This window comes from Streptomyces sp. NPDC029169, from assembly GCF_055563935.1.
Genome location: NZ_JBVHXA010000004.1, coordinates 92,483 through 316,595 on the forward strand (window position 1 = coordinate 92,483; position 224,113 = coordinate 316,595).

At 71.3% G+C, this 224,113-nt stretch carries 209 protein-coding genes, 8 tRNA genes and 2 pseudogenes (2 of these 219 cut by a window edge); 67 read left to right on the plus strand and 152 right to left on the minus strand.

The features are described 5' to 3' along the window. The 11 genes from rpoZ to pyrR all read right to left on the minus strand — a co-directional run. On the minus strand, positions 1–84 hold the start of the coding sequence (rpoZ, locus tag ACZ4VI_RS09610; RefSeq protein ID WP_005319902.1) for a DNA-directed RNA polymerase subunit omega. The gene continues 189 nt to the left of window position 1, outside the view; the window shows 84 of its 273 coding nt (coding positions 1–84); the start codon lies at positions 82–84; its stop codon lies beyond the left edge, outside the window. Between the two features lie 70 nt (positions 85–154). Further along, complete coding sequence (gene gmk / locus ACZ4VI_RS09615) at positions 155–718, minus strand: guanylate kinase (RefSeq protein ID WP_467998240.1); 564 nt, start codon at positions 716–718, stop codon at positions 155–157. Between the two features lie 49 nt (positions 719–767). Next, entirely contained in the window at positions 768–1,091 is a 324-nt protein-coding gene (locus tag ACZ4VI_RS09620; RefSeq protein ID WP_026246651.1) for an integration host factor, read from the minus strand. Positions 1,092–1,409: 318 nt separating this feature from the next. Beyond that, positions 1,410–2,255, minus strand: coding sequence for an orotidine-5'-phosphate decarboxylase (pyrF, locus tag ACZ4VI_RS09625; RefSeq protein WP_467998242.1), 846 nt, complete (start codon positions 2,253–2,255; stop codon positions 1,410–1,412). Between the two features lie 82 nt (positions 2,256–2,337). After that, positions 2,338–3,450 carry a quinone-dependent dihydroorotate dehydrogenase gene (locus ACZ4VI_RS09630; RefSeq protein WP_467998244.1) on the minus strand — a complete coding sequence of 371 codons (1,113 nt, stop codon included), beginning with the start codon at positions 3,448–3,450 and terminating at the stop codon, positions 2,338–2,340. Between the two features lie 85 nt (positions 3,451–3,535). Next, positions 3,536–6,844: a carbamoyl-phosphate synthase large subunit gene (gene carB, locus ACZ4VI_RS09635; protein WP_467998246.1), complete on the minus strand. Its 3,309-nt coding sequence runs from the start codon at positions 6,842–6,844 to the stop codon at positions 3,536–3,538. Next, entirely contained in the window at positions 6,837–7,979 is a 1,143-nt protein-coding gene (gene carA, locus ACZ4VI_RS09640; protein WP_467998248.1) for a glutamine-hydrolyzing carbamoyl-phosphate synthase small subunit, read from the minus strand. The genes carB and carA overlap by 8 nt, the downstream gene beginning before the upstream one ends. Continuing rightward, positions 7,976–8,536 (minus strand): PH-like domain-containing protein, encoded by a 561-nt coding sequence (locus tag ACZ4VI_RS09645; RefSeq protein WP_467998250.1) that lies wholly within the window; start codon positions 8,534–8,536, stop codon positions 7,976–7,978. Before ACZ4VI_RS09645 ends, carA begins: the two co-directional genes overlap by 4 nt. After that, complete coding sequence (locus ACZ4VI_RS09650; RefSeq protein ID WP_467998252.1) at positions 8,533–9,819, minus strand: dihydroorotase; 1,287 nt, start codon at positions 9,817–9,819, stop codon at positions 8,533–8,535. The genes ACZ4VI_RS09645 and ACZ4VI_RS09650 overlap by 4 nt, the downstream gene beginning before the upstream one ends. Positions 9,820–9,824: 5 nt before the next feature. Next, positions 9,825–10,799, minus strand: a complete 975-nt coding sequence (locus ACZ4VI_RS09655) for an aspartate carbamoyltransferase catalytic subunit (protein WP_467998254.1) — start codon at positions 10,797–10,799, stop codon at positions 9,825–9,827. A 110-nt stretch (positions 10,800–10,909) separates the two neighbouring features. Further along, positions 10,910–11,473, minus strand: coding sequence for a bifunctional pyr operon transcriptional regulator/uracil phosphoribosyltransferase PyrR (pyrR, locus tag ACZ4VI_RS09660; RefSeq protein ID WP_467998256.1), 564 nt, complete (start codon positions 11,471–11,473; stop codon positions 10,910–10,912). Between the two features lie 254 nt (positions 11,474–11,727). On the opposite strand from pyrR, the gene bldD reads away from it, so the two are divergent. Beyond that, the gene (gene bldD / locus ACZ4VI_RS09665) at positions 11,728–12,228 is read left to right on the plus strand and encodes a transcriptional regulator BldD (RefSeq protein ID WP_015032294.1); all 501 of its coding nucleotides are present in this window, start codon (positions 11,728–11,730) and stop codon (positions 12,226–12,228) included. Between the two features lie 145 nt (positions 12,229–12,373). Here the strand turns inward: bldD and nusB are convergent, their stop codons facing one another. The 15 genes from nusB to ACZ4VI_RS09740 form a co-directional block, all read right to left on the minus strand. Then, a complete protein-coding gene (nusB, locus tag ACZ4VI_RS09670; protein WP_467998258.1) occupies positions 12,374–12,805 on the minus strand; it encodes a transcription antitermination factor NusB in 432 nt (143 codons plus the stop codon). A gap of 2 nt (positions 12,806–12,807) precedes the next feature. Next, entirely contained in the window at positions 12,808–13,374 is a 567-nt protein-coding gene (gene efp, locus ACZ4VI_RS09675; RefSeq protein WP_467998260.1) for an elongation factor P, read from the minus strand. A 47-nt stretch (positions 13,375–13,421) separates the two neighbouring features. After that, positions 13,422–14,528 carry an aminopeptidase P family protein gene (locus ACZ4VI_RS09680; protein WP_467998262.1) on the minus strand — a complete coding sequence of 369 codons (1,107 nt, stop codon included), beginning with the start codon at positions 14,526–14,528 and terminating at the stop codon, positions 13,422–13,424. A gap of 104 nt (positions 14,529–14,632) precedes the next feature. Further along, complete coding sequence (locus ACZ4VI_RS09685; protein WP_467998264.1) at positions 14,633–15,505, minus strand: AAA family ATPase; 873 nt, start codon at positions 15,503–15,505, stop codon at positions 14,633–14,635. Between the two features lie 231 nt (positions 15,506–15,736). Continuing rightward, positions 15,737–16,183, minus strand: a complete 447-nt coding sequence (aroQ, locus tag ACZ4VI_RS09690; RefSeq protein WP_467998266.1) for a type II 3-dehydroquinate dehydratase — start codon at positions 16,181–16,183, stop codon at positions 15,737–15,739. After that, on the minus strand, positions 16,180–17,274 hold the full coding sequence (aroB, locus tag ACZ4VI_RS09695) for a 3-dehydroquinate synthase (protein WP_467998268.1): 1,095 nt from the start codon (positions 17,272–17,274) through the stop codon (positions 16,180–16,182). Before aroB ends, aroQ begins: the two co-directional genes overlap by 4 nt. Beyond that, on the minus strand, positions 17,271–17,789 hold the full coding sequence (locus tag ACZ4VI_RS09700; RefSeq protein WP_467998270.1) for a shikimate kinase: 519 nt from the start codon (positions 17,787–17,789) through the stop codon (positions 17,271–17,273). Before ACZ4VI_RS09700 ends, aroB begins: the two co-directional genes overlap by 4 nt. Next, positions 17,786–18,970 carry a chorismate synthase gene (gene aroC, locus ACZ4VI_RS09705; protein ID WP_467998272.1) on the minus strand — a complete coding sequence of 395 codons (1,185 nt, stop codon included), beginning with the start codon at positions 18,968–18,970 and terminating at the stop codon, positions 17,786–17,788. The genes ACZ4VI_RS09700 and aroC overlap by 4 nt, the downstream gene beginning before the upstream one ends. A gap of 153 nt (positions 18,971–19,123) precedes the next feature. After that, positions 19,124–19,300, minus strand: coding sequence for a hypothetical protein (locus tag ACZ4VI_RS09710; protein ID WP_467998274.1), 177 nt, complete (start codon positions 19,298–19,300; stop codon positions 19,124–19,126). Beyond that, positions 19,297–20,124, minus strand: a complete 828-nt coding sequence (locus tag ACZ4VI_RS09715) for a shikimate dehydrogenase (protein ID WP_467998276.1) — start codon at positions 20,122–20,124, stop codon at positions 19,297–19,299. Before ACZ4VI_RS09715 ends, ACZ4VI_RS09710 begins: the two co-directional genes overlap by 4 nt. Beyond that, positions 20,124–21,824, minus strand: a complete 1,701-nt coding sequence (gene mltG, locus ACZ4VI_RS09720; protein WP_467998278.1) for an endolytic transglycosylase MltG — start codon at positions 21,822–21,824, stop codon at positions 20,124–20,126. The genes ACZ4VI_RS09715 and mltG overlap by 1 nt, the downstream gene beginning before the upstream one ends. Before the next feature lie 101 nt (positions 21,825–21,925). Further along, positions 21,926–22,390 carry a Holliday junction resolvase RuvX gene (ruvX, locus tag ACZ4VI_RS09725; protein ID WP_453730443.1) on the minus strand — a complete coding sequence of 155 codons (465 nt, stop codon included), beginning with the start codon at positions 22,388–22,390 and terminating at the stop codon, positions 21,926–21,928. Positions 22,391–22,392: 2 nt separating this feature from the next. Beyond that, on the minus strand, positions 22,393–25,062 hold the full coding sequence (gene alaS / locus ACZ4VI_RS09730; RefSeq protein WP_467998280.1) for an alanine--tRNA ligase: 2,670 nt from the start codon (positions 25,060–25,062) through the stop codon (positions 22,393–22,395). Beyond that, positions 25,062–25,418: a DUF6167 family protein gene (locus tag ACZ4VI_RS09735; RefSeq protein WP_467998282.1), complete on the minus strand. Its 357-nt coding sequence runs from the start codon at positions 25,416–25,418 to the stop codon at positions 25,062–25,064. Before ACZ4VI_RS09735 ends, alaS begins: the two co-directional genes overlap by 1 nt. A 6-nt stretch (positions 25,419–25,424) precedes the next feature. Further along, entirely contained in the window at positions 25,425–25,853 is a 429-nt protein-coding gene (locus ACZ4VI_RS09740; RefSeq protein WP_467998284.1) for a DUF948 domain-containing protein, read from the minus strand. Positions 25,854–26,032: 179 nt separating this feature from the next. On the opposite strand from ACZ4VI_RS09740, the gene ACZ4VI_RS09745 reads away from it, so the two are divergent. Continuing rightward, positions 26,033–28,165: an ATP-binding protein gene (locus ACZ4VI_RS09745; protein WP_467998285.1), complete on the plus strand. Its 2,133-nt coding sequence runs from the start codon at positions 26,033–26,035 to the stop codon at positions 28,163–28,165. Positions 28,166–28,218: 53 nt separating this feature from the next. On the opposite strand, the gene rpsD is transcribed toward ACZ4VI_RS09745, so the two are convergent. The 5 genes from rpsD to ACZ4VI_RS09770 all read right to left on the minus strand — a co-directional run bounded on the left by rpsD (position 28,219) and on the right by ACZ4VI_RS09770 (position 33,305). Further along, the gene (gene rpsD, locus ACZ4VI_RS09750) at positions 28,219–28,833 is read right to left on the minus strand and encodes a 30S ribosomal protein S4 (RefSeq protein WP_467998287.1); all 615 of its coding nucleotides are present in this window, start codon (positions 28,831–28,833) and stop codon (positions 28,219–28,221) included. A 343-nt stretch (positions 28,834–29,176) separates the two neighbouring features. Further along, positions 29,177–30,532 carry a replication-associated recombination protein A gene (locus ACZ4VI_RS09755; RefSeq protein ID WP_467998821.1) on the minus strand — a complete coding sequence of 452 codons (1,356 nt, stop codon included), beginning with the start codon at positions 30,530–30,532 and terminating at the stop codon, positions 29,177–29,179. 46 nt (positions 30,533–30,578) lie between these two features. Continuing rightward, on the minus strand, positions 30,579–31,190 hold the full coding sequence (locus ACZ4VI_RS09760; RefSeq protein WP_467998289.1) for a vitamin K epoxide reductase family protein: 612 nt from the start codon (positions 31,188–31,190) through the stop codon (positions 30,579–30,581). 134 nt (positions 31,191–31,324) lie between these two features. Continuing rightward, positions 31,325–32,587, minus strand: coding sequence for a histidine--tRNA ligase (gene hisS, locus ACZ4VI_RS09765; RefSeq protein WP_467998291.1), 1,263 nt, complete (start codon positions 32,585–32,587; stop codon positions 31,325–31,327). A 10-nt stretch (positions 32,588–32,597) separates the two neighbouring features. After that, complete coding sequence (locus ACZ4VI_RS09770) at positions 32,598–33,305, minus strand: MBL fold metallo-hydrolase (protein WP_467998293.1); 708 nt, start codon at positions 33,303–33,305, stop codon at positions 32,598–32,600. Positions 33,306–33,458: 153 nt separating this feature from the next. Here ACZ4VI_RS09770 and ACZ4VI_RS09775 point away from each other — a divergent pair, with 153 nt between their 5' ends. Together ACZ4VI_RS09775 and ACZ4VI_RS09780 are read left to right on the plus strand one after the other, a co-directional pair. Further along, complete coding sequence (locus ACZ4VI_RS09775) at positions 33,459–34,244, plus strand: peptidylprolyl isomerase (RefSeq protein WP_467998295.1); 786 nt, start codon at positions 33,459–33,461, stop codon at positions 34,242–34,244. A 188-nt stretch (positions 34,245–34,432) separates the two neighbouring features. After that, positions 34,433–35,662: a DUF349 domain-containing protein gene (locus ACZ4VI_RS09780; RefSeq protein WP_467998297.1), complete on the plus strand. Its 1,230-nt coding sequence runs from the start codon at positions 34,433–34,435 to the stop codon at positions 35,660–35,662. 69 nt (positions 35,663–35,731) lie between these two features. Here the strand turns inward: ACZ4VI_RS09780 and ACZ4VI_RS09785 are convergent, their stop codons facing one another. From ACZ4VI_RS09785 to pgsA, 15 genes are all read right to left on the minus strand, one after another. After that, positions 35,732–38,239 carry a RelA/SpoT family protein gene (locus tag ACZ4VI_RS09785; protein ID WP_467998299.1) on the minus strand — a complete coding sequence of 836 codons (2,508 nt, stop codon included), beginning with the start codon at positions 38,237–38,239 and terminating at the stop codon, positions 35,732–35,734. Between the two features lie 597 nt (positions 38,240–38,836). After that, the gene (locus ACZ4VI_RS09790) at positions 38,837–39,388 is read right to left on the minus strand and encodes an adenine phosphoribosyltransferase (RefSeq protein WP_467998300.1); all 552 of its coding nucleotides are present in this window, start codon (positions 39,386–39,388) and stop codon (positions 38,837–38,839) included. Next, entirely contained in the window at positions 39,385–40,491 is a 1,107-nt protein-coding gene (gene secF, locus ACZ4VI_RS09795) for a protein translocase subunit SecF (RefSeq protein ID WP_467998301.1), read from the minus strand. The genes ACZ4VI_RS09790 and secF overlap by 4 nt, the downstream gene beginning before the upstream one ends. Before the next feature lies 1 nt (position 40,492). Continuing rightward, on the minus strand, positions 40,493–42,262 hold the full coding sequence (secD, locus tag ACZ4VI_RS09800; protein ID WP_467998303.1) for a protein translocase subunit SecD: 1,770 nt from the start codon (positions 42,260–42,262) through the stop codon (positions 40,493–40,495). 144 nt (positions 42,263–42,406) lie between these two features. Continuing rightward, positions 42,407–42,880: a preprotein translocase subunit YajC gene (gene yajC, locus ACZ4VI_RS09805; RefSeq protein ID WP_467998305.1), complete on the minus strand. Its 474-nt coding sequence runs from the start codon at positions 42,878–42,880 to the stop codon at positions 42,407–42,409. Positions 42,881–43,056: 176 nt separating this feature from the next. Next, on the minus strand, positions 43,057–44,136 hold the full coding sequence (gene ruvB / locus ACZ4VI_RS09810; protein ID WP_467998307.1) for a Holliday junction branch migration DNA helicase RuvB: 1,080 nt from the start codon (positions 44,134–44,136) through the stop codon (positions 43,057–43,059). 274 nt (positions 44,137–44,410) lie between these two features. Next, positions 44,411–45,043, minus strand: a complete 633-nt coding sequence (gene ruvA / locus ACZ4VI_RS09815; protein ID WP_467998309.1) for a Holliday junction branch migration protein RuvA — start codon at positions 45,041–45,043, stop codon at positions 44,411–44,413. Next, positions 45,040–45,582: a crossover junction endodeoxyribonuclease RuvC gene (ruvC, locus tag ACZ4VI_RS09820; RefSeq protein WP_467998311.1), complete on the minus strand. Its 543-nt coding sequence runs from the start codon at positions 45,580–45,582 to the stop codon at positions 45,040–45,042. The genes ruvA and ruvC overlap by 4 nt, the downstream gene beginning before the upstream one ends. Positions 45,583–45,752: 170 nt before the next feature. Continuing rightward, complete coding sequence (locus ACZ4VI_RS09825; RefSeq protein WP_467998313.1) at positions 45,753–46,505, minus strand: YebC/PmpR family DNA-binding transcriptional regulator; 753 nt, start codon at positions 46,503–46,505, stop codon at positions 45,753–45,755. Between the two features lie 62 nt (positions 46,506–46,567). Beyond that, complete coding sequence (pdxT, locus tag ACZ4VI_RS09830) at positions 46,568–47,158, minus strand: pyridoxal 5'-phosphate synthase glutaminase subunit PdxT (RefSeq protein ID WP_467998315.1); 591 nt, start codon at positions 47,156–47,158, stop codon at positions 46,568–46,570. Positions 47,159–47,164: 6 nt separating this feature from the next. Then, complete coding sequence (gene pdxS / locus ACZ4VI_RS09835; RefSeq protein WP_467998823.1) at positions 47,165–48,013, minus strand: pyridoxal 5'-phosphate synthase lyase subunit PdxS; 849 nt, start codon at positions 48,011–48,013, stop codon at positions 47,165–47,167. Between the two features lie 188 nt (positions 48,014–48,201). Next, complete coding sequence (locus tag ACZ4VI_RS09840) at positions 48,202–48,744, minus strand: LemA family protein (RefSeq protein ID WP_467998316.1); 543 nt, start codon at positions 48,742–48,744, stop codon at positions 48,202–48,204. 174 nt (positions 48,745–48,918) lie between these two features. After that, on the minus strand, positions 48,919–50,082 hold the full coding sequence (locus tag ACZ4VI_RS09845) for a glycosyltransferase family 4 protein (protein WP_467998318.1): 1,164 nt from the start codon (positions 50,080–50,082) through the stop codon (positions 48,919–48,921). Continuing rightward, entirely contained in the window at positions 50,079–51,005 is a 927-nt protein-coding gene (locus ACZ4VI_RS09850) for a phosphatidylinositol mannoside acyltransferase (protein ID WP_467998320.1), read from the minus strand. Before ACZ4VI_RS09850 ends, ACZ4VI_RS09845 begins: the two co-directional genes overlap by 4 nt. After that, positions 51,002–51,676 carry a phosphatidylinositol phosphate synthase gene (gene pgsA, locus ACZ4VI_RS09855; protein WP_467998322.1) on the minus strand — a complete coding sequence of 225 codons (675 nt, stop codon included), beginning with the start codon at positions 51,674–51,676 and terminating at the stop codon, positions 51,002–51,004. Before pgsA ends, ACZ4VI_RS09850 begins: the two co-directional genes overlap by 4 nt. Before the next feature lie 251 nt (positions 51,677–51,927). Here pgsA and ACZ4VI_RS09860 point away from each other — a divergent pair, with 251 nt between their 5' ends. After that, positions 51,928–54,135: an elongation factor G-like protein EF-G2 gene (locus ACZ4VI_RS09860; protein ID WP_467998324.1), complete on the plus strand. Its 2,208-nt coding sequence runs from the start codon at positions 51,928–51,930 to the stop codon at positions 54,133–54,135. Positions 54,136–54,327: 192 nt separating this feature from the next. Then, positions 54,328–55,986, plus strand: a complete 1,659-nt coding sequence (locus ACZ4VI_RS09865; RefSeq protein WP_467998326.1) for a hypothetical protein — start codon at positions 54,328–54,330, stop codon at positions 55,984–55,986. Between the two features lie 34 nt (positions 55,987–56,020). Here ACZ4VI_RS09865 and ACZ4VI_RS09870 read toward each other — a convergent pair whose 3' ends face one another. Then, a complete protein-coding gene (locus tag ACZ4VI_RS09870) occupies positions 56,021–56,593 on the minus strand; it encodes an HIT family protein (RefSeq protein WP_467998328.1) in 573 nt (190 codons plus the stop codon). A gap of 65 nt (positions 56,594–56,658) precedes the next feature. Between ACZ4VI_RS09870 and ACZ4VI_RS09875 the strand changes: the two genes are divergently transcribed. After that, positions 56,659–57,339, plus strand: a complete 681-nt coding sequence (locus tag ACZ4VI_RS09875; protein WP_467998330.1) for a potassium channel family protein — start codon at positions 56,659–56,661, stop codon at positions 57,337–57,339. A gap of 10 nt (positions 57,340–57,349) precedes the next feature. Here ACZ4VI_RS09875 and thrS read toward each other — a convergent pair whose 3' ends face one another. From thrS to ACZ4VI_RS09890, 3 genes are all read right to left on the minus strand, one after another. After that, the gene (thrS, locus tag ACZ4VI_RS09880) at positions 57,350–59,326 is read right to left on the minus strand and encodes a threonine--tRNA ligase (protein ID WP_467998331.1); all 1,977 of its coding nucleotides are present in this window, start codon (positions 59,324–59,326) and stop codon (positions 57,350–57,352) included. Positions 59,327–59,603: 277 nt separating this feature from the next. Next, a complete protein-coding gene (locus ACZ4VI_RS09885; RefSeq protein ID WP_467998333.1) occupies positions 59,604–60,878 on the minus strand; it encodes a hypothetical protein in 1,275 nt (424 codons plus the stop codon). Next, on the minus strand, positions 60,878–61,444 hold the full coding sequence (locus tag ACZ4VI_RS09890) for a DUF4365 domain-containing protein (RefSeq protein ID WP_260230370.1): 567 nt from the start codon (positions 61,442–61,444) through the stop codon (positions 60,878–60,880). The genes ACZ4VI_RS09885 and ACZ4VI_RS09890 overlap by 1 nt, the downstream gene beginning before the upstream one ends. Before the next feature lie 120 nt (positions 61,445–61,564). On the opposite strand from ACZ4VI_RS09890, the gene ACZ4VI_RS09895 reads away from it, so the two are divergent. Further along, positions 61,565–62,290: an exonuclease domain-containing protein gene (locus ACZ4VI_RS09895; RefSeq protein WP_467998335.1), complete on the plus strand. Its 726-nt coding sequence runs from the start codon at positions 61,565–61,567 to the stop codon at positions 62,288–62,290. Positions 62,291–62,342: 52 nt separating this feature from the next. On the opposite strand, the gene ACZ4VI_RS09900 is transcribed toward ACZ4VI_RS09895, so the two are convergent. Together ACZ4VI_RS09900 and ACZ4VI_RS09905 are read right to left on the minus strand one after the other, a co-directional pair. Then, a tRNA-Val gene (locus tag ACZ4VI_RS09900) sits at positions 62,343–62,414 on the minus strand. A 39-nt stretch (positions 62,415–62,453) separates the two neighbouring features. Continuing rightward, entirely contained in the window at positions 62,454–62,900 is a 447-nt protein-coding gene (locus ACZ4VI_RS09905) for an SRPBCC family protein (RefSeq protein WP_467998337.1), read from the minus strand. 83 nt (positions 62,901–62,983) lie between these two features. On the opposite strand from ACZ4VI_RS09905, the gene ACZ4VI_RS09910 reads away from it, so the two are divergent. Beyond that, entirely contained in the window at positions 62,984–65,785 is a 2,802-nt protein-coding gene (locus tag ACZ4VI_RS09910; protein ID WP_467998339.1) for an SCO7613 C-terminal domain-containing membrane protein, read from the plus strand. 61 nt (positions 65,786–65,846) lie between these two features. Here the strand turns inward: ACZ4VI_RS09910 and ACZ4VI_RS09915 are convergent. Further along, positions 65,847–65,921 (minus strand) — tRNA-Val (locus tag ACZ4VI_RS09915). 76 nt (positions 65,922–65,997) lie between these two features. Next, complete coding sequence (locus ACZ4VI_RS09920; RefSeq protein WP_467998340.1) at positions 65,998–66,420, minus strand: TIGR02611 family protein; 423 nt, start codon at positions 66,418–66,420, stop codon at positions 65,998–66,000. 190 nt (positions 66,421–66,610) lie between these two features. Here ACZ4VI_RS09920 and ACZ4VI_RS09925 point away from each other — a divergent pair, with 190 nt between their 5' ends. After that, complete coding sequence (locus tag ACZ4VI_RS09925; protein WP_015032345.1) at positions 66,611–67,024, plus strand: SsgA family sporulation/cell division regulator; 414 nt, start codon at positions 66,611–66,613, stop codon at positions 67,022–67,024. A gap of 287 nt (positions 67,025–67,311) precedes the next feature. Beyond that, positions 67,312–67,869: a CGNR zinc finger domain-containing protein gene (locus tag ACZ4VI_RS09930; RefSeq protein ID WP_467998342.1), complete on the plus strand. Its 558-nt coding sequence runs from the start codon at positions 67,312–67,314 to the stop codon at positions 67,867–67,869. 31 nt (positions 67,870–67,900) lie between these two features. Here ACZ4VI_RS09930 and ACZ4VI_RS09935 read toward each other — a convergent pair whose 3' ends face one another. Further along, complete coding sequence (locus ACZ4VI_RS09935) at positions 67,901–68,053, minus strand: hypothetical protein (protein ID WP_361601803.1); 153 nt, start codon at positions 68,051–68,053, stop codon at positions 67,901–67,903. A gap of 94 nt (positions 68,054–68,147) precedes the next feature. Beyond that, the gene (locus ACZ4VI_RS09940; protein WP_467998344.1) at positions 68,148–68,582 is read right to left on the minus strand and encodes a hypothetical protein; all 435 of its coding nucleotides are present in this window, start codon (positions 68,580–68,582) and stop codon (positions 68,148–68,150) included. A 168-nt stretch (positions 68,583–68,750) separates the two neighbouring features. Here ACZ4VI_RS09940 and ACZ4VI_RS09945 point away from each other — a divergent pair, with 168 nt between their 5' ends. Continuing rightward, positions 68,751–69,266: a DsbA family protein gene (locus ACZ4VI_RS09945; protein WP_467998345.1), complete on the plus strand. Its 516-nt coding sequence runs from the start codon at positions 68,751–68,753 to the stop codon at positions 69,264–69,266. Here ACZ4VI_RS09945 and ACZ4VI_RS09950 read toward each other — a convergent pair. The 3 genes from ACZ4VI_RS09950 to ACZ4VI_RS09960 are packed head-to-tail and all read right to left on the minus strand — an operon-like array spanning position 69,263 to position 72,021. Continuing rightward, positions 69,263–70,102, minus strand: a complete 840-nt coding sequence (locus ACZ4VI_RS09950) for a GNAT family N-acetyltransferase (protein WP_467998347.1) — start codon at positions 70,100–70,102, stop codon at positions 69,263–69,265. The two genes, ACZ4VI_RS09945 and ACZ4VI_RS09950, sit on opposite strands and share 4 nt — an antisense overlap. 42 nt (positions 70,103–70,144) lie before the next feature. Next, positions 70,145–70,972 carry an aminotransferase class IV gene (locus ACZ4VI_RS09955; RefSeq protein ID WP_467998349.1) on the minus strand — a complete coding sequence of 276 codons (828 nt, stop codon included), beginning with the start codon at positions 70,970–70,972 and terminating at the stop codon, positions 70,145–70,147. Further along, positions 70,969–72,021, minus strand: coding sequence for a chorismate-binding protein (locus ACZ4VI_RS09960; RefSeq protein WP_467998350.1), 1,053 nt, complete (start codon positions 72,019–72,021; stop codon positions 70,969–70,971). Before ACZ4VI_RS09960 ends, ACZ4VI_RS09955 begins: the two co-directional genes overlap by 4 nt. A gap of 244 nt (positions 72,022–72,265) precedes the next feature. On the opposite strand from ACZ4VI_RS09960, the gene ACZ4VI_RS09965 reads away from it, so the two are divergent. The 5 genes from ACZ4VI_RS09965 to ACZ4VI_RS09985 all read left to right on the plus strand — a co-directional run bounded on the left by ACZ4VI_RS09965 (position 72,266) and on the right by ACZ4VI_RS09985 (position 72,753). Beyond that, positions 72,266–72,338: transfer RNA gene (locus ACZ4VI_RS09965), tRNA-Gly, on the plus strand. 39 nt (positions 72,339–72,377) lie between these two features. Continuing rightward, positions 72,378–72,451, plus strand: a tRNA-Cys gene (locus ACZ4VI_RS09970). Position 72,452: 1 nt separating this feature from the next. Next, positions 72,453–72,524, plus strand: a tRNA-Val gene (locus ACZ4VI_RS09975). Positions 72,525–72,558: 34 nt separating this feature from the next. Next, positions 72,559–72,630 (plus strand) — tRNA-Val (locus tag ACZ4VI_RS09980). Positions 72,631–72,678: 48 nt separating this feature from the next. Beyond that, positions 72,679–72,753 (plus strand) — tRNA-Val (locus ACZ4VI_RS09985). A 74-nt stretch (positions 72,754–72,827) separates the two neighbouring features. Here ACZ4VI_RS09985 and ACZ4VI_RS09990 read toward each other — a convergent pair. The 4 genes from ACZ4VI_RS09990 to ACZ4VI_RS10005 form a co-directional block, all read right to left on the minus strand. After that, positions 72,828–73,118, minus strand: coding sequence for a TFIIB-type zinc ribbon-containing protein (locus ACZ4VI_RS09990; protein WP_467998352.1), 291 nt, complete (start codon positions 73,116–73,118; stop codon positions 72,828–72,830). A 40-nt stretch (positions 73,119–73,158) separates the two neighbouring features. Continuing rightward, positions 73,159–74,097, minus strand: coding sequence for a phosphotransferase family protein (locus ACZ4VI_RS09995; RefSeq protein WP_467998354.1), 939 nt, complete (start codon positions 74,095–74,097; stop codon positions 73,159–73,161). Between the two features lie 512 nt (positions 74,098–74,609). Continuing rightward, positions 74,610–74,777, minus strand: a complete 168-nt coding sequence (locus tag ACZ4VI_RS10000; protein ID WP_467998356.1) for a hypothetical protein — start codon at positions 74,775–74,777, stop codon at positions 74,610–74,612. Between the two features lie 188 nt (positions 74,778–74,965). Further along, entirely contained in the window at positions 74,966–75,199 is a 234-nt protein-coding gene (locus ACZ4VI_RS10005; RefSeq protein WP_137990476.1) for a hypothetical protein, read from the minus strand. A gap of 195 nt (positions 75,200–75,394) precedes the next feature. On the opposite strand from ACZ4VI_RS10005, the gene ACZ4VI_RS10010 reads away from it, so the two are divergent. After that, positions 75,395–76,576 carry a serine/threonine-protein kinase gene (locus ACZ4VI_RS10010; RefSeq protein ID WP_467998358.1) on the plus strand — a complete coding sequence of 394 codons (1,182 nt, stop codon included), beginning with the start codon at positions 75,395–75,397 and terminating at the stop codon, positions 76,574–76,576. 28 nt (positions 76,577–76,604) lie between these two features. Here ACZ4VI_RS10010 and ACZ4VI_RS10015 read toward each other — a convergent pair whose 3' ends face one another. The 8 genes from ACZ4VI_RS10015 to ACZ4VI_RS10050 all read right to left on the minus strand — a co-directional run bounded on the left by ACZ4VI_RS10015 (position 76,605) and on the right by ACZ4VI_RS10050 (position 87,674). After that, entirely contained in the window at positions 76,605–77,423 is an 819-nt protein-coding gene (locus ACZ4VI_RS10015) for a TrmH family RNA methyltransferase (protein WP_467998360.1), read from the minus strand. 116 nt (positions 77,424–77,539) lie between these two features. Further along, positions 77,540–78,772, minus strand: a complete 1,233-nt coding sequence (gene cobA / locus ACZ4VI_RS10020) for a uroporphyrinogen-III C-methyltransferase (RefSeq protein WP_467998362.1) — start codon at positions 78,770–78,772, stop codon at positions 77,540–77,542. A gap of 376 nt (positions 78,773–79,148) precedes the next feature. After that, positions 79,149–82,622 carry a nicotinate-nucleotide--dimethylbenzimidazole phosphoribosyltransferase gene (gene cobT, locus ACZ4VI_RS10025; RefSeq protein WP_467998364.1) on the minus strand — a complete coding sequence of 1,158 codons (3,474 nt, stop codon included), beginning with the start codon at positions 82,620–82,622 and terminating at the stop codon, positions 79,149–79,151. Between the two features lie 305 nt (positions 82,623–82,927). After that, positions 82,928–84,124 carry a precorrin-6y C5,15-methyltransferase (decarboxylating) subunit CbiE gene (gene cbiE, locus ACZ4VI_RS10030; protein WP_467998366.1) on the minus strand — a complete coding sequence of 399 codons (1,197 nt, stop codon included), beginning with the start codon at positions 84,122–84,124 and terminating at the stop codon, positions 82,928–82,930. Positions 84,125–84,195: 71 nt separating this feature from the next. Next, positions 84,196–84,831, minus strand: a complete 636-nt coding sequence (locus ACZ4VI_RS10035; RefSeq protein WP_467998368.1) for a GNAT family N-acetyltransferase — start codon at positions 84,829–84,831, stop codon at positions 84,196–84,198. A 177-nt stretch (positions 84,832–85,008) separates the two neighbouring features. Beyond that, positions 85,009–85,866 (minus strand): MetQ/NlpA family ABC transporter substrate-binding protein, encoded by an 858-nt coding sequence (locus ACZ4VI_RS10040; RefSeq protein ID WP_467998370.1) that lies wholly within the window; start codon positions 85,864–85,866, stop codon positions 85,009–85,011. Positions 85,867–85,947: 81 nt separating this feature from the next. Then, positions 85,948–86,616 carry a methionine ABC transporter permease gene (locus ACZ4VI_RS10045; protein ID WP_467998372.1) on the minus strand — a complete coding sequence of 223 codons (669 nt, stop codon included), beginning with the start codon at positions 86,614–86,616 and terminating at the stop codon, positions 85,948–85,950. Further along, a complete protein-coding gene (locus ACZ4VI_RS10050; protein WP_467998373.1) occupies positions 86,613–87,674 on the minus strand; it encodes a methionine ABC transporter ATP-binding protein in 1,062 nt (353 codons plus the stop codon). The genes ACZ4VI_RS10045 and ACZ4VI_RS10050 overlap by 4 nt, the downstream gene beginning before the upstream one ends. Positions 87,675–88,250: 576 nt before the next feature. Between ACZ4VI_RS10050 and ACZ4VI_RS10055 the strand changes: the two genes are divergently transcribed. Together ACZ4VI_RS10055 and ACZ4VI_RS10060 are read left to right on the plus strand one after the other, a co-directional pair. Next, a complete protein-coding gene (locus ACZ4VI_RS10055; protein WP_467998375.1) occupies positions 88,251–88,613 on the plus strand; it encodes a hypothetical protein in 363 nt (120 codons plus the stop codon). Then, the gene (locus tag ACZ4VI_RS10060; RefSeq protein ID WP_467998377.1) at positions 88,613–89,032 is read left to right on the plus strand and encodes a hypothetical protein; all 420 of its coding nucleotides are present in this window, start codon (positions 88,613–88,615) and stop codon (positions 89,030–89,032) included. The genes ACZ4VI_RS10055 and ACZ4VI_RS10060 overlap by 1 nt, the downstream gene beginning before the upstream one ends. Here the strand turns inward: ACZ4VI_RS10060 and ACZ4VI_RS10065 are convergent. From ACZ4VI_RS10065 to ACZ4VI_RS10075, 3 genes are all read right to left on the minus strand, one after another. Further along, positions 89,029–89,511, minus strand: coding sequence for a GNAT family N-acetyltransferase (locus ACZ4VI_RS10065; RefSeq protein WP_467998379.1), 483 nt, complete (start codon positions 89,509–89,511; stop codon positions 89,029–89,031). The two genes, ACZ4VI_RS10060 and ACZ4VI_RS10065, sit on opposite strands and share 4 nt — an antisense overlap. Before the next feature lie 17 nt (positions 89,512–89,528). Beyond that, positions 89,529–90,074, minus strand: coding sequence for a sigma-70 family RNA polymerase sigma factor (locus ACZ4VI_RS10070; RefSeq protein ID WP_467998381.1), 546 nt, complete (start codon positions 90,072–90,074; stop codon positions 89,529–89,531). A 180-nt stretch (positions 90,075–90,254) separates the two neighbouring features. Continuing rightward, positions 90,255–91,397, minus strand: a complete 1,143-nt coding sequence (locus ACZ4VI_RS10075) for a glycerophosphodiester phosphodiesterase (protein WP_467998383.1) — start codon at positions 91,395–91,397, stop codon at positions 90,255–90,257. A 226-nt stretch (positions 91,398–91,623) separates the two neighbouring features. Here ACZ4VI_RS10075 and ACZ4VI_RS10080 point away from each other — a divergent pair, with 226 nt between their 5' ends. Beyond that, a complete protein-coding gene (locus ACZ4VI_RS10080; RefSeq protein WP_329122715.1) occupies positions 91,624–92,295 on the plus strand; it encodes a lysophospholipid acyltransferase family protein in 672 nt (223 codons plus the stop codon). Positions 92,296–92,373: 78 nt separating this feature from the next. Here the strand turns inward: ACZ4VI_RS10080 and ACZ4VI_RS10085 are convergent, their stop codons facing one another. Together ACZ4VI_RS10085 and ACZ4VI_RS10090 are read right to left on the minus strand one after the other, a co-directional pair. After that, entirely contained in the window at positions 92,374–93,921 is a 1,548-nt protein-coding gene (locus ACZ4VI_RS10085; RefSeq protein ID WP_467998385.1) for an MFS transporter, read from the minus strand. Next, entirely contained in the window at positions 93,918–94,469 is a 552-nt protein-coding gene (locus ACZ4VI_RS10090; RefSeq protein WP_467998387.1) for a TetR/AcrR family transcriptional regulator, read from the minus strand. The genes ACZ4VI_RS10085 and ACZ4VI_RS10090 overlap by 4 nt, the downstream gene beginning before the upstream one ends. An 85-nt stretch (positions 94,470–94,554) precedes the next feature. Here ACZ4VI_RS10090 and ACZ4VI_RS10095 point away from each other — a divergent pair, with 85 nt between their 5' ends. Further along, on the plus strand, positions 94,555–95,064 hold the full coding sequence (locus tag ACZ4VI_RS10095; RefSeq protein ID WP_467998389.1) for an HAD domain-containing protein: 510 nt from the start codon (positions 94,555–94,557) through the stop codon (positions 95,062–95,064). Between the two features lie 14 nt (positions 95,065–95,078). Here the strand turns inward: ACZ4VI_RS10095 and argH are convergent, their stop codons facing one another. After that, a complete protein-coding gene (gene argH / locus ACZ4VI_RS10100) occupies positions 95,079–96,506 on the minus strand; it encodes an argininosuccinate lyase (RefSeq protein ID WP_467998391.1) in 1,428 nt (475 codons plus the stop codon). Between the two features lie 50 nt (positions 96,507–96,556). Beyond that, positions 96,557–97,750, minus strand: a complete 1,194-nt coding sequence (locus ACZ4VI_RS10105; protein ID WP_467998393.1) for an argininosuccinate synthase — start codon at positions 97,748–97,750, stop codon at positions 96,557–96,559. Positions 97,751–98,084: 334 nt separating this feature from the next. Between ACZ4VI_RS10105 and ACZ4VI_RS10110 the strand changes: the two genes are divergently transcribed. The 6 genes from ACZ4VI_RS10110 to ACZ4VI_RS10135 all read left to right on the plus strand — a co-directional run bounded on the left by ACZ4VI_RS10110 (position 98,085) and on the right by ACZ4VI_RS10135 (position 103,296). After that, positions 98,085–98,204: a keywimysin-related RiPP gene (locus ACZ4VI_RS10110; RefSeq protein WP_467998395.1), complete on the plus strand. Its 120-nt coding sequence runs from the start codon at positions 98,085–98,087 to the stop codon at positions 98,202–98,204. 129 nt (positions 98,205–98,333) lie between these two features. After that, a complete protein-coding gene (locus ACZ4VI_RS10115) occupies positions 98,334–100,160 on the plus strand; it encodes an asparagine synthase-related protein (RefSeq protein WP_467998397.1) in 1,827 nt (608 codons plus the stop codon). Further along, complete coding sequence (locus tag ACZ4VI_RS10120; RefSeq protein WP_467998399.1) at positions 100,157–100,429, plus strand: lasso peptide biosynthesis PqqD family chaperone; 273 nt, start codon at positions 100,157–100,159, stop codon at positions 100,427–100,429. Before ACZ4VI_RS10115 ends, ACZ4VI_RS10120 begins: the two co-directional genes overlap by 4 nt. Next, positions 100,426–100,812 carry a lasso peptide biosynthesis B2 protein gene (locus ACZ4VI_RS10125; RefSeq protein ID WP_467998401.1) on the plus strand — a complete coding sequence of 129 codons (387 nt, stop codon included), beginning with the start codon at positions 100,426–100,428 and terminating at the stop codon, positions 100,810–100,812. Before ACZ4VI_RS10120 ends, ACZ4VI_RS10125 begins: the two co-directional genes overlap by 4 nt. A gap of 11 nt (positions 100,813–100,823) precedes the next feature. Then, entirely contained in the window at positions 100,824–102,656 is a 1,833-nt protein-coding gene (locus tag ACZ4VI_RS10130) for an ABC transporter ATP-binding protein (RefSeq protein WP_467998403.1), read from the plus strand. Between the two features lie 43 nt (positions 102,657–102,699). Beyond that, positions 102,700–103,296, plus strand: a complete 597-nt coding sequence (locus tag ACZ4VI_RS10135) for a pyridoxamine 5'-phosphate oxidase family protein (RefSeq protein WP_467998405.1) — start codon at positions 102,700–102,702, stop codon at positions 103,294–103,296. A gap of 48 nt (positions 103,297–103,344) precedes the next feature. On the opposite strand, the gene ACZ4VI_RS10140 is transcribed toward ACZ4VI_RS10135, so the two are convergent. From ACZ4VI_RS10140 to ACZ4VI_RS10165, 6 genes and pseudogenes are all read right to left on the minus strand, one after another. Further along, complete coding sequence (locus ACZ4VI_RS10140; RefSeq protein ID WP_467998406.1) at positions 103,345–103,908, minus strand: arginine repressor; 564 nt, start codon at positions 103,906–103,908, stop codon at positions 103,345–103,347. Between the two features lie 19 nt (positions 103,909–103,927). Continuing rightward, positions 103,928–105,130 carry an acetylornithine transaminase gene (locus ACZ4VI_RS10145; RefSeq protein ID WP_467998408.1) on the minus strand — a complete coding sequence of 401 codons (1,203 nt, stop codon included), beginning with the start codon at positions 105,128–105,130 and terminating at the stop codon, positions 103,928–103,930. Continuing rightward, entirely contained in the window at positions 105,127–106,035 is a 909-nt protein-coding gene (argB, locus tag ACZ4VI_RS10150; RefSeq protein WP_467998409.1) for an acetylglutamate kinase, read from the minus strand. Before argB ends, ACZ4VI_RS10145 begins: the two co-directional genes overlap by 4 nt. After that, positions 106,032–107,198, minus strand: a complete 1,167-nt coding sequence (gene argJ / locus ACZ4VI_RS10155; RefSeq protein ID WP_467998411.1) for a bifunctional glutamate N-acetyltransferase/amino-acid acetyltransferase ArgJ — start codon at positions 107,196–107,198, stop codon at positions 106,032–106,034. The genes argB and argJ overlap by 4 nt, the downstream gene beginning before the upstream one ends. After that, positions 107,195–108,223, minus strand: a complete 1,029-nt coding sequence (argC, locus tag ACZ4VI_RS10160) for an N-acetyl-gamma-glutamyl-phosphate reductase (RefSeq protein WP_467998413.1) — start codon at positions 108,221–108,223, stop codon at positions 107,195–107,197. Before argC ends, argJ begins: the two co-directional genes overlap by 4 nt. Positions 108,224–108,275: 52 nt before the next feature. Beyond that, a pseudogene (locus tag ACZ4VI_RS10165) lies at positions 108,276–108,482 on the minus strand (hypothetical protein); the annotation flags it as partial. On the opposite strand from ACZ4VI_RS10165, the gene ACZ4VI_RS10170 reads away from it, so the two are divergent. Further along, positions 108,465–108,869 (plus strand): VOC family protein, encoded by a 405-nt coding sequence (locus tag ACZ4VI_RS10170; RefSeq protein WP_467998415.1) that lies wholly within the window; start codon positions 108,465–108,467, stop codon positions 108,867–108,869. The pseudogene ACZ4VI_RS10165 and the gene ACZ4VI_RS10170 sit on opposite strands and share 18 nt — an antisense overlap. A 3-nt stretch (positions 108,870–108,872) precedes the next feature. On the opposite strand, the gene ACZ4VI_RS10175 is transcribed toward ACZ4VI_RS10170, so the two are convergent. From ACZ4VI_RS10175 to ACZ4VI_RS10190, 4 genes are all read right to left on the minus strand, one after another. Next, positions 108,873–110,054: a methyltransferase gene (locus tag ACZ4VI_RS10175; RefSeq protein ID WP_467998416.1), complete on the minus strand. Its 1,182-nt coding sequence runs from the start codon at positions 110,052–110,054 to the stop codon at positions 108,873–108,875. Between the two features lie 308 nt (positions 110,055–110,362). Beyond that, positions 110,363–110,938 carry a histidine phosphatase family protein gene (locus tag ACZ4VI_RS10180; protein ID WP_467998417.1) on the minus strand — a complete coding sequence of 192 codons (576 nt, stop codon included), beginning with the start codon at positions 110,936–110,938 and terminating at the stop codon, positions 110,363–110,365. A gap of 101 nt (positions 110,939–111,039) precedes the next feature. Further along, positions 111,040–111,489 carry a GNAT family N-acetyltransferase gene (locus tag ACZ4VI_RS10185; protein WP_467998419.1) on the minus strand — a complete coding sequence of 150 codons (450 nt, stop codon included), beginning with the start codon at positions 111,487–111,489 and terminating at the stop codon, positions 111,040–111,042. 55 nt (positions 111,490–111,544) lie between these two features. Then, on the minus strand, positions 111,545–112,981 hold the full coding sequence (locus ACZ4VI_RS10190) for an aminotransferase-like domain-containing protein (RefSeq protein WP_467998420.1): 1,437 nt from the start codon (positions 112,979–112,981) through the stop codon (positions 111,545–111,547). Between ACZ4VI_RS10190 and ACZ4VI_RS10195 the strand changes: the two genes are divergently transcribed. Together ACZ4VI_RS10195 and ACZ4VI_RS10200 are read left to right on the plus strand one after the other, a co-directional pair. Beyond that, positions 112,980–113,927, plus strand: coding sequence for a DMT family transporter (locus ACZ4VI_RS10195; protein ID WP_467998422.1), 948 nt, complete (start codon positions 112,980–112,982; stop codon positions 113,925–113,927). The two genes, ACZ4VI_RS10190 and ACZ4VI_RS10195, sit on opposite strands and share 2 nt — an antisense overlap. Positions 113,928–114,011: 84 nt before the next feature. Beyond that, the gene (locus tag ACZ4VI_RS10200) at positions 114,012–114,206 is read left to right on the plus strand and encodes a DUF1918 domain-containing protein (protein WP_467998424.1); all 195 of its coding nucleotides are present in this window, start codon (positions 114,012–114,014) and stop codon (positions 114,204–114,206) included. Between the two features lie 25 nt (positions 114,207–114,231). Here the strand turns inward: ACZ4VI_RS10200 and ACZ4VI_RS10205 are convergent, their stop codons facing one another. Beyond that, positions 114,232–115,464: a glycoside hydrolase family 10-like protein gene (locus ACZ4VI_RS10205; protein WP_467998426.1), complete on the minus strand. Its 1,233-nt coding sequence runs from the start codon at positions 115,462–115,464 to the stop codon at positions 114,232–114,234. Positions 115,465–115,635: 171 nt separating this feature from the next. Here ACZ4VI_RS10205 and ACZ4VI_RS10210 point away from each other — a divergent pair, with 171 nt between their 5' ends. Next, complete coding sequence (locus ACZ4VI_RS10210) at positions 115,636–116,496, plus strand: 3-hydroxybutyryl-CoA dehydrogenase (protein WP_467998428.1); 861 nt, start codon at positions 115,636–115,638, stop codon at positions 116,494–116,496. A 65-nt stretch (positions 116,497–116,561) separates the two neighbouring features. On the opposite strand, the gene ACZ4VI_RS10215 is transcribed toward ACZ4VI_RS10210, so the two are convergent. The 10 genes from ACZ4VI_RS10215 to infC all read right to left on the minus strand — a co-directional run bounded on the left by ACZ4VI_RS10215 (position 116,562) and on the right by infC (position 127,814). Then, entirely contained in the window at positions 116,562–117,092 is a 531-nt protein-coding gene (locus tag ACZ4VI_RS10215) for an NUDIX hydrolase (protein WP_467998430.1), read from the minus strand. 51 nt (positions 117,093–117,143) lie between these two features. Further along, a complete protein-coding gene (locus ACZ4VI_RS10220) occupies positions 117,144–118,484 on the minus strand; it encodes a transcriptional regulator (RefSeq protein ID WP_467998432.1) in 1,341 nt (446 codons plus the stop codon). A gap of 259 nt (positions 118,485–118,743) precedes the next feature. Beyond that, positions 118,744–119,820, minus strand: coding sequence for a PP2C family protein-serine/threonine phosphatase (locus tag ACZ4VI_RS10225; protein WP_467998434.1), 1,077 nt, complete (start codon positions 119,818–119,820; stop codon positions 118,744–118,746). Between the two features lie 297 nt (positions 119,821–120,117). Continuing rightward, positions 120,118–122,631 carry a phenylalanine--tRNA ligase subunit beta gene (pheT, locus tag ACZ4VI_RS10230; protein WP_467998436.1) on the minus strand — a complete coding sequence of 838 codons (2,514 nt, stop codon included), beginning with the start codon at positions 122,629–122,631 and terminating at the stop codon, positions 120,118–120,120. Beyond that, positions 122,631–123,758, minus strand: a complete 1,128-nt coding sequence (pheS, locus tag ACZ4VI_RS10235; protein WP_467998438.1) for a phenylalanine--tRNA ligase subunit alpha — start codon at positions 123,756–123,758, stop codon at positions 122,631–122,633. Before pheS ends, pheT begins: the two co-directional genes overlap by 1 nt. 135 nt (positions 123,759–123,893) lie before the next feature. Then, entirely contained in the window at positions 123,894–125,186 is a 1,293-nt protein-coding gene (locus tag ACZ4VI_RS10240) for a sensor histidine kinase (RefSeq protein WP_467998440.1), read from the minus strand. 82 nt (positions 125,187–125,268) lie between these two features. Then, on the minus strand, positions 125,269–126,108 hold the full coding sequence (locus ACZ4VI_RS10245; RefSeq protein ID WP_467998442.1) for a TrmH family RNA methyltransferase: 840 nt from the start codon (positions 126,106–126,108) through the stop codon (positions 125,269–125,271). Between the two features lie 191 nt (positions 126,109–126,299). Continuing rightward, positions 126,300–126,686 (minus strand): 50S ribosomal protein L20, encoded by a 387-nt coding sequence (rplT, locus tag ACZ4VI_RS10250; RefSeq protein WP_467998444.1) that lies wholly within the window; start codon positions 126,684–126,686, stop codon positions 126,300–126,302. A gap of 107 nt (positions 126,687–126,793) precedes the next feature. Continuing rightward, complete coding sequence (rpmI, locus tag ACZ4VI_RS10255) at positions 126,794–126,988, minus strand: 50S ribosomal protein L35 (protein ID WP_019884943.1); 195 nt, start codon at positions 126,986–126,988, stop codon at positions 126,794–126,796. A gap of 124 nt (positions 126,989–127,112) precedes the next feature. Beyond that, on the minus strand, positions 127,113–127,814 hold the full coding sequence (gene infC, locus ACZ4VI_RS10260) for a translation initiation factor IF-3 (RefSeq protein WP_467998446.1): 702 nt from the start codon (positions 127,812–127,814) through the stop codon (positions 127,113–127,115). 335 nt (positions 127,815–128,149) lie between these two features. On the opposite strand from infC, the gene ACZ4VI_RS10265 reads away from it, so the two are divergent. Next, a complete protein-coding gene (locus ACZ4VI_RS10265; RefSeq protein WP_467998448.1) occupies positions 128,150–128,509 on the plus strand; it encodes a DUF1844 domain-containing protein in 360 nt (119 codons plus the stop codon). A gap of 55 nt (positions 128,510–128,564) precedes the next feature. Here the strand turns inward: ACZ4VI_RS10265 and ACZ4VI_RS10270 are convergent, their stop codons facing one another. Next, a complete protein-coding gene (locus ACZ4VI_RS10270) occupies positions 128,565–129,299 on the minus strand; it encodes an SseB family protein (RefSeq protein ID WP_467998450.1) in 735 nt (244 codons plus the stop codon). An 83-nt stretch (positions 129,300–129,382) separates the two neighbouring features. Here ACZ4VI_RS10270 and ACZ4VI_RS10275 point away from each other — a divergent pair, with 83 nt between their 5' ends. Further along, positions 129,383–130,111, plus strand: coding sequence for a serine hydrolase (locus tag ACZ4VI_RS10275; protein WP_467998452.1), 729 nt, complete (start codon positions 129,383–129,385; stop codon positions 130,109–130,111). Here ACZ4VI_RS10275 and mycP read toward each other — a convergent pair. Together mycP and ACZ4VI_RS10285 are read right to left on the minus strand one after the other, a co-directional pair. Next, positions 130,086–131,267, minus strand: coding sequence for a type VII secretion-associated serine protease mycosin (gene mycP, locus ACZ4VI_RS10280; protein ID WP_467998454.1), 1,182 nt, complete (start codon positions 131,265–131,267; stop codon positions 130,086–130,088). The genes ACZ4VI_RS10275 and mycP overlap by 26 nt on opposite strands. After that, a complete protein-coding gene (locus ACZ4VI_RS10285) occupies positions 131,264–132,688 on the minus strand; it encodes a hypothetical protein (RefSeq protein WP_467998456.1) in 1,425 nt (474 codons plus the stop codon). The genes mycP and ACZ4VI_RS10285 overlap by 4 nt, the downstream gene beginning before the upstream one ends. 126 nt (positions 132,689–132,814) lie before the next feature. Between ACZ4VI_RS10285 and ACZ4VI_RS10290 the strand changes: the two genes are divergently transcribed. Continuing rightward, positions 132,815–134,017: an amino acid deaminase/aldolase gene (locus tag ACZ4VI_RS10290; protein ID WP_467998458.1), complete on the plus strand. Its 1,203-nt coding sequence runs from the start codon at positions 132,815–132,817 to the stop codon at positions 134,015–134,017. Positions 134,018–134,023: 6 nt separating this feature from the next. Here the strand turns inward: ACZ4VI_RS10290 and ACZ4VI_RS10295 are convergent, their stop codons facing one another. From ACZ4VI_RS10295 to ACZ4VI_RS10310, 4 genes are read right to left on the minus strand one after another with little or no spacing between them, the layout of a single operon-like run. Then, positions 134,024–134,932 (minus strand): DUF2510 domain-containing protein, encoded by a 909-nt coding sequence (locus tag ACZ4VI_RS10295; RefSeq protein ID WP_467998460.1) that lies wholly within the window; start codon positions 134,930–134,932, stop codon positions 134,024–134,026. A gap of 30 nt (positions 134,933–134,962) precedes the next feature. After that, entirely contained in the window at positions 134,963–135,748 is a 786-nt protein-coding gene (locus ACZ4VI_RS10300; RefSeq protein ID WP_467998462.1) for a 3-oxoacyl-ACP reductase, read from the minus strand. A gap of 5 nt (positions 135,749–135,753) precedes the next feature. Then, positions 135,754–137,157: an aldehyde dehydrogenase family protein gene (locus tag ACZ4VI_RS10305; RefSeq protein WP_467998463.1), complete on the minus strand. Its 1,404-nt coding sequence runs from the start codon at positions 137,155–137,157 to the stop codon at positions 135,754–135,756. Between the two features lie 8 nt (positions 137,158–137,165). Then, a complete protein-coding gene (locus ACZ4VI_RS10310) occupies positions 137,166–138,530 on the minus strand; it encodes a glutamine synthetase family protein (protein WP_467998465.1) in 1,365 nt (454 codons plus the stop codon). Between the two features lie 78 nt (positions 138,531–138,608). Here ACZ4VI_RS10310 and ACZ4VI_RS10315 point away from each other — a divergent pair, with 78 nt between their 5' ends. The 3 genes from ACZ4VI_RS10315 (at position 138,609) to ACZ4VI_RS10325 (ending at position 141,640) form a co-directional block, all read left to right on the plus strand. Then, positions 138,609–139,349 carry a FadR/GntR family transcriptional regulator gene (locus ACZ4VI_RS10315; RefSeq protein WP_467998467.1) on the plus strand — a complete coding sequence of 247 codons (741 nt, stop codon included), beginning with the start codon at positions 138,609–138,611 and terminating at the stop codon, positions 139,347–139,349. Between the two features lie 137 nt (positions 139,350–139,486). Beyond that, complete coding sequence (gene eat / locus ACZ4VI_RS10320) at positions 139,487–140,929, plus strand: ethanolamine permease (protein WP_467998468.1); 1,443 nt, start codon at positions 139,487–139,489, stop codon at positions 140,927–140,929. Positions 140,930–140,956: 27 nt separating this feature from the next. Beyond that, positions 140,957–141,640 carry a gamma-glutamyl-gamma-aminobutyrate hydrolase family protein gene (locus ACZ4VI_RS10325; protein WP_467998470.1) on the plus strand — a complete coding sequence of 228 codons (684 nt, stop codon included), beginning with the start codon at positions 140,957–140,959 and terminating at the stop codon, positions 141,638–141,640. 303 nt (positions 141,641–141,943) lie between these two features. Here the strand turns inward: ACZ4VI_RS10325 and ACZ4VI_RS10330 are convergent, their stop codons facing one another. Beyond that, complete coding sequence (locus tag ACZ4VI_RS10330) at positions 141,944–142,873, minus strand: LysR family transcriptional regulator (RefSeq protein WP_467998472.1); 930 nt, start codon at positions 142,871–142,873, stop codon at positions 141,944–141,946. 70 nt (positions 142,874–142,943) lie between these two features. Between ACZ4VI_RS10330 and ACZ4VI_RS10335 the strand changes: the two genes are divergently transcribed. Beyond that, a complete protein-coding gene (locus ACZ4VI_RS10335; protein WP_467998474.1) occupies positions 142,944–144,101 on the plus strand; it encodes a TDT family transporter in 1,158 nt (385 codons plus the stop codon). Here the strand turns inward: ACZ4VI_RS10335 and ACZ4VI_RS10340 are convergent. The 4 genes from ACZ4VI_RS10340 to ACZ4VI_RS10355 all read right to left on the minus strand — a co-directional run bounded on the left by ACZ4VI_RS10340 (position 144,028) and on the right by ACZ4VI_RS10355 (position 148,389). Next, positions 144,028–144,759, minus strand: coding sequence for a helical backbone metal receptor (locus ACZ4VI_RS10340; RefSeq protein ID WP_467998476.1), 732 nt, complete (start codon positions 144,757–144,759; stop codon positions 144,028–144,030). The genes ACZ4VI_RS10335 and ACZ4VI_RS10340 overlap by 74 nt on opposite strands. Before the next feature lie 41 nt (positions 144,760–144,800). Then, a complete protein-coding gene (locus tag ACZ4VI_RS10345) occupies positions 144,801–145,352 on the minus strand; it encodes a helix-turn-helix domain-containing protein (protein ID WP_467998478.1) in 552 nt (183 codons plus the stop codon). A 168-nt stretch (positions 145,353–145,520) separates the two neighbouring features. Further along, positions 145,521–147,326, minus strand: a complete 1,806-nt coding sequence (locus tag ACZ4VI_RS10350; protein WP_467998480.1) for an ABC transporter permease/substrate binding protein — start codon at positions 147,324–147,326, stop codon at positions 145,521–145,523. Continuing rightward, positions 147,319–148,389: a quaternary amine ABC transporter ATP-binding protein gene (locus ACZ4VI_RS10355; RefSeq protein ID WP_467998482.1), complete on the minus strand. Its 1,071-nt coding sequence runs from the start codon at positions 148,387–148,389 to the stop codon at positions 147,319–147,321. The genes ACZ4VI_RS10350 and ACZ4VI_RS10355 overlap by 8 nt, the downstream gene beginning before the upstream one ends. A 276-nt stretch (positions 148,390–148,665) precedes the next feature. On the opposite strand from ACZ4VI_RS10355, the gene ACZ4VI_RS10360 reads away from it, so the two are divergent. Further along, on the plus strand, positions 148,666–149,571 hold the full coding sequence (locus tag ACZ4VI_RS10360; RefSeq protein WP_467998825.1) for a 5'-3' exonuclease: 906 nt from the start codon (positions 148,666–148,668) through the stop codon (positions 149,569–149,571). Between the two features lie 73 nt (positions 149,572–149,644). After that, on the plus strand, positions 149,645–150,484 hold the full coding sequence (locus ACZ4VI_RS10365; RefSeq protein WP_467998484.1) for a siderophore-interacting protein: 840 nt from the start codon (positions 149,645–149,647) through the stop codon (positions 150,482–150,484). Positions 150,485–150,910: 426 nt separating this feature from the next. On the opposite strand, the gene ACZ4VI_RS10370 is transcribed toward ACZ4VI_RS10365, so the two are convergent. Beyond that, on the minus strand, positions 150,911–151,543 hold the full coding sequence (locus tag ACZ4VI_RS10370) for a MerR family transcriptional regulator (RefSeq protein WP_467998486.1): 633 nt from the start codon (positions 151,541–151,543) through the stop codon (positions 150,911–150,913). A gap of 178 nt (positions 151,544–151,721) precedes the next feature. Between ACZ4VI_RS10370 and ACZ4VI_RS10375 the strand changes: the two genes are divergently transcribed. The 4 genes from ACZ4VI_RS10375 (at position 151,722) to ACZ4VI_RS10390 (ending at position 154,652) form a co-directional block, all read left to right on the plus strand. Beyond that, a complete protein-coding gene (locus ACZ4VI_RS10375) occupies positions 151,722–152,627 on the plus strand; it encodes a hypothetical protein (protein ID WP_467998827.1) in 906 nt (301 codons plus the stop codon). Next, the gene (locus ACZ4VI_RS10380) at positions 152,624–153,052 is read left to right on the plus strand and encodes an ABA4-like family protein (protein WP_467998488.1); all 429 of its coding nucleotides are present in this window, start codon (positions 152,624–152,626) and stop codon (positions 153,050–153,052) included. The genes ACZ4VI_RS10375 and ACZ4VI_RS10380 overlap by 4 nt, the downstream gene beginning before the upstream one ends. A 112-nt stretch (positions 153,053–153,164) precedes the next feature. Continuing rightward, a complete protein-coding gene (locus ACZ4VI_RS10385; RefSeq protein ID WP_467998490.1) occupies positions 153,165–153,569 on the plus strand; it encodes a hypothetical protein in 405 nt (134 codons plus the stop codon). 135 nt (positions 153,570–153,704) lie between these two features. Next, entirely contained in the window at positions 153,705–154,652 is a 948-nt protein-coding gene (locus tag ACZ4VI_RS10390; protein ID WP_467998492.1) for an ADP-ribosylglycohydrolase family protein, read from the plus strand. 67 nt (positions 154,653–154,719) lie between these two features. On the opposite strand, the gene ACZ4VI_RS10395 is transcribed toward ACZ4VI_RS10390, so the two are convergent. From ACZ4VI_RS10395 to ACZ4VI_RS10455, 13 genes are all read right to left on the minus strand, one after another. Further along, positions 154,720–155,865, minus strand: a complete 1,146-nt coding sequence (locus ACZ4VI_RS10395) for a winged helix DNA-binding domain-containing protein (RefSeq protein ID WP_467998494.1) — start codon at positions 155,863–155,865, stop codon at positions 154,720–154,722. 200 nt (positions 155,866–156,065) lie between these two features. Continuing rightward, positions 156,066–158,894: a DEAD/DEAH box helicase gene (locus ACZ4VI_RS10400; RefSeq protein WP_467998496.1), complete on the minus strand. Its 2,829-nt coding sequence runs from the start codon at positions 158,892–158,894 to the stop codon at positions 156,066–156,068. Positions 158,895–158,957: 63 nt separating this feature from the next. Continuing rightward, positions 158,958–159,857, minus strand: a complete 900-nt coding sequence (locus ACZ4VI_RS10405; protein ID WP_467998498.1) for a diacylglycerol kinase — start codon at positions 159,855–159,857, stop codon at positions 158,958–158,960. A gap of 44 nt (positions 159,858–159,901) precedes the next feature. Further along, positions 159,902–160,804, minus strand: a complete 903-nt coding sequence (tatC, locus tag ACZ4VI_RS10410) for a twin-arginine translocase subunit TatC (RefSeq protein ID WP_467998829.1) — start codon at positions 160,802–160,804, stop codon at positions 159,902–159,904. A 104-nt stretch (positions 160,805–160,908) separates the two neighbouring features. Next, positions 160,909–161,193: a Sec-independent protein translocase subunit TatA gene (gene tatA, locus ACZ4VI_RS10415; RefSeq protein WP_137990383.1), complete on the minus strand. Its 285-nt coding sequence runs from the start codon at positions 161,191–161,193 to the stop codon at positions 160,909–160,911. Between the two features lie 184 nt (positions 161,194–161,377). Next, complete coding sequence (locus ACZ4VI_RS10420; RefSeq protein WP_467998500.1) at positions 161,378–161,575, minus strand: hypothetical protein; 198 nt, start codon at positions 161,573–161,575, stop codon at positions 161,378–161,380. 48 nt (positions 161,576–161,623) lie between these two features. Beyond that, positions 161,624–161,887 carry a CpXC domain-containing protein gene (locus ACZ4VI_RS10425; protein WP_385155088.1) on the minus strand — a complete coding sequence of 88 codons (264 nt, stop codon included), beginning with the start codon at positions 161,885–161,887 and terminating at the stop codon, positions 161,624–161,626. A gap of 179 nt (positions 161,888–162,066) precedes the next feature. Further along, complete coding sequence (locus ACZ4VI_RS10430; RefSeq protein WP_467998503.1) at positions 162,067–163,017, minus strand: helix-turn-helix transcriptional regulator; 951 nt, start codon at positions 163,015–163,017, stop codon at positions 162,067–162,069. 16 nt (positions 163,018–163,033) lie between these two features. Then, complete coding sequence (locus ACZ4VI_RS10435; RefSeq protein ID WP_467998505.1) at positions 163,034–163,990, minus strand: helix-turn-helix transcriptional regulator; 957 nt, start codon at positions 163,988–163,990, stop codon at positions 163,034–163,036. 126 nt (positions 163,991–164,116) lie between these two features. Next, a complete protein-coding gene (locus tag ACZ4VI_RS10440; RefSeq protein WP_467998507.1) occupies positions 164,117–164,497 on the minus strand; it encodes an FKBP-type peptidyl-prolyl cis-trans isomerase in 381 nt (126 codons plus the stop codon). Between the two features lie 52 nt (positions 164,498–164,549). Next, entirely contained in the window at positions 164,550–165,515 is a 966-nt protein-coding gene (locus ACZ4VI_RS10445) for an FKBP-type peptidyl-prolyl cis-trans isomerase (RefSeq protein ID WP_467998509.1), read from the minus strand. Positions 165,516–166,010: 495 nt separating this feature from the next. Further along, positions 166,011–167,372 carry a Pup--protein ligase gene (gene pafA / locus ACZ4VI_RS10450; protein WP_137990376.1) on the minus strand — a complete coding sequence of 454 codons (1,362 nt, stop codon included), beginning with the start codon at positions 167,370–167,372 and terminating at the stop codon, positions 166,011–166,013. A gap of 9 nt (positions 167,373–167,381) precedes the next feature. Next, positions 167,382–168,704 (minus strand): MFS transporter, encoded by a 1,323-nt coding sequence (locus ACZ4VI_RS10455; protein ID WP_467998511.1) that lies wholly within the window; start codon positions 168,702–168,704, stop codon positions 167,382–167,384. Between the two features lie 123 nt (positions 168,705–168,827). Between ACZ4VI_RS10455 and ACZ4VI_RS10460 the strand changes: the two genes are divergently transcribed. Continuing rightward, the gene (locus ACZ4VI_RS10460; protein ID WP_467998513.1) at positions 168,828–169,844 is read left to right on the plus strand and encodes a LacI family DNA-binding transcriptional regulator; all 1,017 of its coding nucleotides are present in this window, start codon (positions 168,828–168,830) and stop codon (positions 169,842–169,844) included. Between the two features lie 62 nt (positions 169,845–169,906). On the opposite strand, the gene prcA is transcribed toward ACZ4VI_RS10460, so the two are convergent. From prcA to arc, 6 genes are all read right to left on the minus strand, one after another. Further along, positions 169,907–170,668, minus strand: coding sequence for a proteasome subunit alpha (prcA, locus tag ACZ4VI_RS10465; RefSeq protein ID WP_467998515.1), 762 nt, complete (start codon positions 170,666–170,668; stop codon positions 169,907–169,909). 45 nt (positions 170,669–170,713) lie between these two features. After that, a complete protein-coding gene (prcB, locus tag ACZ4VI_RS10470) occupies positions 170,714–171,553 on the minus strand; it encodes a proteasome subunit beta (protein WP_467998517.1) in 840 nt (279 codons plus the stop codon). Beyond that, positions 171,505–172,110, minus strand: a complete 606-nt coding sequence (locus tag ACZ4VI_RS10475) for an endonuclease VII domain-containing protein (RefSeq protein ID WP_467998831.1) — start codon at positions 172,108–172,110, stop codon at positions 171,505–171,507. The genes prcB and ACZ4VI_RS10475 overlap by 49 nt, the downstream gene beginning before the upstream one ends. Positions 172,111–172,156: 46 nt before the next feature. Continuing rightward, entirely contained in the window at positions 172,157–172,369 is a 213-nt protein-coding gene (locus ACZ4VI_RS10480) for a ubiquitin-like protein Pup (protein ID WP_030494396.1), read from the minus strand. Between the two features lie 147 nt (positions 172,370–172,516). After that, complete coding sequence (gene dop, locus ACZ4VI_RS10485; protein WP_467998519.1) at positions 172,517–174,028, minus strand: depupylase/deamidase Dop; 1,512 nt, start codon at positions 174,026–174,028, stop codon at positions 172,517–172,519. 177 nt (positions 174,029–174,205) lie between these two features. After that, positions 174,206–175,972, minus strand: coding sequence for a proteasome ATPase (gene arc, locus ACZ4VI_RS10490; protein ID WP_467998521.1), 1,767 nt, complete (start codon positions 175,970–175,972; stop codon positions 174,206–174,208). Positions 175,973–176,229: 257 nt separating this feature from the next. Between arc and ACZ4VI_RS10495 the strand changes: the two genes are divergently transcribed. Further along, complete coding sequence (locus ACZ4VI_RS10495; protein WP_467998523.1) at positions 176,230–176,541, plus strand: ferredoxin; 312 nt, start codon at positions 176,230–176,232, stop codon at positions 176,539–176,541. 4 nt (positions 176,542–176,545) lie between these two features. On the opposite strand, the gene ACZ4VI_RS10500 is transcribed toward ACZ4VI_RS10495, so the two are convergent. The 3 genes from ACZ4VI_RS10500 to ACZ4VI_RS10510 form a co-directional block, all read right to left on the minus strand. After that, positions 176,546–177,118, minus strand: coding sequence for a hypothetical protein (locus tag ACZ4VI_RS10500; RefSeq protein ID WP_467998525.1), 573 nt, complete (start codon positions 177,116–177,118; stop codon positions 176,546–176,548). A gap of 217 nt (positions 177,119–177,335) precedes the next feature. After that, entirely contained in the window at positions 177,336–178,223 is an 888-nt protein-coding gene (locus ACZ4VI_RS10505; RefSeq protein WP_467998527.1) for a tRNA (adenine-N1)-methyltransferase, read from the minus strand. Between the two features lie 18 nt (positions 178,224–178,241). Next, entirely contained in the window at positions 178,242–179,492 is a 1,251-nt protein-coding gene (locus tag ACZ4VI_RS10510; protein WP_467998529.1) for a site-2 protease family protein, read from the minus strand. A 124-nt stretch (positions 179,493–179,616) separates the two neighbouring features. On the opposite strand from ACZ4VI_RS10510, the gene ACZ4VI_RS10515 reads away from it, so the two are divergent. Beyond that, positions 179,617–180,531 carry a RecB family exonuclease gene (locus ACZ4VI_RS10515; protein ID WP_467998530.1) on the plus strand — a complete coding sequence of 305 codons (915 nt, stop codon included), beginning with the start codon at positions 179,617–179,619 and terminating at the stop codon, positions 180,529–180,531. Between the two features lie 10 nt (positions 180,532–180,541). Then, the gene (locus ACZ4VI_RS10520) at positions 180,542–181,213 is read left to right on the plus strand and encodes a response regulator (RefSeq protein WP_467998532.1); all 672 of its coding nucleotides are present in this window, start codon (positions 180,542–180,544) and stop codon (positions 181,211–181,213) included. A gap of 141 nt (positions 181,214–181,354) precedes the next feature. Here ACZ4VI_RS10520 and ACZ4VI_RS10525 read toward each other — a convergent pair whose 3' ends face one another. The 4 genes from ACZ4VI_RS10525 to metH form a co-directional block, all read right to left on the minus strand. Beyond that, a complete protein-coding gene (locus ACZ4VI_RS10525) occupies positions 181,355–182,932 on the minus strand; it encodes an ABC transporter substrate-binding protein (RefSeq protein ID WP_467998534.1) in 1,578 nt (525 codons plus the stop codon). A 76-nt stretch (positions 182,933–183,008) separates the two neighbouring features. Beyond that, the gene (locus ACZ4VI_RS10530) at positions 183,009–184,598 is read right to left on the minus strand and encodes an ABC transporter substrate-binding protein (protein WP_467998536.1); all 1,590 of its coding nucleotides are present in this window, start codon (positions 184,596–184,598) and stop codon (positions 183,009–183,011) included. Positions 184,599–185,020: 422 nt separating this feature from the next. Then, positions 185,021–185,719, minus strand: coding sequence for an HAD family hydrolase (locus ACZ4VI_RS10535; protein ID WP_467998538.1), 699 nt, complete (start codon positions 185,717–185,719; stop codon positions 185,021–185,023). 130 nt (positions 185,720–185,849) lie between these two features. Next, positions 185,850–189,362, minus strand: a complete 3,513-nt coding sequence (gene metH / locus ACZ4VI_RS10540; RefSeq protein ID WP_467998540.1) for a methionine synthase — start codon at positions 189,360–189,362, stop codon at positions 185,850–185,852. A 301-nt stretch (positions 189,363–189,663) separates the two neighbouring features. Here metH and ACZ4VI_RS10545 point away from each other — a divergent pair, with 301 nt between their 5' ends. The 5 genes from ACZ4VI_RS10545 to ACZ4VI_RS10565 all read left to right on the plus strand — a co-directional run bounded on the left by ACZ4VI_RS10545 (position 189,664) and on the right by ACZ4VI_RS10565 (position 195,885). Further along, positions 189,664–190,428, plus strand: coding sequence for an IclR family transcriptional regulator (locus ACZ4VI_RS10545; RefSeq protein WP_467998833.1), 765 nt, complete (start codon positions 189,664–189,666; stop codon positions 190,426–190,428). Positions 190,429–190,704: 276 nt separating this feature from the next. After that, the gene (locus ACZ4VI_RS10550; protein WP_467998542.1) at positions 190,705–191,493 is read left to right on the plus strand and encodes an MIP/aquaporin family protein; all 789 of its coding nucleotides are present in this window, start codon (positions 190,705–190,707) and stop codon (positions 191,491–191,493) included. Between the two features lie 35 nt (positions 191,494–191,528). Continuing rightward, on the plus strand, positions 191,529–193,064 hold the full coding sequence (gene glpK, locus ACZ4VI_RS10555) for a glycerol kinase GlpK (protein ID WP_467998544.1): 1,536 nt from the start codon (positions 191,529–191,531) through the stop codon (positions 193,062–193,064). A 6-nt stretch (positions 193,065–193,070) separates the two neighbouring features. Beyond that, positions 193,071–194,675 carry a glycerol-3-phosphate dehydrogenase/oxidase gene (locus ACZ4VI_RS10560; protein WP_467998546.1) on the plus strand — a complete coding sequence of 535 codons (1,605 nt, stop codon included), beginning with the start codon at positions 193,071–193,073 and terminating at the stop codon, positions 194,673–194,675. 184 nt (positions 194,676–194,859) lie between these two features. Then, positions 194,860–195,885 (plus strand): PAC2 family protein, encoded by a 1,026-nt coding sequence (locus ACZ4VI_RS10565; RefSeq protein WP_467998548.1) that lies wholly within the window; start codon positions 194,860–194,862, stop codon positions 195,883–195,885. Between the two features lie 72 nt (positions 195,886–195,957). Here ACZ4VI_RS10565 and ACZ4VI_RS10570 read toward each other — a convergent pair whose 3' ends face one another. The 6 genes from ACZ4VI_RS10570 to ACZ4VI_RS10595 form a co-directional block, all read right to left on the minus strand. Then, positions 195,958–196,923, minus strand: coding sequence for an SMP-30/gluconolactonase/LRE family protein (locus ACZ4VI_RS10570; RefSeq protein WP_467998550.1), 966 nt, complete (start codon positions 196,921–196,923; stop codon positions 195,958–195,960). A gap of 104 nt (positions 196,924–197,027) precedes the next feature. Beyond that, the gene (locus ACZ4VI_RS10575) at positions 197,028–200,084 is read right to left on the minus strand and encodes an NPCBM/NEW2 domain-containing protein (RefSeq protein WP_467998552.1); all 3,057 of its coding nucleotides are present in this window, start codon (positions 200,082–200,084) and stop codon (positions 197,028–197,030) included. Positions 200,085–200,223: 139 nt separating this feature from the next. Further along, on the minus strand, positions 200,224–201,453 hold the full coding sequence (gene mshC, locus ACZ4VI_RS10580) for a cysteine--1-D-myo-inosityl 2-amino-2-deoxy-alpha-D-glucopyranoside ligase (RefSeq protein ID WP_467998554.1): 1,230 nt from the start codon (positions 201,451–201,453) through the stop codon (positions 200,224–200,226). A gap of 186 nt (positions 201,454–201,639) precedes the next feature. Continuing rightward, complete coding sequence (locus ACZ4VI_RS10585; protein WP_467998556.1) at positions 201,640–202,443, minus strand: SCO1664 family protein; 804 nt, start codon at positions 202,441–202,443, stop codon at positions 201,640–201,642. After that, a complete protein-coding gene (locus tag ACZ4VI_RS10590; RefSeq protein ID WP_467998558.1) occupies positions 202,440–203,030 on the minus strand; it encodes a DUF3090 domain-containing protein in 591 nt (196 codons plus the stop codon). Before ACZ4VI_RS10590 ends, ACZ4VI_RS10585 begins: the two co-directional genes overlap by 4 nt. Positions 203,031–203,107: 77 nt before the next feature. Continuing rightward, a complete protein-coding gene (locus ACZ4VI_RS10595; protein ID WP_467998560.1) occupies positions 203,108–203,788 on the minus strand; it encodes a histidine phosphatase family protein in 681 nt (226 codons plus the stop codon). Positions 203,789–203,894: 106 nt separating this feature from the next. Between ACZ4VI_RS10595 and corA the strand changes: the two are divergent. Beyond that, positions 203,895–204,878: pseudogene (gene corA, locus ACZ4VI_RS10600) on the plus strand (magnesium/cobalt transporter CorA). A 30-nt stretch (positions 204,879–204,908) separates the two neighbouring features. Here the strand turns inward: corA and ACZ4VI_RS10605 are convergent. Together ACZ4VI_RS10605 and ACZ4VI_RS10610 are read right to left on the minus strand one after the other, a co-directional pair. Further along, on the minus strand, positions 204,909–205,694 hold the full coding sequence (locus ACZ4VI_RS10605) for a ferritin-like domain-containing protein (RefSeq protein ID WP_467998562.1): 786 nt from the start codon (positions 205,692–205,694) through the stop codon (positions 204,909–204,911). A 225-nt stretch (positions 205,695–205,919) separates the two neighbouring features. Next, on the minus strand, positions 205,920–206,969 hold the full coding sequence (locus ACZ4VI_RS10610; protein ID WP_467998564.1) for an LLM class F420-dependent oxidoreductase: 1,050 nt from the start codon (positions 206,967–206,969) through the stop codon (positions 205,920–205,922). A gap of 129 nt (positions 206,970–207,098) precedes the next feature. Here ACZ4VI_RS10610 and ACZ4VI_RS10615 point away from each other — a divergent pair, with 129 nt between their 5' ends. Together ACZ4VI_RS10615 and ACZ4VI_RS10620 are read left to right on the plus strand one after the other, a co-directional pair. Then, complete coding sequence (locus ACZ4VI_RS10615; protein WP_467998566.1) at positions 207,099–208,085, plus strand: aldo/keto reductase; 987 nt, start codon at positions 207,099–207,101, stop codon at positions 208,083–208,085. Then, complete coding sequence (locus tag ACZ4VI_RS10620; RefSeq protein WP_467998568.1) at positions 208,082–210,298, plus strand: helix-hairpin-helix domain-containing protein; 2,217 nt, start codon at positions 208,082–208,084, stop codon at positions 210,296–210,298. The genes ACZ4VI_RS10615 and ACZ4VI_RS10620 overlap by 4 nt, the downstream gene beginning before the upstream one ends. Positions 210,299–210,423: 125 nt before the next feature. Here ACZ4VI_RS10620 and ACZ4VI_RS10625 read toward each other — a convergent pair whose 3' ends face one another. Further along, the gene (locus tag ACZ4VI_RS10625) at positions 210,424–211,071 is read right to left on the minus strand and encodes a hypothetical protein (protein WP_467998570.1); all 648 of its coding nucleotides are present in this window, start codon (positions 211,069–211,071) and stop codon (positions 210,424–210,426) included. Between the two features lie 47 nt (positions 211,072–211,118). On the opposite strand from ACZ4VI_RS10625, the gene ACZ4VI_RS10630 reads away from it, so the two are divergent. Further along, positions 211,119–211,307, plus strand: a complete 189-nt coding sequence (locus tag ACZ4VI_RS10630; protein WP_137990344.1) for a DUF5703 family protein — start codon at positions 211,119–211,121, stop codon at positions 211,305–211,307. Positions 211,308–211,361: 54 nt separating this feature from the next. Here the strand turns inward: ACZ4VI_RS10630 and ACZ4VI_RS10635 are convergent, their stop codons facing one another. The 3 genes from ACZ4VI_RS10635 to ACZ4VI_RS10645 all read right to left on the minus strand — a co-directional run bounded on the left by ACZ4VI_RS10635 (position 211,362) and on the right by ACZ4VI_RS10645 (position 214,003). Then, the gene (locus ACZ4VI_RS10635; RefSeq protein ID WP_467998572.1) at positions 211,362–212,162 is read right to left on the minus strand and encodes a chaplin; all 801 of its coding nucleotides are present in this window, start codon (positions 212,160–212,162) and stop codon (positions 211,362–211,364) included. 155 nt (positions 212,163–212,317) lie between these two features. Beyond that, positions 212,318–212,551 carry a chaplin ChpH gene (gene chpH / locus ACZ4VI_RS10640; protein ID WP_467998574.1) on the minus strand — a complete coding sequence of 78 codons (234 nt, stop codon included), beginning with the start codon at positions 212,549–212,551 and terminating at the stop codon, positions 212,318–212,320. 126 nt (positions 212,552–212,677) lie between these two features. Next, entirely contained in the window at positions 212,678–214,003 is a 1,326-nt protein-coding gene (locus ACZ4VI_RS10645) for a M20/M25/M40 family metallo-hydrolase (protein WP_467998576.1), read from the minus strand. A gap of 208 nt (positions 214,004–214,211) precedes the next feature. Here ACZ4VI_RS10645 and ACZ4VI_RS10650 point away from each other — a divergent pair. The 7 genes from ACZ4VI_RS10650 (at position 214,212) to ACZ4VI_RS10680 (ending at position 219,920) form a co-directional block, all read left to right on the plus strand. Beyond that, positions 214,212–214,299 (plus strand) — tRNA-Leu (locus ACZ4VI_RS10650). Positions 214,300–214,425: 126 nt separating this feature from the next. Further along, a complete protein-coding gene (locus ACZ4VI_RS10655; protein ID WP_467998578.1) occupies positions 214,426–214,755 on the plus strand; it encodes a hypothetical protein in 330 nt (109 codons plus the stop codon). Between the two features lie 24 nt (positions 214,756–214,779). Further along, complete coding sequence (locus ACZ4VI_RS10660) at positions 214,780–216,927, plus strand: hypothetical protein (protein WP_467998579.1); 2,148 nt, start codon at positions 214,780–214,782, stop codon at positions 216,925–216,927. Next, positions 216,924–217,931 (plus strand): phosphotransferase family protein, encoded by a 1,008-nt coding sequence (locus ACZ4VI_RS10665; protein WP_467998581.1) that lies wholly within the window; start codon positions 216,924–216,926, stop codon positions 217,929–217,931. The genes ACZ4VI_RS10660 and ACZ4VI_RS10665 overlap by 4 nt, the downstream gene beginning before the upstream one ends. After that, on the plus strand, positions 217,919–218,173 hold the full coding sequence (locus tag ACZ4VI_RS10670) for a hypothetical protein (protein ID WP_467998583.1): 255 nt from the start codon (positions 217,919–217,921) through the stop codon (positions 218,171–218,173). Before ACZ4VI_RS10665 ends, ACZ4VI_RS10670 begins: the two co-directional genes overlap by 13 nt. A gap of 9 nt (positions 218,174–218,182) precedes the next feature. Continuing rightward, positions 218,183–218,947 (plus strand): phosphotransferase family protein, encoded by a 765-nt coding sequence (locus ACZ4VI_RS10675; protein WP_467998585.1) that lies wholly within the window; start codon positions 218,183–218,185, stop codon positions 218,945–218,947. Positions 218,948–218,975: 28 nt separating this feature from the next. Beyond that, positions 218,976–219,920 (plus strand): RluA family pseudouridine synthase, encoded by a 945-nt coding sequence (locus ACZ4VI_RS10680; protein ID WP_467998587.1) that lies wholly within the window; start codon positions 218,976–218,978, stop codon positions 219,918–219,920. A 55-nt stretch (positions 219,921–219,975) separates the two neighbouring features. Here ACZ4VI_RS10680 and ACZ4VI_RS10685 read toward each other — a convergent pair whose 3' ends face one another. Further along, positions 219,976–221,445, minus strand: a complete 1,470-nt coding sequence (locus tag ACZ4VI_RS10685) for an amino acid permease (RefSeq protein WP_467998589.1) — start codon at positions 221,443–221,445, stop codon at positions 219,976–219,978. 194 nt (positions 221,446–221,639) lie between these two features. Beyond that, complete coding sequence (locus tag ACZ4VI_RS10690; RefSeq protein ID WP_467998591.1) at positions 221,640–222,341, minus strand: FadR/GntR family transcriptional regulator; 702 nt, start codon at positions 222,339–222,341, stop codon at positions 221,640–221,642. A gap of 164 nt (positions 222,342–222,505) precedes the next feature. Between ACZ4VI_RS10690 and ACZ4VI_RS10695 the strand changes: the two genes are divergently transcribed. Beyond that, positions 222,506–223,036 (plus strand): gluconokinase, encoded by a 531-nt coding sequence (locus ACZ4VI_RS10695; RefSeq protein ID WP_467998593.1) that lies wholly within the window; start codon positions 222,506–222,508, stop codon positions 223,034–223,036. 272 nt (positions 223,037–223,308) lie between these two features. Beyond that, a protein-coding gene (locus ACZ4VI_RS10700; RefSeq protein ID WP_467998595.1) for a GntP family permease crosses the window boundary here: on the plus strand, positions 223,309–224,113 show its 5' portion. It continues 593 nt past the right edge of the window; only the first 805 of its 1,398 coding nucleotides appear in the window; it begins with the start codon at positions 223,309–223,311; its stop codon lies beyond the right edge, outside the window.

Genomic DNA, 224,113 nt, shown 5'->3' on the forward strand with positions numbered 1-224,113 from the left:
GCTGTACTTCGAGTCGGTGGCCTCGAGCAGCTCGTCGATCGGGGGGTTGATGATGCCCTCGGGCGCGGTGATGGAAGAGGACACTCTCTTGCCTTCCGAAGAAACTTCTGGGTGAGCTGATCCGGGTGATCAGATCCAGGCGATCAGAAAATGATCAAACAACGTTCATCAAGGCTAGCAGCTCACGCGCCACGTCCTCGACGGAGGTGTTGACCAGGGTGGTGTCGAACTCCGTCTCGGCGGCCAGTTCGATCTTGGCGGCCTCCAGCCGGCGCTCGATGACCTCGGGCGACTCGGTGCCGCGGCCGGTGAGCCGGCGGACCAGTTCGTCCCAGCTCGGCGGGGCGAGGAAGACCAGCTGGGAGTCCTTCATGGACTCCTTGACCTGCCGGGCGCCCTGGAGGTCGATCTCGAGGAGGACGGGCTCGCCCGCCTCCAGGCGCTCCATGACCTCCCGACGCGGCGTGCCGTAGCGGTTGCCCGCGAACTCGGCCCATTCGAGGAGTTCCCCGTTGGCGATCAGCTTGTCGAACTCGTCGTCCGTGACGAAGAAGTACTGGACGCCGTGCTTCTCGCCGGGCCGCGGCTTTCGTGTCGTGGCCGACACCGAGAGCCAGACCTCGGGGTGGACCTTGCGCATATGAGCGACGACCGTGCTCTTGCCGACCCCGGAGGGGCCGGAGAGCACGGTCAGCCGCGGACGTACCTCTGCTGCCATGCAGCGATTATTCCAGCTTTGCGGGGGTGCCTGGGACGGCAGTCCCGTCTCAGGCGCCGGTGCTGCCGAACTCGCGCTCCAGGGAGGCGATCTGGTTGGAACCGAGCCCGCGCACGCGCCGGCTCTCGGAGATGCCGAGTCGCTCCATGATCTGCTTGGCGCGGACCTTGCCCACGCCGGGCAGGGACTCGAGCAGCGCGGAGACCTTCATCTTGCCGATGACGTCGTTCTCCTGGCCCTGCTTGATGACCTCGTGGAGGGAGGCGCCGGAGTGCTTGAGTCGATTCTTGACCTCGGCCCGCTCCCGGCGAGCCGCGGCGGCCTTTTCGAGCGCGGCTGCGCGCTGTTCAGGGGTAAGGGGCGGAAGAGCCACGCCTACGTCACCTCGGATGTCGAACTGTCGGATACGGACCGGTGGGGACCTGATCGACCCACACCAGTGGAGCAACGACCAGCGTGAGTGACCGCTGAACGCTGACTCTGCCCCGGAGACTAGCGGCCAATGCCTCTCCAGTCAGCGAGAACAAGCGAAAAGTCCTGGTCAGCATCGACCGACCAGGACTTTTCCGGCAAAACGACCAGGATTTGAGTAAGGAACTTGTCAAGGAGTGAGACGGCCCTCACCTGCGGATTGGCCTCGCGGAGCCCCTGCGGACCTCCCGCGGGCCGCCCGCGGGCCGCCCGCGGGCCGTCAGACGGCGACGGCCTCGCGGATTTCGGTCGCGTAGCGCTCCGCCGAGGCGCGCAGGGCGGCGGCGTCCGGACCGTGCTTCAGGACACCCCGGCTGACGTTCGGGACCACGTTGCGCACCGCCGCGCCGAAGACCGCCGGGAGGTCGGCCGGGCTCGCGCCCTGGGCGCCGAGGCCGGGGGCCAGGAGCGGGCCGTTGATGTCCAGGTCGAAGGAGGACAGGTCGCCGAGCGTGGCGCCCACGACCGCGCCGAAGGAGCCCATGGGGGTCTCCCCCGCGTTCTCCTCGGCGAGGTGGGCCAGCATGGTCGCGCCGATCGTCCGGCCGTCCTCGCGGACGGCCCGCTGGACCTCGGCGCCCTCCGGGTTGGAGGTCAGCGCGAGGACGAAGAGGCCCGCGCCGCTCTCCCGGGCCAGGTCGACGGCCGGCTTCAGGGAGCCGTAGCCGAGATACGGCGAGACCGTGAGCGCGTCCGAGAAGAGCGGGGCGTCCTTGCGCAGGAAGGCCTCGGCGTACGCGGCCATGGTGGAGCCGATGTCGCCGCGCTTGGCGTCCATCACCACGAGACCGCCCGCGGCCCGCAGATCGGCGACGGCGCGCTCCAGGACGGCGACACCGCGGGAGCCGAAGCGCTCGAAGAACGCGGACTGCGGCTTGAAGACGGCCACGGTGTCCGCCAGCGCCTCGACGACCGTGTACGTGAAGCGCTCCAGGCCGGCGATGTCGTCGCCGAGGCCCCAGGAGCCGAGCAGGGCGGCGTGCGGGTCGATGCCGACGCAGAGCGGGCCGCGCTCGTCCATCGCTCGGCGCAGGCGCGAGCCGAACGGCTCGGTCGGGTCGGTCATGGATTCCTCCGTTGGGTGTGCGCCCACGCGCGCGGCCGAGGGGTCGCGGGGTCGCGCGCGTGGCGTCGGAAACGTGGGACGGTCAGGCCTCGTGGCTCGTGGCGGCTCCGCCGCCCACGGCCTCGGCGAGGGTGGCGTACGGGGAGGCGGCGAGGCGCGCCGCGAGGCCCTTGTGGATCGCGCGGGCGTAGAACGGGCCCTCGTAGATGAAGGCGCTGTAGCCCTGGATCAGGGTGGCGCCGGCCAGGATGCGCTGCCAGGCGTCCTCGGCGTTCTCGATGCCGCCGACGCCGACGAGGACGAGCCGGTCGCCCACGCGCGCGTGGAGGCGCCTGAGCACCTCCAGGGAGCGCTCCTTGAGGGGCGCGCCGGACAGTCCGCCGGTCTCCTTGACGAGCGCCGGGTCGGACGTCAGGCCGAGGCCCTCGCGGGCGATGGTGGTGTTGGTGGCGATGATCCCGTCGAGGCCGAGCTCCAGGGCGAGGTCGGCGACGGCGTCGACGTCCTCGTCGGCAAGGTCGGGGGCGATCTTGACCAGGAGCGGGACGCGGCGATCGGTGACCGTGCGGTCGGCCGCCTCGCGTACCGCCGTGAGCAGCGGGCGCAGCGACTCGGTGGCCTGGAGGTTGCGCAGGCCCGGAGTGTTCGGGGAGGAGACGTTGACGACCAGGTAGTCGGCGTACCGGGCGAGGCGCTCGGTGGACTTCACGTAGTCGGCGGCGGCCTCGGCCTCGGGGACGACCTTGGTCTTGCCGATGTTGACGCCCACGACGGTCCTGAAGACCGGCACGCGCGCGTGGAGGCGCTCGGCAACGGCGGCGGAGCCCTCGTTGTTGAAGCCCATGCGGTTGATCAGGGCGCGGTCCGGGACCAGCCGGAAGAGCCGCTTCTTGGGGTTGCCGGGCTGTGCCTCGCCGGTGACCGTGCCGATCTCGACGTGGTCGAAGCCGAGCATCGACATGCCGTCGATGGCGACGGCGTTCTTGTCGAAGCCGGCCGCGAGGCCGAAGGGGCCGTGCATCCGCAGGCCGAGGGCCTCGGTGCGCAGCTCCTTGTACCGGGGGGCGAGGACGGCGGCGAGGAGGGTGCGGAGCACCGGGACGCGGGCGGCGAGGCGGATCCAGCGGAAGGCGAGGTGGTGGGCCTGCTCCGGGTCCATCCGCTTGAAGACGAGGTGGAAGAAGAACTTGTACATGTGGGGTGTCCTCAGGCTGTGTTCTCTGGGGTTACCCCCAGACCCCCGAGGGGGACACCGTTTCCGGTGTCCCCCTCGTGGGTTGCTAGTCGCGGGCCGCGGTCAGGTGTTCCGCGTGTTCCTGGAGCGAGCGGACGCCGACGTCGCCGTGGCCGAGCGCCTCGATGCCCTGGACGGCGGCGGCGAGCGCCTGGACCGTGGTGAGGCACGGGACGGAGCGGGCCACCGCCGCCGTACGGATGTCGTAGCCGTCGAGGCGGCCGCCGGTGCCGTACGGGGTGTTGACGATCAGGTCGACCTGACCGTCGTGGATCAGCTGGACGATCGTCTTCTCGCCGTTCGGGCCCTCGCCCTCGGACTGCTTGCGCACGACGGTGGCGTTGATGCCGTTGCGCTTGAGCACCTCGGCCGTGCCGGAGGTGGCCATCAGCTCGAAGCCGTGGGCGACCAGTTCGCGGGCCGGGAAGATCATCGAGCGCTTGTCGCGGTTGGCGACGGAGATGAACGCGCGGCCCTTGGTGGGCAGCGGGCCGTACGCGCCCGCCTGCGACTTGGCGTACGCCGTGCCGAAGACGGAGTCGATGCCCATGACCTCGCCGGTGGAGCGCATCTCCGGGCCGAGGACGGTGTCCACGCCGCGGCCGTGGATGTCACGGAAGCGGGTCCACGGCATCACGGCCTCCTTGACGGAGATCGGCGCGTCGAGCGGCAGGGTGCCGCCGTCGCCGGTCTTCGGCAGCAGGCCCTCCTCGCGGAGCTCGGCGATGGTCGCGCCGAGCGAGATGCGGGCGGCGGCCTTCGCGAGCGGCACGGCGGTCGCCTTCGAGGTGAAGGGAACGGTGCGGGAGGCACGCGGGTTGGCCTCCAGGACGTAGAGGATGTCGCCGGCCATGGCGAACTGGATGTTGATCAGTCCGCGGACACCGACGCCCTTGGCAATGGCCTCGGTGGAGGCCCGCAGGCGCTTGATGTCGAAGCCGCCAAGCGTGATCGGGGGCAGGGCGCAGGCCGAGTCGCCGGAGTGGATGCCGGCCTCCTCGATGTGCTCCATGACGCCGCCGAGGTAGAGCTGCTCGCCGTCGTAGAGGGCGTCGACGTCGATCTCGATGGCGTCGTCGAGGAAGCGGTCGACCAGGACCGGCCGGGTGGGGCTGATCTCGGTGGACTCGGCGATGTACGACTCCAGGCGCGCCTCGTCGTAGACGATCTCCATGCCGCGGCCGCCGAGCACGTACGAGGGGCGTACGAGGACGGGGTAGCCGATCTCGTCGGCGATGGCCTTGGCGCCGGCGAAGGTGGTCGCGGTGCCGTGCTTGGGCGCGGGCAGTCCGGCCTCGGCGAGGACGCGGCCGAAGGCGCCGCGGTCCTCGGCGGCGTGGATGGCCTCCGGGGAGGTGCCGACGACCGGCACGCCGTTGTCCTTGAGCGCCTGGGCGAGGCCCAGCGGGGTCTGGCCGCCGAGCTGGACGACGACACCGGCGACGGGTCCTGCCAGCGTCTCGGCGTGCACGATCTCCAGGACGTCCTCGAGCGTCAGCGGCTCGAAGTACAGGCGGTCGGAGGTGTCGTAGTCCGTGGAGACGGTCTCCGGGTTGCAGTTGACCATCACGGTCTCGTAGCCGGCGTCGCTGAGCGCGAAGGAGGCGTGGACGCAGGAGTAGTCGAACTCGATGCCCTGGCCGATGCGGTTCGGGCCGGAGCCCAGGATGATCACGGCGGGCTTGGTGCGCGGCGCGACCTCGCTCTCCTCGTCGTACGAGGAGTAGAAGTACGGGGTCTTGGCGGCGAACTCGGCGGCGCAGGTGTCGACCGTCTTGTAGACCGGGCGGACACCGAGGGCGTGCCGGACCTCGCGGACGACGTCCTCGCGCAGGTCCCGGATCTCGGCGATCTGGGCGTCGGAGAAGCCGTGGCGCTTGGCCTCGGCGAGCAGCTCGGGGTCGAGCTTCTCGGCGGCGGCCAGCTCGTCGGCGATCTCCTTGATGAGGAAGAGCTGGTCGACGAACCACGGGTCGATCTTCGTGGCCTCGAAGACCTCCTCGGGGGTGGCCCCGGCGCGGATGGCCTGCATGACGGTGTTGATGCGGCCGTCGGTCGGGCGGACCGCCTCGCGCAGCAGCTCGGCCTTGTCGCCGGGCTCGCCGGTGAAGGCGAACTGCGAGCCCTTCTTCTCCAGGGAGCGCAGGGCCTTCTGGAGCGCCTCGGTGAAGTTGCGGCCGATGGCCATGGCCTCGCCGACCGACTTCATGGTGGTGGTGAGCGTGGAGTCGGCCTGCGGGAACTTCTCGAAGGCGAAGCGCGGGGCCTTGACCACGACGTAGTCGAGCGTGGGCTCGAAGGACGCCGGGGTCTTCTCCGTGATGTCGTTGGGGATCTCGTCCAGCGTGTAGCCGACGGCGAGACGGGCCGCGATCTTCGCAATCGGGAAGCCGGTTGCCTTGGAGGCGAGCGCGGAGGACCGGGAGACACGCGGGTTCATCTCGATGACGATGATCCGGCCGTCGTCCGGGTTGACCGCGAACTGGATGTTGCAGCCGCCGGTGTCGACGCCGACCTCGCGGATGATCGCGATGCCGATGTCCCGCAGCCGCTGGTACTCGCGGTCGGTGAGGGTCATCGCCGGGGCGACGGTGATCGAGTCACCGGTGTGGACGCCCATCGGGTCGAAGTTCTCGATGGAGCAGACGACCACGACGTTGTCGTGCTTGTCGCGCATCAGCTCCAGCTCGTACTCCTTCCAGCCGAGGATGGACTCCTCCAGGAGCACCTCGGTGGTCGGCGAGAGGGTCAGGCCCTGGCCGGCGATACGGCGCAGCTCCTCCTCGTCGTGGGCGAAGCCGGAGCCGGCGCCGCCCATGGTGAAGGAGGGGCGGACGACGACGGGGTAACCGCCGAGCGTCTCGACGCCCTGGATGACGTCGTCCATGGAGTGGCAGATCACGGACCGGGCCGACTCGCCATGGCCGATCTTGGCGTTGACGGCCTCGACGACGCCCTTGAAGAGGTCGCGGTCCTCGCCCTTGTGGATGGCCTCCACGTTGGCGCCGATCAGCTCGACGCCGTACTTCTCCAGGACACCCTGCTCGTGCATGGAGATCGCGGTGTTGAGCGCGGTCTGGCCGCCGAGCGTGGGCAGGAGGGCGTCGGGGCGCTCCTTGGCGATGATCTTCTCGACGAACTCGGGGGTGATCGGCTCGACGTACGTGGCGTCGGCGATCTCCGGGTCGGTCATGATCGTGGCCGGGTTGGAGTTGACCAGGATCACCCGCAGGCCCTCGGCCTTGAGGACGCGGCAGGCCTGGGTGCCGGAGTAGTCGAACTCGGCGGCCTGGCCGATGACGATCGGGCCGGAGCCGATGACCAGGACGGACTGGATATCGGTGCGCTTAGGCACGCTCGGCCTCCATCAGGGATACGAAGCGGTCGAAGAGGTACGCGGCGTCGTGCGGGCCCGCGGCCGCCTCGGGGTGGTACTGGACGGAGAAGGCCGGCTGGTCGAGCAGCTGGAGGCCTTCCACCACGTTGTCGTTCAGGCAGACGTGCGAGACCTCGGCACGCCCGTAGGGGGTCTCGGAGACCTTGTCGAGGGGCGCGTCGACGGCGAAGCCGTGGTTGTGCGCGGTGACCTCGACCTTGCCGGTCGTACGGTCCTGGACCGGCTGGTTGATGCCTCGGTGGCCGTACTTCAGCTTGTAGGTGCCGAAGCCGAGGGCGCGGCCGAGGATCTGGTTGCCGAAGCAGATGCCGAAGAGCGGCGTCCTGCGCTCCAGGACGGCCTGCATGAGGGCGACGGGACCGTCGGCGGTGGCCGGGTCGCCCGGCCCGTTGGAGAAGAACACACCGTCGGGGTTGACGGCGTACACGTCCTCGGCGGTCGCGGTGGCGGGGAGCACGTGCACCTCGATGCCACGCTCGGCCATGCGGTGCGGGGTCATGCCCTTGATGCCGAGGTCGACGGCGGCGACGGTGAACTTCTTCTCGCCGATCGCGGGGACGATGTACGGCTCCTTCGTGGCGACCTCGGCGGAGAGGTTCGCGCCCTTCATCTCGGGCTGCTGGCGGACCTCGGCGAGCATCACGCCCTCGTCCGGCAGCGCACTGCCGGAGAAGATGCCGACACGCATGGCGCCGCTCTCGCGCAGGTGGCGGGTGAGGGCGCGGGTGTCGATGCCCTGGATGCCGACGACGCCCTGGTGGCGCAGCTCCTCCTCGAGGGAGCGCTTGGCGCGCCAGTTGGAGGAGACGCGGGCGGGGTCGCGGACGACGTAGCCGGAGACCCAGATACGGGAGGACTCGGGGTCCTCGTCGTTGACGCCGGTGTTGCCGACGTGCGGGGCGGTCATCACGACGACCTGGCGGTGGTACGACGGGTCGGTGAGGGTCTCCTGGTAGCCGGTCATGCCGGTGGAGAACACGGCCTCGCCGAAGGTCTCCCCCACGGCCCCGTAGGCGCGGCCGCGGAAGATGCGGCCGTCCTCCAGGACGAGTACGGCGGGAACCTTGCTGGTTCCCCTTGTGGAGGTCGTCATCGTGCGGTGCCTTCCGTCGTCTTGATCATGCTGTTCAGGGTCTCGACCCAGGTGGCGTGCTCCGCCGCCCGGTCGGACCGGAAGCCGGAGTCCAGGAGCTTCTCGCCGTGCGCCCAGGTGACGATCAGCAGCCCGCCCTCGGCGAGGACCTTGCCGGCGATGCCCTTGTCGAGGCGGGCCTCGCGCAGCTGGGCGGCCGGGATGAAGAAGTCGGTGGCGCCGGGGCGTACGACCTCGATCCCCGCGTCGGTGAGCGTGAGCTCGACGCGGCTGCGGGTGCCCAGACCGTGGGCGACGATCCGGTCGAGCCACTGCCCGGCCGTGGTCGAGCCGTGGTAGCGCCCGCTCAGAGTCAGTCTCGCCTCACCGCCCGTCTCCGGCGCGCTGGGCAGCTCGGGCAGGTCCGACTGGAGGCTGCCGCGCCACTTCCATCCCTGGCGCATCAGCCAGTAGACGAAGGCGATGAAGAGCAGGAGACCCGCGACCCAGCCGAGCCGTCCGGCCCAGTCGGTCACCTCCGCCGACTTCTGTTCCGCGGCCAATTCGATGAGTGTCACGCCAGCTTCCCGTCCACGAGCGTCGCCCGGCCCCGCAGGAAGGTGTGGGTGATACGTCCCGGCAGCTCGCGGCCCTCGTAGGGGGTGTTGCGGCTGCGGGAGGCGAAGCCCGCGGGGTCCACGAGACCACGGTATGCCGGATCGACCAGGGTCAGGTTCGCGGGCTCACCTGCCGAGACGGGGCGTCCGTGGTCCTTCGCCTGCCCGATCTGCGCCGGCTTGACGGACATGCGGTCGGCGACGCCGGCCCAGTCGAGGAGTCCGGTCTCGACCATCGTCTGCTGGACGACGGAGAGCGCGGTCTCCAGGCCGACCATGCCCATGGCGGCCGCGGCCCACTCGCAGTCCTTGTCCTCGTGCGGGTGCGGGGCGTGGTCGGTGGCGACGATGTCGATGGTGCCGTCGGCCAGGGCCTCGCGGAGGGCCATCACGTCGCGCTCGGTGCGCAGCGGCGGGTTGACCTTGTAGACCGGGTTGTAGCTCCGTACCAGCTCGTCCGTGAGGAGGAGGTGGTGCGGGGTGACCTCGGCGGTGACGTCGATGCCACGGGACTTGGCCCAGCGGACGATCTCGACCGAGCCGGCGGTGGAGAGGTGGCAGATGTGGACGCGGGAGCCGACGTGCTCGGCGAGGAGCACGTCGCGGGCGATGATCGACTCCTCGGCGACGGCCGGCCAGCCGCCGAGGCCCAGCTCGGCGGAGACGACGCCCTCGTTCATCTGGGCGCCCTCGGTGAGGCGGGGCTCCTGGGCGTGCTGGGCGACGACGCCGCCGAAAGCCTTCACGTACTCCAGGGCGCGGCGCATGATCACGGCGTCGTCGACGCACTTGCCGTCGTCGGAGAAGACCGTGACACCGGCGGCGGAGTCGTGCATCGCGCCGAGCTCGGCGAGCTTCTTGCCCTCCAGGCCGACGGTGACGGCGCCGATGGGCTGCACGTCGCAGTAGCCGGACTCCTTGCCGAGCCGGTAGACCTGCTCGACCACGCCGGCGGTGTCGGCGACCGGGAAGGTGTTGGCCATGGCGAAGACGGCGGTGTAGCCGCCGGAGGCGGCCGCCCGGGTGCCGGTGAGGACGGTCTCGGAGTCCTCACGGCCGGGCTCGCGCAGATGGGTGTGGAGGTCGACCAGGCCCGGGAGCAGGATCTGCCCCTCGGCCTCGATCACGGTCGCGTCCTCGGCGATGAGGCCCGTACCGACCTGGGCGATGGTCTCGCCGTCGATCAGGACGTCCTGCGCCTCGCCGCCCAGCACCTTCGCACCGCGGATAAGGATCTTGCTCATGGTTCTTACTTCTCCTCGGTACGGGGGTGGGTGACGGACTCGTTGCCGCCGAGCAGCAGGTACAGGACGGCCATCCGGATCGAGACGCCGTTGGCGACCTGCTCGACGACCGTGCAGCGGTCGGAGTCGGCGACCTCGGCGGTGATCTCCATGCCGCGGACCATCGGGCCGGGGTGCATGACGATGGCGTGCTCGGGCATCTTCGCCATCCGCTCGCCGTCGAGCCCGTACCGCCGCGAGTACTCGCGCTCGGTCGGGAAGAAGGCCGCGTTCATCCGCTCACGCTGCACACGCAGCATCATCACCGCGTCGGACTTCGGCAGCACGCTGTCGAGGTCGTAGCTGACGGCGCAGGGCCAGGTCTCGACGCCGACCGGGACCAGGGTGGGCGGGGCCACCAGCGTGACCTCGGCGCCGAGGGTGTGCAGCAGGTCGACGTTCGAGCGGGCGACCCGGCTGTGCAGGACGTCGCCCACCAGGGTGATGCGCTTGCCGGCGAGGTCCTGGCCGAGACCGGCGTCGCGGCCGACGAGGCGGCGGCGCATGGTGAAGGCGTCGAGCAGGGCCTGGGTGGGGTGCTGGTGGGTGCCGTCGCCGGCGTTGATGACGGGGGCGTCGATCCAGCCGGAGGTGGCGAGCCGGTACGGGGCGCCGGAGGCGCTGTGCCGGATGACGACGGCGTCGACGCCCATCGCCTCCAGGGTCTGCGCGGTGTCCTTGAGGGACTCGCCCTTGGAGACGCTGGAGCCCTTGGCCGCGAAGTTGATCACGTCGGCGGAGAGGCGCTTCTCGGCGGCCTCGAAGGAGATCCGGGTGCGGGTGGAGTCCTCGAAGAACAGGTTGCAGATGGTCCGGCCGCGCAGGGTGGGCAGCTTCTTGATCGGCCGGTCGGCCACCCGGGCCATCTCCTCGGCGGTGTCGAGGATGAGGACGGCGTCGTCGCGGGTGAGGTCGGCGGCCGAGATGAGGTGACGCATCATCGGGGGTGTGCTCCGTGGTCGGGAGGTGGGGGGTCTGGGGTGTCCCCAGGGCCCGTGGGGGTGCGGGCGCGCAGGAGTGTGCCCTGGACCCGTCGGGGAAGCCGGACCGGCTAGGCAGTGGTCTTGCTGCCGAGCAGCACGGTGTCGCGACCGTCCTCCTCGGCGAGCTGGACCTTGACCGTCTCCCGCAGCGACGTGGGGAGGTTCTTGCCGACGTAGTCGGCGCGGATCGGGAGTTCGCGGTGACCGCGGTCGACGAGGACCGCGAGCTGGACGGCGCGGGGGCGGCCGATGTCGCCGAGCGCGTCGAGCGCGGCGCGGATGGTACGGCCGGAGAAGAGCACGTCGTCGACGAGGACGACCAGCCGGCCGTCGACCCCGTCACCGGGGATCTCGGTGCGGCCGATGGCGCGGGCGGGCTTCATCCGCAGGTCGTCGCGGTACATGGTGATGTCGAGCGAGCCGACCGGGATCGTGCGTCCGGTGATCTCAGCGAGTTTGTCGGCCAGCCGGCGGGCGAGGAAGACGCCACGCGTCGGGATGCCGAGGAGGACCACGTCGTCGGCGCCCTTGGCGCGCTCGACGATCTCGTGGGCGATGCGGGTCAGTACCCGCGCGATGTCGGGGCCCTCGAGAACAGGGCGTGCCGCATCGGAATGCTGCTGTGCGTCCATATGAAACGGACCTCCTTCTCCGCCTCACGGGACGGACCTTAAAGGACGTCGGATGTGCGCCATCGACTCTACCAGGGGCGGGCGACTCCCCTGCTCACCACCCTGCCGCCACTCCGGGCGCCGTCCCCCGAGAGGGGGCGGTATGGACCATTCGGCTTGACGGAGGAGAGTAACGCTGCGTAACCTCACAGTGAGTTACCAGCCAGGCGGCGGAGCCGCACGTTGTCTACAGCGTCCAGCGTCCGGGGAGCTATATGTCCAGCGAATACGCAAAGCAGCTCGGGGCCAAGCTCCGTGCCATCCGCACCCAGCAGGGCCTTTCCCTCCACGGTGTGGAAGAGAAGTCCCAGGGCCGCTGGAAGGCCGTCGTGGTCGGCTCGTACGAGCGCGGTGACCGCGCCGTGACGGTGCAGCGCCTCGCCGAGCTGGCGGACTTCTACGGCGTCCCGGTGCAGGAGCTCCTGCCCGGTACGACCCCCGGCGGGGCCGCCGAGCCGCCGCCGAAGCTCGTCCTCGACCTGGAGCGCCTGGCCCACGTCCCGCAGGAGAAGGCCGGCCCGCTGCAGCGCTACGCGGCGACGATCCAGTCGCAGCGCGGCGACTACAACGGCAAGGTGCTGTCGATCCGTCAGGACGACCTGCGCACGCTCGCGGTGATCTACGACCAGTCGCCCTCGGTGCTGACCGAGCAGCTGATCAGCTGGGGCGTCCTCGACGCGGACGCGCGACGCGCGGTCGCCCACGAGGAGAACTGAGCAGAAACGTTGCCGCCGGGGCGGGGCGGGCCTGAGGGCCTTCCCCGCCCCGGCGGTTTCATCGGTGCCGGTCGATTCCGGTGGTACGCCGAAGGGGCCCGCAGCACGTGTGCTGCGGGCCCCTTCGACTGCCGGAGGCTGCCTCTCAGGCGTCCCGGCGCAGGCGCGGCTTCAGGTCCTTGAAGCGGGCCAGCAGGCCGTTGACGAAGGTCGGCGACTCGTCCGTGGAGAACTCCTTGGCGAGCTGCACCGCCTCGTCGATCGCCACGGCGTCCGGGGTCTCGTCCAGCCAGATCAGCTCGTACGCACCGAGGCGCACGATGTTCCGGTCGGCGGCCGGCATCCGGTCCAGGTCCCAGTCCACCGCGTAGGTGGCGATGAGCTCGTCGATCCGGTTCGCGTGGTCCGCGTACCCCTCGACCAGCAGCATCGTGAACTCGTTGACGGGCGGCTGACGGTCGTCGGACCGCGCGTGCCGGACCCAGTCCGCGAGGACCTGCTGCACGGACGCACCACGCTGGTCGGCCTCGAAGAGGATCTGGAAGGCGCGCTTACGGGCCTTGCTGCGGGCGGCCACGGTTAGTCGTTCACCCGGCCGAGGTAGTCGCTCGTGCGCGTGTCGACCTTGATCTTCTCACCGGTGGTGATGAAGAGCGGGACCTGGATCTCGTGACCGGTCTCCAGGGTGGCCGGCTTGGTGCCACCGGTGGAGCGGTCGCCCTGCACGCCCGGGTCGGTGTGCTGGATGGTCAGCGTGACGGCGGCCGGGAGCTCGACGTAGAGCACCTCGCCCTCGTGCTGCGCGACCGAGGCGGTGAAGCCCTCGATCAGGAAGTTGGCGGCGTCGCCGACGGCCTTGCGGTCGACGTGCAGCTGGTCGTAGGTCTCCAGGTCCATGAAGACGAAGTAGTCGCCGTCCATGTAGGAGAACTGCATGTCGCGGCGGTCGATGGTGGCCGTCTCGACCTTCACTCCGGCGTTGAAGGTCTTGTCGACGACCTTGCCGGACAGCACGTTCTTGAGCTTGGTGCGCACGAAGGCCGGGCCCTTGCCGGGCTTGACGTGCTGGAACTCGACGACGGACCAGAGCTGGCCGCCTTCGAGCTTGAGCACCATGCCGTTCTTGAGGTCGTTCGTGGAAGCCACGGTTGCGGAATCTCCTGGACTGACGTGGGACCACGGAGGCGTACGCGCTACAGCGCGAGCAGCTCCTTGGTCGTGATGGTGAGTAGCTCGGGTCCGCCGTCCGCCTCCTGGCGCACGACGAGCGTGTCATCGATCCGGACCCCGCCCCGGCCCGGAAGGTGGACCCCCGGTTCGACGGTGACCGGCACACAAGCGTCCAGTTTACCCATGGCCGCGGGTGCGAGCTGCGGGTCCTCGTCGATTTCGAGGCCGACGCCGTGGCCGGTGGCCGGCGGAACTGCCTCGCCGTGGCCCGCCGCGTCCAGGATCTGCCGAGCGGCGCGGTCCACATCGCGGTACTCGGTGCCGGGGGCGAGCGACTCGCGGCCGGCCCGCTGAGCGGCGAAAACGAGGTCGTACAGCTCGATCTGCCAGTCCGCGGGGGTCGTGCCGATGACGAACGTGCGGCCGATCTCGCAACGGTAGCCGCGGTAGTTGGCGCCGAGGCATACGGAGAGGAAATCTCCCTCCTCGACCCGGCGGTCCGAGGGCTTGTGTCCGCCGCGCCCGGAGTTCGGGCCGGTGCCCACGGAGGTGGGGAAGGCGGCGCCGTCCGCGCCGTGGTCGACGAGCCGCCGCTCCAGCTCCAGCGCGAGGTGCCGCTCGGTCCGGCCGACCAGGATGGATTCGAGAAGCTCCCCGAGCGCCTGGTCGGCGATCTCGGCGGCGATCCGCAGACAGGCGATCTCGTCCTCGTCCTTCACGATCCTCAGCTGCTCGACGGCTCCGCCGAGATCGGCGAGCTGGAGCTGGGGCGCGACCGAGCCCATCGCCCGGTGGCGGGCCACGGTCAGATGGTGTTCCTCGACGGCGAGGGCCTCCGCGCCCGCCTTGCGGGCTACGTCGACGGCCGCGACCGCCGGATCGCCGCCGGCCGCGGGCAGCACGGACTGGCGGAGCAGCTCGTCGAGCCGCCCGTCGGCCGGATCGCCGCCGGGCGCGGTGGGGCAGAGCAGCACGTCCTCGTCCGGGCCGAGCAGAAGGACGGCTCCGGGAGGCGAACCGCCCGCGAGATAGCGGACGTTGGCGGGGCGGGAGACCAGGGCCGCCGGGCTGCCGACTGCCGCGCACCGGTCGCGCAGCCGCACACGGCGGTCCGCATACACCTCTGACATGTTCCGAGCCTACGAGGGGCCGGGCGTCCCGGCCTGCTCAGCACGGCCGACCGGGCCACGGGCGGCCGCTTCAGGCCACCGGGGCCCTCGGGCCGTCGGGGCCGTCACCAGGCGGGCGGGCTGGCTATGGAGCGGGCCAGGACCTCGTCGAGGACCCGGGCCGTGGTCTCGACGTCGTACGTGGAGTTGTCGATGATCGGCAGGCCGGAGCCGTACCACCCGGCCATCCGGCCGTGGATGGACGCGACCTCCTCGTCCGAGAGCCGCCGGTTGCCGCTGCGTTCGGCGTTCCGCTCCAGGACGATCTCCAGACCGGGCAGCAGAACGACCGGAAGCAGCCCCGGGCCGACGTGCCGCTTCCAGCCGCCGAGGCCGACGACGGGCCGGTCCGGGAAGACGGCGTCGTCGACGATGCAGGAGATGCCGTTGGCCAGGAAGTTCCGGGCGGCGAAGCCGCAGGTGCGGCGGGCGAGGCGGTACTGGGCCTCGGAGTGCTCGTTCCAGCCCGACTGGGGGTCGGCGAAACCGGAACAGACCCATTCGCGGACGTCGTCGAGGCTGATGTGCGCGGTGGGCACGCGCCGGCGCGTGGCCCAGTGGCGGGCGACGGTCGTCTTGCCGGCGCCGGCGGGGCCGATGAGCAGCACAGCCAGGGTCGCCGCGCCGGTGCCGGGCTCGGCGGGCGGCGGTGCGGGGACGGCGACGGGCGGCAGCGGTATGTGTCCGGTGACGTCGCGCGGCGGGGAACCGGCCTGTCCCGCGTGCGTCGGCACACCCGCCGAGCCCCAGCCGGGGGCCTGCGGCGCGGAGTACGGGGCGGCGGCGCCGGGGGCCTGCGGGGCGGGGGGCGGGGGCGGTCCCGGCGGGACGGGGTGCGGATGGGGGTGGTGTCCGCCCTGCGGCACGGGGGGTCGTCCGGCGCCGGGCGTCCAGCCCGAGGGATCGGGCGGCAACGGAGCCCCCATCGCGTGCTGCATCCGGTGCCACTCCGTCTCGTACGGCCGATACTTCCCCGGAACGTTACCGTCCCCGGCCCCCACAGGGGGAAACGGCCGGGGACGGACGAGAGTGCCCCCTCTTTTGGGCTCGTTCACCTCCGGGGCGCTCTATGCGTGCGTCGACGGTCGACCGTGCTCGGTCCTTCGTTCCTCAGGACCTGCGCGCGCTCTCCCTTTCGACGCCCGCGCGCCCCTACGGCTCACTCGCTGTCAGTCAGTCAGTTCCTCGGCGAGCGCCCGCAGAGCGAGCCGGTAGGAGCCGATGCCGAAGCCGGCGACGGTCCCGGTGGCCACCGCGGCGACGACCGAGGTGTGCCGGAACTCCTCCCGGGTGTACGGGTTCGAGATGTGCACCTCGATCAGCGGCGCGGTCCGCTGGGCGGCCGCGTCACGCATCCCGTACGAGTAGTGGGTGAACGCTCCCGGGTTGATCACGACCGGGACCGATCCGTCCGCGGCCTCGTGGAGCCAGCGGATCATCTCGCCCTCGTCGTTGGTCTCCCGGACCTCCACGTCGAAGCCGAGCTCCTCGCCGAGGGCCCGGCAGGACTCCACCAGGCCCTTGTACGACGTGGCGCCGTAGATGTCGGGCTCGCGCGAGCCCAGCCGGCCGAGGTTCGGGCCGTTGAGCACGAGGACGCGGCGGCGGTCGCTCACGCGGACACCTCACCGTAGGCGGCGACGAGGACCGCGGGGTCGGGGCCCTCGAGGACGGTGGGCTTGCCGAGGCCGTCGAGGACGATGAAGCGGAGCAGGTCGCCGCGGGACTTCTTGTCGACCTTCATGGTCTCCAGGAGCTTGGGCCACTGGTCACCGCGGTAGCTGAGCGGCAGACCGACCGACTCCAGGACCGTGCGGTGCCGGTCGGCGGTCGCGTCGTCCAGCCGGCCGGCGAGCCGGCCCAGCTCGGCGGCGAACACCATGCCGACCGAGACGGCGGCCCCGTGGCGCCACTTGTAGCGCTCGTTCTTCTCGATCGCGTGGGCCAGGGTGTGACCGTAGTTGAGGATCTCCCGCCGGCCCGACTCCTTCAGGTCACCGGAGACCACCTCGGCCTTGACCCGGATCGAGCGGACAAGCAGCTCGGCGGTGTGGGGTCCGGCGGGGGTGCGGGCGGCCTGCGGGTCCTCCTCGATGAGGTCGAGGATCACCGGGTCGACGATGAAGCCGGCCTTGATGATCTCCGCGAGCCCGCTCACGTAGTCGTTGACCGGCAGCGAGTCCAGGGCCGCCAGGTCGCAGAGCACCCCGGCGGGCGGGTGGAACGCGCCGACGAGGTTCTTGCCCTCGGCGGTGTTGATGCCCGTCTTCCCGCCGACCGCCGCGTCCACCATCGCGAGGACGGTGGTGGGTACGGCGATCCAGCGCACGCCCCGCAGCCAGGTCGCGGCCACGAAGCCGGCCAGGTCGGTCGTCGCGCCGCCGCCGACGCCGACGATGACGTCGGTACGGGTGAAGCCGGTCTGGCCCAGCGCCTTCCAGCAGTACGACGCGACCTCGGCCGTCTTGGCCTCCTCCGCGTTCGGCACCTGGATGGCCACGGCCTCGAAGCCCTGCTCCGCCAGATCCGCGCGCAGCGCCTCGCCGGTCTCGGCGAGCGCCTCGGGGTGGATCACGGCGACGCGCTTGGCCTTGGTGCCGATCAGGGCGGGCAGCTCGCCAAGGAGCTGCCGCCCGACCAGTACCTCGTACGGATCCGTACCCGCCGAACCGCCGACCTGGATCCGGGTCACTTCCTGGTCCGTCATACGTCCTTCTTCAGCTCCAGAGCGTCGAGGACCGCGTCCGCGACCTCTTCGGGTGTGCGGCCTTCGGTGGCCACGACCACCCGGGCGACTTCGGTGTAGAGGTGGCGGCGCGCCTCCATCATCTCGCGCCACTGGCGGCGCGGGTTGATGGCGAGCAGCGGCCGCGCGGTGTTGAGGCCGACGCGCCGGACGGCCTCGTCGACGTCCATCGAGAGATAGGCGACGGGCAGTCCGCCGAGCAGTTCGCGGGTGCCGGCGTCGAGGATCGCGCCGCCCCCGAGGGCGAGGACGCCCTCGTGCTCGGCGACCGCGGTCCGTACGGCTTCCCGTTCCAGGGCGCGGAAGTGCTCCTCGCCCTCCTCGACGAAGATGTCCGCGATCTCCCGGCCCTCGGCGGCGACGATGTCGGCGTCGGTGTCCCGGTAGGGCACGCCGAGCAGCTCGGCCAGGAGCGCGCCCACCGTGGACTTGCCGGAGCCCATCGGTCCGACGAGGACGACCAGGGGACCGGTCACCGGATCTGGAGGTTGTCGAGGTACGACTGGACGTTGCGGCGGGTCTCCGGGACGCTGTCGCCGCCGAACTTCTCGACGACGGCGTCCGCGAGGACCAGCGCGACCATGGCCTCGGCCACGATGCCGGCGGCCGGGACGGCGCACACGTCGGAGCGCTGGTGGTGGGCCTGTGCGGCCTCACCCGTGACGACGTCGACGGTGGCCAGCGCGCGCGGCACGGTGGCGATCGGCTTCATCGCGGCCCGCACGCGGAGAAGTTCGCCCGTGGTCAGACCGCCCTCGGTGCCACCGGAGCGGCCGGACGTGCGCTTGATGCCGTCCTCGGTCCGCACGATCTCGTCGTGGGCCTGCGAGCCGGGTACGCGGGCGAGTTCGAAGCCGTCGCCGACCTCGACGCCCTTGATCGCCTGGATGCCCATCAGCGCGGCGGCGAGCCGTGCGTCGAGACGGCGGTCCCAGTGCACGTGCGAGCCGAGCCCGACCGGAACGCCGTAGGCGAGGACCTCGACCACACCGCCGAGGGTGTCGCCGTCCTTGTGTGCCTGGTCGATCTCCGCGACCATCGCCTTCGACGCGTCGGCGTCGAGGCAGCGCACCGGGTCGGCGTCGAGCTTCTCGACGTCGGCGGGGGTCGGGTAGACGCCGTACGGGGCCTTGGCCGCGGCCAGCTCGATGACGTGGGAGACGATCTCGATGCCCGCGGCCTCCTTCAGGAAGGACCGGGCGACGGCTCCGAGTGCGACACGGGCGGCGGTCTCGCGGGCGCTGGCGCGCTCCAGGATCGGCCGGGCCTCGTCGAAGCCGTACTTCTGCATGCCGGCGAGGTCGGCGTGACCGGGACGCGGCCGGGTCAGCGGCGCGTTGCGGCCCGTCTCCTTCAGCTCCGCGGGGTCGACGGGGTCGGCCGACATGACCTTCTCCCACTTCGGCCACTCCGTGTTGCCGACCATCACGGCGATCGGGGAACCGAGGGAGAGACCGTGCCGGACACCGCCCAGGAACGTGACCTCGTCCTGCTCGAACTTCATCCGCGCGCCGCGCCCATAGCCGAGGCGCCGCCGCGCAAGATGGTCCGCCACCAGCTCAGTCGTGACCGGAACGCCGGCGGGAAGACCCTCCAGCGTCGCGACCAGCGCGGGTCCGTGGGACTCCCCAGCGGTCAGCCAACGCAACCTGCTCAACGATGCTCCTCATGCTCGCGCCTGGAACTGCTGCGGCGCGACCGGGTGCGCGGCCCTGGCCCGCCATGTCCGATCCTCCCACGTCCGGGTGGAGAACCTGGCCGCCGGTCCAGCTGTCGGACGCGAAGAATGTCATCTCCAGCGGCCGAGGGCTCAGCGCGCGGGTCCGGCGGCCCGGACGGCACGCCAGAGCCGACGCCCGCCCGCGGCCACGAGAAGGGTCAGCCCGACGGCCACGACGACGTTCTCCAGCCAGTCGGGCAGCAGATGCACGAGCAGCCTGAGGAGGTCGCTCCCCCAGTTCGCTGCCAGGGTCTCCGTACCGGTCACGCGGCTGCCAGTGCCTTCTCACCCGCGTCGCGCATCGCCGCCAGCGGAGCCTCGGCAACGCCGGTCATCTGCTCGACCTGCAGAACGGCCTGGTGGACGAGGAGGTCGAGACCGCCGAGCACCGCGCCACCGCGCTCCGACCACGCGGCGGCGAGCCGTGTCGGCCACGGGTGGTACAGCACGTCGAAGAGGGTGCCGGGGGCGTCCGGGACCTCAGCCGCGAGCGCGTCGGTCGCGCCGGCCGGGGTGGTGGCGATGACCAGGGGGGCGGAGAACGCCCGGTTCGCGTCCGCCCAGTCGGCGGTACGGAGGTCCACGCCGAGCCGTTCGCCCCAGCCCCGCATCTCCTCGGCCCGCGCCTCGCTCCGTACGTACGCGGTGACCGGGCCCGCGCAGATCCGGGCGAGCGCGGCGAGCGCGGAGGAGGCGGTGGCGCCGGCGCCGAGGATCGCCGCGGACTCGACCTTCTCGACGCCCCGCTCGCGCAGGGCCGCGACCAGGCCCGGGATGTCGGTGTTGTCGCCGACGCGGCGGCCGTCCGCCGTGAAGACGACCGTGTTCACGGCCTCGACGGACGCGGCCGTGTCGCTGATCTCGTCGAGCAGCGGGATGATCGCCCGCTTCAGCGGCATGGTCAGCGAAAGACCGGCCCAGGAGTCGTCGAGCCCGGCGACGAATCCGGGCAGCCCGGCCTCGTCGACCTCGAACCGGTCGTACGACCAGTTGTCGAGCCCGAGCGCGGCGTAGGCCGCCCGGTGCAGGACCGGGGAGAGCGAGTGGGCGATGGGCGAGCCGAGCACGGCCGCCCGCCGATGTGACCGCATCAGTTGTTCCTGGACTTGTTGAACTCTTCGACCAACTTCTGATGGTCGGCATTGGTCTTCGTGAACTGGGACGTCTTGCCGTCGATCGAGATGAAGTAGTACCAGCCGTCCTTCGTCGGGTTGACCACGCCCCGGAGCGCCTCGGCACCCGGGTTGCCGATCGGTCCCGGCGGCAGGCCCTTGTAGAAGTACGTGTTGTAGCGGTTGTCGTACTTCCGCAGCTCTTCAAGAGTGAGGTCGATCTTGTTCTGACCCTTGATGTAGTTGTAGGTCGAGTCGAACTCGAGCTTGCCGTACGTCTGCGGGTTGCTGGGCTTGAGCCGGTTGTAGACGACTTCGGCCATCTTGCGGAAGTCGTCGTGCGAGGTGCCCTCCGCCTGGACGAGGCTCGCGATCGTGATCAGTTCCCACGGGTTGTCCACGCCGAGCTGCTTCGACTTGGCCTCCAGGTCGAACTTGCCGTACTCCTCATTCGAGCGCGCGACCATCTTGCGCAGCACGTCCTCGGGCTTCTGCCCCTTGGCCACGGGGTAGCTCGCCGGGAAGAGGAAGCCCTCCAGCGGATCCTTGACGTTGGAGTGACCGGTCGCCCAGTCGGGCAGGCCGAGGTTCTTGGCCTCTGCCTTGGCCACGCCCTGCGTCGTGCCCGCCTTGAGGTCGAGCTTCTTGTCGATCTGCTCGTAGACCCAGACGTTCCGCTTGCCCTCGGGGATGACGAAGTTCGCCTGGCTCGCCGGGCTCAGCAGCAGCGAGACCGCGCTCTCCGCCGACATCTCCTTCTTCAGCGTGTAGACGCCGGCCTGGATGGACAGGCCCCTGGGGTTCTGCTGCTGCGCCGACACGAAGGCGTCGACGCTCTTGACGACCCCGGCCTTCTTCAGGATGTTGCCGATCTCCGTGCCGCCGGCGCCCTTGGGGATCTCGACCTGGACCGAGCCGCTACCCTCGCCCGCGTAGTCGGGTGCCGCGCCGAACTGGCCCTGCCAGAACTGGTAGCCGAAGTAGCCGATGCCGCCGACGCCGCCCGCGAGGACGAGCGCGACGACCAGGCAGGCGACGCCGTTCTTGCTCTTCCTGCCCTTGCCGCCCCGGCGATCGCGACCGCCCCGCGACGAGCGCCTGTCGCCCGGCTCGTCGTCGTACTCGTCGTCGGCGTCGTCCTCACCGGTGAAGAAGGGGTGCCGCTCCTCTTCGCGAGCCTCGGCCTCCCAGTCGGTCACCGGCTCAGGCGGGGCCTGCCGGCGGCCCGGGGGCTGCGGCGGCGGGTACGCCTCGGGCGTGCCGTAGAGGTCCGGGTTCTGGCCGCCGTACGGATCGGCGGGGGGCGTGCCGTACGGCATGGCCGCCTGGCCCGTCTCCCAGCTCGGGTCGTACTGCTGTGCGGGGTACCCGGGCGTGTCGTAGCCCTGCGCCGACTGCTGCTGGTGTGGCTGCTGGTACTGGTGCTGCTGCCTCTGGGGCTGCTGCTGGTATCCGTCGTACGCCGCCGGGTCGACGTACTGCTGCGGATGCTGCGCCTGGTGCGGCTGCTGGTACTGCGGGTCGTAGCCCTGCGCCTGGCCCTGGCCGTACGGGTCCTGGGGGTCGTACTGCTGCGCCTGCTGCGGGTACTGCTGCTGGCCTCCCCATCCCTGGTCCCCGTACAACGGGTCCGCGGGATGCCACGGTTCGGAGCCAGAGCCCCGGCCATACTCAGTCATCGATCCCCAAAACAGCCGCGAGGCTTCCGGACGATCCGCCTCTACGTTGTGCGGCAGCTGTTCGAACACGCCGCATCGCGCGGAACGTTACCGTATCGCGATCAGATGACCACTTCGACGCCCTCGCCGGGCGGATTACCTGATACCCGTTCGGACTCAAGAGCAGCCTGAAGGATGATCACAGCGGCGGCCTGGTCGATGACGGACCGCCCCTTCTTCGACTTCACTCCCGAGGCCCGCAGCCCCTGGGTGGCCGTCACGGTCGTCATCCGTTCGTCGACCAGCCGGACCGGCACCGGGGCGATGCCCTTGGCCAGCTCGCCCGCGAAGCGCCGGACCTTGGCCGCGGCCGGGCCCTCGCCCCCGGAGAGGGAGCGAGGGAGGCCGACCACGACCTCGATCGGTTCGTACTCCTCGACGATCTGCCGCAGCCGCCGGTGGGCGGCCGGGACGTCACGTCCCGGCACGGTCTCCACCGGCGTGGCGAGGACCCCGTCGGGGTCGCACGAGGCGACCCCGATCCGGGCGTCCCCGACGTCGATCGCGAGTCGACGGCCTCGGCGCATCGTCACGCCGTCTCCACGACCAGACGCTCGACGGCGTCGATGGCCTCGCCGATCGCCTCGGGGTTCTGGCCGCCGCCCTGGGCGACGTCCGGCTTGCCGCCACCGCCGCCGCCGAGGGTCTTGGCGGCCGTACGGACCAGCTCGCCGGCCTTGAGACCGCGCTCGCGGGCGGCCTCGTTGGTGGCGATGACCGTCAGCGGACGGCCGTTGGCGGTGGTGAACAGGGCCACGACGGCCGGGCGGTCCGACGGGATGCGGCCGCGGACGTCGAGGACCAGCTTGCGCAGGTCGTCGGCGGAGGTGCCGTCGGGGACCTGGCCGGTGACGAGGGCGACGCCGCGGACGTCCTTGGCACCCTCGACCAGACCGGCGGCGGCCTGGAGCACCTTCTCGGCGCGGAACTTCTCGATCTCCTTCTCGGCGTCCTTCAGCTTGCCGAGCATGGAGGAGATCTTCTCCGGGAGCTCGTCGGGGCGGCCCTTGACCAGCTCCTGGAGCTGGGCGACGACCGTGTGCTCACGGGCGAGGAAGTTGTACGCGTCGACACCCACGAGGGCCTCGACCCGGCGCACGCCGGAGCCGATCGACGACTCGCCGAGGAGCTTCACCAGACCCAGCTGGGCGGTGTTGTGGACGTGCGTACCGCCGCACAGCTCCTTGGAGAAGTCGCCGATGGTGACGACGCGGACCTTCTCGCCGTACTTCTCGCCGAACTCGGCGATGGCGCCCTGGCGCTTGGCCTCGTCGATCGGCATGACCTCGGCGTGCACGTCGAGCTCGCGGGCGAGGACCTCGTTGATCTTCTGCTCGACGTCCATGAGGACCGTGCCGGGCACCGCGTTGGGCGAGCCGAAGTCGAAGCGGAAGCGGCCGGGCGAGTTCTCGGAACCGGCCTGGGCGGCCGTCGGGCCGAGGGCGTCACGCAGGGCCTGGTGCGTGAGGTGCGTGGCGGAGTGGGCGCGGGCGATGGCGCGGCGGCGGCGGACGTCGATGGCGGCGTAGGCGGTGGATCCGACCGTCACCTCGCCGACCTGGACGGAGCCCTTGTGCACGGAGACACCCGGGACCGGCTGCTGGACGTCGCGGACCTCGATGACGGCGCCGCTGTGCAGCCTGATGCGGCCCTGGTCGGCGAGCTGGCCGCCGCCCTCGGCGTAGAAAGGGGTGCGGTCGAGGACGACCTCGACCTCGTCGCCCTCGGAGGCGGCGGGCGACGGGACGCCGTTGACCAGCAGACCGACGACCGTGGACTCGCCCTCGGTGTTGGTGTAGCCGGTGAACTCGGTGGCGCCGCTGCCGTCCGCGATCTCGCGGTAGGCGGCGACGTCGGCGTGGCCGGTCTTCTTGGCCTTGGCGTCGGCCTTGGCCTTGTCCCGCTGCTCCTGCATGAGGCGGCGGAAGCCGGACTCGTCCACGGAGAGCCCCTGCTCGGCGGCGATCTCCAGGGTGAGGTCGATCGGGAAGCCCCAGGTGTCGTGGAGCAGGAACGCCTTGTCGCCGGGCAGGACGGTGCCGCCGGCGGCCTTGGTCTCGGTGACGGCGCCGTCGAGGACGTTCGAGCCGGCGTTGAGCGTCTTGAGGAAGCGGGCCTCCTCGGCCAGGGCGACGGTCTCGATCCGCTTGCGGTCGGTGACCAGCTCCGGGTACTGCTCGCCCATCGTGTCGATGACGACGTCGACGAGGTCCTTGACGACCGGGCCGGTGGCGCCGAGCAGGCGCATGTTGCGGATGGCGCGGCGCATGATGCGGCGCAGCACATAGCCGCGGCCCTCGTTGCCGGGGGTGACACCGTCGCCGATGAGCATCACGGACGTCCGCATGTGGTCGGCGACCACGCGCAGCGAGACGTCGCTCCCGTGGTCCTTGCCGTAGGCGACGCCGGTGAGTTCGGTGGCCTTGTCGATGACGACCTGGAGGGTGTCGGTCTCGTACATGTTCTGTACGCCCTGCAGGATCATCGCGAGGCGCTCGAGTCCGAGGCCGGTGTCGATGTTCTTCGACGGCAGGTCGCCGAGGATCGGGAAGTCCTCCTTGCCGGTGCCCTCGCCGCGCTCGTACTGCATGAAGACCAGGTTCCAGATCTCCACGTACCGCTCGTCGTTGACGGCCGGGCCGCCCTCGACGCCGAACTCGGGGCCGCGGTCGTAGTTGATCTCGGAGCACGGACCGCAGGGGCCGGGGACGCCCATCGACCAGAAGTTGTCCTTCTTGCCGAGGCGCTGGATGCGCTCGGCGGGGACGCCGACGACGTCGCGCCAGATCTGCTCGGCCTCGTCGTCCTCCTGGTAGACGGTGATCCAGAGCTTCTCCGGCTCGAGCCCGTAGCCGCCGTGCTCCACCGGGGTGGTCAGCAGCTCCCAGGCGAGCTTGATGGCGCCTTCCTTGAAGTAGTCGCCGAAGGAGAAGTTGCCGCACATCTGGAAGAACGTGCCGTGGCGGGTGGTCTTGCCGACCTCTTCGATGTCGGGCGTACGGACGCACTTCTGCACGCTGGAGGCGCGCATGTACGGCGGCTTCTCCTCGCCGAGGAAGTACGGCTTGAACGGCACCATGCCCGCGTTGACCAGCAGCAGAGTCGGGTCGTCCGCGATGAGCGACGCCGAAGGCACGACGGTGTGCCCGCGCTCCTCGAAGAAGCTCAGCCAGCGGCGGCGGATTTCAGCCGACTCCATCAGTGGTCCTCATTCCGGTTGTACGAAATCGTTCGGTACGAATGCGTGGTCGTGGTGGTGTTCGGGGTGGGGTCGAGCGCGGACCTGCGGCGCTGCCCGGGGAGTTCACGCTCGGCGGGTGCGTCCACGGGGGCCTCCAGGCCGAGCGCCTCGCCCAGTTCGGCCTCGCGCTGGACCATGCCCGCCCTGACGTCGAGGGCGAAGTCCTTGAGCCGGTGGCCGGTCTCGATCGCCTTGTTCGCCGCCTGCGCGGCGAGGCTCTCCGGGGTCAGCTGCTTCAGCTTGCGGTTGACCTTGGTGGTGGCCCACACGCCTGCTGCGGCGCCTGCGGTGAACCAGAACGTACGGCGGAACATCGCGGCTCAGCCCTTCTGCTTCCGGCGCCGCGCGGACGGCACGGTGCGGCCGACGACGGTGCGGCGTTCGGGCGCCGCGGGTGCCTCGTCCCGGCCGCGGCCGAGGGCCTTGCGCACTCCGTAGCCGAAGGCGGCGACCTTGACGAGCGGGCCGCCGAAGGTGGAGGCGACGGTGGAGGAGAGCGCCGAGGCGTTGGAGGTGACCTCCTGGACGTCCGAGGCGATGGCGTCGACCCGGTCGAGCTGGGTCTGCGCGGACCGCACGGTGGCCGAGGCGTCGCTCAGCAGCGGGACGGCCTGTTCGGTCACGTCCGCCACGAGCTTGGTGGTCGCCTTGAGCGTCTGCGCCAGCCTCACCAGAACCACGGCGAGGAAGGAGACGAGAATCGCCCAGAACACGGCCACCAGAATCCCGGCAACCTCTCCACCGGTCACTCCGCACCGCTCTCTGCTGTCGTCGGGCCCCTTGCGGCCCTGCGAAAAGTCGTCCTCCGACCCTATCGCGCCCGGGGTCTTTCCCCGTACCGCATTAGGGGCCGTATCGGCGCCGGCGGGAGCGGACTTGCCCGGTCCGATTGTACGGAGTGCACGTGGATGAGTACGCTCCGTGTCCCATGCGAAGGAGCAACCTCCCGGCGGAGCTGAACCGGTTCGTCGGGCGGACCGGCGAACAGGACGAACTGACCCGGCTCCTGGGGGAATCCCGCCTGGTCACGGTCGTCGGGGTGGGCGGCGTCGGCAAGACCCGGCTCGCTCTGCGGACCGCCTCGAGGGTGGAGAAACGCTACGCCGACGGGGTGTGGCTGGCCGACCTCTCGGTGCTGCCCGACCCGGATCTCGTGGCGCTCGCGCTGGCCGAGGCGCTCGGACTGACCGATCACACGATGCGTGCCCCCGAGGAGACGCTGGCCGACCATCTCGCGGAGCGCCGTCTGCTGCTGGTGCTGGACGGCTTCGAGCACCTCGTCGAGGAGTGCGCCCCGCTGGTACGGCGGCTTCTTCAGCACTCCCCCGGCCTCACCGTGCTCGCGGTGGGCCGCCGCCCGCTCCGGGTGGACGGGGAGGCCGTGTTCACGCTGGCGCCGATGGGCGAGGCGGACGCGGTGAGCCTCTTCGCGGAGCGGGCGAAGGCGGCTGGAGCGCCCGGTGCGCCTGGCGACTGGGATCCCGTCGTCGTACACGAGCTGTGCCGGCGGCTCGACGGGATTCCGCTGGCCCTGGAGCTGGCGGCCGCCCGGATGCCGCTGCTCTCGGCGGAGCAGGTGCTGCACCGGCTCGACGACCGCTTCCGGCTGCTCTGCGACGGGGCGCGCGGCGCGCTGCCGCGCCATCAGACGCTGCGTACGGCGATCGGCTGGAGCCATGAGCTGTGCACACCGGAGGAGCGGCTGCTGTGGGCACGCCTTTCGGTCTTCGCCGGTCCGTTCGACCTGGAGGCGGTGGAGTACGTCTGCGGCGGTGCCGATCTGCCCGCCGAAGGGGTCCTGGAGGTGCTCGGCGGACTGCTCGCCCAGTCGCTGGTGACGCGGGAGGACACCCCCGCGGGTCCGAGGTACCGGCTGCTCGACACCGTGTCCGCGTACGGGGCGGAGTGGCTGGCGGCGCTCGGGGACACGGAGCGGCTGCGCCGGCGGCACCGCGACTGGTACATGGGTCTGGCCACCTGGTGCGAGCTGGAGTGGTTCAGCCCGCGTCAGGCCGAGGTCGCCGCCTGTATGGACGCGGCGCTCCCCAATCTGCGGGCGGCCCTGGAGCTCTGTCTGGAGCAGCCGGAGGAGGCGCATCTGGCGCAGCATCTCGCGGGCACGCTCTGGTTCGGCTGGGTGGGATGCGGACGGCTGTCGGAGGGACGGCACTGGCTCGACCGGGCGCTGGCGCTCGGCTCGGAGCATGACGACGCCCGGCTGAAGGCGCTGTGGGTGCTCGGCTATGTGGCGATCCTGCAGGGCGACAACACGGCGGCGGTGGCGGCGCTCCACGAGTGCGGGGAGCGGGCCCGGTCCGTCGGGAACCCCCTGGCGGAGGCGTACGCGACCCATCGGATGGGCTGTCTGGCGCTGCTCTCGGACGACATGCCGCGGGCGGAGGAGCTGATCGGCCGGGCCCTGACGGCGTACCGGGAGCTCGGCGAGCTGAACAGCAATGTGCTGATGGGGCAGGTCGAGCTGGCTCTGGCGCAGGTCTTCCAGGGTGATCTGGAGGGCGCGGTCGCGCTGTGCGCCGAGGTGCGGGATATCTGCGAGGAGCGTGGCGAGCGCTGGACCAGGGCGTACGCGCTTTATGTGCTGGCGTACGCGGCGTGGGCGGGGGGCGATCACGGCGAGGCGCGGGCGCTGCTCACGGAGTGCGTCACGATCAACCACACGTTCCACGATCTGGTCGGTCTGGTCCTCGCGATCGAGTTGCTCGCGCTGGTGACGGCGAGCGAGGGTGATCCCTCGGAGGCTGCGGTGCTGCAGGGTGCCGCGCTGCCGGTGTGGGACTCGGTGGGCCTGCCGCTGTTCGGCTCGGGCCATTTCAACGGGGCGCGGGCGCTGTGCGCGCGTGAGGCGGGCGAGTTGCTGGGCGCGGAGCGCTACGGGGCGTCGGTGCGGGAGGGGCAGGAGCTCTCGCTGGACGCGGTGGTGGACCGGGCGCTCAGCGTGCGCCGGGATCCGGCCACGCGCATCGCCGGTCCGCAGGTGCCACGCCCGTTCCGTACGGCGGTCCCGGAGAACGCGGAAGCCCGCCGGCTCCCCCACCGGTAAGGGCGGGGAAGCGGCGGGCTGAACACCGCGGGGGTGGTACTAGGCGCGCTGGATCAGCGGGCGTAGTACTCGACGACCAGCTGCTCGTCGCAGATGACCGGGATTTCCTTGCGGTTCGGGTCGCGGTCGAGGCGGAAGGCCAGGGCCTTCAGGTTGACCTGCAGGTAGCGCGGGGTCTCACCGTCGGGGGCGAAGCCACCCTCGCGGGCCACCTGGAACAGGGGCTTCTCGCGGGAGCGCTCGCGGACCATCACGACGTCGTCGGGACGGACACGGAACGACGGCTTGTCGACCTTCTGGCCGTTGACCTGGATGTGACCGTGCACGACCATCTGGCGGGCCTGGTAGATGGTGCGGGCGATGCCCGAACGCAGGACCAGGGCGTCGAGGCGACGCTCGAGCTCGACGACCAGCGCCTCGCCCGTCTTGCCTTCGGCCTTCTTGGCGCGGTCGTAGGCGCGCGCCATCTGGCGCTCGCTGATGTCGTACTGGGCGCGCAGGCGCTGCTTCTCGAGCAGACGGACCTTGTAGTCCGAGTTCTGCTTGCGGCCACGGCCGTGCTCGCCCGGCGGGTAGGGGCGGGCCTCGAAGTACTTGACGGCCTTCGGGGTCAGCGCGATGCCGAGGGCACGCGACTTCTTGACCTTGGGGCGGGACTGGTTCGGCATGAACCAACCTCTCTGTTCTCAGTGAATCGGCTTCACCAGTGGTTAGGGGAGGTCGCATCCGCAGCCTGGGAAACCTCATGAGCCATGGGCTCGAGAGGCAGCCGCTCCCTGGTCTGGGCACTATGTGCAGCACGCGAGTGGCCCACCGACCGCCATTTCTGGGGTGATGGGCTGCCCGCGACACCTTCGACGGTGCGCGACGCTCCTGGATCCCTGGTGCCTTACGGCGCCGGGGTTCCGGCTGGATGTCCCGTTCTGGTGGTGCCGGTACGAGACCGGACACGGGACGCAGCGCTTCAGGTAAGTGTACCGGGTGGCCGGGAGTGCCTCAGCCACAGGATGGTCAGCCGCCGTCGCCTCTCAGCCGCTCCCGTACCTTCTCCACCACGTCCGCGTACCGCGCCTCCGCGCCGTAGCGGGTCGGTTCGTAGTAGCGCCTGCCGTGGATCTCGTCCGGGGCGTACTGCTGGGCCGCGATGCCGCCCGGGACGTCGTGCGGGTAGACGTACCCCTGGGCGTGGCCGAGCTTGGCCGCGCCCTTGTAGTGCCCGTCGCGCAGGTGCGGCGGGACCGGGCCCGCGAGTCCGTTCCGTACATCCGCCTGGGCCGCGAAGATCGCGGTGGTCGCCGCGTTCGACTTGGGGGCCAGGGCCAGGGCGATCGTGGCGTGGCTCAGGGTCAGCGCGGCCTCCGGGAAGCCGATCATGGCGACAGCCTGCGCGGCCGCCACGGCCGTCGGCAGGGCCGTCGGGTCGGCCAGGCCGATGTCCTCGCTGGCGGAGATCATCAGGCGGCGGGCGATGAACCGGGGGTCCTCCCCCGCCTCGATCATCCGCGCCAGATAGTGCAGCGCCGCGTCCACGTCCGAGCCGCGGATGGACTTGATGAGCGCGCTGGCCACGTCGTAGTGCTGGTCGCCGTCCCGGTCGTACTTCACCGCTGCCCGGTCGACGGTCTCCTCGACCGTCTGGAGGGTGATCTCCGGCTCGCCCTTGGCGATGGCCGCGCCCGCGGCGGCCTCCAGGGCCGTGAGCGCGCGCCGCGCGTCGCCGCCGGCGATCCGCAGCAGGTGCGCCTCGGCGTCCTCGGGCAGCGTGACCGCCCCGCCGAGCCCCCGGTCCTCGGTGAGGGCCCGCTTCAGCAGATCGCGCAGATCGCCGTCGGTGAGCGGTTCGAGCGTGAGCAGCAGGGAGCGGGAGAGCAGCGGCGAGATGATCGAGAAGTACGGGTTCTCGGTCGTCGCCGCGATCAGCGTCACCCAGCGGTTCTCCACCGCCGGGAGCAGCGAGTCCTGCTGGGCCTTGGAGAAGCGGTGGATCTCGTCGAGGAAGAGGACGGTCTCCCTGCCGAAGCCGCCGGCCGCCCGCCGGGCCCCTTCGATGACGGCCCGGACCTCCTTGACGCCCGCGGTGATCGCGGACAGCTCCACGAAGCGCTTGTTGGTCGCCTTGGAGACGACGTACGCCAGAGTCGTCTTCCCGATACCCGGCGGCCCCCAGAGGATCACGGACGAGGCGCCCGCCGGACCGCCGCCGCCCTCGCCGACGAGCCGCCGCAGCGGCGACCCCGGCTTGAGCAGGTGCTGCTGGCCCAGGACCTCGTCCAGGGTGCGCGGACGCATCCGTACGGCCAGGGGGCTGCTGGACGGGTCCTGCTCCTGGCGTTCTTCGGCGGCTGCGGTAAAGAGGTCGGGCTCCACGGTCATGAAGCCTAGGTCACGCCACTGACAACGCGGTCCGCAGCCGTCAGCCGGTCCAGAAGTCCCACCAGCGCGTGAGGATCAGCATGCCGATGATCCCGATGTGCAGGACGGGCAGCACCCAGGTGAACTCGTCGAAGAAGGTCCGCAGGCCGCGCGGGGCGGGGATGACGCCCTTGCGGACGTTGTGCGAGGTCACGTACCAGAACATGACGATCGTCGCGATCCAGGCCAGGCAGCACCACAGGCAGAGCGCGTTGATCTCGTACAGCGACTGCTGCATGAGCCAGGTGCAGAACCCGACGCCGAACAACGTGCCCGCGTTCAGGCCGAGCCAGTACCAGCGGCGGTAGCGGGCGCCCGCGAGAAGGGCCACGCCGATCGCGATCACCATCGCGTACGTCACGAGACCGAGCATCGGGTTCGGGAACCCGAAGGCCGAGGCCTGGTCGCTCTTCATGATGTTGCCGCAGGAGACGATCGGGTTGAGGCTGCAGCCCGGGGTGAAGTTCGGGTCCTCGAGGAGTTTGAACTTGTCGAGGGTGATCACCCATGAGGCGAGCAGGCCGGCGGCGCCGGTGATCACCAGCAGCCAGGCGAGGGCGCGGCTCGCGCCTATCGTGCCGCGCGCCGACTCGTCAACCGCTGCGTTCGTCATATCCCCGATCCATCGCTCGCGGGCTTGTGGGCACGGTCATTGTGCCGCACAACGCCGGCCGTCCACCGTTCGGTGGACATAAGGGCGGGCCCGGACCACAGCGTGGCCCGGGCCCTGCTGTACGTGACGTCCGGTCAGGCCAGCTTCGACCGGACGGTGTCGACCACGGCGTCCAGGGCCACCGGCTCCTGCTCGCCGGACTCCATGTCCTTCAGCTGGACGACGCCCTCGGCCAGGTCGCGCTCGCCCGCGACCAGGGTGAAGCGCGCGCCCGAGCGGTTCGCGTCCTTCATCGCGCCCTTGAGGCCCTTGCCGCCGAACGCGAAGTCCGCCGCGACGCCCGCCCTGCGGAGCTCGGTGACCTTCGCGAACAACAGCCGGCGTGCCTCCTCGCCGATGGCGACGGCGAAGACGCTCGTCGTCGCCGGGATCTCCAGCTCGACACCCTCCGCCTCCAGGGCAAGCACCGTACGGTCCACGCCGAGCGCCCAGCCGACCGACGGGAGCGCCGGGCCGCCGATCATCTCGGAGAGGCCGTCGTACCGGCCGCCGCCGCCGACCGCGGACTGCGAGCCCAGGCCGTCGTGGACGAACTCGAAGGTCGTCCGCGTGTAGTAGTCAAGGCCGCGCACCAGCTTGGGGTCGTCCTCGAAGGCCACGCCCGCCGCGGTGATCAGCGCGCGTACCTCCTCGTGGTACGCCTTGCACGCGTCGCACAGGTAGTCCCGCAGCAGCGGCGCGCCGCCGAGCTGCTTCTGTACGGCCTCGCGCTTGTCGTCGAGGACGCGCAGCGGGTTGATCTCGGCCCGGCGGAGGGTGTCCTCGTCGAGGTCGAGGCCGCGCAGGAAGCCCTGCAGCGCCTCGCGGTAGACGGGGCGGCACTCCTTGTCGCCGAGCGAGTTCAGCAGGATGCGGAAGTTCCGCAGGCCGAGCGAGCGGTATGCCTGGTCGGCCAGGATGATGAGCTCGGCGTCGAGCGCCGGGTCCTCGGCGCCAATGGCCTCGGCACCGACCTGCGAGAAGTGGCGGTAGCGGCCCTTCTGCGGACGCTCGTAGCGGTAGTACGAGCCGGAGTACCAGAGCTTCACCGGCAGGTTGCCCTGCTTGTGCAGGCTCGCCTCCAGGGCCGCGCGCAGCACGGAGGCGGTGCCCTCGGGGCGCAGGGCGAGCTCGGAGCCGCCCTTCGTGGTGAGGGTGTACATCTCCTTCGTCACGATGTCGGTGGACTCGCCGACGCCGCGCGCGAAGAGGTTCACGTCCTCGAAGCCGGGGGTCTCGATGTAGCCGTAGCCGGACGTCCGCAGCGGTCCGGAGATGGCGTCCCGCACCGCCAGGTACTTCGCGGAGTACGGCGGAATCAGGTCGTACGTGCCCTTGGGGGCCTTGAAGGTGCTCACGGAGTTCTCGTCACATTCCTCGTCGGGGAGCCGTCGCGCTCCCGAGGCCGGCGGCCACGTCCCGCAGATAGGGGTTCGTCGCGCGCTCCTGGCCGATGGTCGTCTGGGGACCGTGTCCCGACAGCACCACGGTCGAGTTGTCGAGCGGCAGGCACACGCGGGCCAGCGATTCGAGCATCTCGTCCATGTCACCGCCGGGCAGGTCGGTGCGTCCGATGGAGCCGGCGAAGAGCAGATCGCCCGAGAAGAACACGGAGGGGATCTCCGTGGTCTGCGGCATCTGGAAGGTCACCGACCCCTTGGTATGACCGGGCGCGTGGGCGACGGAGAACTCCAGTCCGGCGAGGTCCAGCTTCGCGCCGTCGGTGAGCTCGTGCACGTCGTCCGGCTCGCCCACGGTCAGCTCGCCCATGAGCGGCATCCCGATGGAGCGGCCGAGGGCCTTCTCCGGGTCGCTCATCATGTACCGGTCGGAGGGGTGGATCCACGCGGGTACGTCATGGGCGCCGCAGACCGGGACGACGGAGGCGACGTGGTCGATGTGGCCATGGGTGAGGACCACCGCGACGGGCTTGAGCCGATGCTTCTTGAGCGTCTCCTCGACTCCCTGGGCGGCCTGGTGGCCCGGGTCGATGATCACGCACTCCTCGCCTGCGGCGGGGGCGACCAGATAGCAGTTGGTCCCCCAGGCCCCGGCGGGGAACCCGGCAATCAGCACGATCGTCCTTAAATGTCGTCCGGCGCGAAGGTGCGGCGGAGCGGAAGCGGCAGATCAGAGCCTACCGGCGCTGCGTATTCCACAGCCAACCCGTATACGGTACGGGCACACCCGGCCAGGGCAGGAACAGACGACCGACAAGGAGCAGACCCGGTGGTCAGCAGCGATCAGCGGCGGCGGCAGCTCGCCAGGGAGAAGTACGAGCGTCAGCAGCAGCGGCGGCAGGAGCAGCGGAAGGCGAGGCGCCGCTACGCCGTCATCGCCGCCTCGCTCGCCGTGGTGCTGGCCGCGGGCGGAGCGGTGTACGCCTCGGTCGCGCTGACCGACGGCGGCGGCAAGGGTTCGGATAACGCGAGCGACACTCCGACGCCGACGCCTTCCGCGAGCGAGTCGACCGCGCCCGAGCCGGCGATGGCCGTCGACACGAAGGCCGCGTACACGATGTCCCTGAAGACGAACGAGGGTGACATCGCGATCGCCATGGAGGCGGCGAAGACGCCGCACACGGTGAACTCGTTCAAGCACCTCGCGGACAAGAAGTACTTCGACGGCACCAAGTGCCACCGGCTCACCACCGAAGGCATCTTCGTCCTCCAGTGCGGTGACCCGAAGGGCGACGGCACCGGCGGCCCCGGCTACACGATCCCGGACGAGAACCTGGACTCGCTGGGCAAGGCCGGCGCGGACGGCACGGTGACCTTCCCGGCCGGAACGGTGGCGATGGCCAACACCGGCCAGCCGGGCAGCGGCGGCAGCCAGTTCTTCCTGGTCTACAAGGACACCAAGCTGCCGCCGAGCTACACGCCCTTCGGCAAGATCGACGCGGCCGGTCTGAAGGTCGTCCAGGAGGTCGCGAAGGCCGGGGTCGAGGGCGGTGCCACGGACGGCGCGCCCAAGACGGCCGTCACGATCGAGAAGGCCACCGTCGCCAAGAAGTGACACGCGGCGTGACCGTTGAATTTCGGTCGCGCGGAGAGCGGACAGCCGGGCGGCCGGTCGCCTAGATTGGCGTTGTGCAGCGCGGTCCTGTATCCGCGTTGTTGAGGGCGGGCGAGGCCCGCCGGGAAACTGTGGACGATGCCCAGGGGGCGAGAGCCCCCTCGTCGGCATCATGTGGAGGAGGCGCTGTGAGCAGCGACCCGTGGGGCCGCGTCGACGAGACGGGCACCGTGTACGTGCGTACTGCCGAGGGCGAGAAGGTCGTCGGATCGTGGCAGGCCGGCACTCCCGAGGAGGCACTGGCCTACTTCGAGCGCAAGTACGAGGGCTTGGTTGTCGAGATCGGCCTCCTCGAGAAGAGGGTGAAGACCACCGACCTCTCGGCGAAGGACGCCATCGCCGCGATCGACCACATCCGGCACCAGGTCGACGAGCACCACGCCGTGGGTGACCTCGCCGCGCTGTCGGCCCGGCTCGACAAGCTGGTCGAGACGGTGGAGTCGCGCCGCGAGGAGCGCAAGGTCCAGAAGGCCAAGCAGGCCGACGAGGCGCGCGGCGCCAAGGAGGCGCTGGTCAAGGAGGCCGAGGAGCTGGCGCAGAGCGAGCAGTGGCGGGCGGCCGGTGAGCGGCTGCGTGCCCTCGTGGACACCTGGAAGGGCCTGCCGCGGCTCGACCGGAAGTCTGACGACGAGCTGTGGCACCGCTTCTCGCACGCCCGCTCGGCGTTCTCCAAGCGTCGCAAGGCCCACTTCGCCTCGCTGGACGCCCAGCGCGAGGAGGCCCGCAAGGCCAAGGAGAAGCTGGTCGCGGAGGCCGAGTCGCTCTCGAGCTCCACCGACTGGGGTGGCACGGCCGCCCGCTACCGCGAGCTGATGGCGGAGTGGAAGACCGTGGGCCGCGCCCAGCGCGAGCACGAGGACGACCTGTGGAACCGCTTCCGCGGCGCCCAGGACGTGTTCTTCGCCGCGCGGGGCGAGGTCTTCGCCGAGCGGGACGCGGAGCAGACCGAGAACCTCAAGCTGAAGGAGGAGCTCGCGGTCGAGGCCGAGAAGCTGCTGCCGGTGACGGATCTGAAGGCGGCGCGTGCGGCCTTCCGTTCCATCAACGAGCGCTGGGAGGCCATCGGCCACGTGCCGCGCGACGCCCGGCCCAAGGTCGAGGGCCGGATGCACGCGGTGGAGCGGGCGATCCAGGAGGCCGAGGAGTCGGAGTGGCGCCGGACGAACCCGGAGGCACGCGCGCGTGCCGCGGGTCTGACGGGCCAGCTGCAGGACGCGGTCGACAAGCTCCAGAAGCAGATCGACGCGGCCCGCGCGGCCGGCAACGACGCCAAGGCCGACAAGCTGGCGCGTGAGCTGGAGGGCCGCCAGGCGCTGCTCGACCAGGCGCTGAAGGGCCTGGAGGAGTTCGGCGGCTGAGAGAGGTCGTACGTACGAGAAGGGCCCCGGTACCTCGCACAGGTACCGGGGCCCTTCTCGTATGCGCTGTTACGGGCGCCGGGCCGAGGTGACCCGGTAGACGTCGTAGACGCCCTCGACGCCCCGTACGGCCTTCAGGACGTGGCCGAGGTGCTTCGGGTCGCCCATCTCGAAGGTGAAGCGCGAGGTGGCCACCCGGTCGCGGGAGGTCTGGACGGCCGCCGACAGGATGTTGACGTGCTGGTCGGACAGGACGCGGGTGACGTCCGAGAGCAGCCGGGAGCGGTCGAGGGCCTCGACCTGGATGGCGACCAGGAAGACCGAGGACTGGGTGGGCGCCCACTCGACCTCGAGGATGCGCTCGGGCTCGCGCGAGAGCGATTCGACGTTGACGCAGTCGCTGCGGTGCACCGAGACGCCGCTGCCGCGCGTGACGAAGCCGATGATCGGGTCGCCGGGTACGGGCGTGCAGCAGCGGGCCAGCTTGACCCAGACGTCCTCGACGCCCTTGACGACGACACCGGGGTCGGCGCTGGAGCGGCGCTTGGCGCGGCCGCGGGTGGGCGGGGCGGTCTCGGCGATGTCCTCGGTGGCGGCCTCCTCGCCGCCGAGCGCCTGCACGAGCTTCTGGACGATGGACTGGGCCGTGACATGGCCCTCGCCGATCGCCGCGTACAGCGAGGAGATGTCGCTGTAGCGCATCTCGTGCGCGAGCGTGACGAGCGAGTCGCCGGTCAGGATCCGCTGGATCGGCAGGTTCTGCTTGCGCATGGCCCGCGCGATGGCGTCCTTGCCCTGCTCGATCGCCTCGTCGCGGCGCTCCTTGGAGAACCAGGCGCGGATCTTGTTGCGGGCGCGCGGGGACTTGACGAAGCCCAGCCAGTCCCGGGACGGCCCGGCGCCGGCGGCCTTGGAGGTGAAGACCTCGACCAAGTCCCCGTTGTCGAGGGTCGATTCGAGCGGGACGAGCCGCCCGTTGACCCGCGCTCCTATGGTGCGGTGGCCGACCTCGGTGTGGACGGCGTAGGCGAAGTCGACGGGGGTGGCGCCGGCGGGCAGCGCTATGACGTCGCCCTTGGGGGTGAAGACGAAGACCTCGTTGCGCGACAGGTCGAAGCGGAGGGACTCCAGGAACTCGCTGGGGTCCTCGGTCTCCTTCTGCCAGTCGAGCAGCTGGCGCAGCCACGCCATGTCGTTGATGTGGTCGTCCTTGCCGGCCTTCTTCGGCACGTCGGTGCGCACCTTGGAGGCACCGGCGGAGGGATCCTGCTTGTACTTCCAGTGCGCGGCGATGCCGTACTCGGCGCGGCGGTGCATGTCGAACGTACGGATCTGGAGCTCGACGGGCTTGCCGTTGGGGCCGATGACCGTGGTGTGCAGCGACTGGTACATGTTGAACTTCGGCATCGCGATGTAGTCCTTGAACCGGCCGGGGACCGGGTTCCATCGCGCGTGGACGGTGCCGAGGGCCGCGTAGCAGTCGCGGACGGTGTCCACGAGGACGCGGATGCCGACCAGGTCGTAGATCTCCGCGAAGTCACGGCCGCGGACGATCATCTTCTGGTAGACGCTGTAGTAGTGCTTCGGCCGGCCGGTGACGGTGGCCTTGATGCGGGCGGCGCGCAGGTCGGACTGGACCTCGTCGGTCACTATGGCGAGGTACTCGTCGCGCTTGGGGGCGCGCTCGGCGACGAGCCGGACGATCTCGTCGTACATCTTGGGGTAGAGGATCGCGAAGGCGAGGTCCTCCAGCTCCCACTTGATGGTGTTCATGCCCAGGCGGTGGGCGAGGGGCGCGTAGATCTCGAGGGTCTCGCGCGCCTTCTTCTCCTGCTTCTCGCGCTTGAGGTAGCGCATGGTGCGCATGTTGTGCAGGCGGTCGGCGAGCTTGATGACCAGGACGCGCGGGTCCTTGGCCATGGCGACGACCATCTTGCGGACGGTCTCGGCCTGCGCGGCCTCGCCGAACTTGACCTTGTCCAGCTTGGTGACGCCGTCGACGAGCAGGGCGACCTGGTCGCCGAAGTCGCGGCGCAGGGTGTCCAGGCCGTACTCGGTGTCCTCGACGGTGTCGTGCAGCAAGCCGGCCATCAGCGTCGCCGGGTCCATGCCGAGCTCGGCGAGGATGGTGGTGACGGCGAGCGGGTGGGTGATGTACGGGTCGCCGCTCTTGCGCTTCTGCCCGCGGTGCCAGCGCTCGGCGACCTGGTAGGCCCGCTCGACCTGGCGGAGCGTCGCGGTCTCGATCTTCGGGTCGTTGGAGCGGACGATCCGGAGCAGGGGTTCGAGGACGGGGTTGTACGGGGAGGAGCGCTGGACGCCGAGCCGGGCGAGCCGGGCGCGCACGCGGTTGGACGACCCGCCGGAGCGGGTCGCGGGGGTGGGCGCGGGCTTGGGCGTGGAGGCCGGGGCCGGGGACGGGGCGGCGGGTGCCGGGGCGGCGGGTGCCGGGGCGGGGGCCACGGGCGCGGGCCTGCTCTCCGCTGGCTTGTTCTGGGGCGTCGCGGGTCCCGCCGCGGCCTTCTCGGCCTGCGGGTCGGGCTGCGCGGCGGAGAGTGGCTGGGCCTCGTCTGGCAAGAGCGCTCCTCATGCGGATCCGGGTCCCCCGGTCAGGCCCGGAATCCCATGGTATCGAGCCGCCCGCCGCGACGCGCACGCGTCCGCCCCCTGAGCGCCCACGCAAGGATCCGGCCACGACGGGCGCGAGGGCGCACGGGCATGGTCCGAGCCAGGCCGAGGGCGGCTCCGTGGCGGCCGCACGGGGCGGGCCGAGGCCCGGGACCGCACCGTCCGCGCTGCGCGCACCGTGCGGGCGCGCAGCGCGAAGGGGCGCCCCGGGAGCGCGGGGCGGGCCAAGGCCCGGGCCGCCCCCGGCCCTCGCCGCGGGCAGTTCCATGGCGGCCGCGCGGGACGAACCAAGGGCCGGGCCCGCCCGGTCGCGCTGCGCGCACGGTGCGTGCGGGCAGCGCTAAGGGGCGCCCCGAGAGCGCGGGCGCGCGGGGCGGGCCAAGGCCCGGGCCGCCCCGGCCCTCGCCGAGGGCGGTTCCGTGACGGCCGCGCGGGAAGGGCCGAGGCCCGGGCCCGCACGGTCGCGCTGCGCGCACCGTGCGGGCGCGCAGCGCGAAGGGGCGCCCCGGGAGGTTCCGGGGCGCCCCTGCCGTGCACGGCGAGTGGTCAGACCGTGATCAGTGCCTCCAGCGGAGCGCCGCGCAGGGCGGGCTCCAGGCGGGCCCGGCCGGGCAGGAAGCCGAGCTCCATGAGGACCGCGACGCCCGCGACCTCGGCACCGGCGCGCCGGATGAGCTCGATGGACGCCTCGGCGGTGCCACCGGTGGCGAGGACGTCGTCGATGACCATGACGCGGTCGCCCGCAGCCAGGTCCTCGGCGTGCACCTCGATCTCGGCGGTGCCGTACTCCAGCTCGTACGCCTGCTTCAGCGTCGCGCCGGGCAGCTTGCCGGCCTTGCGGACCGGGACGAAGCCCAGGCCCGCGCGGACGGCGACCGGCGCGGCGAGGATGAAGCCGCGCGCCTCCAGGCCGACGATCTTCGTCGCGCCGTGCGTGACGCACAGCGTGGCGAGGCTGTCGGTCAGGGCCGTGAACGCCACCGGGTCGGCCAGCAGCGGGGTGATGTCCTTGAACAGCACGCCCGGCTTCGGGTAGTCGGGGACGTCCCGGATCCGGCTGAGGAGCAGGGCCGTGGTGTCCTGTGCCTCGGCAGTCATCCGCGGTTCTCCGACGGCCGGCCGCGACGGCCGCGCTGGCCGACGACGGCGGTCCGGTCCTCGTCCTCGAAGCCCTCGCCGTGGCCGGCGTGGTCGTCGGAGTCCGGCCCGTCCAGGGACTCGCCCTTGGCGGCCGCGGCCGCGCGCTTGGCGAGCACCCGCTTCTTCAGGGCCTTCATCGCCGGCTCGCGTTCCTTGAGGTCGGCGACGATCGGGGTGGCGATGAAGATCGAGGAGTACGCACCGGCGGCGAGGCCGACGAAGAGCGACAGCGAGATGTCGTTCAGCATGCCGGCGCCCAGGACACCGCCACCGATGAAGAGCAGGCCGGCGACCGGCAGCAGCGCCACCACGGTGGTGTTGATCGAACGGACCAGGGTGCCGTTGATCGAGCGGTTGGCCATATCGCTGTAGGTGTAGCGGGTCTGCTTGGTGAGGTCCTTCGTCTGCTCCTTGAGGGAGTCGAAGACGACGACGGTGTCGTACAGCGAGTAGCCGAGGATCGTCAGCAGACCGATGACCGTACCGACCGTGACCTCGAAGCCGACGAGCGAGTAGATGCCGACGGTGATGGTCAGGTCGTGGATCAGGGCGACGAGCGCCGCCGCCGCCATTCTCCACTCGAAGGCGATGGCCAGATAGATCACCACGAGGATCATGAAGACCCCGAGGCCGGTCCATGCCTTGGTGGCGATCTGCTCGCCCCAGCTGGGACCGACCAGCTCCGCCGCGATCTTGTTCTCGGCGACGTTCAGGTCCTTGGCGAGCTCCGCGCGGACCTGGTCGGACTTCTCGGTGTCGAGACCGCCGACCTGGATGCGCAGCGCGCCGCTGCCGAGCTTCTGGACTACCGCGTCGTGGCCGGAGGCCTCCTCGGCGTACTCCTGGGCCTGCGAGACGGAGACGTCCGACTTCGGGGTGGTGAAGACGGCGCCGCCCTGGAACTCGATGCCCATGTTCAGCCCGCGCACCGCGAGGGCCACGATCGCCGTGATGGTGATCAGGATCGAGATGCCGTACCAGAGCTTGCGGTTGCCGATGAAGTCGTAGACGACCTCACCGCGGTTGAGCCGGGCGCCGAGGCTGTCGTGCTTCTTCGCCATCTCACGCCTCCTTCGGGTCGACGGGGGCGGAGACACGGCGGGAGCGGCGCAGCGGCGGCTTGGCGCCGAGGCGCTTGGGGTCAAGACCGGACCAGGCGTGGCCCTCGCCGTAGAACTTGCTGCGCGCGAGCAGCGTCATCAGCGGCTTGGTGAAGAGGAACACCACGACCACGTCGAGCAGGGTGGTCAGGCCGAGGGTGAACGCGAAGCCCTGCACCTTGCCGACGGTGACGAGGAACAGCACCGCGGCGGCGAGGAACGACACGAAGTCGGAGACGAGGATCGTGCGGCGGGCGCGCGGCCAGGCGCGCTCGACGGCCGGGCGCAGCGTGCGGCCCTCGCGGACCTCGTCGCGGATGCGTTCGAAGTAGACGATGAACGAGTCCGCGGTGATACCGATGGCGACGATGGCACCGCAGACGGCCGGCAGGTTCAGCGCGAAGCCGATGGCCGGGCCGAGCAGGGCCATGATCACGTACGTGAGGAGTGCCGAGGCCGCCAGGCTGAGCAGGGCGATCAGGGACAGGCCGCGGTAGTAGACGACCAGGTAGAGCACCACGAGCGCGAGACCGATGGCGCCGGCGATCAGGCCGGCCTCCAGCTGCTCGCCGCCGAGGGCGGCGGTGACGGTGTCGACGCTCTGGGTGTCGAAGGAGAGCGGCAGGGCGCCGTAGGACAGGATGTTGCCGAGGTCCTGGGCGGACTGCTGGTTGAAGCTGCCGGAGATCTCCGCGTTGGCGCTCAGCGTGGTGCGCACCGACGGGGCCGAGACGACTTCGCCGTCCAGGACGATCGCGAACTGGTTCTGCGGCTCCTGCTGCTGCGACAGCTTGCTGGTGATCTTCGCGAACTTCTTGGCGCCCTCGCTCGTGAACTCCATGTTCACGATCCACATGCCGCGCTGCTGGTCGAAGACGCCCTTGGCGTCGTCGACGTCCTTGCCGTCCACCTCGGCCGGGCCGAGGAGGTACTTCTCCCACTGGCCGATGGCGTTCTTGCCACAGGCGACCGCGGAGTCGGCCGGCTTGACGCCCTGGCCTGCGGCGGCGCGCTGCTTCGGGTCGAGGCAGTTCAGCGTGGCGAACTTCTGCTCCAGGGCAGAGGTCGCGGGGTCCGTGCTGGGGGTGCCGGAGGGCTTGGGGCTCTCCGTGCCCTTCGGCGTGGCGGAGCCGCTCGCGGTGGGCGTCGGGCTCGGGGCCTTCAGGGCCTCGGAGACCGCGCGGCCCTGGGTGGAGGAGCTCGCCGTCGGCGTGGCCGACTTCTCGTCCTTGCCCTTGCCCTTGTCCGCGGTCGCGCCGGAGGCCGAGGGCTTCGGCGAGGCCGAGGAGCTGGGAGTCGGCGCCGGCTGCTCGGAGGGCGCGTAGGTCAGGACGGGCCGGAAGTAGAGCTGGGCGGTGGTGCCGACCTGCTCACGGGCCTGCTTCTCGTTCACACCCCGCGGGATGTTGACGATGATGTTCTCTTGGCCCTGCGTCTGGACCTCGGCCTCGGAGACACCCAGACCGTTGACACGACGCTCGATGATGCCGACCGCGGTGTTCATGTTGGTCTCGTTGACGGCGTCTTCCTGGCCGGGCTCGGCCTTCGCCTTCAGCGTGATCGACGTACCACCGGCGAGGTCGATGCCGAGCCGGGGCGTGGTGTGCCCCGACCAGAACATTCCGCCCGTGAGCGCGACCATGGCGATGAGGATCAGAGCCAGGGCACGCCCCGGCCTGCTCTGGCCCCCCGGGCCCCCCGCCGGCCTTCGGCCCTTCTTCGGTGCTGCCACCTTGTCGTTTCTCCCTGTCCAACCGTCCCGCGCCGGGTGTGCGCGGTGCGGCCACGAAGTGTGTGTGGGGACCTGCCCCCGCAGACGTGGAATCGTGCCGGGGACCGCGGACGCCGGTGGGCGTTCCGCGGTCCCCGGTCGCGACTACTTCGCCTCGGTCTCGCCGTCGGCCTTGCCGTCCTTCTCGACCTCGACCTCGGCGTCGGCCTCGACGGCCTCGGCCTTCTTGGTCAGATCGGGCTTGGTGTCCTCGACGACCTCGTCCGAAGCCTCGGCCTCGGCCGGCTCGGTCAGCGAGGAGGCGTCGTCCGGGACGACGGTCTCGGCGTCCGGCTCGTCACCGTGGACGATGCGGTTGTACTCGTCGTCCGGGAGGACCGCGCCGATCGCGTTCTTCGCGTAGACGGCGTGGACGCCGGGCGCGACCTCGAGGAGGACGGTCTCGTCGGCGATCTCCTTGACGGTGGCGTACATCCCCCCGATCGTGCGCACGCCGGTGCCGGGCTGCATCTCGTCGCGCATCTGCGCGGCCGCCTGCTGCTTCTTCTTCGCAGAGCGGGTCATCAGGAACATGGCCCCGATGAGGACGATGAAGGGGAGGAGGGTCACGATACTCACGGGACGGGTTTCCTTCGCACGGACGCGGAGAACCCGCGGCCTGATCTTCGGGGGTGGGCGTGCCGACCAGAAAGGTCGGCATCGGCGGAGTCTAGGCGAGTCCGCATCGATGGAACAACGTCCAGCATCGCACCCTGGTTCCGCGTCCGACGAGTCTCCGCGCCGTCACGACACGGTCACGCCCCGAAGAGCCCTTGTTGTCCGCTTCCTGGCGCGCCCGGGGCCGCTGCCTGCGGCGGAACGAGTCCGAGGTGGGTCCATGCGGCGGGCGTGGCGACGCGACCACGGGGCGTACGCGCCAGGAGTCCTTCTCGTACGAGGAAGGGTTCGGCGACCTCCTCGACGGTCTCCCGCTCCTCCCCCACCGCGACCGCGAGGGTCGACAGGCCGACGGGCCCGCCGCCGAAGAGCTTGAGCAGGGCCTCCAGGACGGCCCGGTCGAGCCTGTCGAGGCCGCGACTGTCCACCTCGTACACCCTGAGGGCGGCGGCGGAGATCTCGCGGTTGATCACGCCGTCGGCCCTGACCTGGGCGTAGTCGCGCACGCGGCGCAGGAGGCGGTTGGCGATGCGGGGGGTGCCGCGGGAGCGGCCGGCGATCTCGGCGGCTCCGGCGGTGTCGATCTCGACGTCGAGGAGCCCGGCCGAGCGGTGGATGACCCGCTGGAGCTCGGCGGGGTCGTAGAACTCCATGTGGCCGGTGAAGCCGAAGCGGTCGCGCAGCGGGGGCGGCAGGAGTCCGGCCCGGGTGGTGGCGCCGACCAGAGTGAAGGGCGGCAGCTCCAGGGGGATGGCGGTGGCGCCGGGGCCCTTGCCGACGATGACGTCGACGCGGAAGTCCTCCATCGCCATGTAGAGCATCTCCTCGGCGGGGCGGGACATCCGGTGGATCTCGTCGAGGAAGAGGATCTCGCCCTCCTGGAGGGAGGAGAGGATCGCGGCCAGGTCGCCGGCGTGCTGGATGGCGGGGCCGGAGGTGATCCGGATCGGGGCGTTCATCTCGGCCGCGATGATCATCGAGAGGGTGGTCTTGCCGAGGCCGGGCGCGCCGGAGAGCAGGACGTGGTCGGCGGTGGCACCGCGCTGGCGGGCGGCCTTGAGGACGAGGTCGAGCTGCTGGCGGACCTTCTCCTGGCCGACGAACTCGCTGAGGTCCTTGGGGCGGAGGGCCGCTTCGACGGCCTGATCGTCGCCGTCGGCGGCCGAGCCGACGATGCGGTCATCGGCTGCCGGTGCGGTTTCGTCGTCCCAGTTCACGGTGTTCTGCCTTCTGGTGTGGTGCGGTGCGGTGCGAAGCGGAGCGGTGCGGGTCGGGGGCGCCTGCGGCGGGCCCTTTCCCCACCCCGCCCCTTCCCGAACTGGGGGCAAGCCCCCAGGCCCCCGTACGGCCTTCGGCCGTGTCCTCAATCGCCGGACGGGCTGAAGTTCCGCCCGGCGGGCGGAACTTCAGCCTCGCCGGCGATTGAGGCGCGGGGTCTGGGGCGGAGCCCCAGTTCGGGAAGGGGCGGGGTGGGGAACAAGCCCCGCAGGGCTATCTGGCTCGGTTCAGGGTCTGGAGCGCGGCGCGCAGGAGCTGAGGCACCGGGGCCGCCCCGCCGGAGGCGATCGCGGCCTCGGCCTGGGGCGCGACCGCCGAGACCGCCTCCTCCGCCTCCCGCGACGCGTACCCCAGCCCGATCAGCGCCGCGGACAGCTGCTCCGTCCACGGCGCCGGGCCGGAGGCCACCGTGCGCTGGGCGCCCACGAGACCGCTGCTGCCCAGAGGCGCGCCCAGCTTGTCCTTCAGTTCGAGGAGGAGCTTCTGCGCGCCCTTCTTGCCAATGCCCGGAACGGCGGTCAGCGCCTTCTCGTCACCCGTGGAGACGGCGAGGCGCAGCGCGTCCGGGGAGTGCACGCCGAGCATGGCCTGGGCCAGCCTCGGGCCGACGCCGCTCGCGGTCTGGAGCAGCTCGAAGACCTGGCGCTCGTCGTCGTCGGCGAAGCCGTACAGGGTCAGGGAGTCCTCACGGACCACCAGGGACGTGGCCAGGCGCGCCTCCTGACCGATCCTCAGCCCTGCGATGGTGTGGGGCGTGCACTGGACGGCCATGCCGACGCCGCCGACCTCGACGACCGCGGTGGTGGGGGCGAGCGCGGCGACCGGGCCGCTGACGAAGGCGATCATGCGGAACGGCCTTTCGATGCGTGAGTTGCGTGATGCGCGGCAACGGCCTGCTGGAGGCGGTTCTGGGCCGGGGCCCGCCAGATGTGACAGATGGCCAGGGCGAGGGCGTCCGCGGCGTCGGCCGGCTTGGGCGGGGCGGAGAGCCGGAGCAGCCGGGTCACCATGGCTCCGACCTGGTCCTTGTCGGCCCGTCCGCTGCCGGTGACGGCGGCCTTGACCTCGCTGGGGGTGTGCAGGGCGACGGGGATGCCGCGGCGTGAGGCGCAGAGCATGGCGACGGCACTGGCCTGCGCGGTGCCCATGACCGTACGTACGTTGTGCTGGCTGAACACCCGCTCCACGGCGACGAGTTCGGGTGAGAAGCGGTCGAGCCACTCCTCTATGCCGCGCTCGATGCCGACCAGGCGCATGCCGATGTCCGCATCGGCGGCGGTGCGGACCACGCCGACGCCAAGCATGGTCAGCGGCCGGCCGGCCACCCCGTCCACGACGCCGACACCGCACCGGGTCAGCCCCGGGTCCACCCCGAGAACGCGCACACCCACCCCTCCCCTCTTTGCGGCTAAACCGCCGCCGCTCTCGCGGACGTGGTACTCGCCATCGTGGTTCCTCAATTGATGGTTGCGGCCTCAGGCTAAACGGGACCGCTGACAACGACGGCGGGCCGACGGGGTGTGTCCCCGTCGACCCGCCGTGGAAACGACCGCGATCAGGCGTCGACCTTCTCCATGACCTCGTCGCTGACGTCGAAGTTGGCGAAGACGTTCTGCACGTCGTCGCTGTCCTCCAGCGCGTCGATCAGCTTGAAGATCTTGCGCGCGCCCTCCTCGTCCAGCTCGACCTGCATGGTCGGGACGAAGCTGGCCTCGGCCGAGTCGTAGTCGATGCCGGCCTCCTGGAGGGCGGTGCGGACCGCGACCAGGTCGGTGGCCTCGCTGATGACCTCGAAGTTCTCGCCGAGGTCGTTGACCTCCTCGGCGCCCGCGTCGAGGACGGCGCCGAGGACGTCGTCCTCGGAGAGCCCGCCCTTGGGCAGCACGACGACGCCCTTGCGGTTGAACAGGTACGAGACCGAGCCCGGGTCGGCCATGGAGCCGCCGTTACGGGTCATGGCGACGCGCACGTCGGAGGCGGCGCGGTTGCGGTTGTCGGTGAGGCACTCGATGAGCACCGCGACGCCGTTCGGGCCGTAGCCCTCGTACATGATCGTGTCGTAGTCGACGCCGCCGGCCTCGAGGCCGCCGCCGCGCTTGATCGCCGAGTCGATGTTCTTGTTCGGGACCGAGCTCTTCTTCGCCTTCTGCACGGCGTCGAAGAGGGTCGGGTTACCGTCCAGGTCGGCGCCGCCGGTCCGGGCGGCGACCTCGATGTTCTTGATCAGCTTCGCGAAGAGCTTGCCGCGCTTGGCGTCGATCACGGCCTTCTTGTGCTTCGTCGTAGCCCATTTAGAGTGGCCGGACATCTGCCTGTCTCCTTCGCGTAACCAATTTCTGAACGAACCCCAGAGATCCTACCGGGACGTCGTCACCGCGCGTCGCGCACCATGTCGACGAACAGGGCGTGGATACGGTGATCGCCGGTGAGCTCGGGATGGAACGAGGTCGCCAGGGCCTGACCCTGCCGTACGGCCACGATGTGGCCCCCGTGCTCGGCGAGGACCTCGACCTCGGCGCCGACGGACTCGACCCAGGGGGCGCGGATGAAGACGCCCTCGACGGATCCGTCCTCGATGCCGCGGACCGTGACACCGGCCTCGAAGGACTCGTTCTGCCGCCCGAAGGCGTTGCGGCGGACGATCATGTCGATGCCGCCGAAGGTCTCCTGGCCCGAGCGCGGGTCGAGGATCTTGTCGGCGAGCATGATCAGGCCGGCGCAGGTGCCGTAGACCGGAAGGCCCGCGGCGATGCGCTCGCGCAGCGGCTGCATCAGGCCGAAGAGCTCGGCCAGCTTGGAGATGGTGGTGGACTCTCCGCCGGGTATGACGAGACCGTCGACCTCGGCGAGTTCCTCGGGGCGCCGGACCGGCCTGGCCACGGCGTCAGCCGCGGCCAGGGCGATCAGGTGCTCCCGTACGTCGCCCTGGAGAGCCAGGACACCGATCACGGGTGTGGTCATGGGTGCTTACCAGCCGCGGTTGGCGTAGCGCTCGGACTCGGGGAGGGTGTCGCAGTTGATGCCGACCATGGCCTCGCCGAGGTTGCGGGAGGCGTCCGCGATGATCTTCGGGTCGTCGTAGAAGGTGGTGGCCTTCACGATGGCGGCGGCGCGCTTGGCCGGGTCGCCCGACTTGAAGATGCCGGAGCCGACGAAGACGCCCTCGGCGCCGAGCTGGCGCATCAGCGCGGCGTCGGCGGGGGTGGCGACACCACCGGCGGAGAACAGCACGACCGGCAGCTTGCCGAGCTCGGCGACCTCCTTGACGAGCTCGTACGGGGCGCGCAGCTCCTTGGCGGCGGCGAACAGCTCGTTGTTGTCGTAGCCGCGCAGGCGGGCGATCTCGTTCTTGATCTGGCGCAGGTGGCGGACCGCCTCCACGACGTTGCCGGTGCCGGCCTCGCCCTTGGAACGGATCATGGCCGCGCCCTCGGCGATGCGGCGCAGGGCCTCGCCCAGGTTGGTGGCGCCACAGACGAAGGGGGTGGTGAAGGCCCACTTGTCGGAGTGGTTGACCTCGTCGGCCGGGGTGAGGACCTCGGACTCGTCGATGTAGTCGACGCCGAGGGACTGCAGGACCTGGGCCTCGACGAAGTGGCCGATGCGGGACTTGGCCATGACCGGGATGGAGACCGCGCCGATGATCTCCTCGATCATGTTCGGGTCGGACATCCGGGCCACGCCGCCGTCCTTGCGGATGTCGGCGGGGACCCGCTCCAGCGCCATGACGGCGACGGCGCCGGCATCCTCGGCGATCTTCGCCTGCTCGGCGTTGACCACGTCCATGATCACGCCGCCCTTGAGCTGCTCGGCCATGCCGCGCTTGACGCGCGCGGTGCCGGTCTCGGGGGACTGGTTGCTGTTGGGAAGCGTGGTGGACACAGAGACCTCACTCGTGAAAGCGGTGTTGAGACAACAGTGAGGAAACAGGCCACCACCAGTCCACAGCAAGGGCCAATGTGTAGCCGGTGGATCGTTTTCGTTGTTTTCGCAGGCTACGAGGGTCAGACCGGTCGATCGGCAAGGGCGACGGGCGGTTCGTCGTCCATTTCGAAGGCCAGGGGGAACGGGGCGTGGCCCGCGAGGCGGAACCAGCGGACCGTGCGGTGGCGGCGGAGCGCCCGTGCGGCGCGTACGGCGTCGTTGTGGAACCTGCGGGCCATCGGTACGCGGCGGACGGCCGCCGCGAGCTCGCCCGCGGCCTCCTCGCCGCCGGGGGCCTCCCGTACCGCCCCGACCTGCTCGGGTTCGCCGAAGACGGCCCGCAGCGCCTGGCTCAGCTCGCTCTCGGCGACCTCGCGGTGGTCCTCCTCGGCCTGCCGGGCGGCGTGCGCGGCCTCGTAGAGCACGATCGAGGCGGCCGGGTCGAGCACTCCGGACGTGGCCAGCTCCTGGGCGACCGAGGCGCGGCGCAGCAGCTGGGCGTCGAGGGCGGCGCGGGCCGCGTCGATCCGCGAGTGCAGCCGGTCGAGCCGGCCGGCGGTCCAGCTGAGGTACAGGCCGATCGCGATCAGCGCGACGACGGTCCAGATCAGGGTTACGGTCACGGGCGCACAGGCTACCGTCGCGGCGGCAGGCCCCTCCCCCACGGGCGCCGGGGGTGCCCCCAGGGGCCGCGCGGTACGGGCCCCCAAGCCTACGGCTTGAACGACCTTGACGGGCACCCCCCGTGGGTTGTGCCCACCCGTCGGAGCCCGGGCCGCCGCCCGTCCGAGGGCCCGTCAGTCCCGGGACGCCAGGCCCAACCTCGCGCGCAGGCCCACGCGTTCGTCCGTGGCGACCGAGGCCGCGCCGTCCGTCACCGTTTCGTAGACCGCGAGGATGTCCGCGCCCACCGTCGACCAGTCGAAGCGCCGCACATGCGCGCTGCCGCGCCTGCGCAGCTCCTTGCGCCTGACCTCGTCCCCGAGGAGACGGATCGCCGCGTCCGCCAGGGCGTCCGCGTCCTCGTTGGCGAAGAGCTCGCCCGCCGCGCCCTGGTCGAGGACCTGGGCGAAGGCGTCGAGGTCCGCGGCGAGGACCGGCGCGCCCGCCGACAGCGCCTCGACCAGGATGATGCCGAAGCTCTCGCCGCCCGTGTTCGGCGCCACGTAGAGGTCGACGCTGCGCAGCAGCCGCGCCTTGTCCTCGTCGCTGACCATCCCGAGGAACTCGACCCGCTCCCGCATCTCGCGCGGCAGGGAGGCGACGGCCTCCTCCTCGTCGCCGCGCCCGGCGACGAGGAGCCGCGTCTCCGGCCGCTCCGCGAGGATCTTCGGCAGGGCCTTCATCAGGACCGGGAGGCCCTTCCGCGGCTCGTCGATCCGTCCGATGAAGCCGAGGGTCTGCCCCTGCCACTCCTTCCGCGGCTCGGCCCGCGCGAAGAAGTCGACGTCGACACCGTTGGGGATGACGACCGCGTCGCCGCCCAGGTGCTCGACCAGGGTCCGCCGCGCGTACTCGCTCACCGCGATCCGCGCGCTGATCTTCTCCAGCGCGGGCTGCAGGATCGGGTACGCGGCGATCATCGCCCGCGAGCGCGGGTTCGAGGTGTGGAAGGTCGCGACGATCGGCCCCTGCGCCGCCCAGCAGCTCAGCAGGCCCAGCGAGGGCGAGGCCGGCTCGTGGATGTGGATGACGTCGAAGGTGCCGTCGTGCAGCCAGCGCCGTACCCGGGCCGCCGAGAGGAAGCCGAAGTTCAGCCGGGCCACGGAGCCGTTGTACGGCACCGGCACGGCGCGCCCCGCCGAGACGACGTACGGCGGCAGCGGCGTCTCGTCGTCGGCCGGGGCCAGGACGGACACCGAGTGCCCGAGCCTGATCAGATGCTCGGCCAGGTCCCGGATGTGGAACTGGACGCCGCCCGGCACGTCCCAGGAGTACGGGCAGACGATCCCGATTCTCACGACGGCCGCTCCTCGCCGAGCGGCTCGCGCTCCTCCAGGTCCTTCAGCCACAGTCGCTGCAGCATGTGCCAGTCCTCCGGGTGCTCCGCGATACCGCCGGCGAAGGCATCGGCCAGCGCCTGTGTCATCACGGACGTCTTCTCGGCCCGCGTACCTGACTCGGGTACGTCGATGGGCGGGTGCACCCGCCCCTTCATCACCGGGGTGTCGTCGTACCAGAGCGTCACCGGCAGCAGCAGCGCGCCCGTCTGCTGGGCGAGCAGCGCGGGACCGGCCGGCATCCGGGCCGTCTCCCCGAAGAAGGCGACCTCGGTGCCGGAGGCCGACAGATCGCGGTCGGCGACCAGACAGATCAGGCCACCGTCGCGCAGCCGCCGCGCGAGCGTCCCGAAGGCGGTGCCTCCGGAGTGCGGCAGGACCTCCATGCCCAGCGACTCGCGGTAGGCGACGAAGCGGTCGTACAGCGTCTCCGGCTTGAGCCGCTCCGCGACCGTGGTGAACGGCACGCCCAGCGAGCGGGTCACCCACACGCCCGCGAGGTCCCAGTTGGCCAGGTGCGGCAGCGCGAGTATGACGCCGCGGCCGGAGGCGAGCCCGTCCGTCAGAAGGTGGATGTCCTTGATGTCGAAGCCGCTTTCGACCCGTTCCTTGCTCCAGGTCGGCAGCCGGAAGGACTCCATCCAGTACCGCATGTACGAGCGCATGCCGGCCTTCGACAGCTCTGCGAGCCGCGCCGGCGTGGCATCGGGCACCACGCGCGCGAGGTTGGACTCAAGACGCAGCACGCTCTTGCCGCGCCGCTTCCAGGCGGTGTCGGCGATCCGTCGCCCGAGCCCGGCGGCCACCGGCTCCGGCAGTTTCTTGACCGTCGCCCAGCCGAGCCCGTACAGCGTGTCGGTCAGCCGGTCCCTCATCCCGCTCATGACGTCGCCTCGTTCCCCCGCGCGCCGGATGTGTCCGCGTCCGCGTCGGCCTCCGCCGATTCCCGTCGTACCGTGACCACCCGCTGGCCGAGGGTCACCGCGCTGCCCACCGCCACGATCCACAGCGCGATCGGCAGCAGGACGTCGATGCCCGGCACACCGAAGGCGTGGAGTCCGGCGAGGCCCGCCGCGACCAGCGAGATCACGAGCCGCTCGGCCCGTTCCACCAGGCCGTTGACGGCGACCGGCAGGCCGATCGATTCACCGCGCGCCTTGGTGTACGAGACGACCTGACCGCTGGCCAGGCAGAAGATCGAGACCGCGCACAGCACGTTGTCGTTGCCAGTACCCGCGTACCAGAGCGCGAAGCCACCGAAGATGGCGCCGTCGGCGACCCGGTCGAGGGTCGAGTCGAGGAACGCTCCCCAGCGGCTGGAGATCCCCGCCTGCCGGGCCATGTTGCCGTCGACGAGGTCGGAGAAGACGAAGAGGGTGATGACGATCGTGCCCCAGAAGAACTCTCCCCGGGGGAAGAAGACCAGGGCTCCCGCCATCACTCCGGCCGTGCCGACGAGCGTGACCGCGTCGGGGCTGACACCCCGGCGGAGCAGAAACGCGGCGAACGGTGTGAGGACACGCGTAAAAAATGCACGCGCGTACTTGTTCAGCATGGCCTTCCCGAGGTTCGGTGCGCCGGGCGGCCCCTACGACCACCGGCCAGCCCATCGTAGCCAGGCAGGATCCCGCCGGACCGACGGGCACCCGCCCGCCGCGTCGCGTACGACGTATGGACGCACCATGACGTCGGTGCAAAGCTCGAAGGACAACCGCGGGCACCTCCGGAGCTGCCCAGCGTCTCCCCCTGCGCCCGCGTCCCGCCGCACCGTGCGAGCCGGCGGTGCAAGCGATCGGGAGGACCATCATGGGCGACAAGGCGAATGCACACTCCGGAGCCGCCGGCAGGGCTCCAACGGCCGACCGGCCCTCGGCCGTACGGAACGTGGTGCTGGTCGGCCACAGCGGATCGGGAAAGACGACACTCGTCGAGGCTCTGGCGCTGGCCGCCGGGGCGATCAACCGGGCCGGGCGCGTCGAGGACGGCGCGACGCTCTCCGACTACGACGAGATCGAGCACCGCCAGCAGCGTTCCGTACAGCTCTCCCTCGTCCCGCTCGAATGGGACGGGTACAAGATCAATCTCCTCGACACACCCGGATACGCCGACTTCGTCGGGGAGCTGAGGGCCGGTCTGCGCGCTGCGGACGCGGCCCTCTTCGTCGTCTCGGCCGCCCAGGAGGCCGACGCCATCGCCGGGTCGACCCGCATGGTGTGGGAGGAGTGCGCGGCCGTCGGCATGCCCCGCGCCATCGTCGTCACCCACCTGGACACCGCCCGCACCGGCTTCGAGGAGCTGACCGCCGTCTGCTCCTCGATGTTCGGCGGCGACGACCCCGACGCCGTACTCCCCCTCTACCTGCCGCTGTACGGCCCCGAGGCGCCGGACGGGCACGCGCAGGCCACCGGTCTGGTCGGGCTGCTCTCGGAGCGGATCTTCGACTACTCCGCGGGGGTACGGCGGGAGAATCCGCCGGACGACGCCCAGCGGCCGCTGATCGCCGAGGCCCGCAGCCGGCTGATCGAGGGGATCATCGCCGAGAGCGAGGACGAGACCCTCATGGACCGCTATCTCGGCGGAGAGGACATCGACATCAAGTCTCTGATCGACGATCTGGAGACCGCCGTCGCCCGCGGCGCCTTCCATCCGGTGCTCGCCGCGGCGCCCGCCACGGACGGCGGGAAGGAGGGGCTCGGCACCGTGGAGCTCCTGGAGCTGATCACCCGCGGGTTCCCGACCCCGCTGGAGCGCGAGGCCCCCGCGGTGACCACGCCCGACGGCGTCCCGCGGCCCGCGGTCACCTGCGACCCCGAGGGGCCGCTCGTCGCCGAGGTCGTCAAGACCGCCTCCGACCCCTATGTCGGCCGGATCTCGCTGGTCCGGGTCTTCTCCGGCACCCTGCGACCGGACGAGACCGTCCATGTCTCGGGGCACGGGCTGACCGACCGGGGCCACGAGGACCACGATGTCGACGAGCGGGTCGGCGCGCTGACCGCCCCCTTCGGCAAACAGCAGCGCCAGCTGAACCAGTGCATCGCGGGCGACCTCGCCTGTGTCGCCAAGCTCGCCCGGGCGGAGACCGGCGACACCCTCTCCAGCAAGGACGACCCGCTCCTGATGGAGCCCTGGACGATGCCCGACCCGCTGCTCCCGCTCGCGATCGAGGCGCACAGCAAGGCCGACGAGGACCGTCTCTCGCAGGGTCTGGCCCGCCTCGTCGCCGAGGACCCGACGATGCGCCTGGAGCAGAACCAGGACACCCACCAGGTCGTCCTGTGGTGTCTGGGTGAGGCCCATATGGATGTGGCGCTGGAACGGCTGCGCAGCCGGTACGGGGTGCAGGTCGACGCGGTCCCGCACAAGGTGGCGCTCCGCGAGACCTTCGGCGAGCCGTCGGGCGGGCGGGGCCGGCACGTCAAACAGTCCGGTGGCCACGGCCAGTACGCGATCTGCGAGATCGACGTCGAGCCCCTGCCGCCGGGCAGCGGGGTCGAGTTCGTCGACAAGGTGGTCGGCGGGGCGGTTCCGCGCCAGTTCATCCCCTCCGTGGAGAAGGGTGTACGGGCGCAGGCGGCGCGCGGGGTCGCCGCCGGATATCCGCTGGTCGACGTCCGGATCACGCTGCGGGACGGCAAGGCCCACTCGGTCGACTCCTCCGACGCCGCCTTCCAGACCGCGGGCGCCCTGGCCCTGCGCGAGGCGGCGGCCGAGGCGAGCATCCGGCTCCTGGAGCCGGTCGCGGACGTCCAGGTCCTTGTCCCCGACGAGTACGTGGGTCCGGTGATGAGCGATCTGTCCGGGCGCCGCGGCCGGGTCGTCGGCACCGAACAGGCCGGTCCTGGACGGACGTTGGTGCGCGCCGAAGTCCCGGAGATCGAGATCGGCCGGTACGCGGTCGACCTCCGCCAGGTCTCGCACGGAACGGGCCGCTTCGACCGCTCGTACGCCCGTCACGAACCGATGCCGCCTCAACTCGCCGACAAGATCCGGGAGCAGGCGGAGAAGGGTTCCTAGCCGCTCCCGGTCGCGCCACGACGGCCGAATGCCGCCCGTCCAACTCCCCTCCGGCGGGCGGCATTCGGCCGACCCGTGACGCATCCGCCGGTACCCGGTTACGCTGTGGTGCCCAGCTCAGCAGGTGTGCGGGGCGCGGTAGTCGGGAACAGGCCGCAGAGGGATACGCGGTGAACCACGCGGCACGCGGCGATGGGGGCATCAGTGACGATCGGCAGTTTCGGACCCGGGGCGCAGGTTCCCCTGCAGGGCTCGGACGGACAGACGGCGGCGACGCACGCCCTGGCCTCCGCCGCGTACCGCGACAGCCCGGTGGAAGCGATCCTGGACGCCAACAACGACTTGCACACGTCCAAGGTGACCGACGGCAGATGGGCGAAGCTGTTCCGGCCCGACCTGGGCGAGGCGTTCTCCCGTGCCGTCCAGGTGCGGATGCTCGGCGGCGCCCGCAAGGCGCTCATCCAGTCCTTCGGCACCGAGCCGCAGCCCGTGGTCGAGCACTGCCTGGCCGCCACCCGCATCCGCAGGCAGCGCGACATCAGGCTGACCCTGGTCACGTTCGTCTTCGGTGTGCTCTTCCTGCCCGGCCTGCTGCTCTGGCTCGGCGTCATCCAGCTGCGCCGCCTGGTCGCCGGCACGGAGAACAAGCGCACGAGCGCCGTGGGCACGGCGATCCTGGTCGGCGCGGGCCTGCTCGCGGTCGTCGTCCTGATCAAGCTGCCGATCGACGGTGTCCTGTCGGTCTATCTGCGGGCCATGATCGTCGCACCGGTCGTCGGCTGGTTCCTCGCCAAGCGGATCTGCGAGTCCACGGCCAAGGACCTGCGGGAGCGCTGGACCGCGCTCCTGAGCGGCGGGGGCATCGGGGCCAAGATTCCCGAGGCGGTCCCCCAGGACCCGGCCGAGAAGTCCGCCGAGGACCTGCGCCAGAACCTGGAGAAGCTCAGCGCGGAGCAGCAGTCCAACATCGTCTTCTACGCGGGACCCAAGGGAATACTGGGCATGGGCACCCGCTGGGGCAGCTGGACACTCGCCGAGGAGCTCGTCCCCCAGGAGGGGCGCGAGATCCACGACTTCCGCGCCTGGGACGTCGTACGGAAGATCCATGACCAGCTCGCGATGCTGGAACGGGGCTCCCTGAAGACCGGCTTCCCCAAGCCGACCGTCAAGCACTGGATCGTCTCCCCGGTCGGCGAGGGCGCCGACGAGGTCGCCAGGCCCGAGGGCGACAACATCGTCCACTTCCAGGTCAAGCCGCACGAGATACAGCGCATCTGCAACAGCCAGCAGTTCGGCAGCGGCAACCGGCACTACCTCGGTGTGCAGTTCACGCTCTGGGACGGGCAGCTCGTCCTCACGATGATGATCACGGTGACCTCGCTGCACCACACGCTGCGCGTGGAGGTCACCGGGCACGCGCTCGGCCCGGTCCACTCGCTCTTCACCACCAAGCCCAAGGCGAAGACGAAGGAGGTCTCCAAGACGGTCCGCTTCTGGGAGACCCGGGAGATCCAGCTGCCGCTCCTGGACACGGACGAGATCGTCCGCAAGGCCGTCCGCGCCCCGCTGACCTGGTTCCCGCCGATCCTGGACTTCCTCGGCGGCAAGCTCGTCCTGCCCGAGCCGTTCGGCCTGCGTCACGCCTGGGCCGCACAGCCCTGGCGGCACCGCTTCATGGCCGACGACGCGATCCGCGCCGCGACGCCGGTGATGCGCGCGGTCCACGCGGCGACGATCAAGGTGCTCGACGAGCACGGCGTGGACACGGAGCGCTTCACCAACCGCTCGCTGATCCTGAGCGGGACCATCCAGGAACCGGGCCCGAAGAAGGCCGACGTCTACGACGCGTAGGGGTCTCTTCGATCAGGCTCTAGGCGATCAGGCTCTAGGCGAGCTCGGAGGTGGCCGGCCAGGCGTCGGCGAGCATCGCGCGGGTGGCGGCGAGGAGCTGCGGCAGCACCTTGGTGTGGCCGACGACCGGCATGAAGTTGGTGTCGCCGCCCCAGCGGGGAACGATGTGCTGGTGCAGATGGGCGGCGATGCCGGCGCCCGCGACCGTGCCCTGGTTCATGCCGATGTTGAACCCGTGCGCGCCGGACGCGGTCCGCAGCGCGATCATCGCCCGCTTGGTGAACTCACCGAGCTCGGCCGTCTCCGGCACGTCCAGATCCGTGTAGTCGGCGACATGGCGGTAGGGGACCACCATCAGGTGCCCGCCGTTGTACGGGTAGAGATTGAGCACGGCGTACACCTTCTCGCCCCGCGCTATCACCAGGCCGTCCTCGTCCGACTTCGTCGGAATCGTGCAGAACGGACAGCCGTCCTCGGCCCCCGGCCCCGTCGGCTTGTTCTCGCCCTGGATGTACGCCATACGGTGAGGCGTCCACAGGCGCTGGAACGCGTCCTGCGTCCCGACTCCGATCTGCTGCTCCGGCTCAATCGTCATGCTGTGCAGCATATTGCTTCGCCCGTTCGGAACGTGTCGCCGGGGCGAGGATCCCCGAGGCCAGCGATGCTGATCGGATGAGCGAACGACCGGAGAGTCGGCAGCAGCGCTGGGACCTTCTGATGGAGGTACCGCTCGGGGTGGCCTCGGTGGTCTTCCTCGCCGCCTACGCGGTCCATGTCCTCGCCCGTGGCCTTCCTCAGGTCTGGCACAGCGTCCTGCTGGCGGTGACCGCCGCCGCCTGGGCGGTCTTCGCCGCCGACTACGCGGTACGGCTGCGCCTGAGCGGCCTGGGACTCCTGCGCTTCGTGCGCTCCCACCTGCTGGACACGGTGGTCCTGGTGCTGCCGCTACTGCGCCCGCTCCGGATGGTGGACGTCTACGAGCGGGTGCAGCGCCGCCGCGACGAGCCGCGGCTCGGCCTGTACGCCCGGGTCATGGCCTACTCCTCGCTCACCGCGGGCCTGCTCGGCTTCGCGGGCGCGCTCACCGTCTACCACCACGAGTACGGGGCCCCGGGCTCCTCGATCCGTACCTTCGGCGACGCGGTCTGGTGGGCCTGCTCGACGCTGTCCACGGTGGGGTACGGAGACGTGTCCCCGGTGACCCCTGTCGGCCGGGTGACGGCGGTGGGTCTGATGGCGTGCGGGCTGGCGCTCCTGGGCGCGGTGACGGGTTCCTTCTCGTCCTGGCTGATCCAGACCTTCACGCGGGAGGACGAGAAGAGGCCCCCGGGGGATTCCCCGGGGGCCTCCTGAGCACATCCGGTCAGACCTGGACGCGCTCCTCGACGACCTTGGCGATCTTGGCGATGGCCTCGTCGACGGGGATGCCGTTCTCCTGCGAACCGTCGCGGTAGCGGAAGGAGACGGCGCCGTTGGCCATGTCCTCGTCACCCGCGATGATCATGAACGGGACCTTCTGCTTCTGCGCGTTGCGGATCTTCTTCTGCATCCGGTCCGAGGAGGCGTCGACCTCGACCCGCAGCCCCTGCTTCTTCGCCTTGGCGGCGAACTCCTGGAGGTACGGGATGTGGGCGTCGCCGATCGGGATGCCGGTCGCCTGGACGGGGGCCAGCCACGGCGGCATGGCGCCCGCGTAGTGCTCCAGGAGGACGGCGAAGAAGCGCTCGATGGAGCCGAACAGCGCGCGGTGGATCATGACCGGACGCTGCTTGGTGCCGTCGGGGCCGGTGTACTCCAGGTCGAAGCGCTCCGGCAGGTTGAAGTCCAGCTGCACGGTCGACATCTGCCAGGTGCGGCCGATGGCGTCGCGCGCCTGCACGGAGATCTTCGGGCCGTAGAACGCGGCGCCGCCCGGGTCGGGGGTGAGCGGGAGGCCCTGCTTCTCGGCCACCTGCTGGAGGACGGCGGTGGCCTCCTCCCACACCTCGTCCGAGCCGACGAACTTCTCCGGGTCCTTGGTGGACAGCTCCAGATAGAAGTCGGTCAGACCGTAGTCGCGCAGCAGGTTGAGGACGAAGGTGAGGGTCTTGTCGAGCTCGTCCGCCATCTGCTCGCGGGTGCAGTAGATGTGCGCGTCGTCCTGGGTGAAGCCGCGGGCCCGGGTCAGGCCGTGCACGACGCCGGACTTCTCGTACCGGTACACGGTGCCGAACTCGAAGAGGCGCAGCGGCAGTTCACGGTAGGAACGGCCCCGCGCGTCGAAGATCAGGTTGTGCATCGGGCAGTTCATGGGCTTGAGGTAGTAGTCCACGCCCTCGTCGAGCTGCATGGGGGGGTACATGCCCTCGGCGTACCAGTCGAGGTGGCCCGACTTCTCGAACAGCTTGCCCTTGGTGGCGTGCGGCGAGTAGACGAACTCGTAGCCCTCCTCCTCGTGCCGCTTGCGCGAGTAGTCCTCCATGACCCGGCGGATGATGCCGCCCTTGGGGTGGAAGACGGCAAGGCCGGAGCCGATCTCGTCCGGGACGGAGAAGAGGTCCAGCTCGTTGCCGAGCTTGCGGTGGTCGCGCTTCTCGGCCTCGGCGAGGAAGTCGAGGTGGGCCTTCAGCTCGTCCTTCGACGGCCAGGCGGTGCCGTAGATGCGCTGGAGCATCGGGTTCTTCTCGCTGCCGCGCCAGTAGGCGGCGGCGTTGCGCATCAGCTTGAACGCCGGGATGTTCCGGGTGGTGGGCAGGTGGGGGCCTCGGCAGAGGTCCTTCCAGCACAGCTCGCCGGTCTTGGCGTCCAGGTTGTCGTAGATGGTCAGCTCGCCGCCGCCCACCTCGACGTTCGCACCGTCGTCGGTCGACGCGGAGCCCTTGATGCCGATGAGCTCCAGCTTGTACGGCTCGTCCGCCAGCTCCTCGCGGGCGGCCTCGTCGGTCACCACCCGGCGGGAGAAGCGCTGGCCGCGCTTCTGGATCTCCTGCATCTTCTTCTCGATGGACTTGAGATCCTCGGGGGTGAACGGCTTCTCGACGTCGAAGTCGTAGTAGAAGCCGTCCCGGACCGGCGGGCCGATGCCCAGCTTGGCCTCGGGGAAGAGCTCCTGCACGGCCTGGGCCATGACGTGCGCGGTGGAGTGGCGCAGGATGTCGAGACCGTCCGGGGAGGAGATCTCGACGGGCTCGACGACGTCGCCCTCGGCGACGACGTAGGTGAGGTCCTTCAGCTCGCCGCCGACGCGGGCGGCGATCACGGCCCGGTCGTCGGAGAACAGCGCGCCGGCGGTCGTGCCCGCGCTCACCGCCCGCTCCTCGGCTCCTGAGGCGGACTGGACGGTCACACGGACATCAGACACGGGTGCTCTTTCCATAGGGGCGTGGGCAGACACGAAGTGCCGACGCCGACGGTCGCGCGGCAGAGACGAGGTGCCGCGTCGGGCCAATCTTAAAGGGCTCGGTTCGCCTCCGGGCGCTTCGAGCCGGGCTCACAGCCCCGTACGTGCTCGCCCCCTCGTTCCTCGGGGGCTGCGCGCGCTCGGGGCTGTTCCCCCGGCCGCGCCCTTCGGCTCACTCGCCGGGCCCATCAGGGCACCGTTGCCGACGGGGCACCGGGGGCACCGGTCATGCCATCGGTCACTCCCCCGGGCCGCAGGCCTCCTCGAAGAAGTCGAGGTTCTCGTGGAGCGACTTCATCAGGCGGTCGCGTTCCGCCTCGTCCACCTGGACCGGTACGACCCCCGACGCGTCCGTCAGGCGCCGGAAGCCGCCCCGGCTCTCCAGGCGGCCCACGACCCGGATCGGCAGCCCGACCAGATGCGCGTGGCCTGCCGTGCGGTACGACTCCTCGTCCAGGGTCACCCGGACGTGCGGCACCTCCGCCCCGCCCAGGACCCGCAGCCGTACGGTTCCCTCGCCGCGCGGGCCCGAGCGGCGCATGCGGACCACGGCGCCCGTGATCCGTACCGGTACGGACGGCTCGTCGGTCAGATAGCGCGCACCGGCCTCGCGCAGGGCCGGCAGGTCGCCCGCGGAGAACTCGACGGGTTCAGGACGGGGCGCGCACCCCGCCGGCGTCCCGGCGGCGGGCGCCCACTCCAGCGCGATCCGCGCACCCTCGGTGCCCCGCACCAGGGCGACCAGCGCCTCGGTCAGCTCGCGGCTCACCCCCGCCTCGACCGCCGCGTCGAAGGCCTCCATCCCGCCCGTCGCCCGCTGGTAGTCGGCGGCCTCCCGCGCCGCGTACAGCGCGTGGTACAGCCGTACGGCGATGGCCCGGCCCGGGTCGACGGGGACGAACGCGGTCAGGCCGCGCCCGCCAGGTGCCGCCCCCACGACCACCGCCTCCAGGGACGCCTGCGCCTGGCGGCGGTGCCGGGCGCCGTAGTAACCGGCCCGCCCGCGGACGGCCAGCGCGCCCGCGAGCAGCAGCTGCCGGGCCGCCGATCTGAGCTGTTCCTGGACGGTCCACGGAACCGTGCCCGCGGGCCCCGGCGGCACGTCGCGCCACCAGCGGATCTCGTCGCTGGGCACGGTAAGCCCGACCAGGACCTCCTTGGCGGACGGCGCCGCACTGTGCTGGAGCGCGGTGAGCGCCTCGCCGAGCAGGTCCTCGCAGTCCGGGAACGCGCGGCTCTCGGGCACCAGAAGACTCGTGGGGCCCGAGGAGCCGCCCGGGCCGGGCGGCGTCCAGCGGCTGTAGCGCCCCGCGGCCCCGCCGCGCCGCCGCCAGCCGTGGCGGGCGAGCAGCGCGCCGAGGACCAGCGGGTCGACGCGCCCGGGGTCGGGCGAGCCCCCGGCGTCGACCCAGGGGCCGCCGGGGAGCTCGCCGGGAGTGGGATGGGGTCGGAACGGTGGAAGAACGGGGCCGTAGCCGGCCCCGCCCTCCGGTTCGCCGATCGGCCGGTGCATCAAGGTCTCCCTCCCACGCCGACCCGGGTCATGATCTCGCACAGAGCCCGGTCGTCGAAGATCCGCGCCGTCGGTACACGCACGGTCGTCCGCCGCCGCCCCGTCACCGGGTGGCCGGCCAGGTTGATCCAGTAGCAGCAGTGCCGCAGGTCCAGTCGGTCGTGCCCGGCCCGCAGCCAGTCCTCCCGGTCACGCGGCACGATCATCACGACCAGGATCTTGTGCACCGAGACCGGGGTCCGCGCCAGCTTCACCAGATGGTCGTTGTCCAGGGTGAAGGAGAACGCGGGGCCCGGCGGCCGCGGCGGTAGCTGGTAGGTGCACTTGAGCTGCACCTTTATGGTCACTTCGTCGTCGACGGTATGGCCGGGAGCGCTGTGGCTCACGTGCCAGTCGATGCCGTTGTCCGGAAACGGCTGCGACAGCGAACAGCCCGCCGCCGCCGCGACCGCATGCAGATATCCCACCTGGAGCGTCTCCATGCAGGCGGTGGTGGCGAGTGAGCCGCGCAACGGTGCTGCCCGCTGAGGCGGCAGCCCTCCCGATTCGGGCTGGGCGAGCGCCATGTCAATTCCCTTCCCCGTCATCTGTGTTGTCACCGGTCCGCGTACGGGACAAACAGCCCGGGTATCACCGGTTCGGGCAGGGGGATCGCCATCTGCCGCAAGTGTGCGAGGAGTTCGGGGATGACGCACTGGTATGAGGGGCCCCTGGCCGCATTCGACACGGAAACCACGGGAGTTGACGTCGAGCAGGACCGGATCGTCTCGGCCGCGCTCGTCGTCCAGGACACGGCCGGCGGGCGTCCGCGGGTCACACGCTGGCTGGTCAACCCGGGGATTCCGGTGCCCCCCGCGGCCACGGAGGTCCATGGTCTGACGGACGATCATCTGCGGCGGAACGGGCGCTGGCCCGCGCCTGTGATGGAGGAGTTGGGGCGGGCGCTGGCCGAGCAGTGCGCGGCGGGCCGGCCGCTGGTGGTGATGAACGCACCCTTCGATCTGACGATCCTGGACCGCGAGCTGCGCCGCCACCGCGCCTCGTCGCTGGGCCGCTATCTGGAGAACGCGCCGCTGTGCGTGCTGGATCCGCGCGTGCTCGACAAGCACCTGGACCGCTATCGCAAGGGCCGCCGGACGCTGACGGATCTGTGCGCGCAGTACGGCGTGGAGCTTGACGGCGCGCACGACGCGGCGGCGGACGCGACGGCCGCGCTGGATGTCGTACGGGCGGTGGCGCGGCGTTTCGCGTCCCGGCTCGAACGGCTGTCGCCGGCCGAGCTGCACACCTTGCAGGCGGTGTGGCACGCGGCGCAGGCCCGGGGCCTGCAGGCGTGGTTCACGCGCAACGGGACGCTGGAGACGGTGGATCCGGCGTGGCCGCTGCGTCCGGAGCTGCGGACGGCGGCGTAGGGCCGGGAATGCGGAAGGCCGGTCCGTCTTTCGACGGACCGGCCTCTCCCGGTGGGCGATACTGGGATCGAACCAGTGACCCCTTCGGTGTGAACGAAGTGCTCTCCCGCTGAGCTAATCGCCCGGGAACGGGTTGAACCATACAGGTTTCCGCGGGCTTCGTTCAAACCGCGCGCAGGTGGGCGGCCAGTCCTCGTCGTCCGGCGCGCATCATCAGGGCGTGGTTGGCGCGCAACAGTGGCCTGGCGAGGACCGCGAGCCGGCGCATGAGCGGGCTGGTCACCTCGACCTCCTGCTCATAGACCGCGCGGGTTCCCGGGCCGCGGGAGGTCAGGGTCCAGCGCGCCCATCCCTCCAGATCGCCGCTGAGGGCGGCCTCCAGGACGCGGGCGACCGGGTCGTGGCGCCGGGTCGTGACGGTGACGACGAGGTCGAACGGGAGGAACGAGCGGAACCGGGCAGTGCCGCTGGCATCGTCGACGGGGACGACCTCGCGGACCTGGGGCCACCACTGCGGGTACTCCTCGCCGCGTTCGAGCACGGCGAAGACGGCGTCGGGCGGAGCGGCCAACTGCCAGACGCTGCGGAAGCGGTAGCGGCACCAGTCCATGCCCCCAGTGTGTACGTACTCAGGCGCGGAGATGAGTACCCGCGCGCATGGTTCCGGGGTGTGGCCCGGAGCACACTCCGGGCATGGACACTCCTCTGCCACCCGCCGACGAACTCGTGCTCGTCGATCGCGAGCTGGCCCGACTCGATGCGCGCAGGTCCCAGTTGCTGGCCCGGCGGGCCTGGCTGCTGCGGATCCTGCAGGCGCCGGCGGCGTCCCCGGCGGCGGGGCCCGCGAGCGGCCGCCCGGTGGGCGACTCGACACCACGCAGCGCGCAGAACGTGCTGCTCACCCTCGGCGGCGTGCTGCTGACGATCGCCGCGCTCGCCTTCACGCTGGTCAGCTGGGGTTCGATGGGGATCGGCGGCCGCGCGGCCGTCCTGGGCGTGGTGACGTCCGCGGCGCTGGCGGTGCCGGCGGTGCTGCTGCGCCGGGGTCTCGGCTCGACGGCGGAGGCGGTCGCGACCCTCGGCCTGGTGCTGATGGTCCTCGACGCGTACGCGCTGCACCGGGTGGCTCTGCCGGACACGGACGGCCTGGCGTTCACGGCCGTGGCCTCGGCGGTGCTCGCGGGCGCGTGGACGGCGTACGGCGCGGCGCTCGGGCGGCTGCGGACTCCGCTGCCGGTGGCGGTCGTGACGGCTCAACTCCCCCTGCCGCTGGGCGTCCTGGCCGCGGACGGCAGCGCGCTGGCTCTTGGCTGGGCCGCGCTGGCGACGGCGGTGATGGACCTGGCGGTGGTGCTGTGGGCGAAGCCGACGGCGGTACGGGGCACGGCGGCCGTGGCGGCCGGTGTCCTGGGCGGCTGGGCGCTGCTCACGGGCGGCCGGCTGTCGCTCTCCTCGGCGCTCCCGGCGGCCGCGCTGCTGCTCGCCTGCGCGGCGGTGGCGCTGTACGTGGCGTGGAGGGTGGCCCGGGCGGCGGTGGCCGCATCGGTGGTGGCGGGTCTCGCGGTGGTCGCGGCGGCGGGCGGCGTGCTGCGCCCGGTGCTGCCGGGCGACTGGGAGGTCCCGGGGTACGTGCTGTGCGCGGTGGCCCTGACGGCGGCCCTGCGGTCGCCGGCCCCGCGCGCGGTACGGACGGGTCTGGCGGGCGGGGGCGCCGGGGTACTCGCCCTGGGCGTGGCGTGGGCGCTCCCGCCGGTGGTGGCAGCGCTGCTGTCCCCCCTGGCCCGGACCACCCCGGTCTGGTCGGGCAGCCACACAGCCCCCGTCCTCCCCTCGTACCCGTCGACGGCCCCGCTGGTCCTGCTCGTCGCGGCGACGGCCCTGGCGGCCCTGCCCCGCCTCTGGTCCCGCTGCGCCGCGCTGCTCCTGACCTGGGCGACCCTCACGTCCCTCCCGCTCTCGCTGGAGCTCCCCTACGCGCCGACGCTGACGCTCCAGCTCCTGACGACAACAGCGGCCCTGCTCCTCGCGGCGCGCCCCGGGCTGCTGACGCGGGGCCTCCATGTTCCCGCCGGGGCCGCCGCCGCGCCCGTGGCAGACGGGGACCGGGCGGTCGGCGGCGGCGCCCGGTCCGGTGGCTCGGCGCGGCCCGCCGCCGAGGCGAGCCGCCCCGGCGCCGAGGCTGTCAGGCCGCTCCCGGGTTCCGGTACCACCGAGCCTGACGGCCGGATCACGGACGCACCCGCACCCGGCTCCGCGGCGGAGGTCGTCGGCCGCACCGGCCCGGGCACCGGGCCCCGCCCCGGGGCGGATCCTGCGGCGGAGGCCGAGGAGCCGATGCGAGAGGCGACGTCTCCTGACTCCGGCACCGCCGGTCCGCGCGGCGCGCGGCCGGAGTCCGGCGCGGGCCGGCCGGGCGCCGACACTGCCGGGCAGCGGGATTCGGATGCCGGGGCGGCCCGTCCCGGCGGGCACTGGCCCGGGTGGGGCCCCGTCGGCTCCGTGGCGGCTGCCGCCGTCCCCGTGCCGCCCCGGGAGGTCCTCGGGTGGAGTGCGTTCGGGTGTGGGCTCGCGTCCGCGGTGAGCGCGGTCGCGGCGGCCCTGGACACGCGCGGGGCCACGTTCACCGCGCTCGGGGTGCTGTTCGGGCTCTTCCTCGCGGGCGCGTTCCTCGCGGATGGCGCGCGGCGGAGCGTGGCCGCCTGCGCGGCGGTCGTCGTGGCGGCCGGGCTCGTGGGTGCCGGGGCCGCGGCCGCGGAGCTCCCGGGCCACCGCACCGCCCTGGCCCTGCTCCTGATCCCGGCGGCGACCGCCCTGGCCGGAGCGCGCCTGCGGCGCCACCCGGTCGCGGCGCCCGTGGAAGTCACCGGCGCGGCCGTGGGCGTGCTCGCGATCAGCACGGCCGTACCCAGGCCCGCCGTCCTCGCGCTCGTCCTCGCCCTGACCGGCGTGATCGCCGCCGCCACGGCCGTCCGGCCCGAGCGGCGTCCGTTCGCCTCGTGGACGGCAGGGGCGCTGTTCCTGCTCGCGACCTGGGTGCGGCTGGCCGTCTGGGACGTGACGACCCCGGAGGCGTACACACTGCCCGTCACCGTGCCCGCCCTCGTGGTCGGCATGCTGCGGCGGCGGCGTGACCCGGAGGCCTCGTCCTGGGTGGCGTACGGCCCCGGCCTCGCGGCCACGCTCGTGCCGAGCCTGCTCGCGGCCTGGGTGGACCCGGACTGGCCGCGCCCGCTGCTCCTCGGTGCCGCCGCGCTGGTGGTGACCCTGCTGGGCGCCCGGTTCCGGCTCCAGGCGCTGCTGGTGCTCGGCGGAGCGGTCCTCGCCCTCGACGGGCTGCACGAGCTGGCCCCGTACGTCGTGCAGGCCGTCGGCGCCCTCCCCCGCTGGCTGCCGCCCGCGCTGGCCGGTCTGCTGCTCCTGGCCGTCGGGGCGACGTACGAGCAGCGGCTGCGGGACGCCCGCCGCCTCCGGGAGCGCCTCGGCCGCATGCGGTGACCCGAGGGCGGAACGCCGAAGGCCCGGAGACTGGATCCAGTCTCCGGGCCTTCGGTCCGGGTGGTGGGCGATACTGGGTTCGAACCAGTGACCTCTTCGGTGTGAACGAAGCGCTCTCCCACTGAGCTAATCGCCCGGGCGCACCGCAAACATTACCGCATGTCAGCCGGTGCCCCGACCGTCCCCCGACCGTCCCCAGGCCGGTCGTCAGCTCAGTCGTCGATCTTCCACGGCATGACGAAGCCGTACTTCCACAGATAGAAACCGAGCAGCGCTCCGATGATCACGAGACCGATCGTGGTCAGGATGATGTTGCGCCGCCGGACCTTCGGGTCGAGCGCGCGCTGCGCCGCCTCGGTGACTTTCCGTTTCGTCCAGCGGAGCACGAGCTGCGCCCAGACGAACTCGGTGGCCCAGATCGCCATGCCGCCGAAGATCACCAGCCAGCCGGGGCCGGGCAGGGGCAGCATCACGACACCGGCGCCGACCACCGCGAGCCCCACGATGAAGACGCCGACCTGCCAGCTCATGTGCAGGGTCCGGCGGGCCTTGATGAACTCGGGGGCCTTGGATCCCAGCCCGGATTCCCCGTCGGCCGCGGACTCCCCGGTGCGCTCGTCACTCTCCGCATTCATAGTCACCAACTTACCGGACGCGGCCCCGTCACCGGTATGGCGGTATTACCCAAAGTTACACACCCCCATACGAGCTACCTGAACGATCACAAAACAGACAGAGGGGTTTACAACGGCACCGTAGGTGGCATGTCGATTTCGCCGACGTGCGAATCCCCGAGCGCACACTGAGCGAAAGGCCCTGGCGCTTATGAACACCACGGTCAGCTGCGAGCTGCACCTGCGCCTCGTTGTGTCGAGCGAGTCCTCACTGCCTGTACCCGCGGGCCTGCGGTATGACACGGCCGATCCTTATGCCGTGCACGCCACCTTCCACACCGGAGCCGAAGAGACGGTCGAGTGGGTCTTCGCCCGCGACCTTCTCGCCGAGGGGCTGCACCGGCCCACCGGCACCGGCGACGTCAGAGTCTGGCCGTCCCGCAGTCACGGTCAGGGCGTCGTCTGCATCGCGTTGAGCTCCCCCGAGGGCGAAGCCCTGCTCGAGGCCCCGGCGAGGGCCCTGGAGTCGTTCCTGAAGCGGACCGACGCCGCCGTGCCACCCGGCACCGAGCACCGTCACTTCGACCTCGATACGGAGCTCTCCCACATCCTGGCCGACAGCTGAGCCAGGCCGAGAGCCGCACGGCGCCGTCCGACTCGGGGCGACGGCGCCGCGCGGACAACCCCATACGGCAGACATCGGCGTCCTCACCGCGCAGCCGGCGCGGAGGAGGGCGCCGATGCCCGTTCCCGGGCCGCGGACGAGGGACAGCGGTCACCGGCAGTCGGCCGGGGCCGGGTTTCGGCCCCGTTCCGCACCGCTTTCGGACCCTTCCCGGCAGTCTGCGGCGAAGCCGCTAGAGTCAGCGCAATTCCGCGGGCGCCCGCCCGCAGCCGGCCAGGGAGCGAATCGTGCTGATCCCCCACGACACCCGGATCGCCCTCGACACCGTCGTCGATCTGATGAACACCGCGCCCCAGGGCGACCGCGACGACGAGCTCGTGGACGTCCCGTCGCTGCAGACCTTCGTACGGGCCCACGACATCAGCGACGTGGCCAAGCTCGACGAGGACGACCTGCGGGCCGTCCAGGAGGTACGGGCCAGGTTCACGTCGGTCTTCGCGGCCCCGGACGCCCGGATCGCGGCCACCCTGATCAACCAGCTGGTCGCCGCGGCGGGCACGACGCCGCAGCTCACCGACCACGACGGCTACGACTGGCACGTGCACTACTTCGCGCCGGGCGCGTCGGTCGCCGACCATCTCGCGGCGGACTGCGGGATGGCCCTGGCGTTCATCGTCGTGGCGGGCGAGCAGGAACGGCTGCGGCGCTGCGAGGCACCCGACTGCGGCCGGGCCTTCGTCGACCTCTCCCGCAACCGTTCGCGCCGCTACTGCGACAGCCGCACCTGCGGTAACCGGCTCCACGTCGCCGCGTACCGCGCGCGTCGCAAGGAGGCCGCCGGCTGAGCTGCCGGACCTCGGTCCGACACCAGCCCGCTCACAGCAGGAACAGGTCGTGCACGGCGGCCATCAGGAGCAGACAGCCGATCACCGCAAGGAAGATCATCAGCGGCGGCTGGGAGAGCGCGAAAAGACAACCGCGCGGTTCTTCGGTGGGGGCGGGGGCATGATCCCGCGAGGTATCCAGCATCTCGGGGCGATCATGGCGCAGCACCCCCGCGAGACAGCCCGCAACACGCCCCTCTGAAGCGGGAGTTCATCACATTCCGTGGATGCTCCGACTGTCAGATCCCATGCTTCTTCAGAATCGCCTCGATGTCGCTGAAGTCGTCCCCCGCCGCCTTGGCCTGCGGCTTCGGGGTCGCACCCCGCTGACCGCGACCGAGTGAGGGTGCGGACGCGGCCGGTGCGACGGCGCCGGACCGCTCACCCTTCGCGACCTCCTCGGCCTCCTTCCGTCCCGACCTGCGCCGCTCGACGGCGCGGGTGGTCATGAAGAGCAGCCAGGCCACGCCGAGCACACCGAAACCGGCCCAGGCGGTCGGGCTGAAGGCCGTGTCGAAGGCCCACTCCACCGCCCCGGTCATGACCAGACCGACGGGCACCAGGGAGTAGGCGGCGATCCGCGTCGCGGCGAGGAAACGCCTGCGGTACGCCGTGATCGCGGCGATGCCCAGGCCCGCCGCGGACACCGCGGAAAAGATGGTCTCGGCGAGCATGCGATCCTCCTGGGCCGGGGGCGATACGTCCCTTCCATCCTGCACCGTCGAAGGCGCCCACGGCCATGTTCCCGGCGGACCTCAGGGAGATCTCCGGGTCGCCCCGCACGGGATCTCCTCCCCAGGTCCCGGTTGGGCCGCGCCGACGGGGGCTGGAAGACTGCTCCCATGAGCGACTCCACCACCCCGTCCGCCTCCCCCGTCACCGTGGAGGCCTGGTTCGACCTCCAGTGCCCCGACTGCTTCCGCGCGCTCGACGACGTGCGCGCGCTGCGCGAGAGGTACGGCGACCGGATCGACGTACAGCTGCGGCACTTCCCGCTGGAGAAGCACAAGCACGCCTACGCCGCCGCGCAGGCCGCGGAGGAGGCGGCCGAGCAGGGCAAGGGCTGGCCGTACGTGGAGGCGCTGCTGGCCAGGACCGCGGACCTCGCCGAGCGGGGCGAGCCGGTGCTCCTGGACGTGGCGCGTGAACTGGGCCTGGACGCCGAGGAGTTCGACACCGCCCTGATCGACGGCCGGCATCTGCTGACCGTCGACGCCGACCAGGCCGAGGGCAAGGCGATCAAGGTCACCGGCACCCCGACCTATGTCGTCGGCGGCGAGCGGCTGGACGGCGGCCAGAGCCAGGACGGTCTGCGCGCCCGCATCGAGGAGATCGCCGACCGTCTGCTGGCGGGCTAGAGCAGCGGCTTGGAGCTGTTGACGTGGGTCGTGCGGTAGCCCAGCGACTCGTACAGCCGGATCGCCGGGGTGTTGCTCGTGAAGACGTGCAGTCCGAGCAGGCGCTCCCCGGCCGCCAGCGCGACGCGCTCGGCGAGCAGCATCAGCCCCCGGCCATGCCCCCTGCCACGGTGCTCCTCGGCGACCTCGACCTCGTACACGAAGCCCGTCCACCGTCCCGGCTCGAGTTCGATCCGGCCGGTCCACAGATAGCCGATCACCTGCTCGTCCCGTACGGCCGCGACCACGGTGACGCCCGGGGTCGCGAGGCCCTGCGGGAGGAAGCGGCGGCGGCCGTGCTCGGCCTTGGCGCGCGCCTGCTCCTCCGGCACGCCCCGGTCGATCCAGCTCCGCGCGAAGGCTTCCTTGGACCGCGCCGACCACTCCGCGAACTCCTCCTCGGTGACCGGGCGGTACGCGAAGCCGTCCGGCAGCTCCGACGGCTCGGCGGGCAGGTCCTTGAGCATGTTCCGGCTGCGCTCGGTGTAGCCGAGCGAGGTCGCCATCCGCACGGCGGCCGACACGTCCGCCGGCACCGAGATGCGCACCTCGCCGCAGCCCCAGCTCCGCAGCACCTCCTCGGAGGCGAGCGCCGCCACCGTGCCCCGGCCCCGTCCACGATCCGGCTCGTCGACCCGGAGCCCCTCGATCACGCCCTGATAGGCGCCGAAGGCCGGATCGGTGGCGAGGTGGACGGAGCCGACCCGACGGCTGTTCACACAGATGTCGTACGTGCGTGAACGGCCGCCGTCGGCGGTCTGCTGAAGCGGCTCGGCCGGCCGCAGGGTGGTGGTCATCACGGGTGTTGTACCCACGCCACGGCCGTCCGTCATCCGGTTTTACAAGCGCGGGTCGCCGGCGGCCGCCGCGCGCTCGTCGAAGATCCGCATGGCCTTGGCGGTGACCGGCCCGGGGGCGGCGGTCAGGATGCGCCCGTCGACCCGGTGCACGGCCTGGATGTCGCGGAGGGTCGAGGTCAGGAAGATCTCCTCGGCGCTCTCCAGGACGTCCAGCGGCAGATCGCTCTCCACGGCGCCGGTCCACTCGACCGCAAGGGCGCGGGTGATGCCGGCCAGGCAGCCGGAGGAGACGGGCGGGGTGTGGATCCGGCCGTCGATCACGACGAAGACATTGGAGCCGGTGCCCTCGCAGAGCTGTCCGACCGTGTTGGCGAACAGCGCCTCGGTGGCGCCCCGTTCGGCCGCCCTGGCGAGGGCGACGACGTTCTCGGCGTACGAGGTGGTCTTCAGGCCGGTGAGCGCCCCGCGCTCGTTACGGGTCCAGGGGACCGTGATCACGGCGGTGGAGTCGGGGCGGCGGCTCGTCTCGCCGAGCGCCACGACGAGGCTGGCACCGGCGTCACCGCGCTCGGAGCCGAGCGGGGAGAGTCCGCCGGTGTACGTGATGCGGAGCCGGCCGAGCTCCATCGGGTTGGCCTCGATCACCGCGGCGCAGGCGCGGCGGACCTCGTCGAGGTCGGGGTCGGGCAGGCCGAGGCCACGAGCGGAGCGGGTGAGGCGCTCCAGGTGGAGGGTGAGGGCGAAGGTCCGGCCGCGTTCGGCCTTGACCGTTTCGAAGACGCCGTCGCCGACGGTCAGCCCGTGGTCCAGGACGGACACCCGGGCTTCCTCCGCGTCGTGCAGCCCGCCGTTGACCCAGAGTTTCATCGAGATATGGCCTTTCCGCTCGCCTCGTACGCGCCCGACGCTACCGCCAGCAGGCGGGACGCCTTCAATTCGGTCTCCGCCCACTCGCGCTCCGGGTCGGAGCCCCAGGTGATGCCGGCGCCGGTGCCGAAGCGGAGCACGCCCTCGGGGCGGTCGATCCAGAAGGTCCTTATGCCGACGGCCAGCTCGGCGGTGCGGCGGTCGGCGTCGACCCAGCCGATGCCTCCGCAGTACGGGCCGCGGGGGGCGGTCTCCAGGGCTTCGATGATCCGCAGGGCGCTCGACTTCGGGGCGCCCGTGACGGAGCCGGGCGGGAAGGTGGCGGCGAGCAGCTCGGGCCAGCCCGCCTTCTCGTCGAGCTCGCCGCGCACGGTGGAGACGAGGTGGACCAGGCCAGGGTGGGGCTCGACGGCGCAGAGCTCGGGGACGGTGACCGAGCCGGTGGCGCAGACCCGGCCGAGGTCGTTCCGTACGAGGTCCACGATCATCACGTTCTCGGCGTGGTCCTTCTCCAGCAGGTCCTCGGCGGTGCGCCCGGTGCCCTTGATGGGGCCGGACTCGACGGTGCGGCCCTCCCGGCGCAGATAGAGCTCGGGGGACGCGGTGGCGATCTCCACGCCGTGGGCGGGCAGCCGAATCGTTCCGGCGTACGGAGCGGGGTTGCCGCGGGCCAGCAGCGCGGTGAGGGCGTCGACGTCGGCGGCGGCGGGGTCGGGCAGCGGCGCGGACATCACGCGGCAGAGGTTGGCCTGATAGACCTCACCGCGCGCGATGTGCTCGCGGATGCGACGGACGCCCTCGGTGTACGTGGCGCGGTCGAGCGACGACGTCCAGTCACCGGCGGCCGGCCCGCGCCAGGCGCCCGGGGCGGGCGCGGGGACGGGGTCCACCCGTACGTCGCCGAAGCGGGCGCAGGTCAGGCGGCCCTCGAAGTCCGCGGAGACGGCCCAGAAGCCGGCGGAGTCCAGAGCCGCGGGGTCGCTGGTGACATCCCGCAGGTCGGTCGCGACGAGGCCGCCGAAGCGGGCCAGAGGAGCAAGGTCGTGCACGGATCGAGTCTAGGGCGGGCGCGGACGCGGTGACGGGGGCTGTGGGCGGGGCGCTCGCGTGGGCGGCTGCGAGCCACCTCGGGGACACGGGGAGTGAACGTCACGCGAACCTGTCGGACCGCCGTCGGACCGTCCGGCTCCGTGCGCAGCTCAGCACGCTGCGGAAACGCGTTTTTGTGCTGGCCCAGGAATCCGCTAGAGTTCAACACGTCGCCGGGACGCGCAAGCGGAACGGAAACGACAAGCGGACGTGGCTCAGTTGGTAGAGCATCACCTTGCCAAGGTGAGGGTCGCGAGTTCGAATCTCGTCGTCCGCTCGATGTGGGGGATCTTCCCGAACCCCCGTATTCACTCCTGGTGGAGTGGCCGAGAGGCGAGGCAACGGCCTGCAAAGCCGTCTACACGGGTTCAAATCCCGTCTCCACCTCCAAGGACGATTAGCTCAGCGGGAGAGCGCTTCCCTGACACGGAAGAGGTCACTGGTTCAATCCCAGTATCGTCCACTGATCCGGAAGGATCTGGTCCGCAAGGATCCCCGCGCGATTAGCTCAGCGGGAGAGCGCTTCCCTGACACGGAAGAGGTCACTGGTTCAATCCCAGTATCGCGCACGCAGTACGGCAGTAACCCCTGGTCCTGTATGGTGTGGGACCGGCCCCGCGCGATTAGCTCAGCGGGAGAGCGCTTCCCTGACACGGAAGAGGTCACTGGTTCAATCCCAGTATCGCGCACCACATGACGGAGCCCCCGGTCGCCTCTCGCGGCCGGGGGCTTCGTCGTATCCGCTCTCTCAGGACTCTCAGGACTCTCAGGAGGAGAAGAGCATCCGGCCGAAGCCGCGCTGGCGGTAGTGACCGCCGCCGTGGTGGCCGCCGTGGTGAGGGGCGCCCCAGGCGGGCGCGGCGGGGGCGGGCTGCGCCGGGTAGGCCGGCGGGGCGGGCGCGGGCGGCGCCTGCTGCACCCACTGGGACTCGAGCCGGGTCAGGGCCTCCAGCTCGCCGTAGTCCAGGAATATCCCGCGGCAGCCGCTGCACTGCTCGATCTGGACGCCGTTGCGGTTGTAGGTGTGCATCGCTGCGTGGCACTTGGGACACTGCATGCTCGGCTCAACTCCCTGCCGTTCGAATGGTGCTTTCAGCTTATGGGGACGCAGGCCCGGCCAACTCGGTTCGGAGTGAGCCGATTCGGGCACAGGTGTCGATCATCACTTCCTCGACCTCGTCGAGCGGGCGGTTCTCGGCGGTGGACTTGACGAGGGAGAGCGCCGCGGTCTGGACGGTCAGGGCGCGGGCGGGGACGTCGAGTTGGGGCCAGGGGTCGTCGTGGGCGGTGACGGCCGGGCCGTCGGCCTGTCGGTACGCGTCGAGGAAGAGGGACCAGATGTCCGGGGGCAGGATCCCGGCGGCGAACCAGGCGGCGGGGCGGGCCAGGTCCCAGGCGGGGTCGCCGAGGCCGAGGTCGTCCACGTCGATGAGGAGCCAGGGGGCTTGGGGGCGGTGGGGGGCGCGTACGAGTTGGCCGAGGTGGAAGTCGCCGTGGCAGAGGAGACGGCGGCCTGTCTGCTCCTCGGGGAGGGTGCGCCAGGCGCGCAGCACGGTCTCGACGGCGGGGCGGGGCGCGCCGGCCGCCCGGCGCATCCGCTCCACGGCGAGGGCTGCTTTGGCGGGGGCGCGCATGGGTGGGAGGCCGGGGGGTGGCGGGGTGCGGTGGAGCCGGGCGAGGAGCCGGGCCGCGTCCTCCCAGGGGGCGGCGTCGGGGTCGGCCGGGTCGACGGGGGTGCCGTAGGGCCAGGCGGTGAGGGGACGGGCCTGGAGCGCGGGGGCGGGGGTCTGGTGGGGCGGGAGGAGGATCCCGTCCAGCGCATCGAGAGCGGCGACGGCGATCCGGGCCGCGTGGGCGTCGGGGTCCATGCCGGGGGCGTGGGCCTTGACGACGACGGCGCCGTGCCGGACGACGGTCCCGTCGTCACGATCGGCGAGCACGGCCGCGGTGTGCGGGGCGCACGGGCACGCGGCATCGACCCGGTGCGCCGCGTCCCGCGCGAGGGCGCTGAGCTGTTCGAGTTCGTCCTGCTCCACGCGGGGAGCGTACGCGCTGCGGGTGGCGGGCACGGAGGACTCCCCCACCCCACCCCTTCCCGAAACCCTGCCGGGGGCTGGTGGGGGGGTGGCCGGTTCCCGGGGGCTGCGCCCCCGACCTCGGAGGCGACGGCTACGCGTCGCCCGGAGCGAACCAACCCGGCCGCACCCGGTGACCCGGCGGGGCGTGCCGGAGTTCCCGAGGGCTGCGCCCCCAGCGCGGGAAGCGCCGACTACGTCGCCCGGAGCGAACCAACCCGGCCGTACCCGGTGACCCGGCTGGGGGTGCCGGGGTTCCCGAGGGCTGCGCCCTCAGCGCAGGCTGCGCGTCGCCCGGCGCCGGGTGTGCGGGAACCGGTGGGGCGTTGGGGCCTGTGGCCCCGAAAAGCGCGAGGGCCGGTCAGCTCCCCAGCTGACCGGCCGCACGCTGCCGTCCGCCGTACCCCCGTCCCCACGGGGTTGTTGGCCGGATGTCCCCGACCCGGGCCGCTCTCCCGGGTCCGGGGCGCCGCTCAGCGCCCCAGCATCACGCCCACGGACGACGCCTGTGTGACCACTGCGTCCCAGCCGCCGAAGACGACGACCAGCAGGGTCGCGAGAGGGAGGACCATGGCGGTCGCCACCAGGGGGTGGCGGCGGCCCGAAGGTCGGGGGGTGATCCGCGGTACCGGGTACGCCATGGTTCCTCTCCTGTCGTGTCTGGCAGCGGCGGGTGTCTGACCTCGGGGGACGAGTGCTGCACCCGCCGCTTGACTTCAACACTAGGGATCGGACGCCGCCCGGACGTCATGCCCGCGTACCGATCTCCGGGCCTCCCGGAGGATGACGAGTGCCCCCGCGGCGTACTCCCCTGGGTGGAGGGACCGCCCTAGGACTGAGGGTCTTCCCGGAGGGGGACCGGCTGCTCGACCAGCGCGAGGACCCGGCTCGCCATGAAACGGGCCGTCCGGACGACCACCCCCGTGCGCGTGACTTCGCTCACTTCCACCACCCCTCTCCGTACCGCCGTCTCCACCCTCCGGCCCGCCCGGCTTGCCACCACTTCGTACGTCCGTGTCGTGTCCCCCGCGTCCACGACTATCTCCACGCGGTCACCCTTCATCGCCCGAATCCCCCTTCTGCGATTGGATATTGGAGAATGCCGCGGCCCGGACGCGCGTCTGCGACGGCGTCCTGACCACCCCTCAAGTGTCCTCCCCAGCACTGACAATCGATCCCCCGGCGAGGGCGCGGCCTATGAGCACACCGGGGCGTCAATACGTAAGCTGTGCCACGTCGAACGGACGAGGGGACGGACATGGCGATGATGCGGCTCCGGCGCGAGGATCCGCGGATCGTCGGGTCGTTCCGGCTCCACCGCCGGCTCGGGGCCGGCGGGATGGGGGTCGTGTACCTGGGATCCGACCGCCGCGGTCAGCGGGTGGCACTGAAGGTGATCCGGCCGGACCTGGCCGAGGACCAGGAGTTCCGGTCGCGGTTCGCCCGCGAGGTCTCCGCGGCCCGGCGCATCCGGGGCGGCTGCACCGCCCGGCTGGTCGCCGCCGACCTGGAGGCCGACCGCCCCTGGTTCGCCACCCAGTACGTGCCCGGCCCCTCGCTGCACGACCGGGTCGCCGAAGAGGGTCCGCTGCGCGCCGCCGACGTGGCCGCAATCGGAGCCGCGCTCTCCGAGGGCCTGGTCGCCGTCCACGAGGCCGGTGTCGTCCACCGGGACCTCAAGCCCTCCAACATCCTGCTGTCCCCCAAGGGCCCCCGGATCATCGACTTCGGCATCGCCTGGGCCACCGGCGCCAGCACCCTCACCCACGTGGGCACGGCCGTCGGCTCCCCCGGCTTCCTCGCGCCCGAGCAGGTGCGGGGCGCGGCCGTCACCCCGGCCACGGACGTCTTCTCGCTCGGTGCCACCCTCGCGTACGCGGCGATGGCGGACTCACCCTTCGGGCACGGCAGTTCCGAGGTCATGCTCTACCGCGTGGTCCACGAGGAGCCGCAGCTGAACGGCGTACCGGACGCCCTGGCCCCGCTCGTACGGGCCTGTCTCGCCAAGGATCCCGAGGACCGCCCCAGCACCCTTCAGCTGTCCATGCGGCTCAAGGAGATCGCCGCCCGCGAGGCGCAGGGGCTGCCCGCCGCCCGCCCGCCGGCGCAGCGGGACCGTACGGAGCAGCCGACCGGATCCACGGGCAGCCGGCCGACGGAGCGGTACACCGAGCGCAGTACACAGGGGCGGTCCGCCGCCCCGGGATCTGCTTCGCGGCCGTCCGCACCCCGCACGGGCGGCGGCGCCGGCGGGTCACGCGCCCCGCAGTCCCGGCCGGGCGGGCGTCCCGCGGCCTCCCGGCCCGGCGGTGCGCGCAGTACCTCGACCGGCCGGCGGCCCGCCAATCCGCGACTGCTGCGGCAGCGGCTGTTCGTGTTCGTGGTGGTGACGTTGGTCGTCGCCCTGGGGATCGCCGCCGCGCAGGCCCTGCAGGGTTAGTCCCCCTGCAGGGTCAGTCCTGCCAGGATCAGTCCTGCGGGCGGCCGCTCGCCACCGCGTAGAAGGCCACGGCCGCTGCCGCGCCCACGTTGAGCGAGTCGACGCCGTGCGCCATCGGGATACGGACCCACTCGTCCGCCGCGCGCAGCGCCTGCGTGGACAGGCCGTCGCCCTCGGCACCGAGCATCAGCGCCGCCCGTTCCAGCTTGTGCGGGGCCGCCACGTCGATCGGGGAGGCCTTCTCGTCCGGCGTGAGGGCGAGCAGCTTGAAGCCCGCCTCCCGTACCGCCTCCAGACCGCGCGGCCAGGTCTCCAGACGGGCGTACGGGACCGAGAAGACCGCGCCCATGGAGACCTTCACCGAGCGGCGGTACAGCGGGTCGGCGCAGTCCGGCGACAGCAGCACCGCGTCCATGCCGAGCGCGGCCGCGCTGCGGAAGATGGCGCCGATGTTGGTGTGGTCGTTGACCGACTCCATCACGGCGACCCGGCGGGCGTCGCGGAGGAGTTCCTCGGCGCTCGGCAGCGGCTTGCGCTGCATCGAGGCGAGGGCTCCGCGGTGCACGTGGTAGCCGGTGACGCGCTCGGCGAGCTCCGGCTGCACCGCGTACACCGGCGCCGGGACCTCGTCGATGACGTCGCGCATGACGTCGACCCACTTGGCGGAGAGCAGCATTGACCGCATCTCGTACCCGGCCTGCCGCGCTCGACGGATGACCTTCTCGCCCTCGGCGATGAACAGACCCTCGGCGGGCTCGCGCCTGCGGCGCAGCTCCACGTCGGTCAGGCCGGTGTAGTCGCGCAGGCGCGGGTCGTCGGGGTCGTCGATCGTGATGAGTTCGGCCACGAGGTGATACTGCCTTCTCCGGGGTGCGGTGCCAATGTGTGCGACGGGGGTTGGTTACCCCCGGTTACTTAACGGGCTTGGTTACTTCGCGGGCTTGGGTTACTTCATGGGCTTGGCTACTTCACCAGCTTCTCAGGGCCCTCCGTCACCACGTCGCCGATGACGATGACCGCCGGCGGGCGGACCTCCTCGGCCTTGACCCGCTCCGCGACCGTGGCCAGCGTGGCGTCCACCCGGCGCTGCGTGGCCGTGGTGCCCTCCTGGACCAGGGCGAGCGGCGTCTCCGGGGACTTGCCGTGCGCAATGAGCGCCTCGGCGATCTTCCCGATCTTGTCGACGCCCATCAGGATCACCAGCGTGCCCGTGAGCTTGGCCAGCGACGCCCAGTCGACGAGGGAGCGCGGGTCGTCGGGCGCGACGTGGCCGCTGACGACGGTGAACTCGTGGGCCACTCCGCGGTGCGTGACCGGGATGCCCGCCGCGCCGGGGACGGAGATCGAGCTGGAGATGCCGGGGACGACCGTGCAGGCGATGCCCTCGGCCGCCAGCGCCTGGGCCTCCTCCATGCCGCGGCCGAAGACGAACGGGTCGCCACCCTTGAGCCGTACGACCGACTTACCGGCCTTGGCGTGCTCGATCAGCGCGTTGTTGATGGCCTCCTGCGCCATGAAGCGGCCGTACGGGATCTTCGCCGCGTCGATCACCTCGACGTGCGGCGGGAGCTCGTTCAGCAGGTCGCGGGGGCCGAGGCGGTCGGCGATGACCACGTCGGCCTCGGCAAGCAGCCGGCGGCCGCGGACCGTGATCAGGTCGGGGTCGCCGGGGCCGCCGCCGACGAGGGCGACGAAGGGGGTACGGGTGCGGTGCTGGGGGGCGGCGATCGAACCGTCCCGGAGGCCCTCGACGATGGCGTCCCGCACAGCGGCGGAGCGGCGCGGGTCGTGGCCGGTGAGCACGGCGACGGTCACGCCCTCGCTGCGGCCGGTGGCCGGGGTCCAGGCGGTGGCCGCCTCGGCGTCGTCGGCGCGCACGCACCAGGTCTTGGTCCGCTCGGCCTCGGCGGAGGCGGCGGCGTTGGCGACGGGGTCGCTGGTGGCGACGAGCGCGTACCAGGCGTCGGCGATGTCGCCCTCTTCGTAACGGCGCTTGATCCAGGTGATCTCGCCGGCCTCGGCCATCGCCTCCACGGAGGGGGTCGCGGAGGGGGAGATGAGGGTGATCGCCGCGCCTGCCGCGATCAGGGCGGGGAGGCGGCGCTGGGCGACCTGACCGCCGCCGAAGACGACGACGCGCCGGCCGGAGAGACGGAGTCCTACGGGGTAGGCGGGGTGCGCGGCGTGCTCAGCCATCTGTGTGCGGCTCCTCGGAGGGCGGGGTGTGCGGGGCCGCTGCGGCGGTGAAGCGGCTGGTGGGGCGGGGTGCTGTGCCCGGTGCCCACGATATCGGTCACCGGGGGTGGGCGGCCTGTGACGGATATCCCGCCCCGTGTGGGCAATCGTCCCGCAGGGCGGGACGGGTGGGCACACGGGACGGCGCCCTTGCGGGTGCCTCCGCTTCCCCGGCCTGGCGCCCACGGGTGCGGTCCGCCCCTCAGGGGTGGACGCCCACGTCGTGCGGGCAGGCCAACGGGAGCGGACGCGCCCGCAAGGGCGCCGTTCCGTTGTGCCCACCCGTTCCGCCCCAGCGGAACGAATGCCCACAACGGTCACGAGGCGGCGCCCCGGGCTACTTCTCCGTGACGCCCGCCGAGTCGAACGTCGCCACCTCGTGCATCGCGCGGGCCGCGCTCTGGACGATCGGGAGGGCGAGGAGGGCGCCGGTGCCCTCGCCGAGGCGGAGGTCGAGGTCGACCAGGGGGCGCAGGCCCAGCTTGTTCAGGGCCGCCACGTGGCCCGGCTCGGCGCTGCGGTGGCCCGCGATGCAGGCCGCCAGGGACTCGGGCGCGATCGCCCGGGCCACCAGCGCCGCCGCGCCCGTCGAGACGCCGTCCAGGACGACGGGGGTACGGAGTGAGGCCGCGCCCAGGATCAGGCCGACGAGCGCCGCGTGCTCCAGGCCGCCGATCGCCGAGAGGACGCCGATCGGGTCCGCCGGGTCCGGCTTGTGGAGGTCGAGCGCGCGGCGGACCACGTCCACCTTCCGCGCGTGCATCTCGTCGTTGATGCCCGTGCCGCGGCCGGTGACCTCGGTCGGGTCCACGCCCGTGTAGACCGAGATGAGGGCGGCCGACGCGGTGGTGTTCGCGATGCCCATCTCGCCGGTGAGCAGGGCCTTGTTGCCCGCTGCGACGAGGTCGCGGGCTGTTTCGATGCCCACCTCGATGGCCGCGAGCACTTCGTCGCGGGTCATCGCGAGGCCCGTCGTGAAGTCGGCGGTGCCTGCGCGGACCTTGCGGGGCAGGAGGCCGGGCGTGGCGGGGAGGTCTGACGCGACGCCGACGTCGACGACGCAGACCTCGGCGCCGACCTGGTTCGCGAAGGCGTTGCAGACCGCTCCCCCGCCGAGGAAGTTCGCGACCATCTGGCCGGTCACCTCCTGGGGCCAGGCGGTGACGCCCTGGGCGTGCACGCCGTGGTCACCGGCGAAGATCGCCACGGCGGCCGGCTCGGGGATCGGGGGCGGACACATCCGGGAGAGGCCGGAGAGCTGTGCGGAGATGATCTCCAGCATGCCGAGGGCCCCGGCGGGCTTCGTCATGCGCTTCTGCCGCTCCCACGCCTCGCCGAGCGCCTTCGCGTCCAGCGGGCGGATGTTGGCGACGGTCTCCTGGAGCAGGTCGTGCGGCTCCTCGCCGGGCAGCGCCCGACGGCCGTACGTCTCCTCGTGGACGACCCAGGACAGCGGGCGGCGCTTGGACCAGCCCGCCTGCATCAGCTCGGGCTCCTCGGGGAACTCGTCGACGTAACCGACGCAGAGGTACGCGACCACTTCGAGGTGCTCGGGCAGGCCGAGCGCGCGGACCATCTCGCGCTCGTCGAAGAAGCTGACCCAGCCGACGCCGAGGCCTTCGGCGCGAGCGGCGAGCCACAGGTTCTCGACGGCGAGGGCCGAGGAGTACGGCGCCATCTGCGGCTGCGTGTAGCGGCCGAGGGTGTGCCGGCCGCCTCGGGTCGGGTCGGCGGTCACGACGATGTTGACCGGGGTGTCGAGGATGGCCTCGATCTTCAGTTCCTTGAACTGCTTCGCCCGGGCCTTCGGCAGCGAGTTGGCGTAGGCCTCGCGCTGGCGCTGGGCGAGTTCGTGCATGCTCCGGCGGGTCTCGGCGGAGCGGATGACGACGAAGTCCCAGGGCTGGGAGTGGCCGACGCTGGGGGCCGTGTGGGCGGCCTCCAGGACGCGGAGCAGCACCTCGTGCGGGATGGGGTCGGAGCGGAAGCCGTTGCGGATGTCGCGGCGCTCACGCATGACGCGCAGCACGGCCTCGCGCTCGGCGTCGTCGTACCCCGGCGCCGGTGCGCCGACGGCCGCCTCGGCAGCCTCCTCGACAGCCTGCTCGTCGACCGGCTCTTCCTCGACGCCGGGTTCCTCGCCCGCGACTTCCTGGACTGCCGAGTTCTGGGGGGTGGCGCCCAAGACGGCCGGTTCTTCGGTGTCGGTGGCCTGGGCTGCCGCGTCCAGGATGGCCGGTTCTTCGGCGTGTGCGGGCTGGGCCGCGGGGCCCTGGGCTGCGGATTCCTGGGCCGCGGGGTCCTGGGCCGTTTGCTCCTCGACGGCCGGGGGCGCCTCCGCGGCGGGCTCCTCGATCACGACGGCCTCGTTGGGGGCGCCCTCGGCCGGGGCGTCGTCCACCGGGGTCTCTGCGACCTGCTCGGCAGGGGCGGCCTGCTCGACGGCGGGGTCCGCCGCCTGGGGCCCTTCGGCCACCGGCTCTTCGGCCGCGGGCAGGGCGACGACCTCGGCCACAGCCTCGGTCTCGGCCGCGACCTCGGCGGGCGCCTCGGGCTGCGGCGCCGGTTCGGCGGCGGCTTCCTCGACCGGCGGTACGGGTACGGCGGCGGCCGGGCCGCCGTCGCGCGGCGCCGGGACGGGCGCGGGGGTCTCCTCCGCGGACGGCTCCACCGGAGCAGCCGGCTCCACCGGAGCGGGCGCCTCCACGGGGGCCTCGGCGGCCGGCTCCTCGGGCATCGGGGTCGGTGCCAGGTGCGGGGTCGTCGGGACCGTGCCCTCGACCTGGACGAACTGGCCGACCGTTTCTGCGGGCGCAGGAGCCTGCACGGGCTGCGGGTCCCACGGCACGGCACCCTGCGGCGGGGTCTCGCCGAGCTGCGGGGCGACCGGGGCGGCCGGCTGCTCCTGGGGGACGTCGATGTATTCGAGGCCGGTCGTCTGCGGTCCCGGGATCCGGGCGGGGATCGGGGTGGGCGCCATCGCGGCAACGGGGGCCGCGACAGGCGCGGGCGCGGGTGCCGGGGCCGGGACGGGGGCGGCGGGGCCACGGTCGGCCAGGGAGCGTACGACTCCCCCGCTGTTCTCCGGCATGGGCGGGCCCATGTGCAGGGGGCGGCGGGCGGGCGGCGGGGTCGGAGCGGCGGCCTGCGGGGGTACGCGTACGCCACCGAGGTCCACCGAGCCGGAGTCGCGGCCGGCGGCCTCGTGGGCGCCGGTGTCCAGGATTCCGGGCTCGTAGCCGTGGTCGGTGACGACCTCGGACGCGACCGGCTCCTGCGGGGCCAGGGGCACCCCGTGCGCCGGTGTCGAGACGGTGTGGACGGGCGCCAGCGGCACACCGACGGCCTCGGGCGCGACCGGCACACCGTGAGCGGGCGTCGAGACGGCGTGGACGGGCGGCTCGGGCGCCAACGGCACGCCGTGCGCGGGGGTCGAGAGGCCGGTCGGGACGCCGTGGGCCGGGGTGGAGACGGCCTCGTGGGCGACGGGTGCGGCCGGGGCCGGCGGGGTCTGGGCGGCGAGAGCGTCGGCGATCGGTCCGGCCAGCGGGTCGGTGAGCGGGTCGCCCACCGGTCGGCCCGGCATCGTCCCGGGTGCCGGAACGGCGACCGGCGGCGCGGGCACGGTGCCCGGCTGGTGCTCGCTCCACGCGCCCTGCGCGCCCGGCATCAGAAGCAGGTCGTCGTCCTCGGCTGCGCTTTCGGAGGGGTCCAGGAAGGTGTACGCGCCCGGAGCGGGGATGCCCGGCTGCTCGACCATGCCTGCGTTCTCCGGCAGCCCCTCGCCCGGGACCTGGCCGGTGTCCGTCATGCGTACCCCTCGCCCATCGGTTGTGCTCCTTCAGACCTTCGCCCGTCAACAAGAACGAGCGTGCGCGCCGTGCGGCACGAATGACGCGCGGGCACCCCAGCATTGTCGCGGCCATCGGCCGTCATGACAGGCGGATCCGCCACGGTTTGCTGTGGACTGCGCCACGTCGCGCGTCCCCCCGTTGCTCCGTACCACATCAGGGGCCCAAACGGGCCCCTGGTTCCGGACATTGGAGAACAAACTGCCGAAGGCCCGGGTGCGGTACGACGATCGGCCAGCCTACCTGGCCCGGTCGGGCGGCTTGATCAGGGGGCGCGATCGATCCGGCGGCCGGAGAGCAGGAAGACGACGGAGCGGTCGCGTTCCGACCAGTCGTTCGGGTCGAGGCCGACGCTCTGGAGCAGGGCGCATTCGACGGTGTAGCCGCCGTCGGCGAGGGCCGCGCCGATGGCCTCGGCCTCGTCGCGAGTGGAGGCGTGGGCGACGATCCGCTCGGGCCGGCGGTCGGTGCAGGCGGTGACGACGGGGACGCCGCCGCCCCCGATCCGTACGACGTCGGGTTCGGGGAGCCGTTCCAGTACGTGCGGGGCCCGGCCGTGGACGGCCTGGAGCTGGACGCCGTGGCGGCGGGCGGCCGCCTCGGTGCGGGCGCAGGCGTCCGCGTCGGCGTCCACGGCGATGACGGCGGCGCCGAAGCGGGCGGCCTCGACGGCGAGCGCGCCGGTGCCGCAGCCGATGTCCCAGACCAGGTCGCCGACGCGGGGGCCGAGCCGGGCGAGCTGGGTCGCGCGCAGGGTCGGGTCCTCGCCGCTGCGGCCGGGCTCTTCGAGGGGCAGGGCCCAGCCTCGTACGGCCGGGGTCTCCTGGCCCATGAGCCAGCCGCCGGGCGGGGCGCCGGCCGTGCCGCCGATGACGATGACCACGTTGGGGTCGCGCCAGGCGTGGTCGGCGGCCTTGTCGGAGGTGAGGACGGTGACCTGTTCGCGGTCGGTGCCGAGTTCCTCGCAGATGACGAAGGTCCGGTGCACGCCGTCGAGGAGGAGGGCGAGTTCGGCGGGGCCGGCGCCGGGCGAGGTGAGGACGGCGACCTTGGTGTGGGCGCGGCAGACGTTGACGGCGCGACGGAGGGTGCGCTGGTGGGCGACGACGATCCGGGCGTCGTCCCAGGGCATGCCGGCCCGGGCGAAGGCGGCGGCGACGGAGGAGACGGCGGGGACGACCTCGACCTCCAGGCCGTGCTCGGGGGCGCGCAGGGTGCGGACGACGCCGAAGAAGCCGGGGTCGCCGTCGGCGAGGACGACGGCGGTGCCGCGGTGGCCCGCGATGCGGCGGGCGGCGAGGTCGACGCTGCCGAGGCGGATCCTTTCGGCGGCGGGCGGTACCTCGGGCAGCGCGAGGTGGTGCGGGGCGCCGGCCACGAGCGTGGCGGCGGAGAGCGCGGACCGGGCCGCTGCGGTGAGGGGCGAGCCGTCCCAGCCGATCACCGTGACCCGGTCGGCCATCGTTGTCTGTCTCCTGAGGTCTTGTCGCAGGTCGTGGGGCGTGTCGAGGGTACCCGGGATCGGTGGCGGGCTCAGCTCCAGTCGGTGAAGGACGAGTAGCCGGCCTCCGCCATCTGGTCGGCGACGCCTTCGAGGTCCTCGGGGAGCAGGCCCCAGACGATGAAGTCGGTGCGCAGGTCGGCCCACTCCCCGTCCTCGGTGCGGGTGCGGGCTATGCAGGCGCCTCTGAGGACGCCTTCGCTGATGCAGCCGATCTTCTGGGCGACCTGCTGGGAGGCGGTGTTGTCGGCGGCGGTGCGCAGCTCGATGCGTTCGAATCCCTGGTCGCCGAAGAGCCACTGGGCGGTGGCGAGGGCGGCCTCGGAGGCGTATCCCTCGCCGCGGGCCCAGGGGGCGATGATGTAGGAGATCTCGGTGGAGCGGACCCGCCAGTCGGTGTTGCTCAGCTGGATGACGCCCACGAGGCGCTGGGTGAGGAATTCGGTGACGGCGAGGTCGAGGCCTCGGCCGGCGGCGCGTTCGGTGGGGGCGTACGCGGTGATCCAGCGGAGTGCGGCGTCCTCGGTGTACGGCTGGGGGACGGCCGTCCAGGCCGCGACCATCTCGTCGTTCATCATCTCGGCGAGGGCGGGCGCGTCCGCCTCTTCGAGCGCGCGCAGCACCAACCGGTCCGTGTTGATGGAGATGTCCGGGAAGGTGGTAGTCATGCTCAGCTCCATGCCGTGGACCGTCCGAATCGACCGTGAACGCACAGCATGCAGCATGCAGTCGCCGGTGCGCATGGCCGGGTCCGATGTGGCGTCAGATCCGGCGGAGGTGCGACGAAGGCCCCGCGCACCGGACGGGATGCGGGGGCCTTCGTCACAAGAACTGTACTGCGGGCCTTACTTGGCGACGGCGCCGAAGGCCGGGACGACCGAGCCGTTGTACGTGTCCTCGATGTACTTCTTCACCTCGGGCGAGTTGAGGAGCTTGGCGAGCTTCTGCACGCGGGCGTCCTTCTCGTTGCCCTCCTTGACGGCGAGGAAGTTGGCGTACGGGTTGTCGTCGGCCTTCTCCAGGGCGATGGCGTCCTTGGCCGGGGCGAGCTTGGCCTCGATGGCGTAGTTGCCGTTGATGACGGCGGCGTCCACGTCGTTCAGGGCGCGGGGCACGGTGGCGGCCTCCAGCTCCTTGAACTCCAGGCCCTTCTTGTCCGTGATGTCGGAGAGCTTGGCGTTGGTGCCGACGCCGTCCTTGAGCGTGATGAGACCGTTCGCGGCGAGCAGCTGGAGCGCGCGGCCGCCGTTGGTGGTGTCGTTGGGGACGGCGATGGTCTGGCCGGCCTTGATGTCCGCGAGCGACTTGACCTTCTTGGAGTAGAGGCCGAGGGGCTCCAGGTGGACGTTGACCACCGGGACGACGTGGGTGTTGTTCTTCGTGTTGAAGTCGTCGAGGTACGGCTTGTGCTGGAAGAAGTTGGCGTCGACCTGGCCGGACTCGGTGGCGGTGTTCGGCAGGACGTAGTCCGTGAACTCCTTCACCTCCAGCTTCAGGCCCTCCTTCGCGGCGAGGTTGTCCTTGACGTAGTTCAGGATGTCGGCGTGCGGCGTCGGGGACGCGGCGACGACGAGGGGCTTGTCGCCGGAGCCGGCCGCGTCCTTCGCGGAGGACGGGTCGGAGGCCGTGCCGCAGGCGGTGAGGCCGAGGGCGAGGGCGGCGGTGGCGGCGATACCGGCGGTGAGCTTGATGTTCTTACGCACGAAAAGTGCCTCTTTCTGGTGGTGCGGTGGACGCCTGGACAACAAGTCCGGGCTGTTTCTTCGAGAACGAAGTCGATGGGGTTACGCCGTGCGTCCTCGGCGGGCGAGGAGCCGGACGGCGAGGTCGCCGATGAGCTGGACGACGGTGACGATCGCGATCAGGACGACGACGGTGACCAGCATGAACTGGGTGTCGAAGCGCTGGTATCCGTACGTGATGGCCTTGGAGCCGAGGCCTTCGCCGCCGACCGCGCCGGCCATCGCGGAGTAACCGATGAGCACGATGACGGTGGTGGTGACGGCGGAGACGAGCGAGGGCAGTGCCTGCGGCAGCAGCACCTTGCGGATGATCGTCGGGACGGAGCCGCCCATGGACTGGACGGCCTCGACCAGTCCGTGGTCGACCTCGCGGATCGCGGTCTCGACGAGGCGCGCGAAGAACGGGATGGCGCCGATGGCGAGCGGCACGATCATCGCGGTGGGGCCGATGAAGGTGCCGACGACGAAGGTCGTGAAGGGGATCAGGGCGATCAGCAGGATGATGAACGGCAGCGAGCGGCCGATGTTCACGATCACGCCGACGACCTTGTTGACCACGGTGTTCTGCAGCAGTCCGCCCTTGTCCGTGAGGACGAGGAGGATGCCGAGCGGCAGTCCGCCGAGGACGGTGACGACCGTGGCCCACAGGACCATGTAGAGGGTGTCGACGGTGCCCTGCTCGAGGAGGGGCTGCATCTCCGACCAGGTCACTTGGCACCTTCCTTGACGAGACCCTGGGTGGGCACGTGGAGCTCGGGGGTCGGGTCCTCGTCGACGACGTCGACCTGGAGGCCCTGCTCGCGCAGGAAGCCGACGGGGACGACGTTCTCCTCGTAACGGCCGGGCAGTTCGATCCGCATCCGGCCGATCTGCTTGCCGCCGACGGTGTCCATGGCGGCGCCGAGGATCGAGATGTCGATGTTGTACGTACGGGAGAGCTGGGAGATCACCGGCCGGGTGGCGGCCTCGCCGTGGAACGTGACGTCGACCACTGTGCGGTCGGGGCCGGTGGGGGCGCCGCTGACCGGGAAGAGTTCGGCGGCCAGCTCGGAGCCGGGGGTGGCGAGCAATTCGCTCACGGTGCCGGACTCCACGATCCGGCCCTTCTGCATCAGCGCGGCCGAGTCGCAGATCGTCTTGACGACGTCCATCTCGTGCGTGATGAGGAGGACGGTGAGGCCGAGCTGCCGGTTGAGGTCGCTCAGCAGCTGGAGGATGGAGCGGGTGGTCTCCGGGTCGAGGGCGCTGGTGGCCTCGTCGGAGAGCAGGACCTTGGGGTTGCCGGCCAGGGCGCGGGCTATGCCGACGCGCTGCTTCTGGCCGCCGGAGAGCTGGCCGGGGTAGGCCTTGGCCTTGTCGGCGAGGCCGACGAGGTCGAGGAGTTCCAGGGCGCGGCGGGTGCGTTCGGCGCCGGAGACGCCGAGGATCTCCAGGGGAAGCTCGATGTTGTCCTTGACCGTGCGGGAGGACAGCAGGTTGAAGTGCTGGAAGACCATGCCGATGCTGCTGCGGGCGCGGCGCAGATCGCGCCCGGCGCGACGGCCGTTCGCCGCCAGGGCGGTGAGGTCGACGCCGTCCACGGTCACGGTGCCGGAGGTGGGACGCTCCAGGAGGTTGACGCAGCGGATGAGCGAGGACTTGCCGGCGCCGCTCTGGCCGATCACGCCGTACACCTCGCCCTCGCGGACGTGGAGGTCGACGCCGTCCAGAGCGGTGACCTGGCGGCCTCGCGACTCGTAGACCTTGGTCAGGCCCGAAGTGGTGATCACAGGGGTTTCCGTCACTGTCGAGTGCGCGGCGCGGGGTCCGCCGGGCACGGGGCATTCGTCGTTCGGACAGTCAGGCGCAGATCGGCCGCTTCGGTGGGTGACCGGAGGCAGCTCGTGCGCGGGGCAGGCACGGTCCGTCGCTCGGGGCGGGCGGATCGGCTCGGCCGTCGGGTCTCGCTTCGGGGCGCGAGGCGCAGGCGGGGGCCCTCAGAAGGCGCACATTCGACACATACAGCGAGCACCGGGCGTCGTGTTCGCCTCGGTCGCAAGTGTGCGGCTGCTCGTCGTGGTCATGGCTGCAAGTAGAGCACACGGGGGTACGGCCACTTCGAGGGTGTCCGAATAGCGGACGTCGCTGAGACATCATCCGGACAGCCGGGGCGGCCGTCCGGCGCCCACGCCGATCTCTGCTCCCCCGTCCGTGGCCTGCGCGGATACGTCCGACAGGTCGGTTACGGCGACGTCGGCGAGAGGCTCGGAACGGTGGCGGGTGTGGTCAAGGCCACGGGTCCGCCTGCTGTTGCGGGGCGGGGGGCGAGCGCATCGGGCCTTTCGGCCCGTAATACCCTCGGGGCCATGCTTGACGCCCTGACGGTCGCGGTCTCGGTGGCCGCGCTCGCCCTCGCCGCCTGGTGCGGCTTCGCCTTCACCCGAGACCAGCCGACCAAGGACTGGCACTTCATCGGCATGGCCGTGGTGACCTTCCTCGCCCTGGTCCAGCTGGTCGTCGGCATCGTGCAGCTGTCGCGCGGCGAGAAGGCCGAGGAGGGGGCGACGATCTTCGTCGCGTATCTGCTGGGCGCGCTGTGCGCGGTGCCGGCGGCCGCCTTCATGTCGCTGACGGAGCGGAGCCGCTGGGGCTCGGCGACGGTGGCGGCGAGCGGGGTCGTGCTCGCGGTCCTGGAGGTACGTCTCTTCGACATCTGGACGGTGGGCTGATGACCGCGACGGACGCGACCGGCAGGGGCACGCGCCTGGTCAAGGGCCCCGGCATGCTGCTGGTGTGGCTGTACGGCGTGATGTCGGTCGGCGCGGTCTCGCGCTCGATCTACCAGATCGCCACCGAGTTCGACCGGGCGCCGCTCGCGTACGCGCTGTCCGCGGTGGCGGCCGTGGTGTACGCCTTCATCACGTACACGCTGGTCCGGGGCGGGGAGACGGCCCGCAGGGCGGCGCTTGTGTGCTGCGCCGCCGAGCTGGTGGGCGTACTGACCGTGGGGACCTGGACGCTGCTTGACCCGTCCGCGTTCCCCGACGCGACGGTCTGGTCGGACTACGGCTACGGCTACATCTTCATCCCGGTACTGCTGCCGGTGACCGGGATCTGGTGGCTGCGGCGCTCCCGGGTGACTGCCTAAGCCGCCTTCTCCAGGGTCACGAGCGTGAGCCGGGGCCCGATCTCGCGCGTGGCGACCTGCTCGTACCCCTTCTTCCGGTACAGCCGCAGGTTGCCCTCGCTGCGGTGGCCCGTGAAGAGCTGGAAGCGCTTGGCGGTGGGGGCCGGGTCGCCGGCGAAGTGGGCCTCGATGGCGTCGAGCAGCCGGCCGCCGAGGCCGTGCCGCTGCATGCGCGGGTGGACGATGAGCTTGGCGATCCGTACGGTGCCCGCCTCGTCGACCCGGCCGCGTACGGAGGCGATGACCTCGTCGCCGAGGCGCGCCACGAGCGCGTGGCCCTGGGCGAGTTCGGCCCGCAGGGCGTCCAGGGTCTGGGTGAGCGGCTCGATGGCGTAGTCGCCGTAGAGCTCGGCCTCGCTCTGGTAACAGAGGTACTGCAGCTTGAGTATGTGCTCCGCGTCCTGCGCGTCAGCCGCTGAGATGGTCACGCTCATGCCCATGTGTGCATGCCTCCCGCTCACCTGGTCCATCGGTCGGTCTCCCGCACCCTTCCCCTCAAGGTCGCCGCGGGAACCTCTGCAGCCAGCATTCTGCGCAGGCATCCCAGGCAGCGGGAACGCATCGGCCCCAGACTGCCTTGTGAGATACCCAACTCCCCTGCGATTTCCCGGTAGGTGGGGTCGGCCGGGTCGAGCATCGCGGTGAGCAGGCGCGGGCAGTGGCCGGGGGTGCGGCGGACGGCGGCGCGGACGGCGCGGCGGCGTTCGGTCGTCAGGGCGGTGCTCTCGGGGGAGCCGTCGTGCGGCTCGGCGGCCTCCTCGCCCCGGTACGGGCGCTCCCGCAGCGCGGCGCGGCGGGCGCGGCGGGCCTCGGCGCGGACGGCGCGGCGGAGCCAGTCGGCGGGGCGGGTGGGGGCGTCGTGCTCCTGGAGGCGCTCCAGGAGCTTGAGCCAGACGGCCTGTTCGAGGTCGCCCGCGTCGACGCCGGCGGCGGGGGCCTCGGCGCTGGACTCGGCGGCGAGGAGGGGGGCGAGGGTGCGGAGGAGGTGTGGGTCGGGGGTCATGTCCGGCACGACGGGGCGGGGCGGCGGGCGGTTGCGGACTTGTGCGTAAACCACTCGCGTGGGTGCGGTTGCCCGTGGTCCGGGCCCAGGGTCTTGGGCTGGACGGACCACGGGACGGCGCCGCGCTTGTGGGTTGTGCCCACCCGTTCCGCCCCTGCGGAACGTATGCCCACAACGGGGTCAGTCCGAAGCGGCCAGCAGTGCTGTGTCCGGGTTGTCGGTGAAGATGCCGTCGATGCCCGTGGCGAGGTACGTCTTCAGGGCGCCGAAGGCGTCTCCGTAGGCCGTCGGGTCCGTGCCGCGGCGGAAGTCGGCGGGCAGGAAGCTGTTCTCGTTGCGCTGGGTGTACGGGTGGAGGATCAGGCCCTCCGCGTGCGCGTCGCGCACCAGGGTCGTCGGGGTCCCGAGGCGGCCGTCCTTGTCCTTCGGGATGACCAGGTCGAGGACCGGACCGATGCCCTGGGCGTACGAGGCGATCCACCGCAGCCCCTCGGGCGTGACCAGATCCGCGACCGTGCGCGGGTCACCCGCCTGGACGAAGTCCCACGGCCGGTCGTCCGCGGTCCACAGCAGCACCACGCGCGGGGAGTTCACCAGCTTCGCCATCCGCTGCATGCTGCTCGGCTCGAAGGACTGCAGGAAGACCGCGGAGTCGGCGCGGTGACGCCCGTACCGGCGCAGCAGCTTGGCGAGGCGCTCCTCCAGGCCGAGGCCGAGGGAGCGGAAGTAGGTGGGGTGCTTGGTCTCGACGTGCAGCCAGACCTCGCGGCCCCGGCGGCGGCCCTCCTGCTCGGCCCAGCGCAGCACCTCCTCGAAGGTGGGTATCTGCCAGCGGCCGTCATAGAGCGTGTTCTGCTGGCGGGTGCCGGGGATGCGCTCTTTGGCGCGGAGGGTCTTGAGCTCCGCGAGGGTGAAGTCCTCGGTGAACCAGCCGGTCAGGGACACGCCGTCGACGGACTTGGTGGTCCTGCGGGAGGCGAACTCCGGGTGGTCGGCGATGTCCGTCGTGCCGGTGATGTCGTTCTCGTGGCGGCAGACCAGGTGGCCGTCCTTGGTGGGGACGAGGTCCTGCTCGATCACGTGGGCGCCGAGGTCGAGCGCGAGCTGGTAGGAGCCGAGGGTGTGCTCGGGGCGGTAGCCGCTGGCGCCGCGGTGTGCGATGACGGTGGGGACGGGGAGGGAGCGGAAGCCGTGACCCTTGCCCCGTGCCTCGGCGGCCTGCGCGGCGCCCGTGGGAAGGGCCGTCGAGGCTCCCAGTACAGCGGCGCCCGCCGCCCCGAGGACCGTCCGCCGGGCCGGGCTCCGGTGCTCACCCTGTGTCATGAAGGCTCCTTCGATGTGATGTCCCGCACCTGTCAATCGTTGCTCCGACCGTAGGCACTCGCCCCTTACCTGCGGCAGACCCTGGCCGAACTTGGCGGAAACACACGTCAACACTGCGTATCCGATCGGTGAACCCGATGTGCGCACGACGGTGACCCGCGAGTATCGTCCTCACCTGCACGGCCCCCGTACGACGCCGCCCACGCCCCCGACACCGGAGGAACCGTTGTCCCGTCTCGCACTCATCAAGGCAGTGCTCGGACCGATCCTGCGTCTGATGTTCCGCCCACGTGTGGAAGGTGCCGAGAACATCCCCGGGACGGGTCCGGTGATCCTGGCGGGCAACCACCTCACGTTCATCGACTCGATGATCATGCCGATCTGCACGGACCGCCCGGTCTTCTTCATCGGCAAGGACGAGTACGTCACGGGCAAGGGCTTCAAGGGCCGCCTGATGGCCTGGTTCTTCACCAGCGTCGGCATGATCCCGGTGGACCGGGACGGCGGCCGGGGCGGTGTCGCGGCGCTGATGACGGGCCGCCGCGTCCTGGAGGAGGGCAAGATCTTCTCGATCTACCCGGAGGGCACCCGCTCCCCCGACGGCCGGCTGTACCGGGGGCGTACCGGCATCGCGCGGCTGACGCTGATGACGGGCGCGCCGGTGGTGCCGTTCGCGATGATCGGCACGGACAAGATCCAGCCGGGCGGGGCGGGGCTGCCGCGGCCGGGCCGGGTGACGGTCCGCTTCGGCGAGCCGATGGAGTTCTCGCGGTACGAGGGGATGGACCGGGACCGCTATGTGCTGCGGGCGGTGACGGACTCGGTGATGTCCGAGGTGATGCGTCTTTCGGGCCAGGAGTACGTGGACATGTACGCCACGAAGGCGAAGGCCGCGTAGCCGTTGTGAGCGGGTAGGCCCACGGGGCCGGGGTCCTTCGGAAGGACCCCGGCCCCGTGGTGTTGTGCCCACGACGGGTTACGGGTGCTCCACCCCGTCCGCCAGCTTCTGGCCCTTCAGGAGGAACCAGGCCGCGACCGCCGTCGCGAGCAGGACCGCCGCGCCGACGCCGGCCGCGATGTTCAGGCCGTCGACGAAGGCGTCCTGGGCCGTGGAGACCAGGGCGTTCGCCGCGTCGGGGGCGAGGCCCGCGGAGGCCTCGACCGCGCCGCCGAGCGATTCGTGGGCCGCGGCGGCGGTGTCCGCCGGGACTCCTGCCGGGGTCGTGAAGCCCTGGTAGACGCCGGTGACGATCGAGCCGAGGAGCGCGATGCCGAGCGCCGCGCCCAGTTCGTACGCGGTCTCGGAGACGGCGGAGGCCGAACCCGCCTGCTCCTTGGGCACGCTGGAGAGGATCACGTCCGCCGTGACGGTGAACGAGAATCCGGCGCCGAGGCCGACGACGAGCAGGGCCGCGCCGAGCAGCGGGTAGCCGGTGTCGCGGTGGACCAGGGTGATGACGGCGAGCGCGAGTCCGATGGCGCCGAGGCCGCCGGCCACGATTGCGCGTACCGAGAACCGGCGGGCGTACCGGCCGGCGATCAGGCCGGTGACCACGGCGCCGATGGCGGCGGGCAGTTCGGCCAGGCCGGCCTCCAGCGGCTCGCGTCCCTGGACGAGTTGCAGGAACTGGGAGAGGAAGAAGACCAGTCCGGACAGTCCGAAGACGGTGAGCAGGTCGGCGAGGACCGCGCCCGAGAAGCCGCGGTGCTTGAACAGTCGCATGTCGAGCAGCGGCGCGGTCAGCGCGTACTGGCGCCGGACGAAGGCGAACAGGGCGGCGGCGCCGATGGCCGCGGCGGCCCCGATCTCCCAGGACAGGCCGTGGGAGGCGAGTTCCTTGACCGCGTAGACGACGCCGATGACGCCGACGAGCGAGAGTCCGACGCTGGGCAGGTCCCAGGGGCCGGCGACCGCGTTCTTGGACTCGGGCAGCAGCTTGATGCCGACGAGGACCAGGACGGCCATGACGGGCAGGTTGATGAGGAAGACCGAGCCCCAGTAGAAGTGCTGGAGCAGCGCGCCGCCGACGACGGGTCCGATGGCCGCGCCGGCGGAGGCGGTGGCGCCCCAGATGCCGATGGCGAGGCTGCGCTCCTTGGGGTCGTGGAAGATGTTCCGGATCAGCGCCAGGGTCGACGGCATCAGCGTCGCGCCGGCGACACCGAGGAGCGCGCGGGCGACGATCATCATCTCGGGGCTGGTGGCGTACGCGTTGAGTACGGAGACGGCGCCGAAGGCGGTCGCGCCGACGAGGAGCAGCTTCTTGCGGCCGATCCGGTCGCCGAGGGAGCCCATGGAGACGAGGAGTCCGGCGATGACGAAGGAGTAGATGTCGCCGATCCAGAGGAGCTGGGTGCCGGTCGGCTCGAGGTCCTCGCTGAGGGAGGGGGTGGCGAGGCCGAGGACCGTGGCGTCCACCGCGACCAGCAGGACGGCGAGGACGAGAACCGATAGCGCGAGCCAGCGGCCGGGGCTCTTCACCTCCGTCTCCGTCGTCGGGCTCAGCTGCTGGGTCCTGCTCATTTCTCCACGCTCCGTCGTGCGCCACCGAGCAGCAGCTCGGTGATCATGTAGGGGTAGTCCTTGGCCGCGACCCGGCCGTCCATGACGGACCAGGCGCAGGACGAGATGAGGCCGTAGAGGGCCTCGGTGAGCCAGGCGGGGCTCAGGTCGATCCGGAAGGTGCCTTCTTCCTGGCCGCGCCGGAAGAGGGCGCTGACCCGGGCGTCGAGCCGGGCCCAGCCCACGTTGATCTGGTCGCCCTCGAAGAGCTGGTTCTCGGTGACGAGGAAGGCCAGCAGCTGCGCGCAGGGCTCGGACGCGGCGACGAGCCGCCGCAGGGCGTCGTCGGCCGGACCGTCGTCGAGGCGCGCGGTGTCGAGCGCGGCCTCGAACTCCTCGATGCCCATCGCCTCCAGGGCCCTGACCAGCGCGTCCCGCCCGGCGAAGTGCCGGTGCAGGGTGGCGCGCCCGATGCCGGCGGCCCGGGCGACCTCGTCCATGGTGGCGGTCGATTTCCGGGCGAGCAGGGCGGCGGCGGCGTGGAGCACCTGGGTGCGGTCGACTGACATGAGACAACCATACACCGAATGAGACGCTCATGTCTCATTCGATAATTCGACGCCTCATAGAGGGCCGGGAAGGAATGCTGTGGACATGACGAAACCGCTGCTGCTGATCGACGTGGACGGGCCGCTGAATCCTTATGCGGCACAGGCCCAGCGCCGGCCGGCGGGATATACGACCCACCGCATGCGGCCGGGCGGCTGGTTCGAGACGAAGCCGCTGCGGGTGTGGCTCAACCCCGCGCACGGGGACGAGCTGCGCGCGCTTGCCGAGTCGTACGAGCTGGTGTGGGCGACGACCTGGAAGGGCGAGGCGAATGACTGGATCGGGCCTCATCTCGGGCTGCCCGAGCTGCCGTTCATCGACTGGCCCCAGATGCACGGAAAGGCCCCTCGCGGGACCTTCTGGAAGACGCAGTACATCCTGGAGTACGCGGCCGGGCGGCCGTTCGCCTGGGTGGACGACGACATCACGTCGTACGACCACGAGTACGTGGACCAGAACCACCTCGCCGCCGCCCTGTTGCTGCACGTCGATCCCCGACTCGGACTGCTCCGGCCGGACTTCGACGCGCTCGCGGAGTGGGCGGCGGCGCTGTGACGGTGCTCTGAGCGTTACTGCTTGGCGGTGGCCCAGGCGTGCTGGATCACCAGGTCCGCCTTGACCTCGACCAACTGGGCGCGGACGGCGGACGGAGCCGTACCGCCACGGCCGTCACGGGAGGCCAGTGCGCCCGGGACGTTGAGGACCGTGCGGACCTCCGGGGTGAGGTGCTCGGAGATCTTCGCGAACTGGTCGTCCGTGAGCTCGTCCAGCTCCTTGCCCTCCGCCTCGGCGACCTTCACGCACTCGCCGGCCACCTCGTGCGCCACCCGGAACGGCACGCCCTGCTTGACCAGCCACTCGGCGATGTCGGTCGCGAGCGAGAAGCCTGCCGGAGCCAGCTCCTCCATGCGCTTCCGGTTGACCGTGAGCGTGGCCATCATGCCCGTGAAGGCCGGCAGCAGGACCTCCAGCTGGTCGCAGGAGTCGAAGACCGGCTCCTTGTCCTCCTGGAGGTCGCGGTTGTACGCGAGGGGGAGCGCCTTGAGCGTGGCCATCAGGCCGCTCAGGTTGCCGATCAGGCGGCCCGACTTGCCCCGTGCCAGCTCCGCGATGTCCGGGTTCTTCTTCTGCGGCATGATCGACGAGCCGGTGGAGAAGGCGTCGTGCAGGGTCACGAAGGAGAACTCCTTCGTGTTCCAGATGATGATCTCCTCCGCGATACGGGAGAGGTTCACGCCGATCATCGCGGTGATGAACGCGAACTCGGCGACGAAGTCGCGCGAGGCCGTGCCGTCGATGGAGTTGCCCGCCGAGCCCCGCTCGAAGCCGAGGTCCCTGGCCACCGCCTCCGGGTCGAGCCCGAGGGAGGAGCCGGCCAGGGCGCCGGAGCCGTACGGGGAGACGGCTGTCCGGGTGTCCCACTGCCGCAGCCGCTCCGCGTCCCGGGAGAGGGACTGGACGTGGGCGAGGACGTGGTGGGCGAAGAGCACCGGCTGGGCGTGCTGGAGGTGGGTCCGGCCCGGCATGGCGACGTCCGGGTGGGCGTCGGCGAGGCCGACGAGCGCGTCCTGGAGGTCGGCGATCAGGCCGCCGATGATCCGGGCATGGTCGCGCAGGTACATCCGGAAGAGCGTGGCGACCTGATCGTTGCGCGACCGGCCGGCCCGCAGCTTGCCGCCGAGGTCGGCGCCGAGGCGCTCCAGGAGGCCCCGCTCCAGGGCGGTGTGGACGTCCTCGTCGGCGATCGTGCCGACGAAGTCGCCCGACGCGACGTCCGACTCCAGCTGGTCGAGGCCGGCGAGCATGCGCGTCAGCTCGTCGTCGGTGAGCAGCCCGGCCTTGTGGAGCACGCGCGCGTGGGCGCGGGATCCGGCGATGTCGTACGGCGCCAGCCGCCAGTCGAAGTGGACCGACGCGGACAGCTTCGCCAGCGCCTCGGCCGGACCGTCGGCGAAACGGCCGCCCCAGAGCCGGACGTCACCGTTGTTGCTGCTCACAGGTACTGCTCCTCAGGAGGGTGTGTCGTACGAGAAGTAACGAGGTCGGCTTACGCGAGGTCACGCCGTGCGGCGATCTTCGCGGAGAGGGCGAAGATGTCGATGAAGCCCTGGGCCTTGGACTGGTCGAACGTGTCGCCCGAGTCGTAGGTCGCGAGGTTGAAGTCGTACAGCGACTCCTCGGACCTCCGGCCGGTGACGACGGCGCGGCCGCCGTGCAGGGTCATCCGGATGTCGCCGGTGACGTGCTGGTTGGCCTCCTCGATGAAGCCGTCCAGGGCGCGCTTGAGCGGGGAGAACCAGAGGCCGTCGTAGACGAGTTCGCCCCAGCGCTGCTCGACCTGCCGCTTGTAGCGGGCGAGTTCGCGCTCGACGGTGACGTTCTCCAGCTCCTGGTGGGCGGTGATGAGGGCGATCGCGCCGGGAGCCTCGTAGACCTCGCGGGACTTGATGCCGACGAGCCGGTCCTCGACCATGTCGATCCGGCCGATGCCCTGGGCGCCGGCGCGCTCGTTGAGCTGCTGGATGGCCTGGAGGACGGTGACGGGGCTGCCGTCGATCGCGACCGGGACGCCCTCCTTGAAGGAGATCACGACCTCGTCGGCCTCGCGCGGGAGGGCCGGGTTCGAGGTGTACTCGTAGATGTCCTCGATCGGCGCGTTCCAGATGTCCTCCAGGAAGCCCGTCTCGACGGCGCGCCCGAAGACGTTCTGGTCGATGGAGTACGGGGACTTCTTGGTGGTCGCGATCGGGAGGTTCGCCTTCTCCGCGAAGGCGATGGCCTTGTCGCGGGTCATGGCGTAGTCACGGACCGGGGCGATGCACGTCAGGTCGGGGCCGAGGGCCTGGATCCCCGCCTCGAAGCGGACCTGGTCGTTTCCCTTGCCGGTGCAGCCGTGGGCGACGATGCCGGCGCCGTGCTTCTCGGCGGCGGCGACGAGGTGCTTGACGATGGCGGGCCGGGAGAGGGCGGAGACCAGCGGGTAGCGGTCCATGTAGAGGGCGTTGGCCTTGATCGCCGGGAGGCAGTACTCCTCGGCGAACTCGTCCTTGGCATCCGCGACCTCGGCCTCGACGGCCCCGCAGGCGAGCGCGCGCTTGCGGATGACGTCCAGGTCCTCGCCGCCCTGGCCGACGTCGACGGCCACGGCGATGACCTCGGCACCGGTCTCCTCGGCGATCCAGCCGATGGCGACGGAGGTGTCCAGGCCGCCCGAGTAGGCGAGTACGACACGCTCGGTCACGGGGTTCTCCTTACCTTGCAAGCACTGATGGGCATAACTATGCAGGCCTCCGTATGTTTTTGTCAATCGAGCCCTCAGGGCTCGGTGCGAGTGGACATGTCCCCCACAGAACCGGGTACCCTGGAAGTGCGCAAACCGCTCATATCGCGCGACCAAATGGGTTGAAACGCTGAACAGTTGAGCGTGTGACCGGTCTCCACTCGGCGAGAGTCTCCCGAGTCTGCACCGGGGCCTTGCGGGGCCGAATCCGCACATCCGTTCCCAGGTGGCGATCCGCCGGCGATGCGCCGCGCGGCAGCTGCCGTCCGCTCTGGGAATGAGGGGAGGTGTAACCATGCGCGCCTACGAGCGTCCCACCCTGATTCTGGTCGGCTCCTTCCGCAAGGTGACGGCCGGCAAATTCCGTAAGGGCCAGGGACCGCCCGACGTCCTGATCAAGGGCAACCTGCTGTGAAGGGGCAGCACAGAGAACCGGTGACGGGCGCAGATCACCCGTCACCGGACGGTGGACGACGGCGCCACGGCGAAAGGCGGTGCGGCAGTGCCCGGACCCTCCCAACTCGCTCTCATCCCCTCATGGTTCGTGGTTCTCCCGGACTCCCCGTCAGCCGCCCCGGTGGCCTCGGTACTGCGCGGCCGCGCGCAGCGGACCGTCCGGCACCCCTCCGGACGTCCCTGGATCGTCGGCCGGTGGGATCCCGGCGCCGTCGTGACGGGACGGGCGGGACGAAACGGACTCGCGCTGGCCGGGGAGCACACGGTCACCGCGCGGCGGCTCGACGAGGCCGCCGCTGCTCTGCGTACCGACTCGGAGGCCGACACGTTCGCTTCCACGGCCGGCGGCAGCTTCCATCTGATCGCCACCGTCGACGGGCGCGTACGCGTCCAGGGCACGGTGTCGGGCTTCCGGCGCGTGTTCCGCGCCGCCGTCGGCGGTGTCACGGTGGCCTCCGACCGGGCCGACGTCCTCGCCCTCCTCAACGGACAGGGTCCCGACGAACGCCGGCTGGCCGCCCTCCTGCTCGACCCGCCGCAGCTCCACCCGGTCACGTCGCGGCCCGTCTGGGGCGGCGTCGATCTCGTACCGCACGACAGCTGTCTACTGCTCGACGCCGATGCGTCACCCCGACAGGTCCGCCGGTGGCGTCCGCCCGAACCCGAGGTGCCGCTGGCTGAAGGAGCCCGTGACCTGCGCGCCGCCCTCGCGGCGGCGGTGGAGGTCCGGACGAGCGGGCGCCCCCTGCTCAGCAGCGATCTGAGCGGGCTCGACTCGACCTCGCTGTGCGCGCTGGCAGCCCGCGGCGGCACCGAGGTCATCGCCTGCACCGCCGCGAGTCCCGACCCGCTCGACGACGACGTGCGGTGGGCGAGCACCACGGCCGCCGCGCTGAGGAGCGTCCGGCACCACATCGTCCCTGCCGGACGGATGCCGCGCATCTACCAGGGGCTGCTCGACCTCGCGCCACCGCTCGACGAGCCGATGGACGAGCCGTGCGGCGCTGTCGCGGACCATGCCCGCTGGCTCACCATCGTCCGGCCCGCCGCCGAGCACGGATCGCACTGCCACCTCAGCGGCTACGGAGGCGACGAACTGCTGACTGGCGCACCGCTCCACCTGCGGACACTGCTGCGCCGCCGACCCGCCGCGGCCCTGCGCCTGCTGCGCGGTCTCGCCGCCCAGTACCAGTGGCCGCGCAGCGAGATGCTCCGACAGCTGCGTACCCTTCCCCCGTACGGGGACTGGCTGAGCGGGGCCGCCGAGCGGCTCACGACTCCCCCGCCCCCAGAACCGGTGCCGCAGCTCGACTGGGGCCCCACCCCGCGTCTCGCGCCCTGGGTGACGGCAGAGGCGGCCGACGCCGTACGGGAGCTGATCCGGGCCGAGGCGCCCACCGCACGGCCACTGGCCGAGAACCCCGGCCTCCACGACGAGCTGGACGCGCTGTGCGGAGCCGCCCGCACGGTCCGCCTCATGAGCCGGCCGGCCGCACGGATCGGGCTCACGCTGTCAGCCCCCTACTTCGACGACCGGGTCGTCGAAGCCGCGCTGTCGGTGCGTCCGGAGGACAAGCGGCGGCCGTGGATGTACAAACCCCTGCTCAAGGAAGCGATGCGGGGCATCGTGCCGGAGGCCGGCCTGCACCGGCCGGCGAAGTCCGGCGGCCTCTGCGATCTGGACGCGGCGCTGCGGGAGATCCGCCCGGAGCTGCTCGCCCTGTTCGACGGCTCCCGGCTGGGCCGACTCGGTCTCCTGGACGAGGCGGCCCTCCGCCGCATGTGCGCCGGCCCGCTCCAGTACCAGCCGTACGACCTGCACGACGCCCTGTACCAGGCCGTGGCCTGCGAGACCTGGCTGCGGACGTGGGAGCGGGCCGCCGCGCACCCGACCGTGGTGGGAGCACAGCCATGACTCCACGACTGCGCAACGGCGTGTCCTTCGCGCAGACCGACTACGGGCTCGCGCTGCTCGACGAGGAGCACGGCAGCTACTGGCAGCTGAACCCCACGGGGGCGCAGGTGCTGCGCGCCCTGCTCGACGGGCGTACGGCCGAGGAGGCCGTCCAGGAACTCGCGGCCGAGTACGACATCGACGCCGACAGCGCCCACCACGACGTCCAGGAGCTGGTCGCCGCCCTCTTCGCCTCGGGGCTGCTGGTACGGGAGGAGAGCCGTCCATGAACGTATCCGGCCCGTGGCGGCGCGCCCAGGTCCATGTGGTCGTCGGTGTGGCCCGGTTGCTGGCCCGCCGGCCGCCGGGCCACATCCGTGCGGTGCTCGTCCGGCTGAGCCGTGGTGCCCGTCCGGCCGGTTACGACGACGCCAGGGCGGCCAGGGACGCGGTGACCACGGTCAGCCCGGTCTGCGGCCGGCCCGAGAGCTGCCTGCCGCTGTCGCTGGCCACCGTCCTGCTGTGCCGCCTGGGCGGTGTGTGGCCGACCTGGTGCGTGGGGGTGCGCCGTCTCCCACCGTTCGGGGCGCACGCCTGGGTGGAGGCGGAGGGCAGACCCGTCGGTGAGCGGCACCCGCCCGACTACTTCCAGACCTTCTTCACCGTTCCGTGAGGCCGTTCCCCGTGGACGCCGACGCCACAACGCGCACAGGGCACACAGACCGCCCGAGGCGAACAGGGCCGCGGGAGGTCTTCCGCGTCCTGCGCGGGCACGGCCGCAGGATCACGCTCGCCGTCGTCCTGACGGTGTCCGCGTCGGCGCTCGGGCTTGCCCAGCCTCTGGTGGTCAGGCAACTGATCGAGTCCGCGGGGGCGGGGGCGGCCGTCGCCCCCGGTGTCACGCTCCTCGCCGGGCTCTTCGTCGCCCAGGCGGGCGTCCAGTGTCTGGCTCAGTACGTGCTCGCACGGACCGGCGAGGGAGTGGTCCTCGGCATCAGGCTCGACCTCATCCGCCATCTGCTGCGGCTGCCGATGAGCACCTACGACCGGCACCGGATCGGCGACCTGATCTCGCGCACCACCTCCGACGGCACCGCGCTGCGGCTGCTCATCGCCGAAGGGTTCACCGACACGGTCAGCGGCGGCATCGGGCTCATCGGGGTCGTGGTGCTGATGCTGTGGCTCGACTGGGTGCTCTTCCTGATCGTCCTGGCCATGGTCGCCCTCGGCACGCTCGTGGTCTGGTCGGTGCTGCGCGGCATCGAGAGCGCGTCGCTCCACGCCCAGCAGGCCACGGGCGAGATGACCTCGGAACTGGAACGGGCGCTCTCCGCGATCCGGACCGTCCGCGCCAGCCGCGCCGAGCCCCGCGAGGCGGACCGCATCGGCGCCCGGGCCAGGTCCGCGTACGCGGCGGGCGTGCGCGTCGGCAAGCTGGACGCGGTCGTCGCGCCGGCGATCGTGCTGAGCGTCAACGGTTCGTTCCTGTTGATCCTCGTCATCGGCGGTGTACGGGTCGGCCGACAGGACGGCTCCTTCGCCGATCTCGCGGCCTTCCTGCTCTACATGCTCTATCTGGTGGGCCCGCTCGGCGCCGTCTTCCAGGCGGCGAGCACGCTGCGGCAGGGCCTCGGGGCGCTGCGGCGCATCACCGAGATCCTCGATCTGCCCGTCGAACAGCCCGGTGGAGCGCCGCACGGAGCCGTCCTGAAGTCCCCTGCCCCCGAATCCCCCGTCCTCGAGTTCCAGGACGTGTGGTTCGGTTACGCGCCCGGGCGGCCGGTCCTGCGCGGCGTCTCCTTCACGGTCCCGCCGCGTGGACACGTGGCGCTGGTCGGCCGTTCCGGTGTCGGTAAATCGACAGTCTTCGCGCTTGCCGAGCGCTTCTACGACCCCGATGGCGGGCGGATCCTCTTCGAGGGCCGCGACATACGGGAGCTGAGCCGCGCCGGACAGCGGGCGCGGACGGGGCTCGTCGAGCAGCACGCGCCGGTACTGCACGGCACACTGCGGGAGAACCTGACGTACGCGGCCCCGGACGCGACGGAGGACGACCTGCGGCGGGTGATCGAAATGGCCCGGCTGACCGATGTGGTGGCCAGGCTGCCGCGGGGGCTCGACAGCGATGTGGGAGAGCACGGGATGGCGCTGTCGGGCGGGGAGCGGCAGCGGATCGCGATCGCCCGCTCGCTCCTCACCCACCCGAGCCTGCTGCTCCTCGACGAGCCGACGGCGCACCTGGACGCCGTCAACGAGGTGGCGCTGCGGCGGTCGATCCGGGAGGCGTCCGCCGACTGCGCGCTGCTGGTCATCGCACACCGGCTCTCGACGATCCGGGCCGCGGACATGATCGTGGTCCTGGACGGGGGCAGGGTCGTGGCCTCGGGCAGCCACGCCGAGCTGATGGACACCAGCGAGCAGTACCGGCAGCAGTACGCCGCACAGCAGGACAGGCGCGTGGGTGAGGTCGTCGGAAGTCTCGGGGATCTCTCGGGGCACCGGGCAACCGAGTGGTGAGACACACCTGTCGGATCGTCACCGCCCGGGCAGAATCGGCCTCATGGGAAAGACGTACGAACGCATAGACGGACGACTTCGCGCCTTCATCGAGGCCCAACCGCTCTTCTTCACCGCCACCGCGCCGCTCGACGGCGACGGCACCATCAATCTCTCGCCCAAGGGACTGACCGGCTCGTTCGCCGTCATCGACGAACGGACCGTCGCCTACCTCGACTTCGCCGGATCCAACGCCGAGACCGTCGCGCATCTGCGCGAGAACGGCCGCATTACCCTCATGTGGTGCGCGTTCCAGGGGCCGCCGAACATCGTCCGGGTGCACGGGCGCGGCGAGCCCGTGTTCCGGGACGACGCGCGGTGGGAGGGGCTCATGGCGCACTTCCCCTCGATCGACGTCGACCAGCACGGGCTGCGCGCGATCGTCGTCGTCTCGGCCGAGTTGGTCCGGGACACCTGCGGCTACGCGGTGCCGTTCATGACGTACGACGAGGACCGCGATCTGCACGGGAAGCGGTTCGCGCGTGAGGACGACGCCTCGCTGAGCGCGTACTTCGAGAAGAAGGACCACATCGCCGCCAGCATCGACGGGCTTCCGGGGCTGCCGCTCCCGCTGCCGCCGCTCCCCCGCCCGGGGGCGTGAGCGCGGCGACGGCCGGTCGGGGTCCCGTACCGGCCGTCGCCGAACGGCCTAGCGGTCGTTCTGCGCGAGCCGCAGCAGATGGTCGGCGAGTGCCTGGCCGCCCATGGGGTCGCGGGAGATCAGCAGCAGCGTGTCGTCTCCCGCGATCGTGCCGAGGATCGCGTGGAGTTCGGCCTGGTCGATGGCCGACGCCAGGAACTGGGCCGCGCCCGGTGGGGTCCGCAGGACCACCAGGTTGGCGGAGGCCTCGGCGGAGATCAGCAGTTCGCCGGAGAGGCGCCGCATGCGCTCCTCCTTGGCGGACTCGCCGAGCGGCGCCTGCGGGGTGCGGAAGCCGCCCTCGCTGGGGACCGCGTAGATCAGCTCGCCGCCCGTGTTGCGGATCTTCACCGCGCCGAGCTCGTCGAGGTCGCGGGAGAGCGTCGCCTGCGTGACGCTCAGCCCGTCGTCCGCGAGGAGCTTGGCCAGCTGGCTCTGCGAGCGCACCGGCTGCCGGTTGAGGATGTCGACGATCCTGCGGTGGCGTGCGGTACGGGTCTGCGGAACGGACGGCCCTCCCCCAGGCTCCGCCCGGGGGGACCCCCAGTGCTCGGATTCCTGCGCGTCGGTCATCGTCGTCTCATTCTCCGGTTCATTCTTCCCCGTTCACCGCTTCGTCGAGGACACCGGGCAGCGCTGCCAGGAATACGTCCACCTCCGCGTCGGTGATGATCAGTGCCGGCATGAGCCGTACGACATCGGGGGCGGGCGCGTTCACCAGGAGACCGGCGTCCTGAGCCGCCTGCTGCACCTGGGGCGCGAGGGACTCGGTGAGCACGATACCCAGCAGGAGGCCCGCACCACGGACATGGGAGACCAGCGGGTGGTCCAGACCCTCGATTCCGCTGCGCAGCTTCTCGCCGAGGCGCTTGACCTCGTCGAGCGCGCCGTCCGCCGCGAGCGTGTCGATCACGGCGAGTCCGGCGGCGCAGGCGACCGGGTTTCCGCCGAAGGTCGTGCCGTGGTGGCCGGGCTTGAACAGCTCGGCCGCCTCGCCGAACGCGACCGTCGCGCCGAGCGGCAGACCGCCGCCGAGGCCCTTGGCCAGGGTCACAAGATCGGGCTCCACCCCGTCGTGGCCCTGGTACTCGAACCAGTGGCCGGTCCGGCCGATGCCCGTCTGGACCTCGTCGAGGACCAGGAGGGTGCCGGTGGCGCGGGTGATCTCGCGGGCGGCCTGGAGGTAGCCGACGGGCGGCACGACGACGCCGTTCTCGCCCTGGATCGGCTCGATGATCACCAGCGCGGTCTCCTCGGTGACCGCCGCGCGCAGGGCCTCGACGTCTCCGTACGGGACGTGCGTGACGTCTCCGGGGAGCGGCAGGAACGGGGTCTGCTTGCCGGGCTGGCCGGTGAGGGCGAGCGCGCCCATGGTCCGGCCGTGGAAACCGCCCTGGGTGGCGACCATGTGGGTCCGGCCGGTCAGCCGGCCGATCTTGAAGGCGCCTTCGTTGGCCTCGGCGCCGGAGTTGCAGAAGAAGACGCGGCCCGGCCGGCCGAAGAGCTGGAGCAGCCGCTCGGCGAGCGCGACGGGCGGCTCGGCGACGAACAGGTTGGAGACATGGCCGAGGGACGCGATCTGCCGCGACACGGCCTCGACGATCGCCGGGTGGGCGTGGCCGAGCGCGTTGACGGCGATGCCGCCGACGAAGTCGAGGTACGCGTTGCCGTCGGCGTCCCAGACCCTGGCGCCCTCACCGCGGACGAGGGACAGCTTCGGCGTGCCGTAGTTGTCCATCAGCGAGCCCTGCCACCGCTGGGCCAGTCCCGCGTTGCTCAGTTCCGCGTTGCTCATTTCCCGTCCCCCGTCGTCTCGTCCGGTACCACCATCGTGCCGATGCCCGAGTCCGTGAAGATCTCCAGCAGGATCGAGTGCTGGACGCGGCCGTCGATCACACGGGCGGTGGTGACCCCGTTCCGTACGGCGTGCAGACAGCCCTCCATCTTGGGGACCATCCCGCTGGAGAGCTCGGGCAGCAGCTTCTCCAGCTGGCTCGCGGTGAGCCGGCTGATGACCTCGTCGCTGTTGGGCCAGTCCTCGTAGAGGCCCTCGACGTCGGTCAGGACCATCAGGGTCTCGGCGCCCAGCGCCGCAGCGAGAGCCGCAGCCGCCGTATCAGCATTGACGTTGTAGACATGTCCGTCGTCCTGGGAGCGGGCGATGGAGGAGATGACCGGGATCCGGCCGTCCTCCAGGAGCGCCTCGATGGCGCCGGTGTCGATGGAGGTGATCTCGCCGACCCGGCCGATGTCGACCTGTTCGCCCTCGATGACCGGCTGGTGCTTGGTGGCGGTGATCGTGTGGGCGTCCTCGCCGGTCATGCCGACGGCGAAGGGGCCGTGCTGGTTGAGCAGCCCGACGAGTTCACGCTGGACCTGGCCGGCGAGCACCATCCGTACGACGTCCATGGCGTCCTCGGTGGTGACGCGCAGGCCTGCCTTGAACTCGCTGATGATGCCGTGCCGGTCGAGCGCGGCGCTGATCTGCGGGCCGCCGCCGTGCACGACGACCGGCTTGAGGCCGGCGTGGCGCAGGAAGACGACGTCCTGGGCGAAGGCCGCCTTGAGCTCGTCGTCGATCATGGCGTTGCCGCCGAACTTGATGACGACCGTCTTGCCGTTGTGGCGGGTCAGCCAGGGCAGCGCCTCGATGAGGATCTCGGCCTTGGGGAGCGCGGTGTGCTTACGGGTTCCGCTCATGACGAGTACGCGCTGTTCTCGTGGACGTAGTCGGCGGTGAGGTCGTTGGCCCAGATGACGGCGGTCTCGGACCCGGCGGCGAGGTCGGCGGTGATGGTGACCTCGCGGAAGCGCATGTCGACGAGGTCGCGGTCCTCGCCGACCGAGCCGTTCTTGCAGACCCAGACGCCGTTGATGGCGACGTTCAGGCGGTCGGGCTCGAAGGCGGCCGCGGTCGTGCCGATGGCGGAGAGCACCCGGCCCCAGTTGGGGTCCTCGCCGTGGATGGCGCACTTGAGGAGGTTGTTACGGGCGATGGAGCGGCCCACCTCGACGGCGTCGTCCTCGGTCGCGGCGTTGATCACCTCGATACGGATGTCCTTGCTGGCGCCCTCGGCGTCGCCGATGAGCTGGCGGGCGAGGTCGTCGCAGACGGTCCGGACGGCCTCGGCGAACTCGTCCTGCGCGGGCGTGATGCCGGAGGCGCCGGACGCGAGGAGGAGGACGGTGTCGTTGGTGGACATACAGCCGTCGGAGTCGACCCGGTCGAAGGTGACCCTGGTGGACTGGCGGAGGGCCGCGTCGAGGCCCTTGCTGTCGATGTCGGCGTCGGTGGTGAGGACGACGAGCATGGTGGCGAGGCCGGGGGCGAGCATGCCCGCGCCCTTGGCCATACCGCCGACGGTCCAGCCGTCCTTCGTCACGACGGAGGTCTTGTGGACGGTGTCGGTGGTCTTGATGGCGATGGCGGCCTTCTCGCCGCCGTGCTCGGAGAGCTCGCCCGCGGCCTTCTCGACGCCGGCCAGGACCTTGTCCATGGGCAGGAGCAGGCCGATGAGGCCGGTGGAGGCGACGGCGACCTCGCCGGCGCCGGTGCTCGTGCCCTGCGCGGTGAGCACCTCGGCGACCTTCTCGGCGGTCGCGTGGGTGTCCTGGAAGCCCTGCGGGCCCGTACAGGCGTTGGCGCCGCCGGAGTTGAGAACGACGGCCGCCAGCTCGCCGGTGGTCAGCACCTGCTGGGACCACAGCACCGGAGCGGCCTTGACGCGGTTGGAGGTGAAGACGCCCGCGGCGGTGCGGCGGGGCCCGTTGTTGACCACGAGGGCCAGGTCCGGGTTGCCGTTCTCCTTGATCCCGGCGGCGATGCCCGCTGCCGTGAATCCCTTCGCTGCGGTGACGCTCATGGAGCGACTCCAATCGTGGAAAGTCCGGTGTCCTCAGGGAGCCCGAGGGCGATGTTCATGCTCTGCACCGCGCCGCCGGCGGTGCCCTTGGTCAGGTTGTCGATGGCGCTGATCGCGATGATGCGGTTCGCGGCGGCGTCGTGGGCGACCTGGATCTGAACGGCGTTGGAACCGTAGACGGATGCCGTCGCGGGCCACTGCCCCTCGGGGAGCAGGTGGACGAAGGGCTCGTCCGCGAAGGCCTTCTCGTACGCGGCGCGCACGGTCTCGGCGGTGACCCCGGGCTTCGCCTTGGCGGAGCAGGTGGCGAGGATGCCCCGGGGCATGGGCGCGAGGGTGGGCGTGAAGGAGACCCCGACGCGCTCGCCGGCCGCCGCGCTGAGGTTCTGGATCATCTCGGGGGTGTGCCGGTGGCCGCCGCCGACGCCGTACGGGGACATGGAGCCCATGACCTCGCTGCCGAGCAGGTGCGGCTTGAGGGCCTTGCCCGCGCCGGAGGTGCCGCTGGCGGCGACGACCACCGCTTCGGGTTCGGCGAGGCCGTTCTCGTACGCGGGGAAGAGCGCGAGGGAGACGGCGGTGGGGTAGCAGCCGGGCACCGCGATGCGCTTGGGCCCCTCCAGCGCGGCGCGGGCACCCGGCAGTTCCGGGAGGCCGTAGGGCCAGGTGCCGGCGTGCGGGGACCCGTAGAAGGTCTCCCAGTCGGCGGAGTCCTTCAGCCGGAAGTCGGCGCCCATGTCGACGACGAGGACGTCCGGTCCGAGCTGCTCGGCGACGGCGGCGGACTGGCCGTGCGGGAGCGCGAGGAAGACGACGTCGTGGCCGGCCAGGGACTCGGCGGTGGTCGGCGCGAGGACGCGGTCGGCGAGCGGGAGGAGATGCGGCTGAAGACTGCCGAGCCGCTGACCGGCGTTGGAGTGGCCGGTCAGGGTGCCGATCTCGACGTGGGGGTGCGCGAGAAGAAGACGCAGGAGCTCACCGCCCGCGTATCCGCTCGCACCTGCCACCGCTGCTCGTACCGTCATCAGAACCCTCCTCGTGGATGGCATGACTATACGCATCTCCGCAGTTTTATGCAAAGCTGCGGGAGAACTGCCCCGGCGACATGAGGGCAATGCGCGCCAGGGCCTGGACGTCCAGCGGCTGCGCGTAGTCGCGGTCCATCGCGTCGTGCGCGTGGCGCAGGCGCACCAGGTCTTCGAGCGTCACACATTCAGCATCGCAGAACGGCCGAACGGGCGAGCCCGTGCGGGTTAGGCTCCCCGCATGATCATCAACGCACAGACCCGGATACGCGTCGCCCGACCCTCGCGCGACCTCGTCGCGGCCGAGCGCTTCTACGTCGAAGGGCTCGGCCTCGACGTGCTCTGGAAGACCACGGAGCGCGTGTCCGGGAAGCACGATCTCGTGATGGTCGGTCCGGCCGGCGGGACCTGGCACTTCGAGCTCACCCTCGACCCCGAGAACCCGGTCGAACCGGCCCCGACCGTCGACGACCTGTTCGTGGTCTACCTGGGGGCGCCGGTCGAGGACTCGCTGGTGGAGCGGCTGGTCGCGGCGGGCGGCACCCGGGTCGCGGCGCACAACCCGTACTGGGACCAGTACGGGGTCACGGTCGCCGACCCGGACGGGTACCAGCTGGTCCTGTGCGAGCGCAGCTGGGACGCGTGAGCCTCACGCCCGATCGTGATCGCCCCGCCGGCCCTGCTTGACCGCCCGCAGGACCACGAACTTCGGGTCGCTCGCGACCAGTTCGCAGGAGCCGAAGATCCGGCGCAGGGTGACGTGGTAGCCGAGGTGCCGGTTGCCGACGACCCAGAGTTCGCCGCCGGGCCGCAGGACGCGCCGCGCGTCGGAGAACATCCGGCGGGCGGTGCGGTCGGTGGTCGCCTGGTGACTGTGGAAGGGCGGGTTGTTCAGGACGAGGTCCACCGACTCCGTCGCGAGTTCGGCCGTCCCGTCCCCGACCACGAACTCGGCGGTGCATCCCGCTTCGGCGTGGGTACGGAAGTTCTCCTCGGCCGAGGCGACGGCCTGGTACGACTCGTCGGCGAAGACCAGTTCGGCCTCGGGCTCGGCGAGCGCGACCGCCAGGCCCACGACGCCGTTCCCGCAGCCCAGGTCCACGACGCGGGCGCGGCCGAGGCCCTGCGGCAGGTGCTTGAGGAAGAAGCGGGTGCCGATGTCGAGGCGGTCGGCGCAGAAGATCCCGGCCTGGTTGACCACGGTCCGCCCGGCGACGGTCCCTGCGTCTGCGGGGAGTTCGTACCGGTACGGCCAGGGGTTGGACGGCCGGGTCAGGGCGGGGTCCGGGGTGCAGAGGATCAGCCGGGCCTTCTTCGCCGCGAGCGAGGTGCGGGTGGGGCCGAGGATCGTCTCGAAGAGCTGGAGCGTGGAGGTGTGGATCTCCTTGACCATGCCGGTCCCGACGACCACGGTGCCCTCGTGCAGGGCGGGCGCAAGCCGGTGCAGCTGGTCCTCCAGGAGCGCGAGGCTCTTGGGGACGCGGACGAGCAGCACGTCGATCCGCTCGGGCGGCGCGTCCTGGGTGGTGAGCAGCCGGACCGCGTCCGGGGCGGCCCCTGAGCGGGCCAGGTTCTCCGCGGTCGCCCGGCGGCCCAGGTACGAGTCGGAGATCTGCGCGAGGTCACCGGGCCGGCGGGCGGCGAGCGCCGTGGCGAGGGCGCCCCAGCGGTCGCCGACGATGGCCACCGTGCCGGACAGGTCGGTGTCCGTCTCGGCGAGGTGGCGCAGCAGGTACTCGTCGGAGGCGTCCCAGGCTCGGAGCTGGTCGCGCGGGTCCTCGGGGAAGCGGGTGAGCGGGAACTCGCCCCATGACGTGGTCAAACGGTTCATCGTGGTCTCAGGCTAGCCGGTCCCCGTACGTCTCCCGGTCGGGCTCAGCCGTAGCCGGGCGCAGGCCGCCGGTCGGGCTCCGCCGTAGCCGGGCGCGGGCGCCGGACGGGCTCCGCCGTAGGCGGGCGCAGGCCGCCGGACGGGCTCCGCCGTAGGCGGGCGCAGGCCGCCGGTCGGGCTCCGCCGTAGGCGGGCGCAGGCCGCCGGTCGGGCTCCGCCGTAGGCGGGCGCAGGCCGCCGGTCGGGCTCCGCCGTGGGCCCGGGCGCGAGCCGCCGGTCGGGATTCAGCGTCAGCCCGACGCGAGCCGCTAGCCGACCGCCGCCTGGAGGTGGAGGTGCCAGAGGCCGGGGCGGCCGGTGAGCGTGACGGTGGACAGCGGGCGGACGTCGACGTTCCAGAAGGTCGCGGGCGGCGCCTTCAGCGCGTACACCAAGGCGGCGCGCACGACGGCGGGTTCGGCGACGGCGACGATGGCGCCGTCGTCGGCGGGGCGGGTGTCGAGCCAGCCCCCTATCCGCGAGATGAAGGCGAGGAGCGTCTCGCCGCCGTGCGGGGCGGTGCGCGGGTCGGTGAGCCAGGCGTCGACGGAGGCGGGTTCGAGTGCGGCGACCTCGCCGAGGGTCAGTCCGCGCCACCGCCCCATGTCGCAGTCGCGCAGGGCGGGCTGGGCGAGCGGCGCGTAGCCGAGTGCAGCGCCGGTGGCGCGGCTGCGGGGCGTCGGCGAGCAGTAGCGCAGCTCGGCCGCGCCGAGCGGGACGAGTGTGTGCGCGGCAAGCTGCACCTCGTACCAGCCGGCCTCGTCGAGCGGCCGGTCGTCGTCGAAGCGCTCGGCGAGCAGCGAGGAGCTGCGCGCCGCTGCGACGAGCGTGACCCGAAGACCCATGGCCGCGATCGTGAGGCCGGATGCCCGGCAGGTCAAGAGGGCATATGCACGAGCTCCGGTCACGGTCGGGGAACGGTCGGGGCCATAGGGGGCATCGGGGGTCAGTGCACGCCGAGAGCCATCCACTTCTCCGGATTCCGCAGCGGCTCGAAACCGACCTTCTCGTACACACCGTGCGCATCGTCCGTGGCCAGCAGGACACGGCGCAGACCGTACGGCTCCAGGTGGTCCCGTACGGCGGTCACGAGCGCCGTGCCGAGGCCGGTGCCCCGGGCCGGCCGGTCGACGTAGACGTCGCAGAGATAGGCGAAGGTGGCGTGGTCGGTGACGACCCTGGCGTAGGCGGCGATCTCCCCCGTCTCGCAGTGGTACGCAGCGAAGTTGAGGGATCCGTCGATCGCGCGGTCCTGCTTGTCCCGGGACCGGCCGAGCGCCCAGTAGGCGTCGGTGGAGAGCCACTGGTGGACCCGGGCCCGGTCGATGCGGTCCGGGTCGGTGGAGATCTCGTACGCGCCGTGGGTCAGGGTCGCTGTGGTGTGCGTGTCGCTCATGGGGCGCAGGCTCTCAAGCCCCCCGGCAGGTTGTCAGGTGGTTTTGTCCGGCGTCTCAGCCGGTGAGCTCGTCGACAGCCGCGCGCAGGCGGCGTACCCCCTCGGCGATCTCGGTGGACCCGGCCACGCCCGCGAAGCTGAGGCGGATGTGCCCGGCGGGCGGTTCGGCGCTGAAGTAGGGGCGGCCGGGGGCGACGGCGACGCCCGCGCGCAGGGCGCCCGCGAGGAGCGCGGCCTCGGGGAGGCGGTCGGGGAGCCGCAGCCAGAGCTGGTAGCCGCCGGCAGGGATGTGGGGCAGGGCCAGCTCGGGGAGGTGCCGGGCGAGGGCGCCCGTCATGGTGTCGCGGCGGTTCTTCAGCTCCTGGGAGACGGCGCGCAGATGGCGGCTCCAGGCGGGCGAGCCGACGAGTTCCAGGGCGGTCTCCTGGAGGGGGCGCGGGACGAAGAAGCTGTCGACGACCTGGATGGCGCGCAGCCGTTCCAGGACGGGGCCGCGGGCGGCCAGGGCGCCGACGCGCAGGCTGGGCGAGGTCGGCTTGGTGAGGGAGCAGACGTGGACGACGACGCCGTCCGGGTCCTCGGCGGCCAGCGGGGCGGGAAGCGGTCCGGCGTCCTCGTGGACGAGCCGGCGGGCGAAGTCGTCCTCGACGACGAAGGCTCCGGCGGCCCGCGCGATCCGGATCACCTCGCGCCGCCGCTCGGGGTTGAGCACGGCGCCCGTCGGGTTCTGGAAGAGCGGCTGGCAGACGAAGACCCGTGCGCCGGTGGCCCGGAAGGCGGCTTCGAGGAGCTCGGGACGCACCCCGTCGGCGTCGGTCGGTACGGGTACGGGGCGCAGGCCCGCAGCGCGGGCGACGGCGAGCATGCCCGGGTAGGTGGGCGACTCGACGAGGACGGGGGTGCCGGGCGGGGCGAGGGCGCGCAGCGCGGTGGTGATCGCGGGCTGACCGCCCGCGGTGATGAGGACGTCGGCGGCGGTGACGGTGCCGCCGATCTCGCGGGCGAACCACTCGCGCAGTTCGGGCAGGCCGTCGGTGGGCGGCCGGCCCCAGGCGCCGGGGCGGCGGCCGGCGCGGGCCAGGGCGGCGGCCATGGCCCGTTCGGGCTGGAGCGAGGGGTGCAGATAGCCGCCGTTGAACTCGACGACACCCGGTGGCGGCGCCGCCAGGGTCACCAGGACGCCGGACGCGTCGACGCTGCGCGGCACCAGTTCCGTCGCGGTGTCGGCGCTGAGCGCGACCTCCTGCCAGGAGGTGTCCCCGGCCACGGGGGTCCGGTCGCGCGGCTCGGCGCGGTATGCCCCGGCTCCCGGCCGGGTGACGACGAGGCCCTCGGCGGCGAGCTGGGCGAGGGCCCGGGTCACCGTCACCGGGGAGACGCGGTAGCGCTCCACGAGGGCGCGACTCGACGGCAGCTTCCCTCCGGGTGAGTAGCGGTTCAGTTCCGCCCTGAGGGATGTGGCCAGTTCACCGACACTGCTACGCTCTTGCATGACAGCACAGGATAGCGCTACTCCCACTTCGACGATAGCGGTCGCCACCTCCCCGGCAGTCAGCACGGCCGTCGCCCCGCCGGTCGCCCCGGCGGCCCGTGGCACGCTCCTCGCCGGCCTCGGCGTGGTCTCGTTCTCGCTCACCTTCCCCTCCACCGCCTGGGGCCTGGAGAGTTTCGGCCCCTGGTCGCTCGTCGCCGTGCGCTCGACGCTCGCCGCGCTCATCGCGGGCACCTTCCTGCTGGCCGGGAGGGTCCCGCTGCCCGAGCGCCGCCACTGGGCGGGCCTCGCCGTCGTGGCCGGCGGTGTCGTGGTGGGCTTCCCGCTCCTGACGACCCTCGCCCTCCAGACCTCCACGACCTCGCACGCCGCCGTCGTCGTGGGCCTGCTGCCGCTCACCACGGCGACCCTCGCCGCGATCCGCACCGGCCGCCGCCCCTCCCGTACGTTCTGGATCGCGGCCGTCTCCGGCGCCGTGGTCGTCCTCGCCTTCACGCTCCAGCAGAGCGGCGGCGCCCTGTCCACGGGCGACCTGTACCTGTTCGGCGCGCTCCTGGTCTGCGCGGCCGGATACACCGAGGGCGGCCGCCTCGCCCAGCACATGCCGGGCTGGCACGTCATCGGCTGGGCCCTGATCCTCTGCCTGCCGCTCATGGCCGCCGGCTCGGCCGTCGCCCTCTCCTTCGAACCCGTCCGGCTGAACGTCCACGGAGTCGTCGGGCTGATCTGGGTCGCGGCCGGCTCCACCTTCTTCGGCCTCTACGTCTGGTACCGGGGCATGGCGGCCATCGGCATCCCCAAGGCCAGCCAGCTCCAGCTCGCCCAGCCCCTGCTGACCCTCGTCTGGTCGGTGACGCTGCTCGGCGAGTCCCTCTCCCCCGCCGCGCCGCTCGCCGCCTGCGCGGTTCTCGTCTGCATCGCGGTCACCCAGCGCGCGAAGAGCTGAACGCGCGCCGGGGGGTGATGCGGGTCACAATGGCGGACGTAGACTCCGAAGTAGGACAAACACGGCCGCGAGGAGGTCACCACGATGCAAGCGAGCGTGGGCGACAAGCTGTTGGTGCACGGCCGGACCGTCGGTCAGCACGACCGTACGGCCGAGGTCCTTGAGGTGAAGGGCGAGAACGGCACTCCCCCGTACCGCGTACGGTTCGAGGACGACGGCCACGAGGGACTGATGTCACCGGGCCCCGACACCGTCGTGCTCCACCGCGAGAAGTCGTGAACGGAAACCGGCCGACGCGACGGAGCTAGCGCGGCGCACGGACCGAGGTCGGATAGTGGTCGGCCACGACGGCGGCCATCGCCCCGATCCGGTCCGTCGCAACCTCCTTCGCCGCGAAGAAGCAGTGCCCGCCCACCGCCGGATACCGCTCGGCGAGGGCCAGATGGCGCGAGAGCTCCTTCGGGTCCTGCCACGCGGCGGGCTGGGCGGGATCGCCCGACTTGTACAGCGCCTCGCCGATGTAGAGCGCGACGCCGGTGTCCCGTACCACCGCGTCCCACCAGGGCAGGAGCCGGGCGTAGTCGGCGGCGGCGAAGCCGATGTTCCAGTAAAGCTGCGGGACCACGTAGTCGATCCAGCCCTCCCGGATCCACTTCCGGGTGTCGGCGTACAGGTCGTCGTAGGTCTGCGCGCCCGCCTCGGTGTCCGAGCCCTCCGGGTCGGTGCAGGCGTTGCGCCAGACCCCGAAGGGGCTGATGCCGAAGGCGACGTGCGGGGCGGTCTCCCTGATCCGCGCGGCCGTCTCCGCGACGAGCAGGTCGATGTTGTTCCGCCGCCAGGCCGCCCGGTCCGGGAAGTCCCTGCCGTGGCGCGCGTACGAGATGTCGTCGGCGAACACCTCCCCGGCCACCGGGTACGGATAGAAGTAGTCGTCCCAGTGGACGGCGTCGATCGCGTAGCGGTGGACGGCGTGGAACATCGCGTCCTGGACGAAGCGGCGCACCTCGGGCAGCCCGGGGTCGTAGTACAGCCTGCCGCCGTACGGAACGGTCCACTGCGGGTGCCGCCGGGCCGGGTGGTCCGCGGTCAGCCGGGCCGGATCGGTGTGGGTCGCCACGCGGTACGGGTTGAACCAGGCGTGCAGCTCCAGACCGCGCGCGTGGGCCTCCTCGACGGCCGTCCCCAGCGGGTCCCAGCCGGGATCGCGGCCCTGTACCCCGGTCAGGCACTCCGCCCACGGCTCGTAGGGCGAGGGCCACAGGGCGTCGGCGCTCGGCCGGACCTGGAGGACGACGGCGTTCAGGCGGCACGCGACGGCCCTGTCGAGGTGGGCGAGGAGTTCGGCCCGCTGCCCCTCGGGGTCGAGACCGGCACGGGAGGGCCAGTCGCGGTTGGCGACGGTCGCGATCCACATGCCCCGGAACTCGCTCGCGGGCCGCGGCTTCCGTCGCGCCGCCTCCGCGCTGCCGGTTCCGGTCGTGGCGAACGCCCCAAGCGCCGCGCCCGCCACGAACCCCCTTCTCCCGATACGCCCCATACGTCGCCCCTCCTGTGTCGGATACGTCACACCCACAGGCAGAGCATGCCCGCCCCGACCGATCGATCATCGGTTAATGAGCGGTAACGTCGTGGGGTCGAGGCGGACGCACCGGAATCACACGGGGCCCCGCCGCCAGAGAAGAGCGAAAGGCACGAGGTGACGGACTCCATGGCCGACATTGAGCGCGTCGGAGTGGTGGGCTGCGGCCAGATGGGCGCGGGCATCGCGGAGGTGTGTGCCCGCAGCGGTCTTGAGGTGAAGGTCGCCGAGACCACCGGCGAGGCGCTGGAGATCGGCCGTACGCGGCTCTACAACTCGCTCGCGAAGGCCGCCGAACGCGGCAAGATCAGCGAGGAGGAGCGCGACGCGACGCTGGCGCGCCTCAGCTTCACCACCGACCTGGGCGAGTTCGCCGACCGCGACCTCGTCATCGAGGCCGTCGTGGAGAACGAGCAGGTCAAGACCGAGATCTTCCAGGTGCTCGACCAGGTGGTGACCCGGCCCGACGCGATCCTGGCCTCCAACACCTCCTCCATCCCGCTGGTGAAGCTGGCGGTGGCGACCTCGCGCCCCGACTCGGTCATCGGCATCCACTTCTTCAACCCGGCCCCGGTGCAGAAGCTCGTCGAGCTGATCCCGGCCCTCACCACCTCCGAGGGCACGATCAGCCGCGCCCAGGTCTTCGCGGAGAAGGTGCTCGGCAAGCACGCGATCCGCGCCCAGGACCGGTCCGGCTTCGTGGTCAACGCCCTGCTCGTGCCGTACCTGCTCTCCGCGATCCGGATGTTCGAGTCGGGCATCGCGAGCCGTGAGGACATCGACAACGGCATGGAGTTCGGCTGCGCCCACCCGATGGGCCCGCTGAAGCTCGCGGACCTGATCGGCCTGGACACGATCGTCTCGATCGCCGACTCGATGTACACCGAGTACAAGGAGCCGCTGTACGCCGCTCCCCCGCTGCTCCAGCGGATGGTGGACGCGGGCCGGCTCGGCCGCAAGACCGGCTCGGGTTTCTACCCGTACTCCTGAGCCACACCGATCACCGTTCGGCCCGTACACCCGCACAGGTACGGGCCGTTCGGCTTTTCGTGAGGTCAGCCGAGCCGCAGATGGTGCAGCATCAGCAGCCCGGCGGCCATGTTGGCGGCCGGGATCTCGCCCCGGGCGATCATGTCCGGGACCAGCTTGAGCGGTATCCACTCACGCCGTGAGGACTCGAAGTCGTCCTCGGGCGGGCCGATGTACGTGGCCTGCTCGGCCCAGTAGAGGTGGTGCCGGGCGTCGGTGAGGCCGTTCGACGGCTCGACGGTGAGGAGATGGCGCAGGGGGCCCGGGCGCCAGCCGGTCTCCTCCTCCATCTCGCGGGCCGCGGCCGTCTCCAGGTCCTCACCGTCCTCGACGACGCCGGCGGCCAGCTCCCAGCCCCAGCTGTCGGTGATGAAGCGGTGCCGCCAGAGCATGAGGACTTCGTTGGCCTCGTTGACGGCGGTCGCGACGGCGACCGGGCGGAGCCTGATCAGATAGTGGTCGAGGTGGCGGCCGTCCGGGAGTTCGACGTCCGCGAGGTTCACCCGGAACCAGCGGTTCTCATAGACAGGTTGTTCGCTCAGTTTCGTCCACTGCACGTTTCTGCCACCTTCCGATTGGTCGGTGGCAATATGGCAGCAGCCCGGGGCTCACAGGGGAACGCGTAGCGCCCCGTCGATGAGTTCGGCAGCCTGCCGCGCGTCCCCGCAGCCGCTCGCCAGCAGATGCTCCCGCACCAGCCGCAGCCGGTCCCGCAGCCGCTGCGACTCCATCCCGCGCGCCCGCTCGGTCATCTCCACCGCGGTCCCCGCCGCCGCGTCGGCCTCCCCCTGCCGGAGCTCGATCTGGCACAGCATGGCCAGCCGGTGCACCCGGCCCCGGTCGTGCGCCGGGGTCTCCACGGCCGCCCGCGCGTGCTCCCGGGCCGCCGGAAGATCACCCAGACTGAGCAGCGCCTCGGCGACCTGGACATTGACGAGACCCGGCTGGACGTAGCCGGTCTCGGCCGGCTCGTACCCCGGTCTGATCCGCTCCGCCTCCGCCTCCGCGCGCCGGATGCAGGCCAACGCCGCGGCCCCGTCGCCGAGATGGGCGTAGGCCTTCGCCTGCATCGCCGAGAGATCGGCGGCGAGCGCCGGGGTGATCTGCCGCCCGGCCGACCGCAGCGCCGCCTCGGCGAACGCCACCGCCTGCCGGTACTCCCCCATGAACAGCGACTGGTTGACAAGCAGCGCGATCACATAGGCGCCGAGGCCGCGGTCCCCGCTCGCCTTCGCGAGCCGCAGCGCCTGGTGGAAGTAGCGCTGCGCGAGTCCATGGGCGTCGGAGTCGTACGCGCAGATCCCGGCCACCGCCACCAGGCCGCCCGTCGCGCGGTGCAGCTGCCGGCCCAGGCTGTCGCTGTACGCGCCGCGCAGGAGGGGCGCGGTCTCGGAGTTGAGGAAGCCGACGATCCGCACCCGGGTCGCGACGCCGCCGGCCTTGCGGTACATCTGCTCGTAGTGCGCCCGTGCGGCGCCGAGCATGGTGATGTCGGCGGGCGAGACCTGGGTGCGGCCGTCGCGGGAGACGTCGGAGTCCTCCGGCGGGTTCTCCCACTCCCAGACGGGCATCACGGCGGGCGTGCCGGTGACGGCCTGCGCGCCGAGTATGTGCGGCCGCTGCTGCTCGTCGGAGCGCCACAGGGCGGTGGCCCGCTCGACGAACCCGGAGAGCGGAGAGCTGTGCGCGATGGTGTCGCCGCCCCGGACGCCCAGGCCGATGTCGTCGAGGGTGACCGCCCGGTGCAGCCGCGCCGCGAGCACCTCGCAGATCAGGTCGGGCACCTGTCCGCGCGGCCGCTGGCCCTTCAACCAGCGGGCCACGGCGGTGTGTTCGTACCGCAGGGAGAGGCCCCGGGAGCTGCCCGCCCGGTTCACCCGGGTGGCGAGGCCCGCATGGGAGATGCCCGCCTCGTCGAGGAGGGCGTCGAGCAGGGTGTTGGGCTGCATGGCCCCTCCGATGGCTCGGTCCGCCCAGCGTAGTGGAGGGCGGTTTCGCACGGGGTGTGAATGAAATGCCCGTTCTTCCGGTCCGTGCGCTCTGCCGCGGCCGTTTCCGGGCCGGTTGACTGAGCGTCTCGCCGCAAGGCGACCCGGGCCGCCGGGCTCCCCCCTCGTACAGTGCGGCGGCCCGCCCCGCGCCGCCCGCCCGCCGACCTGCCCGACACTCCGCGGCGGTCCGGGCGGCGCCGGCCTCATGTCCCGTCGCTCAACAGTGAGGGGAGGGTGCAGGTCGGGTACGGCGCAGCCCGGGTTCGGCGGGCTGCGCCGGAACCCGCACCCGGTCGTTGCGGACGACCAACAGGGCCACGTCGTCGACGAGTCGGCCGCCGGTGTGCCGCAGCAGGGCGCCATGCACCCGGCGGACAAGGGCGGCCGGGGAAACGGGCGCGTCGCGGACGGCCTCGGCCAGGACCGCTTCGAGGCCGAAGAAGCGGCCGACCCGGTCCCGGGCGTCCTCCGCGCCGTCGGTGTGCAGGAAGAGCGCCTCGCCCGTCAGGAGGCGGGTGCAGGGGTACGGCGTGAGGTCGGCCGGCAGCGGGAAGGTGCCGAGCGGCGGCAGCGGGTCGCCGACGGGGACGGCCTCCACCCGGTGGCCGATCCGGTACGGGCCGGGGTGCCCGCAGTTGAGCGCGTACACCTCGCCGTCCGGGCGGATCTCCAGGAGCAGGACGGTCACGAACTCCTCGGCGGCGGGGTGCTCGGGCTCGTGTCCGGAGCAGGCCGGGTGCTCGTCGCGGGCACGCTCGCGCAGATGCCTGCCGAGTGCCCGGTCGAGTCGGCGCAGGACACCGCCGAGTTCGGGTTCGTCGTGAGCGGCCTCGCGGAAGCTGCCGAGCACGGCGACGACGGCGCCGAGGGCGGCGAGACCGTGACCCCGGACGTCTCCGATGACGACCCGCACGCCGTAGGGCGTGGCCACCGCCTCGTACAGATCCCCGCCGACGGCCGCGCCCCGGGAGGCGGAGAGCTGGCCGGCGGCGACGGCGAGGCCGTCGAGCCGGGGAGCGGGCGGGCGCAGCAGCACCCGCTGGGTGGCGTACGCGATGGCTCTCATCCGCTCCAGCTCGCGCGCGAGGCCGCGCCGGATGCCGAGGATCAGCCCGGTGCCGACGGTGAAGAAGACGACGCTGGTGGCGATGCGCATGGGGAGACCGGGCTGCTGTGCCAGGGGGCAGGCGAGCTTCCAGGTCACCGCCACGGCACCCCAGAGGCTGGGAAGGGCGAGCGGGGCCAGCCGGCGCAGCCGGGAGCCATCGGAGAGCGACGTCCTGGAACGGATCATGCACGGCCCTTCCTGAGGCCCTGCAGCGCCCGAAGGCCCTGCGGCACACAGGCCCGCCCCTGTGGCCGCGTCGATTCTCCCGACCGCACGGGGCGCCAGGGAACACCCCCTGGCCATCTCACCCGAAGGAGTGAGCGCCACCGGCGCGCCGCCCCACGCCACACACACGCCACCCGCACACGCGTGTCCCACTCGCACGCGAGCCCGACTCCGCCCGGATGAGAGGGCCGGCCTCGGGAGACGCCGAAGGGGCCGGCCCGGTGGATACCGGGTCGGCCCCCTCCGGGAGCGGGTCGCTCAGGCGCCGCGCAGGACCGCGCCCGTGCGTTCGGACGCGAGGGCGACCGCCGCGTCGCGGGCGGCGCTGGCCTCGTCGACCGTCAGGGTGCGGTCCGTGGCGCGGAACTTCAGCGCGTACGCAAGGGACTTCCGGCCCTCGCCGAGCTGGTCGCCCGTGTACACGTCGAACAGCCGGATGGACTCCAGGAGCTCACCGGCGCCGTCGCGCAGCGCGGCCTCGACCGTCAGGGCCGGGACCGACGCGTCGACCACCAGGGCGACGTCCTGGGTAGCCACCGGGAAGGAGGAGATGCTCGGAGCCTTCAGGGGGCCCTCGTTGGCCTGCTCCACCAGGTCCAGGTCCAGCTCCATCGCGCACGTGCGGTCGGGCAGGCCGAGCGCCTTGACGACGCGCGGGTGCAGCTCGCCACCGTGGCCGACGAGGACCTTCTCGCCGTCCACGACCACGTGGAACGCGGCGCAGCGGCCCGGGTGCCACGGGGCGTGCTGGTCGGCGCTGATGATCAGCTCGACACCGGCCTCCGCGGCCACCGTGCGCGCCGCCTGGATCGCGTCGGCCCAGTCGGCCGGGCGGCCCTTGCCCCACCAGCCGGCCTGCTCACGCGCCCCGGCGAGGACGACGGCGACCCGGCGCGGCTGCGCGGGCAGCGCGGCGTTGACGCCTGCGATCTCCGCGTCGGTGGGACGCCGGTCGACGGGCAGCCGGACGGCGACGCCCGGCTGGTCGCCCGGCCGGAAGACCAGACCGGTCTCGAAGAGCGCCAGGTCGTGGCTGCCGCGCCCGTCGTTGCGGCGCAGCGCGCCGAGCAGGCCCGGCAGCAGCGTCGTACGGAGCGCGGGCTCCTCGTCGGAGAGCGGGTTGACGAGGGTGACCACGCGGCGGCGGGCGTCGTCCGCGTCCAGGCCGAGCTGGTCGAAGACCTGCGAGCCGATGAACGGGTAGTTCAGCGCCTCCACGTAACCGGCGCCGGCCAGCGCGCGGCCGACCCGGCGGTGGGTGCGCTGGCGCTCGGTGAGGCCACGCCCGGCGGGCGGCTTGGGCAGCGTCGAGGGCAGGTTCTCGTAGCCCTCCAGCCGGATGACCTCTTCCGCGAGGTCGTTCGGCACCCACAGGTCGGGGCGCCATGACGGGACGGTGACGACCAGCTCGTCCTGCCCGTAGACGTCGCAGCCGACCTCCTGGAGGCGGCGGACGACGGTCTCGCGGCCGTAGGCGACGCCCGCGACGCGATCCGGGTGGTCCGCCGGCATGGTGACCGTACGGGGCGCGGACGGGGCGACGATCTCGGTGACACCGGCCTCGGCCGTGCCGCCCGCGAGCAGCACGAGCAGGTCGACGCAGCGCTGCGCGGCGGCAGCCGCGGCCTGCGGGTCGACGCCGCGCTCGAAGCGCTTGGAGGCCTCGGAGGACAGCTTGTGCCGGCGGGCCGAGCGGGCGATCGAGATCGGGTCGAAGTGCGCGGCCTCGATGACGACCTCGGTGCTGCCGCCGTCGACGTCGGTGTGGTCGGCGATCTCGGTGTTGGCGCCGCCCATGACGCCCGCGATGCCGATCGGGCCGCGGTTGTCGGTGATGACCAGGTCCCCGGAGTCGAGGACGCGCTTGGCGCCGTCGAGCGTGGTGATCGTCTCTCCGGCGGCGGCGCGGCGGACCCCGATGGGGCCGTCGAGCCGGGTGCGGTCGTAGGCGTGCAGCGGCTGGCCGAGCTCCAGCATCACGTAGTTCGTGATGTCGACGGCGAGCGAGATCGGGCGCATCCCGGCCTTCTGCAGGCGACGCCGCAGCCAGATCGGCGAGCGGGCCTCGGGCTCCAGGCCGACGACCGTACGGGCGACGAAGCGGTCGCAGCCGATCGGGTCGAGGACCTGGACGGGGTAGCCGTACGAGTTCGGCGCGGGCACGTCGAGCAGCGCCGGGTCGCGCAGCGGCAGGCCGTAGGCGGTGGCGGTCTCGCGGGCGACACCGCGCATCGAGAGGCAGTAGCCGCGGTCGGGCGTGACGGCGATGTCCAGGACCTCGTCGTACAGCTCCAGGAGCTTGGTGGCGTCGATGCCGACCTCGAGCTCCGGCGGCAGCACGATGATGCCGTGCGTGCCGTCGTCGCCCATGCCCAGCTCGTCGCCGGAGCAGATCATGCCGCGGGAGACCCGGCCGTACGTCTTGCGCTCGGCGATCTGGAAGTCACCGGGGAGCACGGCGCCGGGCAGGGCCACGACGACCTTGTCGCCCTCTGCGAAGTTCCGGGCGCCGCAGATGATCTCCTGGGGCTCGCCGGTGCCGTTGGCCTGGCCGACGTCGACGGTGCAGAAGCGGATGGGCTTCTTGAACTCCGTCAGCTCCTCGATGGTGAGGACCTTGCCGACCACTAGCGGGCCGGTCAGACCGGCGCCGAGCTGCTCGACGGTCTCGACCTCGAGTCCTGCCGTGATGAGCTTGGCCTGGACGTCACGCCCGGTCTCCGTCGCCGGCAGGTCGACGTACTCCCGCAGCCAAGAAAGCGGGACCCGCATCAGATCTCCATCCCGAACGGCCGGGTGAACCGGACGTCACCCTCGACCATGTCTCGCATGTCTTCGACGTTGTGGCGGAACATCAGCATCCGCTCGATGCCGAACCCGAAGGCGAATCCGCTGTACTTCTCCGGGTCGACACCGCAGGCGACGAGCACCTTGGGGTTGACCATGCCGCAGCCGCCCAGCTCGATCCAGCCCTCGCTGCCGCAGGTGCGGCAGGGGCGGTCGGGGTTGCCGACGGACTCGCCGCGGCAGACGTAGCAGAGCATGTCCATCTCGGCGGACGGCTCGGTGAAGGGGAAGAAGTTCGGGCGGAGCCGGGTCTTCATGTCCGGCCCGAAGAGCGCCTGGACCATGTGGTCCAGGGTGCCCTTGAGGTCGGCCATGGTCAGGCCCTCGTCGACGGCGAGCAGCTCGATCTGGTGGAAGACCGGGGTGTGCGTGGCGTCGAGCTCGTCGGTGCGGTAGACGCGGCCGGGGCACACGACGTAGACCGGGGGCTCCCGGTCGATGAGCGTGCGGGCCTGCACCGGGGAGGTGTGCGTACGGAGCACGACACCGGACTCGTCGTCCGTGGTGCCTTCGGGGCCCTGGACGAAGAAGGTGTCCTGCATCTGCCGGGCCGGGTGGTCCGGCATGAAGTTGAGGGCGTCGAAGTTGAACCACTCCGCCTCGACCTCGGGGCCCTCGGCGACCTCGTAGCCCATGGAGACGAAGACGTCGGCGACCCGCTCCATGAGCGTGGTCAGCGGGTGGCGGGCGCCGGCCGGAATCCGGTCGTACGGCAGGGTGACGTCCACCGCCTCCTCGACCAGGACGCGGGCGTCGCGCTCGTCCTCCAGCTCGGCCTGGCGGGCGGCGAGGGCCTTGGAGACGGCGCCGCGGGCCTGGCCCACGATCTTGCCGGCCGCGGCCTTGGCCTGCGGCGGCAGCGCGCCGATCTCGCGGTTGGCCAGCGCGAGCGGCGAGGTGCCACCCGTGTGCGCGACCTTCGCGTGCGCGAGCGCGTCGAGGTCACCCGCGGCGGCGAAGGCGGCGAGCGCCTCGTCCCGCATGCGCTCGATCTCTTCCGGTTTCAAGGCCTCGACCTCAACCGGGTCGTACGACTTATTGGGTGCGGACATCTCTTCCCGTGCTTCCGTTTGGCTGGCTGGGCGGCCCCGCTCGACGACAAGGGCGCAATCGTGCCAAAGGTCGAGTCTAACGGGGCGCGGGGACGCGAATGAGCCCGTGGGCGGCCCGGGCGGCTGGTGATCTCGTCAGGCGAGATAGGCCGGGGCGCCGACGGGCAGGATAAATCGGAACTCGGCGCCGCCGCGGGGACCGCGGCCGACGGTGATCGTGCCGCCATGGGCCTCGACGATGCCCTTGACGATGTAGAGGCCGAGTCCGGTGCCACCGCGCTTGCTCCCCCGCCAGAAGCGGGTGAAGACACGGCCCATCGACTCCTCGGGGATGCCGGGGCCTTCGTCGCTCACGGTGACCGCCGTTCCCTTCTCGCCGTCGGGGGTGTCGCAGGTGGGTGCCACCTCGATGGTGACAGTCCCCTCGCCGTGGCGCACCGCGTTTTCCAGCAGGTTGCCGAGGACCTGGTCGACCTTGTCCGGATCGGCCCAGAGGTCGGGCAGCTGGGGCTGGACGCGGACGAAGAAGCGGTCCGGGGCCTGGCCGCCGGTGGTGTGGGCCTGGATGTGGCGGCCGACGGCGGCGGCGATGTCGACGGGCTGGCGGCGCACCTCCAGGCGGCCGGAGTCGATCCGGGAGATGTCGAGGAGTTCGGCGATGAGCCGGGTGACGCGGTTGGCGTCGGCGTCGACGGTCTCCAGCATCAGCCGCTTCTGGTCGTCGGTGAACCGCTCCCATTTGGCGAGCAGGGTCGCCGTGAAGCCCTTGACGGAGGTCAGGGGGGAGCGCAGCTCGTGGGCGACGGTGGCGATCAGCTCGGCGTGGCTGCGTTCGGTACGGCGCCGGGCCTCGGTGCCGCGCAGGGAGACGACGACGCGGCGGACGGGCCCGGTGGGGTGCTCGCGGACGTAGCGGGCGGAGACGAGGACCTCGCGGCCGCCGGGCAGCAGCAGATTGCGCTCGGGCTGGCCGCGGCGGGTGGCGAGTCCGCCGTACGGGTCGGTGAGGGTCCACCAGCGGCGGCCCTTGAGGTCCTCCAGGGGCAGCGCCTGGTCGAGCGGGAGGCCGAGGGCCTGGCCCGGGGGCACGGAGGTGATGCGGGCGGCGGCGGCGTTGAAGCAGACGACGTGCCCGGTGGCGTCGGCGACGACGAGACCGTCGGGCAGCTCGTCGGGGTCGATGCCGGGGATGTCGGGCGCAGCGGCGGGGGCTCCGTCGGGCAGCGTGGCGGGGGCTCCGTCGGGCAGCGTGGCGGGGGCTCCGTCGGGCTCCGTGGTCGAGGACCCGTCGGGCTCCGTGGGGGACGACCCGTCGGGCGTTGTGGCCGAGGAACCGTCCGGTGTCTGGGTGGAGGACCCGTCCGGGTCCTCCGGAGCATCCGGCGCGGTGCTCCGTGCCTGTGCGGGCCTGTCCGTGCCGACCGTCATCCCCGTTCCCCACCCCTCCATGTAGCGCAGTGGGCCCCCGAGTTCGTCACCCTACTAGTTGAACGTGACGCTTTGGACCCCCTCAGGCGGAGGTTCGGGGGCGCTGGGCACGCGCGGAGGCGTAGAGGCACACGGCGGCGGCCGTCGCGAGGTTGAGGCTCTCGGCCTTGCCGTGGATCGGTACGCGCACCACCGCGTCCGCCAGGGCGCGGGTCTCCTCGGGCAGGCCCCAGGCCTCGTTGCCGAAGACCCAGGCGGTGGGCCCGCCCATGGTGCCGGCATCGAGCTCGTCGTCGAGGTCGTCCTCCCCGGCGCCGTCGGCGGCGAGGATCCGTACGCCCACGCTCTTCAGACCGGCGACGGCCTGCTCGACCGGGACGCCGACGACGACCGGGAGGTGGAAGAGGGAGCCGACGGAGGCGCGGACGGACTTGGGGTTGTACAGGTCGACGGAGGCGTCGGTGAGGACGACGGCGTCGGCGCCGGCCGCGTCGGCGCAGCGCAGCACGGTGCCGGCGTTCCCGGGGTCGCGTACGTGGGCGAGGACGGCGACCAGCTTGGGCTTGGCCGCCAGGACCTCCTCGAAGGGCGAGTCGAGGAAGCGGCAGACCCCGACGAGGCCCTGCGGGGTGACGGTCTGGGAGACCTCGGCGAGGACGGCGTCGGAGGCGTAGTGCACGCGGGCCCCGGCCGCACGGGCGGCGTCGACGATCCCGGCGTACCGCTCGGCGGCCTCGACGGTGGTGAAGAGCTCGACGAGGGTGGGCTCACCGGAGCCGCTGCGGTGCTCGACGGCCTCGCGGACGGCCTGCGGGCCCTCGGCGATGAAGAGGCGGTCCTTGCCCCGGAAGTTGCGCTTGGCGAGCCGCCGGGCGGCGACGACACGCGGCGAACGCGGGGAGATCAGCTCGGGGGTACCCATGGGGTCGGCGGCTCTCTTTTCGTACGTACGAGAGTGTGCGGTGCGGGAGACGGGAACGCGCCGGACCCGCGGAGCGAGGGCTGAGGGGCCCCGGCGGGACCCCCGGCCCGGGTGCGGACCAGCGCTGAACGCGCCGGACCCGCAGGCCCGAAGGCCTGCGGGTCCGGTGCAGAAGATCTGCGGCCTGGAGATCAGGCAGCGGCCTTCGGGGCGTTGACGTCGGCCGGAAGGGCCTTCTGCGCGACCTCGACGAGCGCGGCGAACGCGGTGATGTCGTTGACGGCCAGCTCCGCGAGGATCTTGCGGTCCACCTCGATGTTGGCGGCCTTCAGACCCTGGATGAGGCGGTTGTACGTCATGCCGTTCTGGCGGGCAGCGGCGTTGATGCGCTGGATCCACAGCTGACGGAAGTCGCCCTTGCGCTTCTTGCGGTCGTTGTAGTTGTAGACCAGGGAGTGGGTGACCTGCTCCTTGGCCTTGCGGTACAGGCGCGAACGCTGACCGCGGTAGCCGCTGGCCTGCTCGAGGATCGCCCGGCGCTTCTTGTGGGCGTTGACTGCCCGCTTGACGCGTGCCACTTCTTAACTCCTTGTAGCGGGGTCGTGGTGGTCCTCACACGACCCGGAAATCGGATGGGTCCCGGACTTGGCCGGATGCCCTCGTCGCCGAGGGCGGGAGATCAAGCTCAGATGCCCAGCATCTTCTTGATCTTGGCCGCGTCGCCCGGGGCCATCTCGGCGTTGCCGGTGAGGCGACGCGTCAGCTTGGATGACTTGTGCTCGAGCAGGTGGCGCTTGCCGGCGCGCTCGCGCAGCACCTTGCCGGAGCCGGTGATCTTGAAGCGCTTCTTGGCACCGGAGTGCGTCTTGTTCTTCGGCATCGCGCCGTTATCTCCTCGTCAGTGGCGCTCCCACCCGGTGCGGGCACCGGACATCCAGGAGCGTCAGTTCTTCGTTGGTGGTTCCGGGCGAGGCCCGGGGCCGCCTGGATGGCAGCCCCTCGGGTCACGCCTGGGGGTTCTCGGCCTCGGCGGAAACCTCGGCCGAAGCCTCCTCGGCCGGAGCCTCGGCGATCTCGTCGGACGAGCCGCCCAGACGCTCCGCCTTGCGCGCGGCCTGGGCCTCACGCGCCTCGGCCATGGCCTCGGTCTTCTTCTTGTGCGGGCCAAGAACCATGATCATGTTCCGCCCGTCCTGCTTCGGGTTGGACTCGATGAAGCCAAGCTCCTCGACGTCCGACGCCAGCCGCTGCAGCAGCCGGAAGCCGAGCTCGGGGCGGGACTGCTCACGACCACGGAACATGATCGTGATCTTGACCTTGTCGCCCTGCTTGAGGAACCGGACGACGTGACCCTTCTTGGTGTCATAGTCGTGCGGGTCGATCTTCGGCCGGAGCTTCATCTCCTTGATGACCGTGTGCGCCTGGTTCTTGCGCGCCTCACGGGCCTTCATGGCCGACTCGTACTTGAACTTCCCGTAGTCCATGAGCTTGCACACGGGCGGACGGGCGTTCGCCGCGACCTCGACCAGGTCGAGGTCGTACTCCTGTGCAAGCTCCAGGGCCTTGGCAAGCGGAACAATCCCGACCTGCTCGCCGCTGGGGCCGACAAGTCGCACCTCGGGAACGCGAATCCGGTCGTTGATGCGGGGCTCGGCGCTGATGGATCCTCCTCGGTAGCACCACGTGACCGCCTGGCGGACGGACACGTATGTTCTGTAACAGTTGAGACCAACCGCGCCGGTACATGAAAAATGCCCCGGACGGGACACAGGCGGGGCTCCACGGAAATACCGGAGCAACCGCCGCGGTGAACCGCGGGGCGCACATCGGGTGGCTCCATCGTCCGTACGGAACGATGGGCGCCACCTGACCGGTGACCCGCCGCCCGTATGGGCGGCCAGGTGGGAGATCGGAGCCTCCACTTGCGGGCCGGGCACATGCGTGTCCGGCCGGTCGTTACACCAGGCTAGCAGTACCCGTCCGCGTACGCGAACGGGGACGGGGCGCCAGGCGGGCGTCCGGTCCGCTTATCGTGTGGGGCATGAGCGAGACGCCCCAGAACGAGTCCCCCGACTTCGACGACATGACCCGTGACATCGCGGAGGTGCCCGCGGTCGAGGTCATCGTGACCGTCGCGGTGAACCTGATGAGCGCCGCCGCGGTGAAGCTCGGGCTCACCGAGGACGGTGAGAAGCACAAGGACCTCGACGAGGCGCGCAAGCTGGTGCACGCGCTGGCCGGCCTCCTGGACGCCGGCGCGACGGAGATCAGCTCCTTCCACGCGGCGCCGCTGCGGGACGGCCTGAAGTCCCTGCAGCTGGCCTTCCGCGAGGCCTCGATCGTCCCGGACGACCCGGGCCAGGGGCCGGGCGAGAAGTACACGGGGCCGGTGTACGGCTAGGACCCCGTTGGGGGTACGGGGCCAGGGGCTTGTTGGGCCTCGTCCGAGTCCCCGATCAACTCTTTACGTAGAAGGGCTCGCCCGGAGGCGTGGCCGAGGCCGGCAGGAGTGCCAGGTCGAGGCCGCGCACCAGGCGGGCCCTCAGTGTTTCGTCGGCGGCCAGGGAACGGGCCACCCGCTGGGCGGCCTGCGCGGGCGCGGCGTCCTCGGCCAGGACGAGGGCCAGGGTGCCGTCGGCGCTGCCGGGGCCGAGGTGGGCCCGCAGGACCGCGGGCTCGGCCGCGACCGCGGTCCGTACCGCCTCCCGTACCGCCGGGTCGTCGAGCGGGTCCGCGCTGGTGCGGCCCTCCGCGAGGGCGAGCAGCGCCGGGCCCGTCAGCTGGTACGGCACCGGTCCCGCCAGGTCGAGGACGACGGTGTCCGCCTTCTCGTGCGCGGCGGCCTGGAGCGCCTGGTGCAGGGGGACGGCCACCGGCCGGGCCTCGGGGTCCCAGAGCGCGAGCGAGGCGATCGAGGTGAACGCCGGCAGTGCGCGGCGGTCGCCCGCGGTGAGTGTGGGCACGGCCATGTCGCTGGTCTTCTCGCGGCGCAGGCTTGTCTCGGGGTCCTCCTCGACCTCGCCGAGGACGGCGACCACGGGCACCAGCAGGCGCGCGTCCTTCAGCGCCGCGAGGACCGGGCCGTGGGCGGTTCTGTCCTCCGCCCAGGCCGCGAGGGCCGCGGCGAGCCGCGGGTCGGCGGTGCCGTCGTCGTCGGAGAAACCGGGGTCAGGGATGTTCTTGAGCGCCACGCACCGAGCCTAACCGCCCCTCACCGGCCGTTTTCCCAGCGGGTGGCAAGCTCGCCCACAGGCTCAGGGAGGAGAAGGCCACCGTGACCGTGGAAGTGGAACTCGACGCCGTCCTCGCGGAGGCGGTCGCGCCCGTGCTCGCCGGGAGCGAGGCGTCCCTGTCGGTCGCGGTGCTCGACCTGGCGACCGGGCGCTCGGCCTCGTACGGCGGTGAGGGGCGGACGTACGACACCGCGAGCATCGTCAAGCTCGACATCCTCGTCGCCCTCTCGCTGCGTGCCCAGGACGAGGGCCGGGAGCTGACCTCGGCCGAGCGGACGGCCGCCGCGGCCATGATCGAGCGGAGCGACAACGCGTCGGCGACGGCGCTCTGGCGGACCATCGGCGGCGCGGAGGGCCTGGACGCGGCCAACGCGCGCCTCGGGCTGTCCCGGACGGCCGGTGCCACGGCGTGGGGGCTGACGCAGACCACGGCCGCGGACCAACTGGTGCTCCTTCAGGCGGTGTTCGGTACGGACTCGCCGCTGGACGAGGACTCCCGTACGTACATCACGGAGCTGATGGAGGGCGTGGTCGCCGGGCAGGACTGGGGTGTCTCCGCGGCGGGCTGCGACCGTGCGGTGAAGAACGGGTGGCTCCCCCGCGAGGCGACCGGCCGGTGGGACGTGAACAGCGTCGGGCGGGTGACCGCCGGCGGGCGGGTCTACCTGGTGGCGGTGGTGTCCGACGGGCACGTCACGAAGGAGGCGGGGGTGGCGGGCGTGGAGGCGGCCGCGCGGGCGGCGGTCAGCGCGGTGGGCGCGGCCCTGTAGCGCGGCTGCCGCGCCAGAGGACGACCGCGGCGGCGAGGAGTACGGCGCCGAGGCCGCCGGCGGCGGGGGCGAGCAGGCCGATCGGCTTGCCCTCGGCCGCCGCGGGCCGCGGTCCGGTGCCGAAGAACCGGCCGCGGTAGCCGGCGGCGGTGTTCTTGGGGTCGGCGCCCTTGAGCCGGGCACCGGCCTGGATGGCGGCGGCCGGGTCGACGGTGCCGTAGCCCTTGTCGTCGCTGCGGCCGTTCTTGGGCCGGTTGCGGGCGGTGTCGATGAGGAGCTGCTTGACCTGGGCGGGCGTCAGGTCGGGGTGGGCGGACCTGACGAGCGCGACGGCGCCGGAGACGAAGGCGGCGGCGGCGCTGGTGCCCCAGCCCTCGTAGTAGCGGCGGTCGGGGTTGGCCATGACGATGTCGACGCCGGGGGCGCTGACGGTGGCGTACCAGCGGCTGGTGGAGAAGGAGGCGTGGGTGCCCCACCGGTCGACGGCGGTGACGGCGACGACGCCGGGGTAGGCGGCGGGGTACGAGATGTGGTCGCCCTTCTCGCCGCCGTTGCCGGCCGAGGCGACGACGGAGACGCCCTTGGCGAGGGCGTACTGGACGGCGGCGTCCTCTCCGGCGTCGGGGTGGGCGGACTCGGAGTCGTCGCCGAGGGAGAGGTTGATGACGTCGGCGCCCTGGTCGGTGGCCCAGCGGATGCCTTCGGCGAGGGCGGTGCCGCGGCTCTTGCGGGCCTTGTCGCGGGCCTTGTCGGTGCCTTCGAGGATGACCCGGACGGGCAGGATCCGGGCCTTGGGCGCGATGCCGAGAACACCGTCCTGGCGGCCGGGTCCGTGGCCGTGCCCGGCGATGATGCCCGCCATGGCGGTGCCGTGCACGGCCCAGGCGCTCTGGCCGCGCTCGGCGCCGAAGCCGACGAGGTCCTTGCCGGGGAGGACGGAGCCGTCGAGGTCGGGGTGGCCGGCGTCGACCCCGGTGTCGAGGACGGCGACGGTGATGCCCTGGCCCTTGGTGGTCCGCCAGGCCTCCGTCGTGTGCAGGGCTTCGAGGCCCCACTGGCGGGCGCGGATCGTGTCGGCGTACGCCGGGGTGGTGGTGGCGGGGAGGACGGCGAAGGCGGCGGCGAGGAGGGCCACGACGGTGCGGGGGCGGTTCACTGGTCGTCGTCCTTCGCTGCCTTGGTGACCGTTTCGCGCAGGGCGCTTTCGATCCGGTCGGCGACGCCCTTGGCCTCGTGGCCGAGGCCGGCCTGGGCGGTGGGGCTGGTCTGGTCGTCGGCCATGGCCTGCTCGGCGGGTTCGGGGGCGGCGACGCGACGCCCGTCGGCGAAGCCGGAGACGGCGGTGACGACGACCGGGAGGTCGGTGAGGGCGCGGGTCGACCAGCTGGCGCGCTGTGCGGCGCCGAAGCGGGCGGCCACGGTGCCGGGGGCGGAGAGCGCCGGTGGCACGTCGGCGCCGAGCCGGGCGGCGGACTGGACCGCGAGGGAGCGCGTGGTCGGGGCGTCGGCCTGGGTGAAGACCAGGCCGACGGTGATGACGCTGGTGGCGGTGGCGTCGGTGTACGTGGCGCGCAGGACGCGCTCGCAGCCGACAGGCTGCACCGTGGTGAGCAGGCTCTTGGGCAGAACGGCCGCGGTGCAGGGGGTGTCGGCGGCGACGACGACCCGTGTCCAGGTGCGGTCGGCCGAGCCGGGGCCCTTGCCGGGGCCCGCGAGGGTGCGGGGGAAGAGCGTGTCGACGGGGACGCTGTGCCAGAGGGTCCTGGCCTCGGCGTAGCCCTCGGGCTCCGCGGGCGCGCCGGCGTCGGTGGTGGCGAGGACGGCGCCGGCGATCGCGCCGCCGACGAGGCCGACGCCGAGGACCAGACAGGCTCCGGCCGCGACGACCCGGCCGACGCTGCGCTCGCGGATGGGCCGGAGGCGGGTGGTGGTCTCGACGAGGGTCTCGGGCGGCGCGGTGTAGGGCGGTGCGGTGTAGGGCGGTGCGGTGTAGGGCCGGTAGGCGCCGTACGTTCCGTACGTCTGCTCGGGCTGCGCGGGTGCGGTACGCGGGGGTGCGGGGGGTTGTATGACGGGGCGCGGTACGGCGGGGGGTTGTATGACGGGGGCCGGTGTGGCGTCGCGGCCGGTATCGCGGATCGGCCGGAGGCGGGTGGTCGTCTCGACGGCCGGCACGTCGGCGGTCTGTGCGGGTACGACGGGGCGGGCCGGCTCGGTGCGCGGAGCCGTCTCCGGCCGCGGCGGCGGTCCGGTCACGGTTCCGGTGGCGCCGCGCGAGGCGACCGCGGCGGGAGCCTCCGTCGGCTTCGGCGGGACGCCCTGGGGCTGGCGCGAGGCGGTCGCCTCCCCCGGCGAGGCGGCGGCCGGGGCGGGGGCCTGAGGCGCGACGGCGTTCGGCGCCGCGGCGGACGACGGGGCAGTGCCCGGGCGGGCGGGGGCCGTGGCCGCAGGCGCGGGCGTGGGGGCGTCGGACGGAGCGGGGGCCTCCGGTGCCGATGCCGGTGTCGGTGTCGGTGTCGGGGACGGGAACAGGGCCTCGGTGATGCGGGAGGTGGGGCGGTGCGCGTCGGTACTCATCCCCGCCCCCCTGGTCGTTCCGTCCTGGTGCCTGCTCTCGCAATGCCCGCCACTCTACGGGCTGTTCCCCTCGGCACGGGAACCCAGGGGCTACCCACCCGTAAACCCGTCTGGCAAGCTCGGGCCATGACTCCCCGCGCCGCCGACCGGGCCCGGTACGACCGGGCCACCGCCCATCTGGACGCGCCCGTCGCCGTCGTCGACCTGGAGGCGTTCGACGCCAACGCCGACGATCTCGTACGCCGGGCCGGCGGCAAGCCGATCCGAGTGGCGAGCAAGTCCGTGCGGTGCCGTGCGCTCCTGGAGCGCGTCCTGGCGCGCGAGGGGTTCGCGGGGATCATGTCGTTCACGCTCGCCGAGTCGCTGTGGCTGGCGCGCGCCGGGTTCGAGGACGTTCTGCTCGCCTATCCGTCTGCCGACCGGACCGCGTTCGGTGAGCTGGCGAACGACCCGAAGCTCGCCGCGGCTGTGACCGTGATGGTCGACGACCCGGCGCAGCTGGACCTGATCGAAGCGGCCCGCGCGGGCGGCGGCGAGGAGATCCGGGTCTGTCTGGAGCTGGACACCTCCCTCCGGCTGCTCGGCGGCCGGGTACGGATAGGGGCGCTCCGCTCCCCGCTGCGTGAGCCCGCCCAGCTCGCCGAGATGGCCCGCTCGGTGGCCCGCCGCCCCGGCTTCCGGCTGGTCGGGATCATGGCGTACGAGGGGCATGTCGCCGGGGTCGGAGACGCGGTCGCCGGGCGCCCGCTGCGGTCCCGGGCGGTCCGGCTGATGCAGTCCGCGGCCCGCAGGGAGCTGGCGGCCCGGCGCGCGGCGGTGGTCCGTGCCGTACGGGCGGTGGCGCCGGACCTGGAGTTCGTCAACGGCGGCGGCACGGGCAGTGTGCAGCACACGGCGGCCGAGGAGGCCGTCACCGAGATCGCCGCAGGTTCGGGGCTCTATGTGCCGCGGCTCTTCGACAACTACACGTCCTTCACCGGCCGTCCGGCCGCCCTCTTCGCCCAGCCGGTCGTGCGCCGCCCCGGTGTGGGGGTGGTGACGGTGCTCGGCGGGGGCTACCCGGCGTCGGGCGCCGCGGGCGTGGACCGGCTGCCCGTCCCGTACCTGCCGGAAGGGCTGCGCTACGACCCGAAGGAGGGTCCGGGCGAGGTGCAGACGCCGCTGCTCGGCTCGGCGGCCGACGATCTCCTTATCGGGGACAAGGTGTGGTTCCGGCACGCGAAGGCCGGGGAGCTGTGCGAGCGGTTCGACAGCCTTCAGCTGATCGAGGGCGACCGGATCACGGCGACCGTGCCGACGTACCGGGGCGAGGGCCGCACGTTCCTCTAGCGCCGCTTACGCGCCCGGGGTGATCGAGCTGCCCACTCCCCCGTTGGTGTCGCTGCCGATGGGTCGGATCCCGCGCGTGATCTCGTCCATCACGGCGAGCGGCGGCCCGTCCGGACCCGCGTCGAACGCGAAGCGCACGACGACCGGGGACTCGCTGCCCGCCGGGGAGGGGAAGGCCAGCGACTGGACGTAGCCGCCGGGGCCCTTGCCGGTGACGACCTGCCAGCGGACGAGGTAGCCGGTGCGCCCGGCGACGACGGCGGGGCGGGCGGCGACCACCTTGTGGGAGAGGATGCCGCCGTGGAGGCGGTTGTCGAGGACGTCCGCCTCGTAGGCGGCGTCGGCGGCCAGGGCGATGTCCTCCTTGGCTACCGCCTCGGGCGTGCCGGCGGCGGTGCCCGACACCGTGTGGGAGGAGACCGTGCCGTGGCGGCAGTCCTGGTTGGTCGCGCCAGGGCACGGATAGGTGCCGGCGGTCGCGACCGTCGGTGCGCCGCCGCTGATGTACCGCGGTTTCTCCCAGCCCTTGATGACGGGGAGCGTGATCCCGTTGAGCTGGTCGACGACCTGCGTGGGGTTCTGGTCCTCGGCGGGTGGGGAGCCGGTGGCCGAGGAGGACGGCGCGGCGGTGGTGCTCGCAGACCCGGTCGGGCCAGCCGTGGGGGGCTCCTCCTGGTCGTCGCCGCCGAACACGACCACACCGCCCACGACCGCCGCGACCACGGCCACCGCGACCGCGCTTAGGGCGACGGCCCGGCCCCGCCCGTTGCCGCGTACGGGCAGAGCCGGCGTCAGGACCGTGGGCGCGGCCGGCGCCTGCCGGGTGTGCGCGGTCCAGTTCGTACCGTCCCACCAGCGTTCGACGGCGGGCGTGGCCGGGTCCGGGTACCAGCCGGGAGGGGTCGTCATGGTCATCCGGCAAGACTAGGACCCGAGCGGCAGCGCCTACAGCGGGGTCACGTACGCGCCCGAAATGCCGCCGTCGACGAGGAAGTCGGTGGCGTTGATGAACGAGGAGTCGTCGCTGGCGAGGAAGGCCACGGCGGCGGCGATCTCCTCGGCCTCGGCGAACCGGCCGAGGGGGATGTGGACGAGCCGGCGCGCGGCCCGCTCCGGGTCCTTGGCGAACAGCTCCTGCAGGAGCGGGGTGTTGACCGGTCCCGGGCAGAGCGCGTTGACGCGGATGCCCTCGCGGGCGAACTGGACGCCCAGTTCACGGGACATGGCGAGCACGCCGCCCTTGGAGGCGGTGTACGAGATCTGGCTGGTGGCCGCGCCCATGACGGCGACGAAGGAGGCGGTGTTGATGATGGAGCCCCTGCCCTGGCGCCGCATGTACGGGAGGGCGGCCTTGCAGCACAGGTAGACGGACGTGAGGTTGACGTCCTGGACGCGCTTCCAGGCCTCAAGCCCCGTGGTGAGGATGGAGTCGTCGTCGGGCGGGGAGATGCCCGCGTTGTTGAAGGCGATGTCGACGGAGCCGTAGGTGTCGAAGGCGACCTTGAAGAGGTTCTCGACCTCCTCGGGGTCCGTGACGTTCACCTTCACGAACGTCCCGCCGACCTCCTCGGCGGCGGCCTTGCCGGCGGTCTCGTCGATGTCGCCGCAGACGATGTTGGCGCCCTCGGAGGCGAGGCGGCGGGCGGTGGCCAGGCCGATGCCGCTGCCGGCACCGGTGATGACGGCGGTACGGCCGACCAGACGGCGGCAGACGATCTCTTCAGTGCTCATGCGGTTCAGGCCTCCGTGCTTTCCGTGCTGATGAAGACGTTCTTGGTCTCGGTGAAGGCGGTCAGTGCGTCGGGGCCGAGCTCCCGGCCGAGGCCGGACTGCTGGTAGCCGCCGAAGGGGGTCCAGTAGCGGACGCTGGAGTGGGAGTTGACGGAGAGGTTGCCGGCGCGGACGGCGCGCGAGACGCGCAGGGCGCGGCCGACGTCGCGGGTCCAGATCGAGCCGGACAGGCCGTACTCGGTGGCGTTGGCGAGCCGTACGGCGTCGGCCTCGTCCTCGAAGGGCAGGACGACGGCGACCGGTCCGAAGACCTCCTCGACGGCGCAGGGCGCGTCCTCGGCGATGTCGGTGAGGACGGTCGGCGGGAACCAGAAGCCGGGGCCCTCGGGGGCCTTGCCGCGGATGCCGGGGAGGGAGTCGGGGACGTACGCCCGTACGCGCTCCAGCTGGGCCTGGGAGATCAGCGGGCCCATCTGGGTCTTCTCGTCGGCCGGGTCGCCGACGACGATCTCCTCGATCGCGGGGGTGAGGAGCTCCAGGAAACGGTCGTACACGGAGCGCTGGACCAGGATGCGGGTGCGGGCGCAGCAGTCCTGGCCGCTGTTGTCGAGGAAGGACATCGGGGCGGCTGCCGCCGCGGCCTCGATGTCGGCGTCGGCGAAGACGATGTTGGGGCTCTTGCCGCCGAGTTCGAGCGTCACGCGCTTCACCTGGTGGGCGCACTTCGCCATGATGCTCTTGCCGACGCGCGTCGAGCCGGTGAAGACGATCTTCGCGATCCCCGGGTGTTCGACGAGGGCGTTGCCCGCGACGGCTCCCTCGCCCGGCAGGACCTGGAAGAGGCCCTCGGGAAGCCCGGCCTCCAGGGCGAGTTCGGCGAGGCGGAGCGCGGTGAGCGGGGTGGTCTCGGCGGGCTTGAGGATCACCGCGTTGCCGGCGGCGAGGGCCGGGGCGGTGGCCCAGGCGGCGATCGGCATGGGGAAGTTCCAGGGCGCGATCACACCGACGACGCCGAGGGGTTCGAGGATCGTGATGTCGAGCCCGCCGGCGACGGGGATCTGGCGGCCGCTCAGCCGTTCCACTCCCCCGGCCGCGTAGTCGAGCAGGTCGCGGACGTTGCCCGCCTCCCACCGGGCGTTGCCGAGGGTGTGGCCGGCCTCGCGGACTTCGAGGAGGGCCAGCTCCTCGGTGTGGGCGTCGACGACGGCGGCGAAGCGGCGCAGCAGCCGGGCCCGGTCGGCGGGGGCGGCGGCCGCCCATCCGCGCTGGGCTTCCGTGGCGCGTACGACCGCGGCGTCGACGTCGGCGGGGGTGGCGGCGGGGACGGTCGCGACGACGTCTTCGGTCGCCGGGTTCAGGACGATCAGTTCGTGTACGGGCAGTTCGTGTGCGGGCAGTTCGTGCGGCAACTCGTTCCTCACATGCGTTCGAAGGAGCGGCGCAGCTCCCAGTCGGTCACCGCGGCGTCGTACGCGTCGAGTTCGACGCGGGCCATGTTGCGGTAGTGCGCGACGACCTCGTCGCCGAAGGCGGCCTTGGCGATGGGGCTGGTCTCCCAGAGCTCGGCGGCCTCGCGCAGGGTGGTGGGGACGTGGGCGTAGTCGGCGGTGTAGGCGTTTCCGTCGCAGGCTTCGGGCAGTTCGAGACCCTGCTCGATGCCGTACAGGCCTGCGGCGACCAGGCCCGCGACGGCGAGGTGGGGGTTCACGTCCCCGCCCGGGAGCCGGTTCTCGAAGCGCATCGAGCGGCCGTGGCCGACGACGCGCAGGGAACAGGTGCGGTTGTCGACGCCCCAGGCGACGGCGGTGGGGGCGAAGGAGCCGGGCTGGAACCGCTTGTAGGAGTTGATGTTGGGGGCGTAGAGAAGGGAGAAGTCCCGCAGGGCGGCGAGCTGGCCGGCCAGGAAGTGCCGCATGACCTCCGACATGCCGCCGGGACCGTCCCCGGCCATCACGTTCCTCCCCTCGGCGTCCTGGAGGGAGAGGTGGATGTGGCAGGAGTTGCCCTCGCGCTCGTTGTACTTCGCCATGAAGGTGAGCGAGACGCCCTCCTGCGCGGCGATCTCCTTGGCGCCCGTCTTGTAGACGGCGTGCTGGTCGCAGGTGACGAGGGCCTCGTCGTACTTGAAGGCGATCTCGTGCTGGCCCGGGTTGCACTCGCCCTTGGCGGACTCGACAGTCAGACCGGCGCCCGCCATCTCGTTGCGGATCCGCCGCAGCAGGGGCTCGATGCGGCCGGTGCCGAGGACCGAGTAGTCGATGTTGTACTGGTTGACCGGCGTCAGGCCCCGGTAGTTCGCGTCCCAGGCCTGCTCGTAGGTGTCCTTGAAGACGATGAACTCGAGCTCCGTGCCGACGTGGGCGGTGAAGCCGTGTTCGGCGAGCCGCTCCAGCTGGCGGCGGAGGATCTGGCGGGGCGCGGCGACGACGGGCGAGCCGTCGTTCCAGGCGAGGTCGGCCATGAGCATCGCCGTACCCTCGTTCCAGGGCACGCGTCGCAGTGTGGAGAGGTCGGGGCGCATGGCGAAGTCGCCGTAGCCGCGGTCCCAGGAGGACATCGCGTATCCGTCGACCGTGTTCAGCTCGACGTCGACGGCCAGGAGATAGTTGCAGCCCTCGGTGCCGTGGTCGAGGACGTCATCGAGGAAGAACGGTGCGGCGAACCGCTTGCCCTGGAGCCGTCCCTGCATGTCGGGGAAGGCCAGGACGACGGTGTCGATCTCACCGCTCGCGACGAGGGCGCGGAGCTCCTCGACGGAGAGCGGGGCTTTGCGGTCTGCCACGGGATTACTCCTCCTTGGGTCAGCCGGAAGCCATAAGGTATTGCGGAAGACCATTGCTTGGGAAGGGGAAACGGGAACGTGTCCAGTACGAGTGAATCGCCCGCCTCGCAGGCGGACCGGCTGACGCCCGTGCTGCGGCCGGTCCGGGCGGGCAACGGTTTCGAAGAGGCGCTGGAACAGATCCTCCAGGTGGTACGGCTCGGGCTCGTCCCCGGCGGCGAACGGCTGCCCGCCGAGCGGGAACTGGCCGACCGGATGGGGATCAGCCGGGTCACCCTGCGGGAGGTCCTGAAGGTCCTCCAGGAGCAGGGCCTGGTGGAGAGCCGGCGCGGGCGGTACGGCGGAACGTTCGTGCTGCCGCGTGCGCAGAGGGCCGACGAGGACGAGCTGCGGCGCCGGATCGCCTCCGTCGACATGGAGGACACGCTGCGGTTCCGCGAGGTCCTGGAGGTCGGCGCGGCGGGTCTGTGCGCGGCGCACAGGCTCGACGACGCGGGCGCGGACCGGCTCCGTACCGCCCTCGCGGCCACGCACGACGCGCCGCTGGCGGACTACCGGCGCCAGGACACCCTGCTCCACCTCACGCTGGCCGAGCTCTCCGGCTCCCCGACGCTCACCGCGCAGTACGCCGCCGTACGGGCGACGGTGAACGACCTCCTGGACTGCATCCCCCTGCTCGTACGAAACCTGGAGCACTCCCAGCACCAGCACACGGCCCTGGTCGAAGCCGTCCTCGACGGCGACGCGGACGCGGCGCGCGAGGTGATGCGCGAGCACTGCGGCGGGACGGCGGCGCTACTGCGGGGGTTCCTGACGTGACGGGCCCGGGGCCGAGGCGAACCGAGCCCAAAAAAGGGGCGTAACCCGAAAGTAACGCAGAGGGGTTGCGTTCCGGCCGGGGCGGCGCAAAGGTATGGCACCAATCCATTGGGCCCGACGCGGGAGCTGACGCTGCCATGACGCTCGAAGACACCACCGGAGACAAGACAGCACCCGACGACTACCTCGAACGCCGGGCCCTGCGCCGCGGCAGCGCCGGCTGGCTGCTGCTCACCGGTCTCGGCGTCGCCTATGTCGTCTCCGGCGACTTCTCCGGATGGAACATCGGCCTGTCCAAGGGCGGCTTCGGCGGACTGGCCATCGCGACCGTCCTGATGGGCGCGATGTACGCCTGTCTCGTCTTCGCGCTCGCCGAGCTCTCCGCCATCCTGCCCACCGCGGGCGGCGGTTACGGCTTCGCGCGCCGGGCGCTCGGCACCTGGGGCGGCTTCCTCACCGGTACCGCGATCCTCATCGAGTACATCCTCGCGCCCGCCGCGATCTCCATCTTCATCGGCGACTACGTCGAATCACTCGGCCTCTTCGGCCTGGAGTCCGGCTGGCCCGTCTATCTCGCCTGCTTCGTCGTCTTCATCGGGATCCACCTCTGGGGCGTGGGCGAGGCGCTGCGCTTCAGCCTGATCGTGACGGCGATCGCGGTCGCCGCGCTCGTCATCTTCGCGCTGGGCGCGCTGAGCGACTTCCACGTCGACGGCCTTAACGACATCCCGGTCGACGGCGGGGCGCTCGGCTCGAACTCCTGGCTGCCGTACGGTCTGCTCGGGATCTGGGCGGCGTTCCCCTTCGGCATGTGGTTCTTCCTCGGCGTCGAGGGTGTGCCGCTCGCGGCGGAGGAGGCCAAGGACCCGGTCCGCTCCATGCCGAGGGCGCTCGCGCTGTCGATGGGCATCCTGGTGCTGCTCGCCGTCGTGACCTTCTTCGCCTCGACGGGGGCGCGCGGTTCGGCCGCGATCCAGGAGGCGGGCAACCCGCTGGTCGTGGCGCTGCAGGGCGACGGCGAGCCGACGACGCTCAGCCGCTTCGTCAACTACGCGGGCCTCGCGGGGCTCGTCGCCTCCTTCTTCTCCCTCATCTACGCCGGTTCGCGTCAGCTCTTCGCCCTCTCCCGGGCCGGTTACCTGCCCCGGTTCCTCTCCCTCACGAGCCGCCGCAAGTCCCCGTACCTGGGGCTGCTGATCCCGGGCGCGATCGGTTTCGCGCTGGCGGCAGGAACCGGGGACGGCGCGCGGATGCTGAACATCGCGGTGTTCGGCGCGACCATCTCGTACGCCCTGATGGCGCTCTCGCACATCGTGCTGCGGCGCCGCGAGCCGGATCTGCCACGGCCGTACCGGACGCCGGGCGGCGTCGTGACCTCGTCCGTGGCCTTCGTCCTCGCGCTGTCGGCGCTGGTGGCGACGTTCCTGGTCGACAAGGACGCGGCGTTCATCGCGCTGGGGGTCTATGTGATCGCCCTCGCCTACTTCGCGTTCTACAGTCGGCACCGTCTGGTGGCCAAGGCGCCGGAGGAGGAGTTCGCGGCGCTGGCGGCGGCCGAGGCGGAACTCGAACGCGACTGACGACCACCTCTTCCGAAGGAGTTTCAGGTGTCCAAGCCGCTCATCGGCGTGACGACCTATCTGGACCAGGCCCGTTGGGGTGTGTGGGAGATGCCGGCGGCGCTGCTGCCCGCGCAGTACCCGCGCCTGGTGCAGGCGAGCGGCGGCCTCGCGACGATGCTCCCGCCGGACGACCCGTCCGCCGCCGCGTCGGTGGTGGCGCGGCTCGACGGCCTGGTGATCGCGGGTGGGGCGGATGTCGAGCCGGTACGGTACGGGGCCGAGCCCGACGCCCGTACCGGCCCGCCGGCCCGGGCCAGGGACGCGTGGGAACTGGCCCTGATCGAGGCGGCGCTGGCCTCGGGCACGCCGGTGCTCGGCATCTGCCGGGGCATGCAGCTCCTGAACGTGGCGCTCGGCGGCACGCTGGTCCAGCACCTGGACGGCCACGTGGAGTCGGTCGGCGTGATCGGCCGGCACGCGGTGAAGCCGGTCCCGGGCACGCGGTACGCCACCCTGGTCCCGGAACTGACCTCGGTCCCGACCTACCACCACCAGGCAGTGGACCGCCTCGGGGCGGGCCTGACCCCCTCGGCGTACGCGGAGGACGGCACGATCGAGGCCATCGAACTCCCCGCCCCGACCTGGGCCCTGGGCGTCCAGTGGCACCCGGAGATGGCCGAGGACCTGAGGGTGATGCAAGGCCTGATCGCAGCGTCGGCGGCGAGCTGAGGGCCCCATAGGGGCGCGGGGAACTGCGCGCGCAACCACAACGCACCCGCAGACTCCCTACGACACCGGCCACGCCGGACCTCAGGGGCGCCGGGGGGCGTGCGCGCTCAACGGGCGGGCCCTTAGGGGGCGCGGGGGCGGGCGGGCCCCTAGGGGCGCGGGGAACTGCGCGACCAGCCACAACGCACCCGCAGGCACCCCACCACACCGGCCACACCGCACCTCAGGGGCGCGGGGAACTGCGCGCTCAACCAACAACGCACCCGCAGACACCCCACCGCACCGGCCAACCCGCCCGGCCCCTCACCCCGTCGGCCTGGCCCTCGTCAGGGACAGCAAGTCACGGGCCGGGCCCGTGGGCCGGTGGCCCGTGGGCCAGACCGCCCGGAGGTCGCGGCGGAGGAGGACGCCCTCGACCGGGATCTCGACCAGGCGGCGGGACGCCAGTTCCTCCGCGATGGCGAGCTCGCTCAGGACCGCGGGGCCCGCCCCGCTGACCGCCGCCGCCTTCACGGCCGTCGTGGAGGCGAGTTCCAGGAGCGGCTGCGCGAGGCCGCCGTGCGCGGACAGCGCGGAGTCGAGGACCTGGCGCGTGCCGGAGCCGCGCTCGCGCAGGATCAGCGGGGTCGCGGCCAGCTCGCCCGGGTCCAGCGGCCTGCGGCGGCGGACCCACGCGTGGGACGGCGCGGCGACCACGACGAGCCGGTCCCGGGCGACGACCGCCCCCTCCAGGCCCTCGGGCACCGCGAGCCCCTCCACGAACCCCAGGTCCGCCTCGTCGGCGAGCAGCCGCTCCGCGACCGCCGCCGAGTTCCCCGCCATCAGCGACACCGCCGTGTCCGGCCACCCCCCGCGCAGCGCGATCAGCCACCCCGGCAGCAGGTACTCGGCGATCGTCATCGACGCGGCCACCCGCAGCCGCGAGTCCCGCCGCCCCCGCAGCGCCTGCGCGCCCGCGTCGAACGCCTCCGCCGCCTCGACGATCCGCCGCGCCCAGTCCGTCACAAGGGCACCCGCGTCCGTGAGCCGCGAGCCGCGCGGCGAACGGTCCACCAGGGCCACCCCGAGCTGCCGCTCCATCGAGCGGATCCGGCTGCTCGCCGCGGGCTGGGTGATGCCCACCTCGCGGGCGGCCCGCCCGAGGCTGCCGTGGCGGGCGACGGCCAGAAGGAGTTCGAGCGCGCCGAGGTCGGGGACCCGGTGGGAGAGGTGGGACGTCGTCTCGCTGCTCATAAAGTCAGCTTATGACGTCATAGCGCAAAGATCCCTGGTCGGGGCCGCCGCGCCCCACGAGAGTGGAGCCATGGCAACCCTCGCACCTTCCCGTCCGGCCCCCCTCGCCACCACCCCCGGCGAGCGGGCGGCCGCGGTCCGTCACCTCGGCCCCAACTGGTACGCCACGGTGATGGGCACCGCCATCGTCGCCAACGCGGGAGCGACCCTCCCCGTCGACGCCCCCGGTCTGCGCACCGCCTGCACCGCCATCTGGGCGCTCTCCCTCGCGATGCTCCTCACCCTCCTCACGGCCCGCGCCCTGCACTGGATCCACCACCGCGACCGCGCCCGCGAGCACCTCCTCGACCCTGCCGTCGCCCCGTTCTACGGCTGTCTGTCGATGGCGCTGCTCGCGGTCGGCGGCGGCACGATGATCGTCGGCCAGGACTGGATCGGCCTCCCCGCCGCCCTCGCGGTCGACACCGTCCTGTTCACCGCCGGCACGGTGATCGGCCTGGCCGCCGCCGTGACGATCCCGTACCTGATGGTGGTGCACCACAAGATCGAGGGCGCCTCCCCGGTGTGGCTGCTGCCCGTCGTCGCCCCGATGGTCTCCGCCGCCCTCGGTCCGCTGCTCCTGCCCCACCTGCCCGCCGGGCAGCCCCAGCAGACGCTGCTGATCGCCTGCTACGCCATGTTCGGCATCAGCCTGCTCGCCACCCTCGTGATGCTGCCGCTGGTCTTCGGGCGACTCGTCACCGGCGGCCCGCTGCCCCTCGCGCTCACCCCGACGCTCTTCCTGGTCCTCGGCCCGCTGGGCCAGTCGACGACCGCCGCGAACAAGTTCGCCGACGCCGCCCCGGGCCTGCTGCCCGCCACGTACGCGCACGGGTTCGCCGCCTTCGCCGTGCTCTACGGCGTGCCCGTCATGGGCTTCGCCCTGCTGTGGCTGGCGCTCGCCGGGGCGCTGGTGCTGCGCGCCCGGCGGCAGGGCATGGGCTTCGCGATGACCTGGTGGGCCTTCACCTTCCCCGTCGGCACCTGTGTGACCGGCGCGGAGGGGCTCGCCCACCACACCGGCCTCGCCGCCTTCCGCTGGCTCGCGATCGCGCTGTACGTGTTCCTCGTCGCGGCCTGGCTGGTGGCCGGATCCCACACCGTGCGCGGGCTGTTCAGCGGCGCGCTGCTCGCAGGGCCCGGGCGAGGACCCGTGGCGCCTCGGCCAGTGACGGCCCGTACCACGTGAGATGACGCCCGCTGACGAGTGCGGCGGCGGTCCCGGGGAACGCCTCGGGGCCGTCGTCGCGTGTGAAGCGGTACGGCTCGTCGGGCAGGACCACCAGGTCCGCCCCGGCCGCCCGGAGCTCGTCGAGCGGGACGCGCGGGTAGCGCTCGGCATGGGCGGCGTACAGGTGCCGGACGCCGAGCCGGGCCAGCAGGTCGCCCGCGAACGTGTCGCGGCCGAGGACCATCCAGGGCCGGCGCCAGATGGGCACGACGGCGGTCAGCAGCGGGCCCGGCGTCCCGACGGCGGCCCACGCCTCCTCCGCCTCGTCCAGCCAGCGCGGCCGGTCCAGGACGCCACAGGCCCGCAGGACCCGGTCCAGCTCGCGGAACGCCTGGTCGAGCGTGCGCACCTCGGTGACCAGGACCTCGATCCCGGCGGCGCGCAGGGCGGCCAGGTCGGGGGCCCGGTTCTCCTCCTCGTTGGCGATCACGAGGTCAGGGCGGAGCGCGGTGATCGCCGGGACGTCGGGGTTCTTGGTCCCCCCGATCCGTACGACGTCGAGGTCCGCCGGGTGCTCGCACCAGTCGGTGGCGCCGACGAGCAGACCGGGAGCGGTGACGGCGACGGCCTCGGTCAGCGAGGGGACGAGCGACACAACGCGGGCCCGTGGCGTCAAGGCCCCGAGCCTCGCGTCTCCCGGCGCCGAGTCCGCCGGCCTCATCTGTCGTCGGCCTCGATGTGCTCGGCGACGGCGACGACCAGGAGGCGGGTTCCGGGCTCGGTGGCGCGCCACCGGTGCCGTACGCCTCCGGAGAGGTAGAGCGTGTCGCCCCGTTCCAGCCGGTACGCCCGCCCCTCGGCTTCGACCTCGGCGGCGCCGTCGGCGACGAAGAGCAACTCGTCGTTGCGGTGCTGGAATTCACGGCCCGCGTCCCGCTCGCCGCTGAACTCGAGCGCGTGCAGCTGGTGCCGGCCACGGACCAGGGGACGTACGCCCGCCGGCATGCCGTGCAGCTGCTCGGCGGCGCGCACGACGTCGACCGTACGGGCGGACTCCGCCGCGGCGAGCAGCTCGGCGGCCGTGGTCTCCAGGGCTCCGGCGACGAGCTGGAGGGACCGCGTGCTGGGGCGGGCCCGCTCGTTCTCGATCTGGCTGAGGAAGGGCACGGACAGGCCGCTGCGCGAGGCGACGACGGCCAGGGTGAGCTTGAGCGCTCTGCGGCGCCTCTTGACGGCCACGCCCACGCGCAGTGATTCCTTCTCGTCCATGTCGACTCCCTCCCGTGCCTCGTGCCTGCGTACTGGTCGGTTACCTGAACCTTACGCAGCTTTGGCGCGGGGTTTCGCGTCGTGGCGAAAAGGGGTGGCCGCCGAACACGCTCGGCGACCACCCCTTTTCGGACAGGAGTCGATTTTCCCTGTTCGGCCTGCTCGGCCCTACTGCGGAGCCAGCTTCTCGGCGAGGCCGGGGTTCTTCTCCAGCCAGCCGCGGACCGCCTCCTGCTCCTTGCCCTTGCCGGTCGCCTGGATGGCGGCTTCGAGGTCCGTGAGCTGCTTCTCGGTCAGCTCGAAGTTCTTCAGCCAGGCGCCGACCTCGGGGTTGTCGGCGGCGAAACCCTTACGCGCGAGGGTGTGGACGCCGTCGCCCTTGCCCCAGGTGCCCTTGGGGTCCTTCAGTTTCTTCAGGTCGTACGTCGAGTAGGCCCAGTGCGGCGACCAGAGCGTGACGACGACCGGCTCCTTCTTGTCGTACGCGCGCTTCAGCTCGGCGAGCATGCCGGGCGTGGAGCCGTCGACGACCTGGTACTCACCCGCCAGGCCGTACTCGTTCAGGACCTTGTCCTTGAGGATGCCCATCATTCCGGCGCTCGGCTCGATGCCGATGATCCGGCCCTTGAACTGGCCGCTCTTGCCCTTGAGGTCCTCCAGCGAGTCGATGCCCTTCATGTACGAGGGCACGGACAGCTCCAGGGAGGTGGGGCCGTACCAGGAGCCGAGGTCCTCCAGCTTGTTCCGGTACTTCTCCCAGTACTGGGCGTGGGTGACCGGGAGCCAGGAGTCGGTCTGGAAGTCGATCTGGCCGCCCGCGAGGCCGGTGTAGAGCGCGCCGGCCTCCAGCTGCTTGGCGTCGACCTCGTAACCGCGCCGTTCGAGCAGTTCCTTCCAGAGGAAGGTGGAGGCGATGCCCTCGTCCCAGGGGATGTAGCCCATGGTGATCTTCTTGCCGTGGCCGATGTCCTTGCCGCCGGCGGTCGTGGACGCCTTGCCGCCGCCGAGGAAGCCCATGCCGCCCGCGACGAGCGCGAGGACGACCACGCCGACGAGCGCGGTGACGGGCTGCGGGCGGTGGTTCCAGAGCTTCGCCCCGGCGCGCGCCGCGCTCGCGGCCCGTGCCTTGGCGAGCGCCCGGCGGCCGAGCGGCGAGACCTGGCGGCCCAGCGCGCCGGTCATCCGGTCCAGGTACATGGCGAGGATGACGATGGAGATGCCGGCCTCGAAGCCGAGGCCGATGTCGACGTTGCCGATGGCGCGGTAGACCGCGCCGCCGAGCCCGCCGCCGCCGACCATGCCGGCGATGACGACCATGGACAGGCCCAGCATGATGACCTGGTTGATGCCCGCCATGATCGTGGGCAGGGCGAGCGGCAGCTGGACGCGAAGGAGCGTGGCGCGCGGGGTCGTACCGAACGCCTCGGCCGCCTCGACGAGTTCGCCGTCGACCTGGCGGATGCCGAGCTCGGTCATCCGGACGCCGGGCGGCAGGGCGAAGACGATGGTGGCGATGATGCCGGGGACCACGCCGACGCCGAAGAAGATGATGCCGGGGATCAGGTAGACCATGGCGGGCATGGTCTGCATGAAGTCCAGGACGGGGCGCAGCACGGCGCTGACGGTCGTGGAGCGGGCCGCCCAGATGCCGAGCGGGACCGCGATGACGAGGGTCACGAGGGTGGCGACGAGCACCAGCGAGAGGGTCGACATGGCGTCGTCCCACAGGTCCACGGAGTCCACGAGCGCGAAGCCCGCGAAGGCGAGCGCACCGGCGGACAGGCCGCGCAGCCACCAGGCGACGACGGCGAGGATGCCGGCGAAGAGCAGGGGCTGGGGCGCGGAGAGGACCGCGTCGATCCCGTCGTAGAGACCGGTGACGACGGCGGTGATGGCGTCGAAGAACCAGGAGAGCTGGGCCTGGAGCCAGTCGACGGAGCTGTCGACCCACTGGCCGAGAGGGAGCCTAGGCATGAGCGGCCGCCTCCTTCATACCGGTGGTACAGGCAAGGGGCGGGCGCTGCTCGTCCCCGAGGAAGCCGATCAGCCGGGACTGCGGTACGACGCCGAGGACGGTGCCGCCGGTGTCCTTGACGGCCACCGGGTGCGGGACGCGGGCGCTGACCGCGCACAGGTCGGCGACCAGGGTGTCGGGGCCGACGGTCTCGCAGCCGCAGGCGTCCGCGTTCTCCTCGGCGTCCGTCATCACGGCGGCGGCCGTGAGGACGCGGGAGCGGTCGACGTCCTGGATGAAGGAGGCCACGTAGTCGTTGGCGGGGCGGATCAGGATGTCCTCGGCGGTGCCGAGCTGGACGATCCGGCCGTCGCGCATGACCGCGATACGGTCGCCGAGGCGCATGGCCTCGTTGAGGTCGTGGGTGATGAAGACGATCGTCTTCTTGAGCCGCTTCTGCAGTTCGAGGAGCTGGTCCTGCATGTCGCGGCGGATCAGCGGGTCGAGGGCGCTGAAGGACTCGTCCATGAGGAGCAGGTCGGCATCGGTGGCGAGCGCGCGGGCCAGGCCCACACGCTGCTGCATGCCGCCGGAGAGCTCGTCGGGCCAGGACTCCTCCCAGCCGGCGAGGCCGCACAGCTCCAGGGCCTCGGCGGCCCGGGTCTCGCGCTCGGCGCGCGGGACGCCCTGGACCTCCAGGCCGTACGCGGCGTTCTCGAGGACGCTGCGGTGCGGGAAGAGGGCGAAGTGCTGGAAGACCATGCTGATCTTCGTGGACCGCACGGTGCGCAGATCGCGGGGGCTGAGCGCGGTGAGGTCCTTGCCGTCGAACAGCACGCGGCCGGCGGTGGGCTCGAGGAGGCCGTTGAGCATGCGCAGGAGGGTGGACTTGCCGGATCCGGACAGACCCATCACGACGAAGATCTGGCCGGGCTCGACGGCGAAGGACGCGTCGATCACGGCCGCGGTCGTGCCGTCGGCGCGGAGCTCGTCGCGGTCCGCGCCGTTGGCGAGTTTCTTGACGGCTTCGTCGGGTCGTCTGCCGAACACCTTGTACAGGTGGTCGGCCTGGAGCCTGGACACATATACCTCACGCGTTGAAACGAAAACGGCCGGCCACCCCCGCGCAGTCGGGCCGTGGAGCGGGGCGGTTTCGGCCCGCGACTCCCGTGACGTACGGCGATTCGTTGTGCCGAATCGCCCTACCGGGTCCGCTCCGGGCCCGCGCCTGCCCTGGGCTTCGCGGGGCAAACGCGAAGGTGACAGGCGTCACTGCGGGGAGGTGTCGCTCCCGACGGGCGTCACTGCGGGGAGGGTGTCAGTGGGGTGCGGCATGATCGGGGTGTGACGCGACGCCTGATGCTCCTCGACACCGCCTCTCTGTACTTCCGCGCGTACTTCGGTGTGCCGGACTCGGTCCGGGCCCCGGACGGCACGCCGGTCAACGCCGTGCGCGGTCTGCTCGACTTCATCGCCCGGCTCGTCCAGGACCACCACCCCGACGAGCTGGTGGCCTGTATGGACGCCGACTGGCGCCCGCAGTGGCGGGTGGACCTGATCCCCTCGTACAAGGCGCATCGCGTCGCCGTGGAGACGGAGACGGGTCCGGACGTGGAGGAGGTCCCGGACACGCTCGCCCCGCAGGTGCCGGTGATCGAGGACGTCCTGGACGCCCTCGGCATCGCCCGGGTCGGGGTCGCGGGCTACGAGGCGGACGACGTGATCGGGACGCTGGCCGGGCAGGCGAAGGGCCCGGTGGACATCGTCACGGGCGACCGGGACCTCTTCCAGCTGGTGGACGACGAGCGCGCGGTGCGGGTGCTGTACCCGCGCAAGGGCGTCGGCGACTGCGACCTGGTCGACGGCGAGCTGATCCGTACGAAGTACAGGGTGCGGCCGGACCAGTACGCCGACTTCGCGGCGCTGCGCGGCGACGCCAGCGACGGGCTGCCCGGGGTGAAGGGCATCGGCGAGAAGACGGCCGCGCAGCTGATCACGGAGTACGGCGATCTGGCGGGCGTGCGCGCGGCCGCCGTGGACCGTACGTCGAAGCTGACCCCGGCCAAGCGGCGCGGGATCGTGGAGGCGGCGGAGTATCTCGACGTGGCGCCCACGGTCGTCCGGGTCGCCGGGGACGTACCGCTGCCGGACTTCGATCCGACGCTGCCTCGCGCGCCGAAGGACCCGGAGGCGCTGGCGGGGCTGGTGGCGCGCTGGGGCCTCGGCGGGGCGGTCGGCAGGCTGCTGCCGGTGCTGGAGCGCTGAGGGTTCTGGGCCGGGACTCGCCAGGGATGCTAGCTTAGGCAAACCTAAGTTCGTAGAGTCAGGGGAGACCGTCGTGGCAGCAGAGCAGCCGGCGCGCAAGGCACCGAAGGCCCACGAGGCGCGGGTGGTGCGCACGGAGCGGATCACGCCGCACATGGTGCGGGTGGTGCTGGGCGGGGACGGCCTCGACGCGTTCGAACTGGGCGAGTACGCCGACCACTACGTGAAGCTGCTGTTCGCGCCGGAGGGCGTGAGCTATCCGGAGCCGTTCGACATGGAGCGGATCCGCGCGAAGTTCCCGCGCGAGCAGTGGCCGACGACGCGGACGTACACGGTACGGAGCTGGGACCCGGTCCACCGCGAGCTGACCGTCGACTTCGTGGTCCACGGCGACGAGGGCCTGGCCGGGCCGTGGGCGGCGCGGGCGCGGGCGGGCGACGTGATGCGCTTCCTGGGGCCGGGCGGCGGTTACGCGCCGGACACGACGGCGGACTGGCACCTGCTGGTGGGCGACGAGAGCGCGCTGCCGGCGATCGCGGTGGCCCTGGAGCGGCTGCCGGAGGGCTCGACGGTGCACGCGTTCCTGGAGGTCGCGGACGCATCGGAGGAGCAGAAGTTCGCGACGGCGGCGGGCATCGAGGTGACCTGGCTCCACCGGGGCGACCGCCCGACGGGCGAGGCCCTCCTGGAGGCGGTCCGCACCCTGGACTTCCCGGCGGGCGACGTCCACGCCTTCGTCCACGGCGAGGCAGGCTTCGTGAAGGAGCTCCGCCGCCACCTGCGCCTGGAGCGCGCGGTACCGCGCGAGCGCCTGTCGATCTCGGGCTACTGGCGCCTGGGCAAGACGGACGAGGCCTGGCGCGCGATCAAGCGCGAATGGAACGACCAGGTAGAACGCGAACAGGAAAACTGACCCCCCGGGGGCCTGCGGCCCCATGCCCCCACCCGCTCCCTGACCGGCGCAACCACCGGCCCCTGACCCGTTGTGCCGGTCTCGCAGGGAGACCCCACCCTCTCCCCCACCGTTGTGGGCAACTGTTCCGCAGGGCTGGGGGTCCCCCCGGACGGAGTCTGGGGGAGGGTGGGCACAACCCACGGGGGCGGCGCCCGCTCAAGGGCCGTTCAGCGCATGGGCCGGCGGCCCGCACCCGCAAGGGTCGGGCGCCTCTCGGGGCCCGGGGCCACCCCGAGGCTCCCGCTCCCGCACGGGCCCACGGGGGCGGCGCCCGTTCAAGGGCCGTTCAGCGCATGGGGCAGGCCCCGAAGCTGCCGCCCCGCCAGGGGCCGCGCACCCCGGGGGCTTGGGCCCCCAACGGCACCGCGCCCGCAGGGCGCAAGGTCACTCCCCCGTACCGAACACCCGCTCCGACGCGTCCACGTGCGCCAGCCTCCGCAGCGCCCCGAACACCGCGTCCCCCAGCACCGTCCCCACCACCACGCTCTCCACCAGTTCCTCCCGCTCCGCGTTCCGCGCCACGTACTCCAGGTCCGCGCGGGCCACCTGCTCCGCCGCCTCCGCGTACACGTCGAGCACCTCCACGAACGCCCCGTGCCCCACGCCTTCCAGCGCGGCGAGGGCGATGGCGACCGCCTCCGCAGCCGGGTTGTCCTGGTGCGCGCGCCAGCCGCGTCGTGCGATGAGCTCCGCCACCGCCTCCCGGGCCGCGACGATCCCCTCCCCATGCTCCTCGGTGTAGCGCGGACCCACCCGCGTCGCCGCGGCGCCGAGCATCTTATGGACCGGCCGGTCGGTGTCCTCGACCGCGTCGATCACCTCGCGGATCCCCGCGACCGACAGTCCTCCGACATCCAGCAGCGCCCGGATCAGGCGCAGGCGCCGCTCGTGCGTCTCGTCGTACGAGGCCTGGTTGGGGCTCGTCAACTCCCCGGCCGGCAGCAGCCCTTCCCGTACGTAGTACTTGATCGTCGGCACCGACACTCCGGTCCTGCGACTCAACTCTCCGATGCGCACCCTGCGTTCACCTTCCCGATCCCGCTCCGGTCTTGCCGAGCGACCCTCCCATCATAGATAGTGGCGCTATCAGATAGCGGCAAGTGCCACTATCCATGCGTCACGGGGGTTACCCATGTCCTCATCGTTCCCACGGGTCAGCGAGCTCCACCGACCTCTCGTCTGGTTCTCCGCGTCCATGGCGTTACTCGCCCTGGTCTCGGTCGGCGGCCTGATATTCGACGACCGGATCCTGGTCGGCGTACCGATCTGGACGAAGCCGTTCAAGTTCGCGGTCTCGTTCGTCGCGTACTGCATGACGCTCGCCTGGATGCTCACCCTGCTGCCCCGCGGGCGGCGGGTCGGCTGGTGGGCAGGCACAGTGTTCGCCGTGGCGAGTGCCGGCGAGATGGCGCTGATCACCATGCAGGTGATCCGCGGCACCCAGAGCCACTTCAACAACCAGACGGACTTCGACGCCGCCGTCTTCAAGGCCATGGGCGCGACCATCGTCGTCCTCTGGCTCGCCGCACTGGTCATCGCGATCCTGCTGCTGCGCGCCCGGATCCTGGACCGTGCCACCGCGTGGGCCGTACGGCTGGGCTCCCTGATCGCGCTCGTCGGCGCGGCTGTGGGCTTCCTGATGGTCCAGCCGACCCCGGAGCAGCTCGCGGCCGGGGACGACGCGCCCATCATCGGCGCGCACAGCGTCGGCGTCCCGGACGGCGGCCCGTCGATGCCCGTGACCGGCTGGTCCACGACCGGCGGGGATCTGCGCATCGCCCACTTCTTCGGCATGCACGCGCTCCAGGTGATCCCGCTCCTGCTGCTCCTCCTCGTCACGCTCGCCCCGAGGTACGCCCGGCTGCGCGACGAGCGGGTACGGCTGCGGCTGACGCTCGTGGTCGCGGGGACGTACGCGGCGGTGTTCGCCCTCGTCACCTGGCAGGCGCTCCGCGGTCAGGCGCTGCTTGACCCCGACGGCATCACGCTCACGACGGTCGGCGCGATCGCGTTCCTCGCCGCGGCCACGACACTGGCGGCCCTGCGCACCCCGCCGCCCCGCACCGAACCCACTCCCACCACCACGGAGTTCACCGCATGACCGGCTTCCTGTTCGAACTCAGCTTCTACCTGGCCGCGCCCGTCTGGCTGCTGATGATCTTCGCCCCCGGATGGCGGGGCACGGAGCGCCTCGCGGCCTCACCGCTGACCGTCGTACCGATCCTCGCGGTGTACGTAGCCCTGGCACTGCCGGTCCTCCCCGAACTGTGGACGGCGGTCAGCAGCCCCGACATCGACACGTTCCGAGACCTCACGGCCCTGGCGAACGGCGCGGGTGCGGTCTGGGCGCAGGTCATCGCCTGGGATCTCCTGCTCGGCCAGTGGATGTACCGAGAGGCCCGCAAGCTGGGCCTCTCGCCCCTGCTGATGGGCCCCTTGCTGATCCTGACGATCCTCCTGTCCCCCTTCGGCCTGCTCGTCTTCCTGCTCCTGCGCGCGACTGTGCGGCAGGAGCGGTCGGGCTGATCGTCGGCGCCGTGGAGACGCGATGCGCTACGCGCACTCCGCAGGGCGTTGCTGGAGCGCCGCCGAACAAACTCGTGAGGGCCGGCAGTGGCCTTCTGCCATGCTGCCTGCCATGTCCGCACGAAATCGAAGACTGGCCCGGCATCGTGCCTGGCCACTGACCACCACCGACATCAACGAGTGTCTCGGCCCCTACATGACCCGCGTCACGGACCTGCGGTTCCTCACCGGACATGACAGCGGGACCATCGTCCTGGGAGCGGCATGGGTTGCTCCGAGCCCCCACAACTACGGCCGCGGCATCCACCCGGACACGGTCGGCTTCCGCATAGACGTCCATCCAGTCGATGCCACTGAACGTGCTGCCACCCGCGCTGTTCTACGAGCACATGCGCTCCCACGACTCCACGAATGGATCACGCAGGCGATCGCTGCCGGCGAGACCTGGCAGCTGGCTCCCCACCAGCGCTACTGGCGGCTCACCGACGGCCACCTCACCCACCACGACGAAGCGTGAACCGAGTCCGGACGAGACGCACACCCTCACAACAGCGAAGTCACAAGCGCGGGTTCACAACGAACCCAAGAGTGAGTGCCCCGCACCGACCGGCGGGGTGTCTTGAATGCCGACACCCGGGACTAGGCTGGCCCGATGCGAACGATCGACCGGGCCATCGGTGCCGTCCTAGGCTCCGCCGTCGGGGACGCGCTGGGCGCGCCCTTCGAGTTCGGGCTGCCTGGGGTGTACCGGGAACGGTTCCCCGCCGGGCGGGGTGAGATGTGTGGCGGCGGGGGCTGGGATCCGGGCGAGGCCACCGACGACACGCAGATGGCCGTCCTCGTCGGGGAGTCGCTCCTCGACCGGGGCGCCCTGGACCTGCCGGACATCTTCCGGCGCTTCCAGGCCTGGGCGGCGGCCGACCCCAAGGACATCGGGCTCCAGACCGAGGACGTCCTCATGAGCGGCGACCCCTGGGACACGGCGGCCGCCCTCCACTTCCAGGTCAACGGGCGTGCGGCGGGCAACGGTTCGCTGATGCGGGCCTCGACGTCGGCGGTGTACTTCGCCGCCGCCGGACGCGACGCCACCATGGCCGCCGCCCGACGCATCGCCGCGCTCACCCACGGCGACGCTGCCGCCTGGGAGGGCACGGCGGTGCTCCACGAACTCGTCCGCGTCGCACTCCTCGGCCAGGACCCACTCACCGCCCTGCCCGCCACCCTCGCCGCCGTCGCCCCGGCGCACCGGGACCGGTGGGCGACCGTCCTCGCGCCCGAGTGGCATCCCGACGACGCGACGGAGTTCAACGGGGCGGTCTGGCCTTGCCTGGGCTCGGCGGTCTGGGCCCTGCGCACGACGGACACCTTCGAGGCCGCGCTGTCGGCGGCGATCGACCTCGGCGGCGACACGGATACCGTAGCGGCGGTCACCGGCCTACTCGCGGGCGCGGTCCACGGCCCCGCCGCGATCCCGTCCCGCTGGACGGACCCCCTCCACGTCCCGCTCCCCGGCTTCGGGGACCGCGTCCTGCGCACTGACGACCTCCGCGCCCTCGCGACGGCCCTGACCTCCGGCGGGGACGCCAGGCCCACGGCCTGAACGGCACCCGTCCGGGCGCGGGCGCCGAGGGTCGTCGCCGTAAGGCCGCCGCCCGCCCAAGGGCCCCTCACGGCCCAGGCAGCAGCCGGGTCTCGCCCCCTGGAAGCTTGCTCCACCAGTGGTCGTAGCGGCGGTAGACCCGGGGCTCGCGGTCGGCGAGGAAGGCCGTCAGCGCGTGGGCCTCGGCGGCGAGGCCCTCCCAGGCCTCGTCGGGGAGGGCGTGGAAGGCGGTCGCCTCGATACCTCCGTCGGCCGGACGCCACACACCCGCGACGTACCCGTCGACCAGGAGGGTCGGCAGGACGTCTCCGTTCCTGCGGATGACGAGCGTGCGGTAGTCGGGCGGGATGACCCGGCTGCGGTCTGCGTAGGCCAGCAGGGTGCTGTCCCACATGGCCATCAGCCGTGGCGGGGCAGGGGTGTTCTCCTCCGGGCGTGGCGCGCCCGGTACGTCGAACAGCTCCTCGCCGTCCGGACCCTCACCCCGTTCGAGCTCGTCCGCCAGAGTCAGCAGGGCCTTTCTGACCCTGGCCCGCTGGACCAGCGCGAACTGCGCCATGTCCGCCACGGACGCGGGCCCGAACCCGTCGAGGTAGCGCAGGAGCAGCGTCCGCAGGGCGACGTCGGACACCTCCGGCTCCGGCCGCGGCGCCGGCGGGTCGGAAGGTGCGACGTACGAGGGCCGTTCCCCGAACGACCACGGTGGCGTGGTGGGCGCGTGCACCAGCGGCGTGTAGTGCCGCAGCCCCCACCACGCCCCGGACTTCGGCGTGGTCCCCACCCGTTCCTGGAGCCAGGCCTCGTACTCGGCGCCGGTCCGGGGCCGGTCGGCGAACGCCAGCAGCTCCGGGACGAGGAGATCGGCGTCCTCCGCGGTGAGGCCCGACGCCGTGAAGCGGTCGCCGAGCCTGCCCGACCTCAACAGCGGATGCACGGCCTCCCGGAAGGTCCGGAAGTCGTCGGCGTGCACGGCATGCAGGGTGATCCGCATGAGTGTCGACTTGACGACCGTCCCGTCGGAGAAGGCACTGTCAAGCTCGGACGGGTCGAATCCGGCTGTGCGGTTCCACAGCGCGAGGTACGGCGACGCCGGCTGCTGGGCCTGCAGCGCGACCACCCGCCGTACCGCCTCGGCGGCACCGACGCTCTCTCGTCGGAGCAGCAACTGCCGGGCGAGAGTGGACCGGTTGAGCCCCCGCGCACTGATCTTCATACCGGAATCATCCCGCACCTCACGCCCGGCGCGTCCGCACCGTGGCCAGGATCTCCCGGTCCGGCCGCAGGGTCAGGTCGACTTCGGTGAGGAGTTCACCGATGGTGTCGGGAACCGTCTCCAAGCCATAGACCCGCCGAAGGGGCCCGTGGCATCAACCACAGGCCCCCACAGGCGACTTCAGGAGGAGCAGGAGCGCGTCAGCCCACCGAGCTGTACGCCACGACACCCCTCAGCAGCGACTCCACCGCCTTGCGCGCGTTCTTCGCGACCGTGCTGTTCTCCTTCGGTGCGGCGGCCGCGATCTGCCCGAGGACGTCGATGACCTGCTTGCACCAGCGCACGAAGTCGCCGGCGGGCATCTCCGCCTCCCGCAGCACCTCGTCGAGCCCCTTGTCGGAGGCCCACTGGTAGGCGGCCCAGGCGAAGCCGAGGTCGGGTTCGCGCTGTCCGACGCCCTCCGCCTGGCTGATTTTGAACTCTTCCTCCAGGGCGTCAAGACGCCCCCAGATCCGCACCATCTCGCCGAGCGCGGCCTTGGCGTTCCCGGTGGGAAGCTTCGGCGGCACGGCGTCGTCGGACTGCCGCGCCTCGAACACCAACGCCGACACGCACGCCGCCAGTTCGGGCGGGGTCAGGCCCTCCCAGACGCCGTCGCGCAGGCACTCACTGGCCAGCAGGTCGAGTTCGCCGTAGAGCCGGGCGAGCCGCTTGCCGTTGTCGGTGACGTCGTCGCCGCGCAGATAGTCGAGCTCGGTGAGGAGCGCGACGATCCGGTCGAAGGTGCGGGCGATGGTGTTCGTCCGGCCCTCGATGCGCCGCTCCAGCTGCCGGGTGTCACGCTGCAGCCGGTGGTAGCGCTCGGCCCAGCGCGCGTGGTCCTCCCGCTCGTCACAGCCGTGACAGGGGTGCGCGCGCAGCGCCGTACGGAGCCGGTTGATCTCGCGGTCGTCGGCGGCGGCCGCGCGCTCCCTGCGGTGCCGCTCCGGGTTCAGGTGTGCGGCCTTGGTGCGCAGGGCGGAGGCGAGGTCCCGACGGGACTGCGGGGAGCGCGGGTTGAAGGACTTGGGGATCCTCATGCGCTCCATGGCCTCGACCGGGATCGGGAAGTCGATCGAGGCCAGCCGCTTGACCTGCCGTTCGGCGGTGAGCACGAGCGGGCGCGGCCCGTCGTGCTGCTCGAAGCCGCGGTGGCCGTTGGTCCGCCCGGCCGGGATGCCCGGGTCGAGGACGAGGGCGAGTCCGGCGAACTTGCCCGTGGGCACGTGGATGACGTCGCCCGTCTTGAGCTTCTCCAGCGAGGCGGCGGCCGCGGCGCGGCGCTGTGCGGCGCCCTGCTTGGCCAGTTCGGTCTCGCGGTCCTTGAGGTCGCGGCGCAGCCGCGCATACTCCTCGAAGTCTCCGAGGTGGCAGGTCATGCCCTCCCGGTATCCGGCGAGGCCCTCTTCGTTCCTCTGGACCTGGCGGGAGATGCCGACGACGGACCGGTCCGCCTGGAACTGCGCGAACGAGGTCTCGAGGAGCTCGCGCGAGCGGTGGCGGCCGAACTGATCGACCAGGTTGACCGCCATGTTGTACGACGGCTTGAAGCTGGAGCGCAGCGGGTACGTGCGCGTGCCCGCCAGTCCGGCGAGGTGGCCGGGGTCCAGGCCGCGCTGCCAGAGGACGACGGCATGTCCCTCGACGTCGATGCCGCGCCGTCCGGCGCGGCCGGTGAGCTGGGTGTACTCACCGGGGGTGATGTCGGCGTGCTGTTCGCCGTTCCACTTGACCAGCTTCTCCAGGATCACGGAACGGGCGGGCATGTTGATGCCCAGCGCGAGGGTCTCGGTCGCGAAGACCGCCTTGACGAGGCCGCGGACGAACAGCTCCTCCACGACCTCCTTGAACGTGGGAAGCATGCCGGCGTGGTGTGCGGCGATGCCGCGCTCGAGGGCTTCCAGCCACTCGTAGTACCCGAGGACGTGGAGGTCTTCGGAGGGGATGGCGGCGGTGCGCTCCTCGACGATCTCGCGGACGCGCTGCCGGGCCTCGTCGTTGTTGAGCCGCAGCCCGGCGTAGAGGCACTGCTGGACGGCCGCCTCGCAGCCGGCCCGGCTGAAGATGAAGGTGATGGCGGGCAGGAGCCCTTCGGCGTCGAGGCGGTCGATGACCTCGGGCCTTCCGGGCGTCCAGATGCGGGAGCGCTGACGGCGCTCGCGCTCCCTGTCGGCCTCGCGGATCATCTTGCCGCGGCGCCGCTCGCGCGGGTTGTACGTACGGGAGTTCTCGGTGCGTGCCAGGCGCAGCAGGTCGGGGTTGACCTCGCGGCGGGACGCGCCGCGGCCGCCGTGGTCGGTCTCCTCCTCGAAGAGGTCGTACATCCGCCGGCCGGCGAGGACGTGCTGCCAGAGCGGCACGGGGCGGCTCTCGGAGACGATGACCTCGGTGTCGCCACGGACGGTGTCCAGCCAGTCGCCGAACTCCTCCGCGTTGGAGACCGTCGCGGAGAGTGAGACCAGCGTGACCGATTCGGGGAGGTGGATGATCACTTCCTCCCAGACGGCGCCGCGGAAGCGGTCCGAGAGGTAGTGCACCTCGTCCATGACCACGTAGCCGAGGCCGCTGAGGGCCTGGGACCCCGCGTACAGCATGTTGCGGAGGACCTCGGTGGTCATGACGATGATCGGGGCGTCCCCATTGATGCTGTTGTCGCCGGTGAGCAGCCCGACCTTGCCGGGTCCGTACCGCTTCACGAGGTCGGCGTACTTCTGGTTCGACAGCGCCTTGATGGGCGTCGTGTAGAAGCACTTGCGCCCTTGGAGCAGGCCGAGGTGGACGGCGAACTCGCCGACGATGGTCTTGCCCGAGCCCGTGGGCGCGGCGACGAGCACGCCTTTGCCCGCTTCGAGGGCCTGGCAGGCCTCGATCTGGAAGGGGTCCAGACCGAACTCGTACATCTCGCGGAAGGGGGCCAGCGCAGTGGCCTGCTCGGCGTTGCGGGCCCGGGCAGCTGCGTACGCTTCGGCTGGTGTGAGGTCCTCTGTCATCTTGCTGTCGAGCCTACCCGCCACCTCTGACAGTGACGCGATCTTTAACGAGGGACGGATTTCCTACGGGGCCGGGGGCGCCAGGACCCGCAGCGCGCCGGGTATGGACTCGGCGGTCAGCGGCAGCGGTCCGAGGGGCTCGCCGTCGGCGTAGCCGGTGATCCCGGGAGCGTCGAGGGTGAGGGAGCGGGCGCGGTGGACGGTGACCGCCGGGTGGTCGAGGTGGGTGCCGCGGTAGACCCGCGGGAAGACCTTGATCAGCGTCGTACGGCTGCAGGCGCCGACGACGGTGACGTCGAAGAGGCCGTCGTCCATGCGTGCTCCGGCGCAGATCCGCATGCCGCCGCCGTACGAGGTGCCGTTGCCCACGGCCACGAGCGTGGCCTCGACCTGCCGCTCGGTGCCGTCGTCGAGGGTGAGGCGATACGTCACGGGCCGGAACGCGGCGAGCTCGGCGATCATGGCGAGGTCGTACCTGAAACGGCCCACGGGCAGCCGCATGCGGTTGCCGCGGTCGTTGACCCGCGAGTCGAAGCCGGAGGCGAGGACGGTCCCGAACCAGCGGTCGCCGACCCTGCCGAGGTCGATGTCGCGTCCACCGCCGCTCTTGAGGAGCTCCGCGGCCAGCCGGCCGGCGGCCGCCGGTTCGCGGACCGGCAGACCGAGGGAGCGGGCGAAGTCGTTTCCGGTGCCGACGGCCACCACCCCAAGAGGGGTACGGATGCCGGCCAGGGCCTGGAGGGCGAGGGAGACCATGCCGTCGCCGCCGACGGCGACCAGAGCGCCCGTTCCGCCCGCGACGGCCTCACGGGCGCGCCGCAGCGCGTCGCCGGCGTCGGCGCCGAGGACGGTACGGACGGAGAATCCGGCGTCCCTGAGCGCGCGAGCGGCCGGCTGCGCGGCGTGCGCGCCCCGGCCGCGTCCCGCGGTGGGATTGACGAAGAGGGTGATCTCGCTGGTCATGGGTGTCCCCCCGGACGGAGTCTGGGGGGGAGGACCCTACAAGATCAGGTGATGTCGTCGTAACTGCCGGGCCGGAGCGCTCTGCCGCCGTCGGCCTCGCCGCCGGACTGCTCGGGCAGCGCGCGGGTGGCGCTCACGGGTTCGACGGATCCGACGGCCTCGGGGGTGAGGTCGAGGCTGGAGGCCTCGTCGTCGCCGAGCTCGGCATCGGGGTTGTTGCGGGCCCGGCGCCGGTCGTTGAGGAGCGAGAAGCCGACGGCCCCGAAGTACAGGACGGTGATCGGCCCGGCGAGGGCGATCATGCCGACGGGGTCGGTGGTCGGGGTGATGACGGCGCCGAAGACGAAGACGCCCATGATCACGCCGCGCCACCAGCCGGCCATCCTGCGGCCGGTGAGGACACCGGTGAGGTTCAGCATCACGAGGACGAGCGGCAGCTCGAAGGCGATCCCGAAGACGAGCACCATGCGCAGGGTGAAGTCGAGGACGTCACCGAGGGACAGGATGTTCGCCGATCCGCCGGGCGTGAGGCTGATCAGGACCTTCACGCTGATGGGGAGGATGAGGTACGCGAGGTAGGCACCGGCGGTGAACAGCGGGACCGCGGCGCCGACGAAGGCGTAGGTGTACTTCTTCTCGTTCCTGTGCAGGCCGGGCGCGATGAAGGCCCAGAGCTGGTACAGCCAGATCGGGCTCGCGACGACGAGGCCGGTCACGAGGCTGACCTGGATCGTCGTGCTGAACGGCGCGATCAGCGTGTTGAAGGAGACGATCGCGCAGTTTCCGCCGTCGCTTGTGACGCCGGGCCCGCACTTGGGCACCGACTTCGTCAGGAACTGCATCAGCTCCTCGCTGTACACGAGGGCCACGACGGTGACCGCGGCGATGGCAAGGAGGCCCTTCGCCATGCGGTTGCGAAGCTCACGCAGGTGCTCCACGAGGGGCATCCGGCCCTCGGGGTCCTTCTCCTGCTTGCGGGCAGACTTGAGCAACCCACGTCCTCATCTCGTGCGGCAGCCGCCGCTCCGTGCGGCGGCCGCGGCGGACCGGGTCAGCGCTTGGTGGTGTCCGAGGGCTCGGTGACGGGACGCGAGCTGGTCACGTCGCCGGGCGCGGCCTGGATCGTCCGCGGGGCGGCCTGGTCCGGGGTGCCGGGGGTCGGCGGGTCGGCGGGGGCGCTCTGCTGGTCGTCCGACTTCATCGCCTTGGCCTCGCTCTTGAGGATGCGGGCCGACTTGCCCAGCGAACGGGCCATGTCCGGGAGCTTCTTGGCGCCGAACAGCAGGATGATGACGACGAGGATCAGAATGATCTCGGTGGGGCCGAGCCTACCCATAGCTGTTTACCTTCTTCACCGAGGCGACATGGAGTGCTTGTCCGGCGGGTCGGACAAGCGTCCGGCCACCGTGCTGTCTGCGATCGTAACCCGCAGGAGTAAACGTGGGGCAATGCCTGTGCATACTCGCGATTGCAGCCCGCGCACCCCTCTCGGGCCGCCCTGAGCAGCGTACGGCACGGTCTCAGCGCAGCGCTTCGCCGGTCCTGGCCAGGTCGGAGGCGGCCCGTTCGAGGTCGCCGGCGGCGCGGTTGATGCGCTCGGTGGTATGGGCGACTTGGCGGCCGAGCCGCTGGGCCTCCAGGAAGACCTTGATGCCGAGGATGCCGAGGACGGCGATGCCGAGGAATCCGAGAGCGATGGCGAGCATGGGCCAGAACATGAGCCGAGCCTAGAGGTTGTCCGGATGAGGAGGGTGTCGGACGGGGCGTCAGACGGTGGAGTGCAGGCGCAGCGTGCGGACGCCGCCCCCGGTGAGGAGTTCGACGATCCGCTCCCCGGCGGGCTTGCGGACGGAACTGCCGCACTCGGGGCAGGTGAAGGAGTAGAACGTCGTACGGCGGCTGGCGCCGATGGCGAGGCGCAGGGCTCCCGCGGAGAGCTCGAAGCGGGCACGGCAGTCGGGGCAGGCGGCCTTGAAGAGGACCGGTGCGATCGATGCCGTCATTCCGTGCATCACGGACATTTCCCTCATCCCTCTCGTTCCCGCGCTCTGGTTCCGTGCTCTGGGTCGGTGCTCTGGTCCGGCGCTCTGCTTCCCGCGCTGTGATTCCCGTGATCTCAGGCGAACATGGGGCCGTCCACCGGCCCCATGTGCAACTGCGTCGACTCGGCGGGGAATGTCACATTCCCCTTGCCTGAGGAGACTCAGGCCTACCCCTCGTAGGCGGCGAGCGCCGCGGTCGCCGCCTCCCTCGCGCTGTCGGCGAGGTCCTGCGGGGAGACGATCCGCCCGTCGCTGCCGAGCCGCAGCGCGAGGCGTCGCAACGAGGCGGGGGCGGGCGTCCGCAGCGTGATGCGCAGCCCGCCGTCGGGCAGCTCGTCGGCCCGGTCGTGCGGGTAGTACTCCGCGACCCAGCGGCCACCGGGGCCCACCTCGACGACGACCTCGGGGTCGTCGGCGGACGGCTGGACGAGCCCCTCCGACAGATCCCGCAGCTCGATCTCGGGCGGAGCGGACTGCTCGTCCAGGATCCGGATCTCCGCGACCCGGTCGAGACGGAAGGTGCGGCGCGCCTCGGAGAGCCTGCACCACGCCTCCATGTAGGTGTGGCCGACGGCGAACAGCCGGATCGGATCGACCTCGCGCTCGGTCAGCTCGTCACGAGCGGGCGAGTAGTACCGCACCCACAGGCGCCTGCGCTCCGAGATCGCCCGGTCCACCTCGGCGAAGACACCGCCCTCGGACTCGAAGGTGACCGAGAGCCTTGCGCTCGCCCCGGCGACCTCACCGGCCGCGGTCTCCAGCTTGGCGGTGGCCCGCAGCAGGGCCTCCCGGTCGCTCTCGCGCAGCCCGGGCAGCGTCGCCACGGCCCGCGCGGCGACCAGCAGCGCCGTCGCCTCGTCGGCGGCCAGCCGCAGCGGCTCGGCCACGTCATCGGGGTTGTGCCACCAGATCCGGTCGCCGTCGGTGTCGATGTCGAGCAGGTCGCCGCCGCGGAAGCTCGTGCCGCACATCGGCAGCACGTCGAGGTCCGAGATCAGCTCGTCCTCGGTGATCCCGAAGGCACGGGCCACGTCGGCGACATGCGCGCCAGGGCGTTCCCGCAGGTAGGTGACGAGGGAGAGCATCCGCCTCGTCTGGTCGATCGCGTTCGCAGCCATGCTGTATGTCTCCCCTTCAGCCCTTGGCCACGGCGCGCAGCCGGTCCACTACGTCGGCCCGCAGGTCCGCGGGCTCCAGTACGACGACATCGGGACCGAACTCCACGAGCCAGGCGTCCAGGCCGTGCCCGTACGGAATCTCCAGCTCGTCCCAGCCGTCCGCGCCCTCCCGTACGGACTGGGCGCGGGCCCGCAGCGGGTAGCCGCAGCCGGCGCGCAGCCGGATCCGGGCGGAGCGGGTGGCGGTCTCGCCGGCCCAGCTCTCCACGGTCTCGCGGACGGTGACGACGTCGGGCACGGGCGCGGTGAACGCGCCGGCCCGGGAGCGGACCTTGCCGGTGATACGGGAGAGGCGGAAGACGCGCTCGGCGCCGCGGTCGCGGTCCCAGCCGGCCAGATACCAGTGGCCGCGCCAGCACTCCAGCGTCCACGGCTCGACCTGGCGGGTCTCGGGGCGGGCCGCCGTCGCCTTGCGGTAGTCGAAGACGACCGGGCGCCGGTCGCGGCAGGCCAGCATCAGGGGCTCGAAGGCGGCCTCGTGGACCGGGATGCGCGGCTCGAGGGCGCTGTGCTGGATGTCGTACGAGTCCTCGGCCTCGGGCATGCCTGCCGCGCGGAGCTTCTGCAGCGCGCCGCTGGCGGCCCCGGCGAGCCGCGCCTGCTGCCAGACCTTGGCGGCCAGCCCGAGCGCTGCGGCCTCCTCGGCGTCGAGGGTGATCGGCGGGAGGCGGTTGGAGTCGCGGCGGGCCAGGTAGCCGGTCTCCCCCTCCAGGTTCTCGACGGTCTCGATGACCAGGCCGAGCTCGCGCAGATCGTCCTTGTCGCGCTCGAACATCCGGTTGAAGGAGTCGTCGGTGCCGGCTTCCATATAGGCCTCGATCGACCCGCGCAGCTCACGCTTGCTCAACGGCCTGCGGGTCCCGAGCAGGCAGAGGGCCAGATTCATCAGCCGCTCGGCCTTGGCAATCGCCATCGACGCCCTGCACCTCTTCTGCCGGATTGACTTCTGGGACATCCGACCGTACCGCCCCGGGGTGTCGTGGCAAAAGCCGAGGGCCCATGCCTAGAACGGCATGGGCCCTCGTTCGAGCGGATCCGGTCAGCGCTTGGTGACGCCGACCAGGTCGCAGACGAAGATCAGCGTCTCGCCGGGGCCGATCTTGTCGCCGGCGCCACGGTCGCCGTAGGCGAGGTGCGCGGGGATGACCAGCTGGCGGCGGCCGCCGACCTTCATGCCCTGCACGCCCTTGTCCCAGCCCTGGATGACCTGGCCGACACCGAGCTGGAAGCCCAGCGGGTTGCCACGGTTCCAGGAGGCGTCGAACTCCTCACCGGTGGAGAAGGCCACACCCACGTAGTGGACCTTGACGAAGTCACCGGCGCCGGCCACCTCGCCGTCGCCCTCCCAGATGTCCTTGATCTCCAGATCGGCCGGCGGCTCGCCACCCGGGAAGTCGACCTCGGGCTTCTCGATGCTCACTACTGTGCTCCTTCTAGCGTTGCGTGCGACGGACAGTCTCCCAGATCGCCGATCAGACCGTGCCGAGGATGTCGACGGAGAAGACCAGTGTGTTCTTCGCCAGCTCGCTGGAGGGGTTGGCGCCGTAGCCGAGCGACGGCGGGATCACGAGGAGCACGCGGTCCCCGACGTTCTTGCCCACGAGGCCCTGGTCCCAGCCCTGCACGACGGAGCCGGTACCGATCTGGAAGGCGGTGGCGCCGCCGTGGTCCCAGGAGGAGTCGAACTTCTTGCCGTCCTCCCACTTCACACCGGTGTACTGGGCGATCAGGCCCTGTCCGGCCTCGACCTTCGGACCCGTGCCCTTGATGAGCACCTGCTCCTTCAGCCCGGTGGGGGCCTTTTCACCCTTGGGGATGGTGATCGTGGCGGCCTGCTGCGACGGTGCCTTCACTTCGGGCATCCCCGCCGCGGGCGCGGCCTGCTGCCCCTTGACCTCGGCCTTGGAGTCGACCGTGGCCGCTCCCACCACGTCGACGACCCAGACCAGGGTGTCGGCCTCGGTCAGACCCGACTGGGGGTTGAGGCCCTGGCCGACCAGATCGCCCGCCGTGCCCTGCAGCAGGATGCGGCTGCCGGCCTTCTTGCCCTCGACCGAGTTGAGGATCTTCTCCGGCAGCTGCTGGCTGGGCTGACCGATGCGCTCGACGGCCTGGCGCCGCGGCGCCTTGGCGTCGGCCGGCTGCTGGGACCACGTGCCCCCGAGCAGCTCGGCGCCCTTCCACTTCTCGACCATCCAGTCCAGCCGGACGAAGTCGCCCTTCTTGACCTCGGCCCCGGTGCCCTCCGACACGGTCTTGATCACCGTCTTGTCGGCGGCCTCCGTGTCCTTCGGGATGGAGATCTCGGGCTGGGCGCCGAACTTCCCCTTGACCTCGGCCACAGCGCCTGCCGACGTATCCGACTCCGAGTCCGAACCACACGCGGCGGTGAACAGCAGGGCGGGCACGGCCAGGACGGCGGCAATACGTCGCTTCATGTTGTAGTTCATCAGTCCAACTGGGAGTCGAGGCAAATGGGAACGCGCCCACTCTACGGTGCGGCCCAAGCCCCCTACGGGTTCGGCGATACCCGGGGCGCACGCACCTGCGCCCGGAGCTCCCCCCTGGCTCACGCGTGCCGCGCTCGACCCGTTCGCGTACGTGGCGTCCACGAGCGTCGCCCCGGACTCCCGATACACGAAGTGCGGCGTGATCGCCGGCACCGTCTCCGAGTCGACGGCCTCCCGCACGCTGCCGAACACGAAGAGGGACGTTCCCTTCGCGAACGTGTTCTTGGCGGGGGCCTCCTCCGTCACGTACTTGACGCCGTCGGCGCTGCCCGGCCCCACACGCAGAAAGGTGCCGCCGGCCTGCGTCCAAGGATGCGAGCGTGAACTCGCACCTCTGCAGGCCGGCGGCACCTCTGCGGCCGGCGGTCCAGGTCACTTCCTCCCCGGCCGCGCGCCATCAGCCGTGGCGGGCCGACTCCGGGATCACATTCCGGCGATCAGCTTCTCCACCCGGTCGTCGACCGACCGGAACGGGTCCTTGCACAACACGGTGCGCTGCGCCTGGTCGTTGAGCTTGAGGTGGACCCAGTCGACGGTGAAGTCCCGCCGCTGCTCCTGCGCCCGGCGGATGAAGTCGCCGCGCAACCGCGCCCTGGTGGTCTGCGGGGGCACGGACTTGCCCTCGAAGATCTTCAGGTCGTTGCAGATCCGCGCCGCCTGCCCCTTCCGCTCCAGGAGGTAGTAGAGCCCGCGACGGCGGTGGATGTCGTGGTACGCGAGGTCTATCTGCGCGACCCGGGGGTGCGACATGGTCATGTTGTTCTTCGCCCGGTACCGCTCGATGAGCTTGTACTTCATGACCCAGTCGATCTCGGTGCCGATCCGGTCGAGGTCCTCCGCCTCGATGGCGTCCAGCGTGCGACCCCACAGCTCCAGGACCTGGGCGACCGTACCCGTACGGATGCCCCGGCGGTCGACGAAGTCGGCGGCCTTCTCGTAGTACTCGCGCTGCACCTCCAGAGCGGAGGCCTCGCGGCCGCTGGCGAGGCGGACCTTGCGCTGACCGGTGATGTCGTGGCTGACCTCACGGATGGCCCGGATCGGGTTCTCCAGCGTCAGGTCGCGCATCACGGTGCCCGCCTCGATCATGCGCAGGACGAGATCGGTGGCGCCGACCTTCAGCAGCATCGTCGTCTCGGACATGTTCGAGTCACCGACGATGACGTGCAGCCGGCGGTAACGCTCGGCGTCCGCGTGCGGCTCGTCCCGCGTGTTGATGATGGGCCGGGAACGGGTCGTCGCGGAGCTGACGCCCTCCCAGATGTGCTCGGCCCGCTGGGAGACGCAGTACACCGCGCCGCGCGGGGTCTGCAGCACCTTGCCGGCGCCGCAGATGAGCTGTCGGGTGACGAGGAACGGAATGAGGATGTCCGCGAGCCGGGAGAACTCTCCGTGCCGGGCGACGAGATAGTTCTCGTGGCAGCCGTAGGAGTTTCCCGCCGAGTCGGTGTTGTTCTTGAAGAGATAGACGTCGCCCGCGATTCCCTCCTCGTGCAGGCGACGTTCGGCGTCGACGAGCAAGCCTTCGAGAATGCGCTCGCCGGCCTTGTCGTGCGTGACCAGCTCGGTCACGTTGTCGCATTCCGGTGTTGCGTATTCCGGATGCGAACCCACGTCCAGGTACAGGCGGGCGCCGTTCCGCAGGAAGACATTGCTGCTGCGGCCCCATGACACAACACGGCGGAAGAGGTAGCGCGCCACTTCGTCAGGAGACAGTCGGCGCTGTCCCCTGAACGTGCACGTGACGCCGTACTCGTTCTCCAGCCCGAAAATGCGGCGGTCCATGTCTGAACATTACGCCTGATGGCCTGAGCTGAAACCGGGTTCGACAGCCCCGTTTCGATCATTTTCCGATGAGTGCGCGTTCTTTCCGGCCTGCCCGGTCCCGCCGGTGCCCGCGCTGACGGCGTGTCGCACGCCGCCGCCGGGCGCGCCGAGCACCCGGCCGGTGACCAGCAGGACCAGCAGGGCCACGCACCCGCCGGCACCGGCGACGGCGAAGCCCGCCGTCGTTCCGGCGAGTTCGACGGCCGGCCCGGCGACGGCCGAACCGAGCGCCGCCCCTACGCCGAAGGTGGTGACGAGCCAGGAGAAGGCCTCGGTGACGGTGCCGCCGGGCGCGTGCCGGTCCACGACGATGAAGCCGCAGGCGAGAGCCGGGGCCAGGAAGACGCCGGACAGCGCCGCCAGGGCCGTCATCGGCACGACACCGGGGGTGAGCATGAGCGGCAGATAGCCGAGGGCCAGCAGACCGACGATGACCCGCAGCCGCCGCTCGGGGACACCGGCCCAGCGGCGCGCGCCGTAGAGGACACCGCCGATCAGCGCGCCGAGGCCGAGCGCGGCCATCAGCCAGCCGTACGCCGCCTCGTTGCCCCGGTCATCGGCGTACGCGAGGCCCGCGACGGTGATCGAGCCGAGCGCGAGCCCGACGAAGAAGAACGAGCCGAGCAGGGCCAGCAGGCCGGGCGAACGCAGGGCGCCGAGCCAGTGGGCCTCCCGAGGCGCCGAGCGCCACGCGCGCGAGGGCTCGGAGAGGACCACGGAGAGCGCCCCGAGCACACCGACGACGTTGATGACGAGCAGGGCGGCGGCCGGCGACCAGAGAGCCACCAGCAGCGTCACCAGCAACGGCCCCACGGTGAACATGACTTCCTGGGCGACGGCGTCCAGCGCGTACGCCCGGTGAACCCGGTCCTCCCGGCCGAGGACGCTCGGCCACAGGGCACGCAGTCCGCCTTCGAGCGGCGGGGTGAACAGTCCGGCGACGACGACCGCCGCGTAGGCGAGGACGAGGGGACTGATTCCGGCCACGGCCAGGACGATCATGCCGAGGGCCGATATGAGCGCCGCGGGGAGCTGAACGCGCGGCTGACCCTTCAGGTCGACGGCGCGGCCCAGGAACGGCTGCCCGACGGCGGTGGCGATGCCGTACGCGGCGGTCAGCCCGCCCGCCAGGCTGTAGCTACCGCCCTCGGAACGGACGAAGAGCACGATCGCGATGGGCCCGGTGCCGTTGGGCAGCCGGCCGACCAGGGTGCCGGTGAGCAGCCGCAGGGCGTGCCGGGCCCTGAGGATGTCGAGATAGCCGCCGCTCTCCTCGGCCTCGGTGGCCATGCCCGTCTCCTCTCCCCCGGCGACCCCCGAGGTTTTACGTATAACGTCCGGCGTCATACGTACCATGGCGCCATCCCACGGGTCCACCCCACGGGCAGCGACCACCCCCTCGCGGAGGCACCAGTGCAGACCCCAGAATCCCCCGGCACGCCACGGCCCACCAGCCGGGACGTCGCCAGGACCGCCGGGGTGTCACAAGCCACCGTCTCCCTCGTCCTCGGCGACAAATGGCGCGGCCGCGTCTCCGAACGCACCGCCGACACCGTGCGCGAAGCCGCCCGCGCACTCGGATACCGGCCGAATCTCGCCGCCCGCAACCTCCGCCTCGGCCGCACCAGGACCGCACTGCTCGTCGTCCCGGCCCTCACCAACGAGTTCTTCGCCCGCGTCTACACCGGCGCGGCCACCGTCGCCGCCCGCCACGGCTTCGGCGTCGTCCTCTACCCCTCCCCCGACGGCATCGGCCCCGCCAAAGACCCCTTCGCCTCCGCACGCGCCGCACTCGACGGCATCATCGCCTCCTCCATGGCCACCGACGCCCTCAAGGCCTTCCACGGCACCGACCTGCCACTCGTCATGCTCGACAGCGACCCCTCCGACACCGCAGCCGCCGCCCACGTCAACCTCGACATCGCCGACGGAATGCGCCAGGTCACCACACACCTCCTCGCCCTCGGCCACCGCCGCTTCATCCACCTCGCCTCGGCCGTCCCGTCCTGGACCTTCGACGTCCGCGCCGCCGCCCTCGCCCACGCACTGCGCGACGCCACCGTACGGACCGTCCACGCACCCCTCGACGTCGAGGGCGCCCGCACCGCCACCGAACACGCCCTCACCGGCCCCGGCCCCCGACCCACCGCCCTGATCTGCGACGACGACATCCTCGCCGCCGGCGCCTGCAAGGCAGTCCGTCGGCTCGGCCTGCGCATCCCCGAGGACATCTCCATCACCGGCTTCGACGACCTGGCCCTCGCCACCGCCCTGGAACCCGAACTCACCACCGTCCGACTCCCCGCCGAACGCATCGGCGAACGCGGCATGGCCGCCCTCCTCGCCGTCCTCGCCGGCAAGAACCCCGAACACGGCGACCTCCCGGTCACCCTCATGACACGCCACTCCACAGGCCCGGCACCAGCCTGAACACGACGAGGCCCCGACCCGCTTCCGCGGGCCGGGGCCTTCGCCACACACTCTCGAAGGATCTACTCCTCCGAGTCCTCCGCGATCTCGTCCGACGGCTCGTCCGTCTTCGCGATCGCCGCATTGTCCGCGTCCAGCAGGCGCGCCAGCTGACGCCCCACGATCCGCTTGAACTTGCGCGCCTGCGGACGCTTGCGGTCCAGAACCGCCACCTCCAGACGCTCCGCGGGAATCTCCCGCTCACTGCCGTTGGTGTCCCGCGACAGAGCCTGCACGGCCAGCTTCAACGCCTCGGCAAGCGACATCCCGTCGCGGTGCCGCTGGTCGAGGAAACTGCTGATCTGCTCCGCGTTCCCACCGACCGCGACCGAACCATGCTCGTCCACGATCGACCCGTCGTGCGGAAGCCGGTAGATCTGGTCACCCTCAGGCTCCTCGCCGACCTCGGCAACGACCAGCTCCACCTCGTACGGCTTCTCACCGGCACTGGAGAAGATCGTGCCCAGCGTCTGCGCATACACATTCGCCAGACCCCGGGCCGTCACATCGTCCCGGTCATAGGTGTAACCCCGCAGATCGGCATAGCGCACACCACCGATACGGAGATTCTCGTACTCGTTGTACTTGCCGGCCGCGGCAAACGCGATCCGGTCATAGATCTCACTGAACTTGTGCAGCGCCCGGGACGGGTTCTCGCCGACGAACACAATGCCATCGGTGTACTGCAGGACGACCAGACTGCGGCCACGGGCAATGCCCTTACGGGCGTACTCCGCCCGGTCGGCCATGGCCTGCTGGGGTGAGACATAGAACGGAGTCGACACCGGCTACCCGTCCCTTTCTTCTGGGAATCTACGGACGACGAGGGATCAGAGCAGAGCCGCGCGCGGGCCGTCGGGCTGCTCCAGACGCCGATCGGTGACCGAGCGGGCGAGCGCCGAGGACTCCGCCTCGGTGAGCCTGCGGAAGCCCTCCTCGGTGATGACGGTGACGATCGGATAGATATGGCGGTACAGGTCCGGACCGCCCGTCGCCGAGTCGTCGTCGGCAGCGTCGTACAAGGCCTGCACGACCAGCGTCGCGGCCTGCTCCTCCGTCAGATCCGGACGGTACAACTTCTTCATCGAACCCCGGGCGAAGACCGAACCGGACCCCGTAGCGGCGAAGCCATGCTCCTCGGAACGGCCACCAGTCACGTCGTACGAGAAGATCCGGCCCTTCTCCTTGCCCTCGTCCCAGCCGGCGAAGAGCGGCACGACGGCCAGACCCTGCATGGCCATACCGAGATTGCCGCGGATCATCGTGGACAGACGGTTCGCCTTGCCCTCCAGGGAGAGCGTCGCGCCCTCCACCTTCTCGAAGTGCTCCAGCTCCAGCTGGAACAGCTTGACCATCTCGATCGCGAGACCGGCGGTACCGGCGATGCCCACGGCCGAGTACTCGTCGGCCGGGAAGACCTTCTCGATGTCCCGCTGGGCGATCATGTTGCCCATGGTCGCCCGCCGGTCACCGGCGAGCACCACACCACCGGGAAACGTCACAGCGACGATCGTCGTCCCATGCGGCGCCTCCACGACCCCCTCGGGCAGCTTCCGGTTCCCCGGCAACAGGTCCGGCGAGTGAGCGGACAGGAAGTCCAGGAACGAGGACGACCCCGGCGTCAGGAAGGCAGCTGGTAGACGCCCGGTGCTACGAGTGTTGGCTTCCACGCGTGTCCCTCCAAGTATGAGATGGCCCGCCGCAAGGTGTCGGGATCGTCACCCAACTTGCCGATGGCCGAATTGCAGTTGAAGCACAGTACGCCACGGACCCTACCCGTCTCGTGACAATGATCAACATGGACTGCCGGGGCGGCCAGGCAGATGGTGCAGATACCCATCTGCGCCTTGATCATCTCGTCGCGCTGGGCCTCGGTGATGCCGTAGGAACGCTTCAGGTGGCCGGCCCGGCCCTGCACCTTTCGGCACGCCTTGCACCGGGTAGAGAGGCCGTCCGAGGCAGTGGAGTTGCGATGCCACTCGCTGTGCGGCTTGACCTCACCGCACTGCCGGCAGAGCTTCCATCCCTCCGGCACCGCCACCTTCTCCCGGACGACCTTGCCGATGGCCGCCTGCCGCTGCCGGTAGCGCTCCGCACTGTATGCGGCGACGCATTCCCTGCATCTCGGCTGCAAGCCGTCTCCGCGATTCCGATCCTTCGCGAAGTCGGCCGACGGTAAGTCCCGCCCGCAGCCGCGGCAATGCTTGAACGCCTCGGACACTCCCACCCCTTGCGCCACTCTTCAAATCGAAGGCGAAACGGCCTTCTGGCCGTCACTGACCACCTTTTTGCACGAAGCTTCGAACGAAATCCTCGGCATTCTCCTCGAGGACGTCGTCGATCTCGTCCAGCACAGAGTCCACGTCGTCGCTCAGCTTCTCCTGGCGTTCCTTGAGGTCGGAGCTTGCCTCCGTGGTCGTTTCCTCGACCTCCTCCGTGGAACGCGTCGCCTTCTGCTGTCCGCCGCCGGTGTCCTTGGTCGCCATATCCCTCACCCCGCTCGAATCGGCCCGCTCGGTTGGGTCTCTCAAGATCAGACCCTACAAGCCAGGTCTGACTTCGGCCCCGCAGTTTGGTACAACGTCCGGGCACTAGTCCCATGATTCCCAGTGCCCGGCCATTTCAGCCGCGCATCATCCGCCGGAAAGGACGCGGACCAGCTCCTCCGCCGTCCTGCACCGGTCCAGGAGTTCCTTGACGTGGTTCCGGGTACCCCGCAGGGGCTCCAGGGTCGGTACGCGCTGGAGGGAGTCGCGGCCCGGGAGGTCGAAGATGACCGAATCCCAGGACGCGGCCGCCACGTCGTCCGCGTACTGGTCCAGGCAGCGGCCACGGAAGTAGGCCCTGGTGTCCTCCGGAGGCTTCGTCTCGGCCCTTTCGACCTCGGGTTCGTCCAGAAGGCGCTTCATGCGCCCGCGGGCCGCCAGGCGGTTGTACAGGCCCTTCTCGGGGCGTACGTCGGCGTACTGGAGGTCCACGAGGTGGAGCCGGGCGGCGTCCCAGTCGAGGCTGTCGCGCCGGCGGTAGCCCTCCATGAGTTCGCGCTTGGCGATCCAGTCCAGTTCGCCGGCCAGGCTCATCGGGTCGTTCTCGAGCCGGTTGAGGGTGTCCTCCCAGCGGATCAGGACGTCCTTGGTCTGTTCGTCGGCGTCGACGCCGTAGCGCTCCTCGACGTACTTCCTGGCCAGCTCGAAGTACTCCATCTGGAGCTGGACCGCGGTGAGTGTGCGGCCGCTGCGGAGCGTGACGAGGTGCTGGAGTCCGGGGTCGTGGGAGACCTGGTGGAGGGTGCGGACGGGCTGGTCGACGGCGAGGTCGACGTTGATGAACGAGTCCTCGATCATGGAGAGGACCAGGGCGGTCGTGCCCAGCTTGAGGTAGGTGGAGATCTCCGAGAGGTTGGCGTCGCCGATGATCACGTGGAGTCGGCGGTACTTCTCGGCGTCGGCGTGGGGCTCGTCGCGGGTGTTGATGATGGGCCGTTTGAGGGTGGTCTCCAGGCCGACCTCGACTTCGAAGTAGTCGGCGCGCTGGCTGATCTGGAAGCCGTGTTCGCGGCCGTCCTGGCCGATGCCGACTCGTCCGGCGCCGGTGACGACCTGGCGGGAGACGAAGAAGGGGGTGAGGTGGCGGACGATGTCCGAGAAGGGCGTCTCCCGCTTCATGAGGTAGTTCTCGTGGGTGCCGTAGGAGGCGCCCTTGTTGTCGGTGTTGTTCTTGTAGAGGTGGATGGGCTGGGCGCCGGGGAGCTGGGCGGCCCGCTCGGCGGCTTCTGCCATGATCCGTTCGCCGGCTTTGTCCCAGAGGACGGCGTCGCGGGGGTTGGTGACCTCGGGGGCGCTGTATTCGGGGTGGGCGTGGTCGACGTAGAGCCGGGCTCCGTTGGTGAGGATCACGTTGGCCAGGCCGATGTCCTCGTCGGTGAGCTGGCTGGAGTCGGCGGCCTCGCGGGCGAGGTCGAAGCCGCGGGCGTCCCGCAGCGGGTTCTCCTCCTCGAAGTCCCAGCGGGCGCGGCGCGCCCGGTGCATCGCCGCCGCGTAGGCGTTGACGATCTGGGACGAGGTGAGCATGGCATTGGCGTTCGGGTGGCCCGGAACGGAGATCCCGTACTCCGTTTCGATGCCCATTACTCGCCGTACGGTCATGCGGCCCTCCTTGCCCGGCGGCGCTCCCCTTCGGGTGCGGCGCTACAAGTACCGACGAGCCTAGAGCGACTCCGCGCCGGTGGGGAGATCGATTACGTCATTCTCGCGGTTTGTGGCGGGGAAAAGCGTTCGGCTGCGGAGGTCCGTGGGTCCGGACCTCCGCAGCCGGTGTGCGATCTACAGGTACTGTCCGGTGTTGGCCACCGTGTCGATGGAGCGTCCGGTGTCCGCGCCTTGCTTTCCGGTGACGAGGGTGCGGATGAAGACGATCCGTTCGCCCTTCTTGCCGGAGATCCGGGCCCAGTCGTCGGGGTTGGTGGTGTTGGGCAGGTCCTCGTTCTCCTTGAACTCGTCCACGCAGGCCTGGAGGAGGTGGGAGACGCGGATGCCCTTCTGGTTGTGGTCGAGGAAGGCCTTGATGGCCATCTTCTTGGCCCGGTCGACGATGTTCTGGATCATCGCTCCGGAGTTGAAGTCCTTGAAGTAGAGGACTTCCTTGTCGCCGTTGGCGTAGGTGACCTCGAGGAAGCGGTTCTCCTCGGTTTCGGCGTACATCTGCTCGACCACGGACTGGATCATTCCGTGGGCGGCGGCTTCCTTGGATCCGTGGTGCTCGGAGAGGTCGTCGGCGTGCAGGGGCAGGGAGGCCGTGAGGTACTTGGCGAAGATGTCCTTCGCGGCCTCGGCGTCCGGGCGCTCGATCTTGATCTTGACGTCGAGCCGGCCGGGTCGCAGGATCGCGGGGTCGATCATGTCCTCGCGGTTGGAGGCGCCGATGACGATGACGTTCTCGAGGCCTTCGACGCCGTCGATCTCGGCGAGCAGCTGGGGGACGATGGTGTTCTCGACGTCCGAGCTGACTCCGGATCCGCGGGTGCGGAAGAGGGATTCCATCTCGTCGAAGAAGACGATGACGGGGGTGCCTTCGCTGGCCTTCTCCCGGGCACGCTGGAAGACGAGGCGGATGTGCCGCTCGGTCTCGCCGACGTACTTGTTGAGGAGTTCGGGGCCCTTGATGTTGAGGAAGTAGGACTTCCCGGCGGGCTGTCCGGTCACCTCGGCGACCTTCTTGGCAAGGGAGTTGGCGACGGCCTTGGCGATGAGTGTCTTGCCGCAGCCGGGCGGTCCGTAGAGCAGGATGCCCTTCGGTGGCCGCAGCTCGTGCTCCTTGAAGAGGTCGGGGTAGAGGTAGGGGAGCTCGACGGCGTCGCGGATCATCTCGATCTGGCCGCCGAGGCCGCCGATCTTGCTGTAGTCGACGTCGGGGACCTCTTCGAGGACGAGTTCTTCGACCTCGCTCTTGGGGACCACTTCGTAGACGTAGCCGGAGCGGGGTTCGAGCAGGAGGGCGTCGCCGGGGCGGATGGTGATGTCAAGGAGCGGCTCGGCGAGCCTGACCACCCGTTCCTCGTCGGTGTGCCCGAGCACCAGGGCGCGCTCGCCGTCCTCGAGGATCTCCTTGAGGGTGACGATGTCCCCGGCGCGCTCGAAGTCCATGGCTTCGACCACGTTGAGCGCTTCGTTGAGCATGACTTCCTGGCCGCGCCGGAGCTCGTCGAGCTCGACGCTGGGGCTGACGTTCACCCGGAGCTTGCGGCCCCCGGTGAAGATGTCGCAGGTGCCGTCCTCGTTGGCCTGCAGGAAGACTCCGAAGCCGGCCGGTGGCTGTGCGAGCCGGTCGACCTCCTCCTTGAGGGCCACGATCTGGTCGCGGGCCTCACGGAGTGTGTTGGCGAGCCGCTCGTTCTGTGCGGATACGCCGGCCAGGTTTGTCTGCAGCTCGACGATCCGCTCTTCGAGAATCCTCGTATGGCGCGGAGAGTCGGCGAGCTTGCGGCGCAGGACGGCGATTTCCTGCTCGAGATAGGCAACCTGGCCGGCAGGGTCTTCAGACCCCCGCCCCGGCCGGATGCCGCGGTTGATGTCGTCGTCGTGGGCTGCCACGGTCCTCACCTCCTCCAAGGGGAGCTGGACGCTTCCTGACCCTACCTGTGTGGGTGGTGATTGAAACCCCTAGATCACAAAGACTGTCGGGGTGTGTCCGATCTTCACCCTTGCGCTTCCCCTCACGCCAGGGGAATACCCACCCATCAACATCGGAAAGCGGGCGGTTGTATCGTCGTCGGTGGTCAACACCCGTCAGGCTTGGCCGGACTTAGAAGAATGATCTCTTTTTTCGACGCTCAGGAACGGCAGGAGACATGACCGTGCGGCACGAGGCCCCGACGCAGGGCGCCGGTGAGGCGCTGGAGGTCTGGATCGACCAGGATCTCTGCACAGGGGACGGGATCTGCGCGCAGTACGCCCCGGAGGTCTTCGAGCTGGACATCGACGGTCTGGCCTATGTGAAGGGCGCGGACGACGAGCTGCTGCAGGAGTCCGGGGCGACGACGCCGGTGCCGCTGCCGTTGCTCCAGGATGTCGTGGACTCCGCGAAGGAGTGCCCGGGGGACTGTATTCACGTGCGCCGGGTTTCGGACAGGGTCGAGGTCTACGGGCCTGACGCGGAGTGATGCTTCACACACTCTGTGCGTCGGAGCGTTCGGAGCGGACGAAGGTTCCGCTCTTCCAGCGCCAGCTGACGTGTTCCTGTTCGTCGGGGCAGCAACTCGGTACGTCGGGGGACGAGTAGCCGAGCAGGGTGGCGGTGATCGCGCCTTCGCGTAGGGCGAGGTCGGCGACGCTCTTCTGCTGGGTGGGTTCGACGAGTGTGGCGACGACGCGGGCGTCGTCGGTGTCCTTGCCGTGGGTGAGGACGTAGACGCCGTGCGGGGGTGTGCCGGAGCCGGCTTCGCAGTGTACGACTGCGACGGTTTCGGGGTTTCCGTCGCCGTCGAGGTCCCCTGTGGCGCGCTGCGCGATCTTGGTGGGGGCTCCCCCGCATGCGAGGGGGTAGTCGGCTGTCGTGGCGTCGGGTGCGGGCCGTGCGGCGGCGGGCCGGCCGCCCGGGGTGGCGGTGGTGGCGGTGGCCGGGTCGGGTTGCAGCAGGCCGGCGGTGGCGACGACGGCGGCCATGGCGGTCGCGGTGGCCAGCCAGTGCACCGGCCGGGCGTGGGTGTGCGCGAGGTCCGGGACGGCGGGGGGCTGCACGCGGGATGTCTCCTGTGAGGGTGGCGCGGAAGGAGTTGCGGGCATCGTGCCATACGTCACAGGCGGGTGGAACAGGCGGGGTGGGAGCTGTTCGCGAAGGTGGCGAACGTGAAGGTGCCGCCGTCGAGTTCCTCGCTGTGGTGCGGGAACTCGGCGGCGGCACACGTTCGTTGTCGGGGCGTCAGCCCTTGGGCGGGCGTCGGCCCTTGTTGAGGCGTCAGCCCTTGTTGGGGCCTTCGTAGTCCTCGCCGTAGGCGCCCTTGGCGGGGCGGCGGCGGCGCATGGGCGGTTCGACGCCGTCGGCGAGGCGCCGGGCGGTGACGAGGAAGCCGGTGTGCCCGATCATGCGGTGGTCGGGGCGGACGGCGAGGCCCTCCACGTGCCAGTTGCGGATCATGGACTCCCAGGGCTGCGGTTCGGCGTAGCAGCCGAACTCGCGGATGGACTCCACGGTGCGCGCGAGCTGGGTGGTGGTCGCCACGTAGCAGCAGAGGATGCCGCCGGGGACCAGGGCCTTGGAGACGGCCTCCAGGCACTCCCAGGGGGCGAGCATGTCCAGGATGACGCGGTCGACGTCGGTGTCGGACAGGTTGTCCTGGAGGTCGCCGACGGTCAGCTGCCAGGCGGGGTGGGGGCCGCCGAAGTAGCGCTCGACGTTGCCCTGGGCGATCTCGGCGAAGTCCTCGCGGCGCTCGTAGGAGTGCAGCATGCCGCTGTCTCCGATGGCGCGCAGGAGGAAGCTGCTGAGAGAGCCCGATCCCACGCCCGCTTCCACGACGCGGGCGCCGGGGAAGATGTCGGCGAAGGCCAGGATCTGACCTGCGTCCTTGGGGTAGACCACGGCGGCGCCGCGGGGCATGGACAGGACGTAGTCGGGGAGCAGGGGGCGCAGCGCGAGGTAGGCGACGTTTCCCGTGGTACGGACAACACTGCCCTCGGGAGCACCGATCAGCTCGTCGTGGGGGAAGGAACCCTTGTGGGTGTGGAAGTTCTTCCCGGCCTCGAGCGTGAACGTGTAGTGGCGTCCCTTGGGGTCGGTGAGCTGGACCTGGTCCCCGACCTTGAAGGGCCCGCGACGGCGGGCGGCACCGGTCGGTTCGGACATGTGACCAGAGTACCGGGGTTATGCGGAGGGTCGTGCCATGGCCTTGACGAAGGCGCTTTCCACGTCGGTGGTGGAGAGGACTCCGTAGATCTCTCCGGTGTCCTCGATGACCAGGTACTCGGTGGCGGGGCTGGCGCGGAGGTGGTCGAGGAGGGGTTGGCCGGTGAGTTCGGCGGGGACCTTCATGCCGTCGGTGAGGTCCTGGGCGAGGGTGCTGACGGCGACCCAGGGGCGGCGGTGCTGGGGGATGCCGGCGATGGCGGTCTCGCGGACGAGGCTGGTGGGGTTGCCCTGGCCGTCGACGACGACGAGGGCGCGGGCGCCTGCTTCGTTGGCGCGGCGGAGGGCTTCGGAGAGTGGGGTGGCGGGCTCGACGGGGATGGCGCGCCGGGTGAGGGTGCGGGCGCGGAGTTCGGGGAGGTGTTCGCGGAGCCGGGCCATGCGCAGGCTGTTGCCGGCGCCGGTCCAGATGATGGCGGCGAGGATGGCGGCGAGCAGGGCGTCGGTGACGGTGTCCATGCCGCTGATGTCGTCGGTGGAGTTGCCGAGGAGGCCGGTGCGGGTGAGGAGGGGGAGGCCGATGAGGACGGCGACGGCGAGGGCGCGGCCGACCCAGGCGGCGGCGATGGTGCCGCTCATGGGCTTTCCGGTGATCTTCCAGACGACGGCGCGCAGCATGCGGCCGCCGTCGAGGGGCAGTCCGGGCAGCAGGTTGAAGATCGCCACGATGAGGTTGGAGATCATCAGGCCGGCGAGGAGGACGCCGGGGACGGTGCCAGGTTCGACGGCGTAGAGGGTGAGGTAGAAGACGCCCGCGAGGACGAGGGAGAGCAGGGGGCCGACGAAGGCGAGGACGAATTCGCGGCCGGGGGTCTCGGTCTCCTTCTCGATCTCGGAGACGCCGCCGAAGAACTGGAGCTGGATGCGTCGGACCGGGAGCTTGAAGCGGAGTGCGGCGATCGTGTGGGCCAGTTCGTGGACGAGCACGGAGGCGTAGAAGGCGATCGCGAAGAAGAGGGAGACGAGGTAGCGGGCGGCGCCGAGGTCGGGCAGGACGCGCTGGATCTGGTCGCCGAAGACCCAGGTGATGAGGGCGGCGACGAGGAACCAGCTGGGGGCGACGTAGACGGGCACGCCGAAGGGGCGGCCCATGAGGATCCCTCCGCCGGGTTCCTCGTTGCGCCGGGTGCGGGAGTCGGCGTCGGCCGGCGGTTCCGCGTCGCCGGACCGCGGCCGCTTGTTCTCGCCGCTCTCGTCGTCCTGGTTCACGGGTTCCTCTCGTTGCCTTCCGCGCGACCCCTGTCGTGCGTCACTCTTCGATCATGCAGCGTGACGGGGTCCGGCGTCGATGGTATTCGGCTCGCTGTCAGTGGCGGGCCGTAGGGTCTGGGTCATGAGTACGAGCGAGCAGCCGCCCGTGGGGGCCAGGACGCCCACGTCGTTGTCGCCTTCGCGGGCGAGCGACTTCATGCAGTGTCCCCTGCTGTACCGGTTCCGGGTGATCGACAGGCTGCCGGAGAAGCCGAGTGCGGCGGCGACGCGGGGCACGCTGGTGCACGCGGTGCTTGAGCGGCTTTTCGACGATCCGGCGGTGGAGCGGACGGCGCCGCGGGCGAAGGCGCTGATTCCGGGGCAGTGGGACCGTCTCCTTGAGGCGCGGCCGGAGCTGGGCGAGCTGTTCGCGGAGGACGCGGAGGGGGAGCGTCTGGCGGGCTGGCTGGTGGAGGCGGAGCGGCTGGTGGAGCGGTGGTTCACGCTGGAGGATCCGACGCGGCTCGAGCCGGCGGAGCGTGAGCTGTTCGTGGAGGCGGAGCTGGAGTCGGGGCTGCGGTTGCGCGGGGTGATCGACCGGATCGATGTGGCGCCGACGGGCGAGGTGCGGATCGTCGACTACAAGACGGGCAAGGCGCCGCGGCCGGAGTACAGCGAGGGCGCGCTGTTCCAGATGAAGTTCTACGCGCTGGTGATCTGGCGGCTGAAGCGGGTGGTGCCGCGCCGTCTGCAGCTGGTGTATCTGGGCAGCGGTGATGTGCTGACGTACGACCCGGTGGAGGCGGATCTGCTGCGGGTGGAGCGGAAGCTGCTGGCGCTGTGGGAGGCGATCCGGCTGGCGACGGAGACGGGCGAGTGGCGGCCGCGTCCGACGAAGCTGTGCGGCTGGTGCGATCACCAGGCGGTGTGTCCGGAGTTCGGTGGGACTCCCCCGGTGTATCCGCTGGAGATCCGCCGGGAGATCGTTTCCGCGCGCCCGCCGGAGTCGGGCGAGTCGGGGCAGGGCAGAATGGGGCCGGTCCAGCCCGCGCCGTGAAGGAGTTCTCGTGGCTATCCGCGTCCTACTGGTCGATGACCAGCCGCTGCTGCGCACCGGTTTCCGGATGATTCTGGAGGCGGAGCAGGACATCGCGGTGGTGGGTGAGGCCGGGGACGGCCTGCAGGCCCTGGAGCAGGTGCGGGCGCTGCAGCCGGACGTGGTGCTGATGGACATCCGGATGCCGCGGATGGACGGGGTCGAGGCGACGCGGCAGATCACGGGTCCGGGCCGGGACGGTCCGGCGAAGGTGCTGGTCCTGACGACGTTCGATCTGGACGAGTACGTGGTGGAGGCGTTGCGGGCGGGGGCCAGCGGCTTCCTGCTGAAGGACGCGCCGGCGAACGAGCTGGTGCAGGCGATCCGCGTGGTCGCGGCGGGTGAGGCGATGCTGGCGCCGTCGATCACGCGCCGTCTGCTCGACAAGTATTCGGCGCATCTGCCGTCGGGTGACGAGCAGATGCCGGACACGCTGAGCACGTTGACCGAGCGTGAGGTCGAGGTGCTGAAGCTGGTGGCGCGGGGGCTGTCGAACGCGGAGATCGCGGCGGATCTGTTCGTGAGCGAGACGACGGTGAAGACGCATGTGGGCCATGTGCTGACGAAGCTGGGGCTGCGCGACCGGGTCCAGGCGGCGGTGTACGCGTACGAGAGCGGTCTGGTGCGCCCCGGGGCGCAGTAGCGACAGCGGCCGGTACGCGGAGTTACGCGTACGGGGACTTACGCGTACGGGGACTTACGAGTACGGGAAGGGGCCCGGCGCGCGTGATGCGTGCCGGGCCCCTTTCCGTGGCCGTGCCGGGCCCTTTTCCGTGGCGGCGGGTCAGCCCTTCTTGATCTCCCAGAAGCGGAAGACGGTGGAGGCGTCCAGGGTCCACTCGAGACCGCTGACGCCGTCCCGGGCGACGGCGTACTGCTTGCCCTGCCACAGCGGCAGGATCGGCAGTTCGTCGGCGACGAGGTCCTGGAGCCTGCCGAAGTCCCCTCCGGTGCCGGCGCGGTCGGCGGCGGCGGAGGTCTTCGGGAGGAGGCTGCGGGTGATGGTGGCGTTGGCGTAGTTGTTGCCGAGGACGTTGCCCTCGCCGAAGAACGGGGCGGTGAAGTTGTCGGCGTCGGGGTAGTCGGGGACCCAGCCCTTGACGTACACGCCGTACTTGCCGGCCGCGATGTCCTTCTCGTACTGCTCGTACTCGACGGACTGCACGTCGGCGTCGAACAGGCCGCTGGTGTTGAGCTGTTCGGCTATCGCCTTGAGTTCCTGGTCGGTGGAGGGGCCGTAGCGGCTCGGGGTGGACCAGAGGGTGAGCTTCACCTTGTCGGTGATGCCGGCCTTGCGCAGCGCCTTCTTGGCCTTGGCGGTGTCGGGGCGGTCGCCGTAGGTGTCGACGAAGGCGGTGTTGTGGCCCGCGATGCCCGCCGGGACGATCGAGTACAGCGGCGTGGCGGTCGACTTGTAGACGTTCTGGACGAGCGCCTCGCGGTCGACGAGGTGGGCGATGGCCTGGCGGACGCCGAGCTCGCCGACGACGGGGTCCTTGACGTTGAAGACGAGGTGCTGGACCTCGGCGCTCGTGCCCTGGACGACCTCGATGCCCTTGTCCTCCGTGGAGGCTTCGAGGGCGGCGATGTCGTCGGCGGCGAGGCCTCGGTAGGCGATGTCGACGTCGTTGTCGGCGAGGGCCTTGGAGAGGGCCGCGCGGTCTCCGCCGTACAGCTTGAGGGTGACGCCGGCGTTCTGCGGCTTGGCGCTGCCGGTGTAGCCGCCGTTGACGGAGAAGACGGCCTCGGTGTCGCTGATGGACTCCAGCTTGTACGGGCCGGAGCCGACCGCCTTGCCGTCGGTGCGCAGCGCGTCCTCGGCGTACTCGCGGTGGTCGACGATCGAGCCGGCGCCGGAGGCGATCTTGCTGGGGAAGGTGGCGTCGGGGGTCTTCAGCCGGAAGATCACGGTGAGGTCGTCGGGGGCCTCGATGGACTGGATCGAGGAGAGCAGTGGCGCCGGGCCGGACGGGTCGTCGATCTTCATGGCGCGGTCGAAGGAGAACTTGACGTCCTTCGAGGTGAGCGGGTTGCCGTTGGAGAACTTCAGGCCCTCGCGCAGCGTGCAGCGGTAGACCTTGCTGCCGGCTCCGAACGCGCACTTCTCGGCGGCCTCCGGCTGGGGCTCGGTGGCGCCCTTGGGGAAGCTGAGCAGGGACTGGAAGACGTTGTTGAACAGCAGCCAGGAGCCGGGGTCGTAGCCGGCGGCCGGGTCGGTGGCCATGACCTCGTCGGACATGCCGACGCGGACGTTGTCGCCGGAGCTCGCGGTGCCTCCGCCCTGCTCCGTCCCACAGCCGCTGAGCAGTGCGGCGGACAGGCCCGCGGCGAGGGGGGCCGTCAGCCACTTGTTGTGCTTCACAGAACGTGCCTCTTGATCTCTTGCCTGGCCGGCCGGGCGCGAGTGCGCGGCCGGTGTAGCCGAACGGGGTGAGGGGTCAGGCGCTGCCGCGGCCGAGCTCCCACAGGAGCAGGTCCGAGGAGGTGTTCAGCGCCCATTCGACGCCGGTCAGATCGTCGCGTGCGGCGACGTACTGCTTGCCCTGCCAGAGCGGCAGGACGGGTACGTCCCGGGCGACGATCTTCTGGATCTGTCCGAAGACGGGGCTCGCGGCGTTGCGGTCGGCGGAGCGGCGCGAGCGCGGGATCAACTGGTCGCGTACGGACGTGTTGACGTAGGGGGTGTTGAGGAAGTTGTCGGCGTCGAGGAAGGGGGCGACGTAGTTGTCCGGGTCGGGGAAGTCGGGGAACCAGCCGAGGCCGTAGACCGGGTAGTCGCCGCGTTTCTGCGCGGGGCGGAAGGTGGACCACTCGCTGCCCTTGACGGTGACGTCGAAGAGTCCGGTGGCGTTGAGCTGGTCGCGCAGCGCCTCGAACTCCTTCTTTGTGCCTGTGCCGTAGTGGTCGGTGGTGTAGTGCAGGGTGAGCGCGACGGGTGCGGTGATGTCGGCCTTGCGCAGGATGCCGGCGGCCTTGCTCTTGCTGGGTTCGCCGTAGGCGTCGAAGAAGGCCGTGGAGTGGCCGGTGACGCTGGAGGGGATCAGCGAGTAGAGCGGCTGGGCGGTGGGGCCGTAGACCGCGTTGACGATGGCGCCGCGGTCGATGACGGCGGCCATGGCCTGCCGGACGGCCTTGTCCTTGACGGAGGGGGCGTCGGTGTCGAAGGCGAGGTAGCGGATCTCCAGGCCGGGGACTTCGGTGAGGTCGATGCCGTCCTTGGGCTTCTCGGTGAGCGTCTTGACCTGCTCCAGCGACATCGCGCGGGTCATCATGTCGATCTCGCGGCTCTCCAGGGCCGCGCCCATGGCGTCCGCGTCGGAGAAGGAGCGCAGTTCGACGGTGTCGTTGCGCAGGGTGATGTCGCCCTTGTACGTCGGGTTCTTGGTGAAGACGACCTTGCGGATGTGATCGCCGTCGCGCTCGGTCTTCATGGTGTACGGGCCGGAGCCGTCGACGTCGAAGCCGTCGCGGAGCTTCCTGCCGTCGTACGTGTTCTTGCTGAGGATGCCGGCGACCGGGGTGGAGAGCTTGTACGGGAAGGTCGCGTCGGGGGTCTTGAGGTGGAAGACGACCTCGCGTTCGCCGTTGGTCTCGACGGTGTCGATGTTGGCGAGGAGGGCGGCGGTTCCGTTGTCGGACTTGATGGCGAGGACGCGTTCGACGGAGAACTTCACGTCCGCGGCGGTGAGCGGGGTGCCGTCGGCGAAGGTGAGTCCGTCGCGGAGCGTGCAGCGGTAGCTCTCGCTGGCCCGGTCGCTGAAGCCGCAGCTCTCGGCGGCCTCGGGGACGGGCTCGCCGCCGCCGCGGGGCACGTGCATGAGGGTCTGCACGGTCTGCCGGAGGATGTTCCAGGCGCCGGTGTCGTAGGCGAAGGCCGGGTCGAGGGGTGCGGGGGCCTCGCTGGTGGCGACGAACTGGTCCGTGGTGCCGACGACGATGGCTCTGGACTCGTCCGTGCCGCCGCAGGCGGCGAGCAGCGGGGCGAGCAGACCGGCGGCGGCCGGCAGGGCCAGGGTCTTGCGGTGCATCAGGGACGTTCTCCTCATCCGGCACTGGGATACAGCGGCGTACGGACACTCCGCCGCTTCCGCCCGGTCGGGGCGGGCGATCGGGCCGGGATGGTGAGCGATCGGTCCTGTGTTCGCGGCGACGTGGATGGGCGCCGGTGCACGCGGATGGTGCGGCGAAGTACTCGCGAAAGATTAGTGCGCGACGCCGTGACGGCCGACCGCGCGCAGGCCGCCCCGGATGCGGATGGTGATCATGAATACGGGGGTCTCGATAGTCATGCGAGGGCATGATTCGGCAGGGAACACGCGAATCGGGACAGAGGTCGTGGGCCAAACCGGAGTCTTCCGGACATGGGGCGCAGGATGACCCTCCGCGTTCCGGCACGCTGGGTGACGAAGGTCACGCCGCGTGCCCGTTCCGCGGAGGGCCGGTCACATGGTCAGGGCCCGGCGATCAGCGTCCGCAGGAAGGGCACGTCCACGTCCTCCAGGGAGCGGACCACGACCCGGCCCACAGAGGGGGCGATCGGTGCCACGGAGGGGACGGCGACCACCCGGCAGCCGGCGGCCTCGGCGGCCGCCACGCCTGTCGCCGTGTCCTCGATGACGGCGCACAGCGCGGGCTCGGCCCCGACCCCGGTCGCCGCCGTCAGATACGGCTCGGGGTGCGGCTTGGTGCGCAGCACCTCGTCGCCGGCCACGGTGAGGGCGAAGCGGTCACGGCCGATCGAGGCGAGGATCCGGTCGATGATGCGGCGGTGCGAGGCGGAGACCAGGGCGGTCGGGATGTTGTGCCGGGCCAGTTCGGAGAGGAGCCGCTCGGCGCCCGGCATCAGCGGCACGCCCCTGGTGATGCGCTGCTCGAACTTCTCGTTGAGCAGGACGGTGAGCTCGGCGACGGTGATGTCGGCGCCGGTGGCCTCGATGAGATAGCCCGCGCTGCGGGTCATCGGGCCGCCGACGACGATGTCGCGCCACGCCTCGTCCAGACCGTGTCCCAGGTCGGCGAAGACCTCGACCTCCGCGTCCCACCAGAAGCCCTCGGTGTCGACGAGGGTGCCGTCCATGTCGAGGAAGACCGCCTGCAGGGCGGAGCTTCCGCTGGTACGGAACAAGGACGCGGGGACCGTACTGGTCATCCGGCACACCTCCATGGAGGGACGAGAAGGCCGGCCCCCTCCCCGGTACGGGGAGGATGACCGGCCTGCACTGGACCGACCAGTGTACGTCCGGATCACCGAAGGTGCGCTGATTTACCCCGGGCGGGTGTTACCGCGCGTTGAAGTACTTCGCCTCGGGGTGGTGGATCACGATCGCGTCGGTGGACTGCTCGGGGTGGAGCTGGAACTCCTCCGAGAGCTGGACGCCGATCCGCTCGGGCCGCAGCAGCTCTGCGATCTTCGCCCGGTCCTCCAGATCGGGGCAGGCGCCGTAGCCGAGCGAGAAGCGCGCGCCGCGGTACTTGAGCGCGAACATGTCCTCGACGTCCTCGGGGTCCTCGCCGCCGAAGCCCAGCTCGGCGCGCACGCGCGCGTGCCAGTACTCGGCGAGGGCCTCGGCCAGCTGCACGGAGAGACCGTGCAGCTCCAGGTAGTCACGGTAGGAGTCGGACTCGAAGAGCTTGGCCGTGGCCTCGCCGATCCGGGAGCCGACGGTGACGACCTGGAGGCCGACGACATCGGTCTCGCCGGACTCCTCCGGGCGGAAGAAGTCCGCGAGGCAGAGGCGGCGGCCGCGGCGCTGGCGCGGGAAGGTGAAGCGGGTCCGCTCGTTGCCTGCCTCGTCGAGGATGATCAGGTCGTCGCCCTTGGAGACGCACGGGAAGTAGCCGTGGACGACGGCCGCCTCCAGCAGGTTCTCGGTGTGCAGCCGGTCCAGCCAGCCGCGCAGCCGCGGACGGCCCTCGCTCTCCACCAGCTCCTCGTACGAGGGTCCGTCGCCGGCCCGGTTCTGCTTGAGGCCCCACTGGCCCTTGAACAGGGCGCCCTCGTCGAGCCAGGAGGCGTAGTCCTTGAGCGGGATGCCCTTGACGACGCGGGTGCCCCAGAACGGCGGGGTCGGCACGGGGTTGTCGGTCGCGACGTCCGAACGGCCCTGCGGCTCCTCCTCGGGACGCTCGGCGAGCTGGACGCCGGTGGCCTTGACCCGGCGCTGCTTGAGCTCGGGGAGTACGGCGCCGGGCACGCCGCGCTTGACGCCGATGAGGGCGTCCATGAGCCGCAGGCCCTCGAACGCGTCGCGGGCGTAGCGGACTTCGCCTTCGTAGATCTCGTGCAGGTCCTGCTCGACGTAGGCGCGGGTGAGGGCCGCGCCGCCGAGGATCACGGGGTACTTGGCGGCCAGCTCGCGCTGGTTGAGCTCCTCCAGGTTCTCCTTCATGATCACCGTGGACTTGACCAGCAGGCCGGACATGCCGATGACGTCCGCCTTGTGCTCCTCGGCGGCCTCCAGGATCGCCGAGACCGGCTGCTTGATGCCGATGTTGACCACGTTGTAGCCGTTGTTGGTCAGGATGATGTCCACGAGGTTCTTGCCGATGTCGTGCACGTCGCCGCGCACGGTGGCCAGGACGATGGTGCCCTTGCCGTCCGCGTCCGTCTTCTCCATGTGCGGTTCGAGGTAGGCGACGGCCGTCTTCATCACCTCGGCGGACTGGAGCACGAACGGCAGCTGCATCTGGCCGGAACCGAACAGCTCACCGACGACCTTCATGCCCTCAAGGAGGGTGTTGTTGACGATGTCGAGGGCCGGCGTGTCCTGGAGTGCCTCGTCCAGGTCCGCTTCCAGGCCGTTCTTCTCGCCGTCGATGATCCGCCGCTGCAACCGCTCGTCCAGCGGCAGCGCCAGCAGTTCCTCGGCCTTGCCCGCCTTCAGCGACTTGGTGGTGGCGCCCTCGAACAGCTCCATCAGCTTCTGCAGCGGGTCGTAGCCCTCCCGCCGCCGGTCGTAGATCAGGTCCAGGGCGGTGGTGACCTGCTCCTCGTCGAAACGGGCGATCGGCAGGATCTTCGACGCGTGCACGATCGCCGAGTCCAGACCCGCCTTCACACACTCGTCCAGGAAGACCGAGTTCAACAAGATCCGCGCGGCCGGGTTCAGACCGAAGGAGATGTTCGACAGACCCAGCGTCGTCTGCACGTCCGGGTGGCGGCGCTTCAGCTCCCGGATCGCCTCGATCGTGGCGATGCCGTCCTTGCGCGACTCCTCCTGGCCGGTGCAGATCGTGAAGGTCAGCGTGTCGATCAGGATGTCCGACTCCAGGATCCCCCAGTTGCTGGTCAGGTCATCGATCAGCCGCTCCGCGATCGCCACCTTGTGCTCGACCGTCCGGGCCTGGCCCTCCTCGTCGATCGTCAGCGCGATCAGCGCGGCGCCGTGCTCCTGGGCGAGACGGGTGACCTTCGCGAACCGCGACTCCGGCCCGTCACCGTCCTCGTAGTTGACGGAGTTGATGACCGCACGGCCGCCCAGGTGCTCCAGACCCGCCTGGATGACGTCGACCTCGGTGGAGTCCAGGACGATCGGCAGCGTCGAGGCCGTGGCGAACCGCCCCGCCAGCTCGTGCATGTCGGCCACACCGTCACGGCCCACATAGTCGACACAGAGGTCGAGCATGTGCGCGCCCTCGCGGATCTGGTCCCGGGCCATCTCGACGCAATCGTCCCAGCGACCCTCCAGCATCGCCTCGCGGAACTTCTTCGACCCGTTCGCGTTCGTCCGCTCCCCGATCGCCATGTACGAGATGTCCTGACGGAACGGAACCGTCTGGTACAGCGACGCGGCGCCCGGCTCCGGCTGCGGAGCGCGCTCGGTCGGCGTCATGTCCCGTACGCGCTCGACGACCTGGCGCATGTGTTCGGGCGTGGAGCCGCAGCAGCCGCCGACCAGGGACAGCCCGTAGTCGCGGATGAACGTCTCCTGGGCGTCGGCCATCTCGGGCGGGGTCAGCGGGAAGTACGCGCCGTCCTTGGTCAGCACCGGCAGGCCCGCGTTCGGCATGCACATCAGCGGTGTGCGCGAGTGGCGGGCGAGGTAGCGCAGGTGCTCGCTCATCTCGGCCGGGCCCGTCGAGCAGTTCAGGCCGATCAGGTCGATGCCGAGCGGTTCGAGGGAGGTGAGGGCGGCGCCGATCTCCGAGCCGAGCAGCATCACGCCTGTCGTCTCGAAGGCGAGGGAGCAGATCAGCGGCACGTCGATGCCGAGCGCGTCCAGGGCGCGGCGGGCGCCGATGACGGACGCCTTGGTCTGGAGGAGGTCCTGGGTGGTCTCCACGATCAGGGCGTCGGCGCCGCCGGCGAGCAGGCCCTCGGCGTTCTGCTGGTAGCCGTCGCGGATCGTCGCGTACGGGATGTGGCCGAGGGTCGGCAGCTTCGTACCGGGTCCGATGGAGCCGAGCACCCAGCGCTGGCGGCCGTCCTTGGCGGTGAACTCGTCGGCGACGTCGCGGGCGATCCGGGCGCCCGCCTCGGACAGCTCGAAGATGCGGTCGGCGATCTCGTACTCACCGGCCGCCGATGTGTTCGAGCCGAAGGTGTTGGTCTCGACGCAGTCGACACCCACGGCGAAGTACTCCTCGTGCACCGAGCGGACGATGTCCGGGCGTGTCACGTTGAGGATCTCGTTGCAGCCTTCGAGCTGCTGGAAGTCCTCGAGCGACGGGTCCTGGGCCTGGAGCATCGTGCCCATGGCTCCGTCGGCCACGACCACCCGGGTCGCGAGTGCCTCGCGAAGGGCTGCGGCGCGGGTCCGGCTGTCAGCGGATGGGGTCGGCGACGAGGCCATGGATGAGCTCCCTGGGATGCGACGGCTGTCGGCTTTGCACGCTCGGTGGAGGGTGCACGGGGCCAGAGTAACCGCGTGGGTGCCGGGGTGGACATCGCGTTCCACTGGGCGGACGGCATGCTGTGCTCCCGGGGCTCCCGGTCGCGCCTGTTCATGACCGACACTGTGTAGGTAACGAGCGGTCGGCATCGACCGATAGTGTTCAGCATTGTCGAACAGCATGATCCACGCGATCCTGATCCCTAGGATCCACGGAAATCCGGGGGTCGTGGACGTCAAGGAGAGGGAGAAGGGCCGGGCGATGGCGAAGAACATCCAGTCGCTTGAACGGGCGGCGGCGATGCTGCGACTGCTCGCGGGCGGCGAGCGCCGGCTCGGCCTGTCCGACATCTCCTCCTCGCTCGGCCTGGCCAAGGGAACGGCGCACGGCATCCTGCGCACCCTGCAGGCCGAGGGCTTCGTGGAGCAGGACGCGGCTTCGGGCCGCTACCAGCTGGGCGCCGAGCTGCTGCGCCTGGGCAACAGCTATCTGGACGTGCACGAGCTGCGGGCGCGGGCGCTGGTCTGGACGGACGACCTGGCGCGCTCCAGCGGCGAGAGCGTCCATCTCGGGGTGCTGCACCAGCAGGGCGTGCTGATCGTGCACCACGTCTTCCGGCCGGACGACAGTCGGCAGGTCCTGGAGGTGGGGGCCATGCAGCCGCTGCACTCCACGGCCCTGGGCAAGGTGCTGTCGGCGTACGACCCGGTGGCGCACAGCGAGGTCCTGGAGGTGCCGCGCGAGGGCTTCACGCCCCGCACGGTCACCGAGCTGACGGAGTTCGAGTCGCTGCTCGACATGACGCGGGCCCGGGGCTGGGCCGCGGACGTGGAGGAGACGTGGGAGGGCGTGGCCTCGGTGGCGGCCCCGATCCACGACCGGCGCCGGATGCCGGTGGGCGCGGTGGCGATCACGGGCGCGGTGGAGCGGGTATGCAACGGGGGCGAGCTGCGCTCGGAGCTGGTGGCGGCGGTACGGGACTGTGCCCGCGCCGTCTCCCGTGACCTGGGCGCGGGGCGCTTCTGACCTGTGTGGCTCCGGGCGCGCGTCCGCGTGGGAGCGCCTGCTCAACCCGTCGGTAACGATCCCGTTATCGGCGGGTTTTTCGTTACCGGAACCCTTGACGCGCTGTTAACCGGAGGGCAAAACTTCCGTTCATCGGTCGGCATTGTCGAACACCTACCGGCAATCACGCTAGAGTGTCGCAGTGCCAAGGGCCGGCAACGCCCTCATAGGAGGGCGCGGACCACCGGAGGGACCCGGGGTTCGCCTTCCCCTGGACGAAGGACAAAGGAGTCGCGGGTGTCCAGCTCCGACATCTTCATCGGCGAGATCATTGGTACCGCCGTACTCATTCTGCTCGGCGGTGGCGTCGTCGCCGCCGTGGTGCTCAAGCGCTCGAAGGCTCAGAACGCCGGGTGGCTCGCCATCACCTTCGGGTGGGGCTTCGCGGTCATGACTGCCGTGTACATGACGGGTACCCTCTCGGGTGCCCACCTGAACCCCGCCGTCACGGTGGGCATCGCTGTCAAGGACGGGGACTGGAGCAACGTCCCGGTGTACTTCGCCGGACAGATGCTCGGCGCCATGCTCGGCGCGTTCCTGGTCTGGATCGCGTACTACGGACAGTTCCAGGCCCACCTCAGGGACCCGGAGATCCTCACCTCGCCGCCGCACGAGGAAGGTCTGGTCACCGAGGACGCCGCTCCGAAGGCCGGCCCCGTGCTCGGGGTCTTCTCCACCGGGCCCGAGGTCCGCGTGGTGTGGCAGAACCTGGCCACGGAGATCATCGGCACGGTCGTGCTGGTCCTCGCCGTGCTCACGCAGGGCCTCAACGACAGCGGCAAGGGCCTCGGCGTCATCGGCGCCCTGATCACCGCGTTCGTCGTGGTCTCCATCGGCCTCTCGCTCGGTGGCCCGACCGGCTACGCGATCAACCCGGCCCGCGACCTCGGCCCGCGCATCGTGCACGCACTGCTGCCGCTGCCGAACAAGGGCGGCTCCGACTGGAGCTACGCCTGGATCCCGGTCGTCGGCCCCCTGGTGGGTGGCGCCATCGCCGCGGGTATCTACAACATCGCGTTCGCCTGAGCCGTCCTTCTTCCAGACCTCCCTTGGAGCACACCGTGACCGACGCACACACCGCCGGCCCGTTCATCGCCGCGATCGACCAGGGCACCACCTCCTCCCGCTGCATCGTCTTCGACACGGACGGCCGGATCGTCGCCGTCGACCAGAAGGAGCACGAGCAGATCTTCCCGAAGCCGGGCTGGGTCGAGCACGACGCCGCCGAGATCTGGACCAACGTCCAGGAGGTCGTCGCCGGGGCGATCGCCAAGGCCGGCATCACCTCCGCCGACGTCAAGGCCATCGGCATCACCAACCAGCGCGAGACCACGCTGCTCTGGGACAAGAACACCGGTGAGCCCGTCCACAACGCCCTCGTCTGGCAGGACACCCGCACCGACACCCTCTGCAAGGAGCTCGGCCGCAACGTCGGCCAGGACCGCTTCCGCCGCGAGACCGGCCTCCCCCTCGCCTCGTACTTCTCCGGCCCGAAGGTCCGCTGGCTGCTCGACAACGTCGAGGGCCTGCGCGAGCGCGCCGAGCGCGGCGACATCCTCTTCGGCACCATGGACTCCTGGGTCATCTGGAACCTCACCGGCGGTGTCGACGGCGGCCACCACGTCACCGACGTCACCAACGCCTCGCGCACCATGCTGATGAACCTGCACACCATGGGCTGGGACGAGAAGATCCTGCAGTCCATGGAGATCCCGGCGGCCGTGCTGCCGGAGATCCGCTCCTCCGCCGAGGTGTACGGCACGGTCAAGGGCGGCGTCCTCGACGGCGTCCCGGTCGCCTCCGCGCTGGGCGACCAGCAGGCCGCCCTGTTCGGCCAGACCTGCTTCGCCGAGGGCGAGGCCAAGTCCACGTACGGCACCGGAACGTTCATGCTGATGAACACCGGCGACAAGATCATCAACTCCTACAGCGGCCTGCTGACCACCGTCGGCTACCAGATCGGCGACGCGAAGCCGGTCTACGCCCTGGAGGGCTCGATCGCCGTCACCGGTTCGCTGGTGCAGTGGATGCGCGACCAGATGGGCCTCATCAAGTCCGCCGCCGAGATCGAGACCCTGGCGTCCTCGGTCGAGGACAACGGCGGCGCCTACTTCGTGCCGGCCTTCTCCGGACTGTTCGCCCCGTACTGGCGCTCCGACGCCCGCGGTGTGATCGCCGGCCTCACCCGGTACGTCACCAAGGCGCACATCGCCCGCGCCGTCCTGGAGGCCACCGCCTGGCAGACCCGCGAGATCACCGACGCCATGACGAAGGACTCCGGTGTCGAACTGACCGCGCTCAAGGTCGACGGCGGCATGACCTCCAACAACCTGCTGATGCAGACCCTCTCGGACTTCCTCGACGCGCCGGTCGTGCGCCCGATGGTCGCCGAGACCACCTGCCTCGGTGCCGCCTACGCCGCCGGCCTGGCCGTCGGCTTCTGGCCGGACACCGACGCGCTGCGCGCCAACTGGCGCCGCGCCGCGGAATGGACCCCTCGCATGGACGCCGACAAGCGTGACAGCGAGTACAAGAGCTGGCTGAAGGCCGTTGAACGCTCCATGGGCTGGCTCGAAGACGGATCTGACGAGGAGTAGATCGACATGACCACCCTGCAGAGCGTCCCTGCCCTGGGGACGCACCCGGCCGCCGGCTCCCTGCCGAGCCGCGCCGAGACTCGGGAGCAGCTTTCCAAGGCGACGTACGACCTCCTGGTGATCGGGGGCGGCATCCTGGGCATCTCCACCGCCTGGCACGCCGCGCAGTCGGGCCTGCGGGTGGCCCTGGTGGACGCCGGCGACTTCGCCGGCGCCACCTCCTCCGCCTCCTCCAAGCTGCTCCACGGCGGCCTGCGCTACCTGCAGACCGGTGCGGTCAAGCTGGTGGCGGAGAACCACTTCGAGCGGCGTGCGGTCTCCCGTCAGGTGGCGCCGCACCTCGCCAACCCGCTCACCTTCTACCTGCCTGTCTACAAGGGCGGCCCGCACGGCGCCGCCAAGCTCGGCGCCGGAGTCTTCGCGTACTCCGCCCTGTCCGCCTTCGGTGACGGCGTCGGCCACCTGCTCGGCCCGGCCAAGGCCGCGCAGGACGTGCCGGAGCTGCGTACGGACAACCTCAAGGCCGTCGCCGTGTACGGCGACGACCAGATGAACGACGCCCGCATGGCGCTGATGACGGTCCGCGCCGCGGTTGCCGCCGGCGCCGTCGTCCTCAACCACGCCGAGGTGACCGGGCTGCGCTTCACCCGCGGCCGGGTCACGGGCGCGGAGCTGAAGGACCGTACGAGCGGCGACGAGTTCGGCGTCACGGCCCGTCTGGTGCTGAACGCGACCGGACCGTGGGTCGACCACCTGCGGAAGATGGAGGACCCCAACGCGGCCCCCTCCATCCGGCTCTCCAAGGGCGCGCACCTGGTCCTCAAGCGGACCTCGCCGTGGAAGGCCGCGCTCGCGACTCCGATAGACAAGTACCGGATCACCTTCGCCCTCCCCTGGGAGGACATGCTGCTGCTCGGTACGACCGACGAGGAGTACGAGGGCGACCCGGGCCAGGTCGAGGTGACCGAGAAGGACACCGCGCAGATCCTGGACGAGGCCGCGTTCTCCATCCGCGACCAGCAGCTGTCCCGTGATCTGATCACCTACGCCTTCGCCGGTCTGCGGGTGCTGCCGGGCGGTCCCGGCGACACCTCCAAGGCCAAGCGCGAGACGGTTGTCACCGAGGGCCGCGGCGGCATGCTGTCGGTGGCCGGCGGCAAGTGGACGACCTTCCGCCACATCGGCCGTACGGTGATGAAGAAGCTGGAGTCCCTGCCGGGCCACCCGCTGGGCGAGGACTACGAGTCCGTCTCGACGCTGCCGAAGCGGCTCCCGCTGCCCGGCATCGCCAACCCGAACGCGGTCGCGCACCGGCTGCTCGTCGACGGACCGGCCCCCGGCCCGCGGATGGCCGCCGACACCGCCAAGCACCTGGCGACGCACTACGGTTCGCTCTCCTTCGACATCGCGCGGATGGCGAACGAGAACCCGGAGCTCGGCAAGCGCATCCACCCGGACGCCCCGGAGATCTGGGCGCAGGTCGCCTACGCCCGGGACCACGAGTGGGCCGAGACGGCGGACGACGTGCTGCGCCGCCGTACGACGCTGACGATCCGCGGCCTGGCGACGGACGAGATCCGGAGCAAGGTCGAGGACCTGCTTCGCAAGTGAGCGAGTGATGTAAGGGGCGGTCTCCATGGGAGGCCGCCCCTTACGCGTTCGTGTGCCGAGGGGAGTTCCTGGGTAGTCGATCAAGGCTGAGAAGGCTCCTGGTGGTGCACGAGGGCTGCGGACGGGTCGTCGGAAAGCCGTAAGGTTGGTCCGTACGACAGGAACTTCGAAAAGGAGGCACTGGGTGATCGAGCTCGAGGGGGTTCCCGAGCTGATCGACCCGGTCATGGTGGCCGCGTTCGAGGGCTGGAACGACGCCGGCGACGCCGCCTCCACCGCGGTCGCCCATCTGGACCGGGAATGGAAGGGCGAGGTGTTCGCGGCGCTCGACGCCGAGGACTACTACGACTTCCAGGTCAACCGGCCCACGGTGTGGCTGGACAACGGTGTCCGGAAGATCACCTGGCCGACGACGAGGCTCTCCGTGGTCCGGGTCGGCGGCGACAAGCCGCGCGACCTGGTGCTCGTGCGCGGGATCGAGCCGTCGATGCGCTGGCGCTCGTTCTGCAACGAGATCCTGGGCTTCGCCCATGAGCTGGGTGTGGAGATGGTGGTGATCCTGGGCGCGCTGCTCGGCGACACCCCGCACACCCGGCCCGTGCCGGTCAGCGGGGTCACCTCGGACCCGGACCTGGCGCGGACGATGGATCTGGAGGAGACCCGCTACGAAGGGCCCACGGGCATCGTCGGGATCCTCCAGGAGGCCTGCACGCACGCGGGCGTGCCCGCGGTGAGTCTGTGGGCGGCGGTGCCGCACTATGTGTCGCAGCCGCCCAACCCGAAGGCGACCCTGGCGCTCCTGAACCGCCTCGAGGATCTGATCGATCTGCGCATTCCGCTGGGCGAACTGCCCGAGGACGCGCGGGCGTGGCAGCTGGGTGTGGACCAACTCGCCTCCGAGGACAGCGAGGTGGCGGAGTACGTCCAGACGCTGGAGGAGGCGCGGGACACGGCGGAGCTGCCGGAGGCCTCGGGCGAGGCCATCGCGCGGGAGTTCGAGCGGTATCTGCGGCGGCGTGACGGTGGTCCCGGTCAAGGGCCGGGGCAGGGGCTCGCCACGGAGGGTGGGGACACCTCGTACCTCCGCGACACCAGCGGTGGCCGGACGCGGCCGCCGAAGCCGGAGCAGCCGGGGCCGGAGGCGACGCCCGAGGCGCCCCAGGAGGACGAGGGCCCCGAGGGTCCGACAGGCGGCGACGGCGAGGAGTGAGCCGTACGGGAAGGGGGCCGCACCGGGATCGGTGCGGCCCCCTTCCCTGTCCTCACACCGTCGGGACTGTCCTCACACCGTCGGGACCGCCACCACGTCGTACTCCGTGTCCGGCGCCGGCTCCACATCGAACCGCGCGTTGGGCAGGTAGAGCCGCCCGCCCCAGGCCGCCGCGGTGGTCGGGATCCGGAACCGCGGGTCCGTGATCCGGGCGATGGCCGTGCCCTTCGTGCCCGAGGCGTCCAGACGGACCACGTCGACCTGGTTGAGCGCCTGCTGGACGACGTACAGCGTGCGGCCGAGGAGCAGCAGCCCGTCGCCGCGCGGGATCTTCAGGCCGCCGAGGTCGACCGTGCGGGCGACCGCGGTGTCCGGGTCGACGCGCATCAGGCTGCCGCCGTCGACGACGGTGTTGACGACGAGGAGCGCGCTGCCGTCGGGCGTGCGCTCGATGCCGTTGGCCGTGAAGTCCGGGCCCTGGACCCAGTCGCCGCCCAGCGGCACGGTCTCGGGTTCGCCGACGGGTGTTCCCGAGCGGTCCAGGGCGAGCCGGTAGAGCTGCGGCTGGAAGGAGTCGGTGAACCAGGCGGCCTCCGGCGTCAGGACGACGTCGTTGACCATCGAGTTCTCGGCGCCGAGTCCGGTGAAGTTCCGCTGGAGCGCGCCTGATCGGGCGTCGGCGACCCGGATGGCCCGTCCCCAGCCGCCGGCGAGGAAGAGGCGCCGTTCGGCGCGGTCGATCTTCAGGCCGACGGTGGCATGGCCGGCGCCGGGTCCGACGGAGAGGATCCGGCCCTCTCCGGTCGCCAGACTCGCCTTGTACACATCGCCGTTGGCCAGTGAGCCGAAGTAGGCGTACGGGCTGTGGCCGATGGTGATGCCCTCCGGCTGGAAGCCGGAGGGCAGGAGGAACCGGGTGGGCCACCGTCCCCCGGGGGCGGCTGCGTGTGCCGTCCCGGAGAGCGGGGCGACGAGAGCCGCCGCGCCGGCTGCGGCGGCGGCTCCCAGGAGACTTCTGCGTGCGACGGAGCGTTGCACTGAGCGTCCTTTCGTACGACGATTCGACGAAACGACCCCCAGCTCATCACAACGCAGGTCCCCCACCCGGCGGTTGGCCGGATCACGTCGGTTCTGTCGCCCTGTCAGGCGCAGTCGAAGCGGGCCGCCGCCCAGTCCCCGTGGTCACCGCTCTTGGAACCGTTGGTGTCGGTGATCCGCAGATGGACATGGCGGGCGCCGGTGACATCGACATCGACCGGTACGGTCGCCGAGGCGCCGGTGAGTCGGGGCGAGGTCCACAGGACCTTGCCGTCCGCCTCGACCGAGAAGGCCACCTCTCCATAGCCGTTGATCTCGTCGTCGATGCCGACGTCGGCGGTGAAGGCGGTGCAGCGCCCGCCGAGGTAGATCTCGATGTCGGAGTCGGCGTGGGCGCCGATGCCCTTCTCGTACGTCGTGCCCGCGAGGGTCAGCGTCCGGCCGTCGTTCGCGCCCGACTCGCCGTTGGAGCGGTCGCGTTCGGGCGGGCCCCAGCCGTTGGTGGATTTCAGCCAGACCAGATCGCTCGCCCAGACGCCGGCCGACGGCGGCTCGGGCATCACTCCGACGGCGAAGCGCTGGACGGCGGTGCGGTCCTGGCCCGCGGCGCGGTACCGGACGGTCGCGCTGAGCGTGGCCTCCCCGGGCTTCGCGTCCTTGGCCGGGGTGACGGAGACCTGGACCCGTCGCGTGGTGCCCGCCGGGATGCGCGCGACCGGTGCGGCCGGGGTGACCTGCCAGCCGGCGGGGGCCGTGAGGGACACCTCGACTCCGGTGGCGTCCCTGGTGCCCGCCGTCACGTCGACGGCGACCGTGCCGGGTGCGCCCGCGCCCAGCTCCTGTGCGGCCGGTACGGCGACGGTGGCGGCGGCGCCCGGTACGGCCCCGCCGACGGCGCTGGTGTCCGCCAGCGAGAGGGTGAAGGCGCGGTCGGTGCGCTGGGCGGCCGTCTTGACCTTCACCACTCCCCCGCGGTCGTCGCGGTCGTACCACCAGCCCTGGCCGGCGGCGTCGTAGTCGGCCTTGGAGGTGAGGCGGGGCAGCGCGCGGTCGCCGAGCGTGACCCCGGTCGGCGCGTCGCCGGTGTGGACGGTGAACTGGTACGGCCGGGCGGTGGACTTGCCCGCGAAGGTGCCGTTGCTCGCGCCGATCCGTACCGTCACGTCACCCGCGCCGCGCTCGGGTGCGTGGACCTCGGCGCGCTGGGTGGCGTACTGGCCGGTGCGGTGGGCGCGCGTGACGCCGTCGTCCTCGTACAGCTCGAAGGACGAGTCGCCCTGCGGGTAGATGTCCCAGGCGAGCGGGGAGTCCGGCGTGCGGTCGGTGTACGAGCGGATGGAGCCGGGCCACATGGGGACGGTGGCTCCGGCCCGGACGAAGAGCGGCAGGGTGTCGAGCGGGGCGCTGTAGTCGTCGACGGTGACGGGGCCCTGGTAGGTGCGGCCGCTCCAGTAGTCGATCCAGGTGCCCTCGGGGAGGTAGATGCCGTCGCGTTCCACGGCGTCCTGGTAGACGGGGGCGACGAGGAAGTCCTCGCCGCTGAGGAACTCGTACTTCGCCGTGTCCGAAGCCGCCTTCGGGTCGTTCGGGTACTCCAGGACGAGCGGGCGGGCGAGGCCGACGCCGGTCCGGGTGGCCTGGTGGGCGTGCGAGTAGATGTAGGGCAACAGCGACTCGTGGAGCTTGAGGGAGGCGCGGTTGATGGAGGTGTACGGCTCTCCGTAGCGGAAGGGCTGCTTGTCGTTGGCGGCCCAGCCGTCCATGGTCATGGTGACGGGGAGGAACATCTTCCACTGGAGGTCGCGGGTGTACGTCTTGGCGCTGCCGCCGAAGATGCCGTCGACGTCGCCGGTGGTGTAGGCGAGTCCGGACATGGAGGCGCCGGCGTAGGTGGGGATCTGCCAGCGGATGTACTCCCAGGTGCCGGACTGGTCGCCGGACCACTGGACGCCGCACCGCTGGGCGCCCGACCAGCTCTCGGGGGCCCAGGTGAAGCCGCGGGCGTCGCTGTTGGCCTCGATGCCGGCGTGTGCGTTCTTGCAGCCGTCGAGGGCGAATTTGTAGCCCGAGCCGACCCAGGCGACGTCGAGCTTGGCGACCCGCTGGCCGGCCTTGACCTGGTCGGCGAGCTTGTCGAGGCCGTCCTCGGTCCACAGGCCGAGCTGCATGCCGCGCTGCTGGAGACCGGTCGCGGTCTCGGCGAGGTTCTCGTAGCCGCAGCCGTAGCCGTCGTTGACGAGCATCCAGCCGTTGGGCATGTCGTGCTGGACATAGCCGTCGGCGACCTTCAGGGCGTCGAGGGTGTGGCGCTCGCCGCGGTTGGCGTTGTGGAGGTAGCAGTCGGCGTCGCCGATCTCCAGTCCGTACACGGGCGGCAGGAACGGTTTGCCGGTCAGGTTCGTGTACTGGCCGATGACGTCCTTGAGCGCGTCGGTCCCGGAGCCGGCGAAGTAGTAGGCGTCGAAGCGCTGTTCGCGGGCGCTGGTGGTGACGGGCTCGCCGAAGACGTAGGTGTTCGGCGCGTAGGTGTTGCGGTAGACGCCGTAGCCGGCCGAGGAGAGGTAGAACGGCACGGAGTTGGGGTGGCCGCCGTCGTTCCAGTTGTAGTCGACGCCGACCTCGACGGTCTTGCCGCGGTGCGAGGTGTTGCCGCGTCCGTTCTGCATGCCGGCGCCGTAGAACTGCTCGTCGGCGCCGCGGGCCAGGGTCTGGGTGGTCCGGTCATGGCTCCAGGTGAGGCCCTGCGCCTCGGACCAGAGCGGGGTGCCGTCGGCGCGGAGGGCGGCGAAGCGGAGCGGCGCCTTGTAGGCGCGCAGGGTCACCTTCGCGGTGGTGAGTTCGTAGCGGTCGCCGCGGTCGTACCAACGGGTGGCGGGCGGGGCGCCCTGGGGCAGGACGATGTCCTGTCCGGTGGGGTCGGTGAACTTTCCGTCGGGGGCCAGCTCGATACGGAAGGTCTCGTCGGTGACGAAGCTGACGCGGGCCTGGGCGCGCCCGGCGGTCAGCCGGTAGACGGTCCCGTCGGCCTCGAAGCCGGTGACGTCGCCGACCGTGGTGGGTGAGGGTTCGGCGGACTGGGCGCTGCCTGGCCCCGCGAACACCGCGAGGAGCCCCAGCACAGCGCCGACCAATGCAGCCTTCATGCGCAATGTTGATTGCATGGTGGGTATTTAGCGCAGAAGCAAGCGTCAGGGCCAGGACAAAACGGAACCGCCCCCGGACTTCATGAGAAGTCCAAGGGCGGTTGTCCGAAAGTGAGTTGTACGGGTGAGTCGTACGTGAGGTGTCCGGAAGGCCGGGCTACAGGGCCACGCCGAGCAGCGCGTCGACGGCGCGGGAGGCAAGGCCGGGCGCGGACTCGTCCGTACCGCCCTCGGCGTTCTGCTTCGCGGCCCACCGGTCGACCGCGGCGAGCGCGGCCGGCGCGTCGAGGTCGTCGGCGAGCGCCTCGCGGATCTCCTCGACCAGCGCGTCGGCGGAGGGCCCGTCGGGGCGGGAGACGGCGGCGCGCCAGCGGTCCAGGCGCTCCACGGCGTCCTGGAGGACCTGGTCGGTCCACTCCCAGTCGGCGCGGTAGTGGTGCGAGAGGAGGGAGAGGCGGATGGCGGCCGGGTCGACGCCCTGGCGGCGGAGCGCGGAGACGAAGACCAGGTTGCCCTTGGACTTGGACATCTTCTCGCCGTTCAGGGCGACCATGCCGGCGTGCACGTACGCCTTGGCCATGGGGAACTCGCCGGTCAGCGTCTGGGCGTGCGAGGCGCCCATCTCGTGGTGCGGGAAGATCAGGTCCGAGCCGCCGCCCTGGACGTCGAAGCCCATGCCGAGGTGGTCGAGGGCGATGGCGACGCACTCGATGTGCCAGCCGGGGCGGCCGGGGCCGAGGCTGCCGCCGTCCCAGCTCGGCTCGCCCTCGCGGGCGGCCATCCACAGCATCGGGTCGAGCGGGTTCTTCTTGCCCGGGCGGTCCGGGTCGCCGCCGCGCTCGGCGGACAGGTGGCGCATCAGCTCGGTGTCGTAGTTCGACACCTGACCGAAGTGCGGGTCGGCCTCGACGGAGAAGTAGATGTCGCCTTCGAGCTCGTAGGCCGCGCCGGAGTCCCGCAGCCGCTCGACGAGCGGCACGATGCCGGGTATGGCCTCGACCGCGCCGATGTAGTGCTGCGGCGGCAGCATCCGCAGGGCGGTCATGTCCTCACGGAAGAGGGCCGTCTCGCGCTCGGCGAGGCCGACCCAGTCGATGCCGTCGCGGATCGCCCGCTCCAGGAGCGGATCGTCGACGTCGGTCACGTTCTGGACGTAGTGCACCTGCCGCTTGGTGTCGAGCCACACGCGCTGAACGAGGTCGAACGCGTTGTAGGTCGCCGCGTGACCCATGTGGGTCGCGTCGTACGGCGTGATGCCGCAGACGTAGATACGGGCGACGGGGCCGGGGGCGAGGGGCACTCGTCCGCCGGTCGCGGTGTCGTGGATCCGGAGGTCGCGGCCCTTGCCGGGCAGGGCGGGGACCTCAGAAGCGGGCCAGGCATGCATGACCTGAGCGTAACCGGACAGGTGTTCCGGATACGAACCGGATCCGGGATCTTGACCGAGGAGGCACTCTTGCGTCTCCCGGCCGATCATGCATACCCCCTGGGGGTGCGGCCCCACCGGCGACGGATGGCCGAATCCGCTCGGTCGAGCAAGGGGATCGGGCTACCGGCCAGGGGGCCCGATGGATCAGACCGGTGGCCAGGGGATCGCCGGCCACTGCCCGGAGGGCTCGGGGTGGCGGCCCGTGGTGCGCAGGGCGGTGACCCGGCGGCGCAGGGCGTCGACCTCGGCCGCGGTGAGCAGCTCGGCCAGTCGGGTGGTGAGCGGGCTCCCCGGGGCCAGCGAGCCGTCGAGTCGGTCCAGGACGCCGGCGGCCTCGGCAGGCAGTTCCTCGCCCGCCCAGCCCCACAGCAGGGTGCGCAGCTTGTCGTCCACGTGGAAGGACACCCCGTGGTCGATGCCGTAGAGGCGTCCATCCGGCGCGGGGAGCAGGTGCCCGCCCTTGCGGTCGCCGTTGTTGATGACGGCGTCCAGGACGGCGAGCCGGCGCAGGTCGGGGCTGTCGGCGTGGACCAGGAGCGCGGTGCGGTCCTCGCCCACCTGGGCGGGCCCCACGGCCTTCCAGCCCTCCCCCGCCTCCTCGTCCTCGGTGAGGGCGAGCAGGCTCGCGCCGGGGTCGGCGTCGATCCACAGCTGGACCATGCCCTCGCCGTACGGACCGTCCCGGAGCACGGTGGGCGGTACGAGTCCCCAGCCGGTGGCCTCGGAGAGCTCGTAGGCCGCGACCTCGCGCTGGGCGAGGGTGCCGTCGGGGAAGTCCCAGAGCGGCCGCTCGCCGGCGACGGGCTTGTAGACGCAGTCGACGGCGGCGCCGTCGTGGCCGACGGAGCAGAGGAGCACCGCGTTGGACGCCTCGCGGACCTGACCGCGCACGGTCAGCTCCCCCTTGCTGAGCAGGTCGACGACCGCCCGGTGGTCGGGACCGCTCATGCTCCGCGCCGGTATCCGTTCTGGCGCGGGCACACATGGCCCTCGGGGTCGAGCGGCAGGCTGCACAGCGGGCACGGCGGGCGGCCGGCGTTGACCACGTCGAGGGCACGCTTGGCGAAGGCCCTTGCCTGCGCGCCGGTGAGGCGGACGCGCAGCATCGGCGGCCCGTGCTCCTCGTCCTGGAGCATCCTTTCCTCGGCGGCGGCGAGGTCCTCGTCGGTCTCGGCGTCGAGCTCGACGAGCGCCTGGGCCTCGACGATCATGCGCTGTTCCTCGCCGTCCCAGGCCAGCGCCATCGTGCCGACCCGGAACTCCTCCTCGACCGGGACGTCGAGGGGGGCGGTGTCCGTGATGTCGGCGGGGACGACGGCCGGGACGGGGGCGTTGCCGCCGGTGCGGCGCACGACCTCGTCGAGGAGTTCGTCCATGCGTTCGGCGAGCGCGGCGACCTGGGTCTTCTCCAGTGCCACGCTGGTGACCCGGCCGCCCGCGGACGCCTGCAGGAAGAACGTACGGCGGCCAGGCAGCCCGACCGTGCCGGCCACGAAACGCTCCGGTGGGTCGTAGAGGAACACCTGACGGGACACGTCCCTGACTCCCTTGGGTCTCGGCAGTGGTGGAGGCCCGCGCTACAGCGGCCCGTCCACCCTACTGCGCGGATGGATCACGGTGCGCCCGCACCGCCCCCGACCTCGGCGGCCCCGCCGCTCTCCTTGGGGGCGAACGCGCCGAAGTCGCCGGTGTCGCCGAGGCGTACGAGGAAGGGGCGCGTCCGGGTGTAGCGGATGACGGTGACGGAGCAGGGGTCGACGTGGATGCGCTGGAAGAGGTCGAGGTGCATCCCGAGGGCGTCGGCGACGATCGACTTGATGACGTCGCCGTGGGAGCACATCGCGTAGACGGCGTCCTCGCCGTGTTCGGCCTCCACGCGCGCGTTCCAGTCCCGTACGGCGTCGACGGCCCGTGCCTGCATGGCACGCATCGACTCGCCGCCGGGGAAGGCGGCGGCGGAGGCGTGGGCCTGGACGACGTCCATGAGGGGATCGTCGGCCAGTTCGGCGAGCTTGCGGCCGGACCAGTCGCCGTAGTCGCACTCGCTGATCCGCTCGTCGGTGTGGAGCGGCAGCCCGGGCCGGGCGTCGAGGAGTGGCCGCAGGGTCTCGCGGCAGCGCTGGAGCGGGCTGGTGACGACGGCGGCGAGCGGCACCCCGGCCAGCCGCCCGGGCAAGGCGGCGGCCTGCGCGACCCCCCGCTCGTCGAGGGCGACCCCGGGCAGCCGCCCGGCGAGGACACCCGAGGTGTTGGCGGTGGAGCGTCCGTGCCGGACGAGAATCAGCGTGGCCATGGCGGCAAGGGTAGGCGCCCGCACGCGCGCGTGGTGGGGGTACGGGGATGTGGCACACGGGTGTGCGCGCGTGCGGGGAAGGGGTGGGCGGGGGAGAATACGGCGCGTGATCGTCGACTCCGCCATCTACCGGAACGGGCGCCGTACGGACGGACCCGCCGATCTGTCCGACGCCCTGGCCGAGGCGCGAGCCACGGGTGACGCGTTCCTCTGGCTCGGTCTCTACTAGCCGACCGAGTCGGAGTTCGACCACGTGACGGCCGAGTTCGGGCTGCATCCGCTGGCCGTCGAGGACGCCCTGAAGGCCCATCAGCGGCCCAAGCTGGAGATCTACGACGACTCGCTCTTCGTGGTCCTCAAGCCGGTGGTGTACGAGCCGCGGAGCGACCGGGTCTCCTCGGACGAGGTGATGCTGTTCGTCGGGGATTCGTTCGTGGTGACGGTCCGGCACGGGGAGAGCGCGCCGCTGGCGGCCGTACGTCGCCGCATGGAGGCCGAGCCCGAGGTGCTCAAGCACGGTCCGACGGCTGTGCTGTACGCGATCAGCGACGCCGTCGTGGACCACTACATCGAGGTGGCCGGTGAACTCCAGGTCGACCTGGAGGAGCTGGAGGCGGACGTGTTCGCCCCGACGGGCGGCAATCCGGCGAACACGGCGCAGCGGATCTACACGGCCAAGCGGCAGGTCCTGGAGTTCCGCCGGGCCAGCGGTCCGCTCGCGGGACCGATGACCAAGCTGGCGGCCGGCGACGCGCCGTTCGTGTACGAGGAGGCGCGGCCGTTCTTCCGGGACGTCGCCGACCATCTGATCCGCGCCAACGAGCAGGTGGAGGGCCTCGACCGGCTGCTGTCGGACGTCCTGTCGGCGCACCTGGCGCAGATGGGCGTGCGGCAGAACGACGACATGCGGAAGATCTCGGCCTGGGCCGCCATGGCCGCGGTCCCCACGATGGTCGCGGGGATCTACGGCATGAACTTCGAGCACATGCCGGAACTCACCTGGACCTGGGCGTATCCGGCCCTGATCCTGCTGATGGCCGGCATCGAGATCGGTCTGTACCGGCTGTTCAAGCGCCGCGGCTGGATGTAGCCCCCGGCGCCCCGGGGGCCGTCTCGCAGTTCAGAACGCGGGGGCCGGGGTCGCGGGGCCGCCCAGCGCGTCGCGCCGTTCGGGCATCTTGAGGTCGACCATCTTGTGCCAGCCCGCGGCGCGTTCGTACGCGTACATGCCGTGGATGCCGGCGGCGAGCACGGCCGCCTTGGCCTTGGGCCACTTCAGGATGCGGCCCATGTGGCTCATCACGGCGAGGCTGACGTCGCGGTAGACCCCGATCTCGGCGAGCGCGGACTCGCGCAGGGTGCGCTGGATGAGCCGGCCGTGGCCCGCGTCGTTGAGGCGGAGCAGCTCTTCGTGGCAGTAGGCGAGGTGGTTCGCCTCGTCGTTGTCGATCATATGGATGGCCTTGCCCAGCTCGGGATGGTTCCCGAAGTGGGTGACGAGCATGTCCATCTGGTCGGCCGCGCGCTGCTCGGTGACCCGGCTGTGGCTGAGGTAGACGACGATGTCCTCCTCGCTCAGCGGTTCGTCGCGGCGGAGCTTGTCGTGGGCGAGGCCGATGCCGCGCTGTTCGAGCAGCATCGTGTAATCCGTCTCCGGGGGCACCGGTACGGGCTCGAGGCCGCGCTTCTTCATCAACGCGTTGAAGATCCGGCCGTGTTTGTCCTCGTCGGCGCCGTGCCGGGTGATCTTGGGCGCCATATCCCGCATCCCGGGCGCGACCAGGGCCGCGATCCGGGCGTTCTCCCAGCCGCCCTGGGACTCGCCGCTGGCGGCGATGGAGCAGAAGAGCTGGAAGGACTCGTCGTTGTCGATGATTTCCTGGAACAGGCTCCTGGCCGTGAGCATCGCTGCACCTCCATCGGACGTCCGCACGCCGCACGCCCGCAGAGAACGAGTCAAATGCGGTACGGGCCGGTGGGCAACAGGAGGGGCGGGCCGTTCGACTGAAAGAGGGAGTGTTCCGCACGTAACCTTGCGCTGGTGTGGAGCGTTGTGCTGCGTGACGGCCGTGGCGGGGAAGACCCCCCGAGCCCCCACCACGGCCGCAGACCACCTTTCCCGCTGTTCCCGCTAGGCGAGGCCCGCCCGCTCCAGGGCCTCGGTGCCCGCCCGCAGCGCCGCCACCCGCTCGTCGAGGGTGAAGCCGGCCGGGGCGAGGGTGAGGGTCGTGACACCGGCCTCGGCGTAGGCCTTCATCCGGTCGGCGATCCGCTCGACGGAGCCGAGCAGGGTGGTCTGGTCGATCAGCTGGCGCGGTACGGCTGCGGCGGCGCCCGTCTTGTCCCCCGACAGGTACTTGTCCTGGATCTCGGCGGCCTGCTTCTCGTAGCCCATGCGCTGGGCGAGCTGGTTGTAGAAGTTCTGCTTGCGGCTGCCCATGCCGCCGACGTACAGGGCGGTGTACGGGCGGAAGATGTCGGCGAGGGCGTCGATGTCGTCGCCGAGGGCGATCGGCAGGGTGGGGTGGACGTCGAAGCCCTCCATGGTCAGCCCGGCCTTCTCGCGGCCCGCGCGGAGCGGACGCAGCGCCGTCTCCTCCAGGTGCTCGGCCGAGGGGAAGATCAGCAGCGCGCCGTCGGCGATCTCGCCGGTCTGCTCCAGGTTCTTGGGCCCGATCGCGGCGATGTAGAGCGGGATGTGCTCGCGCTGCGGGTGGACGGTGAGCTTGATGGGCTTGCCCGGGCCGTCCGGCAGCGGGAGCGTCCAGTGCTCACCCTCGTACGTGAGACGCTCGCGCGACATGGCCTTGCGGACGATCTCGACGTACTCGCGGGTGCGTGCCAGGGGCTTGTCGAACTTGACGCCGTACCAGCCCTCGGAGACCTGCGGTCCGGACACGCCGAGGCCGAGGCGGAACCGGCCGCCGGAGAGCGAGTCGAGGGTGGCGGCGGTCATCGCCGTCATCGCGGGCTGGCGGGCCGGGATCTGCATGATCGCGGAGCCGACGTCGATCCGCTCGGTCTTGGCGGCCACCCAGGCGAGGACGGTGGGCGCGTCGGAGCCGTAGGCCTCGGCGGCCCAGCAGACGTCGTAGCCGAGGCGGTCCGCCTCCTGGGCGACGGCGAGATTGTCGCCGTCCATACCGGCGCCCCAGTAGCCGAGGTTGATGCCGAGCCTCATGACCACACCCTCTTTACTGATCAGTAACGTCCCTTGGGCCGGACTCTAGCGCGCGGGTACGGGATCCGTCAGGGGGACGTTGTCCACAGGCTCTCTCCGCGTGGGGTCCTGGCCAGTAATCTCGCGCCCATGGAGCAGAGGCATCTCGGACGTACCGGCCTGCGCGTGTCCCGGCTCGGGCTCGGCACCCTCACGTGGGGCCGGGACACCGACGAGCACGACGCCGCCGACCAGTTGAAGGCGTTCTGGGACGCGGGCGGCACGCTCGTGGACACTGCGGACGTGTACGGCGGGGGCGAGGCCGAGTACATGCTCGGGCAGCTCATGGAGCGGCTCGTGCCGCGGCGGGACCTGGTCATCTCCACCAAGGCGGGCAGCGTGCCCGACCCGGACCGGCGGATGGACGGCTCGCGCGGGCATCTGCTGGCCGCGCTCGACGCGTCCCTGGCCCGGCTCGGCACGGACCACGTGGATCTGTGGCAGCTGCACGCCTTCGATCCTCACACCCCGCTGGAGGAGTCGCTCCAGGCACTGGACATCGCCGTGAGCAGTGGCCGTGCCCGGTACGTGGGGGTGTCGAACTTCTGCGGCTGGCAGCTGGCGAAGGCGGGCACCTGGCAGCTCGGGGCGGCCGGCGCGGGGCGGACGCGGCTGGCGGCGACGCAGATGGAGTACTCGCTGCTCCAGCGGGGCGTCGAGCGGGAGGTGCTGCCCGCGGCCCTGGACCTGGGGATAGGTCTCCTGCCGTCCTCGCCGCTGGGGCGCGGGGTGCTGACGGGGAAGTACCGCAGCGGCACACCCACGGACTCGCGGGGCGGCTCGGAGACCATGGCGCCCTTCGTGGAGCCGTACCTCGACGAGGCGGCGAGCCGGATCGTGGACGCGGTCGCCACGGCGGCGGACGGCCTGGCGGCGACGCCGCTCCAGGTGGCCCTCGCCTGGGTCCGCGACCGGCCCGGTGTGACCGCCCCGATCGTCGGCGCGCGCAACGCCGGGCAGCTCACGGCGGCTTTGTCAGTGGAGAGCCTTAGTCTTCCTGACGAGATCTGCCGGGCTCTCGACGATGTGTCGGCGCCCGTTCACCGCTATCCGGACCAGGACTGGAGCACCTTGTGACCGAGCCTTCGCGGGAGACCCCTCCCGAGGCCACCGAGCCCGCCCCGGGCGAGGCCGCCGTGGCCGCGACCGAGCGCACCCCGGAAGGCGTGGAGGAGCACGTCGAGGCGGGCGCGGACGGCGAGGCGGGTGCCGACGCTGAGGCCCGCGACGGCGCCGAGGCCGGTGAGGCCGGGGACACGGCAGGCGCGGGAACCGAGGCCGGCGCAGGCGGCGAGCCTGGCGAGGCAGCCGCGGCCGGCGACGAGGAGACGAAGGCCGCCGCGGTGTCCGAGGCGCAGGCCGAGCTGGCCGCGCAGCGGGAGTTGCGGGCCAGGATCGAGCAGCGCAAGGCCGAGAAGGCGGCGCCCGTCGACGCGGGCGCGAAGCTCAGCGGCACGGCGGCCGACCTGCTGGCTGCGGTACGGGCGGTGGAGAGCGGTACGAAGTCGGGCACCGCGTTCTTCGAGGAGCCGGAGCCCGCGCCCCGGCGGCCCGCGCCCGCACCCGCACCGGCCCCTGCAGCGCGCCCGGTCGTCCGGGAGACGACGGCCGCCCCCGAGACGCTGGCGGCCGTGCGGGAGGTCCTCGCGCGCGGTGGGGCGCCCGAGTCGCTGACCGGGCAGGTAGCCGCCACGCTGGGCGAGGGCGCCGCCGAGGCGCTGCGCGAGGACCCCTGGCAGCTCCTCTCGGTCCCCGGGGTCACGCCCGAGCACGCCGACGGCTTCGCCCGCGCCCTGCTCGGCGCGGAGTGCGGTCCCGACGATCCCCGGCGGGCGGTCGCCCTGGTGGCGTGGCTGCTCGAACGGGCCGCCCTGAAGGGGCACACCGCTCTGGAAGACACCGCCCTGCGGGCCGGGCTCGGCAAGCTGTCGGTGCCCGACCCGGACGAGGCCGTCCGCCAGGCGGTCTCCGAGGGTGCGGTGCTGGTGTTCCAGGAGGAGGAGCCCGCTCCGGAGGAGGTCGAGGACGAGGAGTCGGCCGCCGCCGAACCGCCGGTCACCCCCGAGGTGCCGGTTCTGCTGGGTCTCGACCGGTATGCCCTCGCCGAGGAGAGCCTGGCCGACGGTCTGGCCCGGCTGGTCAAGACCGTCACTGCGGAGCCCTGGGAGGGGTCAGAGCTGGTCCGCGCCGTCGGCGCGCACGGCCTGGTCCTGCACACCGGCGGCGAGGCGGCCCGGAGCGAGCCCGTCGCGCTCGCCGAGGCAGCCCGGGAGCGGGGTCTGCGGGTCGCCGTGGCGGTGCACAGCGAGAACGGGGTCCGCCGGCTCGGCACGGAGGCATCGACGGTCGCCGCCCTGCTCTCCGGCGCGGCCGGACCCGGCCGGGACGCGGAGGGCGCCTTCGCCCTGGACCTGCTGGTCGTCCTGGACGCGCCCCAGCTGGACGTCGAGAACGCCGCGATGCTCGTGGAGTCCCTGCCCGACGGCTGCCGGCTGGTGCTCAGCGGCGACCCCGGTGTGCTCGGCTCCGCCGGGGCGGGCCGGGTCTTCGCCGATGTGCTGGCCGCCCGGGTGTGTCCGCAGATCGCCTCCCGCGTCCCCGACCCGGGGCCGATCGGCGAGCTGGTCTCGGGCATCGGCATCGGCGAGCTGAACCAGGTGGAGGCGCCCGGCAAGGAGGTCGTCATCGTTCCGGTCCGGGACGCGGGCGAGGCCGTCCACCGCACGGTCCAGCTCGTCGCCGACTCGATTCCCCGGGCGATCGGCGTGCCGGCCGAGGAGACCCAGGTGATCACGGTCGGCCACGGCGGCTCGGCGGGTACCCGCGCGCTGAACGCCGCGCTCAAGCAGCGGCTCAACCCCGGCCCCGGCCGCTTCGGCGGCTTCGACCCGGGCGACCGGGTGGCGTACGTGCCGGCTCCCGGGCGGACGGTGACCGGGACGGTCGTCTCGGCCGACGCCGAGGGCCTGCGCCTGGAGTGCGCGGGCGAGCAGCTCGTCGTACCGAAGGACCGCGTGGAGTCCGCGCTGCGTCACGGCTGGGCGCTCACGGCGCACCAGGCGGCCGGGATGCGCTGGCCGGCCGCGGTCGTGGTGCTGCCCGGGGACGCGGCCCAGGCGCTGAACCGGGCCTGGGTGTACACGGCCTTCGGCCGGGGGGAGCGCCATCTCTCGGTCGTCCACGGCGTGGACCAGGCTCTACCCCGCGCGGTGTCCGAGGGGCTGCCCGAAGACCGTACGACTCGCCTGAGGCCGCTCCTGGAGTCCCTCCTGGCGGCCCCGGAGGCGTGAACCGACCTCGCGACGCCCGTACGCCAGAGGGCGGGGCACCGTATGGCGCCCCGCCCTCCGCCGTACCGTCGCGCACGTCCGCACCGTCCCGTACGTCCATACGCCGTCCCGTGCGTCCGTACCGGTCAGGCGTCCTGCTCCTCCGGGTCGTCGTCCAGCTCGTCGTCGAAGACCGCGCTGACGTCGAAGCGGCAGACGATCCGCTCCGGATCGGCATGCTCGAAGGGGGCGTTGAGCCACTCCCCCGGTTCCGGCAGCTCGTCCACGGCCGACACCCAGAGCGTGGAGTCGCCCTCCTCAAGACCGAACTCCTTGTGCCGTGAGGCGATTTCGTCCGGTTCGTACTCGCCGAAGAGCACGCCGAGCGCCGCGTGCGTGCTGGCACCGACGGCGGGGACCCCGTCCGCCCCCTCCTCGTCGCCCTCCAGATCGGCGATGCGCTGGGCCTGGGCCAGCAGCCGCTGCGGCTCCACCACGGCGTAGTCGCGGCGGATCAGCACGCTGAGGGCGTGCGGCTCCTCCGGCCCCGCGTAGGGCGGCAGCGAGTCGTCGGCGCCCGGGATCTCGAAGGGGGTGACCTCGTCGTACCGGTCGTAGAGCCGCTCGTCGTACGCCTCGGCCGCCGCGGCGAGGGCGTTGAAGGCTTCGTAGACGGCCGGGTCGTCGTCCCCGGAGCGACGTTCGACCGCCTCCAGGTGACGGTCCAGTGCGGCTTTGACCGCCTCGGCGGCGGCACGTACCTCGGCAGCGGTGGGCTGCGCAGCATCAGACATGGGACGCACGCTATCCGTAGCGGGCCCGTGCCCGCACAATAGATGCGATGCCGGAATACGAATTTGTCGACGTGTACGTGCCGCGCGGCGTCTCCCGCAAGGAGGCGACGCGGCTCCTGACCGACCATGCCGAGTATGGCCACTGGGAGTTGGACCGCCTGACCTTGCGCCGGGACGGCAGCCGCAGGGTGCGGCTGCGCCGACGCATCATCCGGCAGGTCCGCGCCACCTGGTGACACGACAAGGGGCCCCGCACGGCGGGGCCCCTGCGCGTGGTGCGACCCGGCGGACTAGGCGGACCGGCGGGCGCGGCGGTAGAGCACCGACCCGGCGAGCAGCAGGCCTGCGCCGGTCGGGACGATCATCCCGAGCGGACCGGAACCGGTCTGCGCCAGCTCCTCGGTCGCCTCGGGCTGCGTGATCGTGTGCGTACCAGGCGTGTTCGGCCCGGTCGGCGAGCCCGGCCCGCCGTGCTCGCCGGAGTCACCGGGGTTGCCCGGGTTGCCGGGGTTTCCAGGATTGCCCGGGTTGCCCGGGTTGCCCGGGTTACCGGGATTCCCGGGGTTACCAGGGTTGCCCGGATTCCCGGGGTTCCCAGGGTTGCCCGGGTTCCCAGGGTTCCCAGGGTTTCCGGGGTTGCCCGGCTCGCCCGGGTGGCCGGGGTGCGTCGGCTCGATCCCGTTGGCGCACTCGTTGCCGAACGCGGGGTTGATGGCGCCGATGACCGTGACGCTGTTCCCGCACGCGTTGACCGGGGCGTCGATCGGCACCTGCACGTTGTTGCCCGAGCCGACGCCCGGCGAGTTGCTGGTGCCGCCCTCGGCCGACGACCCGCTGCCGCCCGGCTTGGAGACATTGGCGCACTTGTTGCCGAACGCCGGGTTGATCAGTCCGACGACACTGACGGTGTTTCCGCAGGCGTTCACCGGCGCGTGCACCGGAACCTGGACGGAGTTTCCGGACGCGACGCCCGGTGAGTTCGAGGCCGTACCGTTCGCACCCGAATCGGCATTCGCATAACCACCACCGAGGGCGAGTACTCCGCCCGCGGCCGCAACGGTGATCAGGCCCTTGCGTGTGACCTGTCGCATAGCTTGTTCCCTGCCTTCTCGGCTTCTGCCTTCTGGCTTCAGAAGAGGGCCACCGGGCACGGCGCCCGGGGCGAGAAATGCCCACCGGCCCCGGAGTGCATGGCACGCACTCCGGGGCCGGCCTGGCTCAGACCCTCATGGGTCGAGGCACAACGTCAGGCGTTGACGCAGGTGTTGCCGAAGGACGGGTTCAGCAGGCCGATCACGGAGACCGTGTTGCCGCACACGTTCACCGGGATGTGAACCGGCACCTGGACGACGTTGCCCGAGAGCACGCCGGGGGAGTGCACGGCGGCACCCTGGGCACCAGCGTCGGCAACGGCCATGCCCGCACCCGCGAGAACGAGACCGCCCGTGGCAGCCGCAGCAGCGACGACCTTCTTGATCATTATTCCTCCTTGTTGGCAATGCGGTCCCAGCCGCGGACCGCACCACCTGTAACGAGGGGGAAGTAATGGGGCTACGAGACTATGAGTACATTCACTCTTTCCGGTCACAAACGCACGTGCGCCCGATTAGGACGCGTCGATGAACCGATCAAGTACGCGAACGCCGAACTTCAGGCCGTCCACCGGCACCCGCTCGTCCACGCCGTGGAACATCCCGGCGAAGTCCAGCTCCGGCGGCAGCTGGAGCGGCGCGAAGCCGAAGCAGCGGATGCCGAGGTCGTCGAACGACTTGGCGTCGGTGCCACCGGAGAGCATGTACGGCACGGCCCGGGCGATCGGGTCCTCGGCCCTGAGGGCCAGCTGCATCGCGTCCACGAGGGCGCCGTCGAAGCTGGTCTCCAGGGCCTTGTCCTCGTGCACGTCCTCGCGCCTGACCCGCGGCCCGAGGATCCGGTCGAGGTCGGCGAGGAACTCCTCCTCGTAACCGGGCAGGAACCGTCCGTCGACGTGCGCCGTGGCCTGTCCGGGGATGACGTTGACCTTGTACCCGGCGCCGAGCATGGTCGGGGCGGCGGAGTTGCGCAGGGTCGCGCCGACCATCTTGGCGATGCCGCCCAGCTTGGCGAGGGTCGCCTCCATGTCCTCGGGGTCGAGCGGGGTGCCCAGCGCGTCCGAGAGCTCGTCGAGGAAGGACCGTACGGTCTTGGTGACCCGCACCGGCCACTGGTGGCGGCCGAGGCGGCCGACGGCCTCGCACAGCTCGGTGATGGCGTTGTCGTTGTTGGTCATCGAGCCGTGCCCGGCCGTGCCCTCGACGGTCAGCCGCATCCAGTGCATGCCCTTCTGGGCCGTCTCGACCAGGTAGAGCCGCAGGTTCTCGTTGACGGTGAAGGAGAAGCCGCCGACCTCGCCGATCGCCTCCGTCACCCCGTCGAAGAGGTCCCGGTGGTGGTCGACCAGATGCCGGGCGCCGTAGGTGCCGCCGGCCTCCTCGTCGGCGAGGAAGGCCAGGACGATGTCGCGCGGGGGCTTGCGGCCGCTGCGCATCCGGTCGCGTACGACCGCGAGGGTCATCGCGTCCATGTCCTTCATGTCGACCGCGCCCCGGCCCCAGACACAGCCGTCGGCGACCTCGCCGGAGAACGGGTGGTGGGTCCAGTCCTCGGCGTTGGCCGGCACGACGTCGGTGTGCCCGTGGATGAGCAGGGCCGGCCGGGAGGGGTCCTCCCCCTCGATACGGGCGACGGTGGAGGCCCGTCCCTTGTGCGACTCGATGATCTTCGGCTCGAGACCGACCTCCGCGAGCTTCTCGGCGACGTACTCCGCCGCCGCCCGCTCTCCCGGGCCGGAGTGGTCGCCGTAGTTGCTGGTGTCGATGCGGATGAGGTCACGACAGAGGTCGACGACCTCGTCCTCGCCCGCGACGCTCCGGGCCGTGTTCGACTCGCTCACGCTGCTTCCTCCCACTACGTGCCCCACGTGCTTGCTGCCGGTCGCCCCCATCCTCCCGCGCCCGCCCCCGGGACCCAAGGGCGGCCACCGGCCGACATGCGGCTGTCACACGGTTCCGCCCTGACCGGGGGTGGTGATCGACCACCTCCAATGTTTGCTATGGTTTTCCACGTCGGAACGGCCGAGCGGCCGGAAAGACAGACACCTTGTCCGGGTGGCGGAATGGCAGACGCGCTAGCTTGAGGTGCTAGTGCCCTTTATCGGGCGTGGGGGTTCAAGTCCCCCCTCGGACACCAGCGAAGGACCCCACATCATGTGGGGTCCTTCTTGCTTGCCCGTGCTCCTGATCTCCCTTTCAGCGCTCGGCGGATCCGGCTAACCTGCCCCTCGCATGCGCACGGCGACGTAGGGGGAAGGCCACCATGCCCATCAGACCGCAGTACCGTCGGGTGTCGGCTCTGCAGCGGCAGTTCTTCAACCGGGAGGGCCTGCTCTCGGCCTACGACGAGGAACTGACCGCTCTCGGCGAGGGCCCTCGCATCCTGAACGTCGTCGGCGTCGGCGGCATCGGCAAATCGCGGCTGCTCCAGGAGTTACGCAACCGCACACCCGACAACTGCCGGACCGCCCACCTCGATCTGCAACTGCCGACCATGCGGCAGCAGGAGGACGCGCTGGCCGTCCTTCGTATGGAACTCGGCGCGCAGGGTGTGCAGTTCGACCGGTTCGACATCGCCTACGCGGTGCTGTGACAGCGCGTTCATCCGCAGCTCCAGTTGAATCCCAGGAACACCCCGTTCGCCGAGGAGAGCGAGACCCTCTCCAAGATCCTCGACGATGCGATGGGTCTGCCCGTCTTCGGCACGGCTGCCGGGCTGGTACGGCTGACCGGGCGGGCGATCAAGAACCGTCAGCGTCGGCAGAGGATCGAGGCCGATCCCACGCTCCATGAGCTCGACAGCCTGAGCAATGCCGAGCTGGGACACGCGGTCTCGTACCTCTTCGCGGAAGAGCTGCGGGCCTCGGCGGCGGACCGGCCCTACGTCGTGTACGTGGACGCCTACGAAGCGCTCGTGCCCACTCCCCTCCCGGGCGGCCGCAGCTACGGGTCCGACGCCTGGCTGCGTGACCTGCTGGGCCAGCTCCATGGTGGCCTCACCGTGCTCGCCAGCCGCGAGGCGCTCCGCTGGGCGGCGTACGACCCGGAATGGGCGTCGGTGATCCGCCGGGCGGATGTCGACGGGTTGCCCATGGCGGCTCGGCTGGAACTGCTGGCGCAGGCGGGGATCACGGAGATTCCGCGCCAGCGGTCGATCGCCGAGGCCAGCGAGGGCGTCCCCTTCTACCTGCACCTCGCGGTGGACACGCACCTGCAGAACCCGGCCCGGCCGGAGCACGCGGGGACGTCGGAGGAGATCGTCCAGCGTTTCCTCCAGCACGTCTCCCCGGACGAGGTGCGGATCCTCGAGCTGCTGAGTGTGGCCAGAACCTTCGACTTCGGTGTGTTCCAGGCGATCGGACGGGCCTCCGACCTGCCCGCCAACCTCCTGATGTGGGAGTCGCTCACGGCCTACTCGTTCGCCTATCCGCTGCCCGAGGGCTGGTACCGGCTGCACCAGCTCATGATCAGGGCGCTGCAGCGCCATCTCTCCCCCGCGGTTCAGCGGCATGTCCACGGCACACTGCGGACCCATTGGGAGGCGCTGGCCGACCGGATGGAGGACGGAGCCCGGCGCACCTCCGGCAGGGCCCGCCTCTCACCGCTGCGCGAGGCGGTCTACCACGGCCTGCACGCCGCGGACATCACGCCGGAGGAGATCCAGGAACGTGCCGACCGGGCCGTTGCCCGCAACGGCAGGCAGGCCGTCGACGGCATGGTGAAGGACCTTCGCGATCATCTCGCGGCGAGGGACGGCAGCCCGGACGACGAGGTGCTCGCCGGCCTGCGCGACGCGGCGGACTGCCTCGACGCGGAATCGCGACTGGAGCTCGGCGACACGGCCGGAGCGATCGAGCTCACGCCGCACCTGGATCGCCGGGTGGGCTCCCTGGTCTCCGCGCGGCTCGCCCTGGCCGGTGCCAACGCCCGGCGTATCGCCGGGGAGAGCGGCCTGGCCGCGTCGATCTTCGAGCGGGTGTGGGCGGAACACGAGGGCGCGGCCCGGTCGGCGGCCGGGTACTGCGTCGCCGACATCCGTATGTGGCAGGGCGATTTCCGGGGCGCGTTCGCGCTGGCGGAAGAGGTGCACGGGATCTGTGCGCCCGAGGACAGGGTGATCCGGGGCGATCTCAAGCGGCTGATGCATCTCGGCCACCGGTTCCTGATGGACTTCGACGCCTCGGCGCGTCTTCTGGCCGAGGCGGAATCGGAGTACCGGGCGGCGAACGCGATCGTCGGCCTGGCCAACGTCCGGACCAACTGGGCCGAGCTGTACGCCTTCACCGACCCCGCGGCCGCCGTCGACGCTGCCACCACCGCCCTGGAGGTCCAGCGCGAGCTGGGTGCCCAGCACGAGATCGGCAAGGCCTACACGGCCATGGCCATGGCCCAGACCCGGCTGGGCCAGTACGAGCGGGCCGCGTCCTCGTTCCTCAACGCCCATGCCGCCCTCGACCGGGCCGGCTACCGGTCGGGGCGGGCCCGGGCGGACATGTTCCGTGCCTTCCTGCTGCTGCGGGAGGGGGAACGGCGGGCGGCCGGCGAGCTGCTCCTGCATGCCGCGAGGGAGTTCGAGGCGTGCGAGGTCTACCCTTCGCTGATCCTGGCGATCCACAGGGCCGCCGAGCGGCTGGAACTGGGTGATCCGGAGCTGGCGGCCGCGGCCGAGCGGGCACGGCCCGCTGTACGGCCGCTCGGCTCGCTGGACGACCTCCAGCACCGCACGGACTCCGTCCTGTCGACCTTCCTCGAGGTGACCGCGTGAACTGGCTGGAGCTCTACGAGCAGGCACGGGAGTCGGGCGAGGCAGCCGCCGGTTACTACAACCGCAATGTCGGCGTGAGGACGGCCGAGGGGAAGGTCAACGTCCGCATTCCTCTCGCGGCGGCGGACACGATGGACGTGCGCGTGTGGCGGGAGGAGGACGTGCTGGCCTGTATCCGGCCGTACGTCGGCCAGGCCCCGGAGCTGAGGCACGTCTCGCCGGATCCGCGGTTCCAGGTCCACCACTTCATCGAGGGGCGGGTGCTCGACAGCTTCTCGCCGCGGGGCAGCTTGGTTCCCGCGCATGTCATCGGCGATGTCGTGGGTGTGATGGACCAGTTGGTCCGTATTCCCCTCGAGAAGGCTCCGGCGCTGCCCGGCGACTGGCCCGCCTCTGGCGACAGCGGCGGGTTCGGCCGACGGCTCGCGGCGTTGACGCAGCAGGTCTACGACCTCCACCGGGACGAGTACGCCGCCGTGTTCGAGGACTTCGGCATCCCGGCAGAGCCCCTGGCGGTCGTCGAACCGCTGTGGGACGGGCTCACGTCACGTCCTTTCGCGGTGCTGCACTCCGACCTCCACCGCAAGAACATGATCGTCTCCGGGGGGCTGACCTGGTTCCTCGACTGGGAGCTGGCGCTGTGGGGCGATCCGCTGTACGAGATCGGGATCCACTTCCACAAGATGGACTACCCCGACGACCAGCGGGACGAGGTGCTCCGGCAGTGGCGGGAGCGCCTTCCCGCCTCGTCCACCGCCGGGCCGGCGGCCGACCTCGACCTGTATCTGGCGCATGAGCGCATCAAGTCGGCGATCGTCGACACGGTCCGCTATTCGAAGCAGCTCGTCGGCGCCGACCGGTCCGTGCGTGACTTCCTCACCGGTCGTCTCGCGCGCAAGCTCAACGTCGCCCGTGCGGTGTGGGGCGTGGCGCCGGAGATGACCCCGGAAAGGGTCGCTCAGACGCTGGCGCCGTGGGTAGAGAGACAGCCATGGACGCCCTAGCTCTGTACGAAGAGGCCCGCGCGCACGAGGGTGCGCTGTCCGGGTTCTACAACCGCAATGTCCGCGTGGAGACGGAGTCGGGGCCCGTCCTCGTGCGGACCCGAGGGCCTGTGACCGAGGCCATGGACCTCACGCTCTGGTCGGAGCCCGCCGTACTCGAAGCGATCCGCCCCTACGTCTCCCTGGCGCCTCGGCTGGTCCATGCCAGTACGGATCCCGGATTCCAGATCCACGAGTTCTAGGGCCATCGGGTGGACGAGGGTGCGCCGGACGGGAAGCCGGTGCCGGACGCGGTCCTCGACGGCGTCGAGCGTCTGTTCGGCGAGATGCTGACGGTCCCTCGCACGGCCCTCCCGGGGGTGCCGGCCGACTGGCCACGCGACGGGGACACGGCGGCCTTCGCCCTGCGCCTCCTGGATTTCGTACGGGAGATACGGGGCCGCGCGGACTCGGAGCTGAGAGCCCTGCACGGGGCACTGGGCGTCCCGGAGGACCCGTGCGGGCTGCTGGCCGAGCGAGCGGTGCGCGAACTCGCCGAGCGGCCCTTTCGTCTGCTGCACGCGGACATCCATCGCCAGAACATGATCCTCACCGATCAGGCTCGGGTCGTCTTCCTCGACTGGGAGCTCGCCCTGTGGGGCGACCCGGTGTACGACCTGGCCGATCACCTGCACAAGACCTCGTACACGGCGGCCGATCGGCATCGGGTTCTGGCGGGCTGGGAACGGGCGGCTCCCGTTGCCTGCCGCACGGCCTGGCGGGCGGACCTCGAGTTCTATCTCGCCTATGAGGCGATGAAGTCCGCGGTCGTGGACACGGTTCGCTGGAGCCGTCGGATCGCGCTCGCACCGACGGCGCGGGAGCGACGGGCCCTGGCGGAGGAGCTCAGGGCGAAGCTGGTCGCCGCAGGCCCGCACTGGGAGGGTGGTCGACCCCCTGGCGCACCGGAGATCGAGAGCGCCGCCACGCGTTGGTTCGGTTCCACGGAGTCCGGAGGGGAGGGCGGCAGCCGCTGAGTCGTCGGCGGCTCGTTACCGTGGAGCGGTGAGACGCAGAGCGAGGACTCCGGGCGCGCCGTTGCCGCAGCGGGAGGGGATCGATCCCGTGCGGGTGCGGTTGCCCGAGGACGCCGGTGGGGGGTGGGCGACCGTCGGGGAGTATCTGCGGGGGCGGTTCGGGGGCGCCATCGGGGATCCGCGGGTCGCGGAGATGGTGGCGGACGGGCGGTTCGTGGGGGTGGACGGGCTGCCGGTCCGGGACGACGAGCCGTACGCCGCCGGGATGCGGCTGTGGTTCCACCGGGACTTCCCCGCCGAGGAGCGGGTGCCCTTCGAGCTGGGGATCGTGTACCGGGACGAGCGGATCGTCGTCGTCGACAAGCCGCACTTCCTGGCGACGATGCCGCGCGGGCGGCATGTGACCGAGACCGCGCTCGCCCGGCTGCGCCGGGAGCTGGGGGTGCCCGAGCTGCAGCCCGCGCACCGGCTCGACCGGCTGACCGCCGGGCTCGTGCTGTTCGTCGTGCGGCCCGGCGACCGGGGGGCGTACCAGACGCTGTTCCGGGACCGGCTGGTCGGCAAGGAGTACGAGGCGGTGGCGGCGTACGAGCCCGGGGTCGCGCTGCCGGTGACGGTACGGAGCCGGATCGTGAAGGAGCGCGGGGTGATGGCGGCCCGCGAGGAGCCGGGCGAGCCGAACAGCGAGAGCCGGATCGAGCTGGCCGAGCGGCGGGGCGGGCTCGGGCGGTACCGGCTGCTGCCGGCGACCGGGCGCACGCATCAGCTGCGGGTGCACATGAACAGCCTGGGGCTGCCGATCCTGCACGATCCGGTCTATCCCGTGGTCCGCGAGGACGGGCCGGAGGACTTCACGCGGCCGTTGCAGCTGCTCGCGCGGGTACTGGAGTTCACCGACCCGCTCACCGGCGACCCGATGCGGTTCGAGAGTGGGCTGCGGCTCGGCGGGTTCGACGGAGGCGCGGGAACGTAGCGCGGGACCCCCGCAGGCCTGTGCCTGCGGGGGTCCCGGTACCCCGTGGGGGGCTTCAGCCCTGGTGCGTCGTCGCGGTCGTGCGGACGCGCTTGCGTACCAGGAACCAGCCGCCGACCAGCATCGCCGCGATGAGCGGGAGGCAGTTCACGGTGGTGCGGCTGATGCCGCCGTCCATCCACATCAGGACGAGGACCGAACCGAGGAAGACCAGCGTGACGATCTGGGTGTACGGGGCCCAGGGCAGCTGGTAGCCGGGGCGGGTGACCCGGCCTTCCTTGGAGCGGTTCACGAACAGCAGCGAGCAGACCATGATCATGGCCCAGGTGCCGATGATGCCGATGGAGGCGAAGTTCAGGACGAGCTCGAAGGCCTCGCCGGGCATGAGGTAGTTCAGGCCGACACCGAGGACACCGAAGGCGGCGGTGAGCAGGATGCCGCCGTAGGGCACGCCGCCCTTGTTCATGACGCCGGTGAACTTGGGCGCGGAGCCCGACAGCGACATGGAGCGCAGGATGCGGCCGGTCGAGTACAGGCCGGAGTTGAGGCTCGAGAGCGCGGCGGTCAGGACGACCAGGTTCATCACACCGGCGGCGCCGGGGATGCCCAGCTTGTCGAAGACCGTGACGAAGGGGCTCTGGTCACCGGAGTACGCGGTGTACGGGAGCAGCAGCGCGAGCAGGACGACGGAGCCGACGTAGAAGAGGCCCACACGCCACATGATCGAGTTGATCGCCTTCGGCATGATCTTCTCGGGGTTCTCGGTCTCACCGGCGGCGACGCCGCACAGCTCGACGGAGGCGTAGGCGAAGACGACACCCTGGATCAGCAGCAGCATCGGCATGACACCGCTGGGGAAGATGCCGCCGTTGTCCGTGATGGTGGCCAGGCCCGGGGTGTGGCCGCCGATGTCGTGCGAGGTCACGACCAGGAAGATGCCGATCAGCATGAAGGCGACGAGCGCGCCGACCTTGATGATCGCGAACCAGAACTCCATCTCGCCGAAGTACTTCACCGAGATGAGGTTGGCGGCGAGGACGACCGCGAGGGCGATCAGCGCGAGGATCCACTGCGGGACGTCGCTGAACATGGCCCAGAAGTGGGCGTAGGTCGCGGCCGCGGTGATGTCGGCGATGGCGGTGGTCGACCAGTTGAGGAAGTAGAGCCAGCCGGCCGTGTAGGCGCCCTTCTCGCCCATGAACTCACGGGCGTAGGAGACGAAGGCGCCGGAGGACGGGCGGTAGAGGACCAGCTCGCCGAGGGCCCGCACCACGAAGAAGGCGAAGACGCCGCAGACCGCGTACGCGATGAAGAGGGACGGTCCGGCGTTGGCCATGCGGCCACCGGCGCCGAGGAACAGGCCGGTGCCGATCGCGCCGCCGATGGCGATCATGTTGATGTGCCGGGACTTGAGGTCCTTGCGGTATCCGGCGTCGCCGGCATCCACATGGGGGGACGCTCCGGATGCCGTCGCCGGTGGCGTGGCGGACAGCGTGTCGGCCGCAGGGAGGGTGCGGTCACTCATGGAGTTGTTCGCCTTCGTGAGGGGGAGGGGCTGTGCGGTACCCGGCCGCGCGCGTGGAGGTCGTCCACGGCTCTCACGGCCAGCGCACATCGTCACGGCAAGACGGGATTTCGGCAGTGGCCAATGTCACTGCTCGCCCATATTTGAGCTAATTCTGAGGTTCCTACAGGGCGAAGGCCTGGGATCGGCAGGGTTTACGGCGCGAGAACGTCCAGTTCCTTAAGTGCGCCGACCGCGATCTGGCGGGTGAGCTCCTCGGCGCGGGCCGCGTCCCTCTCCCGTACCGCCTCGGCGACCTGGACGTGCAGGGTGACGGCAGCCGGGTCGGGGTCCTCGAACATCACCTGGTGGTGCGTACGGCCGGTGAGCACCTCGGCGACCACGTCGCCGAGCCGGGCGAACATCTCGTTGCCGGAGGCGTTGAGGACGACCCGGTGGAAGGCGATGTCGTGGACGAGGTACGCCTCCAGCTGCCGGCCGCGCGAGGTGGCGACCATGCCGAGCGCCTGCTCGGTCAGCTCGCGGCACTGCGCGGGGGTGGCGTGGACGGCGGCGAGTCCGGCGGCGACGGGTTCGACCGCGGAGCGGAGTACGGTCAGCGAGCGCAGCTGCCGGGGGCGGTCGGCGCCGGCCAGGCGCCAGCGGATGACCTGGGGGTCGTACACGTTCCACTGCGCGGTCGGCAGGACGATCACGCCGACGCGGCGGCGGGACTCGACGAGGTGCATGGACTCCAGGACGCGGACGACCTCGCGGACCACGGTGCGGGAGACGTCGAAGCGCTGGGCCAGCTCGTCGGTGCGCAGCACGCTGCCGGGCGGGTACTCCCCCGCGGTGATCGCAAGACCCAGGGTGGCGAGGACGTGCGGATGAAGCCCCTGGGCCGGTGTCGTCATGGGGGTCAGCCTACGCGCGCACCAAGATCGGGAACAAAAAGTATGACTTTAATGTCACAGGCTCTTGAATACGTCGTACCCAATGGGTTTCATGAGCGCGACGGAATCGCGAGATCGACGTCGGAGAAGAAGTCGATGTCGAAGAAGACAGCGAGGCACCACCCATGAGCACCACCTCCCCGACGGTCCCCCGGGTCGTCGTCGTGATGGGCGTCGCCGGCACCGGCAAGACGACCATCGGTCCGCTCGTCGCGGACGCGCTCGGCGTCCCCTACGCCGAGGGCGACGACTTCCACCCGCCGGCGAACGTCGCCAAGATGTCGGCCGGCATCCCGCTGGACGACGCGGACCGCGGCCCCTGGCTCGACGCGATCGGGCGGTGGGCACACGGCCGGGAACGGCTCGGGCTCGGCGGGGTGGTGAGCAGCTCCGCGCTGAAGCGGAGCTACCGGGACCGGCTGCGAGCGGCCGCCCCCGGCGTGGTCTTCCTCCACCTGACCGGCGACCGCGCGCTGATCGAGAGGCGGATGACCGAGCGCAGGGGGCATTTCATGCCGACAGCGCTGCTCGATTCCCAGTTCGCCACGCTGGAGCCGCTGGGGGATGACGAGGCGGGCGTCGCCGTCGACGTCTCCGGTTCGCCCGAGGAGATCGCGGCGCGGGCGGTCGCCGCGCTGGGCGGGCTCGCCTGCTGATCTCCGTCCGTCCGTACGCCAGTCGTAGGTGCGGTGCCTGCGATGCCCGCGGTGCCCGTAGGGGCCGCAGCACCCGCAGTACCGGCAGTACCGGCAGTCCCGCGCGGGACCCGCCGTATCCGTCGTACCAGCAGTCCCCCGCCGTATCCGCAGTACCAGCAGCCCCTGTAGTCCCTGTAGTCCCTGTAGTCCCCGTAGTCCCCGCCGTACCCGTCGGCCGCCGTCGTGTTCGGCGTGTTCTCCTGCCCCCACCCGTCCCCTAAGGAACCACCGTGACCAGTCTCAGCGTCGAGATGCTGGCAGCGGACGCCGTCGAGCCCATCACCTCGGCCGGCAACGCCCAGCTGGGCATCGCCGTGCTCGCGGGCATCGCCGTCATCGTCCTGCTCATCACCAAGTTCAAGCTGCACGCCTTCCTGGCCCTGACCATCGGCTCGCTGGCCCTGGGCGCCTTCGCCGGGGCGCCGATGGCGGCGACCATCGACTCCTTCACCACCGGTCTCGGCAAGACCGTCGCGGGTGTGGGCGTGCTGATCGCACTCGGCGCGATCCTCGGCAAGCTCCTTGCCGACTCCGGCGGCGCGGACCAGATCGTCGACACGATCCTCGCGAAGGCGAGCCGCCGGTCCATGCCCTGGGCGATGGTGCTGATCGCCTCCGTCATCGGTCTGCCGCTCTTCTTCGAGGTCGGCATCGTCCTGCTGATCCCGGTGGTCCTGCTCGTCGCCAAGCGCGGCAACTACTCGCTGATGCGGATCGGCGTCCCGGCCCTCGCGGGTCTGTCGGTGATGCACGGGCTGATCCCGCCGCACCCCGGACCGCTCGTCGCCATCGACGCGCTCGGCGCCGACCTCGGTGTCACGCTCGGCCTCGGTGTCCTGGTCGCCATCCCGACCGTGATCATCGCCGGTCCGGTCTTCTCCCGGTACGCGGCCCGCTGGGTCGACATCCCGGCCCCCGAAAACCTCATCCCAGTCCGCCCGTCGGAGGACCTGGAGAAGCGTCCCGGCTTCGGTGCCACCGTCGCGACCGTCCTGCTGCCCGTCGTCCTGATGCTGGTCAAGGCGCTCGTCGACA

Bases quoted from the DNA above. Each gene is read 5' to 3' on its own strand.
- gmk (WP_467998240.1), bottom strand. From the start codon at position 718: ATGGCAGCAGAGGTACGTCCGCGGCTGACCGTGCTCTCCGGCCCCTCC.
- pyrF (WP_467998242.1), bottom strand. From the start codon at position 2,255: ATGACCGACCCGACCGAGCCGTTCGGCTCGCGCCTGCGCCGAGCGATG.
- ACZ4VI_RS09630 (WP_467998244.1), bottom strand. From the start codon at position 3,450: ATGTACAAGTTCTTCTTCCACCTCGTCTTCAAGCGGATGGACCCGGAG.
- carA (WP_467998248.1), bottom strand. From the start codon at position 7,979: ATGACGACCTCCACAAGGGGAACCAGCAAGGTTCCCGCCGTACTCGTC.
- ACZ4VI_RS09650 (WP_467998252.1), bottom strand. From the start codon at position 9,819: ATGAGCAAGATCCTTATCCGCGGTGCGAAGGTGCTGGGCGGCGAGGCG.
- ACZ4VI_RS09655 (WP_467998254.1), bottom strand. From the start codon at position 10,799: ATGATGCGTCACCTCATCTCGGCCGCCGACCTCACCCGCGACGACGCC.
- pyrR (WP_467998256.1), bottom strand. From the start codon at position 11,473: ATGGACGCACAGCAGCATTCCGATGCGGCACGCCCTGTTCTCGAGGGC.
- bldD (WP_015032294.1), top strand. From the start codon at position 11,728: ATGTCCAGCGAATACGCAAAGCAGCTCGGGGCCAAGCTCCGTGCCATC.
- ACZ4VI_RS09680 (WP_467998262.1), bottom strand. From the start codon at position 14,528: ATGTCAGAGGTGTATGCGGACCGCCGTGTGCGGCTGCGCGACCGGTGC.
- ACZ4VI_RS09685 (WP_467998264.1), bottom strand. From the start codon at position 15,505: ATGCAGCACGCGATGGGGGCTCCGTTGCCGCCCGATCCCTCGGGCTGG.
- aroB (WP_467998268.1), bottom strand. From the start codon at position 17,274: ATGACGGACCAGGAAGTGACCCGGATCCAGGTCGGCGGTTCGGCGGGT.
- ACZ4VI_RS09715 (WP_467998276.1), bottom strand. From the start codon at position 20,124: ATGCGGTCACATCGGCGGGCGGCCGTGCTCGGCTCGCCCATCGCCCAC.
- mltG (WP_467998278.1), bottom strand. From the start codon at position 21,824: ATGACTGAGTATGGCCGGGGCTCTGGCTCCGAACCGTGGCATCCCGCG.
- ruvX (WP_453730443.1), bottom strand. From the start codon at position 22,390: ATGCGCCGAGGCCGTCGACTCGCGATCGACGTCGGGGACGCCCGGATC.
- alaS (WP_467998280.1), bottom strand. From the start codon at position 25,062: ATGGAGTCGGCTGAAATCCGCCGCCGCTGGCTGAGCTTCTTCGAGGAG.
- ACZ4VI_RS09735 (WP_467998282.1), bottom strand. From the start codon at position 25,418: ATGTTCCGCCGTACGTTCTGGTTCACCGCAGGCGCCGCAGCAGGCGTG.
- ACZ4VI_RS09745 (WP_467998285.1), top strand. From the start codon at position 26,033: ATGCGAAGGAGCAACCTCCCGGCGGAGCTGAACCGGTTCGTCGGGCGG.
- rpsD (WP_467998287.1), bottom strand. From the start codon at position 28,833: ATGCCGAACCAGTCCCGCCCCAAGGTCAAGAAGTCGCGTGCCCTCGGC.
- ACZ4VI_RS09760 (WP_467998289.1), bottom strand. From the start codon at position 31,190: ATGACGAACGCAGCGGTTGACGAGTCGGCGCGCGGCACGATAGGCGCG.
- ACZ4VI_RS09790 (WP_467998300.1), bottom strand. From the start codon at position 39,388: ATGACTGCCGAGGCACAGGACACCACGGCCCTGCTCCTCAGCCGGATC.
- secF (WP_467998301.1), bottom strand. From the start codon at position 40,491: ATGGCGAAGAAGCACGACAGCCTCGGCGCCCGGCTCAACCGCGGTGAG.
- ruvA (WP_467998309.1), bottom strand. From the start codon at position 45,043: ATGATCGCCTTCGTCAGCGGCCCGGTCGCCGCGCTCGCCCCCACCACC.
- ACZ4VI_RS09825 (WP_467998313.1), bottom strand. From the start codon at position 46,505: ATGTCCGGCCACTCTAAATGGGCTACGACGAAGCACAAGAAGGCCGTG.
- pdxT (WP_467998315.1), bottom strand. From the start codon at position 47,158: ATGACCACACCCGTGATCGGTGTCCTGGCTCTCCAGGGCGACGTACGG.
- pdxS (WP_467998823.1), bottom strand. From the start codon at position 48,013: ATGGCCGAGCAGCTCAAGGGCGGCGTGATCATGGACGTGGTCAACGCC.
- ACZ4VI_RS09850 (WP_467998320.1), bottom strand. From the start codon at position 51,005: ATGAGCGGGATGAGGGACCGGCTGACCGACACGCTGTACGGGCTCGGC.
- pgsA (WP_467998322.1), bottom strand. From the start codon at position 51,676: ATGCTGAACAAGTACGCGCGTGCATTTTTTACGCGTGTCCTCACACCG.
- ACZ4VI_RS09860 (WP_467998324.1), top strand. From the start codon at position 51,928: ATGGGCGACAAGGCGAATGCACACTCCGGAGCCGCCGGCAGGGCTCCA.
- ACZ4VI_RS09865 (WP_467998326.1), top strand. From the start codon at position 54,328: ATGGGGGCATCAGTGACGATCGGCAGTTTCGGACCCGGGGCGCAGGTT.
- ACZ4VI_RS09870 (WP_467998328.1), bottom strand. From the start codon at position 56,593: ATGCTGCACAGCATGACGATTGAGCCGGAGCAGCAGATCGGAGTCGGG.
- ACZ4VI_RS09875 (WP_467998330.1), top strand. From the start codon at position 56,659: ATGAGCGAACGACCGGAGAGTCGGCAGCAGCGCTGGGACCTTCTGATG.
- ACZ4VI_RS09885 (WP_467998333.1), bottom strand. From the start codon at position 60,878: ATGCACCGGCCGATCGGCGAACCGGAGGGCGGGGCCGGCTACGGCCCC.
- ACZ4VI_RS09890 (WP_260230370.1), bottom strand. From the start codon at position 61,444: ATGGCGCTCGCCCAGCCCGAATCGGGAGGGCTGCCGCCTCAGCGGGCA.
- ACZ4VI_RS09895 (WP_467998335.1), top strand. From the start codon at position 61,565: ATGACGCACTGGTATGAGGGGCCCCTGGCCGCATTCGACACGGAAACC.
- ACZ4VI_RS09905 (WP_467998337.1), bottom strand. From the start codon at position 62,900: ATGGACTGGTGCCGCTACCGCTTCCGCAGCGTCTGGCAGTTGGCCGCT.
- ACZ4VI_RS09910 (WP_467998339.1), top strand. From the start codon at position 62,984: ATGGACACTCCTCTGCCACCCGCCGACGAACTCGTGCTCGTCGATCGC.
- ACZ4VI_RS09920 (WP_467998340.1), bottom strand. From the start codon at position 66,420: ATGAATGCGGAGAGTGACGAGCGCACCGGGGAGTCCGCGGCCGACGGG.
- ACZ4VI_RS09925 (WP_015032345.1), top strand. From the start codon at position 66,611: ATGAACACCACGGTCAGCTGCGAGCTGCACCTGCGCCTCGTTGTGTCG.
- ACZ4VI_RS09935 (WP_361601803.1), bottom strand. From the start codon at position 68,053: ATGCTGGATACCTCGCGGGATCATGCCCCCGCCCCCACCGAAGAACCG.
- ACZ4VI_RS09940 (WP_467998344.1), bottom strand. From the start codon at position 68,582: ATGCTCGCCGAGACCATCTTTTCCGCGGTGTCCGCGGCGGGCCTGGGC.
- ACZ4VI_RS09945 (WP_467998345.1), top strand. From the start codon at position 68,751: ATGAGCGACTCCACCACCCCGTCCGCCTCCCCCGTCACCGTGGAGGCC.
- ACZ4VI_RS09950 (WP_467998347.1), bottom strand. From the start codon at position 70,102: ATGACCACCACCCTGCGGCCGGCCGAGCCGCTTCAGCAGACCGCCGAC.
- ACZ4VI_RS09955 (WP_467998349.1), bottom strand. From the start codon at position 70,972: ATGAAACTCTGGGTCAACGGCGGGCTGCACGACGCGGAGGAAGCCCGG.
- ACZ4VI_RS09990 (WP_467998352.1), bottom strand. From the start codon at position 73,118: ATGCAGTGTCCCAAGTGCCACGCAGCGATGCACACCTACAACCGCAAC.
- ACZ4VI_RS10000 (WP_467998356.1), bottom strand. From the start codon at position 74,777: ATGGCGTACCCGGTACCGCGGATCACCCCCCGACCTTCGGGCCGCCGC.
- ACZ4VI_RS10005 (WP_137990476.1), bottom strand. From the start codon at position 75,199: ATGAAGGGTGACCGCGTGGAGATAGTCGTGGACGCGGGGGACACGACA.
- ACZ4VI_RS10010 (WP_467998358.1), top strand. From the start codon at position 75,395: ATGGCGATGATGCGGCTCCGGCGCGAGGATCCGCGGATCGTCGGGTCG.
- cobA (WP_467998362.1), bottom strand. From the start codon at position 78,772: ATGGCTGAGCACGCCGCGCACCCCGCCTACCCCGTAGGACTCCGTCTC.
- cobT (WP_467998364.1), bottom strand. From the start codon at position 82,622: ATGACGGACACCGGCCAGGTCCCGGGCGAGGGGCTGCCGGAGAACGCA.
- cbiE (WP_467998366.1), bottom strand. From the start codon at position 84,124: ATGGCCGACCGGGTCACGGTGATCGGCTGGGACGGCTCGCCCCTCACC.
- ACZ4VI_RS10035 (WP_467998368.1), bottom strand. From the start codon at position 84,831: ATGACTACCACCTTCCCGGACATCTCCATCAACACGGACCGGTTGGTG.
- ACZ4VI_RS10055 (WP_467998375.1), top strand. From the start codon at position 88,251: ATGCTTGACGCCCTGACGGTCGCGGTCTCGGTGGCCGCGCTCGCCCTC.
- ACZ4VI_RS10060 (WP_467998377.1), top strand. From the start codon at position 88,613: ATGACCGCGACGGACGCGACCGGCAGGGGCACGCGCCTGGTCAAGGGC.
- ACZ4VI_RS10065 (WP_467998379.1), bottom strand. From the start codon at position 89,511: ATGGGCATGAGCGTGACCATCTCAGCGGCTGACGCGCAGGACGCGGAG.
- ACZ4VI_RS10070 (WP_467998381.1), bottom strand. From the start codon at position 90,074: ATGACCCCCGACCCACACCTCCTCCGCACCCTCGCCCCCCTCCTCGCC.
- ACZ4VI_RS10075 (WP_467998383.1), bottom strand. From the start codon at position 91,397: ATGACACAGGGTGAGCACCGGAGCCCGGCCCGGCGGACGGTCCTCGGG.
- ACZ4VI_RS10085 (WP_467998385.1), bottom strand. From the start codon at position 93,921: ATGAGCAGGACCCAGCAGCTGAGCCCGACGACGGAGACGGAGGTGAAG.
- ACZ4VI_RS10090 (WP_467998387.1), bottom strand. From the start codon at position 94,469: ATGTCAGTCGACCGCACCCAGGTGCTCCACGCCGCCGCCGCCCTGCTC.
- ACZ4VI_RS10095 (WP_467998389.1), top strand. From the start codon at position 94,555: ATGACGAAACCGCTGCTGCTGATCGACGTGGACGGGCCGCTGAATCCT.
- ACZ4VI_RS10110 (WP_467998395.1), top strand. From the start codon at position 98,085: ATGCGCGCCTACGAGCGTCCCACCCTGATTCTGGTCGGCTCCTTCCGC.
- ACZ4VI_RS10120 (WP_467998399.1), top strand. From the start codon at position 100,157: ATGACTCCACGACTGCGCAACGGCGTGTCCTTCGCGCAGACCGACTAC.
- ACZ4VI_RS10125 (WP_467998401.1), top strand. From the start codon at position 100,426: ATGAACGTATCCGGCCCGTGGCGGCGCGCCCAGGTCCATGTGGTCGTC.
- ACZ4VI_RS10135 (WP_467998405.1), top strand. From the start codon at position 102,700: ATGGGAAAGACGTACGAACGCATAGACGGACGACTTCGCGCCTTCATC.
- ACZ4VI_RS10140 (WP_467998406.1), bottom strand. From the start codon at position 103,908: ATGACCGACGCGCAGGAATCCGAGCACTGGGGGTCCCCCCGGGCGGAG.
- ACZ4VI_RS10145 (WP_467998408.1), bottom strand. From the start codon at position 105,130: ATGAGCAACGCGGAACTGAGCAACGCGGGACTGGCCCAGCGGTGGCAG.
- argB (WP_467998409.1), bottom strand. From the start codon at position 106,035: ATGAGCGGAACCCGTAAGCACACCGCGCTCCCCAAGGCCGAGATCCTC.
- argJ (WP_467998411.1), bottom strand. From the start codon at position 107,198: ATGAGCGTCACCGCAGCGAAGGGATTCACGGCAGCGGGCATCGCCGCC.
- argC (WP_467998413.1), bottom strand. From the start codon at position 108,223: ATGACGGTACGAGCAGCGGTGGCAGGTGCGAGCGGATACGCGGGCGGT.
- ACZ4VI_RS10170 (WP_467998415.1), top strand. From the start codon at position 108,465: ATGATCATCAACGCACAGACCCGGATACGCGTCGCCCGACCCTCGCGC.
- ACZ4VI_RS10175 (WP_467998416.1), bottom strand. From the start codon at position 110,054: ATGAACCGTTTGACCACGTCATGGGGCGAGTTCCCGCTCACCCGCTTC.
- ACZ4VI_RS10180 (WP_467998417.1), bottom strand. From the start codon at position 110,938: ATGGGTCTTCGGGTCACGCTCGTCGCAGCGGCGCGCAGCTCCTCGCTG.
- ACZ4VI_RS10185 (WP_467998419.1), bottom strand. From the start codon at position 111,489: ATGAGCGACACGCACACCACAGCGACCCTGACCCACGGCGCGTACGAG.
- ACZ4VI_RS10195 (WP_467998422.1), top strand. From the start codon at position 112,980: ATGACAGCACAGGATAGCGCTACTCCCACTTCGACGATAGCGGTCGCC.
- ACZ4VI_RS10190 (WP_467998420.1), bottom strand. From the start codon at position 112,981: ATGCAAGAGCGTAGCAGTGTCGGTGAACTGGCCACATCCCTCAGGGCG.
- ACZ4VI_RS10200 (WP_467998424.1), top strand. From the start codon at position 114,012: ATGCAAGCGAGCGTGGGCGACAAGCTGTTGGTGCACGGCCGGACCGTC.
- ACZ4VI_RS10205 (WP_467998426.1), bottom strand. From the start codon at position 115,464: ATGGGGCGTATCGGGAGAAGGGGGTTCGTGGCGGGCGCGGCGCTTGGG.
- ACZ4VI_RS10210 (WP_467998428.1), top strand. From the start codon at position 115,636: ATGGCCGACATTGAGCGCGTCGGAGTGGTGGGCTGCGGCCAGATGGGC.
- ACZ4VI_RS10220 (WP_467998432.1), bottom strand. From the start codon at position 118,484: ATGCAGCCCAACACCCTGCTCGACGCCCTCCTCGACGAGGCGGGCATC.
- ACZ4VI_RS10225 (WP_467998434.1), bottom strand. From the start codon at position 119,820: ATGATCCGTTCCAGGACGTCGCTCTCCGATGGCTCCCGGCTGCGCCGG.
- pheT (WP_467998436.1), bottom strand. From the start codon at position 122,631: ATGCGGGTCCCGCTTTCTTGGCTGCGGGAGTACGTCGACCTGCCGGCG.
- pheS (WP_467998438.1), bottom strand. From the start codon at position 123,758: ATGTCCGCACCCAATAAGTCGTACGACCCGGTTGAGGTCGAGGCCTTG.
- ACZ4VI_RS10240 (WP_467998440.1), bottom strand. From the start codon at position 125,186: ATGACGGTCGGCACGGACAGGCCCGCACAGGCACGGAGCACCGCGCCG.
- ACZ4VI_RS10245 (WP_467998442.1), bottom strand. From the start codon at position 126,108: ATGGGTACCCCCGAGCTGATCTCCCCGCGTTCGCCGCGTGTCGTCGCC.
- rpmI (WP_019884943.1), bottom strand. From the start codon at position 126,988: ATGCCGAAGAACAAGACGCACTCCGGTGCCAAGAAGCGCTTCAAGATC.
- ACZ4VI_RS10265 (WP_467998448.1), top strand. From the start codon at position 128,150: ATGAGCGAGACGCCCCAGAACGAGTCCCCCGACTTCGACGACATGACC.
- ACZ4VI_RS10285 (WP_467998456.1), bottom strand. From the start codon at position 132,688: ATGAGTACCGACGCGCACCGCCCCACCTCCCGCATCACCGAGGCCCTG.
- ACZ4VI_RS10290 (WP_467998458.1), top strand. From the start codon at position 132,815: ATGACTCCCCGCGCCGCCGACCGGGCCCGGTACGACCGGGCCACCGCC.
- ACZ4VI_RS10295 (WP_467998460.1), bottom strand. From the start codon at position 134,932: ATGACCATGACGACCCCTCCCGGCTGGTACCCGGACCCGGCCACGCCC.
- ACZ4VI_RS10300 (WP_467998462.1), bottom strand. From the start codon at position 135,748: ATGAGCACTGAAGAGATCGTCTGCCGCCGTCTGGTCGGCCGTACCGCC.
- eat (WP_467998468.1), top strand. From the start codon at position 139,487: ATGACGCTCGAAGACACCACCGGAGACAAGACAGCACCCGACGACTAC.
- ACZ4VI_RS10330 (WP_467998472.1), bottom strand. From the start codon at position 142,873: ATGAGCAGCGAGACGACGTCCCACCTCTCCCACCGGGTCCCCGACCTC.
- ACZ4VI_RS10335 (WP_467998474.1), top strand. From the start codon at position 142,944: ATGGCAACCCTCGCACCTTCCCGTCCGGCCCCCCTCGCCACCACCCCC.
- ACZ4VI_RS10345 (WP_467998478.1), bottom strand. From the start codon at position 145,352: ATGGACGAGAAGGAATCACTGCGCGTGGGCGTGGCCGTCAAGAGGCGC.
- ACZ4VI_RS10350 (WP_467998480.1), bottom strand. From the start codon at position 147,326: ATGCCTAGGCTCCCTCTCGGCCAGTGGGTCGACAGCTCCGTCGACTGG.
- ACZ4VI_RS10360 (WP_467998825.1), top strand. From the start codon at position 148,666: ATGCTCCTCGACACCGCCTCTCTGTACTTCCGCGCGTACTTCGGTGTG.
- ACZ4VI_RS10375 (WP_467998827.1), top strand. From the start codon at position 151,722: ATGGCGTTACTCGCCCTGGTCTCGGTCGGCGGCCTGATATTCGACGAC.
- ACZ4VI_RS10380 (WP_467998488.1), top strand. From the start codon at position 152,624: ATGACCGGCTTCCTGTTCGAACTCAGCTTCTACCTGGCCGCGCCCGTC.
- ACZ4VI_RS10385 (WP_467998490.1), top strand. From the start codon at position 153,165: ATGTCCGCACGAAATCGAAGACTGGCCCGGCATCGTGCCTGGCCACTG.
- ACZ4VI_RS10390 (WP_467998492.1), top strand. From the start codon at position 153,705: ATGCGAACGATCGACCGGGCCATCGGTGCCGTCCTAGGCTCCGCCGTC.
- ACZ4VI_RS10395 (WP_467998494.1), bottom strand. From the start codon at position 155,865: ATGAAGATCAGTGCGCGGGGGCTCAACCGGTCCACTCTCGCCCGGCAG.
- ACZ4VI_RS10400 (WP_467998496.1), bottom strand. From the start codon at position 158,894: ATGACAGAGGACCTCACACCAGCCGAAGCGTACGCAGCTGCCCGGGCC.
- ACZ4VI_RS10405 (WP_467998498.1), bottom strand. From the start codon at position 159,857: ATGACCAGCGAGATCACCCTCTTCGTCAATCCCACCGCGGGACGCGGC.
- tatC (WP_467998829.1), bottom strand. From the start codon at position 160,804: ATGCCCCTCGTGGAGCACCTGCGTGAGCTTCGCAACCGCATGGCGAAG.
- tatA (WP_137990383.1), bottom strand. From the start codon at position 161,193: ATGGGTAGGCTCGGCCCCACCGAGATCATTCTGATCCTCGTCGTCATC.
- ACZ4VI_RS10420 (WP_467998500.1), bottom strand. From the start codon at position 161,575: ATGTTCTGGCCCATGCTCGCCATCGCTCTCGGATTCCTCGGCATCGCC.
- ACZ4VI_RS10425 (WP_385155088.1), bottom strand. From the start codon at position 161,887: ATGAGGGAAATGTCCGTGATGCACGGAATGACGGCATCGATCGCACCG.
- ACZ4VI_RS10430 (WP_467998503.1), bottom strand. From the start codon at position 163,017: ATGGCTGCGAACGCGATCGACCAGACGAGGCGGATGCTCTCCCTCGTC.
- ACZ4VI_RS10435 (WP_467998505.1), bottom strand. From the start codon at position 163,990: ATGGCGATTGCCAAGGCCGAGCGGCTGATGAATCTGGCCCTCTGCCTG.
- ACZ4VI_RS10445 (WP_467998509.1), bottom strand. From the start codon at position 165,515: ATGAAGCGACGTATTGCCGCCGTCCTGGCCGTGCCCGCCCTGCTGTTC.
- pafA (WP_137990376.1), bottom strand. From the start codon at position 167,372: ATGGACCGCCGCATTTTCGGGCTGGAGAACGAGTACGGCGTCACGTGC.
- ACZ4VI_RS10455 (WP_467998511.1), bottom strand. From the start codon at position 168,704: ATGGCCACCGAGGCCGAGGAGAGCGGCGGCTATCTCGACATCCTCAGG.
- ACZ4VI_RS10480 (WP_030494396.1), bottom strand. From the start codon at position 172,369: ATGGCGACCAAGGACACCGGCGGCGGACAGCAGAAGGCGACGCGTTCC.
- dop (WP_467998519.1), bottom strand. From the start codon at position 174,028: ATGACCGTACGGCGAGTAATGGGCATCGAAACGGAGTACGGGATCTCC.
- ACZ4VI_RS10495 (WP_467998523.1), top strand. From the start codon at position 176,230: ATGACCGTGCGGCACGAGGCCCCGACGCAGGGCGCCGGTGAGGCGCTG.
- ACZ4VI_RS10505 (WP_467998527.1), bottom strand. From the start codon at position 178,223: ATGTCCGAACCGACCGGTGCCGCCCGCCGTCGCGGGCCCTTCAAGGTC.
- ACZ4VI_RS10515 (WP_467998530.1), top strand. From the start codon at position 179,617: ATGAGTACGAGCGAGCAGCCGCCCGTGGGGGCCAGGACGCCCACGTCG.
- ACZ4VI_RS10530 (WP_467998536.1), bottom strand. From the start codon at position 184,598: ATGCACCGCAAGACCCTGGCCCTGCCGGCCGCCGCCGGTCTGCTCGCC.
- ACZ4VI_RS10535 (WP_467998538.1), bottom strand. From the start codon at position 185,719: ATGACCAGTACGGTCCCCGCGTCCTTGTTCCGTACCAGCGGAAGCTCC.
- metH (WP_467998540.1), bottom strand. From the start codon at position 189,362: ATGGCCTCGTCGCCGACCCCATCCGCTGACAGCCGGACCCGCGCCGCA.
- ACZ4VI_RS10545 (WP_467998833.1), top strand. From the start codon at position 189,664: ATGGCGAAGAACATCCAGTCGCTTGAACGGGCGGCGGCGATGCTGCGA.
- ACZ4VI_RS10560 (WP_467998546.1), top strand. From the start codon at position 193,071: ATGACCACCCTGCAGAGCGTCCCTGCCCTGGGGACGCACCCGGCCGCC.
- ACZ4VI_RS10575 (WP_467998552.1), bottom strand. From the start codon at position 200,084: ATGCAATCAACATTGCGCATGAAGGCTGCATTGGTCGGCGCTGTGCTG.
- mshC (WP_467998554.1), bottom strand. From the start codon at position 201,453: ATGCATGCCTGGCCCGCTTCTGAGGTCCCCGCCCTGCCCGGCAAGGGC.
- ACZ4VI_RS10585 (WP_467998556.1), bottom strand. From the start codon at position 202,443: ATGAGCGGTCCCGACCACCGGGCGGTCGTCGACCTGCTCAGCAAGGGG.
- ACZ4VI_RS10595 (WP_467998560.1), bottom strand. From the start codon at position 203,788: ATGGCCACGCTGATTCTCGTCCGGCACGGACGCTCCACCGCCAACACC.
- ACZ4VI_RS10605 (WP_467998562.1), bottom strand. From the start codon at position 205,694: ATGCTCACGGCCAGGAGCCTGTTCCAGGAAATCATCGACAACGACGAG.
- ACZ4VI_RS10610 (WP_467998564.1), bottom strand. From the start codon at position 206,969: ATGAGGCTCGGCATCAACCTCGGCTACTGGGGCGCCGGTATGGACGGC.
- ACZ4VI_RS10615 (WP_467998566.1), top strand. From the start codon at position 207,099: ATGGAGCAGAGGCATCTCGGACGTACCGGCCTGCGCGTGTCCCGGCTC.
- ACZ4VI_RS10625 (WP_467998570.1), bottom strand. From the start codon at position 211,071: ATGTCTGATGCTGCGCAGCCCACCGCTGCCGAGGTACGTGCCGCCGCC.
- ACZ4VI_RS10630 (WP_137990344.1), top strand. From the start codon at position 211,119: ATGCCGGAATACGAATTTGTCGACGTGTACGTGCCGCGCGGCGTCTCC.
- ACZ4VI_RS10635 (WP_467998572.1), bottom strand. From the start codon at position 212,162: ATGCGACAGGTCACACGCAAGGGCCTGATCACCGTTGCGGCCGCGGGC.
- chpH (WP_467998574.1), bottom strand. From the start codon at position 212,551: ATGATCAAGAAGGTCGTCGCTGCTGCGGCTGCCACGGGCGGTCTCGTT.
- ACZ4VI_RS10655 (WP_467998578.1), top strand. From the start codon at position 214,426: ATGCCCATCAGACCGCAGTACCGTCGGGTGTCGGCTCTGCAGCGGCAG.
- ACZ4VI_RS10670 (WP_467998583.1), top strand. From the start codon at position 217,919: ATGGACGCCCTAGCTCTGTACGAAGAGGCCCGCGCGCACGAGGGTGCG.
- ACZ4VI_RS10685 (WP_467998589.1), bottom strand. From the start codon at position 221,445: ATGAGTGACCGCACCCTCCCTGCGGCCGACACGCTGTCCGCCACGCCA.
- ACZ4VI_RS10690 (WP_467998591.1), bottom strand. From the start codon at position 222,341: ATGACGACACCGGCCCAGGGGCTTCATCCGCACGTCCTCGCCACCCTG.
- ACZ4VI_RS10695 (WP_467998593.1), top strand. From the start codon at position 222,506: ATGAGCACCACCTCCCCGACGGTCCCCCGGGTCGTCGTCGTGATGGGC.